This window comes from Pseudomonas sp. HS6, from assembly GCF_023375815.1.
In the GTDB taxonomy this organism is placed as follows: domain Bacteria; phylum Pseudomonadota; class Gammaproteobacteria; order Pseudomonadales; family Pseudomonadaceae; genus Aquipseudomonas.
This window is the reverse complement of sequence record NZ_CP067412.1, coordinates 2,967,787-3,198,472: the sequence shown is the minus strand read 5'-3', so window position 1 is coordinate 3,198,472 and position 230,686 is coordinate 2,967,787. Positions and strand designations below refer to the sequence as shown.

The 230,686-nt window shown below is 60.0% G+C and carries 194 protein-coding genes, 1 tRNA gene and 1 pseudogene (2 of these 196 running past the window's edge); 101 read left to right on the top strand and 95 right to left on the bottom strand.

The genetic code is table 11. The features are described 5' to 3' along the window. From JJN09_RS14410 to edd, 10 genes are all read right to left on the bottom strand, one after another. Positions 1–493 carry the beginning of a carbohydrate porin gene (locus JJN09_RS14410; RefSeq protein ID WP_249490689.1) on the bottom strand. It extends 857 nt beyond the left edge of the window, so the window shows 493 of its 1,350 coding nt (coding positions 1–493); its start codon is at positions 491–493; its stop codon lies beyond the left edge, outside the window. A 102-nt stretch (positions 494–595) separates the two neighbouring features. Beyond that, entirely contained in the window at positions 596–1,756 is a 1,161-nt protein-coding gene (locus JJN09_RS14405) for an ABC transporter ATP-binding protein (RefSeq protein ID WP_249490688.1), read from the bottom strand. Between the two features lie 2 nt (positions 1,757–1,758). Next, a complete protein-coding gene (locus tag JJN09_RS14400; RefSeq protein WP_096818250.1) occupies positions 1,759–2,604 on the bottom strand; it encodes a carbohydrate ABC transporter permease in 846 nt (281 codons plus the stop codon). Then, entirely contained in the window at positions 2,597–3,505 is a 909-nt protein-coding gene (locus JJN09_RS14395; RefSeq protein ID WP_085697145.1) for a carbohydrate ABC transporter permease, read from the bottom strand. The genes JJN09_RS14400 and JJN09_RS14395 overlap by 8 nt, the downstream gene beginning before the upstream one ends. Before the next feature lie 93 nt (positions 3,506–3,598). Then, positions 3,599–4,900 (bottom strand): ABC transporter substrate-binding protein, encoded by a 1,302-nt coding sequence (locus JJN09_RS14390; protein WP_096818251.1) that lies wholly within the window; start codon positions 4,898–4,900, stop codon positions 3,599–3,601. 118 nt (positions 4,901–5,018) lie between these two features. After that, positions 5,019–6,278, bottom strand: a complete 1,260-nt coding sequence (locus JJN09_RS14385) for an AGE family epimerase/isomerase (protein WP_249490687.1) — start codon at positions 6,276–6,278, stop codon at positions 5,019–5,021. Positions 6,279–6,574: 296 nt separating this feature from the next. Next, on the bottom strand, positions 6,575–8,002 hold the full coding sequence (locus tag JJN09_RS14380; RefSeq protein WP_249490807.1) for an ATP-binding protein: 1,428 nt from the start codon (positions 8,000–8,002) through the stop codon (positions 6,575–6,577). Positions 8,003–8,033: 31 nt separating this feature from the next. Further along, a complete protein-coding gene (locus JJN09_RS14375; protein WP_025112821.1) occupies positions 8,034–8,765 on the bottom strand; it encodes a response regulator in 732 nt (243 codons plus the stop codon). Between the two features lie 165 nt (positions 8,766–8,930). Further along, on the bottom strand, positions 8,931–9,881 hold the full coding sequence (locus tag JJN09_RS14370; protein ID WP_249490686.1) for a glucokinase: 951 nt from the start codon (positions 9,879–9,881) through the stop codon (positions 8,931–8,933). After that, positions 9,878–11,704, bottom strand: coding sequence for a phosphogluconate dehydratase (gene edd / locus JJN09_RS14365; RefSeq protein WP_249490685.1), 1,827 nt, complete (start codon positions 11,702–11,704; stop codon positions 9,878–9,880). Before edd ends, JJN09_RS14370 begins: the two co-directional genes overlap by 4 nt. 220 nt (positions 11,705–11,924) lie before the next feature. On the opposite strand from edd, the gene gap reads away from it, so the two are divergent. From gap to JJN09_RS14325, 8 genes are all read left to right on the top strand, one after another. Beyond that, complete coding sequence (gene gap / locus JJN09_RS14360) at positions 11,925–12,926, top strand: type I glyceraldehyde-3-phosphate dehydrogenase (RefSeq protein ID WP_249490684.1); 1,002 nt, start codon at positions 11,925–11,927, stop codon at positions 12,924–12,926. Between the two features lie 119 nt (positions 12,927–13,045). Next, a complete protein-coding gene (locus tag JJN09_RS14355) occupies positions 13,046–13,564 on the top strand; it encodes an RNA polymerase sigma factor (protein WP_085709647.1) in 519 nt (172 codons plus the stop codon). Between the two features lie 124 nt (positions 13,565–13,688). Continuing rightward, positions 13,689–14,654 carry a FecR domain-containing protein gene (locus JJN09_RS14350; RefSeq protein ID WP_249490683.1) on the top strand — a complete coding sequence of 322 codons (966 nt, stop codon included), beginning with the start codon at positions 13,689–13,691 and terminating at the stop codon, positions 14,652–14,654. A gap of 122 nt (positions 14,655–14,776) precedes the next feature. Next, on the top strand, positions 14,777–17,362 hold the full coding sequence (locus tag JJN09_RS14345; protein ID WP_249490682.1) for a TonB-dependent receptor: 2,586 nt from the start codon (positions 14,777–14,779) through the stop codon (positions 17,360–17,362). A gap of 111 nt (positions 17,363–17,473) precedes the next feature. Then, positions 17,474–18,070: a biliverdin-producing heme oxygenase gene (locus JJN09_RS14340; RefSeq protein ID WP_085709644.1), complete on the top strand. Its 597-nt coding sequence runs from the start codon at positions 17,474–17,476 to the stop codon at positions 18,068–18,070. A gap of 170 nt (positions 18,071–18,240) precedes the next feature. Further along, positions 18,241–18,636, top strand: coding sequence for a YbaN family protein (locus JJN09_RS14335; protein ID WP_096818265.1), 396 nt, complete (start codon positions 18,241–18,243; stop codon positions 18,634–18,636). 180 nt (positions 18,637–18,816) lie between these two features. Further along, positions 18,817–20,955: a methyl-accepting chemotaxis protein gene (locus JJN09_RS14330; RefSeq protein WP_249490681.1), complete on the top strand. Its 2,139-nt coding sequence runs from the start codon at positions 18,817–18,819 to the stop codon at positions 20,953–20,955. A gap of 180 nt (positions 20,956–21,135) precedes the next feature. Continuing rightward, positions 21,136–22,482, top strand: a complete 1,347-nt coding sequence (locus tag JJN09_RS14325) for a CoA transferase (RefSeq protein ID WP_249490680.1) — start codon at positions 21,136–21,138, stop codon at positions 22,480–22,482. Between the two features lie 244 nt (positions 22,483–22,726). Here JJN09_RS14325 and JJN09_RS14320 read toward each other — a convergent pair whose 3' ends face one another. Together JJN09_RS14320 and arcD (JJN09_RS14315) are read right to left on the bottom strand one after the other, a co-directional pair. Beyond that, a complete protein-coding gene (locus JJN09_RS14320; protein WP_249490679.1) occupies positions 22,727–23,578 on the bottom strand; it encodes a DNA-3-methyladenine glycosylase in 852 nt (283 codons plus the stop codon). Continuing rightward, complete coding sequence (arcD, locus tag JJN09_RS14315) at positions 23,575–25,002, bottom strand: arginine-ornithine antiporter (protein ID WP_249490678.1); 1,428 nt, start codon at positions 25,000–25,002, stop codon at positions 23,575–23,577. Before arcD (JJN09_RS14315) ends, JJN09_RS14320 begins: the two co-directional genes overlap by 4 nt. A 439-nt stretch (positions 25,003–25,441) precedes the next feature. Between arcD (JJN09_RS14315) and arcD (JJN09_RS14310) the strand changes: the two genes are divergently transcribed. From arcD (JJN09_RS14310) to JJN09_RS14255, 12 genes are all read left to right on the top strand, one after another. Then, positions 25,442–26,869: an arginine-ornithine antiporter gene (arcD, locus tag JJN09_RS14310; RefSeq protein ID WP_249490677.1), complete on the top strand. Its 1,428-nt coding sequence runs from the start codon at positions 25,442–25,444 to the stop codon at positions 26,867–26,869. A 34-nt stretch (positions 26,870–26,903) separates the two neighbouring features. Then, positions 26,904–28,160, top strand: a complete 1,257-nt coding sequence (gene arcA / locus JJN09_RS14305; protein ID WP_249490676.1) for an arginine deiminase — start codon at positions 26,904–26,906, stop codon at positions 28,158–28,160. 83 nt (positions 28,161–28,243) lie between these two features. Continuing rightward, positions 28,244–29,254, top strand: a complete 1,011-nt coding sequence (locus tag JJN09_RS14300) for an ornithine carbamoyltransferase (RefSeq protein ID WP_096818276.1) — start codon at positions 28,244–28,246, stop codon at positions 29,252–29,254. 208 nt (positions 29,255–29,462) lie between these two features. After that, positions 29,463–30,392: a carbamate kinase gene (arcC, locus tag JJN09_RS14295; protein ID WP_096818277.1), complete on the top strand. Its 930-nt coding sequence runs from the start codon at positions 29,463–29,465 to the stop codon at positions 30,390–30,392. Positions 30,393–30,456: 64 nt separating this feature from the next. Next, positions 30,457–30,819, top strand: a complete 363-nt coding sequence (locus JJN09_RS14290; RefSeq protein WP_096818279.1) for a DUF5064 family protein — start codon at positions 30,457–30,459, stop codon at positions 30,817–30,819. A 265-nt stretch (positions 30,820–31,084) separates the two neighbouring features. After that, positions 31,085–32,593, top strand: coding sequence for a sigma-54-dependent transcriptional regulator (locus JJN09_RS14285; protein WP_249490675.1), 1,509 nt, complete (start codon positions 31,085–31,087; stop codon positions 32,591–32,593). 429 nt (positions 32,594–33,022) lie between these two features. Then, positions 33,023–33,406, top strand: a complete 384-nt coding sequence (gene gcvH, locus JJN09_RS14280) for a glycine cleavage system protein GcvH (protein WP_074688335.1) — start codon at positions 33,023–33,025, stop codon at positions 33,404–33,406. 10 nt (positions 33,407–33,416) lie between these two features. After that, positions 33,417–36,269: an aminomethyl-transferring glycine dehydrogenase gene (gene gcvP, locus JJN09_RS14275; RefSeq protein ID WP_249490674.1), complete on the top strand. Its 2,853-nt coding sequence runs from the start codon at positions 33,417–33,419 to the stop codon at positions 36,267–36,269. 199 nt (positions 36,270–36,468) lie between these two features. Next, a complete protein-coding gene (locus JJN09_RS14270; RefSeq protein WP_249490673.1) occupies positions 36,469–37,845 on the top strand; it encodes an L-serine ammonia-lyase in 1,377 nt (458 codons plus the stop codon). A 51-nt stretch (positions 37,846–37,896) separates the two neighbouring features. After that, the gene (gene gcvT, locus JJN09_RS14265) at positions 37,897–39,021 is read left to right on the top strand and encodes a glycine cleavage system aminomethyltransferase GcvT (RefSeq protein WP_249490672.1); all 1,125 of its coding nucleotides are present in this window, start codon (positions 37,897–37,899) and stop codon (positions 39,019–39,021) included. A 404-nt stretch (positions 39,022–39,425) separates the two neighbouring features. Next, positions 39,426–39,638 (top strand): cold-shock protein, encoded by a 213-nt coding sequence (locus JJN09_RS14260; RefSeq protein WP_007934683.1) that lies wholly within the window; start codon positions 39,426–39,428, stop codon positions 39,636–39,638. Positions 39,639–39,735: 97 nt separating this feature from the next. After that, complete coding sequence (locus JJN09_RS14255; RefSeq protein WP_249490671.1) at positions 39,736–40,224, top strand: RDD family protein; 489 nt, start codon at positions 39,736–39,738, stop codon at positions 40,222–40,224. A gap of 58 nt (positions 40,225–40,282) precedes the next feature. Here the strand turns inward: JJN09_RS14255 and nadA are convergent, their stop codons facing one another. The 19 genes from nadA to JJN09_RS14160 form a co-directional block, all read right to left on the bottom strand. Next, positions 40,283–41,341, bottom strand: a complete 1,059-nt coding sequence (gene nadA, locus JJN09_RS14250; protein ID WP_039766022.1) for a quinolinate synthase NadA — start codon at positions 41,339–41,341, stop codon at positions 40,283–40,285. A gap of 270 nt (positions 41,342–41,611) precedes the next feature. After that, positions 41,612–41,687, bottom strand: a tRNA-Lys gene (locus JJN09_RS14245). Between the two features lie 63 nt (positions 41,688–41,750). Continuing rightward, positions 41,751–42,443 (bottom strand): 7-cyano-7-deazaguanine synthase QueC, encoded by a 693-nt coding sequence (gene queC, locus JJN09_RS14240; protein WP_249490670.1) that lies wholly within the window; start codon positions 42,441–42,443, stop codon positions 41,751–41,753. A 1-nt stretch (position 42,444) separates the two neighbouring features. Continuing rightward, a complete protein-coding gene (gene queE, locus JJN09_RS14235) occupies positions 42,445–43,092 on the bottom strand; it encodes a 7-carboxy-7-deazaguanine synthase QueE (protein WP_007951198.1) in 648 nt (215 codons plus the stop codon). Between the two features lie 165 nt (positions 43,093–43,257). Next, positions 43,258–44,097, bottom strand: a complete 840-nt coding sequence (ybgF, locus tag JJN09_RS14230; protein ID WP_096818288.1) for a tol-pal system protein YbgF — start codon at positions 44,095–44,097, stop codon at positions 43,258–43,260. Positions 44,098–44,103: 6 nt separating this feature from the next. Continuing rightward, complete coding sequence (gene pal / locus JJN09_RS14225) at positions 44,104–44,601, bottom strand: peptidoglycan-associated lipoprotein Pal (RefSeq protein WP_003178634.1); 498 nt, start codon at positions 44,599–44,601, stop codon at positions 44,104–44,106. A 52-nt stretch (positions 44,602–44,653) separates the two neighbouring features. Beyond that, positions 44,654–45,922 carry a Tol-Pal system beta propeller repeat protein TolB gene (gene tolB, locus JJN09_RS14220; RefSeq protein ID WP_249490669.1) on the bottom strand — a complete coding sequence of 423 codons (1,269 nt, stop codon included), beginning with the start codon at positions 45,920–45,922 and terminating at the stop codon, positions 44,654–44,656. A 29-nt stretch (positions 45,923–45,951) separates the two neighbouring features. After that, positions 45,952–47,031 carry a cell envelope integrity protein TolA gene (tolA, locus tag JJN09_RS14215; RefSeq protein ID WP_249490668.1) on the bottom strand — a complete coding sequence of 360 codons (1,080 nt, stop codon included), beginning with the start codon at positions 47,029–47,031 and terminating at the stop codon, positions 45,952–45,954. Next, a complete protein-coding gene (gene tolR, locus JJN09_RS14210; RefSeq protein WP_162803534.1) occupies positions 47,031–47,483 on the bottom strand; it encodes a protein TolR in 453 nt (150 codons plus the stop codon). The genes tolA and tolR overlap by 1 nt, the downstream gene beginning before the upstream one ends. 23 nt (positions 47,484–47,506) lie before the next feature. After that, entirely contained in the window at positions 47,507–48,202 is a 696-nt protein-coding gene (gene tolQ, locus JJN09_RS14205) for a protein TolQ (RefSeq protein WP_039766018.1), read from the bottom strand. After that, entirely contained in the window at positions 48,192–48,659 is a 468-nt protein-coding gene (gene ybgC / locus JJN09_RS14200) for a tol-pal system-associated acyl-CoA thioesterase (protein ID WP_096818294.1), read from the bottom strand. Before ybgC ends, tolQ begins: the two co-directional genes overlap by 11 nt. 127 nt (positions 48,660–48,786) lie before the next feature. Next, positions 48,787–49,848 carry a Holliday junction branch migration DNA helicase RuvB gene (gene ruvB, locus JJN09_RS14195; protein ID WP_249490667.1) on the bottom strand — a complete coding sequence of 354 codons (1,062 nt, stop codon included), beginning with the start codon at positions 49,846–49,848 and terminating at the stop codon, positions 48,787–48,789. Then, complete coding sequence (ruvA, locus tag JJN09_RS14190; protein ID WP_007951205.1) at positions 49,849–50,457, bottom strand: Holliday junction branch migration protein RuvA; 609 nt, start codon at positions 50,455–50,457, stop codon at positions 49,849–49,851. Between the two features lie 114 nt (positions 50,458–50,571). Continuing rightward, the gene (gene ruvC / locus JJN09_RS14185) at positions 50,572–51,099 is read right to left on the bottom strand and encodes a crossover junction endodeoxyribonuclease RuvC (RefSeq protein ID WP_007951206.1); all 528 of its coding nucleotides are present in this window, start codon (positions 51,097–51,099) and stop codon (positions 50,572–50,574) included. Between the two features lie 101 nt (positions 51,100–51,200). Continuing rightward, positions 51,201–51,947, bottom strand: a complete 747-nt coding sequence (locus JJN09_RS14180; RefSeq protein ID WP_034153419.1) for a YebC/PmpR family DNA-binding transcriptional regulator — start codon at positions 51,945–51,947, stop codon at positions 51,201–51,203. Between the two features lie 134 nt (positions 51,948–52,081). Further along, positions 52,082–53,857 (bottom strand): aspartate--tRNA ligase, encoded by a 1,776-nt coding sequence (gene aspS / locus JJN09_RS14175; protein ID WP_249490666.1) that lies wholly within the window; start codon positions 53,855–53,857, stop codon positions 52,082–52,084. 108 nt (positions 53,858–53,965) lie between these two features. Next, on the bottom strand, positions 53,966–54,187 hold the full coding sequence (locus JJN09_RS14170) for an FmdB family zinc ribbon protein (RefSeq protein WP_093430491.1): 222 nt from the start codon (positions 54,185–54,187) through the stop codon (positions 53,966–53,968). A gap of 113 nt (positions 54,188–54,300) precedes the next feature. Continuing rightward, positions 54,301–54,633 carry a ribbon-helix-helix domain-containing protein gene (locus JJN09_RS14165; protein WP_249490665.1) on the bottom strand — a complete coding sequence of 111 codons (333 nt, stop codon included), beginning with the start codon at positions 54,631–54,633 and terminating at the stop codon, positions 54,301–54,303. Between the two features lie 241 nt (positions 54,634–54,874). Then, the gene (locus tag JJN09_RS14160; protein ID WP_192562175.1) at positions 54,875–55,345 is read right to left on the bottom strand and encodes a Dps family protein; all 471 of its coding nucleotides are present in this window, start codon (positions 55,343–55,345) and stop codon (positions 54,875–54,877) included. A gap of 309 nt (positions 55,346–55,654) precedes the next feature. Here JJN09_RS14160 and JJN09_RS29665 point away from each other — a divergent pair, with 309 nt between their 5' ends. Beyond that, positions 55,655–56,257, top strand: a complete 603-nt coding sequence (locus JJN09_RS29665; RefSeq protein WP_302852062.1) for a cold-shock protein — start codon at positions 55,655–55,657, stop codon at positions 56,255–56,257. Between the two features lie 71 nt (positions 56,258–56,328). Here JJN09_RS29665 and JJN09_RS14150 read toward each other — a convergent pair whose 3' ends face one another. Further along, a complete protein-coding gene (locus tag JJN09_RS14150; RefSeq protein WP_249490664.1) occupies positions 56,329–56,535 on the bottom strand; it encodes a SlyX family protein in 207 nt (68 codons plus the stop codon). A gap of 2 nt (positions 56,536–56,537) precedes the next feature. Then, the gene (locus JJN09_RS14145; RefSeq protein ID WP_249490663.1) at positions 56,538–56,963 is read right to left on the bottom strand and encodes an HIT domain-containing protein; all 426 of its coding nucleotides are present in this window, start codon (positions 56,961–56,963) and stop codon (positions 56,538–56,540) included. A gap of 897 nt (positions 56,964–57,860) precedes the next feature. Between JJN09_RS14145 and JJN09_RS14140 the strand changes: the two genes are divergently transcribed. Further along, positions 57,861–59,210: an OprD family porin gene (locus JJN09_RS14140; protein ID WP_249490662.1), complete on the top strand. Its 1,350-nt coding sequence runs from the start codon at positions 57,861–57,863 to the stop codon at positions 59,208–59,210. A gap of 119 nt (positions 59,211–59,329) precedes the next feature. Here JJN09_RS14140 and JJN09_RS14135 read toward each other — a convergent pair whose 3' ends face one another. Continuing rightward, the gene (locus JJN09_RS14135; RefSeq protein WP_007951217.1) at positions 59,330–60,169 is read right to left on the bottom strand and encodes a mechanosensitive ion channel family protein; all 840 of its coding nucleotides are present in this window, start codon (positions 60,167–60,169) and stop codon (positions 59,330–59,332) included. Positions 60,170–60,307: 138 nt separating this feature from the next. Next, complete coding sequence (locus JJN09_RS14130) at positions 60,308–60,793, bottom strand: YajQ family cyclic di-GMP-binding protein (protein WP_007951218.1); 486 nt, start codon at positions 60,791–60,793, stop codon at positions 60,308–60,310. A gap of 140 nt (positions 60,794–60,933) precedes the next feature. On the opposite strand from JJN09_RS14130, the gene JJN09_RS14125 reads away from it, so the two are divergent. The 3 genes from JJN09_RS14125 to JJN09_RS14115 are packed head-to-tail and all read left to right on the top strand — an operon-like array spanning position 60,934 to position 64,518. Next, positions 60,934–61,851, top strand: coding sequence for a putative 2-dehydropantoate 2-reductase (locus JJN09_RS14125; protein ID WP_249490661.1), 918 nt, complete (start codon positions 60,934–60,936; stop codon positions 61,849–61,851). A gap of 45 nt (positions 61,852–61,896) precedes the next feature. Next, positions 61,897–63,933 (top strand): HAMP domain-containing sensor histidine kinase, encoded by a 2,037-nt coding sequence (locus JJN09_RS14120; RefSeq protein WP_249490660.1) that lies wholly within the window; start codon positions 61,897–61,899, stop codon positions 63,931–63,933. Positions 63,934–63,936: 3 nt separating this feature from the next. Next, the gene (locus JJN09_RS14115) at positions 63,937–64,518 is read left to right on the top strand and encodes a cob(I)yrinic acid a,c-diamide adenosyltransferase (RefSeq protein WP_249490659.1); all 582 of its coding nucleotides are present in this window, start codon (positions 63,937–63,939) and stop codon (positions 64,516–64,518) included. Positions 64,519–64,557: 39 nt separating this feature from the next. Here the strand turns inward: JJN09_RS14115 and JJN09_RS14110 are convergent, their stop codons facing one another. The 4 genes from JJN09_RS14110 to secA form a co-directional block, all read right to left on the bottom strand. Further along, complete coding sequence (locus JJN09_RS14110; RefSeq protein ID WP_249490658.1) at positions 64,558–65,502, bottom strand: Nudix family hydrolase; 945 nt, start codon at positions 65,500–65,502, stop codon at positions 64,558–64,560. After that, positions 65,499–66,131 carry a glutathione S-transferase family protein gene (locus JJN09_RS14105; protein WP_249490657.1) on the bottom strand — a complete coding sequence of 211 codons (633 nt, stop codon included), beginning with the start codon at positions 66,129–66,131 and terminating at the stop codon, positions 65,499–65,501. Before JJN09_RS14105 ends, JJN09_RS14110 begins: the two co-directional genes overlap by 4 nt. A 62-nt stretch (positions 66,132–66,193) precedes the next feature. After that, a complete protein-coding gene (argJ, locus tag JJN09_RS14100) occupies positions 66,194–67,411 on the bottom strand; it encodes a bifunctional glutamate N-acetyltransferase/amino-acid acetyltransferase ArgJ (protein WP_108563086.1) in 1,218 nt (405 codons plus the stop codon). 122 nt (positions 67,412–67,533) lie between these two features. Continuing rightward, positions 67,534–70,272, bottom strand: a complete 2,739-nt coding sequence (gene secA / locus JJN09_RS14095) for a preprotein translocase subunit SecA (protein ID WP_249490656.1) — start codon at positions 70,270–70,272, stop codon at positions 67,534–67,536. 307 nt (positions 70,273–70,579) lie between these two features. Here secA and JJN09_RS14090 point away from each other — a divergent pair, with 307 nt between their 5' ends. Further along, positions 70,580–71,035: a DUF721 domain-containing protein gene (locus JJN09_RS14090; RefSeq protein WP_249490655.1), complete on the top strand. Its 456-nt coding sequence runs from the start codon at positions 70,580–70,582 to the stop codon at positions 71,033–71,035. 36 nt (positions 71,036–71,071) lie between these two features. On the opposite strand, the gene JJN09_RS14085 is transcribed toward JJN09_RS14090, so the two are convergent. Then, positions 71,072–72,559: a helicase HerA-like domain-containing protein gene (locus JJN09_RS14085; protein WP_249490654.1), complete on the bottom strand. Its 1,488-nt coding sequence runs from the start codon at positions 72,557–72,559 to the stop codon at positions 71,072–71,074. A 188-nt stretch (positions 72,560–72,747) separates the two neighbouring features. Between JJN09_RS14085 and JJN09_RS14080 the strand changes: the two genes are divergently transcribed. Continuing rightward, a complete protein-coding gene (locus JJN09_RS14080) occupies positions 72,748–74,637 on the top strand; it encodes a methyl-accepting chemotaxis protein (RefSeq protein WP_249490653.1) in 1,890 nt (629 codons plus the stop codon). A gap of 195 nt (positions 74,638–74,832) precedes the next feature. After that, positions 74,833–75,828: pseudogene (locus JJN09_RS14075) on the top strand (YbhN family protein). Here the strand turns inward: JJN09_RS14075 and JJN09_RS14070 are convergent. Further along, on the bottom strand, positions 75,797–75,991 hold the full coding sequence (locus tag JJN09_RS14070; protein ID WP_249490652.1) for a hypothetical protein: 195 nt from the start codon (positions 75,989–75,991) through the stop codon (positions 75,797–75,799). The pseudogene JJN09_RS14075 and the gene JJN09_RS14070 sit on opposite strands and share 32 nt — an antisense overlap. Before the next feature lie 91 nt (positions 75,992–76,082). Continuing rightward, on the bottom strand, positions 76,083–76,931 hold the full coding sequence (gene purU, locus JJN09_RS14065) for a formyltetrahydrofolate deformylase (protein ID WP_249490651.1): 849 nt from the start codon (positions 76,929–76,931) through the stop codon (positions 76,083–76,085). Positions 76,932–77,268: 337 nt separating this feature from the next. On the opposite strand from purU, the gene mvaT reads away from it, so the two are divergent. Further along, positions 77,269–77,646 (top strand): histone-like nucleoid-structuring protein MvaT, encoded by a 378-nt coding sequence (gene mvaT / locus JJN09_RS14060; RefSeq protein ID WP_007933316.1) that lies wholly within the window; start codon positions 77,269–77,271, stop codon positions 77,644–77,646. Positions 77,647–77,748: 102 nt separating this feature from the next. On the opposite strand, the gene sbcB is transcribed toward mvaT, so the two are convergent. Further along, positions 77,749–79,179, bottom strand: a complete 1,431-nt coding sequence (gene sbcB, locus JJN09_RS14055; protein WP_249490650.1) for an exodeoxyribonuclease I — start codon at positions 79,177–79,179, stop codon at positions 77,749–77,751. A gap of 180 nt (positions 79,180–79,359) precedes the next feature. Here sbcB and JJN09_RS14050 point away from each other — a divergent pair, with 180 nt between their 5' ends. The 6 genes from JJN09_RS14050 to JJN09_RS14025 are packed head-to-tail and all read left to right on the top strand — an operon-like array spanning position 79,360 to position 86,076. Then, complete coding sequence (locus JJN09_RS14050; RefSeq protein WP_249490649.1) at positions 79,360–80,085, top strand: RDD family protein; 726 nt, start codon at positions 79,360–79,362, stop codon at positions 80,083–80,085. Beyond that, positions 80,082–81,059: a stage II sporulation protein M gene (locus JJN09_RS14045; protein ID WP_249490648.1), complete on the top strand. Its 978-nt coding sequence runs from the start codon at positions 80,082–80,084 to the stop codon at positions 81,057–81,059. The genes JJN09_RS14050 and JJN09_RS14045 overlap by 4 nt, the downstream gene beginning before the upstream one ends. After that, a complete protein-coding gene (locus tag JJN09_RS14040; protein ID WP_249490647.1) occupies positions 81,046–82,590 on the top strand; it encodes a DUF4129 domain-containing protein in 1,545 nt (514 codons plus the stop codon). The genes JJN09_RS14045 and JJN09_RS14040 overlap by 14 nt, the downstream gene beginning before the upstream one ends. Continuing rightward, positions 82,587–83,750, top strand: a complete 1,164-nt coding sequence (locus tag JJN09_RS14035; RefSeq protein WP_249490646.1) for a DUF4350 domain-containing protein — start codon at positions 82,587–82,589, stop codon at positions 83,748–83,750. Before JJN09_RS14040 ends, JJN09_RS14035 begins: the two co-directional genes overlap by 4 nt. Next, positions 83,747–84,748: a MoxR family ATPase gene (locus JJN09_RS14030; RefSeq protein WP_249490645.1), complete on the top strand. Its 1,002-nt coding sequence runs from the start codon at positions 83,747–83,749 to the stop codon at positions 84,746–84,748. Before JJN09_RS14035 ends, JJN09_RS14030 begins: the two co-directional genes overlap by 4 nt. Continuing rightward, on the top strand, positions 84,745–86,076 hold the full coding sequence (locus tag JJN09_RS14025) for a DUF58 domain-containing protein (RefSeq protein WP_249490644.1): 1,332 nt from the start codon (positions 84,745–84,747) through the stop codon (positions 86,074–86,076). Before JJN09_RS14030 ends, JJN09_RS14025 begins: the two co-directional genes overlap by 4 nt. A gap of 62 nt (positions 86,077–86,138) precedes the next feature. On the opposite strand, the gene JJN09_RS14020 is transcribed toward JJN09_RS14025, so the two are convergent. The 5 genes from JJN09_RS14020 to JJN09_RS14000 all read right to left on the bottom strand — a co-directional run bounded on the left by JJN09_RS14020 (position 86,139) and on the right by JJN09_RS14000 (position 101,939). After that, positions 86,139–87,113, bottom strand: coding sequence for a hypothetical protein (locus tag JJN09_RS14020; RefSeq protein WP_249490643.1), 975 nt, complete (start codon positions 87,111–87,113; stop codon positions 86,139–86,141). Continuing rightward, a complete protein-coding gene (locus JJN09_RS14015; RefSeq protein ID WP_249490642.1) occupies positions 87,106–90,831 on the bottom strand; it encodes a hypothetical protein in 3,726 nt (1,241 codons plus the stop codon). Before JJN09_RS14015 ends, JJN09_RS14020 begins: the two co-directional genes overlap by 8 nt. After that, a complete protein-coding gene (locus JJN09_RS14010; protein WP_249490641.1) occupies positions 90,828–94,934 on the bottom strand; it encodes a neuraminidase-like domain-containing protein in 4,107 nt (1,368 codons plus the stop codon). Before JJN09_RS14010 ends, JJN09_RS14015 begins: the two co-directional genes overlap by 4 nt. Before the next feature lie 12 nt (positions 94,935–94,946). Next, positions 94,947–98,555: a Tc toxin subunit A gene (locus JJN09_RS14005; RefSeq protein WP_249490640.1), complete on the bottom strand. Its 3,609-nt coding sequence runs from the start codon at positions 98,553–98,555 to the stop codon at positions 94,947–94,949. 135 nt (positions 98,556–98,690) lie between these two features. After that, positions 98,691–101,939: a hypothetical protein gene (locus JJN09_RS14000; protein WP_249490639.1), complete on the bottom strand. Its 3,249-nt coding sequence runs from the start codon at positions 101,937–101,939 to the stop codon at positions 98,691–98,693. 473 nt (positions 101,940–102,412) lie between these two features. Between JJN09_RS14000 and JJN09_RS13995 the strand changes: the two genes are divergently transcribed. After that, complete coding sequence (locus JJN09_RS13995; RefSeq protein WP_249490638.1) at positions 102,413–102,817, top strand: DUF6124 family protein; 405 nt, start codon at positions 102,413–102,415, stop codon at positions 102,815–102,817. Between the two features lie 47 nt (positions 102,818–102,864). On the opposite strand, the gene JJN09_RS13990 is transcribed toward JJN09_RS13995, so the two are convergent. Continuing rightward, a complete protein-coding gene (locus tag JJN09_RS13990) occupies positions 102,865–103,224 on the bottom strand; it encodes a PilZ domain-containing protein (protein WP_249490637.1) in 360 nt (119 codons plus the stop codon). Positions 103,225–103,444: 220 nt separating this feature from the next. Next, entirely contained in the window at positions 103,445–103,831 is a 387-nt protein-coding gene (locus JJN09_RS13985) for a tol-pal system YbgF family protein (RefSeq protein WP_249490636.1), read from the bottom strand. A 172-nt stretch (positions 103,832–104,003) separates the two neighbouring features. Between JJN09_RS13985 and pyk the strand changes: the two genes are divergently transcribed. Beyond that, positions 104,004–105,455, top strand: coding sequence for a pyruvate kinase (gene pyk, locus JJN09_RS13980; RefSeq protein ID WP_249490635.1), 1,452 nt, complete (start codon positions 104,004–104,006; stop codon positions 105,453–105,455). A gap of 312 nt (positions 105,456–105,767) precedes the next feature. Here the strand turns inward: pyk and JJN09_RS13975 are convergent, their stop codons facing one another. The 3 genes from JJN09_RS13975 to JJN09_RS13965 are packed head-to-tail and all read right to left on the bottom strand — an operon-like array spanning position 105,768 to position 108,581. Then, complete coding sequence (locus tag JJN09_RS13975; RefSeq protein ID WP_249490634.1) at positions 105,768–106,517, bottom strand: enoyl-CoA hydratase-related protein; 750 nt, start codon at positions 106,515–106,517, stop codon at positions 105,768–105,770. Positions 106,518–106,546: 29 nt separating this feature from the next. Continuing rightward, positions 106,547–107,482 carry an iron-sulfur-binding ferredoxin reductase gene (locus JJN09_RS13970; protein WP_249490633.1) on the bottom strand — a complete coding sequence of 312 codons (936 nt, stop codon included), beginning with the start codon at positions 107,480–107,482 and terminating at the stop codon, positions 106,547–106,549. After that, positions 107,475–108,581, bottom strand: coding sequence for a diguanylate cyclase (locus JJN09_RS13965; RefSeq protein WP_249490632.1), 1,107 nt, complete (start codon positions 108,579–108,581; stop codon positions 107,475–107,477). Before JJN09_RS13965 ends, JJN09_RS13970 begins: the two co-directional genes overlap by 8 nt. 513 nt (positions 108,582–109,094) lie before the next feature. On the opposite strand from JJN09_RS13965, the gene JJN09_RS13960 reads away from it, so the two are divergent. The 6 genes from JJN09_RS13960 (at position 109,095) to JJN09_RS13935 (ending at position 123,093) form a co-directional block, all read left to right on the top strand. Then, on the top strand, positions 109,095–110,618 hold the full coding sequence (locus JJN09_RS13960) for a fumarate hydratase (RefSeq protein ID WP_249490631.1): 1,524 nt from the start codon (positions 109,095–109,097) through the stop codon (positions 110,616–110,618). 152 nt (positions 110,619–110,770) lie between these two features. Further along, the gene (locus JJN09_RS13955; protein WP_249490630.1) at positions 110,771–115,246 is read left to right on the top strand and encodes a SpvB/TcaC N-terminal domain-containing protein; all 4,476 of its coding nucleotides are present in this window, start codon (positions 110,771–110,773) and stop codon (positions 115,244–115,246) included. Continuing rightward, positions 115,243–117,981, top strand: a complete 2,739-nt coding sequence (locus JJN09_RS13950; RefSeq protein WP_249490629.1) for an RHS repeat-associated core domain-containing protein — start codon at positions 115,243–115,245, stop codon at positions 117,979–117,981. The genes JJN09_RS13955 and JJN09_RS13950 overlap by 4 nt, the downstream gene beginning before the upstream one ends. Positions 117,982–118,163: 182 nt before the next feature. Beyond that, the gene (locus tag JJN09_RS13945) at positions 118,164–119,924 is read left to right on the top strand and encodes an ATP-binding protein (protein WP_249490628.1); all 1,761 of its coding nucleotides are present in this window, start codon (positions 118,164–118,166) and stop codon (positions 119,922–119,924) included. Next, positions 119,924–121,252, top strand: a complete 1,329-nt coding sequence (locus JJN09_RS13940) for a sigma-54 dependent transcriptional regulator (protein WP_249490627.1) — start codon at positions 119,924–119,926, stop codon at positions 121,250–121,252. The genes JJN09_RS13945 and JJN09_RS13940 overlap by 1 nt, the downstream gene beginning before the upstream one ends. Positions 121,253–121,773: 521 nt before the next feature. Then, the gene (locus JJN09_RS13935) at positions 121,774–123,093 is read left to right on the top strand and encodes an MFS transporter (protein WP_249490626.1); all 1,320 of its coding nucleotides are present in this window, start codon (positions 121,774–121,776) and stop codon (positions 123,091–123,093) included. A 129-nt stretch (positions 123,094–123,222) separates the two neighbouring features. On the opposite strand, the gene JJN09_RS13930 is transcribed toward JJN09_RS13935, so the two are convergent. Further along, positions 123,223–123,981 (bottom strand): hypothetical protein, encoded by a 759-nt coding sequence (locus JJN09_RS13930; RefSeq protein ID WP_249490625.1) that lies wholly within the window; start codon positions 123,979–123,981, stop codon positions 123,223–123,225. A gap of 348 nt (positions 123,982–124,329) precedes the next feature. On the opposite strand from JJN09_RS13930, the gene JJN09_RS13925 reads away from it, so the two are divergent. Continuing rightward, positions 124,330–124,647, top strand: a complete 318-nt coding sequence (locus tag JJN09_RS13925; RefSeq protein WP_249490624.1) for a hypothetical protein — start codon at positions 124,330–124,332, stop codon at positions 124,645–124,647. A 128-nt stretch (positions 124,648–124,775) separates the two neighbouring features. After that, positions 124,776–125,405: a flavin reductase family protein gene (locus tag JJN09_RS13920; RefSeq protein WP_114885139.1), complete on the top strand. Its 630-nt coding sequence runs from the start codon at positions 124,776–124,778 to the stop codon at positions 125,403–125,405. A 6-nt stretch (positions 125,406–125,411) separates the two neighbouring features. Here the strand turns inward: JJN09_RS13920 and JJN09_RS13915 are convergent, their stop codons facing one another. Both JJN09_RS13915 and JJN09_RS13910 read right to left on the bottom strand, forming a co-directional pair. Next, positions 125,412–125,654, bottom strand: coding sequence for a hypothetical protein (locus tag JJN09_RS13915; RefSeq protein WP_096818378.1), 243 nt, complete (start codon positions 125,652–125,654; stop codon positions 125,412–125,414). A gap of 43 nt (positions 125,655–125,697) precedes the next feature. Continuing rightward, positions 125,698–126,051: a putative quinol monooxygenase gene (locus tag JJN09_RS13910; protein ID WP_249490623.1), complete on the bottom strand. Its 354-nt coding sequence runs from the start codon at positions 126,049–126,051 to the stop codon at positions 125,698–125,700. A gap of 335 nt (positions 126,052–126,386) precedes the next feature. Between JJN09_RS13910 and JJN09_RS13905 the strand changes: the two genes are divergently transcribed. Next, positions 126,387–127,328: an AraC family transcriptional regulator gene (locus JJN09_RS13905; RefSeq protein ID WP_249490622.1), complete on the top strand. Its 942-nt coding sequence runs from the start codon at positions 126,387–126,389 to the stop codon at positions 127,326–127,328. A 189-nt stretch (positions 127,329–127,517) separates the two neighbouring features. Here the strand turns inward: JJN09_RS13905 and JJN09_RS13900 are convergent, their stop codons facing one another. From JJN09_RS13900 to JJN09_RS13875, 6 genes are all read right to left on the bottom strand, one after another. Then, positions 127,518–128,573: an ABC transporter ATP-binding protein gene (locus JJN09_RS13900; protein ID WP_249490621.1), complete on the bottom strand. Its 1,056-nt coding sequence runs from the start codon at positions 128,571–128,573 to the stop codon at positions 127,518–127,520. Positions 128,574–128,730: 157 nt separating this feature from the next. Beyond that, positions 128,731–129,579 carry an ABC transporter permease gene (locus JJN09_RS13895; RefSeq protein WP_064599073.1) on the bottom strand — a complete coding sequence of 283 codons (849 nt, stop codon included), beginning with the start codon at positions 129,577–129,579 and terminating at the stop codon, positions 128,731–128,733. Continuing rightward, on the bottom strand, positions 129,576–130,484 hold the full coding sequence (locus JJN09_RS13890) for an ABC transporter permease (RefSeq protein ID WP_249490620.1): 909 nt from the start codon (positions 130,482–130,484) through the stop codon (positions 129,576–129,578). Before JJN09_RS13890 ends, JJN09_RS13895 begins: the two co-directional genes overlap by 4 nt. Positions 130,485–130,675: 191 nt before the next feature. Beyond that, positions 130,676–131,779, bottom strand: coding sequence for an ABC transporter substrate-binding protein (locus JJN09_RS13885; protein WP_249490619.1), 1,104 nt, complete (start codon positions 131,777–131,779; stop codon positions 130,676–130,678). Positions 131,780–131,996: 217 nt separating this feature from the next. Next, complete coding sequence (locus tag JJN09_RS13880) at positions 131,997–133,445, bottom strand: aldehyde dehydrogenase family protein (RefSeq protein WP_249490806.1); 1,449 nt, start codon at positions 133,443–133,445, stop codon at positions 131,997–131,999. Further along, positions 133,445–135,082, bottom strand: a complete 1,638-nt coding sequence (locus JJN09_RS13875) for a 5-guanidino-2-oxopentanoate decarboxylase (RefSeq protein ID WP_249490618.1) — start codon at positions 135,080–135,082, stop codon at positions 133,445–133,447. Before JJN09_RS13875 ends, JJN09_RS13880 begins: the two co-directional genes overlap by 1 nt. Positions 135,083–135,221: 139 nt before the next feature. On the opposite strand from JJN09_RS13875, the gene JJN09_RS13870 reads away from it, so the two are divergent. Beyond that, positions 135,222–136,100: a LysR substrate-binding domain-containing protein gene (locus JJN09_RS13870; protein ID WP_249490617.1), complete on the top strand. Its 879-nt coding sequence runs from the start codon at positions 135,222–135,224 to the stop codon at positions 136,098–136,100. Between the two features lie 239 nt (positions 136,101–136,339). On the opposite strand, the gene JJN09_RS13865 is transcribed toward JJN09_RS13870, so the two are convergent. Together JJN09_RS13865 and JJN09_RS13860 are read right to left on the bottom strand one after the other, a co-directional pair. Then, positions 136,340–136,954, bottom strand: coding sequence for an NAD(P)-dependent oxidoreductase (locus tag JJN09_RS13865; RefSeq protein WP_249490616.1), 615 nt, complete (start codon positions 136,952–136,954; stop codon positions 136,340–136,342). A gap of 46 nt (positions 136,955–137,000) precedes the next feature. Further along, entirely contained in the window at positions 137,001–137,879 is an 879-nt protein-coding gene (locus JJN09_RS13860; RefSeq protein WP_249490615.1) for an MBL fold metallo-hydrolase, read from the bottom strand. A 114-nt stretch (positions 137,880–137,993) separates the two neighbouring features. Here JJN09_RS13860 and JJN09_RS13855 point away from each other — a divergent pair, with 114 nt between their 5' ends. Both JJN09_RS13855 and JJN09_RS13850 read left to right on the top strand, forming a co-directional pair. Next, positions 137,994–138,899, top strand: a complete 906-nt coding sequence (locus JJN09_RS13855; RefSeq protein ID WP_249490614.1) for a LysR family transcriptional regulator — start codon at positions 137,994–137,996, stop codon at positions 138,897–138,899. A 92-nt stretch (positions 138,900–138,991) separates the two neighbouring features. After that, a complete protein-coding gene (locus JJN09_RS13850) occupies positions 138,992–139,168 on the top strand; it encodes a hypothetical protein (protein ID WP_167443786.1) in 177 nt (58 codons plus the stop codon). 9 nt (positions 139,169–139,177) lie between these two features. Here the strand turns inward: JJN09_RS13850 and JJN09_RS13845 are convergent, their stop codons facing one another. Continuing rightward, positions 139,178–140,074, bottom strand: coding sequence for a helix-turn-helix domain-containing protein (locus JJN09_RS13845; protein ID WP_249490613.1), 897 nt, complete (start codon positions 140,072–140,074; stop codon positions 139,178–139,180). Between the two features lie 178 nt (positions 140,075–140,252). Between JJN09_RS13845 and pobA the strand changes: the two genes are divergently transcribed. Both pobA and JJN09_RS13835 read left to right on the top strand, forming a co-directional pair. Continuing rightward, complete coding sequence (gene pobA / locus JJN09_RS13840) at positions 140,253–141,446, top strand: 4-hydroxybenzoate 3-monooxygenase (RefSeq protein ID WP_249490612.1); 1,194 nt, start codon at positions 140,253–140,255, stop codon at positions 141,444–141,446. A 79-nt stretch (positions 141,447–141,525) separates the two neighbouring features. Beyond that, a complete protein-coding gene (locus tag JJN09_RS13835; protein WP_249490611.1) occupies positions 141,526–143,043 on the top strand; it encodes an MDR family MFS transporter in 1,518 nt (505 codons plus the stop codon). Positions 143,044–143,163: 120 nt separating this feature from the next. On the opposite strand, the gene JJN09_RS13830 is transcribed toward JJN09_RS13835, so the two are convergent. From JJN09_RS13830 to JJN09_RS13815, 4 genes are all read right to left on the bottom strand, one after another. Further along, the gene (locus tag JJN09_RS13830) at positions 143,164–144,012 is read right to left on the bottom strand and encodes a cache domain-containing protein (RefSeq protein WP_249490610.1); all 849 of its coding nucleotides are present in this window, start codon (positions 144,010–144,012) and stop codon (positions 143,164–143,166) included. 133 nt (positions 144,013–144,145) lie between these two features. Further along, on the bottom strand, positions 144,146–145,024 hold the full coding sequence (locus JJN09_RS13825; protein ID WP_249490609.1) for an ATPase: 879 nt from the start codon (positions 145,022–145,024) through the stop codon (positions 144,146–144,148). A 105-nt stretch (positions 145,025–145,129) separates the two neighbouring features. After that, positions 145,130–146,122 carry an NAD(P)-dependent oxidoreductase gene (locus JJN09_RS13820; protein ID WP_249490608.1) on the bottom strand — a complete coding sequence of 331 codons (993 nt, stop codon included), beginning with the start codon at positions 146,120–146,122 and terminating at the stop codon, positions 145,130–145,132. A gap of 54 nt (positions 146,123–146,176) precedes the next feature. After that, entirely contained in the window at positions 146,177–147,070 is an 894-nt protein-coding gene (locus JJN09_RS13815) for a LysR family transcriptional regulator ArgP (RefSeq protein ID WP_249490607.1), read from the bottom strand. A 96-nt stretch (positions 147,071–147,166) separates the two neighbouring features. Between JJN09_RS13815 and JJN09_RS13810 the strand changes: the two genes are divergently transcribed. The 10 genes from JJN09_RS13810 to JJN09_RS13765 all read left to right on the top strand — a co-directional run bounded on the left by JJN09_RS13810 (position 147,167) and on the right by JJN09_RS13765 (position 161,100). Further along, a complete protein-coding gene (locus JJN09_RS13810) occupies positions 147,167–147,568 on the top strand; it encodes an ACT domain-containing protein (protein WP_249490606.1) in 402 nt (133 codons plus the stop codon). A 5-nt stretch (positions 147,569–147,573) separates the two neighbouring features. Continuing rightward, a complete protein-coding gene (locus JJN09_RS13805; protein WP_249490605.1) occupies positions 147,574–148,176 on the top strand; it encodes a LysE/ArgO family amino acid transporter in 603 nt (200 codons plus the stop codon). Positions 148,177–148,352: 176 nt separating this feature from the next. Next, positions 148,353–148,949: a superoxide dismutase gene (locus JJN09_RS13800; protein ID WP_042560704.1), complete on the top strand. Its 597-nt coding sequence runs from the start codon at positions 148,353–148,355 to the stop codon at positions 148,947–148,949. A gap of 355 nt (positions 148,950–149,304) precedes the next feature. Then, complete coding sequence (locus JJN09_RS13795) at positions 149,305–151,356, top strand: bifunctional diguanylate cyclase/phosphodiesterase (RefSeq protein WP_249490604.1); 2,052 nt, start codon at positions 149,305–149,307, stop codon at positions 151,354–151,356. Positions 151,357–151,551: 195 nt separating this feature from the next. Next, positions 151,552–152,895 carry an imelysin family protein gene (locus JJN09_RS13790; RefSeq protein ID WP_249490603.1) on the top strand — a complete coding sequence of 448 codons (1,344 nt, stop codon included), beginning with the start codon at positions 151,552–151,554 and terminating at the stop codon, positions 152,893–152,895. A gap of 227 nt (positions 152,896–153,122) precedes the next feature. After that, positions 153,123–154,550: a di-heme oxidoredictase family protein gene (locus tag JJN09_RS13785; RefSeq protein WP_249490602.1), complete on the top strand. Its 1,428-nt coding sequence runs from the start codon at positions 153,123–153,125 to the stop codon at positions 154,548–154,550. Positions 154,551–154,576: 26 nt separating this feature from the next. Then, positions 154,577–155,641 (top strand): imelysin family protein, encoded by a 1,065-nt coding sequence (locus JJN09_RS13780; RefSeq protein WP_192558867.1) that lies wholly within the window; start codon positions 154,577–154,579, stop codon positions 155,639–155,641. A gap of 14 nt (positions 155,642–155,655) precedes the next feature. Next, positions 155,656–156,756, top strand: a complete 1,101-nt coding sequence (locus JJN09_RS13775) for a DUF1513 domain-containing protein (RefSeq protein WP_249490601.1) — start codon at positions 155,656–155,658, stop codon at positions 156,754–156,756. A 146-nt stretch (positions 156,757–156,902) separates the two neighbouring features. After that, positions 156,903–158,051 carry an efflux RND transporter periplasmic adaptor subunit gene (locus JJN09_RS13770; protein WP_249490600.1) on the top strand — a complete coding sequence of 383 codons (1,149 nt, stop codon included), beginning with the start codon at positions 156,903–156,905 and terminating at the stop codon, positions 158,049–158,051. A 13-nt stretch (positions 158,052–158,064) separates the two neighbouring features. Continuing rightward, positions 158,065–161,100 carry a multidrug efflux RND transporter permease subunit gene (locus JJN09_RS13765; protein WP_249490599.1) on the top strand — a complete coding sequence of 1,012 codons (3,036 nt, stop codon included), beginning with the start codon at positions 158,065–158,067 and terminating at the stop codon, positions 161,098–161,100. 79 nt (positions 161,101–161,179) lie between these two features. On the opposite strand, the gene JJN09_RS13760 is transcribed toward JJN09_RS13765, so the two are convergent. From JJN09_RS13760 to colR, 5 genes are all read right to left on the bottom strand, one after another. Next, complete coding sequence (locus JJN09_RS13760) at positions 161,180–161,407, bottom strand: hypothetical protein (RefSeq protein WP_249490598.1); 228 nt, start codon at positions 161,405–161,407, stop codon at positions 161,180–161,182. A 2-nt stretch (positions 161,408–161,409) separates the two neighbouring features. Continuing rightward, positions 161,410–162,123, bottom strand: coding sequence for a lipopolysaccharide kinase InaA family protein (locus JJN09_RS13755; protein ID WP_249490597.1), 714 nt, complete (start codon positions 162,121–162,123; stop codon positions 161,410–161,412). A 4-nt stretch (positions 162,124–162,127) separates the two neighbouring features. Then, complete coding sequence (locus JJN09_RS13750) at positions 162,128–162,796, bottom strand: class I SAM-dependent methyltransferase (RefSeq protein WP_085730665.1); 669 nt, start codon at positions 162,794–162,796, stop codon at positions 162,128–162,130. A gap of 160 nt (positions 162,797–162,956) precedes the next feature. Continuing rightward, entirely contained in the window at positions 162,957–164,231 is a 1,275-nt protein-coding gene (locus JJN09_RS13745) for a HAMP domain-containing sensor histidine kinase (RefSeq protein WP_249490596.1), read from the bottom strand. Continuing rightward, entirely contained in the window at positions 164,221–164,904 is a 684-nt protein-coding gene (gene colR, locus JJN09_RS13740; protein ID WP_085709546.1) for a two-component system response regulator ColR, read from the bottom strand. Before colR ends, JJN09_RS13745 begins: the two co-directional genes overlap by 11 nt. A 203-nt stretch (positions 164,905–165,107) precedes the next feature. On the opposite strand from colR, the gene JJN09_RS13735 reads away from it, so the two are divergent. Further along, positions 165,108–167,057, top strand: coding sequence for an LTA synthase family protein (locus tag JJN09_RS13735; RefSeq protein ID WP_249490595.1), 1,950 nt, complete (start codon positions 165,108–165,110; stop codon positions 167,055–167,057). 52 nt (positions 167,058–167,109) lie between these two features. Next, the gene (locus JJN09_RS13730; RefSeq protein WP_249490594.1) at positions 167,110–167,853 is read left to right on the top strand and encodes a phosphatase PAP2 family protein; all 744 of its coding nucleotides are present in this window, start codon (positions 167,110–167,112) and stop codon (positions 167,851–167,853) included. 90 nt (positions 167,854–167,943) lie between these two features. Here the strand turns inward: JJN09_RS13730 and groL are convergent, their stop codons facing one another. The 4 genes from groL to JJN09_RS13710 form a co-directional block, all read right to left on the bottom strand. After that, positions 167,944–169,590 (bottom strand): chaperonin GroEL, encoded by a 1,647-nt coding sequence (gene groL, locus JJN09_RS13725; RefSeq protein ID WP_096818431.1) that lies wholly within the window; start codon positions 169,588–169,590, stop codon positions 167,944–167,946. A 49-nt stretch (positions 169,591–169,639) separates the two neighbouring features. Then, on the bottom strand, positions 169,640–169,933 hold the full coding sequence (locus JJN09_RS13720) for a co-chaperone GroES (protein ID WP_003227685.1): 294 nt from the start codon (positions 169,931–169,933) through the stop codon (positions 169,640–169,642). Positions 169,934–170,191: 258 nt separating this feature from the next. Continuing rightward, positions 170,192–170,668, bottom strand: a complete 477-nt coding sequence (locus JJN09_RS13715) for an FxsA family protein (protein ID WP_007953217.1) — start codon at positions 170,666–170,668, stop codon at positions 170,192–170,194. 65 nt (positions 170,669–170,733) lie between these two features. Further along, on the bottom strand, positions 170,734–171,465 hold the full coding sequence (locus tag JJN09_RS13710) for a HugZ family protein (protein WP_249490593.1): 732 nt from the start codon (positions 171,463–171,465) through the stop codon (positions 170,734–170,736). Between the two features lie 162 nt (positions 171,466–171,627). Here JJN09_RS13710 and JJN09_RS13705 point away from each other — a divergent pair, with 162 nt between their 5' ends. Continuing rightward, complete coding sequence (locus JJN09_RS13705) at positions 171,628–172,386, top strand: SDR family oxidoreductase (RefSeq protein ID WP_011335726.1); 759 nt, start codon at positions 171,628–171,630, stop codon at positions 172,384–172,386. Between the two features lie 68 nt (positions 172,387–172,454). Here the strand turns inward: JJN09_RS13705 and apbC are convergent, their stop codons facing one another. Beyond that, complete coding sequence (gene apbC / locus JJN09_RS13700) at positions 172,455–173,549, bottom strand: iron-sulfur cluster carrier protein ApbC (RefSeq protein WP_249490592.1); 1,095 nt, start codon at positions 173,547–173,549, stop codon at positions 172,455–172,457. A 155-nt stretch (positions 173,550–173,704) separates the two neighbouring features. Between apbC and metG the strand changes: the two genes are divergently transcribed. From metG to JJN09_RS13660, 8 genes are all read left to right on the top strand, one after another. Further along, entirely contained in the window at positions 173,705–175,756 is a 2,052-nt protein-coding gene (gene metG / locus JJN09_RS13695) for a methionine--tRNA ligase (RefSeq protein ID WP_249490591.1), read from the top strand. Between the two features lie 131 nt (positions 175,757–175,887). After that, on the top strand, positions 175,888–176,457 hold the full coding sequence (locus tag JJN09_RS13690) for an electron transport complex protein RnfA (protein WP_249490590.1): 570 nt from the start codon (positions 175,888–175,890) through the stop codon (positions 176,455–176,457). After that, complete coding sequence (gene rsxB / locus JJN09_RS13685; protein WP_249490589.1) at positions 176,454–177,668, top strand: electron transport complex subunit RsxB; 1,215 nt, start codon at positions 176,454–176,456, stop codon at positions 177,666–177,668. The genes JJN09_RS13690 and rsxB overlap by 4 nt, the downstream gene beginning before the upstream one ends. Next, positions 177,655–178,638, top strand: coding sequence for an RnfABCDGE type electron transport complex subunit D (locus tag JJN09_RS13680; protein WP_249490588.1), 984 nt, complete (start codon positions 177,655–177,657; stop codon positions 178,636–178,638). The genes rsxB and JJN09_RS13680 overlap by 14 nt, the downstream gene beginning before the upstream one ends. Further along, on the top strand, positions 178,635–179,240 hold the full coding sequence (locus JJN09_RS13675) for an RnfABCDGE type electron transport complex subunit G (RefSeq protein WP_249490587.1): 606 nt from the start codon (positions 178,635–178,637) through the stop codon (positions 179,238–179,240). Before JJN09_RS13680 ends, JJN09_RS13675 begins: the two co-directional genes overlap by 4 nt. After that, positions 179,237–179,818, top strand: coding sequence for an Rnf-Nqr domain containing protein (locus tag JJN09_RS13670; RefSeq protein WP_249490586.1), 582 nt, complete (start codon positions 179,237–179,239; stop codon positions 179,816–179,818). Before JJN09_RS13675 ends, JJN09_RS13670 begins: the two co-directional genes overlap by 4 nt. Beyond that, positions 179,815–180,453, top strand: a complete 639-nt coding sequence (nth, locus tag JJN09_RS13665; protein WP_249490585.1) for an endonuclease III — start codon at positions 179,815–179,817, stop codon at positions 180,451–180,453. The genes JJN09_RS13670 and nth overlap by 4 nt, the downstream gene beginning before the upstream one ends. A gap of 107 nt (positions 180,454–180,560) precedes the next feature. Next, on the top strand, positions 180,561–180,734 hold the full coding sequence (locus JJN09_RS13660; protein ID WP_096818454.1) for a PA3496 family putative envelope integrity protein: 174 nt from the start codon (positions 180,561–180,563) through the stop codon (positions 180,732–180,734). A gap of 88 nt (positions 180,735–180,822) precedes the next feature. Here the strand turns inward: JJN09_RS13660 and JJN09_RS13655 are convergent, their stop codons facing one another. Next, a complete protein-coding gene (locus tag JJN09_RS13655) occupies positions 180,823–181,449 on the bottom strand; it encodes a response regulator transcription factor (protein ID WP_085730184.1) in 627 nt (208 codons plus the stop codon). 397 nt (positions 181,450–181,846) lie between these two features. On the opposite strand from JJN09_RS13655, the gene JJN09_RS13650 reads away from it, so the two are divergent. Continuing rightward, on the top strand, positions 181,847–182,431 hold the full coding sequence (locus tag JJN09_RS13650; protein WP_249490584.1) for a hypothetical protein: 585 nt from the start codon (positions 181,847–181,849) through the stop codon (positions 182,429–182,431). 161 nt (positions 182,432–182,592) lie between these two features. On the opposite strand, the gene JJN09_RS13645 is transcribed toward JJN09_RS13650, so the two are convergent. Then, on the bottom strand, positions 182,593–183,810 hold the full coding sequence (locus JJN09_RS13645) for an argininosuccinate synthase (protein WP_096818458.1): 1,218 nt from the start codon (positions 183,808–183,810) through the stop codon (positions 182,593–182,595). A 129-nt stretch (positions 183,811–183,939) separates the two neighbouring features. Beyond that, complete coding sequence (locus JJN09_RS13640; protein ID WP_249490583.1) at positions 183,940–184,848, bottom strand: OmpA family protein; 909 nt, start codon at positions 184,846–184,848, stop codon at positions 183,940–183,942. Positions 184,849–185,005: 157 nt separating this feature from the next. On the opposite strand from JJN09_RS13640, the gene pyrC reads away from it, so the two are divergent. After that, the gene (gene pyrC / locus JJN09_RS13635; protein WP_039765844.1) at positions 185,006–186,052 is read left to right on the top strand and encodes a dihydroorotase; all 1,047 of its coding nucleotides are present in this window, start codon (positions 185,006–185,008) and stop codon (positions 186,050–186,052) included. Further along, entirely contained in the window at positions 186,049–186,723 is a 675-nt protein-coding gene (gene rnt / locus JJN09_RS13630) for a ribonuclease T (RefSeq protein WP_085709496.1), read from the top strand. The genes pyrC and rnt overlap by 4 nt, the downstream gene beginning before the upstream one ends. A gap of 57 nt (positions 186,724–186,780) precedes the next feature. Here rnt and JJN09_RS13625 read toward each other — a convergent pair whose 3' ends face one another. From JJN09_RS13625 to JJN09_RS13615, 3 genes are all read right to left on the bottom strand, one after another. Next, complete coding sequence (locus tag JJN09_RS13625) at positions 186,781–187,194, bottom strand: hypothetical protein (protein ID WP_249490582.1); 414 nt, start codon at positions 187,192–187,194, stop codon at positions 186,781–186,783. A 3-nt stretch (positions 187,195–187,197) separates the two neighbouring features. Continuing rightward, on the bottom strand, positions 187,198–187,638 hold the full coding sequence (locus JJN09_RS13620; protein ID WP_249490581.1) for a Panacea domain-containing protein: 441 nt from the start codon (positions 187,636–187,638) through the stop codon (positions 187,198–187,200). Between the two features lie 253 nt (positions 187,639–187,891). Next, positions 187,892–188,494, bottom strand: coding sequence for a peroxiredoxin (locus tag JJN09_RS13615; protein WP_003227723.1), 603 nt, complete (start codon positions 188,492–188,494; stop codon positions 187,892–187,894). Between the two features lie 291 nt (positions 188,495–188,785). On the opposite strand from JJN09_RS13615, the gene JJN09_RS13610 reads away from it, so the two are divergent. Both JJN09_RS13610 and bfr read left to right on the top strand, forming a co-directional pair. Further along, on the top strand, positions 188,786–189,004 hold the full coding sequence (locus JJN09_RS13610) for a bacterioferritin-associated ferredoxin (protein ID WP_003227725.1): 219 nt from the start codon (positions 188,786–188,788) through the stop codon (positions 189,002–189,004). A 199-nt stretch (positions 189,005–189,203) separates the two neighbouring features. Next, positions 189,204–189,680: a bacterioferritin gene (gene bfr / locus JJN09_RS13605; RefSeq protein WP_249490580.1), complete on the top strand. Its 477-nt coding sequence runs from the start codon at positions 189,204–189,206 to the stop codon at positions 189,678–189,680. 106 nt (positions 189,681–189,786) lie between these two features. Here the strand turns inward: bfr and grxD are convergent, their stop codons facing one another. The 3 genes from grxD to JJN09_RS13590 form a co-directional block, all read right to left on the bottom strand. Then, on the bottom strand, positions 189,787–190,128 hold the full coding sequence (gene grxD / locus JJN09_RS13600; protein ID WP_249490579.1) for a Grx4 family monothiol glutaredoxin: 342 nt from the start codon (positions 190,126–190,128) through the stop codon (positions 189,787–189,789). 97 nt (positions 190,129–190,225) lie between these two features. Then, entirely contained in the window at positions 190,226–192,331 is a 2,106-nt protein-coding gene (locus JJN09_RS13595) for a molybdopterin oxidoreductase family protein (RefSeq protein ID WP_249490578.1), read from the bottom strand. Between the two features lie 134 nt (positions 192,332–192,465). Further along, positions 192,466–192,756, bottom strand: a complete 291-nt coding sequence (locus tag JJN09_RS13590) for a hypothetical protein (RefSeq protein WP_249490577.1) — start codon at positions 192,754–192,756, stop codon at positions 192,466–192,468. 393 nt (positions 192,757–193,149) lie between these two features. On the opposite strand from JJN09_RS13590, the gene argF reads away from it, so the two are divergent. Both argF and JJN09_RS13580 read left to right on the top strand, forming a co-directional pair. Continuing rightward, positions 193,150–194,070, top strand: a complete 921-nt coding sequence (gene argF / locus JJN09_RS13585; RefSeq protein ID WP_096818463.1) for an ornithine carbamoyltransferase — start codon at positions 193,150–193,152, stop codon at positions 194,068–194,070. Beyond that, the gene (locus tag JJN09_RS13580) at positions 194,067–195,176 is read left to right on the top strand and encodes an ABC transporter ATP-binding protein (protein ID WP_085606758.1); all 1,110 of its coding nucleotides are present in this window, start codon (positions 194,067–194,069) and stop codon (positions 195,174–195,176) included. The genes argF and JJN09_RS13580 overlap by 4 nt, the downstream gene beginning before the upstream one ends. 51 nt (positions 195,177–195,227) lie before the next feature. Here the strand turns inward: JJN09_RS13580 and JJN09_RS13575 are convergent, their stop codons facing one another. Together JJN09_RS13575 and ybaK are read right to left on the bottom strand one after the other, a co-directional pair. Beyond that, a complete protein-coding gene (locus JJN09_RS13575) occupies positions 195,228–196,010 on the bottom strand; it encodes a PhzF family phenazine biosynthesis protein (RefSeq protein ID WP_249490576.1) in 783 nt (260 codons plus the stop codon). A gap of 89 nt (positions 196,011–196,099) precedes the next feature. After that, positions 196,100–196,570, bottom strand: coding sequence for a Cys-tRNA(Pro) deacylase (gene ybaK, locus JJN09_RS13570; protein ID WP_249490575.1), 471 nt, complete (start codon positions 196,568–196,570; stop codon positions 196,100–196,102). A 361-nt stretch (positions 196,571–196,931) separates the two neighbouring features. Here ybaK and JJN09_RS13565 point away from each other — a divergent pair, with 361 nt between their 5' ends. The 14 genes from JJN09_RS13565 to JJN09_RS13500 all read left to right on the top strand — a co-directional run bounded on the left by JJN09_RS13565 (position 196,932) and on the right by JJN09_RS13500 (position 211,161). After that, positions 196,932–197,783 (top strand): MIP/aquaporin family protein, encoded by an 852-nt coding sequence (locus JJN09_RS13565; protein WP_249490574.1) that lies wholly within the window; start codon positions 196,932–196,934, stop codon positions 197,781–197,783. A 78-nt stretch (positions 197,784–197,861) separates the two neighbouring features. Continuing rightward, positions 197,862–199,364 (top strand): glycerol kinase GlpK, encoded by a 1,503-nt coding sequence (gene glpK / locus JJN09_RS13560; RefSeq protein ID WP_249490573.1) that lies wholly within the window; start codon positions 197,862–197,864, stop codon positions 199,362–199,364. A gap of 95 nt (positions 199,365–199,459) precedes the next feature. Beyond that, entirely contained in the window at positions 199,460–200,215 is a 756-nt protein-coding gene (locus tag JJN09_RS13555; protein ID WP_007953179.1) for a DeoR/GlpR family transcriptional regulator, read from the top strand. Positions 200,216–200,530: 315 nt separating this feature from the next. Then, positions 200,531–202,066 carry a glycerol-3-phosphate dehydrogenase gene (gene glpD / locus JJN09_RS13550; RefSeq protein WP_249490572.1) on the top strand — a complete coding sequence of 512 codons (1,536 nt, stop codon included), beginning with the start codon at positions 200,531–200,533 and terminating at the stop codon, positions 202,064–202,066. A 342-nt stretch (positions 202,067–202,408) separates the two neighbouring features. Further along, positions 202,409–203,335 carry a glutamate/aspartate ABC transporter substrate-binding protein gene (locus tag JJN09_RS13545; RefSeq protein WP_249490571.1) on the top strand — a complete coding sequence of 309 codons (927 nt, stop codon included), beginning with the start codon at positions 202,409–202,411 and terminating at the stop codon, positions 203,333–203,335. 193 nt (positions 203,336–203,528) lie between these two features. Next, positions 203,529–204,275 (top strand): amino acid ABC transporter permease, encoded by a 747-nt coding sequence (locus tag JJN09_RS13540; RefSeq protein ID WP_065906793.1) that lies wholly within the window; start codon positions 203,529–203,531, stop codon positions 204,273–204,275. After that, on the top strand, positions 204,275–204,946 hold the full coding sequence (locus tag JJN09_RS13535; protein WP_249490570.1) for an amino acid ABC transporter permease: 672 nt from the start codon (positions 204,275–204,277) through the stop codon (positions 204,944–204,946). Before JJN09_RS13540 ends, JJN09_RS13535 begins: the two co-directional genes overlap by 1 nt. Further along, positions 204,943–205,677, top strand: a complete 735-nt coding sequence (locus JJN09_RS13530) for an amino acid ABC transporter ATP-binding protein (protein WP_085709475.1) — start codon at positions 204,943–204,945, stop codon at positions 205,675–205,677. The genes JJN09_RS13535 and JJN09_RS13530 overlap by 4 nt, the downstream gene beginning before the upstream one ends. 65 nt (positions 205,678–205,742) lie before the next feature. Further along, the gene (locus tag JJN09_RS13525) at positions 205,743–207,656 is read left to right on the top strand and encodes a sensor histidine kinase (RefSeq protein WP_249490569.1); all 1,914 of its coding nucleotides are present in this window, start codon (positions 205,743–205,745) and stop codon (positions 207,654–207,656) included. Further along, on the top strand, positions 207,653–208,981 hold the full coding sequence (locus JJN09_RS13520; protein WP_302852057.1) for a sigma-54 dependent transcriptional regulator: 1,329 nt from the start codon (positions 207,653–207,655) through the stop codon (positions 208,979–208,981). Before JJN09_RS13525 ends, JJN09_RS13520 begins: the two co-directional genes overlap by 4 nt. A 20-nt stretch (positions 208,982–209,001) precedes the next feature. Beyond that, the gene (locus JJN09_RS13515) at positions 209,002–209,331 is read left to right on the top strand and encodes a GlpM family protein (protein ID WP_249490804.1); all 330 of its coding nucleotides are present in this window, start codon (positions 209,002–209,004) and stop codon (positions 209,329–209,331) included. Between the two features lie 123 nt (positions 209,332–209,454). After that, complete coding sequence (locus tag JJN09_RS13510) at positions 209,455–210,375, top strand: arginase (protein ID WP_249490568.1); 921 nt, start codon at positions 209,455–209,457, stop codon at positions 210,373–210,375. Next, positions 210,372–210,746, top strand: a complete 375-nt coding sequence (locus tag JJN09_RS13505; RefSeq protein WP_085730163.1) for an EamA family transporter — start codon at positions 210,372–210,374, stop codon at positions 210,744–210,746. The genes JJN09_RS13510 and JJN09_RS13505 overlap by 4 nt, the downstream gene beginning before the upstream one ends. Further along, the gene (locus JJN09_RS13500; RefSeq protein ID WP_249490567.1) at positions 210,739–211,161 is read left to right on the top strand and encodes an EamA family transporter; all 423 of its coding nucleotides are present in this window, start codon (positions 210,739–210,741) and stop codon (positions 211,159–211,161) included. The genes JJN09_RS13505 and JJN09_RS13500 overlap by 8 nt, the downstream gene beginning before the upstream one ends. A 44-nt stretch (positions 211,162–211,205) precedes the next feature. Here JJN09_RS13500 and JJN09_RS13495 read toward each other — a convergent pair whose 3' ends face one another. Both JJN09_RS13495 and JJN09_RS13490 read right to left on the bottom strand, forming a co-directional pair. Beyond that, complete coding sequence (locus JJN09_RS13495; RefSeq protein WP_249490566.1) at positions 211,206–212,072, bottom strand: fatty acid desaturase; 867 nt, start codon at positions 212,070–212,072, stop codon at positions 211,206–211,208. Between the two features lie 67 nt (positions 212,073–212,139). After that, positions 212,140–212,901, bottom strand: a complete 762-nt coding sequence (locus tag JJN09_RS13490; RefSeq protein ID WP_249490565.1) for a MipA/OmpV family protein — start codon at positions 212,899–212,901, stop codon at positions 212,140–212,142. A gap of 218 nt (positions 212,902–213,119) precedes the next feature. Between JJN09_RS13490 and JJN09_RS13485 the strand changes: the two genes are divergently transcribed. The 6 genes from JJN09_RS13485 to JJN09_RS13460 are packed head-to-tail and all read left to right on the top strand — an operon-like array spanning position 213,120 to position 220,413. Further along, positions 213,120–213,818, top strand: coding sequence for an HAD-IB family phosphatase (locus JJN09_RS13485; RefSeq protein WP_249490564.1), 699 nt, complete (start codon positions 213,120–213,122; stop codon positions 213,816–213,818). Further along, a complete protein-coding gene (locus JJN09_RS13480) occupies positions 213,811–215,205 on the top strand; it encodes an aspartate aminotransferase family protein (protein ID WP_096818493.1) in 1,395 nt (464 codons plus the stop codon). Before JJN09_RS13485 ends, JJN09_RS13480 begins: the two co-directional genes overlap by 8 nt. Further along, positions 215,202–216,083 carry a carboxylesterase gene (locus JJN09_RS13475; RefSeq protein ID WP_249490563.1) on the top strand — a complete coding sequence of 294 codons (882 nt, stop codon included), beginning with the start codon at positions 215,202–215,204 and terminating at the stop codon, positions 216,081–216,083. The genes JJN09_RS13480 and JJN09_RS13475 overlap by 4 nt, the downstream gene beginning before the upstream one ends. A 42-nt stretch (positions 216,084–216,125) precedes the next feature. Then, positions 216,126–217,253: a GNAT family N-acetyltransferase gene (locus JJN09_RS13470; protein ID WP_249490562.1), complete on the top strand. Its 1,128-nt coding sequence runs from the start codon at positions 216,126–216,128 to the stop codon at positions 217,251–217,253. Between the two features lie 9 nt (positions 217,254–217,262). Continuing rightward, positions 217,263–219,035, top strand: coding sequence for an ATP-binding protein (locus tag JJN09_RS13465; RefSeq protein WP_249490803.1), 1,773 nt, complete (start codon positions 217,263–217,265; stop codon positions 219,033–219,035). Then, the gene (locus JJN09_RS13460; RefSeq protein WP_249490561.1) at positions 219,025–220,413 is read left to right on the top strand and encodes a sigma-54 dependent transcriptional regulator; all 1,389 of its coding nucleotides are present in this window, start codon (positions 219,025–219,027) and stop codon (positions 220,411–220,413) included. Before JJN09_RS13465 ends, JJN09_RS13460 begins: the two co-directional genes overlap by 11 nt. A 37-nt stretch (positions 220,414–220,450) precedes the next feature. Here the strand turns inward: JJN09_RS13460 and JJN09_RS13455 are convergent, their stop codons facing one another. Both JJN09_RS13455 and JJN09_RS13450 read right to left on the bottom strand, forming a co-directional pair. Beyond that, complete coding sequence (locus tag JJN09_RS13455) at positions 220,451–221,116, bottom strand: DsbA family oxidoreductase (protein WP_249490560.1); 666 nt, start codon at positions 221,114–221,116, stop codon at positions 220,451–220,453. A gap of 50 nt (positions 221,117–221,166) precedes the next feature. After that, positions 221,167–222,201: an alpha/beta fold hydrolase gene (locus JJN09_RS13450; protein WP_249490559.1), complete on the bottom strand. Its 1,035-nt coding sequence runs from the start codon at positions 222,199–222,201 to the stop codon at positions 221,167–221,169. Between the two features lie 211 nt (positions 222,202–222,412). Here JJN09_RS13450 and JJN09_RS13445 point away from each other — a divergent pair, with 211 nt between their 5' ends. Further along, positions 222,413–227,974 carry a DUF6543 domain-containing protein gene (locus JJN09_RS13445; protein ID WP_249490558.1) on the top strand — a complete coding sequence of 1,854 codons (5,562 nt, stop codon included), beginning with the start codon at positions 222,413–222,415 and terminating at the stop codon, positions 227,972–227,974. A 35-nt stretch (positions 227,975–228,009) separates the two neighbouring features. On the opposite strand, the gene metE is transcribed toward JJN09_RS13445, so the two are convergent. Then, positions 228,010–230,322, bottom strand: coding sequence for a 5-methyltetrahydropteroyltriglutamate--homocysteine S-methyltransferase (gene metE, locus JJN09_RS13440; RefSeq protein ID WP_249490557.1), 2,313 nt, complete (start codon positions 230,320–230,322; stop codon positions 228,010–228,012). A 111-nt stretch (positions 230,323–230,433) separates the two neighbouring features. Between metE and metR the strand changes: the two genes are divergently transcribed. Further along, positions 230,434–230,686: the start of a transcriptional regulator MetR gene (metR, locus tag JJN09_RS13435; protein ID WP_249490556.1), read on the top strand. It continues 665 nt past the right edge of the window; 253 of the gene's 918 nt are visible here — the first part of the coding sequence; its start codon is at positions 230,434–230,436; its stop codon lies beyond the right edge, outside the window.

Here is a 230,686-nt window from a genome sequence, read left to right as displayed (position 1 = left end):
AGTAACCGGCCTTGACGTCGAGTTTGTTGTCGAAGAACTGGTGCTGAATCCACAGTTGGGTCAGACGCACCATGTGGCCACGACCGTAGACTTCCTGCGAGGAAGACAGGGTGCCGGCACGCGGATCGCCAACGCGATCGTTGGAAATGTTCTGACCGTTACGGTTGGTCAGCTGGATCTTGGCTTGAGTGTTGTCCCAGCCCCAGAGTTTTTGCAGGTCCAGTGCCACGCCCAGACCGAACTGGTCGCTGTAGCGGCCAGTCTTGTCGTCGTTGTAGCCGCCATGCAGGTTGGCGCCCATTTCCCCAACGTAGTCGGCCTTGATGTCGATGCCTTGCTCGATCAGCTTGGTCCGCTCACCACCCCAATCGCCCGTCATCCATTTGGAATCGGAGCTGAATGCATCGGCGGCCATGGCATTGCCGGCCAGGACCAATGCGGCCGCAGCTGACACTTGGCAGATCAACCGGGCATTGACGTGTTTCTTTTTCATCCCTACATCCTCGTCTTTATTGTTATTAACTGTTTTTTTCCAACGCGGTTTACATCCCCTGCAGAAATGAGCCTGTTGCAGGCTCACCCCCACATTGATTTCTTACCGACCCTTGAACTGAGCGACGTTGGCGCTGTGCGCTTCAGTCTTCGGCAGACCGGCAACCCCCAGGCGCTCGCCGCTCTTGGCATCGAACAGCAGCACTTTCGACGGATCGAATTGCAGGGTCAGGGTCTCGCCCACCTGCGGCGCCACGTCCGGAGCCAGACGGCAGCAGACCTTGGTGTCGTTGAGGTTGACGAACACCAGAGTGTCCGGACCGGTCGGCTCGGTGACCTGAACTTCAGCCTTGATGTTCGGCAGGCCATTGCCCTCGCCGCTGGCCAGAACAATCTGCTCCGGGCGCAGGCCGAGGATCACTTCGCGGTCTTCGAGACCGGCGTCCTGCATCGCCATCGGCAGCTCGCAACGGGCCTGGCCGCTGTCGAGCAGCGCCAGCAGACGGCCGTCCTTGCGTTGCAGGCGCAGCGGGATGAAGTTCATCGGCGGCGAACCGATGAAACTCGCCACGAACAGGTTGGCCGGGTCGTTGTAGATCTCTTTCGGCGTACCGAACTGCTGGATGATCCCGTCCTTCATCACCGCCACTTTGTCGCCCAGGGTCATCGCTTCGATCTGGTCGTGGGTCACGTAGACCGTGGTGGTTTTCAGGCGCTGGTGCATCAGTTTCATTTCGGTGCGCATCTCGACGCGCAGCTTGGCGTCGAGGTTGGACAGCGGTTCGTCAAACAGATAGATCTTCGGGCGACGCGCCAGTGCACGGCCCATTGCCACGCGCTGTTGCTGGCCGCCGGAGAGCTGGCCCGGCTTGCGATTGAGCAGGTGCTCGATCTGCAGCAGCTTGGCCACGCGGGCGACTTCTTCGTCGATCGCCGACTGGCTCATCTTGCGGATCTTCAGACCGAACTCGATGTTCTCGCGCACGCTCATGGTCGGGTACAGCGCGTAGGACTGGAACACCATCGCGATGTCCCGATCTTTCGGGCTCATGCCGCTGACGTCCTGGTCACCGATCATGATCGCGCCGCCGGTGATGGTTTCCAGGCCGGCGATGCAGTTCATCAGGGTCGACTTGCCGCAACCCGACGGCCCGACAAGGATCAGGAACTCACCGTCCTTGATCGACAGTTCGATGTTCTTCAGGGTGTCCGGCAGGCCGGCACCGTAGGTCTTGTTTACATTGCGAAGTTCGAGCGTAGCCATGATTACCCCTTGACTGCGCCGGCCGTCAGCCCGCGCACGAAATACTTGCCTGCGACCACATAGACCAGCAGGGTCGGCAGCCCGGCGATCATCGCCGCCGCCATGTCCACGTTGTATTCCTTGGCCCCGGTGCTGGTGTTGACCAGGTTGTTCAGCGCTACCGTGATCGGTTGCGAATCACCGCTGGAGAACACCACGCCGAACAGGAAGTCGTTCCAGATCTGGGTGAACTGCCAGATCAGGCAGACCATGATGATCGGCGTCGACATCGGCAGGATGATCATGCGGAAGATGGTGAAGAACCCTGCACCGTCCAGGCGTGCCGCCTTGATCAGCGCATCCGGAATGCTCACGTAGTAGTTACGGAAAAACAGCGTGGTGAACGCCAGACCGTAGACCACATGGATGAACACCAGGCCCGTGGTGGTGCTCGCCAGGCCCATCTTGCCGAGGGTGAACGACGCCGGCAGCAGCACGGTCTGGAACGGCAGGAAGCAGCCGAACAACAGCAGACCGAAGAACAGCTGCGAACCGCGGAAGCGCCAGAACGACAGCACATAGCCGTTCAACGCACCGATGGCGGTGGAGATGATCACGGCCGGAACGGTGATCTTGATCGAGTTCCAGAAGTAACCGTCAACAGTCGCCCAGGCTTTCACCCAGCCGATGCCGCTGACCACGGTCGGCCAGCTCAGCAGGTTGCCGGTGGAGATGTCTTCCGGGGTCTTGAAACTGGTCAACAGCATGACCACCAGCGGTACCAGATACAACAGGACCGCGAGGATCAGCACCGCGTAGATCGCGATGCGACTCAGGCTGATGGAAGGTTTGGCAGCGAGACTAGTCATGACGCTTGGTCCTCAGCTCGGAGTACAGGTAAGGCACGATGATCGCGAGGATCGCACCGAGCATCAGGATTGCACTGGCCGAGCCCATGCCCATCTGCCCACGGCTGAACGTGAACGAGTACATGAACATCGCCGGCAGGTCGGAGGAATAACCCGGGCCGCCGGCCGTCATGGCCGCCACCAGGTCGAAGCTCTTGATCGCGATATGCGCCAGGATCATCACCGCACTGAAGAACACCGGACGCAGGCTTGGCAGCACCACTTTCCAGTAGATGCGCGGCATGCTCGCGCCGTCGATCTGGGCGGCACGGATGATCGATTGATCAACGCCACGCAGGCCGGCGAGGAACATCGCCATGATGAAGCCCGAAGCTTGCCAGACCGCCGCGATTACCAGGCAATACACCACGCGATCAGGGTCGATCAGCCAGTCGAGACGGAAGCCTTCCCAGCCCCAGTCCCGCAGCAATTTGTCCAGGCCCATGCCCGGGTTGAGCAGCCATTTCCACGCGGTACCGGTGACGATCATCGAGAGCGCCATCGGGTACAGGTAAATGGTGCGGATAAAGCCTTCGCGACGGATTTTCTGGTCAAGGAAAATCGCCAGTGTCACGCCGATCACCAAGGTGATGCCGATGAACATGCCGCCGAACACGGCCAGGTTCTTGCTCGCCACCCACCAGCGGTCGTTGTCGAACAGCCGCGCGTATTGCGCCAGCCCTGCCCACTTGTAATTAGGCAGGAACGTCGACGTGGTGAACGACAGGACAAACGTCCAGAGGATATAGCCATAGAAGCCCACCAGAACGATGAACATGCTCGGCGCCAGCACCAGTTTCGGTAGCCAGCGCTGCAATGCGTCGAACGGCGAGGCCTTGCTGAACACAGCAACAGAACTCATGGGAAGATCCAGTAAAGAAGATGAGGGACCGCAGCAAGCTGCCAGCCTCAAGCCGATGCGCGACTTGAAGCTGGCAGCTGCTCTACGCTGGTGTTACTTGGCAGCCTTGATGGCGGTGCCGAGTTTCTTCGCAGCGTCGGCCGGGTCGGCTTTCGGGTCGTTGATGTAGTTGGTCACGACATCAAAGAACGCACCCTGTACGGCCAGCGTGGTCGCCATGTTGTGCGCCATGCTCGGCTGCAGGCCGCCGTTCTTGGCGTCAGCCAGGAAGTCCTTGGCAGCGGTCTGGGCGCAGGAGTCGAAACCGTACTTGCCCATGTCGGCGAGCATGTCGTTACGCACCGGGATCGAGCCCTTGTTGATGCTGAAGACTTTCTGGAAGTTTTCACCCAGCACGACTTTGGCGATGTCCTGCTGACCGGCCGCGGTGCCCGCGTCCTTCTGCTTGAACACGGCCAGCGAGTCGATGTTGTAGGTGAACGCCTTGTCGGTGCCCGGGAAGGCTACGCACTCGTAGTCCTTGCCGGCGACTTTCTTGGCGGCGGTCCATTCGGACTTGGCCCAGTCACCCATGATCTGCATGCCGGCCTTGCCGTTGATGACCTTGGCCGCTTCCAGGTTCCAGTCCTGGCCTTTGCCGTCCTGGTCCATGTAGGTCGCGACTTTCTTCAGCTCGGTCAGGGCTTTGACCATTTCCGGGCCGGTCAGGGTGGCGTTGTCCAGGTCGACCAGGGCTTTCTTGTAACCATCAACGCCCATCACCGACAGCACGACCGCTTCGAACACGGTGCTGTCCTGCCAAGGCTGGCCGCCGTGGGCCAGTGGAATGAAGCCCGCTGCTTTCAGCTTGTCGCCGGCGGCGTAGAATTCTGCGAGGGTGGTCGGGGCTTTTTCGATACCGGCTTTCTTGAAGACTTCCGGGTTGATCCACAGCCAGTTCACACGGTGAATGTTCACCGGTACGGCCACGTAATCACCTTCGAACTTCACGGTGTCGGAGACTTTCTTGTCGAGCAGGCTGTCCCACTTCTCGGACTTGGAAACGTCCTTCAGAACGTCAGTATCGAGCAGACCGGTCGACGCCCATTCCTGGATGTCCGGGCCTTTGATCTGGGCGACGCCCGGCGGGTTGCCGGCAACGGCACGGCTTTTCAGCACGGTCATGGCAGTCGCACCGCCACCGCCGGCGACAGCGCCGTCTTTCCAGGTGAAACCGTCTTTTTCGACTTGGGCCTTGAGCACATCGACGGCGGCTTTTTCGCCACCGGACGTCCACCAATGCACGACTTCCACCGAACCTTTGGATTCGGCAGCGGAAACACTCAGGGGCAGCACAGCGAGCGGGAACAGGGAGGCGACAGAAATGACAGTAGCGAGGCGAGAAATCGCATTCATCTGAGATGTACCTTTCTTGTTGTTATGCATGCAAGTCTGGTGCTTGCGCTGCACACGAGTTTAAACAGAGCGTTTCCCTTCGCAGGTAACGAAGGGACGCGCAAATGTCACCGCATGGTTACACAGGAACGGGCCGGGACAACTGTGCCAGCGCAGTCGCCATGCTCGGCGCCAACGGCAGACGCGGGATCAGCACGGCTTGCCAGGCGTGATACAGGTCCGGTTTGCCCGCCCAGATATCGGCACTCGGGCGGTTTTGCGGATCGAGTTCGTGATGCCAGCTGCCGTTGCAGCGGTCGATGAAATTCGCTTCGCAAAATTCCCAGAACAGTCGGTACCAGGCTTCGTACTGCGCATCACCGGTGCGTTTGAGCAAGGCACTGGCGGCAGCGCTGGCTTCGGCGTGGGTCCAGTGCAGACGATGGCGCACGACGGCTTTGTTGTTCCAGTCGAGGGTGTAGACGATGCCCGGCGCACCATCGACGTCCCAGCCATGACAGCAGTTGTTCTCGAACAGCTTTTGCGCATCGGTGGCCAGCCAGCCCGGCGTGAGCATCCCGGCCTGGACCCGGGCCGCTTCAAGGTGCAGCAACAGTCGCGCCCATTCGAAACCGTGGCCCGGCGTGGTGCCGTAGGGACGGAAACCGTCGGCGGGATTGTCGTGGTTGTATTCGCGCAGGGGCTGCCAGTTTCGGTCGAAATGCTCGATCACCAGATAATCGTTGGCGGCGGCGTGACCGTGGATCACCCGCTCGACGATGCGCTGCGCACGCACCAGCCAGCGCGGATCTGCGGTGACATCGGCCAGCGCGAGAAACGCTTCGGTGGCGTGCATGTTGCTGTTGGCGCCGCGATAGGCTTCTTCTTCGCTCCAGTCGCGACTGAAGAATTCGCGCATGGCGCCCTCTTCCTCGCTCCAGAAATACGTGTCGATGATGTCGATGGCGTCATCCAGCAACGCTTGTGCACCGGGGCGTTGAGCGACCACAGCGGAACTCGCCGCCAGAGCGACGAAAGCATGCAGATAAGCGTTCTTGCCAGTGTTGCCGTCACGGTGTTCGGCAACCGCAAACCAGCCGCCATGCAGCGCATCGCGCAACGGGCCGCGCAACGCCTGAATGCCGTGATCGACCAGCTCGGCAAACCCCGGCAGGCCCTGAATATGGGCCATGGCGAAGCTGTGGGTCATGCGGGCGGTGTTCATGGTTTCGGCTTGCGCACCGGCCTGAAGCCGACCGCGCTCATCGAGATTGCCGAAGCCTTCGGGCAGTCGTGAAGCCTTGGCAAATGCCAGCAGGCGCAGGCCTTCGTCGGCGAGCCATTGCTGGTGGGCAGGGGCATTCAGCCAACTGCTGAAGCCCGGATTGAAATGATCCATGGAAGGCCTTTTTTGTTGTTATGACTGCGGGGAGTCTAAACAACGGGCTGGGGTGGGCTTGTAACGAAGGGGACGGGGTTTGTCACCGAGTCGTGACAAAAGAGCCCTCCCTCACCCCAACCCTCTCCCTGAGGGAGAGGGGCCGACCGAGGTGTCTGGCGTGATACATCGACCTGGAAAACCGAGTCGATTATGGATTCGGTAAAGCAGGATCAGGTCGATGCATCTTTAAAGCATCCCCCAATCGGTCCCCTCTTCCTCCGGGAGAGGGCTAGGGTGAGGGAAACGCTTTTGACTTAATCCGCCGAACGCGGCAATTGCAGCGTCACGCGCAACCCACCCTCACGCAAATTCTGCAACGTCACCTCCCCCCCATGACTATGAGCAATGTTGCGTGCAATCCCCAACCCCAGCCCATACCCCTGCTGCTGCCCCGCCAGCCGGAAGTGCGGTTCGAACACCTGCTCCAGCCGCTGCTCCGGCACGCCCGGCCCTTCATCGTCGACATGCAGCACGAACGCACTCTCGTCGTCATCGATATGCAGATGAGCGTTCTGCCCGTACTTCAGCGCATTGTCGATCAGGTTGCCGATGCAGCGTTTGAGTGCCAGTGGCTTGCCCGGATACGCCGCCAGCGCCCGCCCCTGCTGGGTCACGCGACCGTTGCCGTTGGGCGCCAGATACGGCTCCACCAGGCAGTCGAGCACATGGTTCAGATCCACCGGCTCGATGTTTTCGTGGATGTCGGTGTCCTTCACGCATTGCAGCGCGCCTTTGACCAACAGCTCCAGCTCGTCCAGATCGCGGCCGAACTTGGTCTGCAGCGTTTCATCTTCCAGCAGTTCGACCCGCAGCCTCAGACGCGTGATCGGTGTACGCAGGTCATGGGAAATCGCACTGAATAGTTGACTGCGCTCGGTCAGGTAACGGCTAATGCGCTCGCGCATGGTGTTGAAGGCGCGGCCCACTTCAACCACTTCGCTGCCGCCACCCTCGGCCACCGGCTCAACGTCGGCGCCCAGCGACAGGTCCCGCGCGGCCCGCGCCAGACGCTTGAGCGGCCGGCTCTGCCAGTGCACCAGCAGACCGATGAACAACAGCAGAAAACCACTGGTGAAGACGATGAACCACACCTGCTGGGTCGGCAGCCCCTGCTCTTCGAGACTGGTGTAGGGCTCGGGCAATAGCGAGGCGATGTACAGCCACTCCCCCGGCGCCAACTGAATCTGGGTCACCAGCACCGGTGGATTCACCGGTTCCAGGGTCAGCGCGTAATGCGCCCACGAACGCGGCAACTCATCGAGTTTCAACCCGGCGTTGAAGATCCGTAAGTCATCGGGACTGACGAAGGTCACCAGAATGTCGGTGTCCTGGCCCAACGACTGACGCAGCACTTCATCCACCGCTTGAAGCACCGCCGCCTTGCGCGGCGTCACTGGCAGCACTTCCATGCCCAGCGGTTTGTCATTCAGCGTCACCACAAAACGCGTGCCGCCCATGCTGCGCAATTGATCGAGCACCAGCGGCCGATAGGCCACCGGCAACGAGCGGAAATAACTGACGCTGGCCGTCATCGAATGGGCGAGGCTGCGAGCGCTGGTGACCAAGCCTTCGAGCTGTGTCGCGCGCAATTGGGACACCCAGATCACGCTGGACAGGGTCTGGGCGAACAACACCGCGAGCAACGTCAGCAGCAGCATCCGCCCGAGCAGCGAACGCGGCATCGGCACTTTGCGTGCGGTGGTGCGAAGGAACTCAGTGACCATTGCCGGCAACCACGTTGGCTGCCAGTTGGTAGCCGCTGCCACGCACGGTGCGGATCAGCCGTGGCGGCTTTTCGGTGTCTCGCAGACGCTGGCGCAAGCGGCTGACGGCCATGTCGACGATACGATCGAGCGGCATCAAGTCGCGGCCACGGGTGGCGTTGCCGATGGTGTCGCGGTCGAGGATTTCCTGCGGGTGATCGAGGAACAGTTTCAACAGGGCGAAGTCGGCGCCGGACAGAATCACTTCCTCGCCGTCGGTGTGAAACAGCCGATGGCTGACCATGTCCAGCCGCCACTCGTCGAAGGCCAACACTTCACTGCCGCTGCGCTCCTGGCCGAACTGGGCGCGGCGCAGCAGAGCTTTGATCCGGGCTTGCAGTTCGCGGGGGCTGAAGGGTTTGCCGAGGTAATCGTCGGCGCCCAGTTCCAGACCGATCACCCGATCGGCCTCGTCGGAACTGGCAGTCAGCATGATGATCGGCACCTGGGCCTGACGCGGATGCTGGCGCACCCAGCGGCACAGGCTGAAGCCGTCTTCATCGGGCAGCATCACATCAAGGATCACCAGATCGCTCGGCGCCTCGTTCAGCGCCTGGCGGAAACTGGCGCCGTCGGCCGTGGCCCGTACCTGAAAACCCGCGCGGGTCAGGTAGGTTTCCAGCAACTCGCGTATCTCCTGGTCGTCATCGACCAACAAAATCGACTTGTTGACTGAGCTCACTTCGAAGGCATCCTTGTTGTTGGAATTGGGCGGATTATGCCTGATGAACCTTGGATATTTGTTGTCTGTTCTGGCCTCATCGCTGGCAAGCCAGCTCCCACAAGGATCTGTGTCGTTCACAAAACCTTTGGGAGCTGGCTTGCCAGCGATGAAGGCGACTCGGTTTCAAGCCTGTTCGAGCGCCACTCCTGCACCAACGAGACCGGAATACGGCGCCGTCACCAGCCACACCGGAATCCCCTTGAAGTAATCGCTCATGCAACCCTTGTCGGCGAAGCTGCGGGCGAAACCGCTTTCGAGGAAGAAATCGGCGAAACGCGGAATCACGCCCCCCACGATGTACACCCCGCCACGGCCGCCAGTGGTCAGCACGTTGTTGCCGGCCACACGACCGAGCCAGCAGCAGAACTGCTCCAGCACTTCCAGGGCAATCGGATCGCCTGAAAGTCCTGCCGCAGTAATTGCCTCAGGTGTGTCGAGTTTCGGTTCATGACCATCCACCGCGCAGATCGCCCGGTAGACCCGAGGCAAACCGCCGCCGCTCAACGCGGTTTCTGCGCTGACGTGGCCGATCTCGTTGTGGATGTGCTGCCAGAGCTGGGTTTCACGCGGGCTGCTCAGCGGCAGATCGACATGACCGCCCTCCCCCGGCAACGCGGCAAACCGGCCTTCGCCCAGATCGAGCAACGTGCCGACGCCCAGGCCGGTGCCCGGGCCGATCACCACCGCCGGACGCAACGGCTCCGGCTCGCCTTCGCAGACCACGCGGAATTCGCCGGGCTGCAAACGAGTCATGCCCAACGCCATCGCCGAGAAATCATTGACCAGCAGCAACTGCTCGACTTGCAACGCCTGGCAAAACGCCTTGCGGCTCAGGCGCCAGTGGTTGTTGGTGAACTTGAACTCATCGCCGCTGACGGGACCCGCCACCGACAGGCACACCGAACCGATGGCGCCTGGCGCCAGGCCGAGCCCGCTCAGGTAGAGGCTGATCGCCTCTTCCGGGCTGGCATGGTCGGCCGTGGCCAGCACCTGCACCGATTCGAGCTGCTGATCTTTCCACAACGCGAACCGCGCGTTGGTGCCTCCGATGTCACCGACCAAAGCCAGTTTCAATTAAGCGTCTCCAGGGCAGAAGTGAAGGCGCTGGCGCCCTGCTCTGCCGAGCTGAAGGCCAAACGCATGAAGCCAAACAGTTCGCGGCCGCTGCCGATGTTGTTGCCCAACAGGCCTTTGGCGGGTTCGCGCGCTGCAAATTCGGCGGCGTCCACTTTGAGTTCCAAGGTGCCTTTGACGCCATCGACGCGGATGATATCGCCCTCTTGCACGCGAGCCAAAGCGCCGCCGACATAAGCTTCGGGGCTGACGTGGATCGCCGCCGGGATTTTCCCCGACGCGCCGGACATACGCCCGTCCGTCACCAGCGCGACTTTAAAGCCGCGATCCTGCAGCACGCCGAGGAACGGCGTCATCTTGTGCAGTTCCGGCATGCCGTTGGAGCGCGGGCCCTGGAAACGCATCACCGCGACAAAATCTTTTTCAAGCAAACCGGCCTTGAAGGCGTCGGCCAGATCCTGTTGATCCTGGAACACCATGGCCGGTGCTTCGACGATCTGGTTTTCCAGCGCGACGGCGGACACTTTCATCACGCCGCGACCGAGGTTGCCTTCCATCACCCGCAACCCGCCCTCTGCCGAGAACGCGCGAGCCACCGGACGCAGAATGTTTTCGTCGAGGCTGTCCGTCGGGCCTTCGCGCCACACCAGTTTGCCGTTATCGAGGAACGGCTCCTTGGTGTACTGGCTCAAGCCGTGGCCGAGCACGGTGTTGACGTCTTCGTGCAACAGACCGGCTTCGAGCAGTTCGCGGATCAGGAACGACATGCCGCCCGCGGCCTGGAAGTGGTTGATGTCGGCCTTACCGTTCGGATAGACGTGGCTCAGGGTCGGCACGACTTCGGAGAGGTCGGCCATGTCCTGCCAAGTCAATTGAATGCCCGCCGCCATGGCGATGGCCGGCATGTGCAGGGTGTGGTTGGTCGAACCGCCAGTGGCGTGCAGCGCAACGATCGAGTTGACCAGCGACTTCTCGTCGACGATTTCGCCGATCGGCATGAAGTTGCCGTTCTGTTTGGTCAGACGGGTGACCTGATGCGCGGCTTCGCGGGTCAGGGCATCACGCAGCGGCGTGTTCGGGTTGACGAAGGATGCCCCCGGCAAGTGCAGGCCCATGACTTCCATCAGCAACTGGTTGGTGTTGGCGGTGCCGTAGAAGGTGCAGGTGCCGGGGCTGTGGTAGGACTTCATTTCCGATTCCAGCAGTTCCTCGCGGGTCGCCTTGCCTTCGGCGTACTTCTGCCGCACGTCGGCTTTTTCCTTGTTGGAAATCCCCGAGACCATCGGCCCGCCCGGTACGAAAATCGTCGGCAGATGACCGAAACGCAGGGAGCCCATCATCAGGCCCGGCACGATCTTGTCGCAGATGCCGAGCATCAGCGCGCCGTCGAACATGTTGTGGGACAGCGCCACCGCCGTCGACATCGCGATCACTTCGCGGCTCGGCAGGCTCAGCTCCATACCCGGTTCGCCCTGGGTCACGCCGTCGCACATGGCTGGTGTACCACCGGCGAACTGGCCGACCGAGCCGATTTCGCGCAGGGCGTTCTTGATCTGTTCCGGGAAGACTTCGTACGGCTGGTGCGCCGAGAGCATGTCGTTATACGACGAAACAATGGCGATGTTCGCCGAGTTCATCATCCGCAGGCTGTGCTTGTCTTCAGTGCCACACCCGGCCACGCCGTGGGCGAAGTTGGCGCATTGCAGCTTGCCGCGCATCGGCCCATCAGTTGCAGCGCCGCGAATCAGCGCAAGGTAAGCCTGACGCGTGGCGCGGCTGCGGGCGATAAGCCGTTCGGTGACCTCAAGAACGCGGGGATGCATGTGTAGAACTCCAGGCTAACGGATGTGGCGACCTGATTGTCTATGCTGATCAAAGGCCCGTTCGCGTGGGATGACGAACGGTTTTCTTGATCATTCGGACCAGTTGATTCAGGTCACTCGTTGTAGATAAAACAAAATATTGCCACTAAAAAGGCTTGTTTTCTATTTTTATGCGAATAATCTTGTAATTCCAACAACAAAACGACGGCGGCGCTGTTCAATGACTCTTCGAATCGCAATCAATGGTTTTGGCCGCATCGGCCGTAATGTCCTGCGCGCACTGTATACCCAAGGCTATCGTCAGGATTTGCAGATCGTCGCCATCAACGATCTGGGCGACAGCGCGATGAATGCGCACTTGCTCAAATACGATACCGTTCACGGCACGTTCGATGCTGAAGTTGCGCACGACAACGAGAGTCTGACCGTCAACGGTGACCGCATTGCGGTCAGCGCCATCCGCAACCCTGCCGAGTTGCCGTGGGCTGCGGAAAAGATTGATGTGGTGTTCGAATGCACCGGTCTGTTCACCGACCGGGCCAAAGCCGCCGCGCATATTACTGCCGGTGCGCGCAAAGTCATCATCTCGGCCCCGGCCAAAGGCGCGGATGCCACCGTCGTTTATGGTGTGAACCACGACATTCTGCGTCAGTCGCACCAGATCATTTCCAACGCATCGTGCACCACCAACTGCCTGGCCCCAGTGGCCCAGGTGCTGCACCGCGAACTGGGCATCGAAAGCGGTCTGATGACCACGATTCACGCCTACACCAACGATCAGAACCTGACCGACGTCTATCACACCGACCCGTACCGCGCCCGTTCCGCCACTCAGAACATGATCCCGAGCAAGACTGGCGCTGCCGAAGCCGTGGGCCTGGTGCTACCGGAACTGGCGGGCAAGCTGACCGGCATGGCCGTGCGCGTACCGGTGATCAATGTGTCGCTGGTGGACCTGACCGTGCAGCTAAAGCGCGAAGCCTCGGCCGATGAAGTGAACGCACTGATGAAAGCCGCAAGCCAGCATTCGAAAATCCTCGGCTACAACACCCTGCCGCTGGTATCGAGTGACTTCAACCACAACCCGCTGTCGTCGATCTTCGACGCCAACCACACCAAATCCAGCGGCAAACTGCTGAAAGTGCTGGCCTGGTACGACAACGAGTGGGGCTTCTCCAACCGCATGCTGGATAACTGCCTGGCCCTGTGCAACGCAGAATAAAACCACTGTCGCCGATTTGAGAGCGGGCAATAGCTTTACCAACCTTTGACAAATCAACACTTGACCACTCGGGCGGATGATAAGCATTATCATTCGCTCGAAATGGATCAGGTCCTCCCGTGAGTCAGTCGCAGTTCAATCACGTTTTCCTCGCCCAGCGCACTTCACTGCTGCGAACGCTGGAACGAATGGTCAACAACCACAGCACCGCCGAAGACCTGTTGCAGGAAACCTACCTGCGCGTCACCCGGGCGCTGAGCGAACGGGCCATCGATCACCTTGAACCCTTTGTCTTCCAGACCGCGCGCAACCTGGCGCTGGACCACTTGCGTGCGCGCAAGATTCACTCGCGCACCATGGTCGACGACGTGCCGCAGGACGTGGTGCACAGCGTCGCCGCCCCCGCCAGCAGCGCCGAAGACGCCGCCCACGCCGAACAATTGCTGGAGCGCTTGAACGTGAGCCTCGGTGAACTCAGCCCCCGTCAGCAGCAAATCTTCATCCTCAGCCGCCTGCACGGGCACAGCTATCAGGAAATCGCCGAAGAACTGAGCGTCTCTCTCAGCACGGTGCAGAAAGAACTCAAACTGATCATGACCATTTGCATCGGTGTCGCCGAGCGCCTGAACGGCGACTGATGTTGTAGGTTTTTTCTGTAAGAGCCAGGATCGACTGCACTGATCATCGGGCTTTGTTACCCTTGCCCGACTTTTACGCTTCACTAAAAAAACAGCCGTGCACAGACACTGCCGAGGAAACACCGTGACGGACACCCACCGCCCTCCTTCGCCCGACACGGCGCAGGACGCCGCCAACGCAATGGACCAGGCTCTGGACTGGCTCATCGTGCTCGGCAGCCCGGACGAGGAGCAGACCCGGCAATTTCATGCCTGGCTGGCGGCCGATCCATTGAACGCCCAGGCGTTTGCCAAGGCCCAAGCGATCTGGGACGGCCCGCAAATCGCCCAGTGCGCGCAGAACCTCGCGGCCCAACCGAAGAAAGTCACCGTCCTCACACGCCTGCGCCCGCATTGGAAACCGCTGGCAACCGCCGCCGTGCTGGTGCTCGGTCTGTTCAGTTTCAGCAACCTGCCGATGCGTCTGCAGGCCGACCACCTGACGGTGGTCGGCGAGCGTCAACGCCTGCAGCTTGAGGACGGCTCGAAAGTCCTGCTCAACACCAATTCCGCCTTTTCCAGCACGATCAACGATCGGCAGCGCGTGGCGCGGCTGTATCAGGGCGAAGCGTTTTTCGAGATCCCGGCCAGTCGAAGCCAGCCACTGGAAATCGACGCTGGGCCCGTGAAGGCCAGCGTGCGCGACACCGCATTCGCGGTGCGTTACCTGGACGGTGTGGCGCAGGTGCGGGTGCAGCGCGGCGATGTCGATCTGCGTGCAACCCGTGACGATGCCCGAGTGCGGCTGTCCGCCGGGGAAAGCATTCAAATCGGCCCGAATGGTTTCGACCGCCCGGCCAAGGTCGATGCAGCTACCGATCTGGCGTGGGTACAGGGTCGGCTGATCTTCGAGAATTGTCCGCTGAACCAGGTGCTGGCCGAACTGCGCCGCTACTACCCGGGCTTCATCATCAACGCCAACGAGCAGTTGGCCGACGTCGCCGTTACCGGCAATTACCGTCTCGACCAGCCGCTGGACGTGGTGCGTTCGCTCGCTCACATCACCTCGGCCAAGCTTCAGGAATTCCCGGCGCTGGTGATTTTGAACTAAATGAGAATTATTTTTACTCGATAGCTGAAGCTCGTTCGTCTCGTTATAGCCAATGCAATTGATTCGCATCTCGCGATACCAATCAGCACCTATAAAGATTCGTGCGACACGGAGCGCTATCGATGTCCTCACGCCTTACCCGTCAGACTTCCTCCCCTTCCCGCGTACTGTCGTTGCTGACCGCTGCCATCCTGATGGCCGGCACCGCGCCGCTGATGGCTGCCACCGAGCAACCGGCACGCAACATGGGCGATTACTCGTTCGCCATCAGCCAGCAACCGCTGGTCTCGGCGCTCAACGCGTTCACCGCTGTCACGGGTTGGCAGGTCGGTTTGCCGGCTGAACTGGGTCAAGGCGTGTCGTCGCCGGGCGTGCGCGGTTCGCTGCCACCGGAAAAAGCCCTGGAGCGCCTGTTGGTGGGGACCAACCTGAGCTTCCGTAAAATCAGCAATAACAATGTCGTGCTGGAAAAGCGCAACAACAGCGGCGCACTCAACCTCGATCAGGTGACCATCAGCGCCACCCGCCAGGAACAGTCGGTGAGCAGCGTGCCGGCCACCGTTACCGTGCAGACCCGTCAGGACCTTGACCGCAACAACGTCAACACCATCAAGGACCTGGTGCGCTACGAGCCGGGCGTGTCCGTGGGCGGCGCCGGCCAGCGCGGCGGGATCAGCGGCTACAACATTCGCGGTATCGACGGTGATCGCATCCTGACCCAGGTCGACGGTGTCGAAGTGCCGGACGGTTTCTTCAACGGCCCGTACGCCAAGACCCAGCGCAACTACGTTGATCCGGAAATCGTCAAACGCGTCGAAATCCTCCGCGGCCCGGCCTCGGTGCTGTACGGCAGCAACGCCATCGGCGGCGCCGTCAGCTACTACACCCTCGACCCGGACGACATCATCAAACCCGGCAAAGACGTCGGCGCCCGCCTGAAAACCGGCTACAGCTCCGCCGACGACAGCTGGCTGAAATCCGCCACCGTCGCCGGTCGCGCCGACCAGTTCGACGGTTTGCTGCACTACAGCCAGCGCGACGGTCATGAAACCGATTCCTACGGCAGCAACAACGGCACCGGCCTCGAGCGCACCGCCGCCAACCCGGAGGACGTGAAAGCCACCAACGTGCTGGCCAAGATCGGCTGGAACTATAACGAAGGTTCGCGTCTGGGCCTGACCTACGAAAAGTACAAGGATGATCGCGACACCGATCAGAAAAGCGCCTACGGCGGCCCGTACTTCAACGGCGCCCCGACGATCCCGAACAGCATGCTGCCCGGCGGCATGTACCAGTGGCGCACCGGCAACGACACCGTCACCCGCGAGCGTTTCGGCCTGGAGCACAGCTTCGAGTTGAACAGCCTGCTGGCCGACAACGTGAAGTGGAGCCTCAACCACCAGACCGCCAAAACCGACCAGAGCACCGAAGAGTTCTACTACCCGATGACCCGTAAAGTGTTGCGTACCCGCGACACGATCTACGAAGAAAAGCAGTGGGTCTTCGACGCACAACTGGACAAGGCTTTCAGCATCGGCGCCACCGATCACGTGCTGACTTACGGCACCACCATCAAGCAGCAGGAAGTCACCGGTTCGCGCAGCGGCGACGGCAAGTGCCTGGCGGTCGGTCGCGGCTGCACCGCCATTGGCGCCACCAGCGCGACCGACGTGCTGAAGAAGTCCAGCGACTTCCCGGACCCGACCATCAACACCTACAGCCTGTTCGCCCAGGATCAGATCAGCTGGAACAACTGGACCTTCCTGCCGGGCCTGCGCTACGACTACACCCAGCTCAAGCCGCACATCACCCAGGAATTCCTCAACACCGTGGCTGCCGACGGCAAAGGCACGGTCAGCGACGAGAACAAGACCTGGCATAAAGTCTCGCCGAAATTCGGCCTGACCTACGCTCTGACCGAAAACTACACCTGGTACGGTCAGTACGCCGAAGGCTTCCGCACCCCGACCGCGAAAGCGCTGTACGGCCGCTTCGAGAACAGCACCACCGGCTACAACGTGGCGCCGAACCCGAACCTGGAACCGGAAAAGAGCAAAAGCTATGAAACCGGTCTGCGCGGCAACTTCGAGCAAGGCTCGTTCGACGTGGCGGTGTTCTATAACAAGTACCGCGACTTCATCAACGAAGACGCCGTCACCCCTGGCTACGACGAGCTGACGTTCCAGACCAACAACATCAAACACGCCACCATCAAGGGTGCCGAGGTCAAAGGTCGTCTGAACCTGGATTCGTTCGGCGCGCCGCAAGGCCTCTACACCCAGGGTTCGATTGCCTACGCCTACGGTCGCAACAACGACACCGGCGAGCCGCTCAACAGCGTCAACCCGCTGACCGGCGTGTTCGGCCTCGGCTACGACCAGGACAACTACGGCGGCCTGCTGAGCTGGACCGTGGTCAAGAAGAAGGATCGCGTCGACGACAGCAACTTCAAGTCGCCGGACGGCGTCAGCAGCCAGTTCAAGTCGCCGGGCTTCGGCATTCTCGACCTGACCGGATTCTACAAAGTCACCGACGACGTCACCGTCAGCGGCGGCGTCTACAACCTGACCGACAAGAAGTACTGGCTGTGGGATGACGTGCGCGGTTACGACAGTGTCGGCGAAGCCGCTGTACTCAGCCCGGCCAACCTCGATCGCCTGACCCAACCGGGTCGCAACTTCGCGATCAACCTGGTCTGGGATATCTGATCCGGCCGACCTCACGGTGCGAGCGCATGGCCGCGCCGTGAGGTTTTTTTACTGTCCGGCGCTTGCCCGTACGTCTCGTTATCAAGCGCCTCTTCATTTCAAGGACATCTCATGAGCACCCCGGAAAAAGCCCTGCGTTCGCAACGCCTGAACCAGATCACCCACGAGCCGCACAGCAAGCTCGATGCGCTGGTCAAGGCCCACGCGCCGTTCGAGACACGCGCCAATTTCGCCCGTTTCGTGGTCGCGCAGTACCTGTTCCAGTCAGAACTGGTCTCGCTGTACAACGATGCCGAACTGACCGCCATCGTTCCTGACCTGCCGGCCCGCTGCCGCGCCGAAGCCGCCAAGGCCGACCTCGCCGACCTGGACACCGAAGTGCCTGCCCCGGTGGCCGGCGCGGTGAAAAACCCGAGCAAGGCCCGCGCCCTGGGCTGGATCTTCGTCTCGGAGGGCTCCAAGCTCGGCGCTGCGTTCCTGATCAAGCGCGCGGTTGCGCTGGAGCTGAGCGAAACCTTTGGCGCCCGTCACCTGGGCGAGCCTGAGGGCGGTCGCGCCGAAGGGTGGAAAAGTTTTGTGCGCACCCTCGATTCGCTGCAATTCAGTGCCGAAGAAGAAGCCGAAGTGGAGCAAGGCGCGATCGACGCGTTCAACCGCTTCACCGTGCTGCTGGAACAGGCTTACGCCACAGAAGCCGAGCCGGCCTGATATTGGCCACGATGTAAAACCCTGTGGGAGCTGGCTTGCCAGCGATGACGACGTGTCAGACAACATCCCTGTCGACTGACCGGACGCTATCGCTGGCAAGCCAGCTCCTACAAGGAATTGCGTAATTCTGTAAGATTCCCACCCTGTCTCATAAGCCTCTCGCCGAGCCCATGCCGCAACCCGCCTCCTCTCGACTCGCCCGCCTGCTGTTCGGTCTACTCGCCTATGTCAGCCTCGGCATCGGCCTGATCGCCATCGTCGTGCCCGGCCTGCCAACCACCGAATTCATCCTTCTCGCCGCCTGGGCCGCGACCCGCAGTTCGCCGCGCCTGAGCGCCTGGCTGGAAAACCATCGGCTGTTCGGCCCGATCCTGAGCAACTGGCGCAACGGCAAGATCATCGCCCGCAAGGCCAAGGTCAGCGCCACCGTCAGCATGCTGCTGTGCGCGACCCTGATGCTAGTGATGCTCGATCACGGCTGGCCGGTCTATCTGGCGATCGCCGGCATGACCATGGGCAACCTGTGGATCTGGTCACGACCGGAAGCGTTGCCGAAGATTTCCTGATTTTTCCCTTCTTTTCAGGGCATTTGCCCGCGCAAACGTTTAGCCGTGACCGTTCGTCGGCTTGCGCCTCATGCACCCTCGCCCCGCGCCGATGAGCATTGAATGGCGCTGAATGGATTTGGCGAACCGGGCAATTCCGTGCCCCGTAGCCAACAGTTCATTCATTCGCGAGAACGCCCCATGTTCGACTCCCTGTCCATTCGCCTGAAAATCGTCCTGCTGTCCGGCCTGTGCCTGCTCGGCGTGGTTGCGCTGATCGTCGGCATCAACATCTACCAGACCAACCAGAACGACGAACTGGTCAGCGAGTCGAGCAGCAAGATGCTCACCGCCAGCGTGCAGGACCTGTTGCAGGCCAAGGCCGCCGAACAGGCGGTGCAGGTGCAGAAAACCTTCGGTGAAAGCCTGCTGGTGATCACCGCACTGGCCGACCAGATCAAGGACATGCGAGTCATGGCCGCCAAGCGTTCGCTGGACGCCGGCGCCTTGCGTGAAGAGTTGAACCTGAGCCTGAAAACCGCGTTCGAGCGCAACAGCAAGGTGCTCGGCATCTGGCTGGCCTTCGAACCCAACGGCCTGGACGGCAAGGACAGCGAATTCGTCAACGACGCGGCGCGCCAGTCCAACGAAGCCGGGCGCTTCGCTACTTACTGGAGCCGCGCCGCCGGTTCTGCGCTGAACACGATCATGGTCGAAGAAGACATGACCAAGACCACCCTCAGCGTCAGCGGCACGCCCTACAACAGTTGGTACACCTGCCCTCGCGACAACAAGCGCACCTGCCTGCTCGACCCGTACGCCGACACCGTGGGCACCAAGGAAATGCTCATGACCACCATTTCCGTGCCGTTGCTGGTGGACGGCAAGGCCATCGGCGTGGTCGGCATCGACATCGCCCTCGACGCCCTGCAAGCGGCGGCCGTGGGCTCCCAGCGTGAACTGTTCAACGGTGCCGGGCACATGCTGATCGTCTCCGGCAGCGGCGTGCTCGGTGCCTACAGCACCGACGCGACCAAGGTCGGCAAAGGCATCGCCGAAACCCTCGGCGCCGAAGGCAAGGACATCCTGCAACTGCTGAGCGCCGGCACACCGAAGATTCTGGAGCAGGGCGATCTGATCCGCGCCGTGTACCCGGTCGACCCGATCGGCAATTCCCGGGCTTGGGGCGTGGTCATCGACCTGCCGAAACAAGTGCTGCTGGCCGACTCGGTCAAGCTGCAAGCGGTGCTCGACGACGCTCAGCAAACCGGCATGATCACCGCACTGTCAGTGGCAGTGATCGCAGGCCTGATCGGCCTGCTGCTGATCTGGCTCACCGCCTCGGGCGTGACCCGTCCGATCAACAGCGTCGCCGAGATGCTGAAGAACATCGCCAGCGGCGAAGGCGACCTGACCCAGCGTCTGAACTACACCAAGAAGGATGAACTGGGCGAACTGGTGAACTGGTTCAACCGCTTCCTCGACAAGCTGCAACCGACCATCGCCCAGATCAAACAGAGCATCACCGAAGCGCGCGGCACTGCCGATCAGTCGTCGGAAATCGCCCGCCAGACCAGCGAAGGCATGCAGGTGCAGTTCCGCGAGATCGATCAGGTGGCCACCGCCTCCAACGAGATGAGCGCCACCGCCCACGACGTGGCCAATAGCGCTTCGAACGCGGCCAACGCGGCTAAAGGCGCCGACCAGTCGGCCAAGGACGGGATGTCGATCATCGAGCGCAGCACCCGCGACATCAATCAGTTGGCCGATGAAGTCAGCAAAGCGGTGACTGAAGTCGAGGAACTGGCGGTCAACAGCGAGCAGATCGGCTCGGTGCTGGAAGTGATCCGCAGCATCGCCGAACAGACCAACCTGCTGGCGCTGAACGCCGCAATCGAAGCGGCCCGCGCCGGTGAAAGTGGTCGTGGTTTTGCGGTGGTTGCCGACGAAGTCCGTAACCTGGCCAAACGCACTCAGGATTCGGTGGAGGAAATCCGCGTGGTGATCGAACGCATCCAGACCGGCACCCGTGGCGTGGTCGCGACCATGCATTCGAGCCAGACCCAGGCCCACAACAACGCCGGGCAGATCCGCCAGGCCGTGGACGCTCTGGGCAAGATCAGCGACGCGGTGACCGTGATCAGCGACATGAACCTGCAAATCGCCAGCGCCGCCGAACAGCAAAGCGCCGTGGCCGAAGAGGTCAATCGCAACGTGTCGGCGATCCGTACCGTTACCGAAACCCTGACCGAACAGGCCACCGAATCGGCGGCGATCAGCAGCCAGCTCAACGCCCTGGCCAGTCAGCAGATGAAATTGATGGATCAGTTCCGCGTTTAATCGCAGTCGCCCTGAATCCCTGTGGGAGCTGGCTTGCCAGCGATGGCGGTAGATCAGTCGATACATTGTTGACTGACACTCCGTAATCGCTGGCAAGCCAGCTCCCACAGAGGACAGTGTGTTTCATCTAAGCCAACAGCGTTTTGCACTATTCTGCCCTCTCGTTCCGGAGGGCCTTCGATGACTGATCTGCTCACGTCCATTCAAGCCGCACTCGGCTTGTCCCGCATGCCGATTCCATTCACCGGCGAGGGCGCCCTGCCTTCGGCGTTTGCCGTCACCGACCTTGCCTGCGCGAGCATTGCTGCAGCCGGGCAAGCGGTCGCCGAACTGCTCCAGCAACAAACCGGCGACTTGCCCGGTGTTGAAGTCGACCGTCGTCTCGCCTCGTTCTGGTTTGCCACCTCGCTACGGCCGATCGGCTGGGAAGTGCCGCCGCTGTGGGATCCGGTGGCCGGCGACTACGCGACGAAGGACGGCTGGATCCGCCTGCATACCAACGCGCCGCATCACCGCGTCGCCGCCGAAAGCGTGCTCGGTGCCTGTGCCGACCGCGCGGCGATGGCGGCGAAAGTCGCGCAATGGAGCGGTGCCGATCTGGAGCAAGCGGTGGTCGAGGCCAAGGGCTGCGCCGCCGAAATGCGCAGTTGGGAACAGTGGCAGAAACACCCGCAAGGCCTGGCGGTGAATGCCGAGCCGTTGGTGCATTTCAGTGATGGAGAAGAAAGTCATCAACCCTGGAAAGGCTCGGTGGCGCAGCCATTGGCCGGACTCAAGGTGCTCGATTTGACTCGCGTACTGGCCGGCCCGACCGCCAGCCGCTTTCTCGCGGGGCTCGGCGCCAATGTCCTGCGCATCGACCCGCCGACCTGGAACGAGCCCGGCGTAGTGCCGGAAGTGACCCTCGGCAAACGCTGTGCGCGGCTGGATCTGCATCAAGCGGCAGATCGTGCGGTGTTCGAAAGTCTGCTCAAGGACGCTGACATTCTGCTGCACGGCTATCGTGCCGATGCGCTTGAGCATCTCGGTTTCGGCGTTGAACGTCGCCGGCAACTGGCCCCGGGGCTGATCGACGTCTGCCTCAATGCCTACGGCTGGAGCGGGCCGTGGCAGAACCGTCGGGGTTTCGACAGCCTGGTGCAGATGAGCAGCGGGATCGCCGAGGCCGGACAGCGCTGGAGGCAGGCGGATAAACCGACGCCGCTGCCGGTGCAGGCGCTGGATCATGCGACGGGGTATTTGATGGCGGCGAGTGTGATCAGGTTGCTGGCTGAACGGTTACGCAGTGGTCGCGGTGGGTCTGCACGATTGTCGCTGTCGCGGACGGCGAAGTTGTTGATTGAGCAGGGGCCGGGGACTGACGAAGTGTTGCGTCCGGAGGAGGCAAAGGATCAGAGTTTGCAGATGGAACACACGCCATGGGGGCCGGCACGTCGGCTTCTAGCCCCGCTCCATATTGCTGGAACGCCGTTGCAGTGGGCATTGCCGGCGACTGAGTTGGGGTCGCATCGACCGCAGTGGTTTTAAGGTTTTTGCTTGGCTTGAGACTGCTGCCCTCATCGGAACGCCGCCCGCCCAGCCCTCTCCCGGGGGGAGAGGGAGCCGATTGGGGGATATTTGAGAAATACGCCGACTTGACCCTTTCTCGCCGAATCCAAAATCGCCTCGATTTTTCAGGTCGATGGATGATGCGAGACAACTAGGTCGGCTCCCTCTCCCTCCGGGAGAGGGCTGGGGTGAGGGCAGCGATTCCAGGCCATAAACAAAAAAATCAATCAAATCGACTCAAAGAAGCCCACAAAACCTGCGCCGCATACCCCCGAAACGGTCGCCACATCTCGGCCCGAACAGACAACTCCCGCACCGTCATCCGTTCCCCCTCCAGTACCTCCAGCGCCCGCAGCAACCCCACATCGCCGGTCGGAAACCCGTCCATATCCCGCAACTGTCGCAGGGCAATGTACTGCGCCGTCCAGTCGCCAATCCCGTGCAACGCCAGCAACCGCGCCGTCCCGGAGGCAAACAGCAACGGATCATCCAACAACGCCTGCGCCACCCCGGACAAGGTGCGCCCGCGACTTTTCGGCATGCCCAGCACCGCCAGATCAGCGTTCGCCAAAACCATTGCCAGGGGAAAGACGTGAGTCAGGCCCGGCACCGCAGAACGCAAAGGCTCGCCATACTGCGCCACCAGTTTCCCCGCCAGCCGGATCGCCCCGAGCACCGTAATCTGCTGCCCCAGCACCGCCCGAAACGCCAGCTCCAGTCCGTCCCACGCGCCCGGTACCCGCAACCCAGGGCGTTCGGCAATCAATGGCGCCAGCAGCGCATCCGTCGCCAGATGCCGTTGCATCGTCGCCAGATCCGCGTCCAGATCGAACAACCGTCGCAAGCGCGCAACAATCTCGGGAACCGCCGACGGATCCGGGAAATCCAGTTCCACCTCCAGTGCATCACCGTCACCGGGCCAGACCGAAACCGTCCCGTGAAGACCGTTCAAACCGATGCTGCGCGAATACACGCCATCGACCACCGTCTCCATCCCGACCACCGCTCGTGCCGCGAGAAACCCGAGCATCGCCGGCCAATCGTAGGGAGCCTGGTATTCGAGCCGCAGCCTCACAACGACAGCAAACCGCTGTACAAGCCGTACGCCGCGAGCCCGGCACCGGCGATGACACAGGTGAATATCCCCTTCTCGATCGTGGTGAACAGCGGCTCGCCCTGCTCATGCTTGGCCTTGGCGAACAGAATCACCCCCGGCGCATACAGCAGCGCCGACAACAGCAAATATTTCACCCCGCCGGCGTACAGCAACCACACCGCGTAGCACAGGGCGATGCCGCCGATCAGCAGGTCCTTGGTGCGTTCGGCCGAGGCGTGTTCATAGGTTTCTCCGCGCCCGCTCAACAGCACCGCATAGGCCGCCGACCACAGGTACGGCACCAGAATCATCGACGACGCGAGGTAGATCAGGCTGGTGTAAGTGCCGGCGGAAAACAACGTGATCAGCAGGAAAATCTGGATCATCACGTTGGTCAGCCACAGCGCATTGACCGGCACATGGTTGGCGTTTTCCTTGCGCAGGAACGCCGGCATGGTCTTGTCCTTGGCGGTGGCGAAGAGGATTTCGGCGCACAGCAGCGCCCAGGACAACAGCGCACCGAGCAAGGAAATGGCCAGACCGACACTGATCAGCAAGGCGCCCCACGGCCCGACAATATGCTCCAGCACCGCTGCCAGTGAAGGGTTCTGCAACGTCGCCAGTTCCGGCTGACTCATGATCCCCAGCGACAGCACATTGACCAGCACCAATAGCGCCAGCACACCGATAAAACCGATCACCGTGGCGCGGCCGACGTCCGTGCGTTTTTCCGCCCGGGCCGAATACACACTGGCGCCTTCGATACCGATGAACACGAACACGGTGACCAGCATCATGTTGCGTACCTGATCCATCACACCGCCGAAGTTCGGGTTGCTGCGGCCCCAGATGTCACGGGTAAACACGTCAGCCTTGAACGCCACGGCGGCAATGATCACAAACATGATCAACGGAATGATCTTGGCCACCGTGGTCAACTGGTTGATCAGCGCCGCCTCCTTGATCCCGCGCATCACCAGAAAATGCACGGCCCACAGCAGCACCGAGGCGCAACCGATGGCAATCGGCGTGTTGCCCTGACCGAACACCGGGAAGAAGTAGCCGAGAGTGCTGAACAGCAACACGAAATACCCGACATTCCCCAGCCACGCACTGATCCAGTAACCCCACGCGGATGAAAAGCCCATGTAGTCGCCGAACCCGGCCTTGGCGTAGGCATAGACGCCCGAGTCCAGCTCCGGCTTGCGGTTGGCCAGGGTCTGGAACACGAACGCCAGGGTGAGCATGCCAATCGCCGTGATCCCCCAGCCGATCAGGATCGCCCCGGCATCGGCACGAGCCGCCATGTTCTGCGGCAAAGAGAATATCCCCCCGCCAATCATCGAACCCACTACCAGGGCGATCAGTGCGCCAAGGCGCAGTTTTTGCGTCGGTTGCGACATTCAAATCTCCTTGAAAGATGAGGGTTCGGTTTTTATTTGTAACAACTATTAACTAAACGGATAAAGCTAGCTGACGTTTATCAGGTAACACCAAAAAACGGCCATTTATATATAGCGGAAGACGATAACGCCTAGCACGCTCAGACAGTTTTGTGCGCTGATCCTAATAAATCAATTCTGTACTGAAAACAGATGTGAAAAATTTGCCAAAACCTGAAAAGCAACTAGCGTGATAACTCGAAAGTAATAGGATCCATTCCCAACCATATCGACCAAAAGCCTCTAGGACGGGCCTTCCAGACAATAGCTTTATGCCTCCACCCGAGTCATAAGTCATTCATTAACAATGGAATGTGGCCATGCACTGATCTATGTCAGCTGTTTGAACAGTCAACAGAACTACGCTGTGAACTCTTCTCTCCTGCAATGGAGTCATGCAATGTCTGAAGCTCCCGGAAAACTACGACTAGGTGCAATGGTTGCATTGGTAGTCGGTTCAATGATCGGTGGCGGGATATTCTCTTTGCCACAAAACATGGCGGCCAGTGCCGACGTCGGCGCAGTGCTGATCGGTTGGGCCATCACCGCTGTCGGCATGCTCACCCTCGCTTTTGTCTTCCAGACCCTCGCCAATCGCAAGCCTGACCTGGACGGCGGCGTGTACGCCTACGCCAAGGCCGGTTTCGGCGACTACATGGGCTTCTCGTCCGCCTGGGGTTACTGGATCAGTGCCTGGCTGGGCAACGTCGGTTACTTCGTTCTCCTCTTCAGTACCCTCGGCTATTTCTTCCCGGTGTTCGGTGAAGGCAACACGGTTGCGGCGGTGATCGGCGCCTCGGTGCTGCTGTGGGCCGTGCACTTCCTGGTGCTGCGCGGGATCAAGGAAGCGGCGTTCATCAACCTGGTGACCACCGTCGCCAAGGTCGTGCCGTTGTTGCTGTTCGTCCTGATCGCGATCTTCGCCTTCAAACTGGACATCTTCACCGCCGACATCTGGGGCGTGAAAAACCCGGATCTGGGCAGCGTGATGAACCAGGTGCGCAACATGATGCTGGTCACCGTGTGGGTATTCATCGGCATCGAAGGCGCGAGCATCTTCTCGGCCCGGGCGGAAAAACGTTCGGACGTCGGCAAGGCCACCGTGATCGGTTTCATCACCGTGCTGCTGTTCCTGGTACTGGTGAACGTGCTGTCGCTGGGCATCATGACCCAGCCGGAACTGGCCAAACTGCAGAACCCGTCGATGGCCGCCGTGCTTGAGCACGTGGTCGGTCACTGGGGCGCGGTGCTGATCAGCGTCGGCCTGATCATCTCGCTGCTCGGGGCGCTGCTGTCGTGGGTGCTGCTGTGCGCGGAGATCATGTTCGCCGCCGCCAAGGACCACACCATGCCGGAGTTCCTGCGCAAGGAGAACGCCAACCACGTGCCGGTCAACGCCCTGTGGCTGACCAACGCGATGGTGCAGATTTTCCTCATCATTACCCTGTTCTCGGCCAGTACTTACCTGTCGCTGATCTACCTCGCCACGTCGATGATTCTGGTGCCGTACCTGTGGTCGGCGGCTTACGCCCTGCTGTTGGCAGTACGCGGCGAAAGCTACGAAGGCTTCGCGGCCGAACGCCGCAAGGACCTGATCATCGGCGGCATCGCCCTGATCTATGCGGTCTGGCTGCTGTATGCCGGTGGCGTCAAGTACCTGCTGCTCTCGGCCCTGCTCTATGCGCCCGGCGCGATCCTGTTCGCCAAGGCCAAGCTCGAACTCAAACAACCGGTTTTCACCAACGTCGAGAAGCTGATTTTCGCCGCGGTGGTCGTGGGCGCCCTGGTGGCAGCCTACGGTCTCTACGACGGCTTCCTGACTCTGTAATTGCCAAACGTTTTATCTCTGGAGGATCACTGCAATGACCACGGAAAAAGCTAAGTACGGCGTCCATTCCGAAGCCGGCAAACTGCGCAAAGTCATGGTTTGCTCCCCAGGTCTGGCCCATCAGCGGCTGACCCCGAACAACTGCGATGAACTGCTGTTCGACGACGTGCTGTGGGTCGCCCAGGCCAAGCGCGACCACTTCGACTTCGTGACCAAGATGCGTGAGCGCGGGATCGAAGTGCTGGAAATGCACAACCTGCTGACCGACATCGTCGCCATCCCTGAAGCGCTGGACTGGATCCTCGATCGCAAGGTCACCGCCGACTCGGTGGGCCTCGGTCTGATCAGTGAAGTGAAATCATGGCTGAAAAGCCTCGAGCCACGGCACATCGCCGAGTTCCTGATTGGCGGCGTCTCCGCCGATGACCTGCCGGACAGCTTCGGTGGCAAGACCATCCAGATGTTCCGCGACTTCCTCGGCCACTCCAGCTTCATTCTGCCGCCGCTGCCGAACACCCAGTTCACCCGCGACACCACGTGCTGGATCTACGGTGGCGTGACGCTGAACCCGATGTACTGGCCGGCGCGCCGTCAGGAAACCCTGCTGGCCACCGCCATCTACAAATTCCACCCGCAATTCACCAACGCCGATTTCGAGATCTGGTACGGCGATCCGGACAAGGACCACGGCAGCTCCACTCTGGAAGGCGGCGACGTGATGCCAATCGGCAACGGCGTGGTCCTGATCGGCATGGGCGAGCGCTCGTCGCGTCAGGCCATCGGCCAACTGGCGCTGAACCTGTTCAAGAACAAAGCCGTGGAAAAAGTCATCGTTGCCGGCCTGCCAAAATCCCGCGCGGCGATGCACCTGGACACCGTGTTCAGCTTCTGCGATCGCGACCTCGTGACGATTTTCCCGGAAGTGGTGAATCAGATCGTCGCTTTCACCCTGCGTCCTGACGAAAGCAAACAGGGCGGTATCGACATCCGTCGCGAAGAAGGCACGTTCCTCGACACCGTGGCCAAAGCCCTCAACCTGCCGAAACTGCGCGTCGTCGAAACCGGCGGCAACAGCTTCGCCGCCGAACGCGAGCAATGGGATGACGGCAACAACGTGGTGGCCGTGGAACCGGGCGTGGTTATCGGCTACGACCGCAACACCTACACCAACACCTTGCTGCGCAAGGCCGGGGTCGAGGTCATCACCATCAGCGCCGGCGAACTGGGCCGTGGCCGTGGCGGCGGCCACTGCATGACCTGCCCGATCGTGCGCGACCCAATCGACTACTAAACCTCTGAGCCCTGCCCGCGACTCACCTTCTTTCAACAGAAAGTCGCGGCCAGGGGGATAACCGATACCGAAGGAGATCCATCATGGCTTTCAACATTCACAACCGTAACCTGCTCAGCCTGGAACACCACACCCCACGTGAGCTGCGTTACCTGCTCGACCTGTCCCGCGACCTCAAGCGCGCCAAGTACACCGGCACCGAGCAACAACACCTGAAGGGCAACAACATCGCCCTGATCTTCGAAAAAACCTCGACCCGCACCCGCTGCGCGTTCGAAGTCGCCGCTTATGACCAGGGCGCCAACGTCACCTACATCGACCCGAACTCTTCGCAGATCGGCCACAAAGAAAGCATGAAAGATACAGCCCGCGTGCTGGGTCGCATGTACGACGCCATCGAGTACCGTGGCTTCAAGCAGGAAATCGTCGAAGAGCTGGCCAAGTTCGCCGGCGTACCGGTGTTCAACGGCCTGACCGATGAATATCACCCGACCCAGATGATCGCCGACGTGCTGACCATGCGTGAGCACGCCGACAAGCCGATCCACGAGATCAGCTACGCCTACCTGGGCGACGCCCGCAACAACATGGGCAACTCGCTGCTGCTGGTCGGCGCCAAACTGGGCATGGACGTGCGCATCTGCGCGCCGAAGGCCCTGTGGCCCCACGACGATCTGGTGGATCGCTGCAAGAAATACGCAGAGGAAAGCGGTGCGCGCATCACCCTGACCGACGACCCGAAAGCCGCCGTCAAAGGTGTGGACTTCATCCACACCGACGTCTGGGTATCGATGGGCGAGCCGGTTGAAGCCTGGGCCGAGCGTATCCAGCAACTGCTGCCATATCAGGTCAACAAAGAGCTGATGAAAGCCACCGGCAACCCGCGCACCAAGTTCATGCACTGCCTGCCGGCGTTCCACAACAGCGATACCAAGGTCGGCAAACAGATCGCCGAGCAGTATCCGCACCTGGCCAACGGCATCGAAGTGACCGACGACGTGTTCGAGTCGCCTGCCTGCATCGCCTTCGAGCAAGCGGAAAACCGCATGCACACGATCAAGGCGATTCTGGTATCGACTTTGGCAGACCTGTAACCCGGTACAGCTCCCACTGACACGACACGGTCACTGTGGGAGCTGGCTTTTGTGGGAGCCGAGCTTGCCGCGCGATGGCATCACCTCGTTGCAACTTAATAACCGAGGCGCCTGCATCGCTGGCAAGCCAGCTCCCACACAAGCCCGGCTCCCACAGTGGCCGCGCTCGTTCAGTCAGACCTTATTGTTATTCAGAAGGACAAGCACCATGCGTATCGTCGTAGCTCTGGGCGGTAACGCCCTGCTCCGCCGTGGTGAGCCGATGACCGCTGACAACCAGCGCGCCAACATCCGCATCGCCACCGAGCAAATCGCCAAGATCCATCCCGGCAATCAACTGGTCATCGCCCACGGCAATGGCCCGCAAGTCGGCCTGCTGTCGTTGCAGGCAGCCGCCTACACCTCCGTCACCCCTTACCCGCTGGACGTGCTCGGTGCCGAAACCGAAGGCATGATCGGCTACATTATCGAACAGGAACTGGGCAACCTGCTGGACTTCGAAGTCCCGTTCGCCACCCTGCTCACCCAGGTCGAAGTCGACGCCAACGACCCGGCCTTCAAGAACCCGACCAAACCGATCGGCCCGGTCTACGAGAAAGCTGAAGCGGAAAAACTCGCCGCCGAGAAAGGCTGGGCGATTGCCCCGGACGGCGACAAGTTCCGCCGTGTGGTGGCCAGCCCACGACCAAAACGCATTTTCGAAATCCGCCCGATCAAGTGGCTGCTGGACAAGGGCAGCATCGTGATCTGCGCCGGCGGCGGCGGCATCCCCACCATGTACGACGAGAAGCGAAACCTCAAAGGCATCGAGGCCGTCATCGACAAGGACCTGTGCTCGTCGCTGCTCGCCGAACAGCTGGAAGCCGACTTGCTGGTGATCGCCACCGACGTCAACGCGGCGTACATCGACTTCAAAAAACCCACCGAGAAAGCCATCGCCCAGGCTCATCCGGACGAGCTCGAACGCCTGGGCTTCGCCGCCGGCTCCATGGGGCCGAAGGTGCAGGCAGCTTGCGAATTTGCGCGCCATACTGGCAAGGTCGCGGTGATCGGTTCGCTGGCGGACATTGAAGCCATCGTCCAGGGCACCGCCGGTACGCGGGTCAGCACCGCAGCACCAGGCATCACCTACCGATAACCAGAAACGCCGGGGGCAGACCCAGGGTCTGCCCTTCTCCCATGCCTTGAAAGGAGAGAACACCATGGCCCAGTTCGAACCCGGTCACTTGCACATCGAACGGCACGCGTTGACCCAGGATGACGTCAACTACAACATTCGCCTCGAATACGAGGTGTCGCAGGATCCGCAAAAAGGCAAAGGGATACAGTTCCGGCTGGTTGGAACCATCCAGGGCAAAGAGGTCAACGAGCCGTTCTTCTTGCCGAAGGAGGAGGCCTACAACTTCGCTCGCAACGTGACGCAGATTGCCGAAAAGTACGGCATCCCCAAGAGCCACAGCCAGATCGGCTCGGTCCACAAGCATTATGATTTGATGTTTGAAGACATCCGTGTGCAGTTGAATATGAAATCCGGGGATCCGGTTAATCCCGAGCATTTCGAGTAACCCGCAAAAGCCCCTCACCCTGGCCCTCTCCCAGAGGGAGAGGGAACTGACCGAGTTGCTCGTTCAAGGTACACCGACCTGAAATAACGAGCCGAACTCAAGTTTTGAAAAGCCCCCAATCTGCTCCCTTTCCCCCTCGCCCCCTTGGGGAGAGGGCTGGGGTGAGGGGTGGATCTCAAGCAAGACCGTAATCTCAAGATTTCACCCCAGTCCCCCATCAAGGCATACTTGCCCCCCTCCGCACTCCAGAACCCAGAACCACCCCATGCGTATCCACGTCAGTTTCATCGACCGCGTCGGCATCACCCAGGAAGTCCTGGCCATACTCGGTGGGCGCAACCTCAATCTGGATGCGGTGGAAATGGTCCCGCCGAACGTCTACATCGACGCCCCGACCCTCAGCCCGCAAGTGCTCGAAGAACTCAAAGATGCGTTGTTCCGAGTGCGCGGCGTCGAGGCCGTGGTGGTGGTGGACATCCTGCCCGGTCAGCGCCGGCACTTGCAGCTCGACGCGTTGCTCGCGGCAATGACCGACCCGGTATTGGCGCTGGACAGCGCCGGCAAGGTGCTGCTGGCCAACCCGGCGCTGATCGCCTTGTACGGTCGCGAGCCGGCCGGTGAAAGCGTCTCGGAACTGTTCAACGATCCGGGCCTGCTTGAAACCTTGCTCGAACAGGGCTTCCGCCTGCCACTGCGGGAAATCACCGTCAACGGCCAGACCCTGTTGCTGGACGCCACGCCGATCACCGACGCCGGCGCCCTGCTGACCCTGTATCAACCGAACCGCATCGGCGAGCAACTCTCGGCGCTGCACCACGACCACGCCGAAGGTTTCGATGCGCTGCTCGGCGAGTCCCCGGCGATCCGCACGCTCAAGGCCCGCGCGCAACGGGTGGCAGCCCTCGATGCGCCACTGCTGATTCAGGGCGAAACCGGCACCGGCAAGGAACTGGTGGCCCGTGCCTGCCACGCCATCAGCACCCGCCACAGCGCGCCATTCCTGGCGCTGAACTGCGCGGCCCTGCCGGAGAACCTCGCCGAGAGCGAACTGTTCGGCTACGCCCCCGGCGCCTTCACCGGCGCACAGCGGGGTGGCAAACCGGGGCTGATGGAACTGGCCAACCAGGGCACGGTGTTTCTCGACGAGATCGGCGAGATGTCGCCGTACTTGCAGGCCAAGTTGCTGCGTTTTCTCAACGACGGCAGCTTCCGTCGGGTCGGTGGTGATCGTGAGGTGAAGGTCAACGTGCGGATCCTCAGCGCGACCCACCGCGACCTGGAAAAAATGGTCAGCGAAGGCCTGTTCCGCGAAGACCTGTTCTATCGCCTCAATGTGCTCAACGTCGAAGTGCCGCCGTTGCGCGAACGCGGCCAAGACATTCTGCTGCTGGCGCGTTACTTCATGCAGCAGGCCTGCGCGCAGATCCAGCGCCCGGTCTGCCGCCTCGCTCCGGGCACTTACCCGGCGCTGCTCGGCAACCGCTGGCCGGGCAACGTTCGGCAATTGCAGAACGTGATCTTCCGCGCCGCCGCAATCTGCGAAAGCAGTCTGGTAGACATCGGCGACCTCGACATCGCCGGCACCTCGGTGGCGCGCCAGACCGACACCGACGTCGACAGCCTGGAAGAAGCCGTGGAAGCTTTCGAGAAATCGTTGCTGGAAAAACTCTACGTCAGCTACCCCTCGACCCGCCAACTGGCCAGCCGCCTGCAGACCTCGCACACGGCGATTGCCCATCGGTTGCGCAAGTACGGCATCCCCAACAAGCCTTAGCAACGACACAAAAACCTGTGGGAGCTGGCTTGCCAGCGATCGGCGGCACTGCCAACAAGGATAGTGACTGACCCACCGCTATTGCTGGCAAGCCAGCTCCCACAGGTTTTGACTAGTCTCGAAATCGGCACCAAAAGCGACCTCCATCTGTACTGAAAGCGCTACAGCGGAACGATATCGCTACACCCTCCCCCGATCACCGCCGTGCAAGGCTTTGATCCGATTCAGCTTTTTTCTTCGCTCCGCGCTGTATCGTTTTCGCTACAGCCTCCTCGCTTGCGACCACCAACCAATCAATCAACTAATTGATTTATAACGATATTTTTACGTTGGCCGCGTTCTTGCTAAGTAACCGTTCATAAAATCAGGGCATTGCCGCCCGAGTATTCCACCGCGTCCACCAGACGAGTCTGGCCCTTAGGAGATTCCATGAGCGAGTTGCGTTTTACTGAAGATCACGAATGGCTGCGCGCCGAAGCCGATGGTTCTGTCACCGTTGGCATCACCGCTTTCGCGCAGAACGCTTTGGGCGACGTGGTGTTCGTGCAACTGCCTGAATTGCAGGCGTACGACAAAGGCGCCGAAGCCGCCACCGTGGAATCGGTAAAAGCCGCCAGCGGCGTTTACATGCCTTTGGACGGTGAAGTCCTGGCCACCAACCCGGCCCTGGAAGACAGCCCTGAGCTGGTCAACGAAGATCCGCTGGGCGAAGGCTGGTTCTTCCGCTTCAAGCCGGCCGACGCTTCCGCCGTCGCCAAGCTGCTGGATCAGGACGCCTACGACCGTCTGATCAAAGCCCAAGCCGAAGCCTGAGGAACCTGACATGACCCAAGTAAATCTCGGCACCGCCAACGAATTCATCGCCCGTCACATCGGCCCGCGCGCCGGTGACGAGCAGGCCATGCTCAACAGCCTCGGTTTTGACTCGCTCGAAGCCCTGAGCGCCAATGTCATCCCGGAAAGCATCAAGGGCACCAGCGTGCTCGGCCTCGACGACGGCCTGAGCGAAGCCGATGCCCTGGCGATGATCAAAGGCATCGCCGGCAAGAACCAACTGTTCAAGACCTACATCGGCCAGGGCTACTACAACTGCCACACGCCATCGCCGATCCTGCGCAATCTGCTGGAAAACCCGGCCTGGTACACCGCCTACACCCCGTACCAGCCAGAAATCTCCCAGGGTCGTCTCGAAGCGCTGCTGAACTTCCAGACCCTGATCAGCGACCTCACCGGCCTGCCGATCGCCAACGCTTCCCTGCTCGACGAAGCCACCGCCGCTGCCGAAGCCATGACCTTCTGCAAACGCCTGAGCAAGAACAAGGGCAGCCACCAGTTCTTCGCCTCGATCCACAGCCACCCGCAAACCCTCGACGTGCTGCGCACCCGTGCCGAGCCGCTGGGCATCGAAGTGGTCGTGGGCGATGAGCGCGAACTGACCGACGTGACGCCGTTCTTCGGCGCACTGCTGCAATACCCGGCGAGCAACGGTGATGTGTTCGACTACCGCGAACTGACCGAACGCTTCCACGCCGCCAACGCACTGGTCGCCGTGGCTGCCGACCTGCTGGCCCTGACCCTGCTGACCCCGCCTGGCGAGTTCGGCGCCGACGTGGCCATCGGCAGCGCCCAACGCTTCGGCGTACCGCTGGGCTTCGGCGGCCCGCACGCGGCTTACTTCTCCACCAAAGATGCGTTCAAGCGCGACATGCCGGGCCGTCTGGTCGGTGTCTCGGTTGACCGCTTCGGCAAACCGGCCCTGCGTCTGGCGATGCAGACCCGCGAGCAACATATCCGCCGCGAGAAAGCCACGTCGAACATCTGCACCGCGCAGGTGCTGCTGGCCAACATCGCCAGCATGTACGCCGTGTATCACGGCCCGAAAGGCCTGACCCAGATCGCCAACCGCGTGCATCACCTAACCGCGATCCTGGCCAAGGGCCTGAGCGCACTGGGCGTGACCGTCGAGCAAACCAGCTTCTTCGACACCCTGACCCTGGCCACCGGCGCGCAAACCGCCGCGTTGCACGACAAGGCCCGTGCCCAACAAATCAACCTGCGCGTGATCGATGCCCAGCGTCTGGGCCTGTCAGTCGACGAAACCACCACTCAGGCCGACATCGAAACCCTGTGGGGCCTGTTCAGCGACGGCAAGGCTTTGCCTGATTTCGCTGATCTCGCCGCTTCGGTTGAAAGCACCATTCCAGCCGCGCTGGTACGTCAGTCGCCAATCCTCAGCCACCCGGTGTTCAACCGCTATCACTCGGAAACCGAGCTGATGCGCTACCTGCGCAAACTGGCGGACAAGGACCTGGCACTGGATCGCACCATGATCCCGCTGGGCTCGTGCACCATGAAGCTCAACGCTGCCAGCGAAATGATCCCGGTGACCTGGGCCGAATTCGGCGCCCTGCACCCGTTCGCCCCGGCCGAGCAAAGCGCCGGTTATCAGCAACTGACCGACGAACTGGAAGCGATGCTCTGCGCCGCCACCGGTTACGACGCGATCTCGCTGCAACCGAACGCCGGTTCCCAAGGTGAATACGCCGGTCTGCTGGCGATCCGTGCCTATCACCAGAGCCGTGGCGAAGACCGTCGCGACATCTGCCTGATCCCGTCGTCCGCCCACGGCACCAACCCGGCGACCGCCAACATGGCCGGCATGCGCGTGGTCGTGACCGCCTGCGACGCCCGTGGCAACGTGGACATCGAAGACCTGCGCGCCAAGGCCATCGAGCACCGCGAACACCTCGCGGCGCTGATGATCACCTACCCGTCGACCCACGGCGTGTTCGAAGAAGGCATCCGCGAAATCTGCGGCATCATTCATGACAACGGCGGTCAGGTGTACATCGACGGCGCCAACATGAACGCGATGGTCGGCCTCTGTGCACCGGGCAAGTTCGGCGGCGACGTCTCGCACCTGAACCTGCACAAGACCTTCTGCATCCCCCACGGCGGTGGCGGCCCGGGCGTTGGCCCGATCGGCGTGAAATCGCACCTGACGCCATTCCTGCCGGGCCATGGCCACATGGAACGCAAGGAAGGCGCAGTCTGCGCCGCACCGTTCGGCAGCGCGAGCATTCTGCCGATCACCTGGATGTACATTCGAATGATGGGTGGTGCGGGTCTGAAGCGCGCTTCGCAGCTGGCGATCCTCAATGCCAACTACATTTCCCGTCGCCTGGAAGAGCACTATCCAGTGCTGTACACCGGCAGCAACGGTCTGGTGGCGCATGAGTGCATCCTGGATCTGCGTCCATTGAAAGACAGCAGCGGCATCAGCGTCGATGACGTCGCCAAGCGTCTGATCGACTTCGGTTTCCACGCCCCGACCATGTCGTTCCCGGTGGCCGGCACGCTGATGATCGAGCCGACCGAAAGTGAATCCAAAGAAGAACTGGACCGCTTCTGCGACGCCATGATCCGCATCCGCGAAGAAATCCGCGCGGTGGAAAACGGCACCCTGGACAAGGACGACAACCCGCTGAAGAACGCTCCGCACACCGCAGCGGAACTGGTTGGCGAGTGGACTCACCCGTACAGTCGTGAACAAGCGGTCTACCCGGTGGCGTCGTTGATCGAAGGCAAGTACTGGCCGCCGGTCGGTCGCGTCGACAACGTGTTCGGCGACCGCAACCTGGTCTGCGCCTGCCCGTCGATCGAAAGCTACGCTTAAACGAATGAGGGGCATTCATTTGCCCCCACTTCCAACAACACCGCAAAACCTGCGGGAGCTGGCTTGCCAGCGATGAGGGTGGATCAGCTTCCATCCAAGTTGCCTGACACACCGCCATCGCTGGCAAGCCAGCTCCCACAGGGAATGCTTCAAGCCTGATATCCCGCCAATTCCTATAACAAGAAACCGGAGAACAACCATGTCGTTAAGCGTGTTCGACCTGTTCAAGATTGGCATCGGCCCCTCCAGCTCCCACACCGTCGGCCCGATGCGCGCAGCTGCGCGCTTCGTCGAAGGCCTGCGCCGGGAAAACCTGTTGTCGGCCACCACCAGCGTCAGGGTCGAGTTGTATGGATCCCTCGGCGCCACTGGCAAGGGGCACGGCAGCGACAAGGCGGTGCTGCTGGGCCTGGAAGGTGAACACCCGGATACCGTGGACACCGAAACCGTCGCCGCACGTCTCACGCAGATTCGCGGCAGCGGGCGTTTGAACCTGCTCGGTGAACACAGCATCGCGTTCAACGAGAAAGAACATCTGGCAATGATCCGCAAGCCGTTGGCCTATCACCCCAACGGCATGATCTTCCGTGCTTTCGATGCGGCGGGATTGCAGATCCGTAGCCGCGAGTACTACTCGGTCGGCGGCGGTTTTGTGGTCGACGAAGATGCGGCCGGAGCCGACCGCATCGTCGAAGACGCCACACCACTGACCTTTCCGTTCAAGAGTGCCAAGGACTTGCTCAGTCACTGCGCCACCTATGGTCTGTCGATCAGTCAGGTGATGCTGACCAACGAAAGCGCTTGGCGCCCGGAAGCGGAAACCCGCGCCGGCCTGCTGAAAATCTGGCAAGTGATGCAGGACTGCGTGGCCGCTGGCTGTCGCAACGAAGGCATTCTGCCGGGTGGCTTGAAGGTCAAGCGACGGGCGGCGGCGCTGCACCGGCAACTGTGCAAGAACCCGGAATCGTCGATGCGCGATCCGTTATCGGTGCTGGACTGGGTCAACCTCTACGCCCTCGCCGTCAACGAAGAAAACGCCAATGGCGGGCGCGTGGTCACGGCACCGACCAATGGCGCGGCGGGGATCATTCCGGCCGTATTGCATTACTACATGCGCTTCATTCCGGGCGCCAACGATGACGGCGTGGTGCGTTTCCTGCTAACCGCGGCGGCCATCGGCATTCTGTACAAGGAAAACGCCTCGATCTCCGGCGCCGAAGTCGGCTGTCAGGGCGAGGTCGGCGTGGCCTGTTCGATGGCGGCCGGCGCGTTGTGCGAAGTGCTCGGCGGCAGCGTGCAGCAAGTGGAAAACGCGGCCGAAATCGGCATGGAACACAACCTCGGTCTGACCTGCGACCCGATTGGCGGGCTGGTGCAAGTGCCGTGTATCGAGCGCAACGCCATGGGCTCGGTCAAGGCGATCAACGCCGTGCGCATGGCCATGCGCGGTGACGGGCAGCACTTCGTCTCCCTCGACAAGGTCATCCGCACCATGCGCCAGACCGGCGCCGACATGAAAAGCAAATACAAGGAGACCGCCCGCGGCGGTCTGGCGGTCAACATTATCGAGTGTTAATTAGCCCCCTCTCCCGCCGGGAGAGGGTTGGTGTGAATCAAGGAGTCCCGCATGTCCACCGAACAACTGTCGAAAACCCCGCTGCACGCTCTGCACATCGAACTCGGCGCTCGCATGGTGCCATTCGCCGGCTACGACATGCCCGTGCAATACCCGCTGGGCGTGATGAAAGAACACCAGCACACTCGTGAACAGGCCGGGCTGTTCGATGTCTCGCACATGGGCCAGATCCGCCTGACCGGCGTCAATGCCGCCAAAGCCCTGGAAACCCTGGTGCCGGTGGACATCATCGACCTGCCGGTAGGCATGCAGCGCTACGCGATGTTCACCAACGAAACCGGTGGCATCCTCGATGACCTGATGGTCGCCAATCTGGGTAACGACGAACTGTTCCTGGTGGTCAACGCCGCATGTAAGGACCAGGACCTGGCGCATCTGCAGAAGCACATCGGCGATCAATGCAAGATCGAGCAATTGTTCGAAGAGCGCGCCCTGCTCGCCCTGCAAGGCCCGGCCGCTGTGACGGTGCTGGCACGCCTGGCGCCGGAAGTGGCGAAGATGACCTTCATGCAGTTCGCTCGCGTGAAACTGCTGGGCGTGGATTGCTTCGTCAGCCGTTCGGGCTATACCGGTGAAGACGGTTTCGAAATCTCCGTACCAGCAGCCGATGCGGAAAAACTCGCCCGCGCCCTGCTCGCCGAACCGGAAGTGGCCGCCATCGGCCTCGGTGCCCGTGACTCGCTGCGCCTGGAAGCCGGCCTGTGCCTGTACGGCCACGACATGAACACCGACACCACGCCAATCGAAGCGAGCCTGCTGTGGGCCATCTCCAAGCCACGCCGTGCCGACGGTGCACGAGCAGGCGGATTCCCGGGTGCAGAACAGGTTTTCAGCCAGCAGCAGAACGGTGTCGCGCGCAAACGCGTCGGCCTGCTGCCGCAGGAGCGCACGCCGGTCCGTGAAGGGGCAGAAATCGTCAACGAAGCCGGCGAGATCATCGGCAGCGTGTGCAGCGGCGGTTTCGGCCCGACCCTGGGTGGGCCATTGGCGATGGGTTACCTCGACAGCGCCTATGTCGCACTGGACACGCCAGTCTGGGCCATCGTTCGTGGGAAAAAGGTGCAAATGCTTGTAAGCAAAATGCCATTCGTTCCACAACGCTACTATCGTGGTTGATTGACTGTTTCTATAAGTAACGCGATTGCGTTATGCGTGCACTAATGTGTAACGCAATCGCCATAAAACAGTGCACTTTTCTTACATTCGATTCGAATATGAACTTGGCTTATAACGTTCGAAAACAATTGAACAAGCTAATCGTATAAGCCCGACTAATGGACTGACTAACTGCCAGCAAGCACAGGAAAACCGGGGCCCTCGCGGGGCTTGTTTTTCCTCCTGTAGTTGGCGTAGAGTTTGTCCACTGTGTTTGCATGGGTCAGCTTTGAATCGTGACCTGGGCAGTAGCCTACAAGTTAGCTACATCCCGTTCGACGTCTTCTTACTCTCCTGCAACCAGCCCCAGTACTCTTTCATGAGGAAGAGACTGTCATCAATTTTTGCGTCAAAGGAAATAAGAAATGTCCCAACGTCAGAGCGGTACCGTCAAGTGGTTTAACGACGAGAAAGGTTTTGGTTTTATCACTCCAGAAAGCGGTCCGGATCTGTTTGTGCATTTCCGCGCTATTCAGGGCAACGGCTTCAAGAGCCTGAAAGAAGGCCAGAAAGTGACTTTCGTGGCTGTGCAGGGCCAGAAAGGCATGCAGGCTGACGAAGTACAAGCCGAAGGCTGATCTTCTGTTACGAAAAAGCCCCTGATATTGATATCAGGGGCTTTTTTGTGCGCGCGAATCCGTAAAATGGCGCTTCACTTTCCGTCCAGAGGCTGCCATGTCGAAACACCTGCTCATCCCTCAGGGCGACTTCCCCGCCGTCGGCCTGGGTCGTCGTCTGGCAGCGATGTTCTATGACTTTCTGCTGTGTACCGCTCTGCTGATCGTCACCGGCGGGATCTACAAGATGATCCAGGCAGCGATCATCGGCGAAGAGCGCCTGCGCCTGCTGACCGACGCCGGAAAGCTGGACGGCGACCCGCTGTACTCCACCGTACTGCTGCTGGTGCTGTTCGGCTTCTTCGCCAAGTTCTGGACTCACGCCGGCCAGACGCTGGGCATGCAGGTGTGGGGCATCCGCGTACAGAACGCTGATGGCACCGCGATCAGCCTGTGGCAGGCGCTGCTGCGGTTCATGGTGTCAATCGCGTCGTGGCTGTGTGCGGGTCTTGGATTCTTCTGGTCACTGTATGACAAGCAGAAGCGCACCTGGCATGACATCTATTCGGATACGCAACTGGTGCGGGTTCCAAAGAAAGCCAAATAATCCTGCAGATGCAAAAACGCCCCGATCAAATCGGGGCGTTTTCGTTTGCGGTTCAAGATCAGGCGTTGCCGGCCAACTTCATCCGCGCAGCCTGAGTGAAATCGAGCATGCGCTTGAGTGGGCGAATCGCCTGGGGAATCAGCGCCGGGTCGACGAAGATCTCGTTCGAACCCTCCTTCAGGCACTTCAGCGTGCGCTCAAGGGTGTTCATGGCCATCCACGGGCAATGCGCGCAACTGCGGCACGCTGCGCCGTTACCGGCGGTTGGCGCCTCGATGAAGACCTTGTCCGGGCACAGCTGCTGCATCTTGTAGAAGATCCCGCGGTCGGTAGCAACGATCAGGGTCTTGTTCGGCAGCGATTGCGCGGCTGCGATCAACTGGCTGGTGGAACCGACGGCGTCCGCCAGTTCGATCACCGAGGTCGGCGACTCCGGGTGCACCAGGATAGCCGCGTCCGGGTACAACGCTTTCATGTCTTCCAGCTGCTTGGACTTGAACTCTTCATGGACGATGCAGGCACCGTCCCAGAGCAGCATGTCGGCGCCGGTCTGACGCTGAATGTAGGTGCCCAGGTGCTTGTCCGGGCCCCAGATGATGGTCTCGCCGTTGTCCATCAGGCTTTCGACGATCTCCAGCGCGCAGCTTGAGGTCACCACCCAGTCGGCACGGGCTTTGACCGCCGCCGACGTGTTGGCGTACACCACCACCGTGCGCTCCGGGTGCTGATCGCAGAACGCCGAGAACTCATCCACCGGGCAACCCAGGTCCAGCGAGCAGGTCGCCTCGAGGGTCGGCATCAGCACACGTTTTTCCGGGTTGAGAATCTTCGCGGTTTCACCCATGAACTTCACGCCGGCGACCACCACGGTCTTGGCCGGGTGGGCGTTGCCGAAGCGGGCCATTTCCAGCGAGTCGGAAACGCAACCGCCGGTTTCTTCGGCGAGGGCCTGGATGATCGGATCACAATAAAAGTGTGCAACCAGCACCGCGTCCTGAGCCTTGAGCTCGGCGGCGATGGCGGAACGGTAATAAGCCTCTTCCTCGGCGGTCAGCGGCTTGGGCTGCTTGGCGTCGAGGTGGGCTTGTACCAGAAGGCGTTCGGAAATCTGCGTCATGTTCGCAAGACCTGCAGGCGCATTCGCGCGAAAGTCGAGTATACACCCGGCTCCGGACCGCTTGAGGGTACCGCCGGGAGAGTGAGTTTTATCAGGCACGGACAGCGTTGAAGCTGCGCAAGGCTACAGAATATCCCGGTGATGCAAAAGATGATTCTGACCTGTGTCAGCGCAACGGCGCCGAAAGGAGACATGCCCGAATCGCAGGCAAAAAAAAACCCGGAAATCCTCACTTTCGTGGGCCTTCCGGATTTTCTAAACCGCCAAATATGGTGGGTCGTGTGGGATTCGAACCTACGACCAATTGGTTAAAAGCCAACTGCTCTACCAACTGAGCTAACGACCCGCTGTGTGGTGGCGCGTATAATACTGATTTTTAAGGACTATTCAACACCTAATTTGAAAATAATCAAAAATAAGGTGTCGGGTCGCTGATTCCGGCCGCTGCGAAGCCTTCTGCACGCAGTCTGCAGCTGTCGCATTTGCCGCAGGCACGGCCATTATCGTCCGCCTGATAGCAGGAAACGGTCAGCCCATAATCAACACCAAGCTTCACACCAGCCTGGACGATCTGCGCCTTGCTGAGGTTCTGCAACGGTGCCTGGATACGGAAACCATTGCCTTCCACGCCAGCCTTGGTCGCCAGATTGGCCATGCGTTCGAACGACTCGATGAACTCGGGACGGCAATCCGGGTAACCAGAGTAATCGACCGCGTTGACACCAATAAAGATGTCACGGGCGCCGAGGACTTCAGCCCAGCCCAGTGCGAGTGACAGGAACACCGTGTTGCGCGCCGGCACGTAAGTGACCGGGATACCTTCACCCAACTCTTCCGGGATATCGATGCTGGTATCGGTCAGGGCCGAACCGCCCATGCCGTTCAGGTTCAGGCCGATAACCTTGTGCTCGACCACACCCAGGTCACGAGCCACACGTGCGGCGGCGTGCAACTCGGCATGGGAGCGCTGACCGTAATCAAAACTCATGGTGTAGCAGGCGTAACCCTCTGCCCGGGCCATGGCCACGACCGTTGCCGAGTCCAGACCGCCAGACAGCAGGATTACCGCACGTTTTTCGTTAGTGTTCACTTGTTCAGTCATCTCAGCGCCCTGGTTCATCATTCCATAGATATTTATGCAGCTGCAGTTGCAACCGCACTGGCAGGTTATCCGCCACCACCCAATCCGCCAGATCACGAGCATTCAGATCATGATGGCTTGGGGAAAACAGCACCTCGCCTGCACGTCGCTCGAGACCGTACTGAATCAGCTTGGATACCGCCCAGTCATAGTCCTCCCGCGAGCAGATGACAAACTTCACCTGATCGTTGGGGGTCAGCAATTCGATGTTCTCGTAACGGTTGCGATGGGCTTCTTTCGAATCGGGTGTCTTCAGGTCGACAACTCGACTGACCCGCGGATCGACCGCCGAAATATCGAGCGCACCGCTGGTTTCCAGCGAGACTTCGTAGCCGGCATCGCACAACTGTTTGAGCAAAGGGATAGCATTGGGCTGTGCCAGCGGCTCACCGCCAGTGACACAAACATAGCGCGGGCGGAACCCGGCTACTTGCTCGAGGATATCGTCGAGTGTACGAATGGTGCCGCCGCTGAATGCGTAGGCACTGTCGCAGTACTGGCAACGCAATGGGCAACCGGTCAGGCGCACAAAAACCGTGGGCAGCCCGGCAGTCCGCGTTTCCCCCTGCAACGAGTAGAAAACTTCGGTGATTCTCAATGTGTCTTGCATAATCGCCACGGGCGTAACAGCTAAACAGGCTGTCCGCCTCCGTCAGGCACTTCAGGCAACCCCGCCAACGCGTAGATCACCAGAAGCGTGTTTCATAAAAGGGCGTGAATTCTAACGAAAAAACCCGCGACAAGCGCGGGTTTCTTCTAAACGGATCAAACAGTGTTACATGCGTTGCAGATCGCGTTGGGCCAACTGAGCGGCGGACGTACCCGGATATTGGGACACCACCTGTTGCAGAATGCCTTTGACCTTGTCGGTGTGACCGAGCCGGCGCTCTACGTCAGCCAGCTTGTACAACGAATCTGGCACCTTGGCGTGCTTGGGATACAGCTGCGAAACCTTGGCAAAAGCCTGACCTGCACCTTGCAGATCGCCTTTGGCCAGGTTCACCTCACCCAACCAGTACTGGGCATTGCCCGCATATTGGCTGTTCGGGTATTTACGCAGGAAAGCGGCGAAAGCCTGGCTGGCCTTGTCGAAATCCTTGGCCTTGATCAGGTCAAAGGCTGCATCGTAATACAGCTTTTCCTTGGCCGGATCAGCCGGTTCGCCACCCGCGGCAGGTGCCTGGGCGGCCGCAGCAGCCCCGGCTCCAGCAGCGGCACCGGCAGCAGCACTTGCATCGCCACCGGCAGAAGAATTCTCAGGAGTCGCGGCAGGTGCAGCACCGGATCCTATGCGCCGATCAAGATCCTGGTATCGCTCCAGGGACTCTTGCTTCATGCGCGCAACCTGATTCTGCAGTTCTTCGATCACACCTTGCTGGCGCGATATCTGATCCTGCATTTGTTGCAATTGGTTGAACAGCATGCCTTGTGCCGAGGCAGGGGCCGAAGCCGCTCCCCCGGCATAGGCGCCGTTCGTACCGTAACCCGCAGGCGGATAACTGCTCCCGCTATTGTTATAACCGGAGTTGTCATCGACCACAGGAACCGCAGCCCACGCCGCAAGCGGCGCGAGGCTGAGAGCCAAAACAGTTACAGCACGACGGCACGTTCGCATATCGAATTACTTACGCAGTTCGACGCGACGGTTTTGAGCCCAGGACTGCTCGTCGTTGCCGGTAGCAACTGGACGCTCTTCGCCGTAGGAAACCAGTTCCAGCTGAGCTGGGGAAACACCTTGCAGTACCAGGTAGCGCTGAACGGCTTTCGCACGACGCTCGCCCAGTGCCATGTTGTACTCACGAGTACCACGTTCGTCGGTGTTGCCTTCCAGAACAACGCGAGCGCCGTTTGCTTTCAGGTCTTTGGCGTGAACGTCCAGAGCGCGCATGGCTTCTGGCTTCAGGTCCGAGCTGTCGTATTCGAAGTAGAAGGTGGTGATTGCGCGCAGAGCAGCTTCTTCGCTCAGGGAACCGTCAACGGCACCAGTGTTTGCGCCGTAACCAGCGTTTGGATCAACAGCGCCTTCACCGGCGTTGTCGCCGCCTTTGGACGAGCAACCTACAGCTACAGCCATGGCCAGAGCCAGCGCAGCAAATTTACCAAACTTCAGCATTTCCATCGTGAAACTCCTAATGAACCCCAGTGTGTTAAGTAAAACGTGTAGCGCCCGCTCACTTCAGGTAAGGGGACCAGGACGGTTCTCTGACTTCGCCTTGAGCGGTAGGAAGCGGGAGCCTAACGCGTCCATTAATGGACACGAGCATCAAGACTCCCCGGCCCTGTTGGCGGGTGGCGTAGATTACCATGGTGCCGTTGGGCGCAACAGTAGGCGACTCGTCCAGAGTGCTATCAGTGAGGATTTTTACACTTCCTCGCTGCAAATCCTGGGCTGCCACCTTGAAATTGGTGAATCCGTCCTGGCGATGGATCATTACCAGGGTCTTTTCATCTGCCGAAAGCTTCGGGTTGGCGTTGTAGTTACCGATAAAGGTCACTCGCTCCGCACCGCCGCCACTTGCGCTGGTCTTGTAGATCTGTGGTTTGCCGCCACGGTCCGAGGTGAAGTAGATGGTCGAACCATCCTTGCCCCAGTACGGTTCGGTGTTGATGCCAGGACCTGCGGTCACGCGGGTGATCTGACGCGAACCGAGGTTCATCACATAGATGTCCGGGTTGCCGTCTTTCGACAGTACGAACGCCAGGCGATTGCCGTCCGGCGACCAGGCTGGCGCGCCGTTCAGGCCTTCGAAGTTGGTGATCTGCTCACGGCGACCGGTGTCGATGTTCTGCATGAAGATGCGTGGGCGCTTCTGCTCGAACGACACATAGGCAATACGCTTGCCGTCCGGTGCGAAACGCGGCGACAGGATTGGCTCGCGCGACTGCAGCAGGGTCACGGCGCGGGCACCGTCATAGTCCGAACGCTGCAGGGTGTAACGGGTGTTCTTCTCGGAGAAGCGTTCAGCCGTCACGTACAGCAGGCGAGTCGAGAACGCACCATCGATACCGGTCAATTTCTGGAACGACTGGTCAGAGATGAAGTGCGCCATGTCGCGCAGTTGCTCGGTCGTACCGGAAACACTGCCGTCTGCCACTTTCTGCTCGGTGGCGACGTTGAACAGAGCCCACTGCACTTGCAAGCGACCACCGGCCGGAACGATGTTGCCGACCATGATGAACTGAGCACCTACCGCCTTCCAGTCACGGAAGATGATTTCGCTCGGCTGGCTTGGCTGGCTGATCATGTTCTGCTTTGGAATCGGTGCGTAGTAACCCGAGTTGCGCAGGTCGTTACCAACGATTTCAGCAATGTCATCCGGCAGGACGGCGCCGCCCTGGAATCCGAACGGCACGACGGCAATTGGCGTTGCCTGGGAGCTGCCACTGCTGACCAGGATATTTTTTTCATCTGCCGAGGCCAGTCCTGCAAAGCAGAACATGACTACAAGCAGTCCTCGAAGAAGGTTTCTCACAAGGCTAGATCCTCAGGTGTGAATGTCATCTTGAATGAACGATAGGGTGCGAAATCCGCTGGCTTCAGACCCTGCATTTCGGTCAATCGACCAATATTTTTTACAGCCGCGACGGCAGAGCTGTCGAACGGCGCATCACCGCTGGAATGAGCAACCGAAACACCGGAGATCGTTCCGTCAGGGAGCATGTTGATTTGCAGTACCACCTTCATGCCTTTGCGGGCCGACGGAGGCTGCGCCCAACCTTCAGATGCTCGCGAACGAATCAGATCATCGAAGTTGCCTGCGGTTTCATCGCCAACCTCATCTGCCAAAGCCTGCTGACGTTCGGTCTTGTCGGACAGCAGGTCGGCCAGAGCCTGAGCCTTCTTGTCCTCGACCGATTTGCGTGCCGCGTCCTGCGCTTTCTTCTTCGCAGCATCGGCAGCAGCTTTCTTCTTGGCGTCTTCGGCGACTTTCTTCTTCGCCTCTTCAGCTTCGGATTTCTTCTTGGCGTCTTCGGCGGCTTTCTTCTTCGCGTCTTCGACGATTTTCTTCTTGGCTTCTTCAGCGGCCTCTTTCTTGGCCTCTTCTTCAGCAGCCTTCTTGGCCTCTTCTTCGGCTTTCTTCTTGGCTATATCAGCCAATTGTTTCTCTTCTGCCTTCTTGGCGTCGGCGGCTTTCTTCGCGTCTTCGGTTTTCTTGGCTTCGTCAGCCTTCTTCGCCTGTTCCGCTTTTTTCGCCTCATCGGCCTGCTTGGCTTCCTCGGCCTTTTGAGCCGCTTCTTCTTTCTTTTGTTCCGCAGCCTTCACCGCTTCCTGCTCGACCTTTTTCTGCTCCATCTGCTCGACTTCGGTCTGGCGCGCGGCGGATTTCTTCGCCTCACCCGCAATCTTCTGATTGGTCTGGGTGGTTGCCTGACTTTTCGATTTCAGCTGGTACAGGGTCGCCTGGACAATCGGCTTGGCCACCGGCAGCTCCGGCGTCAGGGCAAAACTGACGAACAGCATGCCGAACACCAGCACGTGCAAGCCAATCGCCCAGACACTAGGCCAGAAGTAGCTTTCCGAGGCGGACGGCTCTCGCTGTTGCTGCATTAGGGGGCCTCGGTAATCAAGCCAACATTACCGACCCCGGCTTTCTGCAACCCGCCCATGGCGCCCATGACGGAGCCATAATCGACGGACTTGTCGCCACGGATGAAGACCTGGGTGCGCTTGCCGCCTTCAGTGCCGGCGCGAATGATCTTGGTCACCGCATCGGTCATCTGTGGCAGGGTCATGGCCCGGTCCTGTTGCTTTTCAGTATCGACTTCGCTGCCAAGGTTCCAGTAGTAGGTCTTGTCAGCCTTGATCGAAATGGTCAGCACCTGGGTGTTGTTGTCCTGCGGCAAGGCTTCGCTGGAAACCTTGGGCAGATCCACTTTCACGCCCTGATTGAGCATCGGCGCAGTCACCATGAAGATGACCAGCAGCACCAGCATCACGTCGATGTAAGGCACTACGTTCATCTCGGCGACCGGCTTGCGCTTGTGTCGGGCTCGAGTGATTAAAGCCATCGGGAAATACCTGCTTATTCTTCGCTGGTGTGCACTTTGCGGTGCAGGATCGCCTGGAATTCATCGGCGAAGGTGTAGTAGCGGCTCAGCAAGGTTTCGCTGCGGGCAGAGAAACGGTTGTAAGCGATAACGGCCGGGATCGCGGCGAACAGGCCGATCGCGGTGGCGATCAGGGCTTCGGCGATGCCTGGAGCCACAGTGGCCAGAGTGGCTTGTTGTGCGCTGGCCAGGCCGCGGAAGGAGTTCATGATCCCCCAGACCGTGCCGAACAGACCGATGTACGGGCTGACCGAACCGACGGTGGCGAGGAATGGCAGGCTCTGCTCGAGTTTTTCTTCCTCGCGGGAGATGGCAACACGCATGGCACGGGCCACGCCTTCCATCACTGCTTCAGGATCGACACCCGGCTGCTGGCGCAGACGCGAGAACTCTTTGAAACCGGCACGGAAGATCTGCTCGACGCCCGAATCCGGATCCGGGTTGCTGCCGGCCTGACGATAGAGTTTGGACAGGTCGATACCCGACCAGAAGCGCTCCTCGAAGCTCTCCAGGGCACGTCGACCGGCGCGTATCAGATTGCTGCGCTGAAAGATCATGATCCATGAGGTCACCGATGCGGCCACCAGAGTCAACATTACCAACTGCACCACGATGCTGGCATTGCTGACCAGGCTCCACATGGAGGAATGGTCGACGACGTTAGCTTCCACGCTTTATCTCCTGCTTTAAGTGTGTACCCGTGCCGACCGCGTCGGCGAAAGCCGCACGCAAGTCTTCGGGAAGGGCCCGGGGTTTCAAACTGTTAGTGCGCACACAGGCCACCAGAAACTGCCCCTCACAGAGCAGCACATTATCCGTTGCCCGCCTGACCTGCTGTCGAAAGCGCAGGCTGGCACGGTTCAATTCGATTACATCAGCGCTTACCAGAAGCTCGTCGTCCAGTCGCGCCGGCGCGTGATATCGCGCTTCGCTGGAGTGCACGACGAACAACAGGTCCTCCCCTGCCAGCGCCGACTGGGCAAAGCCCAGCTCTCGGAGCCGCTCGGTTCGAGCCCGTTCCATAAACTTGAGGTAATTAACGTAATACACGATGCCGCCCGCATCGGTGTCCTCGTAATAAACGCGACAACGATGTGCGAACGACTCAAGCCCGTTTTGCGCGCGCATACTCTAGTGCTTACTCCTCGGGTTGCCAATCCGGCCAGGCAACTGTTTTTCATTGTTCGAAGGCTTTACCGCAAAAGTACCGTCCTGAGACAGTACAAACGCTGAATAAATCGACAATAAATGTGTATTAATCGTCCACGGCATCGAGAAACTCGTCTACCACAGGCATCTCGCCCATTCGTGACGGAATGTTTAAGCCAAAATGCAGGTACGCGTGCCGGGTCACCACCCTGCCCCGCGGCGTACGCATAATGTAACCCTGCTGAATCAGGTACGGCTCCAGCACATCTTCGATAGTGTGGCGCTCTTCGCTGATCGCCGCCGCCAGGCTGTCGATACCGACCGGTCCGCCATCGAACTTCTCGATCATGGTCAGCAGCAGACGCCGGTCCTGATGATCGAAGCCGTGCTCGTCGACATCCAGCAGGTTCAGTGCCAGATCAGCGACTGACTTGGTGATATGACCTTTGGCCCGGACTTCGGCGAAATCCCGTACCCGGCGCAGCAGACGGTTGGCGATTCGCGGCGTGCCACGGGCACGACGGGCAATCTCGAAAGCGCCTTCCGGGTCCAGCGGCAGGCCGAGGATGTTCGCCGAACGGCTGACAATCGTCGCCAGGTCCGCGGTGCTGTAGAACTCAAGACGCTGGACGATACCGAAACGGTCACGCAACGGATTGGTCAGCATCCCCGCCCTCGTCGTTGCGCCGACGAGCGTGAACGGCGGAAGATCAAGCTTGATTGAGCGCGCCGCCGGCCCTTCGCCGATCATGATGTCGAGCTGGAAATCCTCCATCGCCGGGTACAGCACTTCTTCGACGATTGGCGACAGACGATGAATTTCATCGATGAACAGCACGTCGTGCGGTTCAAGGTTGGTCAATAGCGCCGCCAAATCACCCGGACGCTCAAGCACTGGGCCCGAGGTGCTTTTGATCGACACGCCCATTTCCTGGGCAATGATGTTGGCCAGCGTGGTCTTGCCCAGACCCGGCGGGCCGAAGATCAAGGTATGGTCGAGGGATTCGTTGCGGCCACGGGCGGCCTGGATAAACAGTTCCATCTGCTCGCGAACGGTCGGCTGGCCGATGTACTCGGCCAGGCTGACGGGACGTATCGCCCGATCCTGGACTTCTTCGCGCTCACGCGGACTGTGCGTAGCGGCGATCAGACGATCAGCTTCAATCACTTAAATCATTCCCTTCAGGGCGCGTCGGATCATGTCTTCGCTGCTCAAGCCTTTCTCTTTGATCGCGGAAATCGCCTTGCTTGCTTCCTGCGGCTTGTAGCCCAGGGAAATCAGCGCGCTGACCGCGTCGTTCTCGGCGGTGTTGACCGGCGCCGGGCCGTCCGGCTGGTTCGGCACCAGCGCAAACATGGCCGGCGAGGTTTCCCACGCCTTGAAGCGATCCTTGAGCTCCACCAGCAGACGCTCGGCGGTTTTCTTGCCCACACCCGGCACCTTGGTCAGCGCCGAGGTGTCCTGGGACTGCACGCAACGGATCAGCTCGTCGACTTCCAGACTCGACATCAAGGCCAGGGCCAGTTTCGGCCCTACACCATTGAGACGGATCAACTCGCGAAAAAAGTCTCGCTCACGCTTGCCAGCAAAACCATAAAGTAACTGCGCGTCTTCACGCACGACCAAATGGGTGTGCAGGGTCAGCGGTTCACCGACCGACGGCAGGCGATACAGGGTGGTCATGGGCACTTCCAGCTCATACCCGAGGCCGTTTACATCCAGAATCAGGTGCGGCGGCTGTTTTTCAGCGAGGGTGCCGCGCAAGCGTCCAATCACTTTTCAGATCCTTGAGCGTTGGCCAGCCGGGGGCTGGCGACAATCAGAACGAAGGACTCCGGCCGACAACACAGGCGCGCGAGTCCGCATTCCGTAAATTTGATGCTGATGCTATCAGAGACGCAGGCGCCCGCCACGACTGCGTGCTGTTCCCAAACCGTGCGGCAGCAGACTGGAGCGTGTGTGTGCATGGCAAATGGCAATGGCCAGGGCGTCCGAGGCATCGATTTGCGGCTTGCTGGTCAGTTTAAGCATGTGCATGACCATCATCTGCACCTGCTCTTTATTGGCGGCGCCGGTGCCGACCACGGCCTGCTTGACCTGGGTTGCCGTGTACTCGGCGATCTCCAGGCTCTCTTCGGCGCCAGCAACGATAGCAGCCCCACGGGCTTGCCCGAGCTTCAGCGCCGAGTCGGCGTTTTTTGCCATGAACACCTTTTCGATGCCCATGGTCACCGGGCCATAGGTCTGGATAATCTCGCGTACGCCGCGATAGACGATTTGCAGGCGCTCGTGCAGTTCACCGGCGCCGGTGCGGATGCAGCCCGAGGCAACATAGATACAACCGCCTCGTCCGGTATCACGAACAATGCCGTAACCGGTAATGCGCGAACCGGGGTCGATACCAAGAATTAAAGTCATAAGCCTGCAGATTCGAAAAAACACAAAAACAAATGTGGGAGATTCCATGTTTGAGTGTTTTCCTCAAACACGAAATCTCCCACATTGAATCGTAGTCGCTCTTAACCGAGCTGAGCAGCCACGTCTTCCGGAATGTCCGCGTTGGAATAGACGTTCTGCACGTCATCCAGGTCTTCCAGCATGTCGATCAGCTTGAGCACCTTCTCGGCACCTTCCAGATCCAGCTCGGCGCTGGTGGTCGGTTGCATGACGATCTCCGCGTCATCACCCTTGAAACCGGCCGCTTCCAGCGCATTACGCACGGCGTAGAAACTGGTGAACGAGGTGAACACGTCAATCGAGCCGTCCTCATGAGTGACCACGTCATCGGCGTCTGCTTCCAGTGCCGCTTCCGTCAGTGCATCTTCATCGACACCCGGCGCAAAACTGATCTGACCCTTGCGCTCGAACAGATACGCCACCGAGCCGTCAGTACCGAGGTTGCCGCCACACTTGCTGAACGCATGACGCACAGCCGCTGCGGTACGGTTGCGGTTATCGGTCATGCACTCGACCATCACGGCCACACCGCCCGGGCCATAACCTTCGTAGGTCAACTCTTCAACGTTGTCGGCCTCGGTCGCACCGGCGCCACGGGCCACTGCACGATCGATGATGTCGCGACTCATGTTGGCGCTCAGCGCCTTGTCCAGGGCCAGACGCAGACGTGGATTGGAGCCCGGATCGCCGCCGCCCTGACGGGCCGCAACAGTCAGTTCACGGATCCACTTGGTGAAGATCTTGCCTCGCTTGGCATCCTGACGTTCTTTGCGGTGCTTGATGTTCGCCCACTTGGAATGACCTGCCATATCTCGCTCCGAATTCTCTTTGAAACGTTGCCCGCCATGCTCGCGCATCGGCCAGCAAACACAAAATTGCGACCTGCTTTCATGGGATACAGAAAGAAAAAAGGCGCATCCGAAGATGCGCCTTCAGGCCCGTCTTACTCAGCCTTTGGCGTTTCGCGCAAACGAATGTGCAATTCGCGCAATGCCTTGGCATCCACAACACCCGGCGCCTGCGTCATCACGTCGGCAGCACTCTGGGTTTTCGGGAAGGCGATCACTTCACGGATCGACTGGGCGCCGGTCATCAGCATCACCAGACGGTCCAGACCGAAAGCCAGACCACCGTGCGGCGGCGCACCGTATTTCAGGGCGTCGAGCAGGAAGCCGAACTTCTCTTCCTGTTCTGCTTCGTTGATGCCCAACAGGCGGAATACCGCTTGCTGCATCTCTTTACGGTGGATACGGATCGAACCGCCACCCAGCTCGGTGCCGTTCAGAACCATGTCGTAGGCGCGGGACAGAGCGCCCGCCGGGTTGGCTTCCAGCTCTTCAGGGGAGCATTTCGGCGCGGTGAACGGGTGGTGCAAGGCGGAGAAACTGCCGTCTTCGTTCTCTTCGAACATCGGGAAGTCGACGACCCACATCGGTGCCCACTTGCAGGTCAGCAGGTTCAGGTCGTGACCGAGCTTGATACGCAGCGCGCCCAGGGCTTCGCTGACGATCTTGGCCTTGTCGGCACCGAAGAACACGATGTCGCCGTCAACTGCGCCAACGCGATCGAGGATCGCATTGAGGTTGTCCAGCGGGATGTTTTTCACGATCGGCGATTGCAGACCGTCAACACCGGCAGCACGCTCGTTGACCTTGATGTACGCCAGGCCCTTGGCACCGTAGATGCCGACGAACTTGGTGTAGTCGTCGATCTGCTTGCGCGGCATGCTCGCCCCGCCTGGAACGCGCAGTGCGGCGATACGGCATTTCGGGTCGTTGGCCGGGCCGCTGAACACCTTGAAATCAACTTCTTTCAGTTGATCGGCAACGTCGACCAGCTCCAGCGGAATACGCAGGTCTGGTTTGTCGGAACCGTAACGGCGCATGGCTTCTTCGAAAGTCATGTGCGGGAACTCGCCGAATTCCAGATCCAGCACTTCCTTGAACAGGTTGCGGATCATTTGCTCGGTCAGGCCCATGATCTCTTTTTCATCGAGGAAGCTGGTCTCGATGTCGATCTGGGTGAATTCCGGCTGACGGTCGGCACGCAGGTCTTCGTCACGGAAGCACTTGGCGATCTGGTAGTAACGGTCGAAACCGGCAACCATCAGCAGTTGCTTGAACAGCTGTGGCGATTGCGGCAGCGCGAAGAACGAACCGGCATGAGTACGGCTTGGCACGAGGTAGTCGCGCGCGCCTTCCGGGGTTGCACGGGTCAGGATCGGCGTCTCAACGTCGAGGAAGCCGTTTTCGTCGAGGAAGCGACGGATGCTGGTGGTCATGCGCGAACGCAGGCGCAGCTTCTCGGCCATTTCCGGACGACGCAGGTCGAGGAAGCGATAGCGCAGACGGGTTTCTTCACCGACGTCCGAGAACTCGTTCAGCGGGAACGGCGGGGTTTCCGACTCGTTCAGCACTTCCAGTTCGTAGCCCAGCACTTCGATCATGCCCGACGCCATGTTGGCGTTGGTGGCACCGGCCGGACGCAGACGCACCTTGCCGGTGATCTTCACAACGTATTCGCTGCGCACGCGATCGGCGGCGGCGAAGCTCTCGGCGCGATCAGGATCGAATACCACTTGGGCCAGACCATCACGATCACGGATATCGAGGAAAATCACCCCGCCGTGGTCGCGGCGACGGTGAACCCATCCGCAAAGGGTAATTTCCTGGCCTTCCAGGCTTTCGTTCAGTTGGCCGCAATAATGGCTGCGCATCATGGTAGTGGTTTCGCTTCTCGTAATTCGAAATTCGGTGGAGATCCATCGCACTCAAGCTATGTGCGACCGGTGGATGCTCGCGCGTGTCGTTCGACCTGGGCCTGAACCCTAGTCAGATTTGTCGCCACCGGCCAGATTCTTCTTTGTGCCGGTCTTGAAATCGGTTTCGTACCAACCGCTGCCGCTGAGGCGAAAGCCTGGCATGGACAGCTGTTTCTTGAGCTCTGGTGCCTGGCAGGCAGGGCAGTCGACCAGTGGTGCGTCACTGATCTTTTGAATGGCTTCCAACTGATGACCACAGGAAGCACATTGGTAATCGTACATCGGCATGGCGTTGTCTCGGCGATCAGATTGCCAGCTTCCGCAGGGCGGTGTGGCGAAAGAGCGGGATTATATCCATTAAATGCGGCCTGTGCAGCCGGAAGACTGCACAGGCCGCCCAGTCATTGGCAACCCCCGGGGGTGCGCATGCCATGCACGACACACACCACCCGTACCAGACCGCTGAAGTTCTTCACGCCGCCATGACGCAAATGCACTTCGCGATCGACACGGGACAGCAGCGTGCCGACCGAACAGCAATTATCCTCGGCCATGCGACCCAGAATGTTCCAGTAGACCTGTTCCAGCCGCATACAGGTCGCAAACCCATTCAAACGCACCGACCGGGCCAATGGCCGGATCAATGCCATGTCGAATTCGTCAAGAAACGGCGCTATAGCCCTGTCCTGCCGCGAGCCGATGGCGATATCACTTCGCCTGTCTCCACCTTCCATATCGTTGACACTCCTTTGCCATCTCTGCTTGTTTTCAAGGCAACATCCTGTGACCTCATTAAAAGCGCAGCGGCAAAGGTATATCCAGACGACTTTTTGACCGTCGGCGTAGGATAAGCCAACACAACAGGGAGGATCAGGGACCAGCGGAGTACTTTCGTCGCTTCCTACAATAGCGAAGGCTTTTTCCCGGCCAAAACGGGCGCACGGCCCACAAATCGTGTTCGTGCGCCTCGGGTAATCAGGCTTCGAGCAGTGCCCTGAGCATCCACGCGGTTTTCTCGTGGACTTGCATGCGTTGAGTCAAAAGATCCGCGGTCGGCTCATCACTGACTTTATCCAGCAGCGGGAAAATACCGCGCGCTGTGCGAGTGACCGCTTCCTGGCCTTCGACCAGTTGCTTGATCATGTCCTCGGCACTCGGCACGCCCACTTCTTCTTTAATAGAGGAAAGACGCGCGTAAGTCGCATAGGCACCCGGCGCAGGAAAACCCAAGGCGCGGATGCGCTCGGCGATCAGGTCCACGGCCAGGGCCAGTTCGTTGTATTGCTCTTCGAACATCAGGTGCAGGGTACGGAACATCGGCCCGGTGACATTCCAATGGAAGTTGTGAGTTTTCAGATACAGCACGTAGGTGTCCGACAGCAGACGCGACAGCCCTTCGACGATGGATTTGCGATCTTCTTCACTGATACCGATATCGATTGCCATGCTTACCCCCTAACGGCGATTGAATTCATCCAGCAGGTGTCGGTTCACTGTAGCAAGGCCTCCCACCCATGACAGCCCCCGTATCGACCCGATAGAGGCGACAAATCGCCCCACGCCTCGCCGCTGGCCGGCGTGATTTGAGTAGCTGCGGGCTTTGCTGTTAAATAGGACGTGTGTCGCTACGCCCTGTTTTCCGGGTGTTGCGCATAGGCTGATGCCGGGTACGTGTCCACCGCCTCTTATTGTTTCGAAGCGAACCGTGCGCCTTCAGCTCTTCCTTGTGAGCCGTCATAACGTGAGTCATTAAAAATGTTGAAAATCGTCCACCTGCTAATGGGCGCAGCAGCCTTGCTGCTGTCCTTCATACCTAGCTTGAAAACCGAAGCCGTACCTTACCTGCAACAGCCCGATGCACTTTACCTGGCCTTTTTCGGCCTGCTGAACCTGGTTCTCGCTCCAGTCATCCCGTACTGGAACAAAGGCCCGCGCCAGCATCTGCAAAACCTGGTCAGCGCATTATTGGTACTGACCGTCGTCCTGCAAACCCTGACCCTGATCGCGCCGATGCCTGTCATCGCCGGCCAGCCGGCTGTGCTGTTCAGCTTGGTCATTGCTCTGGTTGCCGTGGCCGTGCACCTGGCCGTCAGCTTCTACAAATCCTCACCGGCCGCCGCCGCGCAAAGCTACGATATGAGCAACCGCGATACCGGCACCGTCAAGTGGTTCAACACTTCCAAGGGCTTCGGCTTTATCTCCCGGGATTCCGGCGATGATATTTTCGTGCACTTTCGCGCCATCCGTGGCGAAGGCCACCGCGTTCTGGTCGAAGGCCAGCGCGTGGAATTCTCGGTGATGAACCGTGACAAAGGCCTGCAAGCCGAGGACGTGATCGCCGCCCTGCCGCGTCGCTGATCTGAAACGAAAAAACCGCGAACAGCCTGGCTGTTCGCGGTTTTTTTATTGCCAAAATAAAATACAGAAAATCAGTAATGCGGCGGCGGTGCGTCTTCTTCAAAGGACCCGAACTGGCCGACCATTTCTTCCTGACGCTTGAGAAGCGCAGCCATCTGCAATTGCAGACGTTCCACGACTCTCTGCTGCTCCACCAGCACATCGTTCAACGCCTGAATGGTGTCGTCCTGAAATGCCAGCCGGCTTTCCAGATCATTGACGCGGTCTTCCAGGTTCATGATCAAACCTCCAGAAACTTGAAATCGTCGTCCAGCACCAGACGCAGGCGCTCGCGGATCGCAGCTACCTGCTCGGCGCTGTAAGGTTTGGCGGGGTGCTTGCCCCAGACCGGCGCCGGCCACGCAGCGTCATCAACTTTACGTACGATGACATGCATATGCATCTGGCTGACGACGTTGCCCAAGGTAGCGACGTTCATTTTGTCGGCATCGAACGAGTCCTTGAGCACTTCAGCCAGGGCCGTGGTTTCCTGCCACAGACGCTGCTGGTCAGCGACATCCAACTGAAACAACTCGCTGATATCGTCGCGACGAGGCACCAGGATGAACCAGGGGTAGTTGGCGTCGTTGGACAGCAGCAGCCGGCAGAGCGGGAAGTCGCCGATGGTCAGCGTGTCCTGTTGAAGTCGTGAATCTAAAGCAAACACTGCATGCACTCCCGGCCGATCGACATTATTCAGCTTAGTGGGCCCGACCTGCGGACGGCGCACTAAACGACAGGACGGCAGCATACCTTCGAATGCCCCGGCCTTCACGACGAACCGCTCCTGCCGACTTTTTCCGGCGCCCCGACATGTGACATTTGTGGCAATCACGCACCAGGACGGACCCGGCACGACCGCGCAACACGCCGAAATGACCGGGATTCTCCGATGTATTCAAGGCCGCCGAGTGACGCAAGTGTATGAATTCAGTACAGCCGGAAAAATTATTTGCACCAAAACCGTACAGTGCGTCTACGCTCATTGGCTCGGGCATCCGCCAAATACTCACTGACAGGGTGAACCGGTAACGTTTTTGGTTGTCATGCGCAAAACCGGGCGAGGCAACACCAAGCGAGCAAGCGCGTCAACCCAAATCAAAAAGGGGCGCGCGAGCCCGTATTTACAAGGTTTTTACAGCCACAAGCGGGGCCATGGAAAAATAACCGCATCAATTTTGCGGTTTGTGCACGCTTGTTGCATTCGTACTCATATGGGCTATGAGCACGCCACGGGAAGTGGTGACTCAAAACCCGAAAAAAACAGTGGCAGGGTTGCCCGATGGAGATTCAAGTGTTTTGCCAGGGACTCTTTTTTACCGATGCAAAAAGGCCCAGAAACAGCGATAAAGTTGTCAGTCCGGCTGCATTGGTACTGTGAATTTGCGACATCAACCAAGCCATTTGCGACAGCGTCGTAAAGAACATGAAAGGTTGTATGCGCAAGTATCGCCAACATTGTCGGCGTGATATAAGTTTGCGCCGACACAAAAAGAAAGAGCCGCCCAGATAATAAAACAGGTGGGACGGCAGTACTCTTCTAAAACCAAAGGAGCAAATCACGATGCGCGTGATGAAGTGGAGCATGATCGCACTGGCAGTTGCAGCAGCCGCCAGTACTCAGTTGGCTACGGCCGCACCTTTTGTTAGTGACCAGTCTGAAGCCAAAGGCTTTGTTGACGACGCCAAACTGACCGAGACGTTGAAGAACTACTACTTCAACCGCGACAACAAGAACGGCGGCCACGACCAGAAAGACTGGACCCAGGGTTTCCTCGGCAACTTCACTTCCGGTTACACCCAAGGCACCGTAGGCGTCGGTATCGATGCATTCGGTTACCTGGCGGTCAAACTGGACGGCGGTGACGGTACTTCCGGTACCGGCAACATGAGCCGCAGCAATACTGTCAAAGCCAACGGTTATGCCCATGACGTTGATGATAGCCAAGGCAAAGCCGGCGCTGCGATCAAATTCCGCATCTCCAAAACCGAGCTGAAAATCGGTGACCAACAGCCAAGCACTGCTCCAGTGTTCGCTGTAGGCGGTTCCCGTATCCTTCCGCAAACTGCCAGCGGCTTCCAGTTGCAGAGCAGCGAAGTCAAAGACCTCGATCTCGAAGCCGGTCACTTCTACTCGGCTACCAGCCAGGACAAAAACGCTCGTGAAGGCGGCCTCTACGCCACTTACGCAGGTGTTGAAGCCAAAAACATCGACTACTTCGGTGGTAAATACGGCATCACTGACAACCTGACTGCATCCCTGTACGGCGCCAAGCTGGAAGACATCTGGAACCAGTACTACGCGAACGTGAACCTTACCACTCCATTCGGTGGTGACACTTCGTTGAACACTGACTTCAACATCTACCGCACCACCGATACCGGTAGCGCGAAAGCTGGCGAAATCAGCAACACCGCGTTCTCCCTGGCGACCGCGCTGTCGTTCCTGAAAGCGCACACCTTCACCCTGGCCTTCCAGAAGGTCAACGGCGACACCCCGTTCGACTACATCGGCGTGGGCAAGAACAACCGTGGTGGCGACTCGATCTTCCTCGCCAACTCCATCCAGTACTCCGACTTTAACGGTGCAGGCGAGAAATCCCTGCAAGCCCGTTACGACCTGAAAATGGCCGAGTATGGCGTTCCTGGTCTGAGCTTCATGGTTCGTTACGTTAAAGGCTGGGATATCGACGGTACCCACACTCCAGCGGGTAGCGCTTACGCCGGTCTCTACGGTGAAGATGGCAAACACCACGAAACCAACTTTGAAGCCAAATATGTGGTTCAAAGCGGCCCGGCAAAAGACCTGTCCTTCCGTATTCGTCAAGCTTGGCACGTTGCCAACTCTGACGAGAAAGAAGGTGACGTGAAAGAGTTCCGTCTGATCACCGAATACCCACTGAACATCTTGTAATCGTCAGTGGTTAGTTTGGTAGCATAAAAAAGGCCCATCTTCGGATGGGCCTTTTTATTGCCTGTCACTTGTAATAAATGCCTGACCAACAAGTCAGGCATTTAATTAGCAACCTATCATTACACTGCCGATTCCTGAACCACACGAATCACGCGCTGTGGAAACGGAATATCGATGCCGGCAGTCTTTAAACGATCACGGGACTGTTCGTTAAACATGAACATCACATCCCAATAGTCTGCAGTTTTAACCCAGACCCGCAGGGAAACAGTGATCGAACTATCGCCCAAGGTAGAAATGACAGCCTGCGGCGCCGGATCCTGCAGAACGCGATCATCCTTGGCCAGATCCAGCAGCACCTGACGGGCCTTTTGCAGATCGGCTTCGTAATCGACACCTACATCGAACACAACCTTGCGGGTTGGCTGACGATTGGTGTTGGTAATGATGCCATTCGACAGATTGCCGTTCGGCACGATGATGGTCTTGTTGTCACCGGTACGCAGTACGGTGTGGAAAATCTGGATGCTGTCGACAGTACCCGCCACGCCTTGCGCTTCGATCCAGTCACCGATACGAAACGGACGGAACAGCAGAATCAGCACGCCACCGGCGAAGTTCGCCAGGCTGCCCTGCAACGCCAGACCGATGGCCAGGCCGGCCGCACCGATCGCCGCGACGAACGAAGTGGTCTCGACGCCGATCATCGATGCCACGCTGACGATCAACAGCACCTTGAGAATGATGTTGGCCAGGCTGCTGATGAAACCTTGCAGAGCCAGGTCGGCATTGCGCAGAGCCAGCAGGCCGCCGAGTTTTTGTGTGACCTTGTTGATCAGCCACCAGCCGATCGCCAGGGTAATCACTGCCAGCAGCACACGACTGCCGTATTCCATGATCATCGGAATCCACGCCTGGGACGCCTTGACCAGGTTGTCTACCTCAGCATTCAAATCCATCTTTTATCTCCTGATTGCCGGCTTCCCGGGCTGAAAAAATCAGCGGCAGAACGACCGGCCCTGTTGGGGCTCAATCGTTTCTGCCGCTGCTTGGGCCTCGGACGCTGAAAACGCCGAGAGGTTCCCGACTCGGATGGCTCAGTCGCGGAAGTTGTTGAATTGCAGTGGCATGCCAAATTCCTTGGCACGCAGGGCAGCGATGGCTTCTTGCAGGTCATCACGCTTCTTGCCGGTCACACGCACCTGCTCGCCCTGAATGGCGGCCTGCACCTTGAGCTTGGCCTCCTTGATGTGGCCGACGATCTTCTTCGCCAGTTCCTTGTCGATACCTTCCTTCAGAACGGCATCCTGCTTCATCAGCTTGCCCGATGCGAAGGAGTCTTTGACCTCCAGGCACTGCACGTCGATCTTGCGCTTGACCAGGGCCAGCTTGAGGATCTCGATCATCGCTTCCAGCTGGAAATCGGCTTCAGCGGTCAGGTGGACGGTCAGGTCCTTTTCCTTGAATTCGAAGCTGCCCTTGCCTTTCAGGTCATAACGACGATCGAGTTCCTTCACGGCGTTCTCGACCGCGTTGGTGAGTTCGTGTTTGTCCAGTTCGGATACCACGTCGAACGACGGCATGTAATCTCTCCAATAAAAAGGCGCGCTCGTTCAGGACGCGGCGCGCTTGGCTTGCGGTTAAAATCGGGCTCATTATAACGGGTCTTTTCCCACCGACACGGCGAGCCTTGCATGCCTGTACCTTACCGAGTGAAAAACTGATGTCCACCCCCTGGCATGTCCTCGGCGCCGGAAGTCTCGGCACACTCTGGGCCACGCGTCTGGCCCGGGCCGGATTGCCGGTCCGGTTGATCCTGCGCGATATCGATCGTTTGCATGACTATGCGACGGCGGGCGGCCTGACCCTGGTTGAACAAGGCGCGGCCAGCAGCTACGCCATCCCCGGCGAGACCCCGGACAGTCCCGAGCCGATCCGTCGCCTGCTGGTGGCGTGCAAGGCTTACGACGCCGAAGGCGCCGTGGCCAGTGTCGCTCATCGCCTGACGCCGGATGCAGAACTGATTCTTCTGCAGAACGGCCTCGGCAGTCAGGAAGCGGTCGCCGCGCAAGTCCCGCAAGCCCGTTGCATCAGCGCCTCCAGCACCGAAGGCGCGTTTCGCGATGGCGACTGGCGAGTGGTGTTCGCCGGCCACGGTTACACTTGGCTCGGCGATGCCGGCCATCCTGTGGCACCGTTCTGGCTGGATGATCTGGAAGCGGCAAAGATTCCTCATGAATGGAGCGCCGACATCCTCACCCGTCTGTGGCGAAAACTGGCGCTCAACTGTGCAATCAATCCGCTGACGGTGTTACACGACTGCCGCAACGGTGGATTGCAGGAGCATCACTGCGAAGTTGCCACGCTGTGCGCCGAGCTGACCGAGTTGCTGGAGCGTTGCGGCCAGCCCGCAGCGGCGGACAACCTGCAACAGGAAGTCGAACGGGTGATTTCGGCCACCGCAGCCAATTTCTCGTCCATGTATCAGGATGTGGCCAGCAAACGCCGCACCGAAATCAGCTACCTGCTGGGCCATGCCTGCAAGGTTGCGCAGCGGCACCAGCTCAACCTGCCGCATCTGAAACAATTGCAGCAGCGCCTGACCGCGCATCTGCACAGTCTCGGATTGCCCGTCGACTGAGCAGCGGCTACGCTGCCCACTTGTTCCTTTGCTGCGATAAACCTGATGCCATTGCGCCAGCGCCTCGAAAACCTGCCGGTCGGCCAGAAACTGCTGGCCGCCCTGCTGGTGCTGTTGACCACCGTGTTACTGGTCGCGAACCTGACCTTCATCAGCGCGGCCTATTACATCTCCCAGGAAAGCATGGCGCCTCAGGCGCTGCAGACCATTGGCCGACTGGTATCGAACCCGAGCCTGGTCGCCGAAGCGCTGCAGTCACCGCAAAGCGCCGAACGCCTGCTCAAGGAACTCGACAGCTATTCACCGCTGCGCGCTGCCGCCCTGTATGACGGCAAGGGCGATCGCATCGCGCAGGTACAACGTGGCGACAAGCTCAACCTGCCGGAGCGCTACCGGCACATCGAAGCCTGGCAACTCACCGAGTTTCGCAGCAACCAGCTGATTACCCTGCCCCGCCCCGGCACTGCGCCGGGTCATCTGTTGCTGGTGGCCAGCAGCGAACTGCCGATGGCGTTTTATACCGGCACCCTGACGGCTAGCCTCGGGATCCTGATCTTCAGCGTGCTGTTGTGGCTGGTGATTGCCCGCCAGATCAAACGCCTGATCACCCGGCCAATCCACCAACTCGAAGAACTCTCCCGCCAGGTGACCCGAGAGGAGAACTACGCCCTGCGGGCCTCACGCGGCAACCATGACGAAATTGGCAGTCTGGCCGAGGCCTTCAATACCATGCTTTCGCGCATCGAGGCCCGGGAGCAGCAGCTCAAGCGTGCCCGCGACGACTCGCAAGCTGCCTACGATCAGGCGCAGGGACTGGCCGAAGAAACCCGCCACACCAACCGCAAACTGGAGCTGGAAGTCCAGGTGCGCAGCAAGATCGAGAAGAAGCTCACAGGCTTTCAGAACTACCTCAACAGCATCATCGACTCCATGCCTTCGGCACTGATCGCCCTCGACGAGCAGCTCTATGTCACGCAATGGAACCAGGAGGCCAGCGCCCTCTCCGGCACACGGCTGGACGAAGCGCTGAACCAGCCGATCTTCCTCGCGTTCGAACCGCTCAAGCCGTTCCTGCCGCAGCTCAAGCAAACCGTCGAGCAGCATACTGTGGCGAAAATAGAGCGGGTGACCTGGTTCAAGGACGACGAGCCCAAGCATTACGCCCTGACTTTCTATCCACTGATGGGTGGTGCCGGGCGTGGCGTAGTGATCCGGATCGACGACATCACCCAGCGCCTCTCTCTGGAGGACATGATGGTGCAGTCGGAAAAAATGCTCTCGGTCGGCGGCCTCGCTGCCGGTATGGCCCACGAGATCAACAACCCGCTGGGGGCGATCCTGCACAACGTACAGAACATTCGCAGACGTCTGTCGCCCGACCTGCCGAAGAACCTCGAACAGGCCGAACAACTGGGTATCGAGCTGGATACCGTGAACCGCTACCTGCAAGGCCGGGAAGTCCCGCAATTGCTCGACGGCATTCAGCAGGCCGGTGCCCGGGCGGCAAAAATCGTTACCCACATGCTCAGTTTCAGCCGCCGCAGCACGCGGCAGATGGCCCCTTGCGACCTACCGGCGCTGATCGATCAAGCGGTGGATATCGCTGGCAACGATTTCGACCTGGCGATCGGCTTCGACTTTAAGGGTCAGGCGATCATCCGCCAGTTCGACCCGGCGCTGGGCCCGGTTCCCGGCACCGCCAACGAGCTGGAACAAGTGCTGCTCAATCTGCTGAAAAACGCCGCGCAAGCAATCCATCTGCGCGAAGACGACAGCGAGCCGGGACGGATCATCCTGCGCACCAGACTCAATCCGCCGTGGGCCGAAATTCAGGTCGAAGACAATGGCATCGGCATGAGCGAGAACGTGCGCAAACGTACCTTTGAGCCGTTCTTCACCACCAAGGAAATCGGCCAGGGCACGGGGCTCGGGCTGTCGGTGTCGTATTTCATCATCACCAACAATCACAAAGGGCAAATGGAAGTGCAGTCGGCACCAGGGCAAGGCACCTGCTTCACCCTGCGCCTGCCGCTCACGCAACCTGCACCCATCGCCGCAGAAACCAATCAACTACCGAGGTAAACCATGGGCTTTCGCTTGTCGAAGATCTACACCCGCACCGGCGACAAAGGCGAAACCGGCCTCGGCGATGGTCGCCGCGTCCCCAAGGATCACCCACGCATCGAAGCCATTGGCGAGGTCGACACATTGAACAGTCAGGTCGGCGTGCTGCTGGCCGGATTGATTGCCGAGCGCGAGGCCTGCCCCGGGCTCAACGAATTGATCGACGTGTTGGCGCCCTGCCAGCACCGACTGTTCGACCTCGGTGGCGAGTTGGCGATGCCGGAATATCAGGCGCTGAACACGGCAGAAATCGAACGGCTGGAAGCGGCCATCGATGTCTGGAACGAGGAATTGGGGCCGCTGGAGAGCTTCATTCTGCCCGGCGGTTCGATGCTGATTGCCCAGGCGCATGTGTGCCGCAGCCTGGCGCGCAGTGCCGAGCGGCGTTGCCAGCATTTGAATGCGATCGAACCGTTGGCCGGGGTTGGCCTGGCTTACATCAATCGATTGTCGGATCTGTTGTTTGTGGCGGCGAGGCTGATTGCGCGGCGCCAGGGCATTGCCGAGGTTCTGTGGCAACCCGCGGCGAAACCCGAAAACTGAACACTCCCACGCCAGGCGCGGGAGTGTTCAGATGCCCGTTCAGGCCTCAGGCCAGAACGCCCGAATCCCCGCCACACCCTGAGCCCCGGCATTCCACGCTTTCTCGCGTTCCGCCGGGCCGACGCCGCCCAGCAGGAATACCGGTTTGCTGAAGCCTTCGATCAGTGTCGAAGCCTGTTCCCAGCCCAGCGGCTGGGCATCCGGATGAGTCCGAGTCGGCTGCACCGGCGACAGGGTGACGAAATCCACGCCCATCTGTTCGGCAAGCGCCAATTCCTCAGCATTGTGGCAGGACGCCGCCAACCAGCGCTCCGCCGGTAGCGGGCGCCCCGCTGCCGCGTACTTGCGCAGTTGCGCCGTGGTGATGTGCCAACCAGCGGACGGGAAATCCCCCAGCCACTCGAACGGGCCCTTGATCATCAACTGCGCCTTGCCGGCGCACAGGCCTACCGCGTCCACCGCCAGATCGCGGTACTTCGGATCATAACCATTGGGCGCACGTAGCTGGATCAGTTTGATGCCACTGGCAATCGCCTTCTGGATACCGCGCAGCAAGGCCGGGGTTTCCAGATCTTCCGGGGTGATCAGGTATTCAGCGGGCAGACGCGCCGCCGCCACGATCGGCTGGTTGGCTGCCGGGAATTCGTAATTCGTCAGCTCCTTGGCCGACACCCAGGCCAATGGCTGACCTTCGGCGCCATGGGGTTCGCCGGTGAAGCTTGAGACTTCCCAGACATCCAGCAACACCTGCTTGTCCGGGTAATCATGGCGAACCTTGATCAGCGGGCGGGCGGCGCCGACGACAATACCCAACTCTTCGTGCAGCTCACGGGCCAGCGCGGTTTCCACCGATTCATCGGTCTCGACCTTGCCACCGGGAAATTCCCACAGACCGCCCTGATGCTGGGTGTCAGCGCGGCGGGCAATCAGGATTTTGCCGCTGTCGTCTCGAATGACGGCAGCAGCGACGTGTACGCGTTTCACGACTGCAACTCCTCCAGTCCGGCCTTTTGCCAGGCCTTGAAGGCTGGCCATTGGTAGACGGTTTCAACATAAGCCTGATCAACGGCAGGCAACTGCACCTGATAGGTACGCAGGCGCACGGCAATCGGCGCGAAGAACGCATCGGCCAGCGACACGCGACCAAACAGGAACGGCCCCTGTTCGGTCGCCACGGCACGGCATTCGGCCCACAGCGCGAGCATACGCTCGACATCGACCTTCACTTCCAGCGGCACCGGATTGAGCGGTGCGTCGTGGCTCAGGTTGAACGGCATGTGATTGCGCATGGCGAAGAAGCCACTGTGCATCTGTGCACACGCAGAACGCGCTTGGGCGCGAGCAGCGATATCGGTTGGCCAGAGTTGTTCGGATGGAAACTGTTCGGCCAGGTATTCGGCAATCGCCAGAGAGTCGGCGATGGTGCCTCGTGCGGTGGTCAGCAGCGGCACCTTGCCGGTGGGCGAATGCTTGAGCAGGCGCTCGCGGGTGTCGGGCTTGCCGAGTTTGATCAGTTCTTCGGTGTAGGGCGCGCCGGTCAGTTCAAGCGCCAGTGCCGCGCGCAGGGACCAGGAGGAAAGCAGTTTGTCGCCGATGATCAGGTGAAGGCTCATGTTCGGGTCCTTTCATGGGACAGAAGAAAAGGAGGTCCGCAGACCTCCCTCTCCGGCAGGGATCAGGTGCGGTATTCGGCGTTGATCTTCACGTACTCGTGGGACAGGTCGGTGGTCCAGATGGTTTCGCTGCAATCGCCGCGACCCAGTTCGATACGGATGGTGATCTCTTCCTGCTGCATCACTGCCGAGCCCTGGGCTTCGGTGTAGGTCGCAGCGCGGGCGCCACGGCTGGCGATGCAAACGTCGCCGAGGAACACGTCGATCTTGCTCACGTCCAGATCCGGCACGCCGGCACGGCCGACGGCGGCGAGGATACGGCCCCAGTTTGGGTCGGAGGCGAACAGTGCCGTCTTGATCAGCGGCGAGTGAGCCACGGTGTAGCCGACGTCCAGACATTCCTGATGATTGCCGCCGCCGTTGACTTCAACGGTCACGAACTTGGTCGCGCCTTCGCCGTCACGCACGATGGCCTGAGCCACGTCCATGCACACTTCGAACACGGCCTGTTTCAGCTTGGCGAACAACTCGCCTTCGGCGCGAGTGATCTCCGGCAGCGCAGCCTTGCCGGTGGCGATCAGCATGCAGCAGTCGTTGGTCGAGGTGTCGCCGTCGATGGTGATGCGGTTGAACGACTTGTTGGCGCCGTCCAGCATCAGGTTGTGCAGCACGTCGCGGGAGACTTTGGCGTCGGTGGCGATGTAGCCAAGCATGGTCGCCATGTTCGGACGGATCATGCCCGCACCCTTGCTGATGCCGGTGACGGTGATGGTCACGCCGTCATGCTGGAACTGGCGGCTGGCGCCCTTTGGCAAGGTGTCGGTGGTCATGATGCCGGTGGCGGCGGCTTCCCAGTTGTTTTCCGACAGATCGTCCAGCGCAGCCTGCAAGGCGCCTTCGATCTTCTCGACCGGCAGCGGCTCGCCGATCACGCCGGTGGAGTACGGCAGGATCTGGCTGGCATCGACGCCGGTCAGTTCAGCCAGCTTCGCGGTCGTGCGCTCGGCGGCGGCCAGGCCCGGTTCGCCGGTGCCGGCGTTGGCATTGCCGGTGTTGGTCAGCAGGTAGCGCACAGCGTTCTGCACGCGTTTCTTGGCCAGGATCACCGGCGCGGCGCAGAAAGCGTTCAACGTGAACACGCCCGCCACGGTGGAACCTTCGGCACAGCGCATCACGACGACATCCTTGCGCCCAGGGCGCTTGATGCCGGCCGAAGCGATACCGAGTTCAAAACCGGCAACCGGGTGCAACGTTGGCAAAGGACCAAGACCAACAGCCATGAATGCGCTCCTTACTCAATGATGTCAGCACCGCCAAGCGTAGTGGCGGTGGTGTAAATGGCAAAACGCCGCGACGGCTGGTGCCGGTCGCGGCGCGGGTATTTCAGCGATTGAAACGGGTTTTACTGGATCTGCCCGTGGCAATGCTTGAATTTCTTGCCCGAACCGCAGTAGCACAGTTCGTTGCGGCCCAGCTTCTGCTCGTTGCGAACCGGGGCGGTGGCCAGGGCCACATCGACCTCTTCACCGACCAGTTCCGGTTGCGCTTCCAGGCCAGGAGCCTCGGCGTGTTCGAACTGCATGCGGGCGGCCAGTGCTTCGGCTTCCTGACGCAGGCGTTGCTCTTCTTCGGCCGGATCTTCGCGGCGAACCTGAACGTGCGACAGCACACGGATCGAGTCGCGCTTGATCGAATCCAGCAGCTCGGAGAACAGCGTGAAGGACTCGCGCTTGTATTCCTGCTTCGGGTTCTTCTGCGCATAACCACGCAGGTGGATGCCGTGACGCAGGTGATCCATGGTCGACAGGTGGTCTTTCCACAGATCGTCCAGAACGCGCAACACGATCTGCTTCTCGAAGGAGCGCAGTGCGTCGGCACCGGCCTGGTCTTCTTTCTCGTTGTACGCCGCCATCAGCTCGGTCATGAGCTTCTCGCGCAGGGTTTCTTCGTACAGGTGATCGTCTTCGTCGAGCCACTGCTGAATCGGCAGCTTCACACCGAAGTCGCTGGCGATCGACGCTTCCAGGCCGGCCACATCCCACTGCTCAGGCAGCGATTGCGGCGGAATGTGCGCGCTGACGGTGGCGTTCAGTACGTCCTGACGGAAATCAGCGATGGTTTCGCCGATGTTGTCCGCGGCCAGCAACGTGTTACGCATGTGATAGATCACTTTACGCTGTTCGTTGTTGACGTCGTCGAACTCGAGCAATTGCTTGCGAATGTCGAAGTTGCGGCCTTCAACCTTGCGCTGCGCCTTCTCGATGGCGTTGGTCACCATGCGGTGCTCGATCGCTTCACCGGACTGCATGCCCAGGGCTTTCATGAAGTTCTTCACCCGGTCAGAGGCGAAGATGCGCATCAGGCTGTCTTCCAGCGACAGGTAGAAGCGGCTCGAACCGGCGTCACCCTGACGGCCGGCACGGCCACGCAGCTGGTTGTCGATACGACGGGATTCGTGACGCTCGGACGCGATCACCTGCAAGCCGCCGGACTCCAGCACTTGCTGGTGACGCTTCTGCCAGTCGGCCTTGATCTGGGCAATCTGCTCAGGGGTCGGGTTTTCCAGCGACGCAACTTCAACTTCCCAGTTGCCGCCCAACAGGATGTCGGTACCACGACCGGCCATGTTGGTAGCGATGGTCAGGGCGCCCGGACGACCGGCCTGTGCAATGATCTCGGCTTCTTTTTCGTGGAACTTGGCGTTCAGAACCTTGTGTTCGATGCCTTCCTTCACGAGCAATGCGGACATGTGCTCGGAGGTTTCGATGGTGGCAGTACCCACCAGCACCGGACGGCCGGCAGCCATGCTTTCCTTGATGTCATTGACGATCGCCGCGTATTTCTCTTCGGCGGTCAGGAACACCAGGTCGTTGTAGTCCTTACGGGCCAACGGCTTGTTGGTCGGGATCACGATGACCGGCAGACCATAGATCTGGTGGAATTCGAACGCTTCGGTGTCGGCCGTACCGGTCATGCCGGACAGCTTGTCGTACAGACGGAAGTAGTTTTGGAACGTGGTCGATGCCAGGGTCTGGCTCTCGGCCTGGATGTTCAGGTTTTCCTTGGCTTCGATGGCCTGGTGCAGGCCTTCGGACAGACGACGACCCGGCATGGTACGGCCGGTGTGTTCGTCGACCAGTACGACCTGACCGTCCTGCACGATGTATTCGACGTTGCGGTTGAACAGTTTGTGCGCACGCAGGCCGGCGTAAACGTGAGTCAGCAGGCTCAGGTTGTGCGCGGAGTACAGGCTCTCGCCCTCGGCCAGCAGACCGATGCTGGTCAGCTGGTCTTCGATGAACTGGTGACCGGCTTCGTTGAGTTCGACCTGACGGGTCTTCTCGTCAACGGTGAAGTGGCCTTCCTGGGTAACGACGCCTTCGACTTCTTCGACGTGCAGCTTGAGTTTCGGGATCAGTTTGTTGATCTCGATGTACAGCTTGGAGCTGTCCTCGGCCTGACCGGAAATGATCAGCGGAGTACGCGCTTCGTCGATGAGGATGGAGTCGACTTCGTCGATCACGGCAAAGTTGAGTTCGCGCTGGAATTTCTCTTCCATGCTGAACGCCATGTTGTCGCGCAGGTAGTCGAACCCGAATTCGTTGTTGGTGCCGTAGGTAATGTCGGCGGCGTAGGCCAGACGTTTCTCTTCCGGCGGCTGGAACGGCGTCACGATGCCGACGGTCAGGCCGAGGAATTCATACAGCGGACGCATCCAGTTGGCGTCACGGCGGGCCAGGTAGTCGTTCACGGTCACAACGTGCACGCCCTTGCCGGACAGCGCGTTGAGGTAAACGCCCAGGGTACCCACCAGGGTCTTGCCTTCACCGGTACGCATTTCGGCAATCCGGCCTTCATGCAGGGTCATGCCGCCGATCAGCTGGACGTCGAAGTGACGCATGCCCATGACGCGTTTGCCGGCTTCGCGGGCGACCGCAAAAGCTTCCGGCAACAGCTTGTCGAGGGTTTCCCCTTTGGCGATGCGGTCCTTGAACTCTGCGGTCTTGGCGCGCAGTTGATCGTCCGAGAGGGCGACCATCTTCTCTTCGAAGGCATTGACGAGCTGCACCGTCTTGAGCATGCGTTTGACTTCACGCTCGTTCTTGCTTCCAAAAAGTTTCTTTAACAAAGGCGCAAACATATCGGCAGGATCTTCCACACTAAAGGGATGGAGGGCGGCCCCGTGAGTCGCCCGTGCAGCCCTCATGGCCGCATGCGAACGAGCATTCTACCCGGAAACGGTGGTGAGGAAAGTGGCGATATTCCACGATGCTGGCACTGCGCTTTGACGGGGCTCACTTAAAATAGGGGCGTTTTGCTCAACTTCAAGCCATTGGAGGCAGAAGTTAGTTGTTGATTTAATGGGTAAAGCAGTGACAAAAGCAATGGGCGAGTGAAATGGGGCCTATCTGCTACCATGGCGCCTTTGCAACTTCAGGTGTTGGATCATGGCATTTCGCCCTCTTACAGCCAGAGCGCCCGCCGTTCTGCTACGCGAAGCGAGGCCGTTGAAAGCCATCCTCGGCCATGCTCAACGCCTGGCCCATCTGCAGCGACTACTCGACAGCCAGCTGCAACCCGCCGCCCGCGAGCACTGTCATGTGGCCAAGTGGCGCGAAGGCGAACTGTCGCTGGTGGTCACCGATGGTCATTGGGCCACACGCCTGCGCTACCAGCAAAAACGCCTGCTGCGGCAACTGCAGATGTTCGACGAGTTCGCCGGCCTGACGCGGATCAAATTCTCGGTGCGACCACCTGTCATTCAGCCAAGAGCAGCCGGGCACACGATGGATCTGTCAACGGATGCGGCGGCGACCATTCAGTCGACCGCCGACGGGATCAGCGATCCGAATTTGCGGGCGGCGCTGGAGCGACTTGCGGCACACGCCAAAGCCAAATCCTGATCCCTGCGGGAGCGAGCAGGCTCGCCCCCTCTGGTCTTAACGGCGCTTGCTGCCACCGAGCAACGATCCCATCAATCCCCGCACCAACTGCCGGCCCAGCTGGTTCGCCGCCTGACGCATCGCCGATTTCAATGCCTGCCCTGCGGCAGTACCAAGAAACTCACCGGCCTTGTCCGCCAGGCTCGGTTCCTCTGCCGCCGGTTTGCCTGGCGCGGCCTCGCCCTCCGGTGCCAGCCCCTTGCGTCCCATCAGGATCTCATAGGCCGACTCTCGATCGATCGGCTTGTCATAGCGGCCCTTGAACGGCGAACCGGCAATCAGCACGGTGCGTTCGGTCTCGGTCAACGGCCCGATCCGCGACTGCGGCGGCGCCACCAGCACGCGCTGGACCATTTCCGGCGTGCCTTTTTCCTGCAAGGTGCCGACCAGCGCCTCGCCAATTCCAAGTTCGGTCAACACCGACAACGTATCGAACGCCGGATTCGGCCGGAACCCATCCGCCACCGCCCGCAGGGATTTCTGCTCCTTGGCGGTGAATGCTCGCAAACCGTGCTGCACCCGCAAACCCAGTTGCGCCAGCACGTTGTCCGGCAAATCGCCCGGCGACTGGGTGACGAAATACACCCCGACGCCCTTGGAACGGATCAGCCGCACCACTTGCTCCAGGCGTTCCTGCAGGGCCTTGGGCGTATCGCCGAACAACAAGTGCGCTTCGTCAAAAAACAGCGCCAGCAACGGTTTGTCGGCATCGCCGCGCTCCGGCAATTGCTCAAACAGCTCGGCCAGCAACCACAGCAGGAACGTCGCGTAGACCTTCGGCGCTTCATGCACCAGACGACTCGCATCGAGCAAATGAATACGCCCGCGACCGTCGGCGGCCGGTTGCAGAATGTCTTCCAGTTGCAACGCCGGCTCGCCGAACAAGGCTTCGGCGCCCTGCTGTTCAAGAATGGCCAGGCGCCGCAACAGCGCCTGACTGGAGCCGGTGGTAAACAGCGCCGAATCTTCGCCGAGCAGCTGCGGGTTGTCCTTGAGGTGGTTGAGCAGCGCTTTAAGATCCTTCAGGTCCAGCAGCAACAGGCCTTCGCGGTCGGCGACCTTGAACGCCGCGTACAGCGCCGACTGTTGACTATCGGTCAATTCCAGCAAGGCGCCGATCAGCAGCGGCCCCATTTCGCTCAACGTGGTGCGTAGCGGATGACCGGATTCACCGTGAATGTCCCACAAGGTCACGGGATAAGCCTGAGGCTTGTAGTTGAGCCACGGCATGCCGGCGATGCGCTCGGCGACCTTGCCCTGGGGATTGCCGGCGGCACCGAGGCCGCACAGGTCACCCTTGATGTCGGCGGCGAACACCGCGACCCCGGCGTCGCTGAACGCTTCGGCCAGCCGTTGCAGGGTGACGGTCTTGCCGGTGCCGGTCGCGCCGGCCACCAGTCCGTGTCGGTTGGCCAGGCGCATCGCCTGGGCGATCGGTTGCCCGGCGAGATCGGCGCCGATAACGAGTTGCGAGGAGTCAGGCATTTGGTCACCCAATAGTTAATCTTTGTCGAGCATGGCCGATAAAGAGGAGTGAGAGACCCGATCAAAAGTCCGGTCCGTGATTTCCCTAAGGAGAGACGGAAATATCACTCAGCTTTCACACCTGCCCATTTTGCGCGCCTTTATAAAAGCACGCCCTGGACATTAAGACCTTAGCGGAACCCCAAGCCATGAACAAAAATCTACGCTTCAGCCATAAAATTTTGCTTGCCGCCGCCCTCATCGTCATTGCCGCCTTCGCCTCGTTCACGTTGTACAACGATTGGCTACAGCGCAATGCAATCCGCGATGACCTGAACAATTACCTCAACGAGATGGGCGAGGTCACTGCCGACAACATCCAGACCTGGCTCAGCGGGCGCATCCTGTTGATCGAGAACGCTGCACAGAACATCGCCATCAATCCCGAACCTGCCGCCGTTGCCAGCCTGCTGGAACAGAAAGCCCTGACTTCGACGTTCATGGCTTCTTACCTTGGCGACGCCACCGGCCACTTCACCATCCGTCCGGATGCGAAGATGCCGGACGGTTTCGATCCACGGGTTCGCCCCTGGTATAAAGGTGCCGAAAGCAGCAGCACTTCGACCCTGACCGAACCGTACATCGACGCGGCCACCGGTCAGACCATCATTTCCATCGCCACCGCCGCGAAAAAGGCCGGTCAGAGCGTGGGTGTGGTGGGCGGCGACCTGAGCCTGCAAACCCTGATCAACACCCTCAGCGCCCGGGACTTCTCCGGCATGGGCTACGCGTTCCTGGTCAGCGCCGACGGCAAGATCCTGGTGCACCCGGACAAAGCCCTGGTGATGAAATCGCTCAGGGAAGCCTATCCGCAGGACACGCCGCGCATCAGCAGCGACTTCAGTGAAGTCACCGTCGACGGCAAGACCCGCATCGTCACCTTCACCCCGATCAAGGGTCTGCCGTCGGTGAACTGGTACATCGGCCTGTCGGTGGACAAGGACAAAGCCTTCTCGATGCTCAGCCAGTTCCGCACCTCGGCCGTGATTGCGACCGTGATTGCGGTGGCCATCATCATCGCCCTGCTCGGCATGCTGATCCGCATCCTGATCCAGCCGCTGCACGTCATGACCCGCGCCATGGAAGACATCGCCGACGGCGAAGGCGACCTGACCAAGCGCCTGACCATCCAGAATCAGGACGAATTCGGCGTACTCGGCACCGCCTTCAACCGCTTCGTCGAACGAGTTCACGGTTCGATTCGCGAAGTGTCGTCCGCCACCGGGCAAGTCAACGAAGTCGCCCTGCGGGTCGTCGCCGCTTCGAACTCGTCGATGTACAACTCCGACCAGCAAGCCTCGCGCACCAACAGCGTGGCCGCCGCGATCAACCAGCTCGGTGCCGCAGCCCAGGAGATCGCCCGTAACGCCGCGCAGGCCTCGACCCAGGCCAGCGACGCCCGGGGTCTGGCCGAAGACGGCCAGCAAGTGGTTGATCGCAGCATCAAGGCGATGAATCAACTGTCGAGCATGCTCAGCGCTTCGAGCAGCAACATCGAATCGCTGAACAGCAAAACCGTGAACATCGGCCAGATTCTGGAAGTGATCACCAGCATTTCCCAGCAAACCAACCTGCTGGCACTCAACGCGGCCATCGAGGCAGCGCGGGCCGGTGAAGCCGGGCGCGGTTTTGCCGTGGTGGCGGACGAAGTGCGCAACCTCGCCCACCGCACTCAGGAGTCGGCGCAACAGGTGCAGACCATGATCGAGGAGCTGCAAGTCGGCGCCCGCGAATCCGTCAGCACCATGAGCGACAGCCAGCGCCATAGCCAGGAAAGCGTAGAGATCGCCAACCTCGCCGGCGAGCGCCTGAACAGCGTGACCCAGCGGATTGGCGAGATCGACGGCATGAACCAGTCGGTGGCCACCGCCACCGAGGAACAGACCGCCGTGGTCGAATCGATCAACGTCGACATCACCGAGATCAATACGCTGAACCAGGAAGGCGTGGAGAACTTGCAGGCGACGTTGCGTGCCTGTTCGGATCTGGAGCAGCAGGCTTCGCGGCTGAAGCAACTGGTTGGCAGCTTCCGGATTTAAGCCGCTCCCCCGGATGTCTTCGCGGTACAGTCCGCGAAGACATCTTCACCTCCCGCAAAACCTCCCCCACCCCACCGCATATCCCGACCGAACATCTATTCTGGAGAAAGGTCAACACGGGACATCAACAAGCGGAGGGGCACTCGCTGTGCATATCGCTGAAACCACGCTGGCACGCCAACACGGACTTCACGCATGAGTCGCGGCATTCTGTTGCTGATCGGTCTGCTGGCCGCCGTACTGATCCCTTCCTTACTGGGCGGCGGTGAAACCTGGACTCGGCTGCAAGCCTTTCCTCTGCACTGGCTGTCGATCCTGCTGGCCATGATTTTGCTCTGCTGGGGCATCAATACCTTGCGCCTGCGATTGCTGCTCGGCGATCAGCGTGAACGGGTCACACCGCTGAAAAGCCTCGGCGTGGTCATGGCCGCCGAGTTCGCCTGGTGCGCCACGCCCGGCGGCACCGGCGGACCGCTGACGATCATGGCGCTGCTGGCCCGTAGCGGCGTGCGCCCGGCCCGGGGCAGCGCGGTGTTTGCGATGGATCAGTTGAGCGACCTCCTGTTCTTCCTGTGTGCATTGGGCGGGATTCTGATTTATGCGCTGTTCCAGCATCTGAGCGACCGGATGGAATGGCTGCTGACTGTCAGCGCCATATCGCTGTTCGGCGGGCTGTTCAGTTGCGTGCTGGTGGCGCGTTATCACCGGATGCTGATTCGCTTGAGTGGCCGGCTGCTGATGCGCATGAATGTGCAACCCGCTACGCGGCGGCGCTGGGCACGCAAGCTGCTGCATTTTCTCGCGGCGTTCACCGATGCCCTGAAACTGCCTCGGCAAACACTGTTCAAGGTGTTTGCCCTGACGTGCGTGCATTGGTCACTGCGTTACAGCGTGCTGTATCTGGCGCTGCGCGGGCTGGGAGCGGACGTGTAGTGGGCCTGGACGTTTCTGATTCAGATGCTTTCGTTGGGAGCAGGACAGTTCAGCCTGTTGCCGGGCGGGGCCGGGGCGGCGGAGCTGACCTCGGCGGCGCTGCTGGCGCCCATGGTGGGCGCCTCCACCGCAGCGGCAGCGATCCTGATCTGGCGGGCGATGACGTTTTACTTCTACCTGCTGGTGGGCGGGCCGATTTTCATGCTGATGCTCGGTCGCCCATTGCTCAGGAAGCTGATGAAGGTGCGCCAGGTTTAGTGTCGTCCGGTTTCTCTTCATTGAGCTGTTCCCACAACGCGGCGGCGTCGGGGAAGTCCGTGCCATCTTCCGGGCCCAGGTCACCCGGGTCATACCGGCTCAGACAGCCCTCGCCCAGGGTGGCGGGCGCTTTGGAGGTGGCTTTGTCCAGTGGATCGCTCATGGGCATGTCCTCAAGGGCTGAAACAAGGCGTAAAAAAGGGCCTGAAGCGATTGAACGCCCAGGCCCTTTGTTTTTCAACCGAAAGGTTCGATCAGAACACGACGGTCTTGTTGCCGTGCACCAGCACGCGGTCTTCCAGGTGATAACGCAGACCACGGGCCAGCACCATCTTCTCGACGTCACGGCCGAAACGCACCATGTCTTCGATGCTGTCGCTGTGGCTGACGCGCACCACGTCCTGCTCGATGATCGGGCCGGCGTCCAGCTCTTCGGTCACGTAGTGGCAAGTTGCGCCGATCAGCTTCACGCCGCGCAGCGACGCCTGGTGATATGGCTTGGCGCCGACGAACGACGGCAGGAAGCTGTGGTGAATGTTGATGACCTTGTGCGCGTATTCGCGGCACATGTCCGGCGGCAGGATCTGCATGTAGCGCGCCAGCACCACCACTTCGGCATCGTGCTGTTTGACCAGACGCGATACTTCGTCGAAGGCCGGTTGCTTGTCCTGCGGATTGACCGGGACGTGGTAATAAGGAATGCCGTGCCACTCGACCATGCTGCGCAGGTCGTCGTGGTTGGAGATCACGCAGGAGATCTCGCAATCGAGTTCATCACTGTGCCAGCGGTGCAGCAGGTCGGCCAGGCAGTGGGATTCACGGCTGGCCATCAGCACCACGCGTTTTTTCTGCTCGGTGTCGGTGATGCGCCAGTCCATCGAGAACTCTTCGGCGATCGGTGCAAACTTCTCGCGTAACACCTCGATACCGAAAGGCAGGGAGTCGGCGCGGATTTCGTGACGCATGAAGAACCAGCCGACCTGGTTGTCCGAGTGGTGGCTCGCTTCGGTGATCCAGCCATTGTGGGTCGCCAGAAAGTTACTGACTTTGGCAACGATGCCAACGCGGTCCGGGCAAGAAATCACCAGCCGAAAAGTGCGCATGAGGGGGAAACTCCAGAACTTCGCAAAGGCGGCCATTCTAGCGACTACGCCGCAAAACTGCAGTATTCATGAGCCTTGAGCCCCGCCCGGCCTCACTGCACGTTTTTTGACACCGGCAAACGCCAGAATGATGGCGCAGTAATAGCCCTGCACCAAGCGATCGCTGTGAATATCTGTGAAGACTGCATCACATTATTTAACTGAATATTCAATTCATGGCTTTTCAACGTAACTAATCCAAATAAAAACCCCGGTTAAATGTTTACTTGATGAAACAGCCTGACTATTATTGCCGCACTGTCCCCTGCCATCGCGCACTCCCAATAAGGTAGTAATCATGTCCTTGATCAACGAATATCGTGCCACCGAAGAAGCAATCAAAGAGCTGCAAGCCCGTTTGAAGAACCTGTCGCAAGACGACAAACTGCAAACCGAGCTGGAATTCGAAGGCAAACTGCGCACCCTGATGGGCGAATACTCCAAATCCCTGCGTGACATCATCGCGCTGCTGGATCCAGAGTCCAAAACCAAGGCCCCACGTGGCGGCGCAGTAAAAACTACCGGCACCAAGCGTGCACGCAAAGTTAAACAATACAAAAACCCGCACAACGGCGAAGTCATCGAAACCAAAGGTGGCAACCACAAGACTCTGAAAGAGTGGAAAGCCAAGTGGGGCGGTGACGTGGTTGAAGGCTGGGCTACCCTGCTGGGCTAAGCCGCAACCCTTGTCGCAGACCCGTCTGCGACACCAAAAGAAACGCCAGCATCCGCTGGCGTTTTTTTATGCCCGTCGTTCAAGCGACGGACATGTTCGATTTCAAAGATTCAAACGTTTGCGCAATGCCTGGACATAATTCTGCCATTCAACCAGCACCTCACGCTGTAATGGCGTGGCACTAAGCAGCCATTGATCTGCGGCCTCTGTAAAAGATTGCAAGGTATTAGGGGCACCCCATTCAGGCTCGGACAAGCGCTGCCGGCAAAAGATTTGCCACCGCTCTTGCTCTTCGAAATTCAACGTATCGGGAAAGTTACGTGCTCGATATCGAAACAACAATTCAGGCAAACGTTCGTCATCGAACGGCCATTGCTCTCGCGCTAATTGAGCAGGATCTGCCGTCCTCACTTGCTCACATAGTCGGCGGTCGCGATCTCCGATAAATCCGTCGTACAACTGTTGTTCGGGATCTTCACTCGGGGTGAAATCTTCGCTGGCATAAATCGCCGAGACTTTATCTTTCCAAACTTGTTGTGCGTCACTTAGTCGCAATGCACGCGCTTGATACAGCGCCATGTCCAGACCCAGACGCTGCTGATCTTCAGCTCTCAGCACCGACAACGGCGCCACCACCGGGCACTTGTTGATGTGAATAAGCTTGAGCGGCACCGGCAACTCGCCTTCGACCAGATCCTCACGACGGGTATACAGACGCTGACGCAATGTCTGCGCATCCAGATCGAGCAAGCCCTGCGGGTCCAGGTGCAGATCACAGACAATCAACGCGTTCTTGTTGCGCGGATGCCAGGCCAGTGGCAGCACCACACCGACATAACTGCGTGCCGCCGAGAAGCGTCCGGAAATGTGCACCATCGGCTGCAACAGGCGAATCTGGTCCAGAACCTTCTGTTTGCTGCGCAGCTGGAACAGCCAGTCATAGAGCTTTGGCTGCTTCTCGCGGATCAACCGGGCCAGGGCAATGGTGGCGCGCACGTCCGACAGGGCTTCGTGGGCATTGCCGTGATCGATGCCATTGGCGGCGGTCAGGCGTTCGAGCTTGAGCGTGACCTTGCCTTCATCATCGGTCGGCCAGACCAGACCATCGGGGCGAAGCGCGTAAGCGGCACGCACCACATCGATCAGATCCCAGCGACTGTTGCCGCCCTGCCATTCACGGGCGTAAGGATCGAAAAAGTTGCGATACAGGCTGTAGCGGGTCATCTCGTCGTCGAAACGCAAGGTGTTATACCCCGCACCACAAGTGCCGGGAGCCGCGAGCTGGGCGTGAACACGGGTCATGAAGTCAGCCTCGCTCAAGCCTTGCTCGGCGAGACGGCTCGGGGTGATACCGGTGATTGCGCACGCCGCCGGGTGCGGCAGGATGTCTTCGCTGGGCTGGCAGTAAAGATTGACCGGCTCGTCGATTTCGTTGAGTTCGTGGTCGGTGCGGATCCCGGCCACCTGCAACGGACGGTCATTTCGGGGATTGATGCCGGTGGTTTCGTAGTCGTACCAGAAGATGGAAGTCACGGGCGGTTCCTGAACTGAAGATCGGCAAAGTCTAGGCGTTCGACGGCTGTCACGGCCAGCGCGGCATCATTCGGGCACATTTGGTTGAACGATGTGTATGACATAGTTATGTCGTTTTCCCCCGAGAGACTGCTAGCATCGGATTCACTTGCATCCCGATCCGGCAACATCAGGTAGCCCATGCTCGAGACCACAGCACCGCCAAGGAAAGCAACGCTGGCCCCGTCACTGGACACGCGGCACCAGGTCGAAACGCCGGAAGGCATCGACCTGCCGCTGCGTCCCGCCGGCCTGATGGTTCGTGCTATAGCGTTCACCATCGATCTGGGTTTGCGCGGGTTGATCATGGGGCTGCTGTTTCTGCTGCTGGCGTTGCTCGGCAAACTCGGCATCGGTCTCGGTTCACTGCTGCTGTTCGCCGTGAGCTGGTGGTACATGGTGCTGTTCGAAGTGCTGCGTCAGGGCCGTTCGCCGGGCAAGCAATGGATGGGCCTGCGGGTGGTGCACGACGATGGCACGCCGGTCGGCTGGTCGGCCTCCTTGCTGCGCAACCTGCTGCGTTTTGTCGACCTGATGCCGTTCGGCTATTTCCTTGGCGCCATCAGTTGTCTGCAACACCCGACCTTCAAACGCCTCGGCGACATTGCCGCCGGCACGCTGGTGATCTACAGCGAACGCCCGCTCAAGCGTCCGCAGTTGCCTGATGCCGAACCCCGCCGCTCGCCAATCCCGCTGACCCTGACTGAACAACGCGCCCTGCTCGCTTTCGCCGAGCGTCAGGGTGAACTGTCGACCGCTCGGGTCAATGAACTCGCGGCGCTGCTGGCTCAGCCGTTGCACATCAGCGCACCGAAAGCCGTCGGCGAACTCAACGGTATCGCCCGCGGCCTGCTGGGGCCGACATGAAGCAAAGCCTTTTCGAAACCCGCCACAAGGCCGAATGGGAGCGATTCACGCTCTCCCTCGACCGCCTGGAACGAGGCAAGAACACTTCGCAGGTGGCCGAATTTCCCAAGGCCTATCGGCGACTCTGCCAACATCTGGCGCTGGCGCAGGAACGTGGCTACAGCAGTTTTCTCGTCGATTCGCTGCAGCAACTGGTGCTGCGTGGCCATCAACAGCTTTACCGTCACCGCAGCCAGCTCGGCGCCAACCTGCTGGGCTTCATCCTGGCCGGATTTCCACGGTTGGTACGCGCCGAATGGCGCTTCGTACTGGCTGCCGGTTTGCTTTTTTTCGGCAGCCTCATCGGTTTCGGGTTGCTGGTGTACCTGTTCCCGGAGCTGGTCTACAACCTGATCCCCGCCGATCAGGTGCGTGAGATGCAGAGCATGTACGACCCCGCCTCCGGCCATCTCGGGCGCTCGGCCGAACGCGCCGCCAGCGAAGACTGGGTGATGTTCGGCTACTACATCATGCACAACATCGGCATCGCCTTTCAGACCTTCGCCAGCGGTTTGCTGCTGGGCGTGGGCAGCGCGTTTTTCCTGCTCTACAACGGTTTGATCATCGGCACCGTGGCCGGGCACCTGAGTGAAATGGGCTTCGGCCAGACCTTCTGGTCCTTCGTGATCGGGCACGGTGCCTTCGAACTCACCGCCATTGCCCTGGCCGGGGCGGCGGGGCTGAAACTGGGTTGGGCGTTGATCGCACCGGGACGCCTGACACGCGGCGAGGCCTTGAGACACGCAGCCCGCCAGAGCGTATTGCTGATCTGCGGTGTGATGCTGTTTCTGTTGATTGCCGCGTTTATCGAGGCTTATTGGTCGTCACGTATCGGCGTCACGCCGCAAACCAAATTCCTGGTCGGCGCCGGACTCTGGCTCTGCGTGGCGACGTACCTGCTGTTCGCCGGAAGGACCCGCCATGCGCCTGAGTGACGCGACCGTGGTGATCCGTCCGCGCAGCACCTGGGAAGCCATGGACCTGGGCGTGCTCATGAGCCAGCAGTATCGGCGCTTGCTGATGACCAGCTGGGCCATCGTCACCCTGCCCCTGTTCGCGGTGCTCAGCCTGCTTCTGTGGGATTCGCCGTCGCTCGCGGTGTTCATCTTCTGGTGGCTGAAACCGGCGTACGAACGCTTGCCGCTGTACATCCTTTCCAAAGCGCTATTCGGCGAAACGCCCACCTTGAAACAGGCATTACGCCAATGGCCAAAATTGCTCAAACCGCAGTTGCTGGCGAGCCTGACCTGGCGGCGATTGAGCTTCAGTCGCAGCTTCCTGATGCCGGTGGTGCAACTCGAAGGTTTGGGCGGCCTCGCACGCCAGCAGCGCTTGCGAGTATTGCTGCAACGCAATGCCGGCGCTGCTCAGTGGCTGACGATTATCGGCGTCCATCTGGAAACGGCGCTGTGGATTGGCCTGATGGTGTTGTTCTACCTGCTTTTGCCACAACAGGTCGAAACCGATTGGGACTGGCAAAGCCTGATCTTCGCGGCCGACCACCAATGGCGCTGGCTGGAACATCTGACCAATGCCTTCTATGCACTGATACTGGTGATCTGGGAACCGATCTACGTCGCCTGCGGTTTCAGCCTCTACCTGAACCGGCGCACCGCGCTCGAAGCCTGGGACATCGAACTGGTGTTCCGCCGTTTGCGCCAGCGTCTGAACAGCAGCGCACTCGGTTTTCTGTTGGTGGTCTGTCTGCTGCTGCCTGGAGTCCCCTCGGCATGGGCTGCCGACCCTGCCACGGCCCCGGATGCGCCCCGACTCCTGAATCAGCCACTGACCAGTCAGGCATCCCGCGACAGCATCAAGGCCTTGCTTGAACAACCGCCGTTCAAGAACAAGGAAACCGTCACCCGTTACCGCTTTGGCGAAGACCCCGCCACCACCGAAAAAACCAAGGACGGCAAGGCACCGCAATGGCTGAAAACCTTGCTGGGCTGGCTCAACGGTCAGCACCTGAACGGGTTGGCCCAGGCCATTGAAGTGTTGCTGTGGGCCGTCGTGATCGGAGCGCTCGGCTGGCTGATCTGGCGCTATCGCGAATTTCTGCGCACGTTTGTCAGCCGTCACCAGCGACTGCCTGAGCGAATAAAACGCCCCGTACCACAGCAAGCCTTCGGCCTCGACCTGAGCCGGGAAACCCTGCCCGACGACATCGCCGCCAGCGCCGAGCAACTCTGGCAAACCCAGCCCCGCGCGGCGCTCGGCCTGCTGTATCGGGCGTTGCTCAATCATCTGCTGCACGACTTCAACCTGACCCTGAAACCCTCCGACACTGAAAGCGAAGTTCTGGCCCGGATCGAACACTTGCAGCGTCCGGATCTGCTCGCCTACAGCCGACATCTCACCGGCCACTGGCAAAACATGGCGTATGGGCACAGGGTGCCGGCGGCGCATCTGCAACAAGAATTGTGCGATGGCTGGCGCACCCTGTTCGGCCACGGAGCTGCCCGTTGAACCGGCGCGCACTCTGGCTGGTCGGCGCGCTGATCGTCGCCCTGTTGGGCGTATTGGGCGTTTATCTGTACCTCAAGGCCACGCCTTACCAGACCGTGGTCGATCACGGCCCTTCCCCCGCCGCGCAAGCCAATCCTTATCTGGCGGCGGAGATGTTTCTACGCGGTCGCGGGATAGACCTCGGTCATGCCGAAAGCCTCGCCGTGCTGCCCGAGATCGACCCCCGCCGACACACGCTGCTGCTGTTCAACGACCGCTCGAACATGACCCCGCGCCAGGTCGATCAAGTCTTGAACTGGGCCCGGGCCGGCGGACGACTGGTGTTCGTCGCAGAATCGATCTGGGATGAGAAGACGGGCCAGAGCAATGACCTGCTGCTTGACCGCGTGCAACTGCATCAGTCCCTGAGCAAGGATCTGAAAGACCCGCCGCCGGATGCCGACGAAGACCCCTACCCCAACCTGACAAAGCTCTATCTGGAAGACGAAGACGCTCCCGCCTACGCCGGGTTCGACACCGCGTTCCACCTCGACGACCCGAAAAACCTCGCGCAGGCCTGGGCCAACAGCGCCCGTGCCACGCACATGATGCAACTGCCCTATGGCGTCGGCTCGATCACCGTGGTCACCGATGCCGACCTGTGGAAAACCCCGGCGATTGCGCAACACGACAACGCGTGGCTGCTCTGGTATCTGAGCGCCGATACCGCTGTGACGCTGCTGTACAACACCGAACATGACGGTCTGCTGACCCTGCTCTGGCGCTACTTCCCACAAGCCATCGTCGCCCTGTTCGCGTTGATCGGTCTGTGGCTGTGGCACGTCGGCATGCGCCATGGCCCGGTGCAGGCACCTGCCCCCAGCGGTCGTCGGGAATTGATGGAACACCTACGCGCCAGCGCCGACTTCATCCTCCGTCACAACGGTCAACATACCCTGCTGCAAGCCTTGCAGCAGGACGTCTTGCGCCGCGCCCGTCATCGTCATCCCGGTTTCGACCAATTGAACGTCGCCGAACAATGGCTGGCCCTGTCACGCCTGACCCATCAGCCGACCCGTGCCATCAGCCAGGCCCTGAGCCCGGCACCGAAGCGGCGCATGTCCAGCGCCGAATTCTGCCGTCAGGTCGCCCACCTGCAAGCCTTGAGGAACTCGCTATGACCGAACACATCGAACCCGGCTCGCCCAGCCACGCGGCCCAGCAGCGTCACCGAGCCAGTCAGTTGGCGCAAGCGGTGCGCGGCGAATTGCAGAAGGCGCTGATCGGCCAGAACCCGGTGATCGACGACGTGCTGACCGCGCTGATCGCTGGCGGTCATGTGCTGCTCGAAGGCGTTCCCGGCCTTGGCAAAACCCTGCTGGTTCGCGCCCTGGCAAAATGCTTCGGCGGCGAGTTCGCCCGCATCCAGTTCACCCCGGATCTGATGCCCAGCGACGTCACCGGCCACGCTGTCTATGACCTGCAAACCGAGCAATTCAAACTGCGCAAAGGCCCGTTGTTCACCAACCTGCTGCTGGCCGACGAGATCAACCGTGCCCCGGCCAAGACTCAAGCGGCACTGCTCGAGGCAATGCAGGAACGTCAGGTCACTCTGGAAGGCCGGGCCCTGCCGATTGCTCAACCGTTCATGGTGCTCGCCACGCAAAACCCGATCGAACAGGAAGGCACTTACCCCCTGCCCGAAGCCGAGCTCGACCGCTTCATGCTCAAGGTGCGCATGGATTACCCCGACGCCGATCAGGAGCTGGACATGGTGCGTCAGGTCAGCCGCTCGACCCGCGCGGACATGCTCGACGTGCAACCGCTACGCACGGTGTTGCAGGCCAAAGACGTGCAGGCCCTGCAACGCATCGCCAGTGATTTCCCACTGGACGATCAGGTACTCGACTACGCCGTACGATTGGCGCGCAGCACCCGCACCTGGCCGGGGCTGAGCCTCGGCGCCGGGCCACGCGCCTCCATTGCATTGGTGCGCTGCGCCCGCGCCCGAGCGTTGTTGCGCGGTGGCGAATTCGTGATTCCCGACGACATCAAGGGCTGTGCACTGGCGGTGTTGCGCCACCGCGTACGCCTCGCCCCCGAGCTGGACATCGAAGGGCTGCAAGTCGATCAAGTCCTTCAGCAACTGCTCGACCAAGTGCCGGCGCCGCGCCTGTGAAACCCTCGCGCCTGCTGTTGATCTGGCTGGCGATCCTGCTGGCCATCGGCATTGTGCTGGGCACGTTGCAGGCGCTGGATGTGGAAGTGCCCTCGAGCCTGTTGTCGATCAACTGGGGGTTGCTGCTGGCACTGTTTGCGCTGAGTCTGCTGGACGCACTGCGTCTCAGGCACCAGCCCTCGCCCCGCGTGCACCGACAGATGCCCGGCAGCCTGGCACTCGGTCGCTGGAGCGAAGTCCGGCTGGAGGTCGAACACTATTTCGACCAACCGCTGGCCATTCAGATCTTCGACCACGTACCCGACGGCCTCAGCTACGAAAATCTGCCGCTCGACATCGAGCTACAACCGGGCCAGCGCAGCCAGATCGGCTATCGCCTGCGTCCGCTCAAACGCGGTCATTTCACCTTCGAAACCTGCGAACTCAACCTGCCGAGCCACTTCGGCCTGTGGTCGGGCAAACGCCTGCTGAACATCACCGACCATACCCGCGTTTACCCCGACTTCGCCCGCCTCTACGGCGGCCAGTTGCTGGCGGTCGACAACTGGCTCAGCCAACTCGGCGTACGCCAGCGCCAACGCCGTGGCCAGGGGATGGAGTTCCATCAACTGCGGGAATTTCGCGAAGGCGACAGCCTGCGTCAGATCGACTGGAAAGCCACCGCCCGCCATCGCACGCCGATTGCCCGGGAGTATGAAGACGAACGGGATCAGCAGATTGTTTTCATGCTCGATTGCGGACGACAGATGCGCAGTCAGGACGGCGAGCTGTCGCATTTCGATCACGCGTTGAATGCGTGTTTGCTGTTGAGTTATGTGGCGTTGCGCCAAGGGGATGCGGTGGGCTTGTCGACCTTCGCCAGCGATCAGCCGCGGTTTATTGCACCGGTCAAAGGTGCGGGGCAACTCAAGGTGTTGCTCAACGCTGTTTACGATCTGGAGTCCTCGAAAAAACCCGCCGATTACCTCGCGGCGGCCAACCAGTTGTTGACCAGACAGAAGCGCCGGGCGTTGGTGGTGCTGGTGACTAATCTGCGGGATGAGGAGAATGAAGAGTTACTGGGTGCCGTCAAACGATTGAACGTGCGGCACCGGATATTGATAGCGAGCTTACGCGAGGGCTCACTCGACAATTTACGGCACAGTCCCGTGCAATCCGTACCCGACGCGCTTGCCTATTGTGGCGCAGTAGATTATTTGAATGCCCGATTTGCGCTTCGTGAACGATTAACTTCTCATGGAATCCTTGTACTGGACTCGATCCCCGACGCGCTGGGTGCCGAGTTGGTGTCACGATATCTGGATTTCAAGAAAGCGGGAAACTTGTGATCCGCGGCAGGACACCTTTTCCATTGAAAAAGGTGTCCTGCCGCTCGGAGAAGCAAACAATGTCAAACATCAGTTTCATCGTAACGATTACGGATACGAGTTTTTATATCGCCATTGCCCATCTGATCATTTACGTGGACTTCTCCTTTCGAATCGGTACTTCTGTAGCTTGAGCTCCCATTAAAGATGACCTCGACTTGAACACCCAGTGCAGGTTTACCCAGAAATACTGAGGTCGCACGGATATGGTGTGAATACCATGTGATATCAGGGTGGGAATAGTGTTCTTCCCGCCAACGATACGCAGTCACTAGATTATGCCCCAGCGTCATCGGCAACGCTGATGATGTTGCACTCCCATCATCCACGCTCAGCCGTATGGAGAACTCCGCGTCATTTGACGTACTGCGACAATCCAGTTGCCATCTTATCCCCTCTGCCGTCAGCTGCTGCGAAGCCTGCGGTGGAGGGGAAACCACTACACCAACGCTTTCTGCCCCCGTTATCAGCTTTATGTGCTTGTTCAACAACTGACTGGAAGGTTTGGGTAAAACAGTAATGGTGTGAGTTGTACCATGACAGGGATAGCCGTGATGTTCCGAACGGAGCCCAACGTGAAAACTATCGAACAAAACATCCATTTCCTGCGCGAAATTGAGAATTTCGCCTGGAATCACCGGCGACTGAGGCATTCCTTGATAGTTAGGCATTTCAAAATGCAATTTAAATGAGCTGCTGGGTACCTGATCGGTGGTGATCGTCCAACTCAAAGATATCAGCCCTTGCGCCATGTCAATCTGCTGTCCAAAAGGCGGATCACTTACCAGCCCCATCTCGCCTGCGTCAGGGACGCAACATAGCACGAGTGCTGATTCGGGATCGCCTATCAGATAACTGTACTCGAACTCGAGCATGATCTCGCAAGACTCTCCCTCTGCGAGATTCAACTGGAGATCAGGCCACCTCACCCGCTCTCCATTCACGTAGGGTCTGAAATTCTGCAACCAGGTCTGTGAAGTAGCGGGAATATTAGACATTCGGCACCCCTTTGAACTCGACTTGTTTGACACTCCAACCGGCAATCCCACCTTTCACTGTTGCGCGAAAGACCGCTGTGTTGAAGGCTGGCAATCTGAACGACGCCTCGGCTTCCCCGTTTTCGTCGGTTTTCGTCGACGGGATGGCAAGGTCGAGAAACCTCCATTCGACTTCGACGCCTTTCAAACGCCTGCCACTGATGGCCGACACCAAAATGATGTGTGCTGTTACCCTCGTCCCCGGTGTGCCCTCCGTCACATCAGCGGACAAAGCTTCAATCTGCCGAGGTTCATTCATGAAGTACTGGAAATCGACAAACGCCGAGTCCGAACCGCCGGCTACCGAAGCACGAACTGCACCTGCACCAGGCGAGTCGGGGACGAAGCTGATCCACGTCTTACCCCGATAATCTGTGGTCGTGAACATCGCCTCATATTCCGACCGCTCCCACTTGACCCGCACATTGGCCATCGACTTGCCGGTCAATGCGCTGGTCAAGAAGACTTCGTAAACAACAGCCCCCCCCCAATTGACAGTCTGAAGCACACCGGCGCTCGCATTGATGTGCGCAGAAATAGCTTGGGTACCCAATGACATGGGCTGAGGAGGAGACAGTTCCAGTAAACGACTGGCGGCCAATCGGACGGACACGCTGCCGTCCTTGATATCGCCGGCATTGAAAGAGCATTTCAGCCCCTCGCTCGTCCAATCTCGGTACTCACCCAACGGCTCGTTGAATTCAACTCCAAGCTCGCTCGGGCCAGGATGACTCAGGCCGACGGCCAGCCGTTGATTGCACAAGGGATTGTCGTAATCGGCCTGTAGATCAAAGCTGAACGGCTCACCACGCCTCGGGAACAGAGGACGTTGCCCCCAAAGATCGGATGAACCGGTGACCAACCGCAGACTTGTCCACGGATCGACCGACAAGGTGTTGAGTTCAAAATGCTGCTCGGCCGTGGTTTGATCGTAGGGATTGAGCGCAGTCGCGCTTACTGCACTGATACCCGCGCTCTGCGACTGCGCGTCATACACTGACCAGCCATCTGAATCTGTCGTTGCGTTGACTGGGCCTTCACTTCCCTCCCGCCATCCAATCAGCGAAGACTCGACCGGCCGATCGGCAAATGCCGAGTAGAACTGCGCTTGCACTCTCGCACGCTGTCCCTTGCTCAATACCGGATCAATCGCCGGCCCGAGAGCGGAAACCGATTTGATTTTGTTGTGACCCAGCTTCAATTGAATCTGCGCCGTCATCGACTCTCCATCGATCATGATGGTAGCGGTCTGAGTCATCTCGACATCGGCTGTGCTGTTGGTGAAGTCCAGTTGCCTGCGCGCACCACCCGCCGTCATGACGACATCCTCATTCAGTGGCGGGTTGACCACCATTCCCGGTGCTAAGGGTGTGATGGCCATTTTCACAGGCAGCCCATGCAGTGCGCTGATCCCATATGGCATATGCATCGACTGGTGAGACGCCCACAGGCAGGGATACAACGTGTCTTTACCCGGCTCAGCCGAAACATGATCAAGCATCACCCGGACCTCACTGGCGAGATCGGCAGCCAGCAGCCGCAAGGGAAACTCGCGCTTTTCCGGCAAATGGGAACTGCTGAACGCCAATGTCGAGAACCCGCTGAGATCGGTGCCCGAGGTGATGTCCCACTCAAGGCCGGAACCAGTCATGACCCGCGGAACACCGACTTGCGGGTCCAGCTGAAACCCCGGCAAAGGGGGCGTATCCCCATTCCAGTCCAGTGCAATCGACTTGTCGATTAAGCTGCTGCCCGCAACAGGATCAATCCGCAGTTTGTGCGCTGTGCCACGCCGACAGACCACACCCTGAATCAGTCGATCGACCGGTTTTCCGTCCAGAGAGAAGTTGACCTGCCCTTTCCATGCGCTGGTGGGCAAAACTTTGACGGCGAATGAATGCTCTTCCACTGGCGCGTCTTCGTGGCGCTGTACTCGCGCAATAATTGTGTAGTCATTGGCATCGATTGGCTGGTGATCCACACTTGCCCAGCCATCAAATCCCGTGAGGGATCTGACCGTTCCGGTAGGTGTTTCAAACTCGACGTCTACGTTACTGACAGGTTGTCTGTCGCCCTTTTGCACATTCACCATGCAGGTGACGATTCCGCGTTCGTCCAGCACCGGCGACGTGCTCGGTCCCCAGGTTTCGCCGATCTCGACTCTGTTGTACGCCAGCGACAGGGCATTGCGTGGCGATAAATGCTGCAACCCGGTACAACCGAGGGCCCAGTCAAACAGGCCGTCGCGCTTGTCCTCGAAGTTCGTTGTCCAGAGGACTGTACCGCCGACAACAGGCGCTGGAGTCCCGAAGTCCGGTTGAGCGGTTGCCCCCACGTCCGCTTGAGAATCACCATGTGCCCAGATCAGGAAAAACTCGGCGGCGCTCAGAGGATGCCCCGCAGGTATGTCCAGATTGACGAGAAAACGCTCACCGCGTTCCGGATAGCGGATTTTCTCCCCCCAGACGGCCGGTGCCCCGCCATCGAACCGAGCCTGCAAGGTTTTGAACGGATCTATAGCAAACGCCCGAACCTCGAAGGTATGCGTCGCTTCGCCATCGTCGGACAAAAGGCTGACAACCGAGGCGGTAATCTTGCTCACCCCCTCCTCGGTTGGCGTGTACCGATACGTCGCACGACCTTGAGCATCGGTGGGGGCCCGGTGCAGAACCTTCCCTGCCTTACCCTCTACCCGCCAGACCACCTCACTCGCAACCGGTGCGTGGGTATAGAAGGATCTGACCTGAACCTGCAGCTCCACCGATTGGTCGTACTCGATGACCGGGTACGTCTCGGCCTGTTTGAGCGCGAGCAGCTCCAAGCGATGATGCCCCCAGGAAACCAACAACGAATAAGGTGGCGCCGAGTATTGGCTGTAAATCTTCGCCTTCAGTTCATAAGGTTCTTTGCCTGACAGCTCTGGACAATCCAGCAGCCAGTCCAGACTGATGAGCTGAGATGTTCCCAACTCGGGCTCAGCGTAAATGGCCTCCTGCGGGTTGTCCTCAAACCACAGGCAGGCCTTGAGATTTTTCCAGACACTCAGCGGATCAACCGCAAAAGAGACCCTGTGACGCTGATCCCCGGTAGCGCCCAGGCAGATCGGCAGGACGCTGCCCGCGTCGAAACGTTTGCCATCATTGAGAACGGCCAACAACCCCAGCGCCGGAAGATTCAGTTTTATCTCTATTCCGGTCAGGCGAATTTCCACAGAGCCGGGTTCGCCCACGGCCCTTACCGGGCTGCTCATATTGATCTCCAGCTCATCACCCGCTTGCAAACCCAGGCTGTCCGGCAAATCCTTGCGCATCTCGGTCAGATCAACCGCCAAAGGATCGGCATCCTGCGACCCTGTCTTCGCCGGCAATACGATTTCAAACTTTTCTGCACTGCCCCTTTTATTGACCACCACCAGCCCGGCCGATGACGAGTAGGTGTTCTCGTAGAGAAAACGCAGGCTATAACGGGCCTGCGCCTGCTGTCCGATCGGCACGATCATCCTTTGCCGAACCGCCGCGCGGTGGGTCAGCGTCATGATCGATACGATGGTGTCTTCCCACCTGTCATCACGGATGGCGACGCCTCCAGGATTGGTCACATCGTCCCAGTGGTCATAGCCCTCAGTCATGTCGCCATTCATCACGAAGTTGTAATCCGTGTCGATGTCTCTTTCGCTCATGATTGCGTCCCCTTGGCCTCGATCTTGCGCTCGGCCTCGTTCACCAGTTCCTGTACTTTTCTGGAAAAAGCCAGATCTCCGACCCTGGCGGTGTAGAACACCTTGATCACGATATCGGTCAGCGATAACAGCATCGGCTGTTGCTTCACATACCAGGGAAATACGATCCGCCAGCGTGAGACGGCACCGGTGTTTTCGAACGGCAGCGTCATGCCTTCGTCAGGTCTGAGTGAAACCACACCGGTATCATCCAGCCCGGTGGACAGGGAAACCTGCTGCCCACTGCTCAGGTTGATCAGCACATCGACAGGCGCAACGCCTTCACCGGAGTGCAGATATTCCAAAGACTCGTTCGACGGTTTTGTGGCGATATAGCTGCCGACCTGTATCAGGTTCGCCACCACATTTTCGAAGGGCCCGGTGAGCACCGGCAAACTGACTTCTACGCGAGAAATCTGGCGGCAGTAATGGTCGTGGTAGTCGCGATCGAACAGCAGCTGAATCAGCTCGAAATCCAGTGCGCCCGTTTTGAGCAAGTGCTCCAGCGCATCAGTCCAGTTGTCAAAGCCCTTTGGCCGGGTCGCCGGATCGTTGAACAGCCGTTGTAGCGAAACGGTCTTGACGATTTCCTGGCGTCGCTCATTGCGTTGCAAATATTCCGACCGCATTCGCAACAGACCGGCCTGCAATCTCGCTCCAGCCGTCAAGCCGCGCCGCTGGTCGCGCCAGACATCCGTGTCCAGTTGATAGGCCTCGAACTCACAGGTTTCCGCTCGCAAGGCTGTCTGAGCGCTCAGGCACAGTGCAACAGCGGCGTCATACGCCTGGAAGTGCAAGGTCTGCAGTTGCCCCATCAGCCACTGGTAAAGCTCCAGGTTGGTCGCCCGGGTCTGCAGGAATTCGAACAGTTTGAGCGCCTGGCTATTCGCGGCAAGGGTCTGTTCCAGATTGATCCTTGCGGCATTGATGGCCCGTTCCTGGGCAGCGATCTGGGCACTGATCGCATTCTTTTCTGTAATGGCCTGATTTCGCAGCAATCGCCATTCATGCCGGCGACGACGGTAGTTTTCGGAGGTAAGTGTCTTTTCGGCGTTAGCGCGCTGCACTTCTGCAGCGATCTGGAAACCAAACCCCACGGCGCTTACCAAGTGACCTGGCTCATGACCGCCATTGGCCAATCCGAAAATGTTGGGGAATGCATGGATGACCGCCGCCCCCATTTGAAAGCCGGTGGCCAGAGAAACGAGGCCCGAAGCAGCCTCCACATGCTCCATGACTTTGAACTCATCGGGGGAAATGTGTTTGTCGTACAGATCGGCGTAATGCAGCTCACGCTCTTCGGCCATGGTTCTGCTGTGCTGCAGCGCCGTAAGACTCTCGACCTCGCGTGCGATGGACTCTTCTTGTGCCCGACGAGCGAATTCACCCAGTTCGATCAAATGACGTTGCTGCAACCCCTCCTGCTGAACCCGGTCCTGGTGCTCAAGCAGTCGCTGCACTTCGTTTCCCAGCTCCTGCAAGTGCTGCACCATGTGCAACGCTGCATCGAACAGTACCTTCCAGCGATAGGCGGCCACTCGTAACTGCCCACCCATCGGTCGCACCGGTCCCGCGCTACCTGCTGCCAGGCGGCTCAGCAACTCTCTTGGATCCATGGCGGTAAAAAGAGGGACGGATGCAAGCTTGCCGTCGATTGTCCGACCATGACGAATGTTGTCGATACGCTGATGAGGCAGATCAAAGAACGTCAGCAAGCGCGGACTGACCGGTATCTTGAAAGAACGCGTTCCGTAGACACCCAGGTGCTGAGTACGCGCAGCCCTGACCGGTAAATCCTCCGCTCGCAGCTGCAGCGTCTTTTCAAAATCCGCGAGGGCCGGCCGGGTCTGCATCTCTCCCACAAGTTCAGCAAGCTCCTTTGCAACCCAGCGATTGACGCTACGGGTATCCGGCCTGGCTCCCATCAGCGATCGAGCCCGGACATACTGCAGCTTGGCGGCCGTCAGGCTGTCTCGCGTCATCTGGCGATAGAGCCAGTCACCCCAGGCTATGAGGTTGTTCACGTACTCGAGGAAAATCACGACCTTGTAATGCCAGGGCGATGAATAGGCGATGGCATCCGGATCCCCCGGTGCGAAGACTTCATAGCAATAGCGGATGTCGGGCTTTTTCACGTCCAGAGGCCGGCAATGCCAGTATTGTGGTCTTGCCGGGATATCACCCTGCGCCGGTTTAGCGGGCAACTGCGGCTCGAATATGAAATGCAGCCAGCGCTGGGCCGCTTCAAAACGGTTCTCGTCACGCAGCCGGACGGCAATCAGGTGCGGCAAGTGAAAAAACAGCTCCCAGAAAAACAGACCGTTGGCACCATCGAACGGACCGTTCGGCTCGACCTGGCTTTCGGGCAAAGGCGGCTCCTTCGGAAACTGCGTCGCCCAGTCCAGCAACGCCCCGATCGATACACTGGAACGCAGCACCAGTTCGTGACCGATCAATGTATTGAGCCGGACGTATTTCAGCTGGAGAACATTCGATGGTTGGTTGAAGGCCAGAAACTGGGCGCCCTGCGCATCGGTGTCATGGATATACGGCAGAGGTCCATGATCACCGAGCGTGGCGGGGACCGTCAGGACGAGGGTTCGCTCACCGTTGTTTGCGGCGCCTGTCAGCGTCACGGTGATCGTGCTGCTGTTGAACGCCGGCCGCTTGATTTCCACCCATTTCGTTGCCCATCCGCCGGAGGGCGGGTACTTGTCAGTCAACGGCTGAGGGTCGGTGCCGGTGGAAGACTTGACGGCCAGTGTGAAATCGATCCCTGTGCCACCGCCACGTGAGACATGAGCACAATACCCCTGTACCCAGAGCGAGTGCTCAGTAGCGCTGTTACGCACGATATAAGCCTTGATCCCCAGGTATTCAGCCAGCGTGCCGGGCTTGGTGATCTGGCTGTCAACGGCCGGAAACAACTGTGGCCGCATTTTTTGCTGAAGCGTACGGCGCTCGACAAACAGGTGATTGGCCAGGTAATCCATGACCGCCGTTTCATCCTTCACCTTGCGAAACAGCGAGTCACGGGTTTCATAGATCGCGACAGACAGCACTGACGACGTACCGACTTTGGGCTGGGCATTGGTCACATGCACCGCCAGCCTGCCCTTTGGATACAAGGGATCGATCTCGTCGCGCAAAATCAGCGCGACCAACCGGCAACCCTTCGAAACGTCCCTGTCCGTCTGCAGCAGGTGCAAGCGGATGGGTGGCGACCAGCTGTCATCCAGCGCGATGAACGCCACCATGACTTCCAGCTCATGGAGGCTTTGCAGTTCACCCGCGTTATCGAAAACGCCCGGGCGCCATTGGACCCAGACCATGCATGGCCGGCCCTCCCAAAAGACCATACGACAATCCAGCACCGTGTCATCGGTGGGGATGTCGGCAGACTTCCACTCTTGCCATGCCGTCGGGTTGACCGATGGCGAGTCGACGGCGAGTTCGATTTTCGCTTCACGCCAGAACCAGCCAAAAGGCGCAACGCGTTGCCTGCCCACCAGGTAATAACGCGTGTTCAGCGGATTGGACCCATCCAGATAACCGGTCTTGACGTTCAGATTGCAGGTTTCTTCAAAGCTGCGCAGGTAGTGCTGAGCGCCCCTGAGCACCGAATCGTCAGTGATCGAGGTCTGATTCACATGACCCTCAAGAGCCCTGAACAACCCGGTTTTACGGATGCGCACATAAGGCGTGATGTAATCCTCAGGTTTGCACAACAGCAGCATGCTTGCCGACCATGGCCCGTAACTGCCCGCGAGCTCCCACTCTTGCAGAAGGTCAGGATCGAACTCCCGCCCGTCGTACCCCGGCTCGAGCTTCTGGAACACCGCATGAATGTAGGCCTGCAAACAACTCACGGCCTCCGCCACCCACGAGGTTTCAATCTCGTCGCTGTCCAGCGGATCGGAGCGCAGCCATTCCCAGAGGTCATCCGCCGATTGGGTGTTCATCGGAAAGGGATGATTGGCCTTGTCATGCTTTGCGTGAAGACAGAAATCAATCAACGCATTGCGGCGCAGGGCTGACAGCTCACCTGAAGTTTTGTTGAGCATCACCGTCTCCTGTCACTGTTTGCGTTGTTTGCGTTGTTTGCGGGGCGCTGGCACTCGCTGGCGCGCGGGAAGGGCTGCAACAAATTTCACATCGCGAAAGGTGACGGCCGTCGAGTTTTCAGCCGTCGCTTTAACCTTCACGATAAGGGGCTCGGCACTGGTGAATGTCACCTCGGTACCTCCTTGCCGGTCAGTAATAGTCTTGATCTCAGCCTGAGGCAGCGGATCGAGATTCCAGGTCACCGATGCGCCTGCGATGGGGTTGTCGTAGTCGTCCAGGACAATGGCGCGGTAGGTCACCGGCGTTCCGATCAGCACGGTGCTGTCGGGCATGGGGAAAGGGTTTTGGGATTTCAAATGGAGCGTGGCCATATCCGGCCCGATCTCGATCCGCGGTGCGGCCGTTTCCTCACCCAGATCCAGCCAGAAAACGGGGGTGACGCTGCCCATCCGGCTGTCCGGGAAGAACTTCACTTTCGCCGTGCCATTGATGTCGGTGGTGATCATTGAAGGTTCAAACCGGCCCAGCGTGGTGGCGCAATGAACATTGACGTTCAATCGCGCCTGACCTTCGCGGTTCTCTACCGTTACGGTAAATTCGGCAGATTCGCCCGGTTTGTTGGCAATCAACCTGACGGGATCGGGCACCGTCGTCCAGCGCACGATCACGTCCAGCCCCACGGCCATGACGTCGTCAGCATAAGTCGGTTCGGTCGTGGCCGTCAGACTGGCTCTGACAAGGTCTGCGACATGCTCATAGTCGGCATATTTGCTGTCCGGTGGCAGCTTCCCGAGCTCGAGGAGTGTCCTGGCACTCTGACCGGTCTTTTTGGCCAACAAACGAATGCGTGTCAGCACATCGAGTTGTTGCAGGGTCACGACCAAGCCTTTCGACGGGTTCACATGGGCGGCGCAGATGCGCACTTCATCCACGCTCCAGTTGAACAGCTCGGCGAGCCACTTCGCGGCACGCTCCTGGACCAGCTCAAGACCGTGATTGTTCAGGTTGGCCGGCAGCGCGTTGACGCGGCGCAGATAGTCAACCAGCCTCGTTTCCGGCTGATCGCTCATGCCCAGGGCACGTTTGTAGACTGTCAGGTAATACAACGCTGAAAGGTCGAATGCTTCGACCGAGTGCAGACCGAACCATTCGCGATACCCGGTCGCGATGAAGTGAGTGAGAAATTCACCGCTGAGTTCCAGCCTCGCGACCACGGCGCTGCGTCTGGAGAACTCGGCCAGCACCTGCAGAACAGGATCGCTCGACGGGTCTTCCCGCTGCAACACAGTGCCGCTGTCCCTGGAGGCTTCCGGCAATCTGAGCACCTGAGCCAATACGAAATGCACATTTGCGCCGGACCAGCCAAGCACCTTCAGAACCAGATCCGGCTTCAGACCGCTATAAGCAGCCACCCCCTCCTGTACCATGCTGTTCTGACTGGCACGGCAACGCAGCACGACCGCCAGAATCAGCGCCACCAGACCTGTATCGAGGCTTCCCGTCTCCGCCACCACGGCCCGCTCCGTTATTTCCCGGGCATGGGCTTCGAAGGTCTGATCCGCTGACTCAACAAAATCAAGAATCAGTCCCTGCTCGTCAACCAACGCCCTCAACGCCCGCAACCACTGCCGATTGTTCGACAAGGGCTCGATACCGGCCAGTTTCAGCATATCTTCCGTCATCTGAGCCGCCGGGGCCTGCCGACGCCATTGATCGAACAGCATGAGCTGTCTTTCATCGGGCCGGCTCGGTGGCCAGGCTGTTGCTTGTTGAACCACCCAGTGCACCGGTAACTGCACGGTCTGAGCCCACTGCACGCAATCCATCAAGGCATGCATCACACTCAGTACGTCCGGCGTATCAGCTAATTTTTGGTTGTTGATCTGCGGCACGCCGGCCAGTGTGTTCACCCAGACCTGACCTCCCTTCAGATTCAACAACAGGACCGCTTCGATCGGAGTGATCCCCAGTAACCGGGGCAGCCTGACCAGGCGATAAAAACTGGAGACGATCGGCAAGCTGCATTTGAACTGAGTCAGGCCATGAGCAGCGGCAATCAGGTTGGCGAGATAAAAATAGGTTTCCAGATCAATGCCCAGACCTGCGCACAATTGCTGGATCGTAAGCAGGTCGGCAGCCGTCTCGGGGATCACCGGCAAGGGTCGGTCATCAAGTACCAAAGGACGAGAGCTGGCGGCATTACTGTTGAAAATTCGATCGTATTGGGCACGCTCCGTACCGCGCCCGAAAACGGAAAGCGGCCCGATAAAGGCGGCGAAGTCTTCAGCGGTGCATCCAAAGACCTCCCGCAGTTCCTGGAACAGGCCCAAAGCTCGCAAAGTATTGGCTGTGATCCAGTAGCGAGAGGGAGTCGGCGGGGGCATTTCAGCGAGCATTGCCGCAACGATCAGTCGATCGGTTTCGTGACTGGCCAACCGCAACCAGTCGGTCAGTCGCACCATACGATTGGCGCGATCAACCCGGTCGGGCTCCATATCCTCGAAGCGGTTGAGCAGTTCTACGCCGGTATTGACGATGCTGATGGGCGGGGACTTTGCCTCATGAACAAAGACAGACCCATGGTCCTTGCCTGTTACAGGTAAAGGACCCGTGACGACACCCGGCGCATTTTCGGACAGGAAGGGAGTGAAACCTTCAATCGAAAGCAATGCCTCAAGCGCCAGCGTATCCAGCTTCGTTCTTTCATTGAAAACGGCGACGAGCCTCAGATTACCAACCGAAATATCCTTGAGACCAAGGTATTTCAGGTAGAACTCGTCCGCCCCATCTGGGAAATGCGGCGCCTCGGTCAGGATTGTCCGCTGTGATGGACTCAACCTTGCAGCTTGAACGAGGGCGTCATCCGACTTGGCGCTCCACGGTGCCGAGCGAAGAAAGTACGGATACTGTAAATCGCACAGACGCACCACGCTGCCCACCGATTCGCCATGCCCCTTCAGTACATGATCGAGCGTGACCCAGGGCCAGTGAAAGGGCAGCTCCCGAGGAAAGGCCTCCTGGTTCAACGCCTCGTCCAGGTTTTGAATTGACCCCAGCGTGACGGTGATGAAGCGTTCCATGATGTGGCTGATCACTTCCACCGACGACACTGCACCCTGGACGGCCTTGACATCGATCAACAGTTGTTCGAGATCCGTACGCCGGTCAACCAGTGGAAGACCCTTGCCATCAGTCACCCCCAGCCGATGCAATGCCCAATGCAACAGGGTTGTCAGATACGCCGCAGGCGAATGAATGGCTTCGATCGCACCCGGCGGGCACAAAGTGTCGAAGTTCGGCTCGAACAACAAGGTGTAATTCGGACCGTTATTGAGCCCCGTACGCGCAACAGCCCTGACATCTCTGCCGGTCAACTGGTGCTCAATGAACTGCCGCAATACCACGGTCGACAGCACATTGAGCCGCTGCTGGAACTCGCCCGCCTGTTGCCGGTTCAGGCCATAGTCGTGCATCAAACCGTCGACGCCTTTCTGCGCCAGTACGGCGATCGATCCACCCTCCTTGAAAAAACGTGTCAGCGCCGTCGTGGACGAGCGTTTGGGTTTTCTGACCGTTTGAGTGAACATCTTCTGAGCGATCTGTGCGGGAGACTGGGTCATGTTGATGCTCCTGGATCCGACTTGACTTCCAGTGAAGCAACGTCGGGTCTCTAATTGCGCCTGCAATGGATTTGGCCCCATTGAGTCAACAGCGTCTACTGTCAGAAATGACAGCAGACGCAACCATTGGTCGGATTAAAGCGGGGGTGGCAGCTCGTCAGGCAGCACGACTTCGAATCGTTTACTGTCAGCTGCGATGGATCGTTTTCCACCCACGATCTGCACGGCGCGAGCCCATTGCGGGCCAGCAAGCAAATTACGCGCGGATACACCGGACCAACTCCCGCCGTTGGTCACAAGACCTTCGGCATGTTTCTCGTCGGGGTCGTACCAGGCGATCACATCAACATTCGAATCCGCCAGAGCGCCACCTGCGAATTTGGGTGTTGCTCCCCCCCAATTGCCCTCGGGCGGTTCGCTAAATGTGGGTGGTGCCGCGAGCCGCTTCACCGCTCTGGGTTCAGACCAACCCGAGTGGTACTCACCGTTGCGCTGCTGGGTGAGGAGTGAAAGGTCCGTGCCGGTCTCAGGAAGCACAATCCGACAGGACCACGTCCCGTCCTCCTGGACTTGGGCACTTCCCAGCTCCGTGCCGCCAGGCAGTGCAACCACGACTGTGTCACTCGGGTATCCGAACCCACAGATCACCGCAACCTGTCCGACAGCCTCGCCCACACCTGGCGTTTCGATGAGCGCACCGCCAGGAACAACTGTAATTTTCACATCACCGGAAAGCGGCGATATCAGATCTTTGAAAAACTGTCTGGCTTTCAGCTCGCAAGGACCCAACGGCAATGTGAGGAAATGTTTGAAATAGCCGTCGCTCATATTTGGATAGATTCGAGGCTGCACGGAATCACCGACGTACAACTCGACCTCTGTCCGATCGAACCCCTTTCCCGGCCGAGCCTTGCCCTCGACCATGAACGTCCGGGGGACAGAGGTTTGCGTGAGTGGAAGGTTCAGGATCGGTGCCAATAACTTCACTTCGAAAGCGACCGTACTGCTGGGTAGCGATTGCAACTCATCCAGCACCTGTATGGCGAAAACGGTGCGGGTCCCGTAGTCGAGTTCCTTGAGCGTTACCGACCACGCATCCCCTGCTGCGGGCTTCTCTCCCAACAGTTCGTGGGTCACGAAATCGAAAACGCGGATCATGAACCCGTCGATCCCGCCGGTGCCGTGCAATACCGGCATATGATCCGTTTGCCCACCGGGTGGCGGAGTGATCACCAGTACACTCACCACGATATCGAAGGACGTGGACACCGGGTTGGAGGTTTGCCCGCCGAAAGTCTGCGTGACCGTGACCGTGTGTCTGCCTGGGCGAAACGCCGTGGGACGCTGGAAATCCCATTCTCCGTTCTTGTCCGTATCCGTAACCGTATGGGGGGTAGGGTTGTCGCTGAACGTTATCGTCATCACCGCCCCAGGCCAGCATTGGCCAACAACCTTTGCAAACAAGCCGTTCGGGGTCACTTTTTCGATAACGGCAAGGGGCGCTGATATGACCACGGACACAGGCGGCTGAACCCATCCTGATTGCAGCGTTGTGAACCACTGAGTGGCCGTAACCTGATACGTACCCGGAGCCCAGCGTGCAGTTGCCTTGCTGGACCAGGTCGTATCGGGACGTACGTCGACAATCGGTACGATTGCAGAACTGGTGTTGTTCAATCGGACTTCTACTCTGGAGGCCGGTTGACCGGACCAGTTCCTGCCCGTACCGGAGAACGTGGGAATGCCGTCCGGGCTGACGAGGAAACTCAATGTCGGGGGAGGAACAGGCACCACGACCGTGGTGCTCTCCGGCGCCCAATCCGAATAAATCGGCTGCCCCGAGCCATCGGGCACACTTTGTCGGCCGCCGATCAACGAAGTACCCGGCAACCAATCGGGAAAGAACTCCGACCAGGGTGAAGTTGTCACGGGAAAGGAGTGGAAAGGCGTCCCGTTGTTCACGACGTGGAGATAGAACGTCGCGCCGATATGTCCGACACCTCCGAGGGTCACCTTGCCTTGGGAATCGACCTGTACCGTCAGTCTGGTCGGTTGTGGGGGTTTTATCTTGAACGAGCGATAAGTACCGCGTCCGGAACTCTTGCCTCCGGAAGATTGTTCGACCGCCAGTGAAACCGAACCCGCTTGGGCTGCCACAGGTATAGTCCAGGTACCGTCCGGTCTCACAGTGCTTTGACCGACAGCAGTGTCCGTCAAATCGTAATAAGCAACGATCGTACTTTGCGCTAATCCATTATTGCCGCTGAGATCAAAGTTTGAATTCTGAAGCGAGGCATCTGTGGGCAGAGTAATTAGCGGATAGCCCAATACTTTGAAGGCAACCGACTGAGTGTAGCCATAGGAGGCAGGCGCACCGGGATTGTCATAAAAACGAACTTTTACCTCTGCATTTCCACTGGGCAGAACTTTGATCGATATGCCTTGCCATACACCAGACGAATTAACCAGGTGCTGATCAGACCAGCTCTCATAAATATTCGTGGAGTTCAATGCAAACATTGCCGAGTCTGGCGCACCGATGGCTTGGTAGACGAGGTCCTTCATTGGCACGACCGCCCCGGCTGTTGGGTAGGTCAGTTTTGCTCGATACATATATATCAAAGAAGTACGAGCTGAACTTACACCATTGACTTGCTGATAGGCCTGCATCCGCTGAGAGTTTACGTCTTCCGCAACAGTAACCGGCACTGACCAGGCTCCGCCGGTTGGCTGAATGCGCTGTGCCAGTGTTCCAGCTCCGTGATCAAGCACCATATTGGCCCCGGCGATGCCTTGCGTACCCGTGACATCGAATGTTGAGGTACTGAAATTGCGGGAGCCAATCACCGGTGTTGGGGGGGTAGGAGGGGGTACCCAAACAATATATTCAGCGACGTCCAGATCTATTGGATATACGACCCCACCCGATGAAGCCTGGTAAGTAAAAGTAAAACCTATTCGCGCTTTCTGCGTGTCAATGGGTATATTTGCTCCCAAGCTCAAATTAAACCAGTTGCCACTCTGTGAAGCATTCTGATTGGTTGAGTAACCGGTAGTCGATCCTCGAGGCTCTTGGTAGAGAGAAAACCAAAGCTTGGCGGTGTAAGAACCACCACTCTTGGCGCGATATCGTTTTGCTCGGCAATCAAATGAGGTGCCATTGGCATTCCAGGAATATTCAACTTCAAGCTCTGCCCAGTAACCAGGCCTCTCGGCCCTCAACGTTTTGGCTACAAACAATTGGTTTTCTTTGGATCTCGAACCGCTCGAATCATCCATAACAGACGGTTCGATAATCGAGAATTCGAATTCATCATCACCTTTGCTCTGCCGTTCCACTTCGTTGTCAGGAAAATCTTTTTCATTGTCACCATCAATAGCCATGACTTTCTCCGAAAGGATTCAGGGAAGGCGCGCATTAGAAAAATTCGCTCGCTGATTTCATGACAACTTATTGCCCTTGCACACCTGACAGATCTGACAGTCCCGACAAACGGTGACCTTTCCCACAACCCACTCCGGCAGCGTCCTGCAAGTCGTAACAACGGGCTACGATGCCTTGTGCCATTGCCTACAAATCCCTCAGAATCCGCCGGCTTGTGCGCCTTGGCGTTGGCCCGTAACTTGATCCCGTCGCTGCCAATCAGCGGCCGGGTTTAGTCGCCCGGGGTCTTAGTACGTTGCGCATAAGCGTCATCCAGTCGGGTATTCCCTATCCCCGCACTCGATGGTGGCTGTTCGCAGGGCGCCCTCGGGCGCACCGGTACGTACTCCCGGTCGACTAACCTGCTTACAGCCGCCACCCTTTTCTCGTTTAGTCGCGAGCCAGAGGTGGCTCTAACGACGAGTACGAAAGCATGAAAAAACCGACGCCAAATCCACCACTGGACAACGATCCAACGGACCCGATCGATCAACCCGACCCGGTCTCCCCCTACACCTCCGTCGATTCAAAGAAACTCCACGACGCCGCTCACCGGGCCCTGGATTTCTACCTCAATCCCCCAAAAGACAAACCACGCAACTCCGTGGATCGCGGCATGCAGATGTTCAAGGTCGATCCCGAGATCAACCCGGAAGCCATCGCCATCCAGACCTACGAAACCTTTTCCTCGGTCAGCATCCTGCTGCTCGACCTGGCCGACAGCCTGGACGACAAGCCGCGGCATCTGGCGATGGCGATCTATCAGTTGAGCGAGATGGGGTTACTGCTGGCGGAGAAGACGCTGGATAACGAGCGGGCGATTGCGATAACCGCGTAAGAAAAAAGGGCCACAACCTGCGGCAGGTTGTGGCCCTTTTTTTGTCTTCAGGCCGAAGCAGGCAACGGCTGAAAACTGAAGTACTGCTTCAACGCCTCGACCAGTTGCCCATATTCGGGCGGCGTCCGGTACAGGCTGAAGCCGGCGTCGTAATGCCGGGGCGTGGCGTCTTCATGGCACCACAGGCAGCAAGCGGTGAGGTCGATGACCTGCTGACAGCCCTCGCCCAAGGGGATTTTCAGGCGCAGGTTGAATTCGGCACCGATCATCATCGGCAACTGGCTGATGAGCATCAAACCGTCTTCGGACACGTTGCCCAGAAAACCGATGGGTTTGTCAGTGACGCTGTTGAACACTCGCAGAAAATACGGCAACTGGTGCCGTTCGATTCGACGGTCGATAAACATACGCAGTTCGCCATGCAAGGCTCCAATACGGAGCCGCACTCTCGCTTCGGAACGGGCCTGTGCGTCAGGCTCGCTCTCCCCGCTTCCGGTGTGGCATTCGCCACGTACTGCTCATGCCAGTCGCAGGTGTTGCGCCGGTCTGGAGTCCAGACTCTAAACCGGTGTCATTGGACTATAGCTCACCTTATACAGCCATCCAGCTTTTGTATGACAACCGCCATCAAAAGCGAGTTGGACGCACCACGGCCGCCGCACTGCGGGTTGGGTAGTGACCCAGGCTCTGCAGGGTTTCCAGACGCGCACGGGCGCGGTAGGCGTATTCGCTGTTGGGGTACGAAGCGATAATGAACTGATAGGTCTGCGCCGCATCGACGAACATTTTCTGCCGCTCGAGGCACTGACCGCGCATCATCGACACTTCCGGCCACACATAAGGGCGGGCACGGCTGGCGCGTTCGACCTTGGACAGTTCGAGCATCACCTGCTCGCAATTGCCCCGGTCATAGGCGCTGTAGGCGTTGTTCAAATGATGGTTCATCGACCAACGGGTGCAGCCCGTGACGGCGAGGATGCTGAGGGCAAGGGCGGCAATGGGCACGAATCGCATGGGGTATTCTCCTGTCTTGTGATCATTATCGACCTCGGGCGAGAAATCTTCAGAGCCCTTTGCTCCGATTGTCGCGTTCAATAAAGAAAACAATAAGTAGTGCAAACGAACAATGACTACACCCAAAGAGCGTAGTAGCCTCTGCGAGCGCTTGAACCTGAGGAGTCTTTGCATGTCCGTCCGTCGTACCAAAATCGTCGCTACCCTTGGCCCGGCCAGTAACTCGCCGGAAGTTCTCGAACAGCTGATTCTGGCTGGCCTGGACGTCGCCCGTCTGAACTTCTCCCACGGCACCCCCGACGAGCACAAGGCTCGCGCGAAGCTGGTGCGTGACCTGGCCGCCAAGCATGGCCGCTTCGTCGCCCTGCTGGGTGACCTGCAAGGCCCGAAAATCCGTATCGCCAAATTCGCCAACAAGCGCATCGAGCTGAAGATCGGTGACAAGTTCACCTTCTCCACCAGCCATCCGCTGACCGAAGGCAACCAACAGGTGGTCGGCATCGACTACCCGGACCTGGTCAAGGACTGCGGCGTGGGCGACGAGCTGCTGCTCGACGACGGCCGCGTAGTGATGCGCGTTGACACCCAAACCGACGACGCACTGCATTGCACCGTGACCATCGGTGGCCCGCTGTCCGACCACAAAGGCATCAACCGTCGCGGTGGCGGCCTGACCGCTCCGGCCCTGACTGAAAAAGACAAGGCCGACATCAAGCTCGCCGCTGAAATGGAAGTCGACTACCTCGCCGTGTCCTTCCCGCGTGACGCCGCCGACATGAACTACGCCCGTCAACTGCGCGACGAAGCCGGCGGCACCGCTTGGCTGGTGGCGAAGATCGAACGCGCCGAAGCCGTGGCCGACGACGAAACCCTCGACGGTCTGATCAAGGCTTCCGACGCGGTGATGGTTGCCCGTGGTGACCTGGGTGTGGAAATCGGCGACGCCGAGCTGGTCGGCATCCAGAAGAAAATCATTCTGCACGCACGCCGCCACAACAAGGCTGTGATCGTGGCGACCCAGATGATGGAGTCGATGATCCAGAACCCGATGCCGACCCGCGCCGAAGTGTCCGACGTGGCCAACGCCGTGCTCGACTACACCGACGCCGTGATGCTGTCGGCCGAATCGGCTGCCGGCGCTTATCCGCTGGAAGCCGTACAAGCCATGGCGCGTATCTGCGTCGGCGCTGAAAAGCACCCGACCAGCAAGACCTCCAGCCACCGTATCGGCAAGGAATTCGAGCGCTGCGACGAAAGCATCGCGCTGGCGACCATGTACACCGCCAACCACTTCCCGGGTGTGAAAGCGATCATCGCGCTGACCGAAAGCGGCTACACCCCGCTGATCATGTCGCGTATCCGTTCGTCGGTGCCGATCTACTGCTTCACCCCGCACCGCGAAGCCCAGGCCCGCGCAGCGATGTTCCGTGGCGTGTACACCGTTCCGTTCGACCCGGCCTCGCTGGCACCGAACGAAGTCAGCCAGAAAGCCATCGACGAGCTGGTCAAGCGCGGCGTTGTGCAAAAAGGCGACTGGGTCATCCTGACCAAGGGCGACAGCTACCACACCACCGGCGGCACCAACGGCATGAAGATCCTGCACGTGGGCGACCCGCAGGTCTAAGTGACCGGTTGCTGAAAACGAAAAGCCCCGCCATGTGAATGGCGGGGCTTTTTGGTTTTGGTGTGTTGGATCTGAATTTTGTGCCCGGCTTGAGATCCTTCCCCCCCTCACCCCAACCCTCTCCCCCCAAGGGGGGCGAGGGGGAAAGGGAGCCGATCGGGGGCTTTTCAAAACAGGCGTTCGGCTCAATTCAGATTCTGATTACAGCGCTTGCAGATCCTGAGTTCAACTCGGTCTTTCAGGTCGATGTAGAACGCCAAAACTCCTCGGTCGGCCCCCTCTCCCTCCGGGAGAGGGCTGGGGTGAGGGGCTTTAGTGCTTGCGAATGAACCCGGTCAACGCCGCCAACGCCTCCGGCGAGCGCAACCGCTGGGTAAACAGCGCGCCCTCCTCCTCGATCACCTTGCGAATCAACTCGCGATCCGGCGCCCGCATCAACTGCTTGCTGATACGCACCGCCTCGGCCGGCAACTCGTCAAACCGCAACGCCATCTCCCGCGCCTTGGCCAACGCGGCTTCGCCACTGCCCAACGCCTCAGTCGCAATCCCCCATTGCGCCGCTTGCTCACCGGTAAATCCTTCACCGAGCAGCAACAGTTCCGACGCTTTGGCCTGCCCGAGCAAACGCGGCAGGATCAGGCTGGAACCAAATTCCGGGCACAACCCGAGATTGACGAACGGCATGCGCAACCGCGCATCCCGCGCCACGTACACCAGATCGCAATGCAGCAACAGCGTCGTGCCAATCCCCACCGCCGCCCCGGCCACGGCGGCGATCACCGGTTTGCGGCATTCGAGGAGTTCGAGCATGAAGTGAAACACCGGGCTGTCGAGGTCGCTCGGCGGTTGCTGGATGAAGTCGGCGATGTCGTTGCCTGCGGTGAAGCACTCGGCACTGCCGGTGATCAGCACCGCGTTGATCTCGGGGTCGTGATCGGCCTGTTTTAGCGCCTCGGCCAACTGGCTGTACATGGCACGAGTCAGGGCGTTTTTCTTGTCGGGGCGGTTGAGGCGCAGGGTCAGCAAACCGCGTTCGCGGTGCAGCAGGATGGCTTCGGGCATGGCAGGTCTCGCGTCTGAAAAATCAGCGCTCAACCACGGCTCAGGAAGACATCGGCCAGCAGTTGATTGCGCGGCAGTCCGGCCAGGAACAGACGCTTGGCAAACGCGTCGACGCTGGCAGTCGAGCCGCAGACTAAAGCCAGGGTTTGTCGGGAGACAAGGCGCAGTTGCGCCAAAGCGCCCGGCAACTCGGCCGCCGTCCATAATTCGACGCTGAGGTTTTCCCGTTGCGCGGCCAGTGCTTCAAGGGGTTTGGCCAGGTAATGCCCGTCGGCATCATGGGCCAGATGAATGACGCGAATGGCGCCCCGATGATCCTGGCGCAGTGCTTCGCGCAACACACCGAACAACGGGCCGAGCCCGGTGCCGGCGGCGAGTAGCCACAGCGGCCGGTCGTGCCAGTCCGGGTCGTAATGCAGCGCACCGCCGCGCAGTTCGCCGAGGCGGATCGGGTCGCCGATCTGCAAGCGTCGCGCAGCATCGCTGAATTCGCCGGGCTCGCGGCAATCGAGGTGGAATTCAAGAAAACGGTCTTCTTCCGGCAGGCTCGCCAGCGAATACGGCCGCGCAATGTGGCCTGCCCACAGCACCAGATGCTGGCCGGCGCGGTAGCGCAACGGCCGCTGGGGTGTCAGGCGCAAACGCAACACGCTGTCGCTAAGCCAGTCCAGCGCTTCGACCGTGGCCGGGCGACCGTCGGTGACGGGATCGAAGGTATGCACCTGCAAGTCTTCGATGACCTGACACTGACAGGCCAATCGCCAGCCCTGATCACGCTGTTCAGCGCTCAGGGCATCGGGGCGACTATCGGCGGGCAAACCCTGCACGCATTGCACCAGACACGCATGGCAACTGCCGGCGCGGCAACTGTAAGGCACCGCCACGCCGTTCTGATTGAGGGCATCAAGCAGGTTGCTGCCCGCCGCCACCGACCACTGTCGCTCACCGACCCGCAGTTCAGGCATCGACGTTCTCCCACGCCGCTGCGCAACGGTTGCGCCCGTCGCGTTTGGCCCGGTACAGCGCCTGATCGGCACGCTGCAAGGCGTCGTCCAGATCATCGCCCAGTTCCAGCAGGGTCATGCCGGCAGACAGGCTGAGGTTTTTCACATTCAGGCCCACCAGTTCAACGTCGGTGAAGGCGATGCGCAGCCGTTCGCAGCAAGCGGTCAGTCGTTCCGCGTTGCAATCGGGCAGCAGCACCACGAATTCCTCACCACCATAACGGGCCAGCACATCACCGTCACGCAGACAGGCGCCGGCCACGCCGGCGAAGGCTTGCAGCACCTGATCGCCAGCCGCATGACCGTGTATATCATTGATGCGTTTGAAATGGTCGAGGTCGATCAGTGCCAGACCATGCACCACGTCGGCCTCCATCGCATTCAATTCGCGGGTGGCCAGACGCAGGAAATGCCGACGGTTGAACAGCCCGGTCAATTCGTCGGTGGCCACCAGGTCTTCGAGCTGGCGCATCATCCCGCGTAACGTGTCCTGATGCGCCTGCAAGGCAAACCGGCGCTGGCGCATGCGTTGCCGTGAGGTCTGGACGAAGCGCGCGTAGATCACCAGCCATGCCAGCACGATCAACAGAATGCACGCCTGCAACGCGGAGAGCGCCGGATCGTGCAAGCGGAAGTGGTAACCGTCCCACAGCGTGATGGCGCAGAAGCTGAAGAACACCAGCATCGCGCAGCGCACAAAGGCCCGCCGCGACAGATGGAACAAGCCGAACAGCAGAATCAGCACATAGAAGACCAGGAACTCGCCCCGCGCCTCTTCAAGATGCGCGATCAGCCACGTCTGCCAGCCGAGGCCGAGCAGTACTTGCGCTTCGGTCAGGCTCGGGTCGGAGAACCGCAGGTTGGCGCCTGAGAAAAACACCGCGAACAGGGTCGCCTGGCTGATGACCACCAGGGCGCTGCCAACAGCGACGCCTGCCAGCGAATCTTCGTAGTGTCCGGTGAAATACGCCAGCCACAGCAGCAGCAAGGCCAATCCATAGGTGGCTGCAGCGAGGGCGAAGCGTTTGAGCAAAAGACGTTGAATGGCGTTATGGGTCAATCGTTGACTCACCGTGCGATAAGAGGCTGACCGAGTGTCCTACTCTACAGACCGGCTGCCACTTTAGTGGCGTAGTCGATAAATGACCATTGATTTTCGGGCCGGATAATTGGCGTCAAAAAAGCCCTTGAGCCCGCCCCTCCCGACTTCCCGGAGCGCCCACTGAAAGCGTCGGCCGCGCGTGATTTTTTGTCGGCCTTCGCCGCCCCGAAACAGCGAGCCCAACGCAGGTTTCAAACACGCCACAAATCGGCTCCCTCTCCCCCCGGGAGAGGGCTGGGGTGAGGGCAACGGTCTGAAAGTGAAAACCGATCGCCAAATCTTCCCCCAACCATGCGACCAACGAATGACTACCGGCGCGTGTCACCACCAAGGAGGCGCGGTATACTGCCGCGCCTTTTTAGCGTCGCGCCAGCAGCCCCGGCGTGCCTTGAAAGGTGTCTGCGACCGACCGATGCACCCAAGCCGCAGGCACCTTATTGAATGTTCCCGTCTTTTAGAGGAGCGCGACTCATGACCGTGATCAAGCAAGACGACCTGATTCAGAGCGTTGCCGACGCCCTGCAGTTCATTTCCTACTACCACCCCGTGGACTTCATCCAGGCGATGCACGAAGCCTACCTGCGCGAAGAATCGCCAGCGGCCCGTGACTCGATGGCGCAGATCCTGATCAACTCGCGCATGTGCGCCACCGGCCACCGGCCGATCTGCCAGGACACCGGCATCGTGACCGTGTTCGTGCGTGTGGGCATGGACGTGCGTTGGGATGGCGCGACCATGAGCCTGGACGACATGATCAACCAAGGCGTGCGCCAGGCTTACAACCTGCCGGAAAACGTCCTGCGTGCCTCCATCCTGGCCGACCCGGCCGGTGCGCGTAAAAACACCAAGGACAACACCCCGGCGGTCATCCACTACTCCATCGTCCCAGGCAACACCGTGGAAGTGGACGTGGCGGCCAAGGGCGGCGGTTCCGAGAACAAGTCGAAAATGGCCATGCTCAACCCGTCCGACTCGATCGTCGACTGGGTGCTGAAGACCGTTCCGACCATGGGCGCCGGCTGGTGCCCACCGGGTATGCTGGGCATCGGCATCGGCGGCACCGCCGAGAAAGCCGCTGTGATGGCCAAGGAAGTGTTGATGGAATCCATCGACATTCACGAGCTCAAGGCCCGTGGCCCGCAGAACCGCATCGAAGAAATGCGTCTGGAGCTGTTCGAGAAGGTCAACCAGCTGGGCATCGGCGCCCAGGGCCTCGGTGGCCTGACCACCGTGCTCGACGTGAAGATCATGGATTACCCGACCCACGCCGCATCCTTGCCGGTGTGCATGATCCCGAACTGCGCCGCCACCCGTCACGCACACTTCGTGCTCGACGGTTCCGGCCCGGCCTCGCTGGAAGCGCCACCGCTGGACGCCTACCCGGAAATCGTCTGGGAAGCCGGCCCGTCGGCCCGTCGCGTCAACCTCGACACCCTGACCCCGGAAGACGTGCAGAGCTGGAAGCCGGGCGAAACCGTCCTGCTCAACGGCAAGATGCTCACCGGTCGCGACGCCGCGCACAAGCGCATGGTCGAGATGCTGAACAAGGGCGAAACCCTGCCGGTAGACCTCAAAGGTCGCTTCATCTACTACGTCGGCCCGGTTGATCCGGTCGGTGACGAAGTGGTTGGCCCGGCTGGCCCGACCACCGCCACGCGGATGGACAAGTTCACCCGTCAGATCCTTGAGCAGACCGGCCTGTTGGGCATGATCGGCAAATCCGAGCGCGGCCCGACTGCGATCGAAGCGATCAAGGACAACAAGGCTGTGTACCTGATGGCCGTCGGCGGTGCCGCTTACCTGGTGGCGCAAGCGATCAAGAAGTCCAAGGTCCTGGCGTTCGCCGAGCTGGGCATGGAAGCGATCTACGAGTTCGAGGTCAAGGACATGCCGGTCACCGTCGCGGTGGACAGCAAAGGTGAATCGGTACACATCACCGGTCCTGCGATCTGGCAACAGAAGATCAGCGAAAGTCTGGCAGTGGAAGTGCAGTAAGCGCTTTACCTGCTGGTGAAAAACCGGGCGGTCAGCGATGACCGCCCGGTTTTTTTTCGTCTGCCGTCAGTCGGCACCTGTCAGATCTGACAGGTGCCGCGGCCAACACCCTCTGTTAGCGTGGAAACTCGACGTTCACAGGTTGCGTTGCCATGGCCCTTGATGCAGATGCGCTCGTCACTCCTCCCTCGATTGCCAAGACAGCGTCCATTGCAACGAATGGGCGCAGTTGGGGGGAGATCGGTGCGACCGGGCAGCGCTCTTATACGTTGCCGCTACCAACACTGTCCGCCCCCGGCCGCACGCTGATTCCCGAGTTGCAACTGGTCTATGACAGCAACGCAGGCAACGGCAAATGTGGCCTCGGCTGGGATCTGCCATTGCCTGCCATTTCCTGCAAGACCAGCAAAGGCGTACCGAAGTACGAAGTTGCCGATGTCATGCAGGCTGACGGCACTGACCTGCGCCCCGAACTGACCACTCGCGGCAAAATCAAGACAACTCGGCGTAAACGGGGCAAAGGCCGGCAGGCCAGAACGTTTTCCGTGGTGCGTTACATTCCTCGCCTTGAACGTTCGTTCGATCGTTACGAACTCTGGACACCTGTCGACGGCAAACCCTTCTGGCTGGTTTCCCGCGCCGACGGCTCGCAACATTGCTATGGCAACACCCCGGACGCACGTATCTACGACCCGGCAAACCCGAGCCACATCGCCGTGTGGCTACTGGTGGAAAGCAGGAGCGCAACGGGCGAAAACATCTTTTACGAATACAAGTCCGACGACAAAGTCGCTGACAACCGATTTAACTATCAAGCCCAGCGCTACGTGCGGCAGATCTGTTACTGCAACAAGACCGCCAGTGCCGACCTGTATTGCCTTGATCATGCACAACCCGAACGGCTGGACTGGCTGTTCAGGCTGATCGTTGATTACGGTGAACGCGTCGCCGGATATGACGATGTTCCACCCTATGCGGCGGCCAACGAAAACGCCTGGACGGTGCGACCCGACCCGTTTCGCATGCATCGCTACGGTTTCGAGGTAGGAACCCGACGTCTTTGCGAACAATTCCTGCTGTACAACAACGTCGGATCCGCGCAAGTACTGGTCAATCGCCTCTTGCTGGAGTACAGCGAAACCGCGCAACGCTACAGCCACATGAAAGCGGCGCACTATATGAGTTATGACGCTGCCGGCCGCATCAAGCACTCACCGCCGCTTGAGTACTTCTATCAAGCGTTTGTGCTCAACACCCAGCCCCAGGCCTTTTTGCCGCTTGATCACATGCCCGGTCTCAACGACGGCCAGCCTTATCATTGCGTCGACCTTTATGGCGAGGGCGTACTCGGGTTTCTTTGCCAGTACGACGGCGCCTGGTATTACCGCGAGCCACTGCGCGGGGAGCACGGCACAGACGAAATCGTCTACGGCCCCTGGACCTTGTTGCCGCTGATCCCGAATGCCGACACCAGCAAACCAGTGGTGCAGATCCTGACTGATCTCACCGGTGACGGACGCCTGGACTGGATCGTCGCGCAGCCGAGTGGCAGCGGTTACTACACGCTCGATCCGGATGGCACCTGGTCGTTGTTCAAGCCGTTCAGCCAGTTTCCCGTGGAGTTTTTCAACCAGCTGGCGCAGAGGGGTGGCCTGAGCGGCGACGGACTGGACTCCCTGGCCCTGATCGGCCCGAAGAGCGTTCGGGTGTACGCCAACCTCAGGGAAAAGGGTTTTACTCCCGGGCAGGACGTACCCCATGACCCCGACCGGCTGCCACTGTTTGGCGATGCCCGTAGCGAGCTGGTGTTTTTCGGTGATATGGGCGCCAGCAGCATGGAACTGTGCCGGATCCGCCACGATGAAATCAGGTGCTGGATCAGCCTCGGTCATGGTCGATTTGCAGAGGGTTTCAAGCTGAGCGACTTGCCGTTCGCCTACGGCGAGTTCGATGCCGACCGGGTACGCATCGCCGATCTGGACGGCTCGGGCGCCCCGGCCTTCATTTATCTGTTTTCGGATTACTTCGAAATCTGGCTCAACCGGGGCGGGAATGCTCTGGCAGCAACGCCGGTACGCGTTGCATGGCCCTCCGGCATTCGCTACGACAACCTCTGCCAGGTGACTTTCGCCGACCTGCAGGGCACTGGCTGCGCCAGCATGCTGCTCACCGTACCGCACATGAAACCGCGGCACTGGGTGTATCACTTCGTCAACAAACGGCCGTACCTGCTTGATGGCTGCAATAACAACATGGGTTACAACGCGACACTGGAATATCGCAGCAGTGCTCAATTCTGGCTGGATGAAAAACGTCTTGAACTGATGGCCCGCAGGCGTCCGGTCTGCCGTCTGCCCTTTTCTCAGATGGTGCTTCATGGGTTGCGCCAGGATGATGAAATCACCGGCAATTGCCTGATGCAGTTCCATGAGTATTTCGAGGGTTACTACGACGGTATCGAACGCGAGTTTCGCGGCTTCGGCCGGATCTGTCAGATCGACAGTGAACTGGAACCGGGAAAGGCCGAAAGCGGCCACACGTCGCCGATGCGCGCGACACACTGGTTTCATACCGGTAAAAGCATCGATATCGACTTGAAAGGTATCTGCGAACTCGACGCGGAGATCACTCCACTGGGGCGCACCCTTGTTTCGCACTTCGATGCCGAACACCGTCAAGAGCGAATCCGCAAGGCCGACGACAACCCCGAAATTGCCTACGCCCTTGCCGGCCGTCCGCTTCGCACCGAAGTCTGTCAGGCCGACGACCCCACCCCGGCGCGCCTGTTCTCTCTGAGCGAATTTCGCTACCTGGTGCGTGTCATCGACGAGAGTCCTTCCAGCCTGCTGGTGCTGGAACTGGAAACCCGCAGCCATCAGTACGAGCGTTTCATGGACGACCCGAACAGTCAGCATGGGGTGAATCTGGCGTGGGACGAGTTCGGTCATCCGACTCACGGTTTCTCCGTCGCCTGTGCTCGCCGCCAAACCGAGTCTGACGAACCGCCCTTCGATCGAGAGGATCAACAGCGCGCCTGGCTGGACAGCCACGATGAGCAACAGCAGCGCTTTTATCTGACAGAAGCCCTTGCCGAGTTTATTCACCTGATCACTGACGGCCATTGGTTGCTCGGCTTGCCTTGGCGCCAGCGCGGCAATGCGCTGATGCTGCCCAAGGGAGCGCTGCCGGGCGGGTTGCGAGCGGCGGACATCAGTTTTGAAAACTTTGACCGGTATAAAGACAGCGCCGAATGGGCAGCCGCGCGCGAACTGACCTCGCTCTCGCAACACACGTATCTGGAGGCCGCCGGCAAAATCCTCTACCCGCCTCGACAAGGACCGACCGAGCAGGCCGTGTTCGACCAAAAGGCATTGTCGGCCTACGACGATGCCCCGATTGTCATTCGGGACGAGCTGGTAAAAATTGGCTACGCGCCGATGTCGCTGTTCTTCCCGGAAGACCCGGCACAGGACCTGCTGAAAAACCTGTGGTCGGCGCAGAGCGGCTTTTTCACCTACACCGATGCCAGCGGTTTTTACCATGTCACCGATGTGCAGCAGACCGCCAGCCATGGCGTGACGCACATCACCTGGGACTTAAACCATCTGCTGACCATCGCCATCACCTTGCCGGATGGCTGCGTCACGACCGTGACTCCCGACTGGCACACCCTGCTGCCACAGCAGGTCACGGATCCCAACGAAAACATTCAGGAAGTGTTGTACGAAGCAGGCGGACAACCCCTCGTCCACAGTTTTCATGGCACCGAAGACGGTGTGCGCGCAGGTTTCGAACCCCTGGCCGCATATCCGCCACAGCCTGATCTGAGTGTCGAATTTGCCCTCGCCAACCCGAAAACCGTGCTGGCGTCGGCCGCCGGCGCGGTACGCACCGAGTTGTTCAGCTGGATGCCATTGCTCCCGCTCAAAACATCGCGGCTCAAAAGAAAGCAATGGATCGCCAACGGCCTGATCCTGCCCGACGGCCGCATCCGTGCCTCGGCGCTGCGCTGGCTGAACCAGCGAAACAAGCGCACCGCCAGCGAACAGACCTTGCTCAGGATGATCCACACCGCTCTGCGGCAACCGGTGCACAGCCTCAGTCTGGTTGCCGACCGTTACCACACAGACCCGCGGCAACAGATTCAGATGACCATTAGCTACGTCGACGGCTTCGGTCGCCCGCTGCAAAGCAAACAGCTCGTTCCGCCGGGCGATGCCTTTGTGGCCACGACCGAGGACGATCTCGCGACCGGCGCCGATGGCAAGCCGATCGAAATGCCCGCCGTCAGACGCTGGCGGGTCCAGAGTCGTGTGGAATACAACCACAAGGGCGAAACCATCCGGGTCTATCGCCCCTACTTCCTCAACACCCATCGCTGCATCAATGACAGCGCGATGCGCGAGCACGGCTACCACGACCGGATGTTCTATGACGCTCTGGGACGGCCGATCCAGATCATCAATGCGCTCGGTCATCTGGCGTTCGACATCCTGCATTCATGGTTCAAGCTCAGCTACGACTTCAATGACACCGACGATAGTCCACCGGCGAAACCTGCAAGTGTGCCTCTGAAGAAACCCGTCAGGCCGGCGAAGAAGAAGCCGTCGACAAAGGTTAAATCATGAGCGCCAGTGTGCACTGGCAAACGCCCGCCTTGCAGGTTCATGATCCGCGTGCCCTCGGAATCCGGCAGGTGGAATACCTGCGCCAGGTGGCGGGCGAGGACGTGCAGGCACTCATCACCCGTCAGCAACATGACGTCGCCGGCCGTCCCGTGGCGCAACGCGATCCGCGTCTGCCCACACCGAACAACGTCACCGTTTTCGCGTTGAACGGTCAGGCACTGAAGACAGTCAACGTCGACTCCGGCACCCATGTCACTCTGCCGGGACAGGCCGGGGAATCCCGGCATTCCTGGGATTCGAATGGCAACCATCGACTCACGACTTACGATGATCAGTTGCGCCCCTTGAGCGTTGCGGAAAACGACATACCCGACGTCGAAACGTTTACCTACGCCACCGCCACCGCCGACCCAGGGCACAACCTGCGCGGTCAGCTGATCGAACAGAGCGACCCATCCGGCATCGTCGACTTTCACAGCATCGGTCTGATGGGCAACGGGATGCACGAAACCCGCACCTTTCACGATGCCAAGGCCTTTGTCAGCCGCCGCGGGTTCAGCCCGCTGGGCACGGTGCTGGAGACGATCGATGCCGGCGGACACAAGCAACAGTCGACTTACGACGTGGCCGGTCAACTCAGTCGGGTGCACTTGCAACTCAACGGGCAGAGCAACTGGCAAACGGTGTTGCAGGAGGCGCGGTACAACGCCGCCGGACAGATCATCGAACAACACGCCGGCAACGACGTCACCAGCCGCTGGCACTATCGAGCCACCGACGGGCGTCTGCGCCGGCAGTACACACAGAAGGGGTCGGAATCGACGCTTCAGGATTTCGAGTATGAACACGACCGGATGGGCAACATCACGAGCATTCTCGATCATGTCTACACTCCGACGTTCTTTCGCAACCAGCGGGTCGATGGGCATCGTGAATTCAGTTATGACTCGTTATCCCGGCTGATCCGCGCCACTGGCTACGCCGACTCCTCGCCCTCGGACAAACCTGGCCGACCTCTGCCGACCGACCCCGCCGCCCGGCGCAATTACATCGAACATTACGATTACGATCACGGCAACAACCTCGTCAAAACCATCCACGTGCGTGACGGCGCCAGCCATACCTTCGAGATGTCCATAGACAGCAACAGCAACCGTGGCGCTCGTTGGAAGCCCGGCGACCCGCCACCGGATTTCCCCCGACTGTTCGACCCCGCCGGCAATCTTCAGGTCCTGCAACCGGGTATGCCAATGCACTGGAACAAGCGCGGCGAACTGGAGAAGGTGACCCTCGTCGATCGCAACGGCAGCAGCGCCAACGACGAAGAGTATTACCGCTACAGCCAGGGCACGCGGCTCTATAAACGCCACGACACCCACACGACAAAAGTCAGTCACTTCCACGAGGTGCGTGACTTGCAAGACCTGGAGATCCGCACAAAAGACAACGGTGAAGAGCTGCACCTGATCAATGTCGGCACCGGAATCGGCAACGTGGTCTGCCTGCACTGGGTCACCGGCATTCCGTCGGGCATTGCCAACGATCAACTGCGCTACACATTGGGCGATCACCTGGGATCAGTTGCAGTGGAGCTGGATCAACAGGCGCAGATGATCAGCCAGGAAGGCTACTTGCCGTTCGGCGCCACCGCCTGGATGGCGGCGCGCACGCTGATCGAAGTGGATTACCGGTTCATCCGTTATTCAGGCAAGGAAATGGATGTCACCCGGTTGTATTACTACGGCGCCCGCTACTACGCCGACTGGCTGGGGCGATGGATCAGTGCCGACCCGGCCGGCGACGTGGACGGGCCGAATCGATATGCGTTTGTCCGCAATAATCCGCTGAACTATCTAGATGAAGACGGGCAGGAGCTAATACCTGCGGAACTGCGAAACTCGATCAAAAGGTACGAAGAAATATTGGAAGAAGTCGGGCAAAGACTGGATAAAACGATTTATCAGTTCAATCACCTCAATCGAACGCAGGACATTTACATCTCCGCGGCTAAAAGAACTGTACTGACAACAGTCAACGTCATGGCGTCTGGAGTCATCGCGAGCACGGTCGGCGGTGCGACAACAGCAACCACTGCACCGATAATCGGCCCTGTGGCTCCATTCCTCGCCATCGCAACAGCCGCCTTGGCGGCTGATGCAACCGGGAATGCAATCAATAAAATCGGCAGAAATAATGCCTTCGGGTACCCCCTTTTACCCACGGCCAGTGATATTGACTCGGACGATATTCTCGAGACGGTATCGCCATTTAGTCTCAACACCGAGATCGGCAAAGCCTTTCGAAAATATGATCCGAGAACTTCGAGTGGGAGAACGGAACTCGCTTTGGTTGCAACAATAGGAGTCGCGGATTTGGTGACAGGTGTGACCACACACCTTGAAAAGCTGGTCGCATTTCGCCGCTTGTTTCAAGAAGTGAACGATGCACGCTCCGGCAAACTCAGCTCGCACGAGCTTGATCGGATCGAATCTGGCCTATCACTATTGGCTGAGTTCCTGAACAATGAAGCAGATCTATTTGATTCCGCGATAGACAAGATCGACCGTCTCGGTGGCGTGAACAAAGCAATAGCAGCCGGAACTCGCTATCGGATCAACGCCATCGAAAAAGCAGTCAAGGCGAAAATGGAACGATTGATAGATCTGCGCCCCAGAGTCCGTCATGGAGCAGAGCGACAACCGGCCCGCATCGAAGGGGTTAACCGTCGTGCTTAGCACCGTCCACCACTTCACGCCCTCACTGAGAGCGTATGTATCGCTGCGGGGACGGAGCTGAGAACTGTACTGCATTCAAGATCCAGGAAAATCACAGCGATGTAGCCACATCGGTTTGAGCGCTTAAACCTCCCTCGGGCCCGTGCTATCGTGCCGGCCCGACTCTCGACGTTTGCCAAAGCATGCCTGCGACTTCTCGCTTCCTACGCATGACCCTTTATGCGTTCCTCATTCTGGCGGGGGCCGCCCTTGCCGCCACGTTTGCCATTCGTCATGCCGAACGCCAGGCCCTGGAGGAAGATGCCGCCCGGGCCAACCAGCAATTGGCGCTGTACGCCAATTCGCTGCACACCCTGATCGACCGCTACCGCGCCCTGCCCGCCGTGCTGGCATTGGACCCGCAATTGCGCGCAGCGCTGGCCGGTCCGGTCAACGCCGAACAGCAATCCGCACTCAACCTGAAGCTGGAAAAGATCAACGGCGCCGCACAATCCTCGACCCTTGAACTGCTCGACCACACCGGCCTCGCGGTGGCAGCCAGCAACTGGCGTCTGCCCAGCAGTTACGTCGGCCACAACTATGGCTTTCGCCCCTATTTCAGTCAGACCCGCACCCAGGGCACCGGGCGTTTCTACGCGGTTGGTGTGACCAGCGGGATTCCCGGTTATTTCCTGTCCAGCGCGGTGCTCGGCGACAACGGCGAGTTCCTCGGGGCGATGGTGGTCAAGCTCGAATTCCCGGAGCTGGAGCGTGAATGGAGCCAGGGCAGCGACACCCTGTTGGTCAGCGATGCGCGTGGGATCATTTTCATCGCCAACCAGCCCGACTGGCGCTATCGCCTCCTGCATCCGCTGAGCCCGGCCGATTACAAAGAGATCAAGGCCACCCGCCAATACGACAAACAGTTGCTGGTTCCGCTGACTCATCTGTCGCTGCGTCGCTTCGACGACAACAGTGATCTACGCCGTGTCGAAGGCCCCCAGGGCACAGCGGATTATCTGTGGGAATCGCTGCCGCTGACCGCCGAAGGCTGGACTCTGCACCTGCTGCGACACCCGCAATTGTCCTTCGAAGACCAGCGCAATGCCGGGCTCGCCGCTGCCGGGGTGTGGCTGGCGCTGGTGTTCCTGCTGTTGTTCCTCAACCAGCGCTGGCGTCTGGCGAAGATGCGCCAGCGTAGCCGCGAAGAGCTTGAGCAACTGGTCGAAGAACGTACCCGCGACTTGCGTACCGCTCAGGACGGACTGGTGCAATCAGCGAAACTCGCGGCACTGGGGCAGATGTCCGCCGCGCTGGCCCACGAAATCAATCAGCCGCTGACCGCTCAGCGCATGCAGCTTGCAACTCTGAGGCTGCTACTCGATCACGGCCGCGTCGATGACGCCTACAAGGCGCTCAAACCGGTGGATGAAATGCTCACGCGCATGGCGGCCCTCACCGGCCACCTGAAAACCTTCGCCCGCAAGAGCCCCAGCGGTTTGCGCGAGCGACTGGATCTGGCGACAGTGGTCGATCAGGCCCTGCAATTACTGGACGCGAGAATGCGCGACGAACAGGTCAGCCTCGTGCTGCACCTGACCCGCCCGGCCTGGGTGCGCGGCGATGCGATCCGCCTCGAACAGGTGCTGATCAACCTGCTGCGCAATGCCCTCGACGCTATGCAAGGCAAACCTTGCAAGCGTCTGGAAATCCGTCTGGAAGCCGACGAACAACTGTGGCGCCTGAGCGTCATCGACAATGGCGGCGGTATTGCCGAAGAACATCTGGGTCAGGTATTCGATCCGTTCTTCACCACTAAACCGGTGGGTGACGGCCTCGGTCTGGGGCTGGCGGTGTCGTTTGCCATCGTCCACGAATCCGGCGGGCGCCTGAGCGCCGACAATGGCGACAACGGCGCGGTGTTCAGCCTGACGTTGCCGATCGATCTGGAGGCGCACATCTGATGCTTAATGCGGTGATGGTGGTCGATGACGAAAGCAGCATTCGCAGTGCCGTCGAGCAATGGCTGAGCCTGTCCGGGTTCGAGGTGCAGCTGTTCAGCCGCGCCGAGGAATGCCTGGCGGCGCTGCCCGCGCATTTTGCCGGGGTGATTGTCAGCGACGTGCGCATGCCTGGCCTCAGCGGTCTTGAACTGCTGGCCGAAGTGCAACGCCGGGATGCCGACCTGCCGGTGATTCTGCTCACCGGCCACGGCGACGTGCCGATGGCGGTCGAAGCGATGCGCGACGGCGCCTACGACTTCCTGGAAAAACCCTTCAGCCCCGAGACCCTGCTCGGCAGCCTGCGCCGGGCACTGGACAAACGCCGACTGGTGCTGGAAAACCGCGCCCTGCACGAACAGGCCGACAACCGCGCCAAACTCGATGCGACGTTGCTCGGTGTATCCCGTGGTTTGCAGACCTTGCGCCGGCAGGTACTCGATCTGGCGACCCTGCCGGTCAACGTGCTGATCCGCGGCGAGACCGGCAGCGGCAAGGAACTGGTCGCCCGTTGCCTGCACGACTTCGGCCCGCGCGCCGACAAACCGTTTGTGGCGCTGAACTGCGCGGCGATCCCCGAGCAGCTGTTCGAAGCCGAGTTGTTCGGCCATGAGAGCGGAGCGTTCACCGGGGCCTCCGGCAAGCGCATCGGCAAGCTGGAATACGCCGATGGCGGCACGCTGTTTCTCGATGAAATCGAAAGCATGCCGCTGGCCCAGCAGGTGAAACTGCTGCGGGTGTTGCAGGAGCAGAAGCTTGAACGGCTGGGGTCGAACCAGAGCATTCGGGTGGACTTGCGGATCGTCGCGGCGACCAAACCCGATCTGCTGGATGAAGCGCGGGCCGGGCGTTTTCGTGAAGACCTGGCGTATCGCCTGAACGTCGCCGAATTGCGCCTGCCGCCGTTGCGTGATCGTCGGGAAGACATTCCGCTGTTGTTCGAATCCTTCGCCCAGAGCGCCGCCCAGCGTTTGGGCCGGACGTTTCCGCCGCTCAGTGGTGCGCAGTTGAGTCACCTACTGAGTCATGACTGGCCAGGTAATGTGCGGGAACTGGCGAACGTCGCCGAGCGGCAAGTGCTGGGGCTGGATGAACCGGTTCAGGGCATCGATCCGGGCCAGTCGCTGGCGGCGCAGCAGGAGGCGTTTGAAGCACAGTGTCTGCGGGCGGCTTTGACCCGGCACAAGGGCGATGTGAAAGCCGTGCTTGAGGAACTGCAACTGCCCCGGCGTACCTTCAATGAAAAGATGCAGCGGCATGGGTTGAGCCGGGAGATGTTTTTGGCTGATTGAGGCTGGGTCGGGAATTTCTGTGTGGCTGAAATCCATCCCCTCACCCCAACCCTCTCCCCAAGGGGGTGAGGGGGAAAGGGAGCCGATCTGCGCTGGTTTTCAAACCTGAGTTCAACTCGATAATTCAGGTCGATGTACCCCGAAAGTACAACTCGGTCAGTCCCCTCTCCCCCCGGGCGGTCCGACGTTTCGGGAGGGCTAGGGTGAGGGGGAAAGGGAGCCGATCTGCGCTGGTTTTCAAACCTGAGTTCGACTCGATAATTCAGGTCGATGTACCTCAAAAGTACAACTCGGTCAGTCCCCTCTCCCCCCGGGAGAGGGTTAGGGTGAGGGGTTCTTGATCTGCGCTCCAATAAGCAACTTTCCGCTCACAAACACTATTCCGTAAGCGGATTTCCGCTCAACACTTTGCGCGACCCCCTCTAAACCGGCCCTCCCCCCGTTGGCACAGCTCCTGCTATAGCCATCGCAGGCTGCGTTTCAACGCGCTCCACAAAAACAATTAAACGAAGGATCCTTCAATGGATAACTCCAACGCCCTGCCTCTTGGGTCGGCTGCCGTGCCGGTCAAAGAACGAACCACCGCCAGTCGCATCAAGTCGATCTTCAGCGGTTCCGTCGGCAACATGGTTGAGTGGTACGACTGGTACGTCTACGCCGCCTTCTCACTGTACTTCGCCAAGACCTTCTTCCCCGCCGGTTCCACCACCGCCCAATTGATGAACACCGCCGCGATCTTCGCCGTGGGCTTTCTGATGCGTCCGATCGGTGGCTGGCTGATGGGCCTGTACGCCGACAAGGTCGGACGTAAAAAAGCGCTGATGGCCTCGGTGTATCTGATGTGCTTCGGCTCCCTGCTGATTGCGCTGAGCCCGAACTACGAAACCATCGGCATCGGTGCGCCGATCCTGCTGGTGTTCGCCCGTCTGCTGCAGGGCCTGTCGGTCGGTGGCGAGTACGGCACTTCCGCCACTTACCTGTCGGAGATGGCAACCAAGGAACGTCGCGGCTTTTTCTCCAGCTTCCAGTACGTGACCCTGATTTCCGGCCAGCTCATCGCGCTGGGCGTGTTGATCGTGCTGCAGAACATGCTCACCACCGAACAGCTGTACGCCTGGGGCTGGCGCATCCCGTTCGCCATCGGCGCGCTGTGTGCCGTGGTTGCGTTGTACCTGCGTCGTGGCATGGAAGAAACCGAGTCGTTCACCAAGAAAGAGAAGTCCAAGGAAAGCGCCATGCGCACCTTGTTGCGTCATCCGAAGGAACTGCTCACCGTGGTCGGCCTGACCATGGGCGGGACGCTGGCGTTCTACACCTACACCACCTACATGCAGAAATACCTGGTGAACACCGTCGGCATGAGCATCTCCGACTCCACCACCATTTCCGCAGCGACGCTGTTCCTGTTCATGTGCCTGCAACCGATCATCGGCGGCCTGTCCGACAAGATCGGTCGTCGTCCGATCCTGATCGCGTTCGGCGTGCTCGGTACGATCTTCACCGTGCCGATCCTGATGACCCTGCACACCATCCAGACCTGGTGGGGCGCATTCTTCCTGATCATGGCGGCGCTGATCATCGTCAGCGGCTACACCTCGATCAACGCCGTGGTGAAGGCCGAGCTGTTCCCGACCGAAATCCGCGCCCTGGGCGTCGGCCTGCCATACGCACTGACCGTGTCGATCTTTGGCGGCACCGCCGAATACATCGCGCTGTGGTTCAAGAGCATCGGCATGGAAACAGGTTACTACTGGTACGTGACCGCGTGCATTGCGGTGTCCCTGTTGGTGTACATCACCATGAAAGACACCCAGAAACATTCGCGCATCGTCACTGACTGACCGGGTTTATTCAGCCACTGCAATGGTGGCTGTTCTGGCCCCATCGCGAGCAAGCTCGCTCCCACATTGGATCGGCGTACAACTGACCCTGTGGGAGCGAGCTTGCTCGCGATTGAAGTCACCTCGGTATCAGGACAATTCGGCAACGCCCTGTTTGTTGCCAAAGCGCTTCTGCGCATAAGACGCGCCCACGATCATCACCAACAGAATCCCCGCCAGCACCGCCGACGAACCGATGGTGCCGAAGTCCAGACCGCCCTTCTCATGGGACTTGGTCATCAAGTCGCCCAGGGTCGCGCCAAACGGCCGGGTCAACACGAACGCTACCCAGAACAGCGCCACCGACGAAATCTTCGTGAAGTACTTGAGCAGTACCACCACCGCAATCGCCGAGCCGATCAACAGCGCACCACCGGCGAAGCCCAGGCCCGAGTCGTCCGCCAGGTAATCGCCGAGCGCGGTGCCCAGGGTGTTGGAGAACAGGATCGCCATCCAGTAGAACATCTCGCCGCGAAAGCTCTGCACCTTGGTGACATTGAGCGAATCGCCGCTCAGGCGCCACGCCGCGAAGATCGCCAGCAGGATCGCGATCAGGATCATGGAACCTGTGGCGTAGCCCAGCTCCAGCGTGCGGTCCATGAAGTCGGACATGGTGGTGCCGGCGGTGCTGGTCGACAGGATCACGATCCAGTACAGCAGCGGCTTGTAAGTCTTGGCCATCAGTTGCGTGATCAGCGTCAGGACAAACACGCTGATCAGGATCAGCGAGCTCATGGCGTAGCCGACGTTGAGGGTCATCGACAGCAAATCCCCCGCGGTTTCCCCCAGGGTCGTCGCGCAGATTTTCATGACCCAGAAGGCCAGGGTGATTTGAGGCAGTTTGTTCATTGCAGGTAAAGCTCCAGTGTGTGACGGCCGGTTCTTGGTTTTCTGGCCGCCGGCAGACTGGCGTTATGAGGGTGAAAAACCGGTCGGGAATGTATGAAAAATCTGTCACACAAGCCAAAAGCAGCGATTAATCACCGGTTAATGCCCCTGCCGCATCCTGCACTTACCTGATCGATGACCTGCGCGACGCTCGCTTCGACGACGAAAGCGACTTGAATGCGCCGCCCTTAACATCAAGTTAATCGATTGTTTTTAGCATTATTTTGCGCTTTTTAATCAATTTAGTTGGCGTAGCATGAACCCCATGCGAAACACATCGCCAACGAATTTCGAATCTGGAGAACGACCATGAAAACCAAACTGATCCTCGCCCTGACCCTGTCCGTACTGGCCGCCAACACCTTCGCCGCCGATGGCTCGGACAAAACCAAATCCGCCGATTTCATTTCCGGCGCCAGCGCCGCCATCGAAACCAGCCACTCGGGCACCTACGCTGCCGATGGTTTCGATAAAACCAACGTTGGCAAAGCGGTTGCTGCCGATGGCTTCGACAAGACTGGCACTGCTGCTGCCATCGCTGCCGACGGCTTCGACAAGACCGGCACCGCCAACGCCATCGCTGCTGACGGTTTCGATAAAACCGGTACGGCTGCAGCCATTAGCTGATCGGCAGTATCCAGACACCAAAGCCCGGCCATTGCCGGGCTTGTTCATTTCTAAAGGTCGGCATTTGATCTTCGTGGATCGGACTTGCACTATTGGCCGCTTATAAAAGCCTTCAGGAACACCTCGCCATGCCCGATGACATCCATTTCTACGAACCGGCCAACGGCCACGGCCTGCCCCACGATCCGTTCAACGCGATCGTCGGTCCGCGTCCTATCGGCTGGATTTCTTCGCAGGATGCCGAGGGCAAGCTGAACCTGGCGCCTTACAGCTTTTTCAACGCATTCAACTACATTCCGCCGATCATCGGGTTCTCCAGTGTCGGGCGCAAAGACAGCCTGAACAACATCGAGCAGACCGGCGAGTTCGTCTGGAACCTCGCAACCCGGCCGCTGGCCGAGCAGATGAACCAGAGCTGCGCAGCGGTCGCGCCCGAGGTCAACGAGTTCGAACTGGCGGGGCTGACGCCGGTGGCGTCGAAGGTGATTGCCGTGCCGCGTGTGGCCGAAAGCCCGGTGTCCTTCGAGTGCAAGGTCACGCAGATCATTCAGTTGCAGCGCGCCGACGGCGAGACGGTGCCGAGCTGGCTGGTGCTCGGCGAAGTGGTTGCCGTGCACATTGCCAAATGGCTATTGAAGGACGGGATCTACGACACCGCCGCCGCAGAACCGATTCTGCGCGGCGGCGGGCCGGCGGACTACTTCCAGCTGGGGCCGGAGGCATTGTTCAAGATGTGGCGCCCGGGCGCCGTCAAGTAAACGCGGTTACCAGATCAGCTCGGCGTCATCAGTGACGCCCTTGAGCTTGTCCAGCTCATTGATGGCCGCTTCATCGGCGGCAATGGCACCAGGGAACACCTGGTCATTCAACAATTTGTGAAAGCGTGGCGCACCGCCGTCGACCAGGGCCTTGACCGCGATTGCCGCGTGATAACCCTTGTTGCTGCCCAACTCGACGGGGACTACAGCGGAAACCGCTTCGAAGTGTTCGAACTCTTTACGTGCCATATCGCAGGTCCTGGCTCAGTCAGATAGGCCGGCCATTAAACCCTCAACCGGCGAGTTTGTGTATCGGCGCGCAACTTTGACCCAGCACCTGCGCCGCCGACACGTCTTTAAACGTGTGGAAATCCAGGCTGTTGACCACCAGATCCTGCACCAGCTCGGCAAAGACTTCCATCGACGGGCTGCTGAAGTAAGCGGTCATCGATTGCTGGTTATTCCAGAAACCGGAAACCAGCCACAACTCCGGATCACACTGCGAATGCTGCAAGGAAAAGCTCAGGCAACCGACGGCGGCACGGGATGGTTCGATCAGCGCGCTCAGGCGCATGCCGAGTTCCGCCGAGCGCCCGGCGCGCGCTCGAACGAAGGCCATATGACTGACGGGAATCTGCTTGGACATGTTCAACCCTCCCAGGGAGTCGCGTGGCAGCCGGGGACGGGCTGCGACAGGATCCAAGGTTAAGGGCCGGGCAGCGTTCGCCGTTAGTCGATTCCTGCCGTCGCGTTGCACAATCCTGCGAGACTGTCTTTCAGCCCTGTAACAAGCCGTGAATTGCTGTCACCGTCCTGTCACACCGATTTCGAGCAAGTTTTCCGGGAGGCGCCCTGTCATGTCTGGACAGGTAGACAACGCCATGCAGGATCAGGCAAGCATTTCGCAGGATGTGTCTACCGCTTGCGCTTGCACAAACTTATGCTCTGCTCCCATTCCATCCCTTGCCGAGGAGGCTGTGCATGACGTCATTCGATCGTTTTCAGGCGACGCCCGATGCCGACATGGCAGCTGACATGGAAAAGCAGCGCGCGGAACTGGCGGCCATCATTCGCCGCAACACGTCCGAAGATGGCAGTTATGCCACCGCCGTCGGCTCGCTGTTCATGTCGCGCCACACCCAATCCCATGACTTCGCCCCGGTGCTCGCGCAACCGGCGCTGTGCATCATGGCCCAGGGTCGTAAAGAGGTGCGGCTGGCGGACGAGTTCTTTAATTACGACCCGCTGAATTACCTGGTGGTCTCGGTCTCGATGCCGTTGAGCGGGCGGGTGGTGAATGTCTCGCCTGAAGACCCGATTCTCGCCGTGCGCCTGGACATCGATCCTGCGGAAATCACCGCGCTGATCGCCGATGCCGGCCCGATGGGCGTACCGACCCGGCCGACCGGGCGCGGTCTGTATGTGGAAAAGATCGACAGCGCCATGCTCGATGCAGTGCTGCGTCTGGCCCGTCTGTTGGACACACCGAAAGACATCGCCATGCTCGCGCCGCTGATCCGCCGTGAGATTCTCTATCGCCTGCTGCGCAGCCCGCAGGGCCATCGGCTGTACGAAATCGCCATCGCCAACAGCCAGAGCCACCGCATCAGCCAGGCGATCAAATGGCTCAACGGCAACTTCGAACAGCCGCTGCGCATTGATGATCTGGCGAAGGAAGTGAACCTCAGCGTCTCGACCCTGCATCACCGTTTCAAGGCAATGACGGCGATGAGTCCGTTGCAGTATCAGAAGCAGCTGCGGCTGCAGGAGGCGCGGCGGTTGATGTTGGCTGAAGGGCTGGAGGCTTCGGCGGCGGGGTATCGGGTGGGGTATGAAAGTCCGTCGCAGTTCAGTCGTGAGTACAGCCGGTTGTTTGGGGCGCCGCCGTTGAGGGATCTGGCGCGGTTGCGGCTGAGCGTCTAAAAGCTACCCCCTCACCCCAGCCCTCTCCCCCAAGGGGGCGAGGGGGAAAGGGAGCCGATCGCTGTTGCTTTCAAACTCGAGTTCACCTTGATTTTTCAGGTCGATGTACCTCGAACAAACACCTCGGTCGGCCCCCTCTCCCTCCGGGAGAGGGCTGGGGTGAGGGAGCGATGCTGAGCAGAACACCAATCACACGCCCAACACCCGACACGCCTCACTCGGCAACGTCACCGACACCGGATGCCCGATCCCTAACCCAATGCCCTGACACGGCGTACTCAGCGCCGTAAACGTCACCCCGGAACACTCCACCGTGGTCTCGATCGTCGCGCCGATATCCCGCACGAACGTCACCTTGCCCAGCAGGCGATTGCCCGCCGTGGCCTGGGGCGCCGACAGTTGCAGGTCTTCCGGGCGGATCAGCATTTTCACCTTCTGCCCGACCACGATGCTGCTGCAGATCGGCACTTGCAGGGCATCGCCGCCCGGCAGCGCCACCTTGCCATCGCCCAGCGCTGTGGCCGGGAAGATGTTGCCGGAGCCGATAAAGTCCGCGACGAACTCGTTGGCCGGGTGCCGATAGATTTCAATCGGCGTGCCCACCTGCTGCACCCGATGCTCACCGAGGACCACGACGATATCGGCCATGGTCATGGCTTCGCGCTGGTCGTGGGTGACCATGATGGTGGTGATGTTCAGGCGTTGTTGCAGTTGGCGGATTTCCACCTGCATCGACTCGCGCAACTTGGCGTCCAGCGCCGACAGCGGTTCGTCGAGCAACAGGATTTTCGGGTGCGAGGCAATCGCCCGGGCAATCGCCACTCGCTGACGCTGGCCGCCGGAGAGCTTGGCCACCGGACGATCAATCATCGGTTGCAGCTGGATCAGCTCCAGCAACTCCACCACCCGCGCCTGTTGATCAACCTTGCTCACGCCCCGCAGTTTCAGCGGATAGGCGATGTTCTCGCCCACGGTCATGTGCGGGAACAACGCCAGCGACTGAAACACCATGCCAAAGTTGCGCAGGTGCGCCGGGGTGTGACCGATGTCCTCGCCGTCCAGGCGGATCTCGCCGCCGGTGAGGGTTTCCAGCCCGGCGATCATTCGCAGCAACGTGGTCTTGCCGCAGCCCGACGGGCCGAGGAAGCACACCAGTTTGCCCTCGGGCAAATGCAGGTTCACGTCTTGTACCGCGCAGGCCGAGCCGTAGTGCTTCTCGACGTTTTCCAGAATCAGACCAGACATAAATCACCTCAAGAAATCAGGGTTTTGGCTGGAGGTCGCCGAGCGAAGATCAGGCAAGGCAAAAGTCTGCGAAGAAGCGGAGTTGACTTTAGTCAATGAGCATTCTGAGCTGACTTTTAACGCACCATGATCGAGCGCAGGCACCTCCAGGCAAAAGCTAGAAGGAAACGCCGCCCTCACCGACCAGCTTCTCCAGCGCCCAGATCAGGACGAAGTCGATCAGCACGATCAGCACGGCAAACGAGAACACGGTAGGGTCGAGCGATGACACGGTGCGGCTGTACATCCAGATCGGCACGGTCATGACGTCGATGGTGTAGAGGAAATAGGTCACGGTGAACTCGTTGAACGAGACGATGAACGCCAGCAACATCCCCGCCAGAATCCCCGACTTCATCAACGGCACCACCACGTCGACGATGGCCCTCAATGGCGACGCGCCGAGCATCTGCGCGGCCTCTTCGACTTCACTGCCGATGGAAAGCATGGCCGCCGTGCAGTTCTTCACCACGAACGGCAGCGCCAGAATCACGTGGGCAATCACCAGTCGCGAGGTGGTCATGTGGAACGGCAGGCTGTCGAACACCAGCAGCAATGCCAGCCCCAGTACCACCATCGGAAACACCAGCGGCAGCGACATCAATTGCAGCGCCACGCCCTTGCCACGGAACTCGCAACGGGTCAGCGCGTAAGCCGCCGGCACCGCGATCAGCGTGGCGAAAATCATCGTCAGGCACGCCACCAGCAAACTGGTGCCCATGGCCTGGCCGAGGCTCAGCACATCGCTGGCGTCCGGCGAGACAAAGGTGTGCCACGCCGCCTTGTACCACTGCAGGCTGTAGCTACTCGGCGGGAAGTCGAGGTTCGATGCGCCGCTGAACGACATCACGATCATGGTCAGGATCGGCAACACGGCCAGGAACAAAATGATCCCGGACAGGATGCCGGCGAACTTGCCGGTGTCGCCCGGCAACAACGACTGACGCTTCTTGATCAAGGCACTCATTGCGAAGCCTCCAGCAGACGGCGACGGCGGCCGGTGACGTATTCGGACAAGGTCATGATGGCGAGCGTGGTAACGATCAGCACCACACCGGCGGCGGACGCGGCAGGCCAGTTCATCAGCGGGGCAATCTGGTCATGCACCATCACCGCGAGCATCGGCACGCGTCGACCACCAAGCAACAACGGCACCACGAAGCTGCTGGCGTTGTAGGCGAACACCAGCGTCGCGCCGGTGATGATCCCCGGCAGGCTCATCGGCAACACCACCTGACGGAACACCTGAAAACGGCTGGCGCCAAGCGTCGCGGCAGCTTCTTCGTAGCTGCGGGCGACGCCGCGCATGGCGCTGGCAATCGGCAGCACCGCCAACGGAAACGCGGTCTGCACCAGGCCCATCAATACGCCGTTCTGGTTGTACAGCAACATGATCGGACGCTTGATCAGACCGAGGCCCATGAGGGTCTGGTTGAGCATGCCGCCGGGGCCAAGGATCACCAGCCAGCCGTAGCTTTGCAGCAGCAGGTTGACCAGCAACGGCAACAGCACCGCCGCGAGGAAGATCCGCCGCACGAATGGCGAGGTCAGGCGCGACATGGTGTACGCCACCGGGATCGCCAGCACCACCGCGATCACCGCGCTGATCAGCGCCAGACGCAAGGTCAGCAGCAACGATTTGAGGTAGTAGGGTTCGAGCAACTGGGCGTAACTGGCCAGGCTGAAACCGGACCACTCCGCGCCCTTGGTGCCGACGCTCATGCGCAACACCAGCAGGCTGGCGGCAATCAGCACGCCGAGAAACAGCATCGACGGCGTGAGGAAAAACCACGCCCGTGCAGTCGGCGAAACACCGCGCGCCGGGCGCACGTCACCCGCGCCGACCGGTTGGGTCAGGGATTGATGTTCCATAGCAATGATCTCGTCAATGGAAAAACAACTGACAGACACAGACTTCCAAACCACCGCAAGCTTTGTGGGAGCTGGCTTGCCAGCGATGACGGCCTACCTGTCGACCATGATGTCACTGACAAATTGCTATCGCTGGCAAGCCAGCTCCCACAGGTACTTCGGTGTTTGAAGAACCTGCGTCCATCACTCGATCAGGAAGAAAAGATTTCCGTGTAGCGACGAATCCACTGGTCATGCACGGTCGCCAGGAAGGCGTTGTCGTGCATGATCGCCTTCTCCGCGATCTGCTCCGGCGTGAGGATGAACGGGCTCTTGCGCGCTTCGGCGGAGATGATCGCCTTGGCGTTGACCGGGCCGTTGAAGATGTCTTCGGCCATCTTGCCCTGCACCAGCGGGTCGAGGGAGTGATCGATGAAGGCGTAGGCCAGGTCGGTGTCGCCCGGACGGTTCTTCGGCATCACCGAGAGCATCAGGTCGGTGTAGAAACCTTCCTTCATGCCGAACGTGGCGCCGAGGCCGTAGTTCGGATCGCGGATCTGCTTGGGGAAAAACGCCGGGGCATACAGGCCGCCCATGTCCAGGGAGCCGGTGCGGAATAGCTCGGCGATCTGGTTGGGGTTTTCGCCCAGGGTCACCACGCGGTCTTTCAACTCCGCGAGTTTCTTGAAGCCCGGCTCGATGTTGTGTTCGTCACCACCGGCCAGTTTGGCGGCGATGATGATCAGGTCCATGGCCTCGGTCCAGTTCGGCGGCGGCAGGAAAATATTCGGTGCCAGATCGGCGTCCCACAGTGCGGCGTAACTGTCCGGCGCTTCTTTCTGGGTGCGGGTGCTGTAGACCAGACTGTTGCACCACAGCAGGTAACCGATGCCGTGACCGTTGGCCCCGGTGCGGTATTTTTCCGGGACGTCGACCAGATTGGGAATGCGGTTGAGATCGGGTTTTTCCAGCAGTCCGGCAGCGGCCAGACCTTCGGCACCAACGCCGGCCAGGGTGATGATGTCGTACTGCGGACGATCACCGCCGGCCTTGAGTTTGGCGACCATTTCCGAGGTGCTGCCGGTGCGGTCGGCAATCACTTTGGCGCCGGTCTTGGCTTCGAAGGTCGCAGCGATGTTGCGCAGTGCAGCGAGGCCCGTGTCATCGGACCAGGTCAACAGGCGCAGGGTCTTGCCGGCAAAGCGGGTGTCGCTGGCACTGGCCCGGATGAAGGGCATGCTCATGGCCGCCGCAGCCACCGAGGCCACGCCGACGGTTTTGATGAATTGACGCCTGTTCAGATCGTGCTCGCCCATTTAGGACTCCCATTATTCTTGTAAGTATGAGACTGATCGCAACCCTTGCATCTGCCTGACCGGAACTGCTCAAGCGCCCGATTTCAAAGGGCTTGAGCGTGGTCTGCGGGTTCATCCTGAGGTCGTGCAAAACACCTGACTATCGATAAAAACTCATTGGAGCCATGACGCCGGCGCATGCCTCGTTGCGAGGCATGCGTTGAACTTTTTCGGGCATTCAGAGCGCGCGGATCACGTGCTTGATTTCCTGGAATGCCGCCAGGCCCCACGGCCCCAACTCGCGACCGATGCTGCTCTGTTTGTAGCCGCCCCACGCCGTCTGCGGGAAGATCACCTGCGGCGCGTTGAGCCACACCAGCCCCGCCTGCAAGGCGTTGGCGACCCGATCCGCGGTCTCGGCATTGCGCGTGACCACACTAGCGACCAGACCGAACTGACTGTCGTTGGCCAGGGCAATCGCCTCGGCTTCCGTAGCGAAACTACGCACGCAGATCACCGGGCCGAAGATCTCTTCACACCACAGCGCACTGTCGAGGGGCACTTCGGTGAAGATCGTCGGCTGCAAGAAATAACCGCGCGGCAGATCCGCCGGGCGATTGCCGCCACAGATCAGCTTGGCCCCGGCACTGAGGCCACGGTCGATGTGACCGAGCACTCGCTGGTACTGCGCCTGATTGACCAGCGCGCCCATCTCGACTTCAGGATCGAACGGGTCGGCCACACGGATTTTTTCCGCGCGGGCCTTCAAGCGAATCAGGAATTCATCGGCCAGTTCATCGGCGACCAGCACCCGGCTGGTGGCCGAGCACATCTGCCCGGCGTTGAAGAAACCACCGCCGCAGGCCAGCTCCACCGCCAGATCGAGGTCGGCATCTTCCAGAATCAGCAGCGAGGATTTGCCACCCAGTTCCAGGCTCACGCCCTTCACGGTTTCAGCGGCGCGCTGCATCACCTGCACACCCACGGCGTTGCTGCCGGTGAAGGAAACCTTGGCGATGCGCGGGTCTGCCGACAGCGGCGCACCGACCGCCAGGCCGGTGCCGCACACCAGGTTGAACACGCCTTTGGGCAGACCGGATTCGGCGATGATCGCTGCCAGTTCCAGTTCCGGCAGCGGCGTGACTTCCGAAGGCTTGAGCACCACGCAGCAACCGGCGGCCAGGGCCGGCGCGAGTTTCCACGCGGTGGTGACCATCGGGAAATTCCACGGCACGATCAAACCGACCACACCGCACGGCTCGCGGCGCAGACGTGCGCTGAAGTCGTCGCTGGGCAGCGGCACATCGCTGTCCTGTTTCGCATCGAGACCTTCGGCGAGTTCAGCGTAGTACTCGAAGGTGGCGATCACGTCATCGACATCGATGCCCGCTTCAAACTGCGGTTTGCCGTTGTTGCTCGACTGCAACTTCATCAGATGTTCGCGGCCGTTGCGCACGCCATTGGCGATGTTGCGCAGGATCGCGCCGCGCTCGGCGCCGGTGGTTTTCGACCAGTCCTTGAAGGCTTCAGTCGCGGCCGTTACCGCTTGGTTGACGGCGTTTGCATCTCCGCCATTGACCGTGGTCAGCAGCGCTTCAGTGGCCGGGTTGATCACGCGCAGGTGCTCGCGGCCGGCGGCCCATTGGCCGTTGATGTACAGGCCATCGAGTGTGGTCGGGAAATTCATCATTGGGCCACCGCCTTCATCCATTGGGTCTGGTCGATTTCGATCAGGGTCGGGCCCTGACGATCGGTGGCGGCGCGCAGTGCACCGCGCAGGTGTTCGGCGGAGCTGATCGCTTCCGCCGCGCAACCCAGGGCCTTGGCCACACCGATGAAATCCGGGGTGTAGATGTCCACGCCCACTGGCTCAATGGCGCGGTTGACCATGTATTTCTTGATTTCTTCATAACCCTGGTTATTCCACAGCAGGATGATCACCGGCGTGCGTGCTTCCACGGCGCTGGCCAGTTCCGGCAGGGTGAATTGCAGACCACCGTCACCGATCAGGCACACCACCGGCGGACGAGCACCGTGTTCCAGAGGGCCACCGAGCCACGCGCCAATCGCCGCCGGCAAGGCGTAACCGAGGGTGCCGTAACCGGTGGACGAGTTGAACCAGCGGCGCGGACGCTCCGGGTTGAACGTGAGGTTGCCGGTGTACACCGGTTGCGTGGAGTCACCGACGAACACCGCGTTCGGCAGTTCGTGCAGCACGGTTTCGAGGAAACGGGTCTGGGCCAGCGTCGGCGCATCCCAGGTCGCGGCCAGGTCTTCACGCAGACGCGCGGCGCGTACCTGACCCCAGTCGTTGCGACGCTCGGCCAGCGGCTTGTGCGACAGCGCGCTCAGCAATGCTTGCGCCGCGTTGCGCGAATCGGCCACCAGCGCCACATGAGGCGGGTAGTTGCGTACGGTCTGGTCGGGATCGATATCGACCCGCAGCAGCTTGCCGGGGATTTCGAAACCGCCGGCGAAAGTCACGTCGTAATCGGTTTCCGCCAGTTCGGTGCCGATCGCCAGGATCACGTCGGCATCGGCCACCAGTGCGCGGGTCGCCACCAGACTCTGGGTCGAACCGATCAACAGCGGATGGCTCGACGGCAACATGCCTTTGGCGTTGATGGTCAGGGCCACCGGTGCGTCGAGCAGTTCAGCCAGTTCGGTGAGTTCGGCAGCGGCATCGATGGCGCCGCCGCCGGCGAGGATCAGCGGACGCTGGGCGCCGGCCAACAGTTCGCTCATGCGGCTCACGGCGGCCGGCGCTGCACCGGCGCGGTCGATGTTGACCGGCACACTGGCCAGCAGTTCGTCGGCTTCTTCGACCAGTACGTCCAGCGGAATTTCGATGTGCACCGGACGCGGACGCCCGGCCTGGAACAGCGCAAACGCACGGGCCAGCACGCCCGGCAATTCGGACGCCGACATCAGGGTGTGGGAGAACGCCGCCACGCCGCCGACCAGTGCGCTCTGGTTCGGCAGCTCATGCAGCTTGCCGCGACCACCGCCCAATTGGCTGCGCGACTGCACACTGGAAATCACCAGCATCGGGATCGAATCGGCGTAAGCCTGGCCCATGGCAGTGGTGATGTTGGTCATGCCCGGGCCGGTGATGATGAAGCACACGCCCGGTTTGCCGCTGGTGCGGGCGTAGCCGTCGGCCATGAAGCCGGCGCCCTGTTCGTGGCGCGGGGTGACGTGGTTGATGCTCGAACGGGCCAGCCCGCGATACAGCTCCACGGTATGCACCCCGGGAATGCCGAACACCTGCTCGACCCCATAATCTTCGAGTAACTTGACCAGTACTTCGCCACACGTCGCCATGTCTTTGCCCTTCTTGTTCGTTGAGGCACCGGGCTTTAAAAGAACCGGTGATTGGCCTCATTGAAACGGGCGACCCGTAGCCGCAACAATCGATAAAAGCTCATACTAGCCATGTCCTCACGTCATACCTTGGATCCACATGAAACGACTGCCTCCCCTGCCCGCCCTGCATACGTTTCTGATCACCGCGCAGTGCTGCAACTTCACCCGGGCCGCCGAGCAGTTGCACATCACTCAAGGTGCGGTGAGCCGGCAGATCGCCGGGCTGGAGGAACATCTGGGTTATGAGCTGTTCATTCGCCTGGCCCGGGGCCTGGAACTGACGGCCGAAGGTCGCGAATGGCTGCCACGGGTGCAGCAGGTGTTCAGCCTGATCGGCGACTCGGTGGAGCTGATCGGCGCCAAACGCGAAACCCTGCAACTCAAGGCACCGAGCTGCGTGATGCGCTGGTTGTTGCCGCGCCTGCTGCAATGGCAGCGCGAGCGCCCGGACGTCCCGGTGAAACTCACGGCTTCGTTGCAACACGGGGTGGACTTTCATCGCGAGCAGTTCGACGCGGCGGTGATCTACGGCACCGCGCCCCACGACTCACCCGCGACCTTGCATCTGTTCGATGAACAACTGACGCCGGTCTGTTCACCGGGGCTGCTGAAGGGGTCATCGGCCCTGCACACGCCGGCGGATCTGCAACAACATCTATTGCTGCACCCGACCCACACCGATGACGACTGGACACTGTGGCTTGAAGCCGCCGAACTGCACTTGAGCAACATCGGCACCGGTCAGCATTTCGAGACGTTGGATCAGGCGATGTCGATGGCGTCCCACGGGACGGGGGTGGCGATCGGCGACTGGTCGTTGATCGGCGATGACTTGAACGCCGGGCGACTGGTGATGCCGTTCGATCTGAAGGTGAAGACGGGATTGGGTTATTACATCGTGGCGCCGGCGTCGGAGCCTTCGGCGAAATTGCAGGAATTGATGGGGTGGTTGGTTGAGCAGGCGCACACTCGTTGAAGCAGCCCCTCATCGGAACGCCGCCCGCCCAGCCCTCTCCCGGAGGGAGAGGGAGCCGACCGAGGTGTCTTACGTAATACATCGACCTGAAAAATCTGGGCGATTATGGATTCGGTGCGACCTTTCAGGTCGATGTAACTCCAAAGAAATCCACGATCAGTCCCCTCTCCCTCCGGGAGAGGGTTAGGGTGAGGGCCGGCTTTCGGATCAGACACAAATCCCGAAAACCACCCAACCCCTCAATAACCGACAGTAAACCGCTGACGCGAATGCTTCGGCGTTTCCACTTCGTCGATCAGCGCAATCGCGTAGTCGGCAAAGCTGATCGAGCTCTGGCCTTCAGCACTCACCAGCAAGTCATCCTTGCCAACTCGAAACTTGCCGGTGCGCTCGCCTTCGACAAACAGCGCCGACGGCGACAGGAACGTCCAGTCCAGATCCTTCTCCTGACGCAAGGCATCGAGGAACGCCGCACCGGCACTGGCTTCAGCCTTGTACTCGGCCGGGAAACCGGCGCTGTCGATCACGCGGGTGCCGTCCGGCAGCAGCAGCGAACCGGCACCGCCGACCACCAGCAGACGTTTCACCCCGGCCTGTTTCACCGGACCGATCAGCGCACTGGCCGGCACCGTGGCGAAATGCGCGGCGCTGATCACCACATCGTGACCGGCGACGGCGTCTTGCAGCGCGGCGGCGTCCAGTACGTCGACATTCTTGCTGACCACACCGGCACGGGCGCCGATCTTCGAGGTGTCCCGAGCGATGGCGGTGACGCTGTGGCCGCGACGCAGGGCTTCTTCCAGCAATTGGCTGCCGGCACGGCCGGTGGCACCAATGATTGCGATCTTGCTCATGACATTCTCCAGTTGGCTTGAGAGTGCTGCGTTTTTCAGAATCGGGTTACCACTTCATCTCGCCCTTGGCGACTTTGGCGCTCAGCTCCAGGGAGCTTTCCTCACCCAGTTTCGGGTAGCGCTTCTTCATCGCGGCGATCAGCGCGGCAGAGTCCTTGGCCTTGGCGGTTTCTTCGTCGAACGCCTTGATGTAGTCGGCAGTGAACTTCACGGCCGCCAGCGAACGGGCGCTGTCACCCAAGTAGTGACCTGGCACCACGGTTTTCGGTTTCAGGGTTTCGATCGAGTGCAGGGTTTCCAGCCAGTCGGCGTGGGATTGCGCGGTCTGGGTGTCGGCCATCCACACGTGAATGTTCTCGGCGACGACGACACCACCGACCACGGCTTTCAACGAAGGGATCCACACAAAGCTGCGATCCGGTTGCTTGCCTTCCAAGCCGACTACCTGCAGTTTCTGCCCTTCAAGCATCAGGCTGTCGCCCTTGAGCACGCTCGGCACGATGGTTTTGGCTGGCACGTCAGCGCCCATTTTCGGGCCCCAGAACGCCAGTTTGCCGTCGACGGTTTGCTTGATGTGATCAACGGTCGGCTGCGAGGCCAGCACCTTGGCATTCGGGAAGGCCTTGGTCAGGGTGTCGAGACCGAAGTAGTAATCCGGGTCACCGTGGCTGATGTAGATGGTGGTCAGTTGTTTGCCGCTGGCGCGGATCTTTTCCACCACTTGCTCGGCCTGGGACTTGCCGAACTGGGCGTCGACCAGGATTGCATCCTTTTCACCGCTGACCAGTACCGAGGTCACCGGGAAGATCGCATTGGTGCCCGGGTTGTAGACATCAAGGCTCAGGTTCGCGGCTGCCGCATGAGCAGCAAAGCCGAGGGTGGCGGTGGCCAGTAAAACGCGCTTGAGAGTGGTGAAGCCGATCATGGGTTGCTCCGCTGTTCGTATGCCGTGCTTGGCGATGGGACAGAGCTTAGTTGCCAGACTCGTTACAAAAAATGCGATGCTTAAACATAGTTTGTTTCTGAAAGCGGGCAAATCATGGATCGTCTCCAAGCAATGCGGGTGTTTGTCACGGTTGTGGATCTTGGCAGCCAGTCGGCGGCGGCCGATCATCTGGACCTGTCGCGGCCAGTGGTGTCGCGGTATCTGGCGGAACTGGAAGACTGGGTCGGCGCGCGCCTGATGCACCGCACCACACGCAAACTGAGCCTGACCGCCGCCGGCAACGAGATCCTGCCGCGCTGCCGGCAGATGCTGGAACTGTCCAGCGACATGCAGGCCGCCGTCAGCGAACCCGACGATGCGCCACGGGGTTTACTGCGGATCAGCGTCAGTACCTCGTTCGGCCAGGCGCAACTGGCCGATGCCATGGCCGCGTTCATCAAGCGCTACCCGGGCGTCAACATCGACCTGCAAATGCTCGATCGCACGGTGAACCTGGTGGACGAGCGCATCGACCTGGCGATCCGCACCAGCAACGACCTCGACCCCAACCTGATCGCCCGCCGCCTGACGGTCTGCCGCTCGGTGGTCTGCGCAGCACCCGCCTATCTGCAAGAACACCCGCAGCCGCAGCGGGTTGAAGATCTGAGCCGACACAATTGCCTGACCCATTCCTACTTCGGCAAGAGCCTGTGGCATTTCGAAGAGGATGGCGAACCGGTGTCGGTGCCGGTGCAGGGCAACATCAGCGCCAACGAGGCCAGCACCCTGCTGCGCGCGACACTGGCCGGTGCCGGGGTGGCGATGCTGCCGACCTATCAGGCCGGCGTGCACATTCACAGCGGTGAGCTGGTGCGTCTGCTGCCCCACGCCGAGCCTCGGCGGATGAACATCTACGCGGTGTACGCCTCGCGCAAGCACATGCCGGTGGCACTGCGTAGCATGCTGGATTTCCTGGTATTGCGATTTCCCGAAAACCCGCAATGGGACGTCGGCTTGTAAACCTGTTTACATCGCGGCTGGAAACTCCACGGCGCTGACCTATGCTGAAAATAGTACCCAAGGGTATTCGTTCAGAGGTCAACGCCATGATCATGAGCACCAGAACAAGAAGATACCTCGCGATTTTCATCACCTGCGCGGCCACGCTGGCGCTGTACGGCACCGCGGCATGGCGCGTGGAGCAGTTGCGGCAACTGCCCCGTGAATACGCGAGCTGCAACTTCGAGCGCTGCATCCCTCACAACGCCACCCTCAACGCCCTGCGCTGATACAGGACGTCAGGCGTCGTCGTTCTGCTCGGCCTTCAAGCGGTCGCGGAACGCCTTTGGCGAGATCCCCACCCGGCGCCGGAACAGGCGCGTGAAGTTGGTCGGATCGGAAAAACCCAACACGTCGGACATCTCGTAAATCGTCATGCTGGTGTACGTCAGCAGACGCTTGGCTTCCAGCAACTGACGTTCATGCATGATCTGCAACGCCGGTTGCCCCGCAAGTTCGCGGCAGGTGCCGTTGAGGTGCGAGACCGAAATTCCCAAGCGATGAGCCAGGTCCTCGACCTTGACGTGCTGTCGGTACGTCTCCTCTACCAGTTGAATAAAGCCATTGAGGTATTCGCGCTGGCGCTGCGGGCGTTGCGTGGCGTTGTGGCGGTGGATCGCCTGACGGCTGACCCAGACCATGATCACGCTGACCAGCGAATGCATGAGCATTTCCCGCGCCGGTTGATGGCCGTTGTACTCGGCCTGCAACGCGGCAAACAGACTGTTGAGGTAGTCCGCGTCCTTGCCCGCCGGGTAGCTTTCGGCCTGGGCCAGAGCCTGCACCGCGTTGCCCAGTTGCGCCTGCAAGTGGTTGATCAACGGCGTGGCCAGGGTGACGACAAATCCTTCGACGTCCTCGGAAAATCGGAATCCATGCACCGATAACGGCGGCAGGATCTGGATCGCGGTTTCATTCAGTTGCGTGCGTTGGCCTTCGATTTCAAGCTCTGCCTGACCTTTGAATACGAAGAGCAACTGGCACAAATCGGCGTGGCGGTGGGGTTTGATTTCCCATTGATGTTCGCGGCTGCGTTTGGAAATGGTTTCACAGTGCAGCAAGTCAGGGGTCGGCCAGTCCAGGCTTTCACCGTAGAGCTTGAACACCGGAATCGAAGGCAGGTCAGGCTTGTTCATCACTTCAATCCAGGCCTCGAAGGTTGCGGGCGATAATCGCACCGATTGGCGGAATGTACAGGTATCGGCTCAGTTTTCACCTTCAATTGACAGACCCGCAAGGGAAAAATGCAAGCACTCGAATCCTGAAAATCATTCACCGGCCGTTGTCGCGTGAAGCTTGCGAGTCATAAAAACAATGAAAACGCTGAAAACCCAAGTCGCCATCATCGGCGCCGGTCCGTCCGGATTATTGCTCGGTCAACTGCTGCACAACGCCGGCATCGACACCCTGATTATCGAGCGCCAGACACCTGACTATGTACTCGGCCGAATCCGCGCCGGGGTCCTTGAACAGGGCATGGTAGAGCTGTTGCGCGAGGCTGGCGTGAGTCAGCGGATGGACGCCGAAGGGCTGGTCCACAGTGGTTTCGAACTGGCCCTCGACGGGCGTCGGGTGCACATCGATCTGCAGGCGCTGACCGGTGGAAAAACCGTGATGGTCTATGGCCAGACCGAGGTCACCCGCGACCTCATGGCCGCTCGTCGGGAGACCGGCGGACAGACCATCTACGAAGCCAGCCATGTCGTTCCCTGTGGCATGAAAAGCGACGAGGCCTTCGTCACGTTTGAAAAGGACGGCGAAACCTGGCGCGTCGATTGCGATTACATCGCCGGTTGCGACGGTTTCCACGGCGTGGCCCGGCAGTCGATTCCGGCAGAATGCCTGAAGGTCTTCGAACGGGTCTATCCGTTCGGCTGGCTGGGGATTCTCGCCGACACGCCACCGATTCACGATGAACTGGTCTACGCCCGTCACGAGCGCGGCTTCGCCCTGTGCAGCATGCGTTCGGCAACCCGCACCCGCTATTACCTGCAAGTGCCGGCCGAGGAAAACGTCGACGACTGGTCAGATCAGCGTTTCTGGGATGAACTGAAATCACGCTTGCCGGAAGATCTGGCGCAGAAGCTGGTGACCGGTCCATCGATTGAAAAGAGCATCGCGCCGCTGCGCAGCTTTGTCGTCGAACCGATGCAGTACGGGCGTATGTTTCTGGTCGGGGATGCGGCGCACATCGTTCCGCCGACCGGTGCCAAGGGTTTGAACCTGGCGGCCAGCGACGTCAGCACCCTGTTCAGGATTCTGCTGAAGGTTTACCGCGAAGGGCGCGCTGACTTGCTGGAGAAGTATTCGGAAATCTGCCTGCGTCGGGTGTGGAAAGCCGAGCGATTCTCCTGGTGGATGACCTCGATGCTGCACCGTTTCGACGAACACGATGATTTCAGCCAGCGGATCAGCGCCTCGGAACTGGACTACTTTGTCAGTTCAGAGGCCGGTCAAAAAACCATTGCAGAAAATTACGTCGGACTTCCTTATGAGGCTATCGAATAGCCTGCTACCGACTTACACTGGCGAGCATCCCCGCTCGCCTGACGATCTGCGGGACCCTCACTGCCCGCAGGTTTTGCCCGTGACCAATCTCAACCATCCCGAAACGCCCAAACCGGCCATTCGCAGCGTGCTGGTCGCGCTGATGATGGCGATCTTTCTTGGCGCGCTGGACCAGACCATCGTCGCCGTTTCCATGCCGGCCATCTCCGCGCAATTCAAGGATGTCAGCCTGCTGGCCTGGGTCATTTCCGGCTACATGGTGGCGATGACCGTGGCCGTGCCGATCTACGGCAAGCTCGGTGATTTGTACGGGCGGCGAAAGTTGATGCTGTTCGGTATGGGCGTGTTCACCCTGGCCTCGTTGTTCTGCGGCATGGCCCAGAGCATGGAGCAACTGGTGCTGGCGCGGATCCTTCAGGGCATCGGCGCCGGCGGGATGATTTCGGTGAGCCAGGCGATCATCGGCGACATCGTTCCGCCCCGAGAGCGCGGGCGCTATCAGGGCTACTTCTCCAGCATGTACGCGGTGGCCAGTGTTGCCGGCCCGGTGCTCGGCGGCTACATGACCGAATACCTGTCATGGCGCTGGGTGTTTCTGATCAACCTGCCGCTGGGCCTTGGCGCGTATTGGGTGGCGCGACGCAATCTGGTCGGTCTGCCAATTCCCCAGCGCAAACCGGTCATCGACTACCTCGGCACACTGCTCATGATTATCGGCCTGACGGCGCTGTTGCTGGCCATCACTCAGGTTGGCCAGGGCCATGCGTGGCGCAGCAGCGAAGTGCTGGGTCTGTTCGCTTGCGCGGTGGCGGTGCTGGCGGTGTTCGTCTGGCATGAGCGTCGTGCCCGGGAGCCGTTGCTGCCGATGCACCTGTTCACCAACCGCAGCGCCCTGCTGTGCTGGTGCACGATTTTCTTTTGCAGCTTCCAGGCGATCTCGCTGATTGTGCTGATGCCGCTGCGCTTCCAGAGCGTGACCGGCGCCGGGGCTGACAGCGCGGCCCTGCACTTGTTGCCGCTGGCGATGGGTTTGCCGATCGGCGCATATTTCGCCGGACGCCGCACGTCGATTACCGGGCGCTACAAACCACAGATTCTTACCGGCGCGCTGCTGATGCCGATCTCGATCCTCGGCATGGCCTTCAGCTCGCCCGATGCGACGCTGATCAGCAGCCTGTTCATGCTGCTCAGCGGTATCGCCGGCGGCATGCAGTTCCCGACCTCGCTGGTCGGCACACAGAACTCGGTCGAGCAAAAGGACATTGGTGTCGCCACCAGCACCACCAACCTGTTTCGCTCTCTGGGCGGTGCGGTGGGCGTGGCGTTGATGTCGGCGCTGTTGCTGGCGTTGTTGCAGGACTCCAGTTTTGCCCACCTGACCGGCACCTCGCTGATCGGTGAAGGTCATTCCGGCAATGTGCTGCTCGATGGCCTGAACGCGGCGCCCGGCGATGCGCAGAATGCCTTGCGCGCCGAGTTGCTGGTGACGTTCCGGCATTTGCTGATGGTCAGCGCCGGGGTGTCGCTGCTCGGGCTGGCGGCGGCGATTGCCATGCCGAACCGTTTGTTGCGCGGGCGTGAACACGGCGCCCGCTGACAGTAGAACACCGCATGACCTGTGGGAGCGAGCTTGCTCGCGATGAGGGCGTGTCAGTCGACGATATTGGTGAATGACACATTGCATCGCGAGCAAGCTCGCTCCCACAGGGATGTGCATTCAAGCGCTGTAATAACCGACCGCCACCAGGAAATCCCCGACCTTCTTCAGGTAGGCATGTTTGTCCTCGACCTTGCCGGTCACCGGGTTTTTCCAGCGGTATTCGTACTCGCCCTCATCCTGTTTGCCGATCAGCGCCAGAATCGGCTCGCCCACGGGTTTGCCTTCCGGGTCCTTGACCTTGGCGAAGTCGGTATTGATCAACCGCAGGTTGGTGCCGTGGGCGACGTAACGCTGCGTTTTCAGATCCACCACGAACACGTAAAGGTCGTCCTGCAAGTAGCCGCCCTTGAGCGAGTTGACCGCCGTCAGCGTGCCTTTTTCGTCCTTGGTCAAATCGGTGGCGGCTTTGTCCAGCAGGACTTTCGCCTGCTCCGCAGACGCTCTCGGCAAGTAGTAACCGACCGCCAGAATCCGCTGGCCGATGCGCTGATAGAACACATGCTTGCGTTCGACCTTGCCGTCGGCCTGATTCTGCCAGCGGTATTCGGCCTGCTGAATGCCGTTGCCTTCCGGCACTTTCAACGCATCCTTGAACGCTTTCTGCAAATCCGGCCCGAGCACTTCGCTCACGTCCCGGCCGATCAATGCCGAGGACGGCCCGCCGCTGGCGAGCATCACGCCCTTGGTATCGACCACGAACACGTAGCGATCCTTGTCGACGAATTCGCCCTGGCGGCTGAACGCCGCGAACGCCTTGTCGCCGTTGTCGTGATAGTAGGCCAGAGCCTTTTCCAGCAAGGCGATGGCGGCCTTGCTGTCATCTTTTTCCGTGGTGGCCGCGTTGGCCTGGCCGAAACTCAACAACAGCACCACGCCGAGCCAGGCCAGTTTTTGCACAAACCCCATGACGCATCCCTCGTTCTTGTTGGTGTTTCAAGAGCGTAGACGGCCTGAAGGCAGGTATGGATATTCAGAACGCTTCTGAATGTTGCGATGGGTGTGTGGCGAGGGCGTTAGCGCCCTCGCCACAGAAAGGGGCTCACGGCCGGGCGTTGATCTGCTGTTGCAGGTTCTGAATCTGCGCCTGCAGGGTGTTGAGGTTGCGGGTCATCTGCCCACGGAACGCATCGAACTCGGCGGTGCTGGAGCCGCCCTGTGCAGCGGCCGGACGGTTGTCCTGCTCGCTTTTGAGTACGACGATTTCCTGCTCCAGACGGTCGATCGCAGCGTTAGATCCACCCTGTTTTTTCAGGGCCGTGATGTCGGCGCCGAGGCTCTTGAACTGCGCATCGAAACCCTTGACCTGTGCATCGAAGCCTTTCAGCTGGGCATCGACCTTGCTGGTGTCGGCCGGCGTGCTTTTCAGCGTTGCCAGCTCTGCACTCAGGGCTTTGACCTGAGCCTGCAACTGAGTGTTGGCGTTCTGCTGTTCAGTGGTCTGGGCAGTCATCTGCGCCAGACGCTTGTCGAGATCCGTCGCCTGACCAGCAACGCCTTGCTGCTGCTTGCTCTGATCCTGCAGTGCGCTTTGCAGCTGCTTGATCTGCAGTTTCAGCGCTTCGCTGTCGGTATTGACGTTGGTCTGGCTGGCCACGACCTTGCCAGAAATGTCCTGCAGGCGCCCCGCCGCTTCTTCACTGATCCGCGCGAAGCTTTCCTGGGTCGCCACCAGTTGCTGCTCCATCAGCGAGATCTGCTGGAAACTCCACCAGGCCAGACCGATGAAGGCAAAGAACAATGCGCCGACCAGCGCCCACAATGGCCCGGTGCTGGCTGACTTGACCTTGACCACCGGCGGTGTGCGCGAATGCACGGAGGTGCGGGTGGTGGTCGGGAAATCGTCGTCATCGAGTGTGTCGGCGCGCAGGCTCGGAACATCGTCGAAATCGTCGTCGTGGGCATCGTTACGCATGGACATTGAGGCAACCTTTGTGAAACTCGGTAATGGCTGATTGCGGCGCAGTATAAACCCCGCAGCCGCAGGGATTGACCCCCAACCCGCTACGGGGTTCAGCACTTGGTATCAACGAATGTCCTGGGCCTTCCACCAGCCACAGAACTCATCGAGGGCCGCCCAGAGACTGACTTTCGGATCGTAGTCCAGATAATGCCGGGCGCGACTGATGTCGAGGGTGAAATTTTTGTTCATCACCTGCATGCCCAGACGCGACAGGGTCGGCTCGGGACGTCCCGGCCAGAGTTTGCACGCGCCTTCGTTGAGCGCCGCCACACTGTAGGCCAGTCCGTAGGACCGGTACTTGGTGACCTGTGGGACTTCCATTTTGCGCATCACGTAATTGACCACATCCCATAACGGCACCGGGGCGCCGTTGCTGATGTTGTAGGCCTTGCCCAGCGCCGAACCGGCCGCCAGAAGACTGCTCAGCAAGGCTTCGTTGAGGTTATGCACACTGGTGAAGTCGACCTTGTTCAGGCCGTTGCCGATGATTGCCAGACGCCCTTTGCGCTGCATCTTCAGCAGGCGCGGGAAAATGCTCATATCCCCGGCACCGGTGACGAAACGCGGACGCAGGGCCAAGGTTTCGAGACCGAACTCCTGAGCGCCGAAGACTTTCTGCTCGGCCAGATACTTGGTCGCCGCATAGTGGTGTTTAAAGCGCTTGGGCACTTGCTCTTCGGTCACGCCGAGGTGGTCGCGACCGTCAAAATAGATCGACGGCGACGACAGGTGTACCAGGCGCCGCACCCGTTGCTTGAGGCAGGCCTCGACCACGTTTTCGGTGACCTGCACATTGCCCTGATGAAAGTCCTGATAACGTCCCCACAGCCCGACGGCGCCGGCGCAATGCACCACGGCTTCAACGTCGGTGCAGAGCGCACGCACCAGTTCCGGATCGCTCAGGTCGCCCTGAACGAACTCGGCGCCGCGACGCACCAGATGTTCGACGCCCTCGGCCCGGCGACCGTTGACCCGCACGTCCAGGCCCTGCTCCAGGGCAAAACGCGCAAAGCGTCCGCCAATGAAGCCGCTTGCGCCGGTGACCAGAATTTTCATGTAGAGCTCCGCTGTCTTTCGTTTTGCCTGATTCGTGAGTCTTGACGCTGGCCGTCAGTCCAACGGCACCAGCCATTGCGACGACGAACGCACCAATTGGTCGGTCAACAACCCCAGCAACTGGCCGCCATTGCGCCAATGATGCCAGTACAACGGCACATCGATCGGTTTATCTGGCAACAGTTCGCGCAACACGCCGCGTTCCAGTTGCTCGCGCACCTGCAATTCCGGCACCAGCCCCCAGCCGAGCCCGGCTTCGGTCAGGCGGATAAACCCTTCGGACGACGGACACAGATGATGTTCGAAACCGCCATCGACACCGAGGGAGGCGAGATAACGGTGCTGCAGAAAGTCGTCCGGGCCGAACACCAGCGCCGGGGTGCGCGGCAGTTGTTCGGCCCGCACGCCGTCGGGGAAATGCCGTTCGATGAAGGCCGGGCTGGCCAGCGCCCGATAGCGCATCGCCCCGAGCAATACGCTGCGGGCGCCCGCCACCGGCCTTTCACTGGCGCAGACGCAGGCCGCCACTTCACCGGCGCGCATGCGCTTGAGGCCGACGGTCTGGTCTTCGACGATCAGGTCCAGCAACAGGTGTTGCTCGGCGCAGAAGTCGCCCACCGCCGCGGCCCACCAGGTGGCGAGGCTGTCGGCGTTGAGCGCGATGCGCAGTCGCTCTGGCAATCCTTCTTCGTCCAGCGCCGGCACCAGCGTCTGCAAATCCCGTTCGAGCAGACGCACCTGCTGCACGTGGTTGAGCAGGCGCCGGCCAATTTCCGTCGGCGACGGTGGTGTCCCGCGCACCAGCACCGGCTGGCCGACCCGCGCTTCCAGCAGTTTGATCCGCTGGGAAATCGCCGATTGTGAAAGGCCCAGCACCTGCGCCGCCCGTTCGAATCCGGCCTGCTCGACCACGGCGGCCAGAGCGGAAAGCAATTTGTAGTCGAACATCAGTTTTCCTAATGAGCGATCAGCACTATTGGTTTTTCTTATACAGCGTCTGCCCGGAGAATAGCCAGCAAGCACTCTTTATCAAGGACCACCCCCATGGCTGGCGAAACCTCATTGACCACTCTGCTGCGCAGCATGAGCCCGCAGCTCAATGCCGGCGAATACGTGTTCTGCACCTTGCGCGACGGTCAGTTGCCGAGCGGTCTGGAAATCGTGGGCAGTTTCCGCGAACAGGAAGGCCTGACGGTGATCCTGCAACGCTCCCACGCCGAACGCGCCGGTTTCAGCTTCGACTACGTCGCGGCCTGGATCACCTTGAACGTGCATTCGGCGCTGGAGGCCGTCGGCCTGACCGCCGCATTCGCCACTGCACTGGGCAAGGCCGGTATCAGTTGCAACGTGATTGCCGGCTATTACCACGACCATTTGTTCGTCGGTCAGGCCGACGCCGAACGCGCCATGCAAGTGCTGCGCGATCTCGCAGCCAACGCGGAGTAATTGTCATGTGGCAAAGCTATACCAACGGTCTGCTGGTGGCCTTCGGTCTGATCATGGCGATCGGCACCCAGAATGCTTTTGTCCTGGCCCAGAGCCTGCGGCGTGAACATCACCTGCCGGTCGCCGCGCTGTGCGTCGCCTGCGATGCATTACTAGTGGCGGCGGGCGTGTTCGGCCTGGCCACGGTGCTGGCGCAGAACCCCACGCTTTTGGCAGTCGCTCGTTGGGGCGGCGCGGTGTTCCTGATCTGGTACGGCAGCCAGGCGTTGCGCCGGGCGTTCTCGAAACAGAGCCTGCAGCAGGGTGAAAACCAGACCGTGCGTTCATTGCGTGCGGTGATGCTCAGCGCACTGGCGGTGACGCTGCTCAACCCACACGTCTATCTGGACACCGTGCTGCTGATCGGCTCCCTCGGCGCGCAACAGTCGGTGCCCGGTGCTTATGTCGTGGGCGCGGCAAGCGCTTCGCTGTTGTGGTTCTTTACCCTGGCGTTCGGCGCGGCATGGCTCGCACCGTGGCTGGCGCGGCCAAGCACCTGGCGAATTCTCGATCTGTTGGTGGCGGTGATGATGTTTACGGTGGCAGGGCAATTGATAATGGCTTCATGATTTATTCCAAACTGCTCTGGAACCTCTATCCCACACAGTTGTTGCGTGGTTATGCCGCACCCCCGGTGCTATGATCCGAACCCTGCGCCGCAAAGAGTAAAAACTCGCCGGTGCATTTCTGGCCGCCCGTGATCGGCCTTGCGCTCACCGCAACAGACCTGATTAGGAGAATCATCATGGCTTTCGAATTGCCGCCGCTGCCTTACGCACACGATGCCCTGCAGCCGCACATTTCCAAGGAAACCCTGGAATTCCACCACGACAAGCACCACAACACCTACGTCGTGAACCTGAACAACCTGGTGCCAGGCACCGAGTTCGAAGGCAAGACCCTGGAAGAAATCGTCAAGACTTCCTCGGGTGGCATCTTCAACAACGCCGCTCAGGTCTGGAACCACACCTTCTACTGGAACTGCCTGGCGCCAAACGCCGGCGGTCAACCAACCGGCGCACTGGCTGAAGCCATCAACGCAGCGTTCGGTTCGTTCGACAAGTTCAAGGAAGAGTTCAGCAAAACCTCGATCGGCACCTTCGGTTCCGGCTGGGGCTGGCTGGTGAAAAAGGCTGACGGTTCCCTGGCCCTGGCCAGCACCATCGGCGCCGGCAACCCGCTGACCAGCGGCGACACCCCGCTGCTGACCTGCGACGTCTGGGAACACGCTTACTACATTGACTACCGCAACGTTCGTCCGAAGTACGTCGAAGCGTTCTGGAACCTGGTCAACTGGAAGTTCGTGGCCGAGCAGTTCGAAGGCAAGACCTTCACCGCTTAAGCTGCGCGCCAGACAAAAACCCGGCTATTGCCGGGTTTTTTTATGCCTGCGAAAAACACGAAGGTGAATCTGATCGCAAACAGGGCCATTTCCCACACTCAAAGCAGCCCTTGTCCCCTTGCTCCCAAGCCACAGCGGACTAACATCAAACAGAGGAAAAATTGTCCGATACCCCTCAAGTTGGAGAGCAAAACTACCGACACAGTACAACCGGGGCAAATACTCCAGGCAGCAGCATTTCGGCCAAGGCCACGGACAAATTTTCCGCGGCTCGATTGTCCCTTTGACTGCCAACACGGGATTGCCAATACTCATGGCAACTTGACGCTACCCGCACGGAACAAGGAATAACCCTTTGAAGCTGGAACTCAAGAACAGCTTGTCGGTGAAGTTGCTCCGGGTCGTGCTCCTGTCGGCATTGATCGTCGGCGTGGTCTTGAGCTGCGCGCAGATCGTTTTCGATGCCTATAAAACACGCCAGGCCGTCGCCGGCGATGCCGAACGCATCCTCGACATGTTCCGCGATCCCTCCACCCAGGCGGTCTACAGCCTGGACCGGGAGATGGGCATGCAGGTGATCGAAGGGCTGTTCCAGGACGACGCCGTGCGCCAGGCCTCCATCGGGCATCCCAACGAAGCGATGCTCGCGCAGAAATCCCGTGAGTTGCAGCACTCCAACAGCCGCTGGCTGACCGACCTGATCCTCGGCCAGGAGCGCACGTTCACCACCCAACTGGTGGGTCGCGGCCCCTACAGCGAATATTATGGCGACCTGAGCATCACCCTCGACACCGCCACTTACGGTCAGGGTTTCATCGTCAGTTCGGTGATCATCTTCATTTCCGGCGTGTTGCGCGCTCTAGCCATGGGCCTCGTGCTGTACCTGGTCTACCACTGGCTGCTGACCAAGCCGCTGTCGCGGATCATCGAACACCTCACCGAAATCAACCCCGACCGCCCCAGCGAACACAAGATTCCGCAGCTCAAGGGTCACGAGAAGAACGAACTCGGCATCTGGATCAACACCGCCAACCAGTTGCTTGAATCCATCGAACGCAACACCCATCTGCGCCACGAAGCGGAAAACAGCCTGCTGCGCATGGCCCAGTACGATTTCCTCACCGGCCTGCCGAACCGTCAGCAATTGCAGCAACAGCTGGACAAGATTCTGGTGGACGCCGGCAAGCTGCAGCGCCGGGTCGCGGTGTTGTGCGTCGGGCTGGATGACTTCAAGGGCATCAACGAACAATTCAGCTACCAGACCGGCGACCAATTGCTGTTGGCCCTCGCTGATCGCCTGCGCGCCCATAGCGGCCGCCTCGGTGCCCTCGCCCGTCTCGGTGGCGACCAGTTCGCCCTGGTGCAGGCCGACATCGAACAACCTTACGAAGCGGCGGAACTGGCGCAGAGCATCCTCGATGATCTGGAGGCGGCATTCGCCCTCGACCACCAGGAAATCCGCCTGCGCGCGACCATCGGCATCACCCTGTTCCCGGAGGACGGTGACAGCACCGAGAAGCTGTTGCAGAAAGCCGAGCAGACCATGACATTGGCCAAGACCCGCTCGCGCAACCGCTATCAGTTCTATATCGCCAGCGTCGACAGCGAGATGCGTCGTCGACGCGAGCTGGAAAAAGACCTGCGCGATGCCTTGCTGCGGGATCAGTTCTACCTCGTCTATCAGCCACAGATCAGCTACCGCGATCACCGCGTGGTCGGTGTCGAGGCATTGATCCGCTGGCAACATCCGGAACATGGCCTGGTGCCGCCGGACCTGTTCATTCCGCTGGCGGAACAGAACGGCACGATCATCGCCATCGGCGAGTGGGTGCTGGATCAGGCCTGCAAGCAACTGCGCGAATGGCACGATCAGGGTTTCGTCGACCTGCGGATCGCGGTCAATCTGTCCACCGTGCAACTGCACCACGCCGAGTTGCCGCGAGTGGTCAACAACCTGTTGCAGATGTACCGCCTGCCGCCGCGCAGCCTGGAGCTGGAAGTCACCGAAACCGGCCTGATGGAAGACATCAGCACCGCAGCCCAGCACTTGCTGAGCCTGCGCCGCTCCGGCGCACTGATCGCCATCGACGACTTCGGAACCGGCTATTCCTCGCTGAGTTATCTCAAGAGTCTGCCGCTGGACAAGATCAAGATCGACAAGAGCTTCGTCCAGGACCTGCTGGATGACGACGATGACGCGACCATCGTTCGCGCCATCATTCAACTGGGCAAGAGCCTGGGCATGCAGGTGATCGCCGAAGGCGTGGAAACCGCCGAGCAGGAGACCTACATCATCTCCGAAGGCTGCCACGAAGGTCAGGGCTACCACTACAGCAAGCCGCTGCCGGCGCGAGAGTTGAGCGCCTATCTCAAGCAGGCGCAACGCAGCAACGCGGCGATCCTCTGACAGCTTTCTGCAAAGCCCGGCAATGTGCTTGATTCGCCGGGCGTGCCTGCGCCGTTGATCCAGCGCAAACCCCGCGCGAATAGGAAATATTTCCAGCCACAACCCTTTACACATAATGCGAAAGATTTGCATTATGTCGCAGCTTTTGCGCACCCCCGCGCCTGTCCACTCAATTACCGAAGCAGGATGTTCGCCATGATTCGTATGCCTCTGGCTACCGCCAGTCTGCTGGCCATCGCTATTTCCCTCGCCGGTTGCGGCGAAGGCAAAGACAAGGCCGCCGCTCCGGCAGCGCCGACGCCAGCCGCCAGCACCGCCGCGCCGTCGGCTCCTGCCGCTGCCGGTAAAGTCGACGAAGCCGCTGCCAAGGCTGTGGTCGCGCACTACACCGACATGGTCTTCGCCGTTTACAGCGATGCCGAATCCACCGCGAAAACCCTGCAGACCACTATCGACGCTTTCCTTGCCAAGCCGAACGCCGACACGCTGAAGGCCGCACGTGCAGCCTGGGTTGCCGCGCGCGTGCCTTACCTGCAGAGCGAAGTATTCCGCTTCGGCAACACCATCATCGACGACTGGGAAGGTCAGGTTAACTCCTGGCCTCTGGACGAAGGCCTGATCGACTACGTCGACAAATCCTACGAACACGCACTGGGCAACCCGGGCGCCACCGCCAACATCATCGCCAACACTGAAGTGCAAGTCGGCGAAGACAAGGTCGACGTCAAGGACATCACTCCGGAAAAACTGGCCAGCCTGAACGAGCTGGGCGGTTCCGAAGCCAACGTTGCCACCGGCTACCACGCCATCGAATTCCTGCTCTGGGGCCAGGATCTGAACGGCACCGGCCCTGGCGCCGGCAACCGTCCGGCATCGGACTACCTGGAAGGTGCCGGCGCCACTGGCGGTCACAACGATCGTCGTCGTGCCTACCTGAAAGCCGTGACCCAACTGTTGGTCAGCGACCTGGAAGAAATGGTCGGCAACTGGAAGCCGAACGTGGCCGACAACTACCGCGCCACCCTGGAAGCCGAACCGGCTGAAAGCGGCCTGCGCAAAATGCTGTTCGGCATGGGTAGCCTGTCCCTGGGCGAGCTGGCTGGCGAGCGCATGAAGGTGTCCCTGGAAGCGAACTCCCCGGAAGACGAACAGGACTGCTTCAGCGACAACACCCACAACTCGCACTTCTACGATGCCAAAGGCATTCGTAACGTTTACCTGGGCGAGTACACCCGCGTCGACGGCACCAAAATGACCGGCGCCAGCCTGTCGTCGCTGGTGGCCAAGGCTGACCCGGCTGCCGACACTGCGCTGAAAGCCGATCTGGCCGCTACCGAAGCCAAGATCCAGGTCATGGTCGATCACGCCAACAAGGGTGAGCACTACGACCAGTTGATCGCCGCCGGCAACACCGCTGGCAACCAGATCGTCCGTGACGCCATCGCATCGCTGGTCAAGCAGACCGGTTCGATCGAAACGGCGGCCGGCAAGCTGGGGATCAGCGATCTGAACCCGGACAACGCCGATCACGAGTTCTGATCAAAGCTGTCTGACTGAAAAAGGCGACCTCAGGGTCGCCTTTTTCATTTCCGCCATATACATAAACTTGTGGGAGCGAGCTTGCTCGCTCCCACAAGGTTTACACCCAGTCTTAAGATTTGTGAAACCGTTGCCCTGTATCAAGCAAACGATAATTCCTCTTATTCAAACCCCCTCGCCCTGTTAGACTTTGCGCCTTTGATTTTGCCCTTCTTGCAGGAAGTCTGATGCCCTCGCTGCCTCTTCGCTTGTCCGCACTGTTTCTGGCCCTTGGCCTGAGTGCCTGCGATGACGCCCCGCGTTTCACCAAGGCCGAGCCCGGCGAAGCCCGCTCCGGCGGTGCCGCGACCGTACGCAAGACGGATCAGAACGCGTTTTCCCTGCCCTCGGCGAACCTGCCACCTTCACGTCGGGTGGACTTCAGCGTCGGCAACAGTTTCTTTCGCAGCCCCTGGGTGATCGCCCCGTCGACCACCACCGCTCGCGATGGCCTCGGCCCGTTGTTCAACACCAACGCTTGCCAGGGCTGTCACATCAAGGACGGGCGCGGCCATCCGCCGACGCCGGATGCGATCAACGCCGTATCGATGCTGGTGCGTCTGTCGATTCCCGATGCGCCGCAGTACGCCAGATTGATCGAGCAAGTCGGCGTCGTGCCGGAGCCGGTTTACGGTGGGCAGTTCCAGGACATGGCCGTGCCCGGTGTCGCACCGGAAGGCAAGGTGCGAGTCGATTACACGCCCGTGCCGGTGCGCTTCAAGGACGGCACCGAAATCGAGCTGCGCAAACCGGTCCTGCAGATCACTCAGCTCGGTTACGGCCCGATGCACCCGGATACACGCTTCTCCGCACGCGTTGCGCCACCGATGATCGGTCTGGGCCTGCTCGAAGCCATCCCCGAAGAAGCAATCCTCGCCAACGCTGCCGCGCAAGCCAAAGAAAACAACGGCATCAACGGTCGACCAAACCGGGTCTGGGATGACGCACAGCAAAAGACAGTGATGGGCCGATTTGGCTGGAAAGCCGGCCAACCGAACCTCAATCAACAAAATGTTCACGCGTTTTCTGGTGATATGGGCCTCACCACGAGCCTGAGACCGTTTGATGACTGCACCGACGCGCAAATCGCCTGCAAACAGGCACCGAACGGCAATGGCCCGGACGGCGAACCTGAAGTCAGTGACAACATCCTGCGCCTGGTGCTGTTCTACAGCCGCAACCTCGCTGTTCCCGCACGCCGTGGCGTCAACGACGCACAGGTGCTGGCCGGCAAGAATCTGTTTTTCCAGGCTGGCTGCCAGTCCTGTCACACGCCGAAATACACCACCGCTGCCGACGCGGCCGAACCTGAACTGGCCAATCAAGTGATTCGCCCGTACAGCGATCTGCTGCTGCATGACATGGGCGAAGGCCTGGCCGACAACCGCACCGAATTCCAGGCCAGCGGTCGCGACTGGCGCACCCCGCCGTTGTGGGGCATCGGTCTGACGCAGGCGGTCAGCGGTCACACTCAGTTTCTGCACGACGGCCGCGCCCGCAACCTGCTCGAAGCCGTGCTCTGGCATGGCGGCGAAGCCCAAGCGGCGCAGCAACAGGTTTTGTCTTTCAATGCCGAGCAGCGTGCCGCGCTGCTGGCGTTTTTGAATTCACTTTAAACACTTAAAAGAATCGGGAGCCCGACATGTTCCGTCCCAAGCTGTTGTTCACCAGCCTTGCCGCACTGGCCCTCGGCGCGTGCTCACCGCAAGATCCGCAAGCGGTCACCTCCGCCGCCATCGCCAAATCGGTGATCCTGCCGACCTACACCCGCTGGGTCGAAGCCGACAAGCAACTGGCTGTCAGCGCCCTCGCCTACTGCCAGGGCAAGGAAAACCTGGAAACTGCCCGCGCCGACTTCCTGCATGCGCAAAAAGCCTGGGCCGAGCTGCAACCACTGCTGATCGGCCCGCTGGCCGAGGGAAATCGTTCGTGGCAGGTGCAGTTCTGGCCGGACAAGAAAAACCTGGTCGGCCGTCAGGTCGAGCAACTGGTCACCGCCCAGCCGCAGATCGATGCCGCAGCATTGGCCAAATCCAGCGTCGTGGTCCAGGGCCTGTCGGCCTACGAATACATCCTGTTCGACGCCAAGCCTGACGTGGCCAACGACGCGCAGAAAGCCAAGTATTGCCCGTTGCTGGTGGCCATCGGCGAGCGCCAGAAACTCCTGGCCGAAGAAATTCTCAGCAGCTGGAACAACACCGACGGCATGCTTGCGCAGATGAGCAAGTTCCCGAACCAGCGCTACGCCGACTCCCACGAAGCGATCGCCGATCTGCTGCGTGTGCAGGTCACCGCCCTCGACACCCTGAAGAAGAAGCTCGGCACGCCAATGGGCCGCCAGAGCAAAGGCGTGCCGCAACCGTTCCAGGCCGATGCGTGGCGCAGCCAGTCGTCCCTGACGGCCATGGAAGCCAGCCTGGCCGCCGCCAAGACCGTTTGGGAAGGCGTCGACAACAAAGGCCTGCGCGGCTTGCTGCCAGCCGAGCAGAAACCGTTGGCGGACAAGATCGACGCGGCGTACGCAGCCTCGCTCAAACTGTTCGGCAGCACTCAGCGCTCGCTGACCGAAATGCTCGAAGACGACGCCGGTCGCCAGCAACTCAACGACATCTACGACAGCCTCAACGTCGTCCACCGCCTGCACGAAGGCGAACTGGCCAAGGCGCTGGGCATCCAACTGGGCTTCAACGCCAACGACGGTGACTGATGAGGGCAAGTGCCATGCTGCGACGCCAGGCTCTGACTTTAGGTAGTTTGCTGCTGGGAGCAGTGACACTGGGCGGCTGGACGCTGTTCAAGCGCAAGGATCAGAGCCCGCTGCTGCTGTCGGCGCGGGATGACACCGACGGCAAGCACTACGCCGTCGGTTATCGGCTGGACGGCACGCGAGTGTTCGCCACCGAGGTCGGCCAGCGCTGCCACGACATCATCAATCACCCGACGCTGCCGATCGCGCTGTTCGTCGCCCGGCGTCCGGGCACCGAGAGCTACCTGATCGATTTGCGCGACGGTGCATTGCTGCAGACCGTGACCTCGCAGCCGAACCGGCACTTCTACGGCCACGCGGTGATCCATCACAGCGGCGACTACCTGTACGCCACCGAGAACGACACCACCGATCCAGGCCGCGGCCTGCTCGGGGTGTACAAGTTCGAGGGTGAACGACTGGTGCACAGCGGCGAGATTTCCACCCACGGTCTCGGCCCGCATCAGGTGTCGTGGATGCCCGACGGTGAAACCCTGGTAGTGGCCAACGGCGGGATCCGTACCGAGGCTGAAAGCCGGGTCGACATGAACCTCAACGCCATGGAACCGAGCCTGGTGCTGATGCAACGCGACGGCACCCTGCTGAGCAAGGAAACCCTCGCCCAGTCGATGAACAGCGTGCGTCACCTAGGGATTGCCAGCGACGGCACCATCGTCGCCGGCCAGCAATTCATGGGGCCTTCCCAAGAGCGTTCCGAGTTGCTGGCGATCAAGCGTCCGGGCCAGCCATTCGTGGCGTTCCCGGTGCCGGAGCATCAGTTGCAGTCGATGGGTCATTACACCGCCAGCGTCGCCGTGCACAGTGACCTGCGACTGGTGGCGCTGACCGCACCGCGCGGCAACCGGTTCTTCATCTGGGATCTGGACAGCGGCGAAGTGCGCCTCGACGCCCCTTTGCCTGACTGTGCCGGTGTCGGTGCGGTGAAGGACGGCTTCGTCGTGACCTCGGGGCAAGGACGTTGCCGCTACTACGATTGCCGTCAGGACGAACTGCTGGCCAAACCGCTGGATTTGCCCGCAGGGCTCTGGGACAACCATCTTCATCTGATGGCCTGAAATTCGCCGCCGACCGCTCGGTCGGCGGCACCGCTTTTGTACACCTTCCTCCTTCACACCCTGTAAAAACTGGCAGTTGGATTCCCTGCCGGAGTCGGGGTAATGTTCCCGCCTGTCTCGCCTGATTTTCTCCAAGGAACTGGAATATGCTGCGTCGCCGCATGCTGATCATGTTGGGTGTTGTGCTGCTGATCGTTCTGCTTCTCGCCGGTTACAAGGCCTTCTCGATCTACACGATGATCCAGGGCTTTTCCAAACCGAAACCGCCGATCAGCGTCGCCGTGGCCACAGCCGCCGAGCGCCCGTGGCAGATGCGCCTGCCTACCGTCGGCACACTCAAGGCATTGCAGGGCGTCGATCTGAGCCTGGAAAACGCCGGCACCGTGACCGAGCTGAAGTTCGAATCGGGACAGAAGGTCAAGGCAGGCCAACCCTTGCTGCAACTGGACAGTGCCGTCGAGGCAGCCTTCCTGGAAACCGCCAAGGCTGATCTCGGCCTCGCGCAGCTGGATTACGGTCGCGGCAGCCAACTCGTCGGCAGCAGCGCGATCTCCAAGGGCGAATTCGACCGGCTCTCGGCGCAACTGCAAAAAAACAAGGCGACGGTCAATCAGCTCAATGCGGCGCTGGCCAAAAAACGCATCGTCGCGCCCTTCAGCGGCACCATCGGCATCCGCCTCGTCGACATCGGCGATTACCTCGCCAGCGGCACCAAAATCGCTACCCTGCAGGATCTGAGCAGTCTCTACGCCGACTTCTATGTGCCCGAGCAATCCGTGCCGAAACTGGCGATCGGCCAACCGGTGCAGATTACGGTCGCCGCGTATCCCGGCCAGAACTTTACCGGTGCCATCAGCGCGATCAACCCGATTGTCGAAAGCACCACCCGCAACATTCTGGTCCGCGCGACACTCGCCAACCCCGACGGCAAGCTGCTGCCGGGCATGTTCACCAGCGTTGAAGTGCTGCTACCAGATCCGCAGAAGCACATCGTCGTGCCGGAAAGCGCGATCACCTACACCCTCTACGGCAACTCGATCTACGTGGTCGGGCAGAAGAAAGCTGAAGACGGCAGCGTCGAGAAAGACGAGAAGGGCCAACCGGTACTGATCGCCGAGCGCCGTTTCATCGAAACCGGTGAACGCCGCGAGGGGCTGGTGATGATCAACAAGGGCGTGCAGAGCGGTGAACAAGTGGTGACGGCCGGCCAGATCAAACTGGACAACGGCGCACACATTGCCATCAGCGACGACAAGACCCTCGGCGAGCAGAACCGTCCGCGCCGCGCCGACTGATCAAGGAATCCTCATGGCTTTTACCGATCCGTTCATCCGCCGCCCGGTGCTCGCCACCGTGGTCAGCCTGCTGATTGTGCTGCTGGGCTTCCAGGCCTGGAGCAAGCTGCCGCTGCGCCAGTACCCGCAAATGGAAAACGCCCTGATCACGGTGACCACCGCCTACCCCGGGGCCAACGCCGAAACCATCCAGGGCTACATCACCCAGCCGATGCAGCAGAGCCTGGCGAGCGCCGAGGGTATCGACTACATGACCTCGGTCAGTCGTCAGAACTTCTCGGTGATTTCGATCTACGCGCGTATCGGCTCCAACAGCGACCGCTTGTTCACCGAACTGCTGGCCAAGGCCAACGAGGTGAAGAACAAACTGCCGCAGGATGCCGAAGACCCGGTCCTGAGCAAGGAAGCCGCCGATGCCTCGGCACTGATGTACATCAGTTTCTTCAGCAAGGAACTGAGCAACCCGCAGATCACTGACTACCTGTCGCGGGTGATCCAGCCAAAACTGGCCACTCTGCCGGGCATGGCCGAAGCCGAGATTCTGGGAAATCAGGTGTTCGCCATGCGCCTGTGGATCGACCCGGTGAAACTCGCCGGTTTCGGCCTCAGCGCCAGCGACGTGAGCAACGCGGTGCGCCAGTACAACTTCCTCTCCGCCGCCGGTGAGGTGAAAGGCGAGTACGTAGTCACCAGCATCAACGCCAACACCGAACTGAAGTCGGCCGAGGCCTTCGGCAAGATTCCGCTCAAGGTCAGTGGCGACAGCCGTGTGCTGCTCAGTGATGTGGCGCGGGTGGAAATGGGTGCGGAAAACTACAACTCCATCAGTTCCTTCGGTGGCACACCCTCGGTCTACATCGGGATCAAGGCGACGCCCGGTGCCAACCCGCTCGACGTGATCAAGGAAGTGCGCAAGATCATGCCGGAGCTGGAGGCCCAGTTGCCGCCCAACCTCAAGAGCGAGATCGCCTACGACGCCACGCTGTTCATCCAGGCTTCCATCGACGAGGTGGTGAAGACCCTGTTCGAAGCGGTGCTGATCGTGATCGTGGTGGTTTTCCTGTTCCTCGGCGCGCTGCGTTCGGTGGTGATCCCGGTGGTGACCATTCCGTTGTCGATGATCGGCGTGATGTTCTTCATGCAGATGATGGGCTACTCGATCAACCTCCTGACTCTGCTGGCGATGGTGCTGGCCATCGGTCTGGTGGTGGACGATGCCATCGTGGTGGTGGAAAACATCCACCGACATATCGAGGAAGGCAAGACACCGCTGGATGCCGCACTTGAGGGCGCCCGGGAAATCGCGATGCCGGTGGTCTCGATGACCATCACCCTGGCAGCGGTGTATGCGCCGATCGGTTTCCTGACAGGGTTGACCGGGGCACTCTTCAAGGAGTTCGCACTTACGCTCGCGGGAGCCGTGGTGATTTCCGGGATTGTCGCCCTGACCCTGTCGCCGATGATGTGTGCCTTCTTGTTGCGACATGAGGAAAACCCCAGCGGACTCGCCCATCGTCTCGACCGGATCTTCGATCGCCTCAAGCGACGCTACCAGAGCATGCTCCACGGCACCCTCAATACCCGGCCGGTGGTGCTGGTGTTCGCAGTGATCGTGCTGTGCCTGATTCCGGTGCTGCTCAAGTTCACCAAGTCGGAACTGGCGCCGGACGAAGACCAGGGCATCATTTTCATGATGGCCAACGCGCCGCAACCGACCAACCTCGATTACCTGAACACCTACACCGACGAGTTCGTGAAGATCTTCAAGGAATTCCCGGAGTACTACTCTTCGTTCCAGATCAACGGCTACAACGGTGTGCAGACCGGTATCGGCGGTTTCCTGCTCAAACCGTGGAACGAGCGCAGCCGTACACAGATGCAGATTCTTCCCGAGGTGCAGGGCAAACTCGGAAACATCCCCGGCCTGCAGATTTTCGGCTTCAACCTGCCCTCCCTGCCCGGCACCGGCGAGGGCCTGCCGTTCGAATTCGTGATCAACACGGCCAACGACTACGAGCTGTTGCTGCAGGTGGCTGACCGGATCAAGAAGCGTGCGATGGAGTCGGGCAAGTTCGCTTTCGTCGACCTGGACCTGGCCTTCGACAAACCGGAAGTGGTGGTCGATATCGACCGCGCCAAAGCAGCGCAGATGGGTGTGTCGATGCAGGATCTGGGCGGCACTCTCGCCACTCTGCTTGGCGAGGCGGAGATCAATCGTTTCACCATCGAGGGTCGCAGTTACAAGGTTATCGCCCAGGTTGAACGGGCCTACCGCGACAATCCGGACTGGCTGAATAACTACTACGTGAAAAACACCCAGGGCGAGTTGCTGCCGCTGTCGACCCTGATCACCGTGACCGACCGGGCACGACCGCGACAGCTCAACCAGTTCCAGCAACTTAACGCGGCGAAGCTGTCCGGGTTCCCGTTGGTCAGCATGGGCGAGGCCATCGACAGCGTGTTGCAGATTGCCCGGGAAGAAGCACCTGCCGGTTTTGCTTTCGATTACGGTGGCGCTTCACGACAGTTCGTCCAGGAAGGCAGCGCACTGTGGGTCACCTTCGCGCTGGCGCTGGCGATCATTTTCCTGGTGCTGGCGGCGCAGTTCGAAAGCTTCCGCGACCCGCTGGTGATTCTGGTGACCGTACCGTTGTCGATTTGCGGGGCGTTGATTCCGTTGTTCCTTGGCTGGTCGAGCATGAACATCTACACCCAGGTCGGGCTGGTGACACTGATCGGCCTGATCAGCAAACACGGGATCCTGATCGTCGAGTTCGCCAACCAGTTGCGCAAGGAAAAGGGCCTGACGCCTCGTGAGGCGGTCGAGGAAGCGGCGGCGATTCGCTTGCGCCCCGTCCTGATGACCACAGCTGCCATGGTGTTCGGCATGGTGCCGCTGATCCTGGCCAGTGGCGCGGGAGCGGTAAGCCGTTTCGATATCGGGACGGTGATCGCCACGGGGATGTCGATCGGTACGCTGTTTACGTTGTTCGTTTTGCCCTGTGTCTACACCGTGCTGGCCAAACCCGATCCCGCACCCTCCACGTAACCGCCGTTTTCATACGCGCACAAAAAAGGCCTCGCATCTGCGAGGCCTTTGGCTCTTGTATAAAGTGGCATCAATCGATTCAACTCTGCGGCCTCATCCCTTGAGAAAGTCCGAACATGAACAGCAGCAAATCATGGTCGGGCTTGGTTGCCTCGGAGACTTTCGCCACCCGCGGCATCGGGCAATGGGCATCGTTGGTCGATGCACCAATCACCTGCATGCGTGGCTGTTCCCAGGCCGCCACCGCCAAAGATGCAACTGCCAAGGCTCCTACCAGAAACAAACCTCGCGCAATTTCTAGTTTCATCGCTATAAACCTTTGATAGCGCTGCCAAACGCCGTCTCATAAAAATAGACGAGTTTCTTCCAGTCCGTAGGGCTGAACGACGAGTGGCGGCGCAATTGTTTCATGTCATGGGAGGCTGCGCGATGAGCGGTCAGACGTTGACGGCACTTTTCAAGATCGATCAGGGCCACTTCGACTTTGGCTGACTCACCCTCGCCGGTGACGCGGACAAATACGTGCTTGATATAAATGCAACTGTGCTGCCAGCGGCCCTTGTGCATGCGAGCCAGGTTTTCGGCGAGATCCTTGAGTACGCGCTCATACACAGCCTCACCGAACTGCTCGCGGCCACCTGCCGCTTCCCACTGTTCAAGCTCCTGAAAGCCGTCCAGCGACTTGGTGACCAGCAACGCCCGCCACTTGTGCTGCGGATCAGGCTGGGCACCGCAAAAGACGATTTCCGGGACCCGGACGCCGAGCTTGCTTACACCGGTCAGCGCATCCAGCTCACGCAATACGGTCGGCCGCCCGAACGGGTGCAACCAACTGCGATAGATATGTCCTGTCTGGCGTTTGGCATACAGCAGTTGACCATCGCGCCCCACCACCCGCTGCACGCCACTTTCGCCACCACGACGCACGTTGGGTTCTTCCACCCACTCACCGCGCTGGTTCCAGTAGTAGTCAAAGCGATCCTGGGGAGCGACTCCCGTTTCTGCTGCAAATTGCACTGCCATCCTCTTACCTCTTGCGTAATACGTAAACTCGCCACATGGCATAGAGCGGGATAAAGTCCAGTTGTTCCTGAATCCTGAATCCCGCCTCTTCAAATTCCTTTTCAACCGTAGCGGCCGGTAACACAAATCGATTCTGGTAACCTTCCTGCCCGCGCTTTTTCTCGGCGCGCTTGCGTTTCCAGGCCTTGAAATTGCCGTCAACCCACAACGAAATGATCACACTGTCCCGGGTAACGCGTTCGAATTCGCGCAGAATCGTCCGTCGATGCTCGGCTTCACCGATGTGGTGGAGCAAACGCATACAGAAAATGCTGTCCACTGCATTGTCAGGCAACGCGATGTCGAACGCCGATGTGTGCAAGGGTTGTACCCGTTTCACTACATCCGCCGGTTGGGCCTGCATCGCCGTCTTGATCATCGACTCGGAGTTGTCTGCCCCGATGATCACCCGATTCGGCTTTTCCGCCAGCAACGGCCAGAAACGTCCTGCGCCGCACGGCAGATCCAGCACGAGTCCCGGCTCGCCGACCAGAGTCAACGCCTTGCGAGCCAACTGCTGATCTCGCCAGTTGGACAGACGACGCCCCAGACCATCCTGATGCTTGCGCAGATATTTCTGCGCATGGTTGTCGTCATACTTTTCGGAAAAATCGAGCTTGATCGGGCCGGACATCATCGGGACTCCTGAATACTGATACCTCCACCTTAGGCAGGCGCGTGTCAGTGTCAGGTCATCCCTTTGTGAAAAAAACGTCGCGTAAACCCACGAACTATTTCAAGGTTATACAGGATTTGTTCAGGTTGGCAGCTTTTTTGCGCCGCGTTGGAGGGATTCAGCGCTGGCCAAGATCTACTTCGAAACGGCAGCCATTGGGTTCCATCGTACTCAATGTGACGCTCCAGCCCTGGTTCTCGCAGATGCGCTGTACCAATGACAACCCGAGTCCCAGGCCCTCTCCACGCTTTTCACTGCCCCGCACGAAAGGCTGGAACATTGCCTCGCGCTTCTCCTCGGGAATGCCCACGCCCGAGTCCTCGACCACAAAGCCGTTGGCATTGAGCGTCAGCCGAATGAAGCCGTGCTCGGTGTAGTGCAAAGCATTACGCAGCAAGTTGCCCATGACGGCATTGAGCAGGGTGGCGTTGTAGAGGGTATCCGGCGGATTGCCCGGTTCGAAAATCAGGTTCAGGCCCTTGGACTCGATCGGTTCGCGCCACAGGCCCAGCAGATTATCTGCCACCTGGCCGAGACTGTGCCGGGGCGCGGCCCCCGCATCTTCACGCTGGGCACGGGCCAGCATCAGGAAGGTCTGCACCAGTTCGCGCATTTCTTCGCTGGCACGGGCAATACGCTCGACCTGGGCGCGGCCGCGCTGATCGATGCCCGGGTTTTCCAGCAGCAGTTCACAAGAACTGGCCAGCACCATCAGCGGTGTGCGCAATTCATGGCTGACATCACTGGTGAACAGCCGTTCGCGCGTCAGCGCCTGACGCAAACGCCCCAGCGTCGCATCGAATGCCACTGCCAGTTCGCCCACTTCATCAGCGGCGTAATCCGGGGCCAGCGGCGGCGCGAGGCCCAGTAACTGGTCGCGATGACGCACCTGACGCGCCAGCCGTACCACCGGCGCCATCACCTTGCGTGCCAGCACCCAGCCGAGGAAAACCGCCAGCGCCAGGCTAAGCACGAAGCCCACCAGCACCACGGCGAACAGCACGCGCTCGCGCTCTTCAAAATCGCTTTGATCCTGCAGCAGCACATAGCGTCGGCCGTCGACGATTTCGACCATCGCGTGATACGACAGCTGCTCGCGGAAGACTTCGTGAAACCCGGAATCCAGATGTCGCAGATCCTTGGGCAGTTCGAAGTCACCCGGGCCGCCGCTGAAATAGAACAACTGATCCGGCTCGGGTCGATGGCTCCAGTCCGAGACGTTGTCCATCAACAACAGGCGCTGCAAGTCGCCGCCCAATCCTGCGGAAATCAGTTTTTCTTCCACCAGGTGCACCGTCGCGACGATGCCCATGGCGAAGGCCCCTGCCACCAGTGCACTCATCAATGCAAACGCGATGATGATCCGCTGGGCAAGGCTCTGCTTAAACTCCATCGCGGCCCTCGGCCAAGCGATAACCCACGCCGTGCACGGTGTGCAGCAGTGGTTTGGCGAACGGTTTGTCGATCACCTGGCGCAATTGGTGAACATGACTGCGCAGGCTGTCGCTGTCCGGGCAGTCATCGCCCCACAGGGCCTCTTCGAGAATTTCCCGACGCAATACGTGCGGACTCTTCTGCATCAGCACCGCGAGCAGTTTCAGACCCACCGGGTTGAGCTTGAGCAGCTTGCCTTCCCGGGTCACTTCGAGCGTGTCGAGGTCGTAGCTCAGATCTCCGACCTGCAAGGAACGACGACCGCCGCCCTGGGTCCGGCGCATCACGGCTTCGATCCGCGCTGCCAGTTCCGACAGGGCGAAGGGTTTGACCAGGTAATCGTCAGCCCCGGATTTGAAGCCCTGCAGGCGATCGTCGAGCTGATCGCGGGCGGTGAGCATAATCACCGGCGTGTCGCGGCGCGCATCCTCGCGCAGGCGTTTGCACAGGGTGTAACCATCGATGCCCGGCAACATGATGTCGAGCACGATCAGGTCGTAGTGCTCGGTGGCCGCCAGATGCAGGCCCGACAGACCGTCCTGGGCGCAATCGACGGTATAGCCCTTCAGGCCCAGGTAATCGGCCAGGTTGGCCAGGATATCGCGGTTGTCTTCGACCAATAGAATTCGCATGGGCACCTCTTCCGTACACAGTAACGGCCGTCATGGCCCGCGCAGCTTACGGCCAACTTCGGCTCAGGGCTAGGGTTGGCGCCCCGACAGATCGATTTGCTCAACCAACATAAATCTTTAACAAAGTTTTCACTATCGATTCACAACCTCATTACAGTGGCTTCGCGAAACTCCCGCGCCATTGATAAAAGGAAAAGAAAACAATGGGCTTTTTCAAGACAGCGCCTATGCGCTATCTGCTGCTGGTCACCGGCGCCTGGCTGGTGGTGTTTCTCCTCACCCGTATCGTACTGCTGCTGACTCACCTGGATGAGGCCGGTGGTGGCGCGCTGTCCGTATTCGGCGTCGGCCTGGTCTACGACCTGGGCTTCCTGGCCTATGCCGCTTTGCCGATGGGCCTGTATCTGCTGCTGTGCCCGCCCGCCTTGTGGCGCCGTCGCGGTCACCGCTGGTTCCTGCAGGGACTGCTGACCGTCAGCCTGTACGCCATGCTGTTCACGGCGGTGGCCGAGTGGTTGTTCTGGGATGAGTTCGGGGTGCGCTTCAACTTCATCGCGGTCGACTATCTGGTGTACTCCGACGAAGTGCTGAACAACGTGCTGGAGTCCTACCCGATCGGCAAGTTGCTGAGCATTCTGGCGGTCCTGGCTCTGGTACTGAGTTTCGCTTTGCGCAAGCCGTTCAATGCGGCGCTCGACGCACCGCTGCCACCACTGCGCGGACGCCTGCTCAATGCGCTGGCCCTGCTGGTGGTTGCCGGACTGAGCCTGCAACTGATCAGTCAGGACGCACCGCGTGCCCAGGGCGGCAACGCCTATCAGAATGAACTGGCGAGCAATGGCCCGTATCAGTTCTTCGCCGCGTTCCGTAACAACGAACTGGACTACAGCCAGTTCTACAAGAGCCTGCCAGCGGACAAAGTCGCCGGTCAGATTCGTGCCGAATTGAACGAGCCCAATGCCCGTTTCGTCGGCCAGGATCCGCAGGACATCCGTCGCAATATCGATAACCCCGGCGTCACCCGCAAGCCGAACATCGTGCTGGTGACCATCGAAAGCCTCAGCGCCAAATACCTGGGCAGCAACGGTGACGGCCGCAACCTGACGCCGAACCTCGACGCCTTGCGCAAGCAGAGCCTGTACTTCAACAACTTCTACGCCACCGGCACCCGCACCGACCGAGGCCTGGAAGCCATCACCCTGGCCATTCCACCGACGCCGGGCCGTTCGATCGTCAAGCGTATCGGTCGCGAAAGCGGTTTCGCCAGCCTGGGCCAGCAGTTGAGCGCTGTCGGCTATGACAGCGTGTTCGTGTACGGCGGACGTGGCTACTTCGACAACATGAACGCGTTCTTCAGTGGCAACGGCTATCGCGTTGTCGATCAGAGCAGCGTCGATGAGTCGGAGATTCACTTCAAGAACGCCTGGGGCATGGCTGACGAGGATCTGTACAAACAGACCCTGAAGCTGGCGGACGCCGATTACGCCAAGCAGCAGCCTTTCCTTTTGCAGTTGATGACCACCTCCAACCATCGTCCGTACACCTATCCGGACAACCGGATCGACATCAAGTCCGGCAACGGTCGCGATGGTGCAGTGAAGTACACCGACTACGCCATCGGCCAGTTCCTGGCACAGGCGCGTGAAAAACCGTGGTTCGACAACACGATCTTCATCTTCGTCGCCGACCACACGGCTGGCAGCGCGGGCAAGGAAGACTTGCCGATCACCAACTACCAGATCCCTCTCTTCATCTATGCACCGAAGATGATCGAAGCGCGAGAAAACGCTCAACTGGCCAGCCAGATCGATCTCGCGCCGACCTTGCTGGGGTTGCTGAACCTGGATTACCAATCGACGTTCTTCGGTCGCAATCTGCTGCAGGACAACCCGCTGCCGCCTCGGGTTGTGGTGGGCAACTATCAGCATCTGGGGCTGTTCGACGGCAAGGATCTGGCGATCCTCAGCCCACGTCAGGGCCTGCGCCGGCATGACGACGCGCTGACCGAAAGCCGCGAGTCGCGGGTCAACAGCGACGATCCGCTGGTGAGCCGCGCCATCACGTATTACCAAACCGCCAGTTATGGCTTCAAGCAACAGCTGCTTGGCTGGAAAGCGCCCAAGGAGGGTGCCGCGCAAGTCAGCGATCGTTAATCGAAGCGCCCCGGGCTGATGCCCCGGGGCGTTTTCCCGTTCTGGATCCGTCATGTCATCAAGCGTTGTACGCCCTGCCCCTCGCCCGCTGAACTTTTGGCTGTGTCTGGGGATACCCGCTGTCGCGGCCGCCATTCTGGTCTTGCTGGAACTGACCGATCTGGACATGAACCTGGCCCGGATGTTTTACGATCCGGCCGCCGGCGACTTCATCGGGCGCCACAGTTACTTCCTGGAAAACATCCTTCACGACCGCGCCAAAGAGGTGGTGATCGCGTTTTCGGTGTTTTCCGTCATCGGTTTCATCGCCGCGTTTTTCATTGGAAAACTCAAGCCATTCAAGCGTGAGCTGGGATGCCTGGTGCTGTCGCTGGGCCTGGCGACGTCATTTGTGACACCGATGAAAGCCGTGACCGCCGTGCAGTGCCCGTGGAGCCTTGAGCAGTTCGGCGGCCATGAAACCTACAGTAAACTGCTGGATCACCGCCCGCCAACCGACAAGCCCGGCCGCTGCTGGCCCGGTGGCCATGCCGCAACGGGTTTCACCTTGTTTGCGCTGTTCTTCGTGCTGCGTGATCGTCGCCCGCGACTCGCGCGGCAGGCGTTCATCTTTGCCTTTGCGCTGGGTTCGGTGTTCTCGATCAGCCGGATGATGCAGGGCGCACACTTCTTTTCGCACAACGTGTGGACGGCGATTTTCTGCTGGCTGATCTGCCTGGGGTCGTATTACTGGGTGCTGTATCGCCCGACGGTCAAAGCTGAAGCGGTCATGAAGGCACAACCGGTAAACGCCTGATTACTCAAACGCCAGATAACAAAATCAGGGCAATAAAAAACCCCGCCTGCTCATCGCAGGCGGGGTTTTTCGTTTCGGGGTAAGGCTGGCTTACATCATGCCGCCCATGCCGCCCATGCCGCCCATGTCTGGCATACCGCCGCCAGCAGCACCGTCTTTCTTCGGTGCATCAGCAACAGCGGCTTCGGTGGTCAGGATCAGACCGCCGATCGACGATGCAGCTTGCAGAGCGGAACGGGTTACCTTGGTTGGGTCCAGGATGCCCATTTCGATCATGTCGCCGTATTCGCCAGTTGCGGCGTTGTAACCGAAGTTACCTTTGCCGTTCTTGACTTCGTTGACCACAACGCTTGGCTCGTCGCCGCTGTTGGCAGCGATCTGACGCAGCGGTGCTTCAACAGCGCGGCGCAGAACAGCGATACCGACGTCCTGGTCGGCGTTGTCGCCTTTCAGGTTGATGATCGCGTTCAGAGCGCGGATCAGCGCAACGCCACCGCCAGGTACCACGCCTTCTTCAACGGCTGCGCGGGTAGCGTGCAGGGCGTCTTCAACGCGGGCTTTCTTCTCTTTCATTTCAACTTCGGAACCAGCGCCAACCTTGATCACTGCAACGCCGCCGGACAGCTTGGCCAGACGCTCTTGCAGTTTTTCACGGTCGTAGTCCGAGGAAGTCTCGGCAACCTGGGCACGGATCTGAGCGATACGTGCCTGGATGTCGCCTTCAACGCCAGCACCGTCAACGATGATGGTGTTTTCCTTGGACAGGGTTACGCGCTTGGCGCTACCCAGGTGTTCCAGAGTGGTGCTTTCCAGGCTCAGGCCGATCTCTTCGGAGATAACGGTACCGCCGGTCAGAACGGCGATGTCCTGCAGCATGGCCTTGCGACGGTCGCCGAAGCCCGGAGCCTTGACGGCTGCGACTTTGACGATGCCACGCATGTTGTTCACAACCAGAGTCGCCAGGGCTTCGCCTTCAACGTCTTCGGCAACGATCAGCAGTGGGCGACCGGCTTTGGCAACGGCTTCCAGTACTGGCAGCATTTCGCGGATGTTCGAGATCTTCTTGTCGACCAGCAGGATCAGCGCGCCTTCCAGCTCGGCAACCATGGTCTCTGGCTTGTTGACGAAGTACGGGGACAGGTAGCCACGGTCGAACTGCATGCCTTCTACAACCGACAGTTCGTTTTCCAGGCCCGAGCCTTCTTCAACGGTGATCACGCCTTCTTTACCGACTTTTTCCATGGCTTCGGCAATGATGTCGCCGATGGAGTTGTCGGAGTTGGCGGAGATGGTGCCAACCTGAGCGATCGCTTTAGTGTCGGTGCATGGTGCGGACAGCTTTTTCAGCTCGGCAACGACAGCGATGGTCGCCTTGTCGATACCGCGCTTCAGGTCCATCGGGTTCATGCCGGCAGCGACGGCTTTCAGGCCTTCGTTGACGATCGATTGAGCCAGAACGGTAGCGGTGGTAGTACCGTCACCAGCGTCATCGTTGGCACGGGAGGCAACGTCTTTGACCAGCTGCGCGCCCATGTTTTCGAAACGGTCTTCGAGTTCGATTTCTTTGGCGACGGAAACGCCGTCCTTGGTGATGGTCGGAGCGCCGAAGCTCTTCTCGAGGATCACGTTACGGCCTTTCGGGCCCAGGGTCGCTTTTACCGCGTCAGCCAGGACGTTTACGCCAACCAGCATTTTCTTGCGGGCGGAATCGCCGAATTTAACTTCTTTAGCAGCCATGATCGATATTCCTTAAATACTTTGTAGTAGCGGGAAAATGAGCGGGAAATCAGCCTTCCAGTACAGCGAGAATCTCGTTCTCAGCCATTACCAGCAGGTCTTCGCCGTCGACTTTCACAGTGTTGCTGCCGGAGTAAGGACCGAACACAACCTTGTCGCCGACTTTAACGGCCAGCGCACGCACTTCACCGTTTTCCAGAGTCTTGCCTGGGCCTGCAGCGACGATCACACCGTGGTTGGCTTTTTCAGCAGCCGAACCTGGCAGGACGATACCGCCAGCGGTTTTCTTTTCTTCTTCGCTGCGACGGATAACGACGCGGTCATGCAGAGGACGAAGCTTCATTGTCGATCTCTCCTAATTGTGGTTTTCATCGGCCGGTGTAGTCCCGGCGGGTTTAACGAATCCGGCCTGCGCCGGTTGCGGCTCGTCGAGCGAACCGCGGAAGTCTGTCCGACTCAAATGTCGGAAACCTTTCGGTGACCGATACATAAGGGCGCATAAGCTTATTACAAGGGCGGGGCTAAAAAATTTTCACTGCGGCTTCATGAATTGGCCCCGCAAACGAACACGGCACCCGAAGGTGCCGTGTCGATGCAGAAGTTACTTGGTGTCGCGGTGTTCGAACTCGCCTTCGATCACATCGCCTTCGCGACCCAGAGGCTGGCGCGGTGCGGGACCGCCGCGAGGTTGCAGGTCGTCGGCGAACGCACGCTGACGCATGGCCTGCTCTTCGGCGCGTTGGCGCATTTTGTTGGCGACCAGGCGACGGCTGAATGGCAGCAACAACACCAGACCGACCACGTCGCTGATGAAACCCGGCAGGATCAGCAGGCCACCGGCCAGGGCCAGCATCAGGCCTTCGAGCATGGTTTGCGCAGGCAGTTCGCCGCGGTTCAGGCTTTCACGGGCACGCAGGGCGGTTGCCAGTCCGGCGACGCGCAGCACGAACACGCCGAACATCGAGCCGAGAATGATCAGCAGCAGGGCCGGGAAAAATCCGATCGATCCTGCCACTTTGACGAATACGAACAGCTCCAACACCGGGAACAGCAGAAAGAGCAACAAAAAAGGGCGCATCAAAGTTTCCTCAACGCAAGAAATGCCTTGCAGTAAGCCTTAGATGACGTCGACCTTTCGTGAATTCAAGCGTCGGCCACCGCATTTTTTGGCCAGACCTCGGCGTGAGCCAGAGAAACCAAGGCTTCGCGCACTTGTATCGGCGTATGACAAGGCGCTTGAAACGGCAGCCAGTACAGCGCCTGACCGATGCGCAGGTGCATGCCTTCGGTGTCGATCCCGGCCATTTGTGCGGGAGCGGTTTTCGGCAGCCCGGCCAAGTCAACGTAATGCGCGATGGCCTTGGCGTGGTCACTGTTCATGTGCTCGACCATGCTGATCTCGGCCTTGCCGGCGAACGGGTTGGCCAGGGTCAGGTGATCGACCCAGTGGATCGCGCCGAATCCGCCGATGTAACGATGGCGTACCGGGTTTAGCACCCAGAAGTCGAAATCGTGGGCCTTGTGATAGTTCTGGGAGTCGGGGAAATAACGGTAGTAACGCTCGGCGGCGGCTTCGATGGCTGCGGCGTCTTCAAGTTTTTCCGCTTCGGCCAGATAGGTCAGACGACCAACGGCTTGTACATCGTCAGCCTCACGCTCACCCACCAGCAGCGAACACTTCGAATCTTTCTGCAGGTTGTGGGTGTGCTGGGCGATGCGGCTGATCAGGATCAGCGGCCGGCCCTGCTCCTCCAGGCAGTACGGAACCACGGAGCCAAACGGAAAACCGGGCATCGATTTGGAGTGGGTCGACAATACGCCACGGTATTCCTTGAGAAGCAATTCTCGGGCATTCTTAGCCGCTTCAACGCTCAATTTATGACTCCTTAAATAGAATCCGTCGAAAAAACGGACGGGCGACAGGGATAAGTTCCGGTCGCCACAGGGGCAATTCTCATGTGCAGCCGGGCCATGTCAGGCGCAGATCGAGAGGCTCTCTAAAGGACACCACTCTGACCTGCTCTCGGGGACATGCGAATGCAACTCAACGACAAAGTAATCATTATCACTGGCGGTTGCCAAGGCTTGGGCCGCTCGATGGCCGAGTATTTCGCAGGCAAGGGCGCGAAGTTGGCACTGGTCGACCTGAACCAGGAAAAACTCGATGACGCCGTCGCGGCCTGCAAGGCCAAGGGTGTCGAGGCCCGCAGCTATCTGTGCAACGTCGCCAATGAAGAGCAGGTGACACACATGGTCGCTCAGGTCGCCGAGGACTTCGGCGCGATCCACGGCTTGATCAACAATGCCGGGATCCTGCGCGACGGCCTGCTGCTCAAGGTCAAGGACGGCGAGATGACCAAGATGAGCCTGGCCCAGTGGCAGGCGGTGATCGACGTCAACCTGACCGGCGTGTTCCTTTGCACTCGAGAAGTGGCGGCGAAAATGGTCGAGCTGAAAAACAGCGGCGCGATCATCAACATCTCGTCGATCTCCCGCGCGGGCAACGTCGGCCAGACCAACTACTCCGCCGCCAAGGCCGGTGTGGCGGCAGCGACCGTGACCTGGGCCAAGGAACTGGCACGCTACGGCATCCGCGTGGCGGGCATCGCACCGGGCTTCATCGAAACCGAGATGACCCTGGGCATGAAACCCGAAGCACTGGAGAAAATGACCTCGGGCATTCCGCTCAAGCGCATGGGCAAGCCGGAAGAGATCGCCCACTCGGCGGCGTACATCTTCGAGAACGACTACTACACCGGCCGGATTCTGGAGATGGACGGCGGGCTGCGCATCTGACCTCGGTCGCAGAATGAAAAACGCCCCGGTGCACAAGCACCGGGGCGTTTTTGTTTAAACCACAGGCATCAATCGTCACTGATGGTGATGTTCGGCATCGCCGGCGACGCGGCTTCCTGCAACACGATTCGTGCGCCGACGTGGCGGGCCAGTTCCTGATAAACCATGGCGATCTGGCTGTCCGGCTCGGAAATCACCGTCGGCTTGCCGCCATCGGCCTGTTCGCGAATCAGCATAGACAGCGGCAACGAGGCCAGCAGTTCGACGCCGAACTGGGTCGCCAGCTTCTCGCCACCGCCCTCACCGAACAGATGCTCGGCATGCCCGCAGTTCGAGCAAATGTGCACGGCCATGTTTTCCACCACGCCCAGCACCGGAATGTTGACCTTGCGGAACATCTCCACGCCTTTACGCGCATCGAGCAGCGCCAGATCCTGCGGTGTGGTGACGATCACGGCACCGGCCACCGGGACTTTCTGCGCCAGGGTCAACTGGATGTCGCCGGTGCCTGGCGGCATGTCGATGACCAGATAATCCAAGTCGCCCCAGGCGGTTTGCGTGACCAGTTGCAGCAATGCACCGGAGACCATCGGCCCACGCCAGACCATCGGCGTGTTGTCGTCGGTCAGGAAGGCCATCGACATGACTTCGACGCCATGGGCCTGCAGCGGCACGAACCACTTCTGATCCTTGATCTGCGGGCGGGTGCCCTCGGGAATGCCGAACATGATGCCCTGGCTCGGGCCGTAGATATCGGCGTCGAGGATCCCGACTTTCGCGCCTTCACGGGCCAGTGCCAGCGCCAGGTTGGCGGCAGTGGTGGATTTGCCTACACCGCCTTTACCGGACGCCACGGCGACCACGTTCTTGACGTTGGCCAGCCCCGGAATCTGCGCCTGGGCCTTGTGCGCAGAGATCACGGTGTTGACTTCGACCTTGGCCGACACCACGCCGTCGAGGTTTTCGATGGCCAGTTGCAGCAATTGCGCCCAGCCGCTCTTGAACAGACCGGCGGCATAACCGATTTCCAGCTGCACGCTGACGCGGTCGCCGGCGATTTCGATGTTGTGCACGCAACCGGCGCTGACCGGATCCTGGTTCAGGTAAGGGTCGGTGTATTGGCTGAGGACGGCTTCCACCGCTGCGCGAGTGACGGCGCTCATGGGCAACTCCGATAACAAGACTGGGAAAAGATGGCGGGTATCCTACCCCTTCTGTCGTCCGGACGGCATGTCCGGCAACCATTTGCAGGGGTGAAATATCTTTCCCGGCGCTTTATAGTGGCCGACCTCCGTTTCATCAAGTAGCGAAGCCCCACATGTCCGAACCACGCAAGATTCTCGTCACCAGCGCCCTGCCCTACGCCAACGGTTCGATCCACCTTGGCCATATGCTGGAATATATCCAGACCGATATGTGGGTGCGCTTCCAGAAGCATCGCGGCAATCAGTGCATTTACGTCTGCGCCGACGACGCCCACGGTTCGGCGATCATGCTGCGCGCGGAAAAGGAAGGCATCACCCCGGAACAACTGATCGCCAACGTCCAGGCTGAACACAGCGCCGACTTTGCCGAGTTCCTGGTGGACTTCGACAACTTCCACTCCACTCACGCCGAAGAAAACCGTGAGCTGTCGAGCCAGATCTATCTGAAGCTGCGTGACGCCGGGCACATCGCCCAACGCTCGATCACTCAGTATTTCGACCCGGAAAAGAAAATGTTCCTGGCCGACCGCTTCATCAAGGGCACCTGCCCGAAATGCGGCACCGAAGACCAGTACGGCGACAACTGCGAAAAATGCGGTGCGACCTACGCGCCGACCGACCTGAAGGATCCGAAGTCTGCGATCTCCGGCGCCACCCCGGTGCTCAAGGATTCCCAGCACTTCTTCTTCAAGTTGCCGGACTTCCAGCAAATGCTGCAGGCCTGGACCCGCAGCGGCACCCTGCAGGACGCCGTGGCCAACAAGATCGCCGAATGGCTGGATGCCGGCTTGCAGCAGTGGGACATCTCCCGCGATGCGCCGTACTTCGGTTTCGAGATCCCGGGCGAACCAGGCAAGTATTTCTATGTGTGGCTGGACGCGCCGATCGGCTACATGGCCAGCTTCAAGAACCTGTGCAACCGCACGCCGGAGCTGGACTTCGACGCGTTCTGGGGCAAGGACTCCACCGCCGAGCTGTACCACTTCATCGGCAAGGACATCGTCAACTTCCACGCCCTGTTCTGGCCGGCGATGCTTGAAGGCGCAGGTTTCCGCAAGCCGACCGGCATCAACGTGCACGGCTACCTGACCGTCAACGGTCAGAAGATGTCCAAGTCCCGCGGCACCTTCATCAAGGCCCGTACCTACCTGGATCACCTGTCGCCGGAATACCTGCGCTACTACTACGCGGCCAAACTGGGCCGTGGCGTGGACGACCTCGACCTGAACCTCGAAGACTTCGTGCAGAAGGTCAACTCCGATCTGGTCGGCAAAGTGGTCAACATCGCCAGCCGTTGCGCCGGTTTCATCCAGAAGGGCAACGCCGGTCTGCTGGTGAACAGCAACGCCGCACCGGAACTGACCGATGCATTCCTGGCCGCTGCGCCGAGCATCGCCGATGCCTATGAAGCCCGCGATTTCGCCCGTGCCATGCGCGAAACCATGGCCCTGGCCGACCGCGCCAACGCCTGGATCGCCGACAAGGCGCCATGGTCGCTGAACAAGCAGGAAGGCAAGCAGGATGAAGTCCAGGCGGTCTGCGCCACCGCGATCAACCTGTTCCGTCAGTTGGTGATCTTCCTCAAGCCGGTGCTGCCACTGCTGGCTGCCGATGCCGAGGCGTTCCTCAACGTCGCTCCGCTGACCTGGAACGACCACACCACGCTGCTGGCCAATCACCAGTTGAACGAATTCAAACCGTTGATGACCCGCATCGACCCGGTAAAAGTACAAGCCATGAGCGACGCCTCGAAAGAAGACCTGACCGCCAGCCAGACCGACACTGGCGCCGCCGCGCCTGCCGGCAACGGCGAACTGGCCAAGGATCCGCTGTCGCCGGAAATCGACTTCGACACCTTCGCCGCCGTCGACCTGCGTGTGGCGCTGATCGTCAAGGCCGAACACGTTGAAGGGGCGGACAAGCTGCTTCGTCTGACCCTCGACATCGGTGACGAGCAACGCAACGTGTTCTCCGGGATCAAGAGTGCTTACCCGGATCCGTCGAAACTCGACGGTCGCCTGACCATGATGATCGCCAACCTCAAGCCACGGAAAATGAAGTTCGGCATTTCCGAAGGCATGGTGATGGCGGCCGGCCCTGGCGGTGAAGAGATCTACCTGCTGAGCCCGGACAGCGGCGCCAAGCCGGGTCAGCGCATCAAGTAAGGTTCTGCACTGATCGATCCCACAGACGTACCCCGTGCGCCTGTGGGATTTTTCATATCTGGCCCACCCAACATGGCGGCCGGATAATGCCTAACCTTAAGTGACACTCGCCCGCTCCCAACGGCAGAACCATGACCGAACTTGTGCTTACGCTATTCAGTGCCGCGCTGATCAACAACTTCGTGTTGCACTGGCCGCTGGGCGTCGATCCGCTGCTGGGCGGCGAAAGCCGCCAGGTGCATGCGCTGGGGCTGGCGACGTTGTGTCTGATGTTGATTGTCGGTGTGGCGGGTTACGCGATCTGGCATTGGCTGCTGGTGCCGTTGCAACTGGAATTCCTGCGTCTGTTTGTGTTTCTGCCGTTGAGCGTCCTGCTGATCACACCGTTGCTGAAGTTGCTGGCGCACTGGCGACCCGATATGCCGTTTGACGGTTTGTGGCCGCTGCTGCTGGGCAATGCCGGTGTGCTGGGGCTGACACTGATCAACGCGCAAGCGGACAAAGGCCTGTTTCATGCATCTGCGCTGAGCCTTGGCGCCGGCCTGGGTTTCTGGCTGGTGCTGAGCCTGTTCAGCGATTTGCGCGAGCGCACGGCCGACAACGATATTCCCCTGCCCTTTCGTGGCCTGCCGATCCAGTTGATCGGTGCCGGATTGATGGCCGTGGCTTTTCTCGGATTCAGTGGACTGATCAAAACATGAGTCTGATTCAACGCATCGATGCCTTGCTACCGCAGACCCAATGCGGCAAGTGCGGCCATCCCGGATGCAAACCCTACGCGGAAGGCATCGCCGCCGGCGAGCCGATCAACAAGTGCCCGCCGGGTGGCGACGAAACCATCGAAGCCCTGGCGCAGCTGCTGAAAATACCGGTGCTGGAGCTGGATATCAGTCGTGGTTCGGCACCGCCGCAAGTGGCGTTCATCCGCGAGGCCGAGTGCATCGGCTGCACCAAGTGCATCCAGGCCTGCCCGATCGACGCCATCGTCGGCGCGGCGAAACTGATGCACACGGTGATCATCGACGAGTGCACCGGTTGCGATTTGTGCGTGGCACCCTGCCCGGTGGACTGCATCGAGATGCACCCGCTGCCGCTCGGAACGCTGCCAGTGGTGGGCGGCCTGGCCAGCAGCGTCGAAGAACAACGGGCGCGCACCGCCAAGCGCGATCACGCCCGCCAACGTTTCGAACGGCGTAACGCCCGTCTGCAAAGAGAAGAACAGCAGAAACAGGCCGAACGCGAAGCCCGCGTACAACGTGCGGCGCAGGTTGATGTCGCAGCTACCACGCTCGATCCGCTGCAGGCTGCACTGGAGCGGGTGCGCGCGCAGAAGGCCGCAACCGCCGACGCCGCGCTGAAGAAGGCCAAGATCGATGTGGCGATGAGCCGCGCTCAGTTGCACAAATCGTTGAAAGCCTTCGGCCATCCGCCAACCTTCGAACAGCAGTCTCAGTTGATCGTGTTGCAGCAGCAATTCGAAGCCGCCGAACAGGCACTGGCCAAACTGGAAAGCCAGGCTGTTCCTGCCCCGGCCGCAACCGCGCCGGCAAAGGATGCCGACCTGAAACGGGCGAAAATCCAGCTGGCGTTGCGTCGTGCCGAGCTGAAAAAGGCGCAGACCGTAGAGGCGCCACCCGAGCAGATTGCAGCACTTGAACAAGCGCTGCGTGACGCCGAACAAGCGTTGCACGACGCCGAAGCGGCCAGCGATCAACCGGCTCCCGATCTGGTGCGCGTGGAGAAACGTCCGATCGACAACCAGCTTCGCCAGCTGAAAACCGAACTGGCCTATGCGCGCGCCGACCTGAACAAACTGCAACGACGTGACGGCACGCCAGCCGACATCCTCGACAAGGCCCGCACCCGCCTGCAAGAAGCGGAGCGGCAGGTAGAAGCCCATGTCATCCATTGAAACCAGAGACGAGCGCCTGCAACAGGCGATGAAGCTGGTTTTGCTGGCGACATTGCCGGGATTGCTGGCGCTGTTCTGGTTTTACGGATGGGGTGTGTTGATCAACCTGATCCTGTCCGTCGTCACGGCGCTGAGTGTCGAAGCCGCCGTGACATATCTGCGCCGGCAGCTGCTGCAAGCCACTCTCACCGACGGCAGCGCAGTGGTCAGCGCTACGCTGCTGGCAATCGCCCTGCCACCTTATTGCCCGTGGTGGCTGACGGTCACGGCGATCGCTTCGGGCTTGCTGTTCGGTAAGCACCTGTATGGCGGCGTGGGCCGAAATCCGTTCAATCCGGCCATGCTCGGTTTTGCTCTGGCGATGGTAATGTTCCCCCAGCCGATGACCCATTGGCCTGCTCATGCCATGAGTCTGACGACGGCCATTGAACAGGTGTTCAACCTGGGCGTGGCGCCGGACGCCTGGGTCCAGGCCACCGCACTGGACAGTCTGCGCATCAACAAAAGCCTGACCATCGATGAGTTGTTTGCCACCCACCCGGCATTCGGCCGCTTCGGCGGGCATGGCGCGGAGTGGGTGAACCTGGCGTTTCTCGCCGGCGGGCTGTTCCTGCTACAGCGCCGGGTGGTCGCCTGGCATGCACCGGTCGGCATGCTTGCCAGCCTGTTCGTCATCAGCCTGCTGTGCTGGAACGGTTCGGGGTCCGACTCCCATGGCTCTCCGCTGTTTCATCTGCTGAGCGGCGCCACGATGATTGGCGCGTTCTTCATCGTCACGGAGCCCGTCTCCGGCGCAAAGAGCCCTCTCGCCCGCTTGTTGTTTGGCGTGGGCGTCGGCTTCCTGACTTACGTTATTCGTACCTGGGGCGGTTATCCGGACGGCGTGGCATTTGCTGTGTTGCTGATGAACCTGTGCGTACCGGCTCTTGAACGCTTTGCCGCTGCCCGTCAGTCTCAGGTGACACCATGAACCGCACGAGCAGCCTGATCACCCTGTTGTTGATGACAGCGGCAGGGATCGGCATGACGTGTCTCGTGCAACGCAGCAATGCGCCGCACATCGCCGCCGAACAGCGCCAGCTCGAAAGTCGCAAATTGCTGGACGTGCTTTCAGTCGACGCCTACGACAATCAGCCTCTTGAACAGCCTCTGGCACTGGCCGGCACCCACCTGAGCCACAGCGAGTTGCTCGGCGGTTATCGGGCGACCAAAGCCGGCCAACCCGTGGCAGTGCTGCTGCGCAGCCAGAGCGAGGGTTATGCGGGTCGCATCGAGTTGCTGATTGCCATCGATGCCAATGGCCGATTGCTCGGTGTGAAAACCCTTGAACAAACTGAAACACCGGCGCTGGGCGGGCATATCGGTGACTGGCCAAATAGCTGGTTACAGGCGTTTATCGGTAAATCGAGCAGCCAACCGACCGATGCGGGATGGGCCTTGAAAAAGGATCAGGGGCAATTTGACCAGATCGCTGGCGCAACCATCACATCTCGCGCGGCCATCAATGCCATCCACGATGCCCTGCGTTACTTCGACGACCATCGGACCACCCTGCTGGGGAGCGCGCCATGAACACGTCAGCGACCCTGTCGAACTCAATGATGCTGGTGCTGTTGATCGGCGCCACTGATTCCGTGGCCGGCGCGCTGGCGATCCTGATGATGTTCGCCGTTGTGGTGAGCCTGTACGGCTTGTGCATGGCACCACTGCGGTCGCGCCTGAGCAGTGATAGCCTGCTGCCGGTCAGTCTGGTACTGGCTGCTACCCTGGCCGCTTGCGCCGAGATTCTTTTGCAACGCGCCGCTGTGCAGTGGCATCTCATGATCAGTCTGTACGCCGGCCTGATTGGTTTGCAGTGCACCATCCTGGAACACAATGGATTCTTTCGACTGTCATCTCGAGGACGTCTGAAACTGTGCAGCTTGTTTGCCACCCTGATGACCTTGCTGGCGGTGTTGCGTGAGTTGCTCGGTCAGGGCAGCATCGGCCATCACCTGTCGGATCACTGGCTAGGTTTGCCTCTGTTCAGTGACGGCCTGCATTTCGCGACGCTGGCGCCTGGCGCCTTCATACTGCTGGGGCTATTGCTCGCCGCCCGCCAGGCCTGGACTCGCCCTGCCGCCCTACCCGAGGAAACGCATCACCCATGAATGCCGCAAAACGTCTGGAGATTTTCCGCAGGCTTCACGAGGACAATCCCGAACCCAAGACCGAACTCGCCTACTCCTCGCCTTTCGAGTTGTTGATCGCGGTGATTCTGTCTGCGCAGTCGACTGACGTCGGAGTGAACAAGGCCACAGCGAAGCTGTACCCGGTGGCCAACACGCCGGCCGCCATTCATGCCTTGGGTGTCGAAGGCTTGTCCGAGTACATCAAGACCATCGGCCTCTATAACAGCAAGGCCAAAAACGTGATCGAAACCTGTCGCCTGCTGGTCGAACGCCACAATGGCGAAGTCCCGCAGACACGCGAAGAACTGGAAGCTCTGCCCGGCGTCGGCCGCAAGACCGCCAACGTCGTGCTCAATACCGCGTTCCGTCAATTGACGATGGCGGTGGACACCCACATTTTTCGGGTCAGCAACCGCACCGGCATTGCGCCTGGCAAGAATGTGGTCGAGGTGGAGAACAAACTGATGAAGTTTGTACCCAAGGAATACCTGCTCGATTCGCATCACTGGCTCATTCTTCACGGGCGTTACGTGTGCCTAGCACGCAAGCCGCGATGCGGCAGCTGTCGGATCGAAGACTTGTGCGATTACAAGGACAAAACTTCGGACGATTGAGTGCCTATTAAGTTTATTGATACTGCGATTGAAAAAATCTTTTTTACGATCTGCTGGAATATCGATATAAGGAGCGCCAATGGCAGCCTTAGCCTGGAGTTAACCTTATGAGCACCAGCAAAGAGCAAGTGGACGTAGAAGACGATTTCGTCGCGGAATCAGACGACGAACCGGTCGTTGAGGTCGCCAAGACCAACCTGAGCAAACGCCGTACCATCGATAACATGCTTGAGGAACGCCGACTGCAGAAGCAATTGGCCGATTACGACTTCGATCTCTGACATTTGAAAGCCTCCCTTAACAGAGGCTTTTTCGTTTCTACTGCAAGCTGATGCTGACCTGCCCATGATCCGTCAGCGACTGAAGCGGTCAGACCAGGCCATTGCGCTGGGCCAGCTCGATCAAATCCACCAGTGAACGCGCGTTGAGCTTCAACAGCAGCCGTGTCTTGTAGGTGCTGACAGTCTTGTTGCTGAGAAACATGCCATCGGCGATTTCCTTGTTGGTCTTGCCGCGCGCCAATTGCTGCAACACCATCATCTCGCGCCCGGACAGGCGATCGACCATGTCGGCTTCACTGGCATTGCCCAGGCTTGTGCGTACGGTGTGCAACGCCTGATTCGGAAAATAGCTGTATCCGGACAGCACAGCCTTGATAGCGCTGAGCAGCTCGGTCAGATCCTGTTGTTTGCAAACATATCCCGCCGCTCCCGACTGCATGCAACGCATGGAAAAATGGCCGGGGGCCTGAGACGTCAGCACCAACACTTTTAAAGGCATCGCACTAGTTGTAAGACGCGCAATGACTTCCAGCCCATCAAGTTTCGGTATCCCGATATCGAGTATTACGATATCAGGCATCTGGTCACGAGCCAGTTGTAATGCATCCACTCCGTTATCCGTTTCTGCAATGACTTCGTAGCCATGACGCTCCATCAGCATACGCACCGCAAGACGAATGACGGGGTGATCATCCACGATCAGCACTTTATTCATGGGCAAGTCCAGTTTCGCTGTTCGAATTTTTAGAACCGGCACAATAACGTAGTCATTTCACCCTTGGCATAGCGAAGTTCCCTTGCATCGGCAGCGAGAGACACTTCCTACGGGCAATAAAGATTTATCCTACAGAAAAGACTCATAAGTGCAGCGACAAGACATCCGGACCAAGTGACCACTTGAAAATCATTTGACCTGCAACACTGGCTTATCGAGTAGAGCCCCCAGAAAAGAGCGACTCGACAAGACAAAAAACCGAAACAACAAATCTATATCCACCTGGCCGTTTTTAATATAAATACCAGACATCGGGGTGACAAAAACATTTTCACCCCCTTACAACAACTTAAACGACCCAACATGACGAGAAAGATCATACTCATGAGTAAAGAATATGTTAAAAATCAACAAGAAAATCACCAACCCCATCAGTGTCATTGCCATATTCGCGTTCATCTCCGAAACGTCCGCAGCGGTGTCGCTGCCCTTCCTTGACAATGACGAACGGGAAATCTACATCTGGTTTCTGATCAGCTTTCCATTCTATTTACTGTTCTTGTTTTTCATTACCCTGAACTTCAACTACCGATCGCTTTATGCACCTTCGGACTTTGATGACGACAAGAACTTTCTGAAAGCTTTTGAAGATAACAACGTTGATTCCCCTGAAGAACCGACCGACCAACTTATTACAGGAATTCAGACTGTAAAACTACCGAAACCGCTGAGCATGCTGTACATCATTGACATTCGAAGCATGAATGCCGAATCAAAAATAAACACACTCCTGGAAAAAATCCCACAACCCGCCAAGCACTCACTCAGAATATTCCTCGTTTTAACGGATGATATGTCAGACGTTTTACCGAAAGAAAACATCGCCAAATCGCTCAAACGAGGAAGGAAAGCCATGGGGACCACGTATTGTATTATTTACGACGTTCAAGCGCAGAACATCAGTGTATTGGGAAGAGTTTGAATTGAGGCGCAGAGACACGAAGCACATCAATACGATGCACACAGTACAACAGATGAGTTCGGGAACGCTGATCCACAACGATCAGGTAAACAGAGGGGGTTTGCGGCATAGCGGTCTTGTCACAACGACAAGACCGCTATTTCACGTCTGGCCCGAAGGACTCAGAACAGCTTGCGGCCTTTGTTGGCAGCAATGCGCATACGCAGCGCGTTGAGCTTGATGAAGCCCGCCGCGTCGGCCTGATTGTAGGCGCCGCCGTCTTCTTCGAAGGTCGCGATATTGGCGTCGAACAGCGAATCGTCGGACTTGCGGCCGGTCACGATCACGTTGCCCTTGTACAGTTTCAGGCGTACGACGCCGTTCACGTTGACCTGTGAAGCGTCGATCATCTGTTGCAGCATCAAACGCTCCGGGCTCCACCAGTAACCGGTGTAGATCAAGCTGGCGTACTTCGGCATCAACTCGTCTTTGAGGTGAGCGACTTCGCGGTCCAGGGTGATCGATTCGATGGCGCGGTGAGCGCGCAGCATGATGGTGCCGCCCGGGGTTTCGTAGCAGCCACGGGACTTCATGCCGACATAACGGTTCTCGACGATGTCGAGACGGCCGATACCGTGTTGGCCACCGATCTTGTTCAGGGTCGCCAGTACAGTGGCCGGAGTCATTTCGACGCCGTCCAGTGCGACGATGTCGCCGTTGCGGTAAGTCAGTTCCAGGTATTGCGGCTTGTCAGGTGCGTTCTCCGGGGAGACGGTCCAGCGCCACATGTCTTCTTCGTGCTCGGTCCAAGTGTCTTCCAGCACGCCGCCTTCATAGGAGATGTGCAGCAGGTTGGCGTCCATCGAGTACGGGGACTTCTTCTTGCCGTGACGCTCGATCGGGATCGCGTGCTTCTCGGCGTAGTCCATCAGCTTCTCGCGGGACAGCAAGTCCCACTCGCGCCAAGGGGCAATCACTTTTACGCCCGGCTTGAGCGCGTAGGCTCCCAATTCGAAACGTACCTGGTCGTTGCCCTTGCCGGTTGCGCCGTGGGAAATGGCGTCGGCGCCGGTTTCGTTGGCGATTTCGATCAGACGCTTGGCGATCAGCGGACGCGCGATGGAAGTACCCAGCAGGTACTCGCCTTCGTAAACGGTGTTGGCACGGAACATCGGGAACACGAAGTCACGCACGAACTCTTCGCGCAGGTCGTCGATGTAGATTTCTTTGACGCCCATGGCCTGAGCCTTGGCGCGAGCCGGCTCGACCTCTTCGCCCTGACCCAGGTCAGCGGTGAAGGTCACGACTTCACAGTTATAAGTATCCTGCAGCCACTTGAGGATCACCGAAGTGTCCAGGCCGCCGGAATACGCCAGAACGACCTTGTTTACGTCCGCCATGCCATCACTCCACGGGGTTCTACGGAAAGCCGAGGAGTCTACCGCTCAAACGCGATAATTTACAGAGGCGCGACAGCTTAAGACGACAAAGCGACAGAATCTGTCGAGAGGGCGACGATGACCGGCAAGTCAGGAAGTCGCCGCGGTGCTGGCCGGCGTGCTCGCTTGCGGTGCTGGAGTGGTAATCGGCGTCACGCGCGCCAGTTTGACATTGACCCGACGGTTTTTCGCACGATTGGCTGCATTAGTGTTCGGCACGATGGGGTATTGCTCGCCATGGAAGCGCACGGTGATCTGCGATTCCTGAATGCCGTTGGCCTTGAAGAAGTCGACCACCGCCAGCGCCCGACGGCGCGACAGTTCGCGGTTGGTCAGACGATTGCCGCTGTTGTCGGAGTGGCCGTCTAGCTCGATGTGGTTGACCGTGGGATCGGCCTTCATATATTCGAGCATCACTTGCAGCTTGGCCTTGGCGGCGGCATCCAGGTCAACGCCTTCGCCGGGGAAGCCGATCTGCGACTGCTTGATCTGCTCGAAATTCTGCGGCAGCAGTTTCGCCACACAGGTCTGATAGTCGTTGAACGCCTTGCTGAACTTGACCGGCAACAGACGCACCTCCGACACACGGCCATCGCCCGATGCATGGCGCACCACGGGACTGCGTCCGTCCATCAGGCCACTGATCAGTTGCCCGGCCTGAGCCTGGGAGCTGTTGAACAGGACATTGCCACTGCCGATCCTGACCGTGCCCAGATTGATATCGCCACGGCCCGGCTGCCAAGGCGCAGCCGCCGCCATCAAGGTCGCCGAACCGCCGCCGAGCATGGCGTTGTAGGCGTTCAAACGGAATATCGCCTGCTCGCCGGCCTTGCGCACGAACTGGCCCGAACCGAAATCGGTAATCGGTTGCGTCAGGCGGCATTCGAACTTGTCGCCGTCGACCGTCCACTCAATGTTCTCCAGACGGGTCTGGTAGGTCAGTGCCATCGCGGGGAGACTGGCAAACACACTGAGCAAGGCTAAATAACGCTGGCGCACGGGAGGCTCCATTGGCTTCTACAACAAAAAGACCGATACATACGTTTACGGCATACCTATGGGATATCGGACGCTCGTCGCAAAACTTGATAGCGAGTGCCTGCAAGAGTCTTTTCCGGTAGCATTCGCCTCAGTTTGACCCGCCTGGAATCCCCTCATGTCCGACCGCCTGACCCTGCTGCGTCCCGACGACTGGCACATTCATCTTCGCGATGGTGCCGTGTTGACCAATACCGTTGCAGATGTTGCGCGCACCTTTGGTCGCGCGATCATCATGCCTAACCTGGTACCTCCGGTGCGCAACGCCGCTGAAGCCGACGGCTATCGCCAGCGGATTCTCGCTGCCCGCCCGGCCGGCAGTCGTTTCGAGCCGTTGATGGTGCTGTACCTCACCGACCGTACCCAGCCCGAAGAAATTCGTGAAGCCAAGGCCAGCGGTTTCGTCCACGCGGCCAAGTTGTACCCGGCTGGCGCCACCACCAACTCCGATTCCGGGGTCACCAGCATCGACAAGATTTTCCCGGCGCTGGAAGCCATGGCCGAAGTCGGCATGCCGCTGTTGATCCACGGTGAAGTCACCCGTGGCGATGTCGACGTATTCGACCGCGAGAAAATCTTCATCGACGAGCACATGCGTCGTGTGGTCGAGCGTTTCCCGACGCTCAAGGTTGTGTTCGAACACATCACCACCGGCGACGCCGTGCAGTTCGTCAACGAGGCTTCGGCCAACGTTGGCGCGACCATCACCGCGCATCACCTGCTCTATAACCGCAACCACATGCTGGTGGGCGGGATCCGGCCGCACTTCTATTGCCTGCCCATCCTCAAGCGCAACACCCACCAGGAAGCCCTGCTCGACGCCGCCACCAGCGGCAGCGCAAAGTTCTTCCTCGGTACCGACTCGGCGCCGCACGCCCAGCACGCCAAGGAAGCCGCTTGTGGCTGCGCCGGCTGCTACACCGCGTACGCCGCCATCGAGTTGTATGCCGAAGCCTTCGAACAGCGCAATGCGCTGGACAAGCTCGAAGCGTTCGCCAGCCTCAACGGCCCGCGCTTCTACGGCCTGCCGGCGAACACTGATCGCATCACCCTGGTTCGTGATGAATGGACCGCCCCGACCAGCCTGCCATTCGGCGAGCTGACCGTTATCCCGCTGCGCGCCGGTGAAAAACTGCGCTGGCGCCTGCTGGAGGAACACGCGTGAGTGAAGACCATTTCGACGACGAACTGGACGGTCAAGGTGGCGGCGGTTCGCGCCATCCAATGGCAGCACGCTTTCGCGGCTACCTGCCGGTTGTCGTCGACGTAGAAACCGGTGGCTTCAATTCGGCCACCGACGCTCTTCTGGAGATCGCCGCGACCACCATCGCCATGGATGAAAAGGGTTTCGTCTACCCGGATCACACCTACTTCTTCCGTGTCGAGCCGTTCGAAGGCGCCAACATCGAAGCGGCCGCGCTGGAGTTCACCGGGATCAAGCTTGATCATCCGTTGCGCATGGCCGTCAGCGAAGAGACGGCCCTGACCGACATTTTCCGTGGCGTGCGCAAAGCCTTGAAGGCCAACGGTTGCAAGCGGGCGATCCTCGTCGGCCACAACAGCAGCTTCGACCTGGGCTTCCTCAACGCCGCCGTTGCGCGGCTGGACATGAAGCGCAACCCGTTCCACCCGTTCTCCAGCTTCGACACCGCGACCCTCGCGGGTCTGGCTTACGGTCAAACCGTACTGGCCAAGGCCTGTCAGGCAGCCGACATCGATTTCGATGGCCGTGAAGCGCACTCCGCGCGTTACGACACCGAAAAGACGGCCGAGCTGTTCTGCGGCATCGTCAACCGCTGGAAGCAGATGGGCGGCTGGGAAGACTTCGACGACTGAGGGTCGTCGACTTATTTCGACCATGAAAAAACCGGCCACTGGGGCCGGTTTTTTTGTTTAATGCTTATAGAGCTTAAATTCTCGATCAATCCACACGACATAAAAAATACGATGGTTCTTGTATCCCACCATCGCTACACGCTCAAAAGCCCTAAACACCAGCAATCTGACATCACCTGTTAAAAAAGCAGGAATCCCCACTTTCAGGCTGTTTCTCTCAATCGTTTCACAGCCATAACGATGCCTGTGCTCCTTGCGTAATTCTCTCCACGTCATTTTTCCCAGGATTCTCAGGCGCTCCAGCATTTTCGACCGCTCGACGGTCTCACAATCTTGAATGCACCAGCCATTCTGTAAATATTCAAAAGAGAAAACCGGAGGCCGAGCTTCCGATGTATCTATCTCTGTGGTAGACGTTCGTGCCGTTACCTTCGCCGCCGCATCGCTTTCCCTGCGTTTTAGCTTTGCCATTTTTCAGTTCACCCAATGCTCCCGGAAATACTCCTGCATCTCGCAGGCGGGGATTTCCCTACTGAACTCTCCTTCCTTGAAATTTCTCCGCCAGGGTTCTTCTTCATGCGTCAACTGGCGTAGCTTCCACGCCGAAAATTGGCCATAAACGTCGAACACTTCGTTGAGCAGACTTTGTTGTTTTGCACTGAAAACATCGGGATTGAAATCATCTGGAGGCGGAATGGAACCCGATCCAAACTGGCTGAATTTTCGATACAGAGCCGGGACCACTGGCCCGTGCATCCATGCTTCCAATTGCTCAGGAAAGAGCGCCACCCCATGAAGGGCCAGACTGAACCCTTGAGCGTAATAGACCATTTTTTGAATTTTGAGATTGGAGATCTCACCTTCATGCCCTTCCAGGCAGAGGAAATAATCCGCAACGTCCAAGCTACTCGGCATTTGAAACCCCTTTTGCGTCATGCAATCCATTGCATACCTTAAGTGAGGCGCGATTCGGTCCAGGTCAATAAACCTCGCCCCTCTCTCGCTCCACGACAACCCTATCCATGCACTGTTCAGTCATCCAGTATTTTTTCCAGCCAATTGAAACAAATGATGCCTACACAAAGGATTCGCTGACTCCCCAAATAAAAAAACCGGCCACATGGGCCGGTTTTTTTGTACCTCGCTTTCTGTACCTGAAGCGTGCGCCTTACAGGGCAGCAGCGTTCTCGGTCAGGTAAGCCGCAACGCCTTCTGGCGAAGCGTTCATGCCTTTGTCGCCTTTTTTCCAGTTGGCAGGGCAGACTTCGCCGTGCTCTTCGTGGAATTGCAGAGCATCGACCAGACGGATCAGCTCTTCCATGTTACGACCCAGTGGCAGGTCGTTGATGATCTGCGAACGGACAACGCCTTTGTCGTCGATCAGGAACGCGCCACGGAAAGCCACGCCGCCTTCGGACTCAACGTCGTAAGCCTTGGCAATGTCGTGCTTCATGTCGGCAGCCATGGTGTATTTCACCTGACCGATGCCGCCATTGTTGACCGGGGTGTTGCGCCAGGCGTTGTGGGTGAAGTGCGAGTCGATCGAAACAGCGATCACTTCTACGTTGCGTGCCTTGAAGTCGGCCATGCGGTTGTCCAGAGCGATCAGCTCGGACGGGCAGACGAAGGTGAAGTCCAGCGGGTAGAAGAACACCAGGCCGTATTTGCCTTTGATGGCCGAGGACAGGGTGAAGCTGTCAACGATCTCGCCATTGCCGAGTACGGCCGGGACGGTGAAGTCAGGGGCTTGTTTGCCTACGAGTACGCTCATTGATATCTCCTGGTGTAGAAACTTGAAGTTCAGGGTTCGCGCCAGCCTGCCACCCTCAGGCGACAGCCCTGTGACACGAACCCCCTTCGCAAGGGCCGACCATCATACACTGCGTTTTTGGACTGTCCTTAACGGTTTTTCGCGAAAACCCGGCTGGCATTCAGCCATGCACCACCGTTCGTCAGTCACAGCCGTTGGTGATGAAAACCGTTGGGAAAGCACTTTGACAATCATTCTCGTTAACATTAAGATCCATCGCAATTGAGCCACAACCAGCGACGGTTCTCACTTATGTATGTTTGCCTCTGCACTGGCGTCACCGACGGACAGATCCGCGAAGCGATCTATGAAGGTTGCTGCAGCTATAAAGAAGTCCGTCAGGCCACCGGCGTAGCCAGCCAATGCGGCAAATGTGCCTGCCTCGCGAAGGAAGTGGTACGCGAAACCCTGACCAAGCTGCAAACCGCCCAGGCCGCGATCCCCTACCCTGTGGAATTTACTGCCGCGTAATTGCACCCATTTCGAAGAACCGGACTTATGTCCGGTTTTTTTATGCCTGAAAATCAATTGCTTAGCTACTAGACGCGGAACACAAACATTCTTATTCCGATTAATTTTCATATATTATTCAATAACTTAGGTTTGACACTTATAAATACCAAGCTCAAACTCCGCCTTATATACCGCTACTTAGGGCAGGACTCCCATCATGAAAGGCGACATTACAGTCATCCAGCATCTCAACAAGATCCTTGCCAATGAGCTGGTCGCGATCAATCAGTACTTCCTGCATGCACGCATGTATGAAGATTGGGGCCTGAACAAGCTCGGCAAGCACGAGTACAAAGAATCCATCGACGAGATGAAGCACGCGGACAAGCTGATCAAGCGCATCCTGTTCCTCGAAGGCCTGCCGAACGTGCAGGACTTGGGCAAGCTGCACATCGGCGAGCACACCAAGGAAATGCTGGAGTGCGACCTGCGTATCGAGCGCACTGGCCATGCCGACCTGAAGGCCGCCATCGCTCATTGCGAATCCGTAGGTGACTTCGGCAGCCGCGAACTGCTCGAAGACATTCTCGAGTCTGAAGAAGAACACATCGACTGGCTGGAAACACAACTGGGCCTGATCGATAAAGTCGGTCTTGAGAACTATCTGCAATCGCAGATGGGCGAAGACGAGTAATGAGCGAGCGCTAAACTCGAGACACTAAAAAGCCCCGCCTTCTTTCGAGAGGCGGGGCTTTTTATTGCCCGGACTTCAGACTCGCCGAAATCCGGGCAGAAGCCAATCAGGCTTCGGACTTGGCCGCAGCAGCCTTGGCGGATGCATCTTTGACCAGAGTCTGCAGCTCACCGTTGGCGAACATTTCAGCCATGATGTCGCTGCCGCCGACCAGCTCACCGCCGACCCACAGTTGTGGGAAAGTCGGCCAGTTGGCGTACTTCGGCAGGTTCGCACGGATCTCCGGGTTCTGCAGGATGTCGACGTAGGCGAACTTCTCGCCACAGCCCATCACGGCCTGCGCAGCTTTCGCGGAGAAGCCACACTGCGGGGCATTCGGCGAGCCTTTCATGTAAAGCAGAATGGTGTTGTTGGCAATCTGCTCTTTAATCGTTTCGATGATATCCATGGAGCACCTCGGCTGAACTTTCCGACTCATGGGTCGGCACGGTGGCGCATTGTAACGGAATCCCGAGCGCCCTGCTCGGTCTCCCCGACAGACATGCTCAAGCCGCCGCCACCGTCACCGGCACGCCATTGAGCGCCGCATTGCCCGACAACTCGTCGAGCTGGCATTCATCGGTCAGGTCGTTGGCGCTGGAGCCCGGCTGGCCGCTGGCAATCGCCATCTGCACGCCCGGCCGGGCATGACCCCAACCGTGTGGCAGGCTGACCACGCCCGGCATCATGTCCGCGCTGCCCAGCACTTCGACCTCGATCTGCCCGACCCGTGAGCTCACGCGCACAAGCTGACCATCGCTGAGCCCGCGACTGGCGAGATCGTCCGGGTTCATCAGCAACTGATGACGCGGCTTGCCCTTCACCAATCGATGATAGTTGTGCATCCACGAGTTGTTGCTGCGCACATGGCGACGGCCGATCATCAACAACTCATCGGCGGCCGGCGCCTGCAAGGCAGAGAAACGCGCCAGGTCGGCCAGAATTTCCGGCGGTGCCGCCTGGACTCGTTGATTGGCGGTCTTCAATCGCGGTGTCAGGTTGGGTTTCAGCGCCCCCAGATCCACGCCATGCGGATGATCGAACAGCGTCGCCAGCGATAATTTGTGCTCGGACGCGTCGCCATACAGGCCCATGCGCAGGCCCATGTCGATCATCTTCGCCGGCGGCATCGTCGGCTTCAGTTCCTTGTCGGTCTTCGCCGCAAAGGCCTTGGCCAGACCGACGAAAATCTCCCAGTCATGCAGCGCGCCCTCGGGTTTGGCGAGGATCGCCCGGTTGAAGCGGGTGACGTTGCGCACCGCGAACAGGTTGAACGTGGTGTCGTAGTGATCGTTCTCCAGCGCTGAGGTGGATGGCAGGATCAGGTCGGCATAACGGGTGGTTTCGTTGATGTACAGGTCAACACTGACCATGAACTCCAACCCGTCCAGCGCCTGTTCCAGTTGCCGGCCGTTGGGCGTCGAAAGCACCGGGTTGCCCGCCACGGTGATCAGCGCACGAATTTGGCCTTCACCTTCGGTGAGCATTTCTTCGGCCAGCGCCGAGACCGGCAACTCACCGCCATACTCGGGGCGGCCCGAAACACGGCTCTGCCATTTGTTGAAGTGCCCACCGGAGGTGGACGCCACCAGATCCACCGCCGGCTCGGTGCACAGTGCACCGCCAACGCGGTCGAGGTTGCCGGTCACCAGATTGATCAATTGCACGACCCAATGGCACAGAGTACCGAAAGCCTGGGTGGAAACGCCCATCCGCCCGTAGCAGACGGCGCTTGGCGCTGCGGCGAAGTCCCGGGCCAATTGGCGGATCTGTTCGGCAGGAACAGCGCACAGCGGGCTCATGGACTCGGCCGTGAACGCCGCCACCGCTGCGCGAACGTCATCCAGACCGACCACCGGCAGATGGCTTTCCGAAGTCAGTCCCTCGCTGAACAGCGTGTTGAGCACACCAAACAGCAGCGCCGCATCGCCACCGGGACGCACGAACAGGTGCTGATCGGCCATCGCCGCTGTCTCGCTGCGCCGCGGATCGACCACCACCACTTTGCCGCCCCGGGCCTGAATCGCCTTCAGACGCTTTTCCACGTCCGGCACGGTCATGATGCTGCCATTAGAGGCCAGCGGGTTGCCACCCAGGATCAGCATGAAATCAGTGTGGTCGATGTCAGGGATCGGCAGCAGCAGACCGTGGCCGTACATCAAGTAGCTGGTCAGGTGATGGGGCAACTGATCGACCGAGGTCGCCGAGTAGCGATTGCGGGTTTTCAGCAGGCCCAGAAAGTAATTGCTGTGGGTCATCAGCCCATAGTTGTGCACACTCGGATTGCCCTGATACACGGCAACCGCGTTCTGCCCATGACGCGCCTGAATCGCCGAGAGCTTTTCAGCCACCAGTTCAAAAGCCTCTTCCCACCCGATCGGCAACCATTCACTGCCGATCCGGCGCATGGGTTGGCGCAGGCGATCCGGATCGTTCTGGATATCTTGCAGCGCCACAGCCTTGGGGCAAATGTGCCCGCGACTGAAGGTATCCAGTGCATCACCCTTGATCGAGGTGATCTGCACCTGGCCGTCGGTTTCAGTGGTTTCGATGCTCAAGCCGCAGATGGCTTCGCACAGGTGGCACGCACGGTGATGGAGAGTCTTGGTCATGGCCAGTCTCTGTCTTGTTCTGGGCAGGCAATAACGCCTGCGGGAACAAAACTATGGCGCCTGGCCGGGCGCGGCGCCAGCGACGTTCGTCTTGTGAATCGGCGACCATCAGGCGAGCCGATAGCCCGGCGCAATCAACTTGAGGGCAATTGCGGCGGCGGTGCGAGCTGAATTTCCTGGATGGTTTCGATCTGCTCGTGGGCGACGTGTACCCCGGTGAGTTCGCCGATCAGGCGCCAATGCTCGTCGAGCCCGGTGCTGATCGTAGCCATGCGATCGATCATGTGGCGGCCGGCGGTCTTGACCACGTCGTCTTCACTGCGCAGCAGTTCGAAGGACAAGGAGGTAACGGATGCGGTCAGATGAGTCAGTGAGCGTGCCGTGTGGCCCAGCAATTCCATTAACAGTTTTTCTTTCGATTCCATGCGGAGGCTTCCTGCGTCGCTCGTGAGTTATTTATAACTCAGCACTTTGCTTTAGCAAATGTTTCAGGTCTGACATCCGACCAGCGAATCCATGGCCGACCGGTCGCAAACCGACCAGGTCTGCTCCATCCCCGCCCCGCCTGATTGCCAAGCCCTGCGGCGCCAGTGTACAAAGGTCGGGAAATCCGGCTTCAAACCAGCGCTTCGTGTGACCTCGTCACCCCCGCACAATCCGCAAAAATCGTAGCCTATTGGAAAAACGCGACATTTAGTGTCAATATCGCGCCTCCCCCTATTTCGTCGCCCCGTGCGGCTTACGCCGCAGGTCTCGCCCGTTGTTCCTGTAAACAAGGCTTTGAGCATCTGCGGTTTGTAGCAAAAAGGTAGTCAATGATGAGCGCAAGGCACTTTCTCTCCCTGATGGATTGCACGCCCGAAGAGCTGGTCAGCGTGATCCGTCGAGGCGTTGAGCTCAAGGACCTGCGTAACCGCGGCGTACTGTTCGAGCCTCTGAAAAACCGCGTCCTGGGGATGATCTTCGAGAAATCCTCGACCCGCACCCGGATCTCCTTCGAGGCCGGCATGATCCAGCTCGGCGGCCAGGCGATCTTCCTTTCGCCGCGCGACACCCAGCTGGGCCGTGGCGAGCCCATCGGCGACTGCGCCATTGTCATGTCGAGCATGCTCGATGCGGTGATGATCCGTACCTTTGCCCACAGCACCCTGACCGAATTTGCCGCCAACTCCCGCGTGCCGGTGATCAACGGCCTGTCCGATGACCTGCACCCGTGCCAGTTGCTGGCCGACATGCAGACGTTCCTCGAACACCGTGGCTCGATCCAGGGCAAGACCGTGGCCTGGATCGGCGACGGCAACAACATGTGCAACAGCTATATAGAAGCGGCGATCCAGTTCGACTTCCAGTTGCGCGTCGCCTGCCCTGAAGGCTATGAGCCGAACCCTGAATTCCTGGCCAAGGCCGGTGATCGCGTGACCATCGTCCGCGATCCGAAGGACGCCGTGCGCGGCGCGCATCTGGTGAGCACCGACGTCTGGACCTCCATGGGTCAGGAAGAGGAAACCGCCAAGCGCCTCAAGCTGTTCGCGCCGTTCCAGGTCACCCGTGCCCTGCTCGACCTGGCTGCCGAAGACGTGTTATTTCTGCACTGTCTGCCCGCCCACCGCGGCGAAGAAATCAGCCTCGACCTGCTTGATGACCCGCGTTCCGTCGCCTGGGATCAGGCAGAAAACCGTCTCCACGCACAGAAGGCCCTGCTCGAGTTCCTCGTCGAACCGGCATATCACCACGCATGAGTCATGAATTACTGCTGAACCTGCGCAACCTCGCTTGCGGCTATCAAGATCAACGTGTGGTGCAGAACCTCAATCTGCACCTCAACGCCGGCGACATCGGTTGCCTGCTCGGCTCGTCCGGTTGCGGCAAGACCACCACCCTGCGCGCCATCGCCGGTTTCGAACCGGTGCACGAAGGGGAAATTTCTCTCGGCGGTGAAGTGATCTCCAGTGCCGGTTTCACCCTCGCCCCGGAGAAACGCCGGATCGGCATGGTGTTCCAGGATTACGCGTTGTTCCCGCACCTGAGCGTCGCGGACAACATCGCCTTCGGCATTCGCAAGCACCCGAACAAGGAGCGCGTCACCGAAGAGCTGCTGGAACTGGTCAACCTGAAGAACCTCGGCAAGCGCTTCCCGCACGAACTGTCCGGCGGCCAGCAACAACGTGTCGCCCTCGCCCGCGCCTTGGCGCCTGAGCCGCAACTGCTGCTGCTCGACGAACCCTTTTCCAACCTCGACGGCGAGCTGCGACGCAAGCTCAGCCATGAGGTACGCGACATCCTCAAGGCCCGTGGCACCAGCGCGATTCTGGTGACTCACGACCAGGAAGAAGCCTTTGCCGTCAGCGATCACGTCGGTGTGTTCAAGGAAGGCCGGCTGGAGCAGTGGGATACGCCTTATAACCTCTACCACGAGCCGGCGACGCCGTTTGTCGCCAGTTTCATCGGTCAGGGTTACTTCATTCGCGGCCAGCTCGGCAGCCCGGAATCGGTGCACACCGAACTTGGCGAACTGCGCGGCAATCGCGCCTACACCTGGCCGATCGGCGGTGCGGTGGATGTGCTGCTGCGTCCGGATGACATTGTTTATGCACCGGACAGTGGGTTGAAAGCGCGGATTGTCGGCAAGACATTCCTCGGTGCATCGACCCTGTATCGCCTGCAACTGCCGACCGGCGCACAGCTGGAGTCGATCTTCCCGAGCCATGCCGACCATCAGGTCGGTGCGGATGTCGGGATTCGAGTGGCGGCGGAACATCTGGTGCTGTTCCAGGCCTCCGGCAGCACCGCTGCGCAGATTCCGGCGGTGGAAAACGGCGTCCGCCGTTACAGCACCGCACACTGATCTGCACAAAAATAATGAGGGAGCCCGATGGCTCCCTCATTTGTTTTGGCTTCAGCCCAGCATCAATGTGCCGCTGGCCACCAGCGTCGCATTCCCGCCGATCTTCACCCGTTCGCCTTCCAGCCGACAGAACAGCTCCCCGCCCCGCGCCGAACGCTGGCATGCAGTGAGACTGGATTTGCCCAGACGTTTCGCCCAGTACGGAATCAGGCTGCAATGAGTCGAGCCGGTCACCGGGTCTTCGTTGATACCGATGGCCGGGGCGAAATAGCGTGAGACGAAGTCGTGCTGATTACCCCGGGCCGTGACGATCGCACCCAGCCAGGGCAGTTTGGCGAGAGCGACCATGTCCGGCTGGCAATCGAGCACCGCCTGCTCGGACTCCAGCACCACAAACAGTTCGTTGGAACTCAGAACATCCACTGCCTGGACATTCAACGCCCGCTCGATTTCCAGGGTAACGCCTTTCTCCATCGCCTCAATGGCCGGGAAATCCAGCCACAATCTGTCACCCTCGCGGCTGACGCTCAACGGCCCGGACTTGCAGGTGAAATCCAGACGCTCGGCCGTTTCCTTATAGATCTCGAACAACACATAGGCGCTAGCCAGCGTCGCGTGCCCGCACAGCGGCACCTCGGTGGTCGGCGTGAACCAGCGGATATGCCAGGTCTGGCCTTCGCGCACCAGAAACGCAGTTTCCGCCAGATTGTGTTCGGCGGCGATCTTTTGCATCAGTTCGTCCGCGAGCCACGCGTCGAGCCGATAGACCATCGCCGGATTACCGCTGAACGGCCGATCACTGAACGCGTCGACCTGATGAAACTCGAGCTGCATAACCTTCTCCCTGTGTCAGTCGAAAGAGCATGCAGCGCCGGCCGGATCAGCGCCAGTGACAGCGCCTGCCAATTTTCTTCATACAGAGGTCAAGGGCGACCGATGTCGGCAAATTTCGCCTGGGTGTGTTCCGCCAATACCGCCGGTGCCAGTTCCACTTCCAGCCCCCGCCGACCGGCACTGACATAAATGGTCGCAAAAGCCTGGGCGGAATTATCGATAAAGGTACGCAGGCGTTTTTTCTGCCCCAGCGGACTGATGCCGCCCAACAGGTAACCGGTGGAACGTTGCGCGGCAGCCGGGTCGGCCATCTCGACTTTTTTCACTCCCGCGGCGTGGGCAAGCCCCTTGAGGTCAAGACTTCCGACGACCGGCACCACCGCCACCAGCAACTCACCCTTCTCACTGGCCGCCAGCAGTGTCTTGAACACCTGTGCCGGCTCCAACCCCAGTTTTTCCGCGGCCTCCAACCCGTAGGACGCGGCCTTTGGGTCATGTTCGTAACTGTGCACGTGATGTTCGGCACGAACTTTTTTCAACAAGTCCAACGCAGGGGTCATGGCAGCTCCGGGCTCGGCAGTGGCAAAAAATCCTGCGCCGGATTCTAGGTCATCGCCCGGCAAAAGGCTCTACTACGCGCCACGTTTCCCGGGGCTTGCAGGCCGATAACTGCATCGTCGGGCGAGTGACCCGCAGGATCATTCACATGGCTGATAGTTTATTTGTGACTGATGGTTCACTTTCGACCTTTGACAGCTTTGTTTCTTGTCTATATTTTTTCGAATCTGAATAATGTAAGAATTATCGTCACCGCAGCACCCAGCAGTAAACCGGGAACAGGATGGGGATCCTGCCCCGGCGAAAATCGCGCCTTGCCCTGTCGGCAAACGCGCCAGACAACAACAAAAACCGAGGTTTTCAATGACAACTGCGTTACAGCAACCATCGCTCTCGAGCCAGTGCCTGGCCGAGTTTCTGGGTACTGCACTTCTGATTTTTTTCGGTACGGGCTGCGTCGCCGCGCTCAAGGTCGCGGGCGCGAGCTTCGGCCTGTGGGAAATCAGCATCATCTGGGGCGTCGGCGTCAGCATGGCGATCTACCTCACCGCCGGAGTTTCCGGTGCGCACCTGAACCCTGCCGTCAGTATCGCCCTGAGCATTTTCGCCGACTTCGAAAAGCGCAAACTGCCGTTTTACATCCTCGCCCAGGTCGCCGGCGCCTTCTGCGGCGCGCTGTTGGTTTACACGCTGTACAGCAACCTGTTCTTCGATTTCGAACAAACTCACCATATGGTTCGTGGCTCGACTGCCAGCCTGGAACTGGCGTCGGTGTTCTCCACCTTCCCGAACCCTGCGCTGTCGACCGCCCAGGCGTTCCTGGTCGAGGTGATCATCACGGCGATCCTGATGGGCGTGATCATGTCCCTGACCGACGACAACAACGGCTTGCCGAAAGGCCCGCTGGCGCCGCTGCTGATCGGCCTGCTGATTGCCGTGATCGGCAGCTCGATGGGCCCGCTGACCGGTTTCGCGATGAACCCGGCCCGTGACTTCGGTCCGAAACTGATGACTTTCTTCGCGGGCTGGGGTGAAATTTCCTTCACCGGCGCACGTGAAATCCCGTACTTCCTGATTCCGATTTTTGCACCGATTGTCGGTGCCTGCCTCGGCGCTGCCGGGTATCGCGGGCTGATTGCCCGTCACCTGACCAGCGCCACACCTGCTACAAAGGATGCAGAACCGGCCATTGACGGCAAACCAAGAACTTCTTGAAACAGTCGGCGCGGGCTCCTGCCCATTTCGAGCCCGCGCCACGGCCCACTCTCCCTTATTTCGTCCAAGGCAATCGACATGACCGACATTCAGAATAAGAACTACATCATTGCCCTCGATCAGGGTACGACCAGCTCCCGCGCGATCATTTTCGACCGCGATGCGAACGTGGTCTGCACCGCGCAGCGCGAATTCGCCCAGCATTACCCGCAAGCCGGTTGGGTCGAACACGACCCGATGGAAATCTTTGCCACCCAGAGCGCAGTGATGGTCGAAGCGCTGGCCCAGGCCGGTCTGCATCACGACCAGGTGGCCGCCATCGGCATCACCAACCAGCGTGAAACCACCGTGGTCTGGGACAAGACCACCGGCCGCCCGGTCTACAACGCGATCGTCTGGCAGTGCCGCCGCAGCACCGAAATCTGCCAGCAGCTCAAGCGCGACGGCCACGAAGAATACATCCGTGACACCACGGGCCTGGTCACCGACCCGTACTTCTCCGGCACCAAACTGAAGTGGATCCTCGACAACGTCGAAGGCAGCCGCGAACGTGCGCGCAACGGCGAACTGCTGTTCGGTACCGTCGACAGCTGGCTGATCTGGAAATTCACCGGTGGCAAGGTCCACGTCACCGACTACACCAACGCCTCGCGCACCATGCTCTTCAACATCCACACACTCGAGTGGGACGCGAAGATGCTGGAGATCCTCGACATCCCGCGCGAGATGCTGCCGGAAGTGAAAGCGTCGTCGGAAATCTACGGTCGCACCAAGAGCGGCATCGCCATCGGCGGTATCGCCGGTGACCAGCAAGCTGCGCTGTTCGGCCAGATGTGCGTCGAGCCGGGCCAGGCGAAAAACACCTATGGCACCGGTTGCTTCCTGCTGATGAACACCGGCGACAAAGCCGTGAAGTCCCAGCATGGCATGCTCACCACCATCGCCTGCGGCCCGCGCGGCGAAGTGGCTTACGCGCTGGAAGGCGCGGTGTTCAACGGCGGTTCGACCGTGCAATGGCTGCGCGATGAACTGAAAATCATCAACGACGCCCACGACACCGAGTACTTCGCCAATAAAGTGAAGGACAGCAACGGCGTTTATCTCGTGCCAGCCTTCACCGGCCTCGGCGCTCCGTACTGGGACCCGTATGCCCGTGGCGCCCTGTTCGGCCTGACTCGCGGCGTGCGTGTGGATCACATCATCCGCGCTGCGCTGGAGTCGATTGCCTACCAGACCCGCGACGTACTGGACGCCATGCAACAGGACTCCGGCGAACGCCTCAAAGCCCTGCGCGTGGACGGCGGTGCAGTGGCGAACAACTTCCTCATGCAGTTCCAGGCCGACATCCTCGGCACTCAGGTCGAGCGCCCGCAAATGCGCGAAACCACGGCGCTGGGCGCAGCTTACCTGGCCGGTCTGGCGTGCGGTTTCTGGGGCAGTCTGGAAGAACTGCGCGGCAAGGCTGTGATCGAACGCGAATTCGAACCGAGCCTGGACGAAGTCGAAAAAGAGAAGCTCTATAAAGGCTGGAAAAAAGCCGTCAGCCGTACCCGTGACTGGGCACGTGAAGACGCTGAATAAGCCAACCTGAGTACTCGTATCTGGTTGTAACTGGTCGGGAGGTGATTCCTGCGGCATCATGGGCAAATTTTGCACGGCAGCCCAAAGGAAGCCCCATGAATCTGCCTCCCCGTCAGCAGCAAATCCTCGAGCTGGTCCGCGAACGCGGCTATGTGAGCATCGAGGAAATGGCCACGCTGTTCGTTGTTACCCCGCAAACCATCCGCCGCGACATCAATCAGCTCGCGGAAGCCAATCTGCTGCGTCGCTACCACGGCGGCGCGGCCTATGATTCCAGCGTCGAAAACACCGCCTATGCGATGCGCGCCGATCAGATGCGCGATGAAAAACAACGCATCGGTGAAGCCATCGCCGCACAGATTCCCGATCACGCCTCGCTGTTCATCAACATCGGCACCACCACCGAATCCATCGCCCGCGCCCTGCTCAATCACAGTCATCTAAAAATCATCACCAACAACCTGCACGTCGCCTCGATGCTCAGCGCCAAGGATGATTTCGATGTGCTGCTCACCGGCGGCAATGTCCGTCGCGATGGCGGCGTGGTGGGTCAGGCGAGTGTGGACTTCATCAATCAGTTCAAGGTCGACTTTGCGCTGGTGGGCATCAGCGGCATCGACGAAGACGGCAGCCTGCTCGACTTCGATTATCAGGAAGTGCGCGTGTCCCAGGCGATCATTGCCAATGCCCGGCAGGTGATTCTGGCGGCGGACTCCAGCAAGTTCGGCCGTAACGCGATGATCCGCCTCGGCCCGATCAGCCTGATCGATTGCCTGGTGACCGATCAACAGCCGGTGCCAGCCCTGGCGCAACTGTTGAGCCAGCACAAGATTCGCCTCGAAGTCGTTTAACCCATCCTTTGATCGGCGTCTTCACTGACGCCATCGCGGGCAAGCCCGCTCCCACAGTGCCTGTTGCGTTCATCAGTTCCGTGAACGACGAAGTCCTGTGGGAGCGGGCTTGCCCGCGAAAGCGATCGCACAAGCGCCGACATCCGCGCTCAGACGCGCATTTCATGTTCGAATATTTTCTTTTCTCCGCCCTTCGATGAGTTTTTTCAATCGAAGTCGACTGGCTGTGCGCGTCTTTATGGGCTACCATTTTCGCAAATGAACATTCATGTTCGATTTCCAAGACAGAAAATCAAAAGAGCCCGAGGCCAGCCGATGTCCACATCTACCTTGCGTACGCCCCCTATCTCCGAGATCTACGACATCGCCGTCATCGGCGGCGGGATCAATGGCGTGGGGATCGCAGCGGATGCCGCCGGTCGCGGTCTTTCGGTGTTCCTTTGCGAAAAGGACGACCTGGCCAGCCACACCTCGTCGGCCAGCAGCAAGCTGATCCACGGTGGCCTGCGCTACCTCGAACATTATGAATTCCGTCTGGTGCGCGAAGCCCTGGCCGAGCGCGAAGTGCTGCTGGCCAAGGCCCCGCACATCGTCAAACCGATGCGTTTCGTGCTGCCGCACCGACCGCACCTGCGTCCGGCATGGATGATCCGCGCCGGTCTGTTCCTCTATGACAACCTGGGCAAGCGCGAAAAACTCGCAGGTTCCAAGAGCCTGAAGTTTGGCGCCGACAGCGCGCTGAAAAGTGAAATCACCAAAGGCTTCGAATACTCCGACTGCTGGGTCGATGACGCCCGCCTCGTCGTATTGAACGCCATGGCTGCCCGTGAGAAAGGCGCGCATGTCCACACCCAGACCCGTTGCGTCAGCGCTCGTCGTGCCAAAGGCCTGTGGCACCTGAACCTGGAACGCGCCGATGGCAGCCTGTTTTCGATCACCGCCAAGGCTCTGGTGAACGCCGCCGGCCCGTGGGTCGCCAAGTTCATCCGTGACGACCTGAAGATGGAATCGCCGTACGGCATCCGCCTGATTCAGGGCAGCCACGTCATCGTGCCGAAGCTGTACGAAGGTGAACACGCGCACATCCTGCAGAACGAAGATCAGCGCATCGTCTTCACCATTCCGTACCTGAACCACTTCACCTTGATCGGCACCACCGACCGCGAATACACCGGCGATCCGGCCAAAGTGGCGATCACCGACGGCGAAACCGATTACCTGCTCAAAGTGGTCAACGCCCACTTCAAGAAGCAGATCAGCCGCGAAGACATCCTGCACAGCTACTCGGGCGTACGCCCACTGTGCAACGACGAGTCCGATAACCCTTCGGCCGTGACCCGCGACTACACCCTGGCGCTGTCCGGCAATACCGAAGAAGCGCCACTGCTGTCGGTGTTCGGCGGCAAGCTGACCACCTACCGCAAACTCGCAGAATCGGCGATGGCGCAACTGATGCCTTACTTCACGCAGATGCGCCCGAGCTGGACCGCCAGCGCCACCCTGCCCGGCGGCGAAGACATGACCACGCCGCAGGCCCTGAGCGCGCTGATCCGCGACAAGTTCGACTTCGTGCCGACCGAAATCGCCCGCCGCTGGGCCACCACCTACGGCAGCCGCACCTGGCGCATGCTCGAAGGCGTGGACACCCTCGCCGACATGGGCGAGCACATCGGCGGCGGTCTCTACACCCGTGAAGTCGATTACCTGTGCAGCGAAGAATGGGCCACCACCGCGCACGACATCCTGTGGCGCCGCAGCAAACTGGGGTTGTTCACGACCCCGGACGAACAGGAAAAACTCGCGGCGTACCTGAACAAGGTCGAGCAGAACCGCAAGATCGAAGCGGCCTGATCGATCCGCCCGTAGAACGAAAAGCCCCTGAATCGAGAGATTCAGGGGCTTTTTGCATCTTGGCTGAAACGCGGGATGACGAATGCTGTTCGGTTTTCCGAACGCGACCTGTCAGTCGATTCGGATAACCGGATCAGAAACATAGAAAAACACCTTCACAAAACATTAATATTCAAATAAATCAATAAGTTAACTTGTAGCAACTGGTCTGGCACGACTCATGCTCTACACTCCTTCGACGAATGCCTGTCGCGCCAACACGACGGGAGCCGTCAGGCATTCGAAGCACAAAAGGGCCCGCTCAACCGGCTCCATAAAAAAAACAATGTCGAGGAAAATTTGATGCGCATCGTTCCCCATATCCTGGGCGCAGCCATTGCTGCCGCTCTGATCAGCACACCAGTTTTCGCTGCCGAACTTACCGGCACCCTTAAGAAGATCAACGACTCCGGCACCATCACCCTGGGTCACCGCGACAGCTCGATTCCGTTTTCCTACATCGCGGATGCTTCGGGCAAACCCGTGGGCTACTCCCACGACATTCAGGTCGCTATCGTCGAAGCGCTGAAAAAAGACCTGAACAAACCTGATCTGAACGCCAAATACAATCTGGTCACCTCGCAAACCCGTATCCCGCTGGTGCAGAACGGCACCGTGGATATCGAGTGCGGTTCGACTACCAACAACGCCGAACGCGCCCAGCAAGTCGACTTCACCGTCAACATCTTCGAAATCGGCACCCGTCTGCTGGTCAAGAAAGACAAGGAAGGCAAGCCGTCCTACAACGACTTTGCCGACCTTAAAGGCAAAAACGTTGTGACCACTGCCGGCACCACGTCCGAGCGCATCATCAAGGCGATGAACGCCGACAAGCAGATGGGCATGAACGTCATCTCCGCCAAAGACCACGGCGAATCCTTCCAGATGCTGGAAAGCGGCCGCGCCGTAGCCTTCATGATGGACGACGCCCTGCTGGCCGGCGAAGAAGCCAAGGCGAAGAAGCCGGACGACTGGGTCATCACCGGTACTCCACAGTCCTTCGAAGCCTACGCGTGCATGGTTCGCAAAGACGACCCGGCCTTCAAGAAGGCTGTCGATGACGCCATCGTCGCCCTCTACAAATCCGGCGAGATCAACAAGATCTACAGCAAGTGGTTCGAGAGCCCGGTCCCGCCTAAAGGCCTGAACCTGAACTTCCCGATGAGTGAAAAGGTTAAAGAGCTGATCGCCAATCCGAGCGACAAGCCTGCGCCAGACGTAAAAATCTGACACCTGATCTAACCTTGTCGCCTGAGGGGCCCAGCTCCCTCAGGCATCTGTTACTACCTGCTGGTATCAATCTGGAACACTCGACCGTGCGGTTTTCGAGCCGACCGCGTGTGCCTGACCGTCAAGATCAGGCTGGGAACGGAGCTTCCCCAGGCGGGCACTTGTACATCGATCGAATCGAGGGGAGACCCTAATGAATTACAACTGGGACTGGGGCGTGTTCTTCAAGTCCACCGGCGTGGGCAGTGAGACCTATCTCGACTGGTACATCGCCGGCCTGGGCTGGACCATAGCCATCGCTGTCGTGGCATGGATCATCGCTTTGCTGCTTGGCTCCATTCTGGGGGTCATGCGCACCGTGCCAAACCGCATCGTATCGGGCATCGCGACCTGCTATGTGGAACTGTTCCGTAACGTGCCGCTGCTGGTTCAGCTGTTCATCTGGTATTTCCTGATACCCGATCTGCTGCCGCAAAACCTGCAGGACTGGTACAAGCAGGACCTGAACCCGACCACCTCGGCCTACCTGAGCGTTGTCGTGTGCCTGGGCCTGTTCACCGCTGCGCGCGTCTGCGAACAGGTTCGCACCGGTATCCAGGCGCTGCCGCGTGGCCAGGAATCCGCCGCCCGCGCCATGGGTTTCAAGCTGCCGCAGATCTACTGGAACGTGCTGCTGCCCCAGGCCTACCGGATCATCATTCCGCCGCTTACCTCGGAATTTTTGAACGTGTTCAAGAACTCCTCCGTGGCGTCGCTGATCGGTCTGATGGAATTGCTGGCCCAGACCAAACAGACCGCCGAATTCTCGGCCAACCTGTTTGAAGCCTTCACCCTGGCCACCCTGATCTATTTCACCCTGAACATGAGCCTGATGCTGCTGATGCGTCTGGTCGAGAAAAAAGTCGCCGTGCCCGGCCTGATCTCCGTGGGGGGTAAATAATGGAACTCGATTTCAGTGGCATCATCCCTGCCATCCCGGGCCTGTGGAACGGCATGCTCATGACCTTGAAGCTGATGGTCATGGGCGTGGTCGGCGGCATCGCTCTTGGTACGATCCTCGCGCTGATGCGCCTGTCGTCCAACAAGCTGCTGTCACGCGTGGCCGGTGCCTACGTCAACTACTTCCGCTCGATCCCGCTGCTGCTGGTCATCACCTGGTTCTACCTGGCGGTGCCGTTCGTGCTGCGCTGGATCACCGGCGAAGACACCCCGATCGGCGCGTTCACCTCCTGCGTCGTGGCCTTCATGATGTTCGAAGCCGCGTACTTCTGTGAAATCGTGCGGGCCGGCGTGCAGTCGATTCCCAAGGGCCAGATGGGCGCCGCGCAAGCGATGGGCATGACGTATGGCCAGACCATGCGCCTGATCATCCTGCCCCAGGCGTTTCGCAAGATGACCCCGTTGCTGCTGCAACAGAGCATCATCCTGTTCCAGGACACCTCGCTGGTCTACACCGTGGGCCTGGTGGACTTCCTCAACTCCGCCCGCTCCAGCGGCGACATCATCGGACGCTCCAACGAGTTCCTGATCTTTGCCGGTGTCGTCTACTTCATCATCAGCTTTTCCGCCTCGCTGCTGGTCAAGCGTCTGCAAAAAAGGTTCGCCGTATGATCTCTATCAAGAACATCAACAAGTGGTATGGGGACTTCCAGGTGCTGACCGATTGCAGCACCGAGGTCAAAAAAGGTGAAGTGATCGTGGTCTGCGGTCCGTCCGGTTCGGGCAAGTCGACCCTGATCAAGTGCGTCAACGCGCTGGAGCCTTTCCAGAAAGGCGACATCGTGGTCGACGGCACGTCGATTGCCGATCCGAAGACCAACCTGCCGAAACTGCGTTCGCGCGTCGGCATGGTGTTCCAGCACTTCGAGCTGTTCCCGCACCTGACCATCACCGAAAACCTGACCATCGCGCAGATCAAGGTGCTGGGCCGCAGCAAGGAAGAGGCGACCAAGAAAGGTCTGCAACTGCTGGATCGCGTCGGTCTGTCGGCTCACGCCCACAAGCACCCGGGCCAACTGTCCGGCGGTCAGCAACAGCGTGTGGCGATTGCCCGTGCGCTGGCGATGGACCCGATCGTCATGCTGTTCGACGAACCGACCTCCGCGCTGGACCCGGAAATGGTCAACGAAGTGCTCGACGTGATGGTGCAACTGGCCCACGAAGGCATGACCATGATGTGCGTGACCCACGAAATGGGTTTCGCCCGCAAAGTGGCCGACCGGGTGATCTTCATGGATGCCGGCAAGATCATCGAAGACTGCAAGAAGGAAGAGTTCTTCGGCGACATCAGCCAACGCTCCGAACGCGCGCAGCATTTCCTCGAGAAAATCCTGCAGCACTAAAAACCTGCCGGATTCCCCGACAGCAACTGTCGGGGAATCCGGGTGGTTGACCCAAGGCATCTGTGATGAAATGCGACCCCAATCTCTATCGCGCAACAAAGCCATCACTTGCCGTGAAACCCCGTCTGATCCGCCATTTGTTCCTGCCGCCGCTGATCATCATCCTGATGGTCGGACTGGGTTATGCCGGCTTCGGGATCAGTGAGCGCTATGGCATTCGCAGCCTCAGCGAAAACGGTCAGCGTCAGCTCGAACTGAATGCCCGCGCCGTCGAAAGCGAAATCAGCAAATACACCTACCTGCCCAGCCTGCTGGAACTCGAATCGAGCGTTTCGCAGTTGCTGGACGACCCGACCCCGGAACACCGGCAAACGGTCAACGATTACCTGGAAGGCCTCAACCGGCGCAGCCGCAGTCGGGCCATCTACGTCATGGACACCACCGGCCGCGTCATGGCCACCAGCAACTGGCGCGATGTCGACAGCTACCTCGGCGAAGACCTGTCGTTCCGCGCCTACTTCCAGAAAGCCGTTCGTGGCGAGCCCGGACGTTTCTACGGGATCGGCAGCACCAACGGCGAACCCGGCTACTACCTCGCCCACGGACTGGAAGAACACGGCAAAATCATCGGCGTCGCGGTGGTCAAGGTTCGCATGGAAGCCATGGAAGAGCGCTGGCAACGGGCGCGGCTGGAGGCCTTCGTCAGTGACGAGAACGGCATCATCATCCTTTCCAGCGATCCGGCCCGTCGCCTGAAATCCGTAGTACCGCTGAGCGACGAGACCAAGGAAAAACTCGCCCGCAGCCTCCAGTATTACTGGTTCCCGCTCAACGAACTGCAACCGCTGGCCCGGGAAACTCTCGCCGAAGGCGTGGAAAAACTCACCTTCCCGGCCAACAGCGAAGTCCAGCCGCAACAGGAACGCGATCAGGAAAACATCAGTTACCTGGCGCAAACCCGGCCACTGAGCGACACACCTTGGAGTTTCACCCTGCTGACACCGTTGCAGGACCTGCGACGCGAAGCGATCAATCAGGGGATTCTGGTGGCGGTCGCCTTTGCGCTGGTGGCGTTTTTGCTGATTGCCTGGAACGAGCGCCGCAAGGTCATTGCCACCCGCCTCGCCGCCCGGGAAGCCTTGCAGGAAGCCAACAATCAGCTGGAGCGTCGGATTACCGAACGCACCGCCGACCTGCGCGCCAGCAATGACAGGCTCAAGAGTCAGATCCGCGAACGGCGTCAGGCCGAAGAAACCTTGCGCCGGGCCCAGGACGAACTGGTGCAGGCCGGCAAACTCGCAGCCATCGGCCAGATGTCCACCAGCATCGCCCACGAACTGAACCAGCCATTGGCCGCGATGCGCACCTTGTCCGGCAATACGATTCGCTTTCTGGAACGTGGTCAGCTCGACGTCGCCAGTACCAACCTGAAAACCATCAATGACCTGATCGACCGCATGGGCCGGATCACCGCCAGCCTGCGCTCGTTCGCCCGGCGCGGCGACGACAAGGGCCGGGCCAGCCTCGGCAAAGCCGTGGACGCCGCACTGCAAGTACTCGGTGCCCGTGTCGAAACTGCCTCTCTGCAAGTGCATCGTCAGTTCATTGATGTGCAAGTGCAGATCGACCAGACGCGGCTGGAACAGATTCTGGTCAACCTGATCGGTAATGCCCTCGACGCCATGCAGGCACAACCGCTGCCGGAACTGTGGCTGGAAGGCGAAGAATTCGATGGCAAATATCGCCTGCGGGTACGCGACAACGGCCACGGCATCGATGCTGAGGCGCGCAAGCATCTGTTCGAGCCGTTCTTCACCACCAAACCCGGCGAACAGGGTCTTGGCCTCGGCCTGACCCTGTCGGCCAGCCTCGCCGCCGCCACCGGCGGACATCTGGGTGTCGAACACCCGGCCAGCGGTGGTACCACCTTCGTCCTCAGTTTACCGTTGGTAAGCCCTACTCCTGCCGAGCCAATATGAACAACGACCTTAGTGTGCTGATCGTCGAAGACGATCCCCATGTGCTGCTCGGCTGCCAGCAGGCCCTGACCCTGGAAGACATTCCCTGCATCGGCGTCGGCAGTGCCGAAGAAGCGCTCGAGCGGGTCGGCGACAACTTCGCCGGCATCGTCATCAGCGACATCCGCCTGCCCGGCATCGATGGCCTGGAACTGCTGACCCGTCTCAAGCAACGCGACCGCAGCCTGCCGGTGGTGCTGATCACCGGTCACGGCGACATCTCCATGGCCGTCGGCGCGATGCAGAAAGGCGCCTACGACTTCATGGAAAAACCGTTCTCCCCGGAGCGGCTGGTGGACGTCGCCCGGCGTGCGCTGGAGCAACGCAGCCTGGCTCGCGAAGTCTCGTCCCTGCGTCGGCAACTGGCTGAACGTGATTCGCTTGAAGGACGGATCATCGGTCGCTCGCCAGCCATGCAGAACCTGCGCGAACTGATCGCCAACGTCGCCGACACCTCGGCCAACGTGTTGATCGAAGGCGAAACCGGCACCGGCAAGGAACTGGTCGCCCGTTGCCTGCACGACTTCAGCCGCCGCCACACCAAACAGTTCGTCGCGCTGAATTGCGGCGGCCTGCCGGAAAACCTGTTCGAAAGCGAAATCTTCGGTCACGAGGCCAACGCCTTCACCGGCGCCGGCAAACGGCGGATCGGCAAGATCGAACACGCCGACGGCGGCACGCTGTTCCTCGACGAAGTGGAAAGCATGCCGCTGCCGTTGCAGATCAAATTGCTGCGTGTGTTGCAGGAACGCACCCTCGAACGCCTTGGTTCGAACCAAAGTGTGGCGGTGGATTGCCGGGTGATCGCGGCGACCAAATCCGACCTCGACGAATCGAGCAAGGCCGGGGAATTTCGCAGCGACTTGTACTACCGCCTCAACGTGGTGACGCTGGAGCTGCCGCCCTTGCGCGAGCGCCGCGAAGACATCCTGCAACTGTTCGAACACTTCACCCAGCAATCGGCCCTGCGCTTCGACCGCGCATTGCCGGAGCTGGACAACCAGACCCTGTCCAGCCTGATGAGCCACGACTGGCCGGGCAACGTGCGCGAACTGCGCAACGTCGCCGAACGTTTTGCCCTCGGCTTGCCGGCGTTCAAGAAAACCGGCGCGGGTAACGCAGGCCAGGGCCTGGCGTTCGCCGAAGCGGTGGAAGCCTTCGAACGCAACCTGCTCAGCGATGCCTTGCAACGCAGCGGCGGCAACCTGACCCAGGCCAGCCTCGAACTGGGCATGGCCAAGACCACGCTGTTCGACAAAGTGAAAAAATACGGCCTGAGCCATTAAGCGAGAACGATGTGGACCTGATTTTCAAGGCAATGATCGGTGCGGCGGTGGTCGTGATTCTCGCCATGCTGGCCAAGACCAAAAACTACTACATCGCCGGCCTGGTGCCGTTGTTCCCGACCTTCGCCCTGATCGCCCACTACATCGTCGGCAAGGGCCGCTCGGTCGACGACCTGAAGACCACTATCGTATTCGGCATGTGGTCGATCATTCCGTACTTCGTATACCTGGCGACGCTGTACGTGATGGTTGACCGGCTGCGCCTGGAAGCTTCACTGGCCGTAGCCGCTGTCGCATGGCTGATGGCGGCGACGGTACTGGTCAGCGTCTGGGTACGCCTGCACGCCTGACGACTGCCGTGTGGCAGAGGGCCTGGCCCGGCCCTTGCATTTACCCCCAAAAGCCCGCCCGGCCGGCGCTCATGTTCGATGAGGCCGGTGTCTGGGAGGGTCTGCCAAGGGTGAATTGCGACCTTGAATATTTTAGACCTCGACCACAGCCTGACAGGCCAGGCGTCCATCATGCGGCTGCTCGACAGCGGCCGCGCCAAACGCCTGGACCTGCTCGACCTCGGCCCGAAACTGCGGCTCTGGTCCAGCGAACGAACCTTCCGTCGTTTCGTCGAACGCCTGCGTGAGCGGCCCCGGCACAGCGGCCCGGCACCGGAAATCTTTTTCGTCGGTTCCGGCGACTATCACCATCTGACACCGGCCTTCCTGACTGACCTGCCCGAGCCGGTGAGCCTGATCCACTTCGACAATCATCCCGACTGGGTTCACTTCGCCCCCCGTCGCCACTGCGGCTCGTGGGTCAATCAGGCGCTGAAACTGCCGAACATCGACCGCATCGTCACCCTCGGGCCGTGCAGCGACGATCTGCAAAATCCGCAGATCAAGGGCGGCAATCTCGGTGCCCTCAAACGCGGTGTGTTGCAGCTGTTCCCGTGGCAGCACCCACCGTCGAAAGTCTGGGGCCGGGTGGGCGATGGCGCCGGTCATCAGCAACAGGAAAACCTGCTGCACTGGCACAACCTGGCCGATCAGGACTGGACGGCGTTTCTCGATCAGATGATCGCCAGCCTGCCCACGGAGGCGGTGTGGATCACCATTGACAAAGACGTGCTGGCCAGCGAAGACGCCGCGACCAATTGGGATCAAGGCCAGATGCGCCTGAGCCATTTGCTCCAGGCGATCCGCAGCCTGGCCGCCAGCAAACGCATCATCGGCATCGACATCTGTGGCGAGTTCGCCCGCCCGGCCTTCAGCAACGCGTTCAAACGCTGGGAAGCCAAATCCGATCAGCCGCCGGCCGAACGCTGGAGCGAAACCGATCTGCTGCGCAACTCGGCGACCAATCAGGCGCTGATCGAGTTGTTCGAGGAGCTGTTCCCATGACCTTGACCGTGATTTTGCTGGTGGCGTTTTCCATCGTGCTCGACGTGATCGGCCAGCTCTGTTTCAAGCTCGGCCTGGACCGTTTGCCTGAGCTTGAGGGCGGTTTTCGGCTGGGCGCGTTCTGGGGGCAGGTGTTCAATGCGCCGCTGTTGTGGTGTGGGATCGGCGCTTACGTGATCGAGTTTTTTGTCTGGCTCGAAGCACTGTCCCGGGCGCCGTTGAGCCTGTTATTTCCCGCCGCCGCACTGGCGTATTGCGGCGTGGTGCTGGCCGGCAAGCTGTTCCTCGGCGAGACCGTCAGCCGACGTCGCTGGATGGGCACACTGGTGATTACGGCGGGCGTGATGCTCGTGTGTGTCGGCCATGCCTGATTCTCAACTGATACTCAAAAGGAATGGCTCGATGGATTGGCTTCACGGCCGCCTCGGCACGGTGGTGCTCTGGGCGTTGCTGATTATTCTGGAAAGTGGCGGGCAGATCGCGACCAAGGTCGGCGGCGATCAACTGGGGCAGATGGACTTCACCCTGCAATGGCTGCTCAACGTCGCCCAGGCACCGGGCGTGCTGGTGGCGATTGCCTGCTACATCGGCGCGTTCTTTGTCTGGATGCTGATTCTGCGACGCAGCAGCCTGTCCCTGGCGTTCCCGCTCAGTTCGCTGGTGTTCGTCGGCGTGTTGCTGGGGTCTTGGCTGGGGCTGGGAGAGCAGATCAGTGCGCTGCACTGGGTGGGCGTGGCCGTGATCATGGGCGGCATTGCACTGATGGCCGAGGGCGAGGAAAACTGAGGAAAACGATTGTGGGAGCCTGTCGGCTCCCACGGCTTTGCGATTCAGTCCTTGCGATGAGCCACCAGAAATCCGAGGCCATGGGCCACCGGAATATCCTTCACTCCTGCCTCCCGCTGCTGCCCGGCAATTTCCCGGTGAAACGCCTTGACCCGGGTCCAGTGCATTTTCGGCCGATAGTGGTGTTCGGCGTGGTAGCCGTTGTTCATCCACAACAGGTTGTAGAGCGGGCTGTAGGCGCTGACGCCCCAGGCGATCGGCGAATCCGGGTTGCCGCCAAAATGCTCGTAGTAGCCGTTGAGCGATGACAGCGCCTGGCCCAGATACCAGAACGGCAACAACACCAGCACCGCCCGCCAGTCGTAGGCCGCCAGCCCCAGGTAAAACGCCACGGTTACGCCGATCTCCACTTTGACCCAACGCGCATCGTCGGGACGCTTGCGACGCATCTCGTCGTAGATCGGCTTGGGGTCGTCACGAAAGAAACTCAGGAAGGTGTAAGCCCAAGGATTCTCTGGCTGGCCGTCCTTGCCCCGCTGGTAGATCGACAACGGATCGATGGTCTTGCCATCCGCCCTTGGCCGGTCCGAGTTGCCCCGGTGATGGCGGTTGTGGATATCGCGGTAGAGGGTCTGGGAGAAACCGATGGTCACCGACAGCAGCAGGTCAAAGGCGCGGTTGAGCCACGCCGGGGTGAAGTAGGCGTTGTGAATCTGGTTGTGGGAAATGCTGTTGATGCTCCACGACAGGCTCACCGCATAGCCCAGCGCCAGCGGTAGCAACGCCCACCAGGACAGCGCGTGAAAGGCTGTGACCAGCCACACGACAAAAGCGAAATGAGCCAGGCCGAGCGCGATGGGAATCAGGTCCCACAGCGAGTGGGCCAGCAGACGATAAACAGGGCGAGCCATGAAGAACATCCTGAAACAATGGGTTCGACACGGCTGTCTGCAAAGGCCAGACCAGTTCCCGCCTGGCTCACTTGAATTTGTAGGCGATCGCCATCTGCACCTCGCCCTGATTGGTATCGCCGACGCTTTTGACAATGCTGCTGTCGGCCGCCGAGTTCGTCAGGTGAATCCAGCTGGCACTGGTCACCAGCGACCATTGCGGCCCAAGCGGGAACTCGAAACTCTGGGTCAGCGCGATGTTCTGCAAGCCGCCGCCAGCGTTGTACGCGCGGATGCCGGAGGCCTGGGCTTCCTTGTCGCTGACACCGAAGAACGTGTTGTTCTGCCGGGCATCGGCAAAATGCGCGGTCAGATTGCTGCTGCCGATCACGCCGCCGCCCAGTGGATAACCGATCTCGCCACCGACCCGACCGAGCACGCCGCCCTGTCCGCCGCCACCGCCGATCGCCTGGCCAACGGACGCGAATACCCGCCAGAAGTCGGCCGGCGCGTACTGCACGAAACCGCCGGCCTCGGCCATGTCGGGCACATCGCGCAATCCGCGCAATTCGCCGTTGGAGGTGCGGCCCGGCAGGTAATTCACATAAGGGCCGGCGCTGAAACCGTTGGCCTTCAAAGCGTTCCAGGTCAGGCCGTCGTCAGTACTGAGGCTGACATCGCCCCAGTCCAGATCGAGATACGGTATCGGCCGTGTTTCATAACGGCTGCCGCTGGGATCGTGAGGCTGATAACCCAGGCCCACGCCCGCCTCCCCGGTGATGCCGCCCGCCATGGCGCTTGCCGAAAAAGCGCTCAGCGCCGCCAGTAAAAGCAGTGTCTTCCTCTTCATGAGGCCATTCCTTTAATTGAACATGCGCGCATCAATCCCCGGATGCCGCCCACCGCGCAAGCACTCATGTTGTTTGTAGCAAGCTACAAAAATTGTAGCTTCGAATCGCCAAAGCACCTCATCAGCCCCGCCAACATGGGGGCCGAAGCACTTGGCACAGTCCCTGCTCTACCCCTCGGCAAGCGCACACAACGCGCTCTGACCAATAGGTAATGCAGATGATTGACTGGCATATCGTGTGTGATTTCGACGGGACCATCACCCGCACCGACGTGATCGACAGCATTCTCGAACGCTTCGCCGACCCGAGTTGGGAAGTGATCGAAAACCAATGGCTGGCCGGTGAAATCGGTTCCCGTGAATGCCTCAGCCGCCAGCTCTCGCTGGTCAAGGCCACGCCCGGCCAACTGCTGGAATTCTTCGACAGCATCGAGATCGATCCGGACTTCCCCGACTTCGTCGACCACGCCATCGGCCTGGGCGCTTCGTTCGAAGTGGTCAGCGACGGCATCGAACAAGGCATCGCGCGAATTCTTTCGCGCAACTACGTGACCTTGTTGCCGATCCTCGCCAACCGCCTGCGACAGCTCGATCACGAAAGCTGGCGCATCGATTTTCCGCACTCCAGCGATGCCTGCCGCGCGGCATCCGGCAATTGCAAATGCAAATCCACGCCCGGCAACAAACGGGTGCTGGTGATCGGTGACGGCCAGTCCGACATGTGCGTGTCGTCCACCGCCGACTTCGTCTTCGCCAAGGGACGCCTCGCCGAATACTGCGAACGCAACGCGATCCCTTACGCCCGCTTCGACAGCTTCGCCGAACTCCCGGCTTTGCTGGCGCTGCTGCCAAAAGCCAGCGCCGCCAACGCTACTACTTTCAACACTGAAACCCAGGAACTCTTCCACCATGTCTGATATTCGAATTGCTACTGCGGAAGACCAGATTCTTCTGGAAAAAGAAGCCAAATACTGCTCCTACGGCGACACCGTTCACTACATCGAACCGCCGCGCATTTTCAGCCGCTGCGAAGGCTCCTATGTCTGGGACACCGAAGACCAGGCCTACCTCGACCTGCAAATGTGGTACTCGGCGGTCAACTTCGGTTACGCCAACCCGCGCCTGAACAATGCGCTGAAACAGCAGATCGACACCCTGCCGCAGATCGCCAGCCAGTACCTGCACAAAGGCAAGATCGAGCTCTCGGAAATGATCGCCGTGGACGCCAAGAAGAAGTTCGGCCTCGACGGTCGCGTGCACTTCAACGTCGGCGGTTCACAGTCCATCGAGGACTCGCTGAAAGTCGTGCGTAACGCCAGCAACGGCAAGAGCCTGATGTTCGCCTTCGAGGGCGGTTACCACGGTCGTACCCTCGGCGCCTCGTCGATCACCTCCAGCTACCGCTATCGCCGCCGCTACGGCCACTTCGGCGAGCGCGCCAACTTCATCCCGTTCCCGTACCACTTCCGTGGTCCGAAAGGCATGACCAAGGAAGAGTACGGCAGCCACTGCGTGCAGCAATTCGCCCGTCTGTTCGAGACTGAATACAACGGCGTCTGGGACCCGAAAGTCGGCCAGAGCGAATACGCAGCCTTCTACGTCGAGCCGATCCAGGGCACCGGCGGCTACGTGATTCCACCGATGAACTTCTACAGCGAACTCAAGCATGTGCTGGATCAGCACGGCATCCTGATGGTGGTCGACGAAATCCAGATGGGCTTCTATCGCACCGGCAAGCTGTGGTCGATCGAACACTTCGACGTCAAACCGGACGTGATCGTCTTCGGCAAGGCACTGACCAACGGCCTCAACCCACTGGGCGGCATCTGGGCGAAAGAAGAACTGATCAACCCGAAAGTCTTCCCGCCAGGTTCGACCCACTCCACCTTCGCCTCCAACCCGCTGGGCACTGCCGTGGGCCTGGAAATGTTCAAGATGACCAGCGAAGTCGACTACGGCGCGATGGTCATGGCCAAGGGCAAATACTTCCTTGAAGGCCTGCAGGATCTGCAGAAACGCTACCCGATCATCGGCGACGTCGATGGCCTGGGCCTGGCCCTGCGCTGCGAAATCTGCGGCCCGGACGGTTTCACCCCGGACAAGGCCACCCTGGACTTCATGGTCGAAGAAGGCATGAAAGGCGACATCGAGATCGACGGCCGCAAACTGGGCCTGATCCTCGACGTGGGCGGTTACTACAAAAACGTGATCACCCTCGCGCCATCGCTGGAAATCAGCTACCCGGAAATCGACCTGGGCATTGCCCTGCTCGACCGTCTGCTGGCCCGGGCGATGAAACGATGAACGCGGCCGGGATCGATCTGGGCGAAGGCGACGCCGGTTTCGTTCTCGGCACAGGGGAGGTCGCGGTGTTGTTGATCCACGGCCTCACCGGCACCCCGACGGAGTTACGTCGGGTCGCCGTGGGACTGGCCAAGGCCGGTTGCACGGTGTACGTGCCGACCCTGGCCGGGCACTGCGGCGGCAATGCCGATTTGCAGGCCACCGGCTGGCGCGACTGGTACGAGGGTGTGCGCAAGACCTTCGTCGGCATCCGCCGTCAGCACAGCAAAGTGTTTGTCGGCGGCCTGTCGATGGGTGCGGTGATGTCGATGTACGTGGCGTCCGAGCATCCTGGCCAGGTAGCGGGGTTGCTGATGTATTCCACGACGCTCAAGTACGACGGCTGGAGCATCAACAAACTGGCGTTTCTGACGCCGTTGCTGATGAAAATCCCGTTCGGCGTGCACATCTGCAAGTTCGAAGAGAAACCGCCCTACGGCATCAAGAATGAACGTCTGCGGGCCATCGTCGAACGGCAGATGAAGGAAGGCCACAGCAGTGAGGCCGGCCTGCTGACCATGGAAGGCGTGACCGTGCGCGAACTGCACCGGATGAACGCCGTGGTGCGCAAACGCATGCCCTCCATCACCGTGCCGGCACTGGTGCTGCACTCCATCGAGGATGACATCACCAGCCGCTGGAACGCCGACTACGTGGAACGCAAGCTCGGTGGCGAAGTGGTGAAGATCCTGCTGGACGACTGCTATCACATGATCACGGTCGATCTGCAGTACCGACGCGTCGTGGAACTGAGTGTGCAATTCATCCACAACCACCGCACCGACCTGCCGCTCACCGCTCCCTCTCTGCCAACCGAGGAATACCGGCAACGGGCGTGAATCGACTGCAAAACGATATGCCTTGCCGGTTAAGGAAACGACGTGATCACGGCCCAAGCCTTTTCAACCATCGAAGCGATTGATCGCGACGCGTGGAATGCCTGCTTTCCCGAGGAGCTCGAAGACTGGGCCTATTATCGCGCCGTTGAACAGGCCGGCATCGACGGCTTTCACTGGCGCTATCTGGCGTTGTTTGAAGACGACCGCCTGATTGCGGCAGTGGTGGCCTTCAGGACTGCCTATTCGCTCGACACCACCCTGCAAGGCACTGTCAAAGGCTTCAGCCAATGGCTGCGCAGTTGCTGGCCGGGGCTGTTCGACATTCGCCTGTACGCCCTCGGCTCGCCGGTGGCCGAGCAGTGCCACGTCGGCACCCTCCCGTCTATCGATCCAAGCCGCTTACCTTCACTGTTTTCACGTCTGCTGAATCTGGCCCGTGAAGATGCAAACCAGGCCGGGGTCGGCCTGCTGGCCGTCAAGGATGCTTCCCACCGCAATCCGCAATGGCTGCAGGCCTGTCGCGAGGCCGGGTTGCAGAGCATGCCGGGGTTGCCCGGTGCCGAGCTGCCGATCACCTTCGGTTCGGTCGACGCCTACCTCGGCACCCTGGGCAAATCCACCCGCAAGGACCTGCGCCGGACCCTGCGCGGTTCGGGTCCGCGAATCGAATGGCGGCGCTCGGTCGACGACCTGTTGCCGACCATGATGCGGCTTTACGAAGCGACCCTGGCCCGCAGCGATCTGACATTCGAGTGTCTGCCGGCCGCGTACTTTCGCCAGGTGCTGGAACACCTCGACGAGCGTGCCGCCTGCGTTTTGTACTGGGTCGATGACGAGCTGGTGGCGTTCAACCTGGTGCTGCTGGACGATCAACGGCTGGTGGACAAGTTCTTCGCCCACGACCTGGCGCACACCCGCGAGCACAAACTGTACATGCGCAGCTGGCTGGCCAATGTCGGCTACTGTATTGAACACGGCATCCCGATCTACGCGTGCGGCCAGGCCGGTTATGCCAGTAAGCTGCGCCTGGGTTGCTCGTTCGTCGGCAACACCGTGTTTTTCCGCCACCGCCATCCCGTGCTCAATCAACTGCTGCGGCTGGTGAAGTTATTCATCCGCCCGGATCGTACCGACCCGGCCATGGCGACTGCGATAAGCGAACAACAATAAGCGAGCATGATGATCAACGACCGACGCGCCACCGCCCGACCCTTCGCCCTCTCCGGCTGGAGCCTGCAACGCAAACTGGTGCTGGCGTTCTGGCTGGTCAGCGTGATCCCGACCATGATCGCCGCGGAACTGGCGGCCACCACCCTGTCGCAGATTTTCGACAGCAACGTGCGGATCTGGCTGCAGGAGTCGACCAAAATCGTCGAGGACGAAATCAGCGAGATCCTGCGCGACAACGCCCGGGTCGCACAGTTGTTCCTGCGTTACACCCGTCCACCCACCGACCGGCAGTCGGCCAAGCACAACAAGCTTACGGCGGACATCGCCGACTCGATGGGCATCGACGTGGTCGCATTGATCCGCAACAGCGATCACAAAGTAGTGTTCAGCACCGCTGCCGATGACATCGTGCGGCAAATCAGCACCGCGCCCAAAGCCGTGTTGCAGACCCTGCAAGTCGGCGGCGTGGCGACCGGCACCGTGGTCTCGACCTTCGAAACCGATCAGGACGGCACCGACTACAAACTGGTCGTCGCGACCTACCTCGACAACAGCTTCCTGACCAGCGTGGCCGACGTGCACTCCCTCGATTTGCGTCTGTACCTGGCCAAGGGCGCGGACTTCTCGGAGATTTTCTCCACCCAGCGCTTTGAAGATCATCCCGCAGTGGTGCCGGAACACATCGAACAGCAACTGCGCAGCACCAAGCAACCGATCGAGCAGTCGACCAACCGTTACAGCGGTATCTATCGACCGATTCTCAATGAAGCCGGCGAGCTGCAAGGTGTGGTGTTCAGCGGTTTGCTGCGCCATACCACCCTGGTCGGTCTGGTGAACCAGAGCAACCTGTTCATCCTGATCTTCATCCTCAGCTCGGCGGCTTCGCTGGCGGTCGGCTGGCTGGTCTCGCAGCGCCTGACCCAGCCACTGCGCGGTCTGGCCAAAGGCGTGCAAGCGGTGATCGCCGGGGACTACCGTCAGCGCCTGCCGGTCACCGGCGGCGATGAACTGGCGGAACTGAGCAGCACCTTCAACCACATGAGCGAACGCCTCGCCGAGTTGCAACACCTGGAATCGCAACTGCGCCGCCGCGACCGCTTGCATGCGCTGGGCGAAGTCGCAATGGGCCTGGCCCATGAAATCCGCAACCCCCTGGGCATCATTAAGACTGCCACGCAACTGCTGCACCGACGCGCCGACCTGCCGGAAACCGACAAGCGTCATCTGGAATACGTGGTCAGTGAAGTCAGCCGCATCAACGACCTGATCACCGAATTTCTCGACTTCGCCAAGCCCAGCGCACCGCTGCGTTCGACCCAACTGGCGCGGCCGCTGGTGGATGAACTGGTCGGGTTCTGCGCCCCGGAACTGGCCAGCCACAACATCGATGTGCGAATCGACGACCGCGCCCCCGCCGCCACCCTGTATGCCGATGCGCGGCAACTCAAACAGGCTGGCCTGAACCTGATCGTCAACGCCATCGACGCCATGCCCGACGGTGGTCGCCTGACCCTGGGCATCAGCAGCGACCAACACAACACCGTCATCAGTGTCAGCGACACTGGCCAGGGTATCGAAGCGGATATGCTCGAACGGATCTTCACGCCGTTCGTCACCACCAAGGCGTCCGGCACCGGGCTCGGCCTGGCCAAGGTGTACTCGATCATGGAAAGCCATGACGGGCGCATCGAATGCGTCAGCGAAAAAGATGCCGGGGCCACGTTCAGCCTGTACATTCCGGCCAACGGTGCAGATTTCGACGAGGACAGCGATGACGCATAACGTACTGGTGGTCGACGACGAGCCCAAACTCTGCGACCTGCTGGCATCGGCCTTGGGTCAGAACGACATTGTGGTGTTCACCGCCGGCAACGGCCTGCACGCGCTCAAGGTGCTGGAAGCCGAAGACATCGATCTGGTAATCAGCGACTGGCGCATGCCCGGCATGGACGGCCCGCAACTGCTGGCGGAAATCAAAAACCGTTTCCCGCAGTTGCCGGTGATCGTCATGACCGCCTACAGCACGGTGAAAAACGCCGTGCAGTCGATGCGCAACGGCGCTTTCGACTACATCGCCAAACCCTTCGATATCGATGAGCTGGACATCACCGTCAGCAAGGCCCTGCAATTTCGCGACATCCTCAAAGACAACCAGCGCATGCGCGCCGAACTCGACGAGCACCAGCAGATCGATAGCCTGGTGGGCGACAGCCCGAGCTTTCGCCGGGTACTGAGCGCGATCGACTCGGTGCGCGAAAGCAACGCCACCATCCTGCTGACCGGCGAAAGCGGCACCGGCAAGGAAATGGTCGCCCGGGCCATCCACAAGCACGGCAACCGCGCCGACAAACCGTTTGTCGCGGTCAACTGCGCGGCAATCCCGGAAGGGTTGCTGGAAAGTGAAATGTTCGGCCACCGCAAAGGCGCGTTCACCGGCGCAGTGGCGGACCGGGTCGGGCGCTTCCAGCAGGCGGACAAAGGCACGCTGTTTCTCGATGAGATCGGCGAAATGCCGCTGGCGCTGCAAGCGAAAATCCTCCGCGCCTTGCAGGAACGCATCATTGAACCGGTGGGCGATCCGCGCGAGCGCAAGGTCGATGTGCGGGTCATCGCCGCGACCAACAAGAACCTGCTGGACGCCGTGGCCAACAAGGAGTTTCGCGAAGACCTCTATTACCGCCTCAACGTGTTCCCGATTCCGTTGCCGGCCTTGCGAGAGCGGGTCGAAGACATCGCGCCGCTGGCCCGGCATTTCGCCCATACCCTGGGCGCTGCGGCGGGTAAGCGCTTCAGCGGTTTCAGTGCCGAGGCGTTGCAGGCGATGGCCCGTTATTCATGGCCGGGAAACATTCGCGAACTGCAGAACTGCGTCGAGCGCGCGACCATCGTCGCGTCCGGCGCGGAGATTGAGGAGCAGGACTTGCCGGCCTATCTGTTTGCCTCACAGCCGACCGAGCCCGGTGCTCTGGTCGCCGAAGGCAGCGTGCCGGCCGACCTGGAAGCGGCACTGGCAGAAGTGGAAAAAGCCTACATCCTCGCCGCGCTGGCCCAGAGCAATGGCGTGCAGGCTGCGGCAGCGCAGTTGATCGGGATTTCCGAGCGCAGCTTCTGGTATCGCCTGAAAAAACTGGGGATTCACGTGGACAAGATCGTCCGGTAGTCAGGGTTCCCGGACAATGCCGGGAACCCTCACGGCGTCAGTTCACCGTACCGCCCTTCGCCTCGCTCATGATCTGCCGGATCGCCCCGACAAAGGTATCGACCGGCTGGCCACCGCTGACCGCGTATTGCCCGTTGAATACCACGGTCGGCACCGAGCTGACGCCGCGCGACAGCCACAATTGCTCCTCCTTGCGCACGTCGCTGGCGAATTCGTCGGATGCCAGAATCGTCTCGGCGCGCTGTCGGTCGAGGCCGACGCTTTCGGCAATCTGCGCCAGTTGCGAGTGATCGGACGGGTTGCCGCCATCGGTGAAGTAAGCCTTGAACAGCGCCTCTTTCAACGGCAACTGCAAGCCCTCCTCCCCGGCCCAGTGCAGCAGCCGATGAGCATCGAAGGTGTTGTAGATGCGGCTGTTGGAATCGGTGCGAAAGCTGAAACCGACATCGGCGCCACGGGAGCGGATCACTTCACGATTCTTCTGTGACTGCTCTGGCGTCGATCCGTATTTTTCATGGATATGTTCGCCGATGTTCTGCCCTTCCGGTCCCATCTTCGGGTTCAGCTCGAACGGCTGGAAACGGATCTCGGCTTGCACCTCGTTGCGCAGAATCTCCAGCGCCCGCAGCAGACCATACAGACCGACGACGCACCACGGGCAGGACACGTCGCTGACAAAATCGATTTTCAGGGCAGAACTCATGACTCACCTCGTGCGTTCAATCATGGCCAAAGACCTGCACGATACACCCGCTAGAGCAGATTGCGCTCGGCCACCGGTTCGATCTGCGCCCAGTGCGAGGTGTCTTCACGGTGTTGCTGCAAGTACGGCAACACCGCCGCCAGCAACGGCGCCTTGAACGCCTCCTGGAAACGATGGGCCAGACCCGGAATCAGCTTCAACTGACTGCCGCGAATGTGCGCCGCCAGATGTACGCCATGCATCACCGGCAGCAACGGATCGGCCGTGCCATGCACCACCAGCGTCGGTACGCGTAACTGATTGAGCAACGCCACGCGGCTTGGCTCGGCAAGGATCGCCATGATCTGGCGCTTCACGCCTTCGGGGTTGAACGCCCGGTCGTAGGACAGCGCCGCCTGATGCAACAGCATCTGACGATCATCGGTGACCGTCGGACTGCCCAGCGCCGCCAACAAATCCGCCTGCTGCTCCAACGCCACTTCGCGATTGGGTGCACCGCGTCGCGACAGCAATTGCACCAGCGCTGCACTCGGCGCCGGCAGGCCTTCGGCGCCGGAGCTGGTCATGATCAGCGTCAGGCTCTCGACCCGTTGCGGGGCCATGGCGGCCAGGTGCTGGGCGATCATCCCGCCCATGCTCGCGCCGAGCACGTGGAATTGCTCGACGTGCAGCGCGTCCATCAGGCCCAGCGCATCGTCGGCCATGTCAGTCAGGCTGTAGGGCGCCGCCACCGGCAGGCCGAGTTTGTAGCGCAGCACTTCAAACGTCAGGTTGGCCTCGGCCGGCGCCTGACGCCAGGTCGAAAGACCCACGTCACGATTGTCATAGCGGATCACCCGAAAGCCCTGCTGACACAGGGCGACCACCACTTCATCCGGCCAGTGAATCAACTGCCCGCCCAGCCCCATCACCAGCAACAACGCCGGATCCGACGCACGACCAATGCTCTGGTACGCCAGGCTCACCTGCTCCAGATCGACCCGTTCGGTCGGTACATTGACGTCGCAACGCGACGCCGCATAAGACGCCTGCCCGAAAAAAACCGCGGCCAACAACGCCGCGATTGCAAAAAATCCCTTGAACATGAAAAACACCGAAACGCAGAACCCCAGTAGAGCGCGAGTCTGATGAAGTTTGTTCAAGCGCGCTGCCACAGTTCGATGACAGTTTGATGAAGAGTGCCGAGCGGTCAGGGGTGGCAGCGATAACTATGTAACGCCGCCGCCTTCGGTTATCGCCTTTCAATGGTTAACAGATGGAGTGGATCTCCCGCTCCCCGTCACGAACCTGTTGACCATGTCCGAAAGCATCTTTACCGAATACAACCCGCCAGCGCCGCAGGTCTGGCCGGCTTCATTGCCCTTGCCGCAGAACATCGACAGCGCTCTGCTGCACAACGCCACGATACGTTGGCACAACGCCAGTCAGGACTTGCGCGAGCTGCTGGCCGGTGTGCCTTCCATTCGCACCTCGCTGACCGACCTGCTGGAGCGCGAACTGGATCTGGGAGAGCCGGATGCAGGCCTTCGCTTTCCAGCAACGGATACGCTCCCCGAGCAATTTGTCGGATTCACATCGATCCTTGCGTGTTTCTGTCAGAAAAACCGACCCGAAAAGACACCGGACCGCCCCGCCGAAGTGGTCGGCCTGGGTGCAAGCCACCTGTTGAATGCCCTTACACCACTGCAATTGCTGGCCCGAATCAAAAGACTCGATCCGGAAAAAGAACTTAATTGGCGCTGGAATTCCTATTGGGACGCACGCGCGCCCGGCACGCCGCTTTCCCGTCGCGAGCACGCCGCACGGTTGTACCTCGTGCATGTTGAAGCAGCAGCGCAAGTCGCTCTGGCTCAGCGCTCTCTGACCGCGGACCAGTTACGGCCATTGTGGCTGCTCATGGAGAGCGCGTCCCCGGCCCCGCGACTGGACGATCGACCCATAAACCGCGAGCGGCTGGAACTGTTGCTCGACAACAACGACCGGAGCAGCCTTCCCGGCGCCTGGGTCATCAGTGTCGGCGAACGACAATCGGGGCGGCAATTATTGTATTTGCCTCATCGACCGGTGCCCTTGCAGACCTTCGCCAATCGCAACGAGATGGAATCATCGCTGCGCGACCAGCAACTCGTTCCGCAGGAAGTGTCTGCCTCGGGGCTTCGCTTCGAATACAGCGCCGACGTTCTGCCACTGACTACAGGTATGAGTGAATGGCTGGCCCAGGTGCAGGAGGCTCGACTCAATGCTTTGCGTCAGGATTCGGACAGCGGGTTGGATCTGGCCGAACAGGGCAACCGGGCGTTGGTTCCGGCTGATCGCGTGGATCGCCAGCACAGCGTGGCCGGTTTTGTCGCGCCACCTCCCGCCTTGCCAGCACCGAGACCTTCGGGCCTTGATGAGGAATATCCCCTGTTTGGCGCCCTGTTCGCCGACATCCCCTGGAGCGTGCGTCAGACAGCACTGAAGCGACAACAACACGCACTGCACTCATGGACGAACCAGGCCGGCGATGAGGGACAACGAACGCTCGATGGTTTTTTCCAACGCATGGAGGACGCCGAACGATTGGCGGATGCGGCCGCCCAAGCGCTGATAGACCGTGAACGAGTTCTGGATACCGTCACGTTCAATCGCGAGTTCACTGCGCTGCATCAGGCACACAAGACAGGTCTGCTCGCCGAAGCCGAACTGCAGCAGACAATCGGGCAATTGAGCGGCGATCAATTCCAGGCAATCCAATCAGCATTGAACGACGCCAGTGACAGCAGTACCGACCTGTGCGCGGCCGAAATATCGCTGTCGGTACACGAACCGCCAGGCGCATCGGGCACCACCAGCGGGCAGACTCTCAACGGCCCTCTGGTCATCACTCATCCAAAGGTTCTGTCGGAACCGAACGCATCGTACAGCCTGTTACTGTACTGGCCCGGGACCGGAGGCGGACTGCAACGCTTCGAAAACCGCCGCGAGCTGGAGCGTGAGCTGTTCAAGATTCAGGAGCGGGACACGGTGCTGGCCCTGCACCTGAAGCGAATCAGCGGCGATCCCCTGCAACATGCGCTGAACCAGGTGACTCGCGAGTTCGAGGAGCGGGCAGGCACGATACGTCAGCAGTTTGCTCAGTCACCCTCGGCGCAGCGGGCCGAACAGCTGGAAAAGTTGCGCATACAGTATCGGTCTGCGCTGCAAGTCCCGATAAACGCTTCAATGCAGCTGGCAGTCACCTACCTGCGGGAGCAACGCACGACCCTCTCCATAGCCTCCAGCCTGCCAGACTGGTTGAGCGATCTGTCCGGTCCTGATCGTGACAGACTCAGGTGGCAGATCGAGTCGTACATCAAAGCCATGCAACGTAGCCAGGCGCTGATGGAAACAGCCCTGCCACCCCGCGACGATTTCATCCGACAACACTTGCATGAGCGTCTACGCAGGGACTTTTCGATCAAGGGGCATTTCACCGTGCGACTGGATCTGCCCGACTCGGTGGCAATGGAAAAACACACGATCAGGGCGCCCGGAGCACCCGGCACGCCACAGAAGCTCGAACTGGTGCCCAGCAAAGCGCGCAGCATGATGCCTCTCGAAGATCTGGCCCGGCACAACATCGACAATACACCGTCGATGAGTCTGGAACCGCTGCTCCTGCGCCTGGGTTTCATGACCGTGGAAGTGACAACGACCGACGAGAAAGAGCGCCAGGTCCTGATCACCGGCATCACGAAAAGCTATCTGCGCAAGACCCTACCCGACCTGGACCTGCCCGACGCCTACGAAACCTTGGTCCGCAAGGTGTTCATGGGCGCTCACGATGACCCGCCGTTCGTCAATGAACATCGCCGCGAGTGCCTGCTGGAACCCTGGCGGTTGATGCTCAGGCTGCAAGGTGAATGCGCTCGCCTGCAAAACCGGATCAGTGCACAGGATCTGCAGATACTCGACATCGCCGTTGATGCCGACACGCCTTTCGCCTGGCGAGCAAACAACAGGCACATCGTCTTGCTGCCAGCCCTGCTCATCTCAGGCGGCAAGGACACGCCAAACGAAGGTCCGGTGACGCTGTCCGGCGTGAGCTTCATAGAAGAAAGGGTCAGTGGGACCACGTTGTTGTACCTGACCGACAGCCCCGATGGGCAATGCCTGCGCCGCTATGACAACCTGGAAGCGGCACGCCAAGCGCTGTTCAACCTTTGCGTACAGGATAAATGGTCACGCTATCTGGCCGGCCGGGCTGTACAGGGCAACGTGCAGGCCCACGAATACCGTATAGATCAGGCCGTGCTCAAACGCTTCGATGCCTTGATCGGAGTAGGCGAACGCTGGCCGGCAACTACCTCCCTGGCCGCGCACTTGCTCAATGCGCAAATGGGGCGGCTGATCCAGGTCCATCGCAGCACCTCGCGCTCCAATGCCGACTTGACCAGGGAGCGCGACGCTCTGAGCCGTTCGCATGTGTTCACCTACATCAAAATGGCCTTGGGTCTGGTGCCGTTTGTCGGCACTGCCATAGGCTTGTATGACGCCTGGAACAGTGCCAATCAGGCCGTGGCCGCTTTTTTGCGTGGTGCAGTGGGCGATGGGCTGGCCGAAATCGAAGCGCTGCTGTTGGCCGTGATTGATGCGGCAATGGACGTCCTGCCCCTGGCAGGCGCAGGCACCGGCACCGGCGCCCTGACGCGCAACCGACAGCTGCGCAAACTGGCCGGCAGTCCCGCAGCGTTGCAGCCATCTGACGGGCGAAAGGCAAAACACACGAGGACACGATTCGCCGATTACGAACATCAGCAGCCCATCTTCCTGAGCGGCCTGCAACCGGCCAGTGCCGGGCTGTTTCGTAATGTCTACCGGCATGCCGACGGCGATTTCGTTGTGCGCCAGGGACGGATCTATCAGGTCGAATTGAGTAAAGACTCACGAGGCTGGCGTCTGGCAGGCAACTCGCAGAAAACCTACAAGCAGCCGATTGCCCTGGATGAGGCTGGCGACTGGGACACGCATTTCGGGGTGTACGGGACGACGTTTGACGGCGGCGGAGCGGGCGGTGGCAATGTCGTCGGGCATCTGGCCGATGTGCTGGATCCCGTCTGGCCCGCGAGCATTCGTCAACGATTGCCACGCTGGTGGGGGGATCGGGTGTATCGCCGTCAACAGCAATTGACCCAGGCCACCGATGATTTCGCGCGGCAGATCGACGCTCGATTCGCCGAAAGTCACGCCGTCATCTCCCGCTACAACGATGCTCCCGTTCAACAACGCCCGGCGTTGAGAGCGGCTGCCGATGCAGCCTGCATCGCCGACATCGAACTGGTGACTCGACGCTATCGGCTGTTGACCGACCTTCTGCCTCTGACTCACGGCAACAAACGACGCAAGGTCCTCGAGTGCATGAGCCTTGATGCCTGGAAGGTGGCCGACCGTCTTCAATTGCGTGTTCATCACATCAATCACCAGGTCGCCCCACTGCTAGACCGGATCGACCCTCTGATCGAACGTCTGATAGACCTCCCGGAAAACCTCCACAGCGAGCACATCGCCTTGCATAGACAGATTCACGGATTGCGCAGGGAAACGATGCAAAAAACCGACGAGATCGAAGGGCTGATGCACGATCTCAACCACTGGTACGACCGCATTACGCTTCCCCGGGACAAGGCGCACATGCGAACGGAAGTCGAGGCTTTGAACAAGCGCCTCAGTGAAAGCAACCTGCTTTATCTGAGGACCGGCAGCCTGCTGGAGATCGTCCAGCGCTACGACAATCTCGCCGAGCTGTCCTGGCACTTTCTGCAAAACCAGGCACGAGAGCTGCGTGCCAGGATGGATCGTGCCCTCTACATCCAATTCAGCCTGCCCGAGACCGCTGCGACCCGGGCCCAACGCAATCGGATCCTGCAGGACTGCCTCGATACGTATGCGCAGTTCCGGCGGGCCATGACCGTGTGGACGGCCAGCTACTCCCAACACTTTTACAGGGATGACGTTCCTGCCCTGATGGCCGGCATCGAGAAAATGGCTGACCGGGCACGCAGAACCCTTGAACTGCCGACGGTGTCCGCACCTACCGGGCGCAGTAATAAAAAGATCTTCACCACCGAAGACGATCAATTGTTGATCGGCGTCGAACACTGGGAGTCGACCACACAGACGCGTCGCTATCACCTGACCGGCAAGGGCGGTGTCGAGGAGGTCTGGGAACAGGGCAGCAGCGGCAAATATCGCCTGTTGAATGCGTCTGCCCGCACGCCGTCGCTTATGGAGCAGGATCTGGGATCGTTGGTGACAGAAGCGCGCACGCGACTGGATCGATTGCCGGCGTACGAGATCAAGGTAAGCACCTACGCCCGCCAGGGCATGCTCCCGGTCGATCTGGAACACATGATGGTCAGCGAGGCTGAGGAACTGATTCGCCGGGCACAAGGGATCGGGCGAGTCGACGCGCAGAATCCGATGATCGCCACCCTGCGTGGCAAGGCGACCGAACTGCGGATCCGCGGACGGCAAATGCGCACCCGTCAATCACTGGGCAGCAAGAGCCCTACCGATGGCATGCTCGACGATCTGATCGGACAGAACGCTGTGGACATCCGCAAAGTCGCGCCATTGAAGCACCTTGGCAAACGCAAGGACGGTCGCATCGATTATCTACAGGAGTACGAAATCCGTGACCTGACCCAGGCACCGCCAAAACTGCTGTGGTACGCCCACTTCCACTATTCAAAGGCGACGCCCGGTTTTCGTGAATTCGAAAAGGCTCATCTGAAGCTGCCCGAACACCGATTGCTGACCCACGCCGACGATCCGTCTCTGCCGGATGCCGATATTGCCAAGCGCTCGTCGGTACTGACCCATTTCGAAAACCTGTGAAAGCAAACGGGGGCGGTCAAACCGCCCCCTGCTTGTCAGGCCAACTGACTGCGCAGTTGCCGCGCTGCCGCGACCATGTTGATCAGTGCCGCTTCGGTCTCCGGCCAGGCTCGGGTCTTCAGGCCGCAATCGGGGTTGACCCACAACCGCTGCGCCGGAATCCGTTTCACGGCCTTGCTCATCAATTTGACCATTTCCGCCGTGTCCGGCACTCGCGGCGAGTGAATGTCATAGACGCCCGGGCCGATGTCGTTCGGGTAGTCGAACGCTTCGAAGGCTTCAAGCAATTCCATGTCCGAGCGCGAGGTTTCGATGGTGATGACGTCAGCGTCCATGTCGGCGATGGCCTTGATCACGTCGTTGAATTCGCTGTAGCACATGTGGGTATGGATCTGGGTTTCGTCCTTCACACCCGAGGCGGTCAGGCGGAATGCTTCCACCGCCCAGTCGAGATAATCCTGCCATTGCGCGCGGCGCAGCGGCAAGCCTTCGCGGAACGCGGCTTCGTCGATCTGCACGATCTTGATCCCGGCGTTTTCCAGATCCACCACTTCGTCTCGCAGGGCCAGCGCCAGTTGTTGCGCCTGGACTTTGCGCGACACGTCTTCGCGGGGGAACGACCACATCAGCATGGTCACAGGACCGGTCAGCATGCCTTTCATAACCTTGTCGGTCAGGCCTTGAGCGTAAGTGATCCAGTCCACAGTCATGGCTTTCGGACGGCTCAGATCGCCATAAATCACCGCCGGTTTCACGCAACGGGAACCGTAGCTCTGGACCCAACCGAAACGGGTGAACAGGTAGCCGTCGAGCTGTTCGGCGAAGTACTCGACCATGTCGTTGCGCTCGGCTTCACCGTGCACCAGCACATCGAGGCCCAGACGTTCCTGAACTTGCACCGCGTGGCGGATTTCACTGCGCATGGCGTCGTGGTAATCGTTGGCCGACAACTTGCCCTGCTTGAACGCCTGGCGGGCCAGACGGATCGAGCCGGTTTGCGGGAACGAACCGATGGTGGTGGTCGGAAACGTCGGCAATTGCAAGCGCGCCTGTTGCGCGGCGATGCGTTTGGCGAACGGCGAATGGCGCTGGCTGTCGCCGGCGTTGATCGCTTTGATCCGAGACTGCACGTCGGCCTTGTGGATACGTGGCGAACGGACGCGGCTCGCTTGAATGGCGCGGCTTTCGGCCAGTGCGCTTTGCACTTTCGGTGCTTGTGGATCATTCAGCGCATCACGCAAAACCGATATTTCGCTGCACTTCTGCACGGCGAATGCCAGCCAGCTTTTCAGTTCCGGATCGAGCTTGTCTTCACGCTCGACATCCACCGGACTGTGCAGCAGCGAGCAGGAACTGCTGACCCACAGGTTGTCGCCAAAGCGCTCCTGGGCCGGTTGCAGTTGCGCCAACGCCTGCTCCAGTTCGCAGCGCCAGACGTTGCGACCGTTGACCAGACCCACCGAGAGAATCTTGTAGGTCGGCAAGCGATCCAGTACCTGGCCGAGCTCTTCAGGAGCGCGCACCGCGTCGATGTGCAAACCTTGCACTGGCAGGCCCACGGCCAGGCCCAGATTGTCTTGCAGGCCACTGAAATAGGTCGCCACCAGTTTCTTCAACGGCGAATACTGAAGGATGTGATAGGCGCGTTCGAAGGCGCTTTTCCACGCCTGCGGCAGGTCCAGGGTCAGGATCGGTTCGTCGATCTGCACCCACTCCACGCCCTGCGCGGCAAGGCGACCGAGGATTTCGTTGTACACCGGCAGCAGACGTTCCAGCAGATCAAGCTTGTCGAAGTCGTTGCCTTTCGCTTTACCCAGCCACAGGTAAGTCAGCGGGCCGATGATCACTGGTTTGACGTTGTGACCGAGGGCCTTGGCTTCTTCGACTTCATCGAACAGTTGTTCCCAGCTCAGCTTGAATTGCTGGTCTGCGGTGAATTCCGGGACCAGGTAGTGGTAGTTGGTGTCGAACCACTTGGTCAGCTCTTGGGCGTACTGGGTCTTGCCGTGCTCGCCGCCGCAGCAGGAAGCCGTGGCGCCACGGGCCATGGCGAACAGGGTGTCGAGGGTCGGCAGACCGTGCTCGTCGCGCACGCCGTCGAAACGCTCAGGGATCACACCGAAGGTCAGCGAGTGAGTCAGCACCTGGTCGTACCAGGCGAAGTCGCCGACTGGCAGCAGGTCGATGCCCGCGTCTTTCTGCAACTGCCAGTGAGTGGCTCGCAGCTCGCGGCCGACCTGATTCAGGGCGGCCTGATCGAGATCGCCTTTCCAGTAGGCTTCGAGGGCTTTTTTCAGTTCGCGGTCAGCGCCGATGCGCGGGAAACCAAGGGTGTGGGCCACGGCCATGTCGAGTGTTCTCCATTGCGTAAAAGATGGCGCCATTGTCGACAGCCAACCCAACATGAGACAAACTCAACCTTTTCGTGTTGATCACAAATTTTCCTCATGGAGCCTGCGGTGCTTGAGATCCGTCACCTGAAAACCCTGCATGCCCTGCGCGAAGCTGACAGCCTGGTGGATGCGGCCGACCGCCTGCACCTGACCCAGTCGGCGCTGTCCCACCAGTTCAAGGAACTGGAAGAGCGCATGGGCATGCCGTTGTTCGTGCGCAAGACCAAACCCGTACGTTTCACCAGCGCCGGCCTGCGCCTGCTGCAACTGGCGGACGCAACCCTGCCGCTGCTGCGCGGTGCCGAGCGCGATATCGCGC

Bases quoted from the DNA above. Each gene is read 5' to 3' on its own strand.
- JJN09_RS14405 (WP_249490688.1), bottom strand. From the start codon at position 1,756: ATGGCTACGCTCGAACTTCGCAATGTAAACAAGACCTACGGTGCCGGC.
- JJN09_RS14400 (WP_096818250.1), bottom strand. From the start codon at position 2,604: ATGACTAGTCTCGCTGCCAAACCTTCCATCAGCCTGAGTCGCATCGCG.
- JJN09_RS14395 (WP_085697145.1), bottom strand. From the start codon at position 3,505: ATGAGTTCTGTTGCTGTGTTCAGCAAGGCCTCGCCGTTCGACGCATTG.
- JJN09_RS14390 (WP_096818251.1), bottom strand. From the start codon at position 4,900: ATGAATGCGATTTCTCGCCTCGCTACTGTCATTTCTGTCGCCTCCCTG.
- JJN09_RS14385 (WP_249490687.1), bottom strand. From the start codon at position 6,278: ATGGATCATTTCAATCCGGGCTTCAGCAGTTGGCTGAATGCCCCTGCC.
- JJN09_RS14380 (WP_249490807.1), bottom strand. From the start codon at position 8,002: ATGCCGCGTTCGCTGCTCGGGCGGATGCTGCTGCTGACGTTGCTCGCG.
- edd (WP_249490685.1), bottom strand. From the start codon at position 11,704: ATGCATCCCCGCGTTCTTGAGGTCACCGAACGGCTTATCGCCCGCAGC.
- gap (WP_249490684.1), top strand. From the start codon at position 11,925: ATGACTCTTCGAATCGCAATCAATGGTTTTGGCCGCATCGGCCGTAAT.
- JJN09_RS14345 (WP_249490682.1), top strand. From the start codon at position 14,777: ATGTCCTCACGCCTTACCCGTCAGACTTCCTCCCCTTCCCGCGTACTG.
- JJN09_RS14340 (WP_085709644.1), top strand. From the start codon at position 17,474: ATGAGCACCCCGGAAAAAGCCCTGCGTTCGCAACGCCTGAACCAGATC.
- JJN09_RS14335 (WP_096818265.1), top strand. From the start codon at position 18,241: ATGCCGCAACCCGCCTCCTCTCGACTCGCCCGCCTGCTGTTCGGTCTA.
- JJN09_RS14330 (WP_249490681.1), top strand. From the start codon at position 18,817: ATGTTCGACTCCCTGTCCATTCGCCTGAAAATCGTCCTGCTGTCCGGC.
- JJN09_RS14325 (WP_249490680.1), top strand. From the start codon at position 21,136: ATGACTGATCTGCTCACGTCCATTCAAGCCGCACTCGGCTTGTCCCGC.
- arcD (WP_249490678.1), bottom strand. From the start codon at position 25,002: ATGTCGCAACCGACGCAAAAACTGCGCCTTGGCGCACTGATCGCCCTG.
- arcD (WP_249490677.1), top strand. From the start codon at position 25,442: ATGTCTGAAGCTCCCGGAAAACTACGACTAGGTGCAATGGTTGCATTG.
- arcA (WP_249490676.1), top strand. From the start codon at position 26,904: ATGACCACGGAAAAAGCTAAGTACGGCGTCCATTCCGAAGCCGGCAAA.
- JJN09_RS14300 (WP_096818276.1), top strand. From the start codon at position 28,244: ATGGCTTTCAACATTCACAACCGTAACCTGCTCAGCCTGGAACACCAC.
- arcC (WP_096818277.1), top strand. From the start codon at position 29,463: ATGCGTATCGTCGTAGCTCTGGGCGGTAACGCCCTGCTCCGCCGTGGT.
- JJN09_RS14290 (WP_096818279.1), top strand. From the start codon at position 30,457: ATGGCCCAGTTCGAACCCGGTCACTTGCACATCGAACGGCACGCGTTG.
- JJN09_RS14285 (WP_249490675.1), top strand. From the start codon at position 31,085: ATGCGTATCCACGTCAGTTTCATCGACCGCGTCGGCATCACCCAGGAA.
- gcvH (WP_074688335.1), top strand. From the start codon at position 33,023: ATGAGCGAGTTGCGTTTTACTGAAGATCACGAATGGCTGCGCGCCGAA.
- gcvP (WP_249490674.1), top strand. From the start codon at position 33,417: ATGACCCAAGTAAATCTCGGCACCGCCAACGAATTCATCGCCCGTCAC.
- JJN09_RS14270 (WP_249490673.1), top strand. From the start codon at position 36,469: ATGTCGTTAAGCGTGTTCGACCTGTTCAAGATTGGCATCGGCCCCTCC.
- gcvT (WP_249490672.1), top strand. From the start codon at position 37,897: ATGTCCACCGAACAACTGTCGAAAACCCCGCTGCACGCTCTGCACATC.
- JJN09_RS14260 (WP_007934683.1), top strand. From the start codon at position 39,426: ATGTCCCAACGTCAGAGCGGTACCGTCAAGTGGTTTAACGACGAGAAA.
- JJN09_RS14255 (WP_249490671.1), top strand. From the start codon at position 39,736: ATGTCGAAACACCTGCTCATCCCTCAGGGCGACTTCCCCGCCGTCGGC.
- nadA (WP_039766022.1), bottom strand. From the start codon at position 41,341: ATGACGCAGATTTCCGAACGCCTTCTGGTACAAGCCCACCTCGACGCC.
- queC (WP_249490670.1), bottom strand. From the start codon at position 42,443: ATGACTGAACAAGTGAACACTAACGAAAAACGTGCGGTAATCCTGCTG.
- queE (WP_007951198.1), bottom strand. From the start codon at position 43,092: ATGCAAGACACATTGAGAATCACCGAAGTTTTCTACTCGTTGCAGGGG.
- ybgF (WP_096818288.1), bottom strand. From the start codon at position 44,097: ATGCGAACGTGCCGTCGTGCTGTAACTGTTTTGGCTCTCAGCCTCGCG.
- pal (WP_003178634.1), bottom strand. From the start codon at position 44,601: ATGGAAATGCTGAAGTTTGGTAAATTTGCTGCGCTGGCTCTGGCCATG.
- tolB (WP_249490669.1), bottom strand. From the start codon at position 45,922: ATGTTCTGCTTTGCAGGACTGGCCTCGGCAGATGAAAAAAATATCCTG.
- tolA (WP_249490668.1), bottom strand. From the start codon at position 47,031: ATGCAGCAACAGCGAGAGCCGTCCGCCTCGGAAAGCTACTTCTGGCCT.
- ybgC (WP_096818294.1), bottom strand. From the start codon at position 48,659: ATGCGCGCGCAAAACGGGCTTGAGTCGTTCGCACATCGTTGTCGCGTT.
- ruvC (WP_007951206.1), bottom strand. From the start codon at position 51,099: ATGACTTTAATTCTTGGTATCGACCCCGGTTCGCGCATTACCGGTTAC.
- JJN09_RS14180 (WP_034153419.1), bottom strand. From the start codon at position 51,947: ATGGCAGGTCATTCCAAGTGGGCGAACATCAAGCACCGCAAAGAACGT.
- aspS (WP_249490666.1), bottom strand. From the start codon at position 53,857: ATGATGCGCAGCCATTATTGCGGCCAACTGAACGAAAGCCTGGAAGGC.
- JJN09_RS14170 (WP_093430491.1), bottom strand. From the start codon at position 54,187: ATGCCGATGTACGATTACCAATGTGCTTCCTGTGGTCATCAGTTGGAA.
- JJN09_RS14165 (WP_249490665.1), bottom strand. From the start codon at position 54,633: ATGGAAGGTGGAGACAGGCGAAGTGATATCGCCATCGGCTCGCGGCAG.
- JJN09_RS14160 (WP_192562175.1), bottom strand. From the start codon at position 55,345: ATGGCAATCGATATCGGTATCAGTGAAGAAGATCGCAAATCCATCGTC.
- JJN09_RS29665 (WP_302852062.1), top strand. From the start codon at position 55,655: ATGTTGAAAATCGTCCACCTGCTAATGGGCGCAGCAGCCTTGCTGCTG.
- JJN09_RS14150 (WP_249490664.1), bottom strand. From the start codon at position 56,535: ATGAACCTGGAAGACCGCGTCAATGATCTGGAAAGCCGGCTGGCATTT.
- JJN09_RS14140 (WP_249490662.1), top strand. From the start codon at position 57,861: ATGCGCGTGATGAAGTGGAGCATGATCGCACTGGCAGTTGCAGCAGCC.
- JJN09_RS14135 (WP_007951217.1), bottom strand. From the start codon at position 60,169: ATGGATTTGAATGCTGAGGTAGACAACCTGGTCAAGGCGTCCCAGGCG.
- JJN09_RS14130 (WP_007951218.1), bottom strand. From the start codon at position 60,793: ATGCCGTCGTTCGACGTGGTATCCGAACTGGACAAACACGAACTCACC.
- JJN09_RS14125 (WP_249490661.1), top strand. From the start codon at position 60,934: ATGTCCACCCCCTGGCATGTCCTCGGCGCCGGAAGTCTCGGCACACTC.
- JJN09_RS14120 (WP_249490660.1), top strand. From the start codon at position 61,897: ATGCCATTGCGCCAGCGCCTCGAAAACCTGCCGGTCGGCCAGAAACTG.
- JJN09_RS14115 (WP_249490659.1), top strand. From the start codon at position 63,937: ATGGGCTTTCGCTTGTCGAAGATCTACACCCGCACCGGCGACAAAGGC.
- JJN09_RS14105 (WP_249490657.1), bottom strand. From the start codon at position 66,131: ATGAGCCTTCACCTGATCATCGGCGACAAACTGCTTTCCTCCTGGTCC.
- argJ (WP_108563086.1), bottom strand. From the start codon at position 67,411: ATGGCTGTTGGTCTTGGTCCTTTGCCAACGTTGCACCCGGTTGCCGGT.
- secA (WP_249490656.1), bottom strand. From the start codon at position 70,272: ATGTTTGCGCCTTTGTTAAAGAAACTTTTTGGAAGCAAGAACGAGCGT.
- JJN09_RS14090 (WP_249490655.1), top strand. From the start codon at position 70,580: ATGGCATTTCGCCCTCTTACAGCCAGAGCGCCCGCCGTTCTGCTACGC.
- JJN09_RS14085 (WP_249490654.1), bottom strand. From the start codon at position 72,559: ATGCCTGACTCCTCGCAACTCGTTATCGGCGCCGATCTCGCCGGGCAA.
- JJN09_RS14080 (WP_249490653.1), top strand. From the start codon at position 72,748: ATGAACAAAAATCTACGCTTCAGCCATAAAATTTTGCTTGCCGCCGCC.
- JJN09_RS14070 (WP_249490652.1), bottom strand. From the start codon at position 75,991: ATGAGCGATCCACTGGACAAAGCCACCTCCAAAGCGCCCGCCACCCTG.
- purU (WP_249490651.1), bottom strand. From the start codon at position 76,931: ATGCGCACTTTTCGGCTGGTGATTTCTTGCCCGGACCGCGTTGGCATC.
- mvaT (WP_007933316.1), top strand. From the start codon at position 77,269: ATGTCCTTGATCAACGAATATCGTGCCACCGAAGAAGCAATCAAAGAG.
- JJN09_RS14050 (WP_249490649.1), top strand. From the start codon at position 79,360: ATGCTCGAGACCACAGCACCGCCAAGGAAAGCAACGCTGGCCCCGTCA.
- JJN09_RS14045 (WP_249490648.1), top strand. From the start codon at position 80,082: ATGAAGCAAAGCCTTTTCGAAACCCGCCACAAGGCCGAATGGGAGCGA.
- JJN09_RS14040 (WP_249490647.1), top strand. From the start codon at position 81,046: ATGCGCCTGAGTGACGCGACCGTGGTGATCCGTCCGCGCAGCACCTGG.
- JJN09_RS14030 (WP_249490645.1), top strand. From the start codon at position 83,747: ATGACCGAACACATCGAACCCGGCTCGCCCAGCCACGCGGCCCAGCAG.
- JJN09_RS14020 (WP_249490643.1), bottom strand. From the start codon at position 87,113: ATGTCTAATATTCCCGCTACTTCACAGACCTGGTTGCAGAATTTCAGA.
- JJN09_RS14015 (WP_249490642.1), bottom strand. From the start codon at position 90,831: ATGAGCGAAAGAGACATCGACACGGATTACAACTTCGTGATGAATGGC.
- JJN09_RS14010 (WP_249490641.1), bottom strand. From the start codon at position 94,934: ATGCTCAACAAAACTTCAGGTGAGCTGTCAGCCCTGCGCCGCAATGCG.
- JJN09_RS14005 (WP_249490640.1), bottom strand. From the start codon at position 98,555: ATGACCCAGTCTCCCGCACAGATCGCTCAGAAGATGTTCACTCAAACG.
- JJN09_RS14000 (WP_249490639.1), bottom strand. From the start codon at position 101,939: ATGGCTATTGATGGTGACAATGAAAAAGATTTTCCTGACAACGAAGTG.
- JJN09_RS13995 (WP_249490638.1), top strand. From the start codon at position 102,413: ATGAAAAAACCGACGCCAAATCCACCACTGGACAACGATCCAACGGAC.
- JJN09_RS13990 (WP_249490637.1), bottom strand. From the start codon at position 103,224: ATGTTTATCGACCGTCGAATCGAACGGCACCAGTTGCCGTATTTTCTG.
- JJN09_RS13985 (WP_249490636.1), bottom strand. From the start codon at position 103,831: ATGCGATTCGTGCCCATTGCCGCCCTTGCCCTCAGCATCCTCGCCGTC.
- pyk (WP_249490635.1), top strand. From the start codon at position 104,004: ATGTCCGTCCGTCGTACCAAAATCGTCGCTACCCTTGGCCCGGCCAGT.
- JJN09_RS13975 (WP_249490634.1), bottom strand. From the start codon at position 106,517: ATGCCCGAAGCCATCCTGCTGCACCGCGAACGCGGTTTGCTGACCCTG.
- JJN09_RS13970 (WP_249490633.1), bottom strand. From the start codon at position 107,482: ATGCCTGAACTGCGGGTCGGTGAGCGACAGTGGTCGGTGGCGGCGGGC.
- JJN09_RS13960 (WP_249490631.1), top strand. From the start codon at position 109,095: ATGACCGTGATCAAGCAAGACGACCTGATTCAGAGCGTTGCCGACGCC.
- JJN09_RS13955 (WP_249490630.1), top strand. From the start codon at position 110,771: ATGGCCCTTGATGCAGATGCGCTCGTCACTCCTCCCTCGATTGCCAAG.
- JJN09_RS13950 (WP_249490629.1), top strand. From the start codon at position 115,243: ATGAGCGCCAGTGTGCACTGGCAAACGCCCGCCTTGCAGGTTCATGAT.
- JJN09_RS13945 (WP_249490628.1), top strand. From the start codon at position 118,164: ATGCCTGCGACTTCTCGCTTCCTACGCATGACCCTTTATGCGTTCCTC.
- JJN09_RS13940 (WP_249490627.1), top strand. From the start codon at position 119,924: ATGCTTAATGCGGTGATGGTGGTCGATGACGAAAGCAGCATTCGCAGT.
- JJN09_RS13935 (WP_249490626.1), top strand. From the start codon at position 121,774: ATGGATAACTCCAACGCCCTGCCTCTTGGGTCGGCTGCCGTGCCGGTC.
- JJN09_RS13930 (WP_249490625.1), bottom strand. From the start codon at position 123,981: ATGAACAAACTGCCTCAAATCACCCTGGCCTTCTGGGTCATGAAAATC.
- JJN09_RS13925 (WP_249490624.1), top strand. From the start codon at position 124,330: ATGAAAACCAAACTGATCCTCGCCCTGACCCTGTCCGTACTGGCCGCC.
- JJN09_RS13920 (WP_114885139.1), top strand. From the start codon at position 124,776: ATGCCCGATGACATCCATTTCTACGAACCGGCCAACGGCCACGGCCTG.
- JJN09_RS13915 (WP_096818378.1), bottom strand. From the start codon at position 125,654: ATGGCACGTAAAGAGTTCGAACACTTCGAAGCGGTTTCCGCTGTAGTC.
- JJN09_RS13910 (WP_249490623.1), bottom strand. From the start codon at position 126,051: ATGTCCAAGCAGATTCCCGTCAGTCATATGGCCTTCGTTCGAGCGCGC.
- JJN09_RS13905 (WP_249490622.1), top strand. From the start codon at position 126,387: ATGACGTCATTCGATCGTTTTCAGGCGACGCCCGATGCCGACATGGCA.
- JJN09_RS13900 (WP_249490621.1), bottom strand. From the start codon at position 128,573: ATGTCTGGTCTGATTCTGGAAAACGTCGAGAAGCACTACGGCTCGGCC.
- JJN09_RS13895 (WP_064599073.1), bottom strand. From the start codon at position 129,579: ATGAGTGCCTTGATCAAGAAGCGTCAGTCGTTGTTGCCGGGCGACACC.
- JJN09_RS13890 (WP_249490620.1), bottom strand. From the start codon at position 130,484: ATGGAACATCAATCCCTGACCCAACCGGTCGGCGCGGGTGACGTGCGC.
- JJN09_RS13885 (WP_249490619.1), bottom strand. From the start codon at position 131,779: ATGGGCGAGCACGATCTGAACAGGCGTCAATTCATCAAAACCGTCGGC.
- JJN09_RS13880 (WP_249490806.1), bottom strand. From the start codon at position 133,445: ATGAATTTCCCGACCACACTCGATGGCCTGTACATCAACGGCCAATGG.
- JJN09_RS13875 (WP_249490618.1), bottom strand. From the start codon at position 135,082: ATGGCGACGTGTGGCGAAGTACTGGTCAAGTTACTCGAAGATTATGGG.
- JJN09_RS13870 (WP_249490617.1), top strand. From the start codon at position 135,222: ATGAAACGACTGCCTCCCCTGCCCGCCCTGCATACGTTTCTGATCACC.
- JJN09_RS13865 (WP_249490616.1), bottom strand. From the start codon at position 136,954: ATGAGCAAGATCGCAATCATTGGTGCCACCGGCCGTGCCGGCAGCCAA.
- JJN09_RS13860 (WP_249490615.1), bottom strand. From the start codon at position 137,879: ATGATCGGCTTCACCACTCTCAAGCGCGTTTTACTGGCCACCGCCACC.
- JJN09_RS13855 (WP_249490614.1), top strand. From the start codon at position 137,994: ATGGATCGTCTCCAAGCAATGCGGGTGTTTGTCACGGTTGTGGATCTT.
- JJN09_RS13850 (WP_167443786.1), top strand. From the start codon at position 138,992: ATGAGCACCAGAACAAGAAGATACCTCGCGATTTTCATCACCTGCGCG.
- JJN09_RS13845 (WP_249490613.1), bottom strand. From the start codon at position 140,074: ATGAACAAGCCTGACCTGCCTTCGATTCCGGTGTTCAAGCTCTACGGT.
- pobA (WP_249490612.1), top strand. From the start codon at position 140,253: ATGAAAACGCTGAAAACCCAAGTCGCCATCATCGGCGCCGGTCCGTCC.
- JJN09_RS13830 (WP_249490610.1), bottom strand. From the start codon at position 144,012: ATGGGGTTTGTGCAAAAACTGGCCTGGCTCGGCGTGGTGCTGTTGTTG.
- JJN09_RS13825 (WP_249490609.1), bottom strand. From the start codon at position 145,024: ATGTCCATGCGTAACGATGCCCACGACGACGATTTCGACGATGTTCCG.
- JJN09_RS13820 (WP_249490608.1), bottom strand. From the start codon at position 146,122: ATGAAAATTCTGGTCACCGGCGCAAGCGGCTTCATTGGCGGACGCTTT.
- JJN09_RS13815 (WP_249490607.1), bottom strand. From the start codon at position 147,070: ATGTTCGACTACAAATTGCTTTCCGCTCTGGCCGCCGTGGTCGAGCAG.
- JJN09_RS13810 (WP_249490606.1), top strand. From the start codon at position 147,167: ATGGCTGGCGAAACCTCATTGACCACTCTGCTGCGCAGCATGAGCCCG.
- JJN09_RS13805 (WP_249490605.1), top strand. From the start codon at position 147,574: ATGTGGCAAAGCTATACCAACGGTCTGCTGGTGGCCTTCGGTCTGATC.
- JJN09_RS13800 (WP_042560704.1), top strand. From the start codon at position 148,353: ATGGCTTTCGAATTGCCGCCGCTGCCTTACGCACACGATGCCCTGCAG.
- JJN09_RS13790 (WP_249490603.1), top strand. From the start codon at position 151,552: ATGATTCGTATGCCTCTGGCTACCGCCAGTCTGCTGGCCATCGCTATT.
- JJN09_RS13785 (WP_249490602.1), top strand. From the start codon at position 153,123: ATGCCCTCGCTGCCTCTTCGCTTGTCCGCACTGTTTCTGGCCCTTGGC.
- JJN09_RS13780 (WP_192558867.1), top strand. From the start codon at position 154,577: ATGTTCCGTCCCAAGCTGTTGTTCACCAGCCTTGCCGCACTGGCCCTC.
- JJN09_RS13775 (WP_249490601.1), top strand. From the start codon at position 155,656: ATGCTGCGACGCCAGGCTCTGACTTTAGGTAGTTTGCTGCTGGGAGCA.
- JJN09_RS13770 (WP_249490600.1), top strand. From the start codon at position 156,903: ATGCTGCGTCGCCGCATGCTGATCATGTTGGGTGTTGTGCTGCTGATC.
- JJN09_RS13765 (WP_249490599.1), top strand. From the start codon at position 158,065: ATGGCTTTTACCGATCCGTTCATCCGCCGCCCGGTGCTCGCCACCGTG.
- JJN09_RS13760 (WP_249490598.1), bottom strand. From the start codon at position 161,407: ATGAAACTAGAAATTGCGCGAGGTTTGTTTCTGGTAGGAGCCTTGGCA.
- JJN09_RS13755 (WP_249490597.1), bottom strand. From the start codon at position 162,123: ATGGCAGTGCAATTTGCAGCAGAAACGGGAGTCGCTCCCCAGGATCGC.
- JJN09_RS13750 (WP_085730665.1), bottom strand. From the start codon at position 162,796: ATGTCCGGCCCGATCAAGCTCGATTTTTCCGAAAAGTATGACGACAAC.
- JJN09_RS13745 (WP_249490596.1), bottom strand. From the start codon at position 164,231: ATGGAGTTTAAGCAGAGCCTTGCCCAGCGGATCATCATCGCGTTTGCA.
- colR (WP_085709546.1), bottom strand. From the start codon at position 164,904: ATGCGAATTCTATTGGTCGAAGACAACCGCGATATCCTGGCCAACCTG.
- JJN09_RS13735 (WP_249490595.1), top strand. From the start codon at position 165,108: ATGGGCTTTTTCAAGACAGCGCCTATGCGCTATCTGCTGCTGGTCACC.
- JJN09_RS13730 (WP_249490594.1), top strand. From the start codon at position 167,110: ATGTCATCAAGCGTTGTACGCCCTGCCCCTCGCCCGCTGAACTTTTGG.
- groL (WP_096818431.1), bottom strand. From the start codon at position 169,590: ATGGCTGCTAAAGAAGTTAAATTCGGCGATTCCGCCCGCAAGAAAATG.
- JJN09_RS13720 (WP_003227685.1), bottom strand. From the start codon at position 169,933: ATGAAGCTTCGTCCTCTGCATGACCGCGTCGTTATCCGTCGCAGCGAA.
- JJN09_RS13715 (WP_007953217.1), bottom strand. From the start codon at position 170,668: ATGCGCCCTTTTTTGTTGCTCTTTCTGCTGTTCCCGGTGTTGGAGCTG.
- JJN09_RS13705 (WP_011335726.1), top strand. From the start codon at position 171,628: ATGCAACTCAACGACAAAGTAATCATTATCACTGGCGGTTGCCAAGGC.
- apbC (WP_249490592.1), bottom strand. From the start codon at position 173,549: ATGAGCGCCGTCACTCGCGCAGCGGTGGAAGCCGTCCTCAGCCAATAC.
- metG (WP_249490591.1), top strand. From the start codon at position 173,705: ATGTCCGAACCACGCAAGATTCTCGTCACCAGCGCCCTGCCCTACGCC.
- JJN09_RS13690 (WP_249490590.1), top strand. From the start codon at position 175,888: ATGACCGAACTTGTGCTTACGCTATTCAGTGCCGCGCTGATCAACAAC.
- rsxB (WP_249490589.1), top strand. From the start codon at position 176,454: ATGAGTCTGATTCAACGCATCGATGCCTTGCTACCGCAGACCCAATGC.
- JJN09_RS13680 (WP_249490588.1), top strand. From the start codon at position 177,655: ATGTCATCCATTGAAACCAGAGACGAGCGCCTGCAACAGGCGATGAAG.
- JJN09_RS13675 (WP_249490587.1), top strand. From the start codon at position 178,635: ATGAACCGCACGAGCAGCCTGATCACCCTGTTGTTGATGACAGCGGCA.
- JJN09_RS13670 (WP_249490586.1), top strand. From the start codon at position 179,237: ATGAACACGTCAGCGACCCTGTCGAACTCAATGATGCTGGTGCTGTTG.
- nth (WP_249490585.1), top strand. From the start codon at position 179,815: ATGAATGCCGCAAAACGTCTGGAGATTTTCCGCAGGCTTCACGAGGAC.
- JJN09_RS13660 (WP_096818454.1), top strand. From the start codon at position 180,561: ATGAGCACCAGCAAAGAGCAAGTGGACGTAGAAGACGATTTCGTCGCG.
- JJN09_RS13655 (WP_085730184.1), bottom strand. From the start codon at position 181,449: ATGAATAAAGTGCTGATCGTGGATGATCACCCCGTCATTCGTCTTGCG.
- JJN09_RS13650 (WP_249490584.1), top strand. From the start codon at position 181,847: ATGTTAAAAATCAACAAGAAAATCACCAACCCCATCAGTGTCATTGCC.
- JJN09_RS13645 (WP_096818458.1), bottom strand. From the start codon at position 183,810: ATGGCGGACGTAAACAAGGTCGTTCTGGCGTATTCCGGCGGCCTGGAC.
- pyrC (WP_039765844.1), top strand. From the start codon at position 185,006: ATGTCCGACCGCCTGACCCTGCTGCGTCCCGACGACTGGCACATTCAT.
- JJN09_RS13625 (WP_249490582.1), bottom strand. From the start codon at position 187,194: ATGGCAAAGCTAAAACGCAGGGAAAGCGATGCGGCGGCGAAGGTAACG.
- JJN09_RS13620 (WP_249490581.1), bottom strand. From the start codon at position 187,638: ATGCCGAGTAGCTTGGACGTTGCGGATTATTTCCTCTGCCTGGAAGGG.
- JJN09_RS13615 (WP_003227723.1), bottom strand. From the start codon at position 188,494: ATGAGCGTACTCGTAGGCAAACAAGCCCCTGACTTCACCGTCCCGGCC.
- JJN09_RS13610 (WP_003227725.1), top strand. From the start codon at position 188,786: ATGTATGTTTGCCTCTGCACTGGCGTCACCGACGGACAGATCCGCGAA.
- bfr (WP_249490580.1), top strand. From the start codon at position 189,204: ATGAAAGGCGACATTACAGTCATCCAGCATCTCAACAAGATCCTTGCC.
- grxD (WP_249490579.1), bottom strand. From the start codon at position 190,128: ATGGATATCATCGAAACGATTAAAGAGCAGATTGCCAACAACACCATT.
- JJN09_RS13595 (WP_249490578.1), bottom strand. From the start codon at position 192,331: ATGACCAAGACTCTCCATCACCGTGCGTGCCACCTGTGCGAAGCCATC.
- JJN09_RS13590 (WP_249490577.1), bottom strand. From the start codon at position 192,756: ATGGAATCGAAAGAAAAACTGTTAATGGAATTGCTGGGCCACACGGCA.
- argF (WP_096818463.1), top strand. From the start codon at position 193,150: ATGAGCGCAAGGCACTTTCTCTCCCTGATGGATTGCACGCCCGAAGAG.
- JJN09_RS13580 (WP_085606758.1), top strand. From the start codon at position 194,067: ATGAGTCATGAATTACTGCTGAACCTGCGCAACCTCGCTTGCGGCTAT.
- JJN09_RS13575 (WP_249490576.1), bottom strand. From the start codon at position 196,010: ATGCAGCTCGAGTTTCATCAGGTCGACGCGTTCAGTGATCGGCCGTTC.
- ybaK (WP_249490575.1), bottom strand. From the start codon at position 196,570: ATGACCCCTGCGTTGGACTTGTTGAAAAAAGTTCGTGCCGAACATCAC.
- JJN09_RS13565 (WP_249490574.1), top strand. From the start codon at position 196,932: ATGACAACTGCGTTACAGCAACCATCGCTCTCGAGCCAGTGCCTGGCC.
- glpK (WP_249490573.1), top strand. From the start codon at position 197,862: ATGACCGACATTCAGAATAAGAACTACATCATTGCCCTCGATCAGGGT.
- JJN09_RS13555 (WP_007953179.1), top strand. From the start codon at position 199,460: ATGAATCTGCCTCCCCGTCAGCAGCAAATCCTCGAGCTGGTCCGCGAA.
- glpD (WP_249490572.1), top strand. From the start codon at position 200,531: ATGTCCACATCTACCTTGCGTACGCCCCCTATCTCCGAGATCTACGAC.
- JJN09_RS13545 (WP_249490571.1), top strand. From the start codon at position 202,409: ATGCGCATCGTTCCCCATATCCTGGGCGCAGCCATTGCTGCCGCTCTG.
- JJN09_RS13540 (WP_065906793.1), top strand. From the start codon at position 203,529: ATGAATTACAACTGGGACTGGGGCGTGTTCTTCAAGTCCACCGGCGTG.
- JJN09_RS13535 (WP_249490570.1), top strand. From the start codon at position 204,275: ATGGAACTCGATTTCAGTGGCATCATCCCTGCCATCCCGGGCCTGTGG.
- JJN09_RS13530 (WP_085709475.1), top strand. From the start codon at position 204,943: ATGATCTCTATCAAGAACATCAACAAGTGGTATGGGGACTTCCAGGTG.
- JJN09_RS13525 (WP_249490569.1), top strand. From the start codon at position 205,743: ATGAAATGCGACCCCAATCTCTATCGCGCAACAAAGCCATCACTTGCC.
- JJN09_RS13520 (WP_302852057.1), top strand. From the start codon at position 207,653: ATGAACAACGACCTTAGTGTGCTGATCGTCGAAGACGATCCCCATGTG.
- JJN09_RS13505 (WP_085730163.1), top strand. From the start codon at position 210,372: ATGACCTTGACCGTGATTTTGCTGGTGGCGTTTTCCATCGTGCTCGAC.
- JJN09_RS13500 (WP_249490567.1), top strand. From the start codon at position 210,739: ATGCCTGATTCTCAACTGATACTCAAAAGGAATGGCTCGATGGATTGG.
- JJN09_RS13495 (WP_249490566.1), bottom strand. From the start codon at position 212,072: ATGGCTCGCCCTGTTTATCGTCTGCTGGCCCACTCGCTGTGGGACCTG.
- JJN09_RS13490 (WP_249490565.1), bottom strand. From the start codon at position 212,901: ATGAAGAGGAAGACACTGCTTTTACTGGCGGCGCTGAGCGCTTTTTCG.
- JJN09_RS13485 (WP_249490564.1), top strand. From the start codon at position 213,120: ATGATTGACTGGCATATCGTGTGTGATTTCGACGGGACCATCACCCGC.
- JJN09_RS13480 (WP_096818493.1), top strand. From the start codon at position 213,811: ATGTCTGATATTCGAATTGCTACTGCGGAAGACCAGATTCTTCTGGAA.
- JJN09_RS13475 (WP_249490563.1), top strand. From the start codon at position 215,202: ATGAACGCGGCCGGGATCGATCTGGGCGAAGGCGACGCCGGTTTCGTT.
- JJN09_RS13465 (WP_249490803.1), top strand. From the start codon at position 217,263: ATGATCAACGACCGACGCGCCACCGCCCGACCCTTCGCCCTCTCCGGC.
- JJN09_RS13460 (WP_249490561.1), top strand. From the start codon at position 219,025: ATGACGCATAACGTACTGGTGGTCGACGACGAGCCCAAACTCTGCGAC.
- JJN09_RS13455 (WP_249490560.1), bottom strand. From the start codon at position 221,116: ATGAGTTCTGCCCTGAAAATCGATTTTGTCAGCGACGTGTCCTGCCCG.
- JJN09_RS13450 (WP_249490559.1), bottom strand. From the start codon at position 222,201: ATGTTCAAGGGATTTTTTGCAATCGCGGCGTTGTTGGCCGCGGTTTTT.
- JJN09_RS13445 (WP_249490558.1), top strand. From the start codon at position 222,413: ATGTCCGAAAGCATCTTTACCGAATACAACCCGCCAGCGCCGCAGGTC.
- metE (WP_249490557.1), bottom strand. From the start codon at position 230,322: ATGGCCGTGGCCCACACCCTTGGTTTCCCGCGCATCGGCGCTGACCGC.